Source organism: Streptomyces sp. NPDC050418 (assembly GCF_044458745.1).
Taxonomy (GTDB): Bacteria; Actinomycetota; Actinomycetes; order Streptomycetales; family Streptomycetaceae; genus Streptomyces.
This window is the reverse complement of sequence record NZ_JBITIG010000002.1, coordinates 113898-335952: the sequence shown is the minus strand read 5'-3', so window position 1 is coordinate 335952 and position 222055 is coordinate 113898. Positions and strand designations below refer to the sequence as shown.

Sequence of the window (222055 nt, the reverse complement as noted above, 5' to 3'; positions counted from 1 at the left end):
ACGACATGAACGACACGGCGGTGGCCGTCACGGGACTCGGAGCGCTGACTCCGCTGGGCATGGACGCCGGGACGACCTGGGAGGGCCTGCTCGCGGGCGCATCCGGCGTCCGGCGGATCGAGGAGGACTGGGCGGACGACGTGCCCGTGGGAGTCGCCGCACCCCTTCCCGGCGACCCGGCCGAGCTGATCGGCCGCGTGCAGGCGCGCAAGCTCGACCGCTGTGAACAGGTCGCGCTGCTCGCCGCCCGTGAGGCCTGGCAGCACGCCGGAGCGCCCGATGTGGACGGCACCCGGCTCGCGGTCGTCATCGGCACCGGCACGGGAGGTGTGCTCACCACGCTCGGCCAGGACGACACGTTCGAACGCTCCGGGGCGCGGCGCCTGTCGCCGTACGCCGTCCCGATGCTGATGCCGAACGGCCCCGCGGCCTGGGTCAGCATGGAACTCGGGGCGAAGGCCGGTGCGCACACCCCGGTCAGCGCCTGCGCGTCGGGCGCCGAGGCCATCGCGATGGGGCTCGATCTGATCCGGGCCGGGCGCGCGGACGTGGTGGTGGCGGGCGGCGCGGAGGCCTGTCTGCATCCGTTCACGCTGTCGGCCTTCGCGCAGATGAAGGCTCTCTCGCCGCGCGAGGAGGATCCGGAGGCCGTGTCGCGGCCGTTCGACGCCGACCGCAGCGGCTTCGTGATGGGGGAGGGTGCCGGGATCGTGATCCTCGAACGCGCCTCCTTCGCCGCGGAGCGCGGGGCGCGCGTGCACGGGTGGCTGGCGGGAGCGGGTGTCTCGTCCAGCGCCGCGCACATCACCGCCTCGGATGTGGACGGGCAGGCGCAGGCGATGCGCGCGGCACTCGCCTCGGCCGGGGTCGCGCCCGGGGACATCGGCTTCGTCCAGGCGCATGCGACCTCCACGCCGTCGGGGGATGTGGTCGAGGCGGAGGCGCTCGCGTCGGTGCTCGGCCCGCAGGTGACCGTCACTGCCGCCAAGTCGCAGATCGGCCATCTCTGCGGGGCCTCCGGTGCGGTGGCGGCGGTCGCGGCGGTCCTCGGGCTGCGCGACGGGGCCGTCCCCGCGATCCGCAACCTGGACACCCCGGATCCCGCGGTCACCCTCGATCTGGTCAAGGGCGGCCCGCGCGAGGGGCGTTGGGACACGGCCCTGAGCAACGCGTTCGGGTTCGGCGGGCACAACGTGAGCCTGGTGTTCCGGGGGAGTGCGGGCGGCTGACGGCGGCGGGGTGGGCGCGCGGCTCGGGTGCGCGGCGCGGGGACGAAGACGAGACCGGCCCTTCAGGCGGGCACGGCGGGCCCCTGCCCCGCACCGTCGTCCGGCTCGCCGTCCCACAGGTCGAAGCCGCCGTCGAGCCCCGTCAGGCGCAGTACCTGCTGTGGCTGGCCGTGGGCGCGGATCAGCCGTACCGTGCCGCGGCGGTCCTTCACACGGCGCCGTATGCCGAGCAGCAGTCGCAGCCCGCCCGCGTCGAGGAACGTCACATGGTGCAGATCGATGACCACCTCGGGTCTCGCGGATCCGATCAACCGGGCCGCGCGCGGGGCGAGTTCCTCATCGGCCCAGATATCGAGCTCTCCGCTGAGCAGCAGGAAGAGGGTGCTGCCGGCCGTACGGTGCTCCAGGCCGAACACGAAGTCCGCGGGTCCCATGGCCACTCCCCAGGCCCCCATCCTGTGACGCGGAGTGACGAACACGCTCCGCAAGCTGCTTCGGTACGGGCATCGGCCGCCCCCGCGTGAAAGGGGGCCACGGCGCGATGTCAACCGTGTCATCCCCGCTCAGGGCGGTCCGTACCCTCAACAGTACGATGAATAGCGGGAGTTGGGAGGGTGAGTTGACCGAAATCGTTTGGTGACAGTGCGTTAGCCCCGCCCGGGAGGAGGTCCGGGGCGTCAGGGGTTAACCTGGCGGAGGCGGTGGATGAGGTGCGCCGCCGCGGCGGTGGGGCCCGCCGTACCCGAACCGCGGCGACCACGCCGACAACGGTCCCTACTTGTGACGCGCACGCGTGATACATCCGTGCCCGGCGAGTAGGAGAACCAGGTGGCAGAGGCACGACCCGCGATGCAGAACGAACCCGCCGGCGAGGAACCCGTCGATCCCGGTATCGGTCTGCGGGCCCCCGCACAGCGCTCGGAGGCGGGACTCCGGCAGCGTCCGGTCGTCCTGGCCGTGGCGCTCGGCGGCGCGGCCGGCGCCTCGGCCCGCTACGGCGCCTCGCTCCTGTGGCCGACGGCGCCGGACGCCTTCCCCTGGACGACCCTCGTGGTGAACGCCGTGGGCTGCGCCGTCATCGGGGTCTTCATGGTCCTGATCAGCGACGTATGGGTCGCCCACCGGCTCGTACGGCCCTTCTTCGGCACCGGGGTCCTCGGCGGCTTCACCACCTTCTCCACGTATGCCATCGACATCCAGCGCCTCGTCGACGGCGGCGAGGCCCGCACCGGCCTGGCCTATCTGGCACTCACCCTGGTGGCCGCGCTCTTCGCCGTATGGGCCGCGGCCGCACTCACCCGTCGTGTCATCCAGTGGAGGCAGCCGTGAGACTGCATGGACCCGCCCTGCGCGTCACCGTCTTCATCGGCGAGAACAAGACCTGGCACCACCGGCCCGTCTACACGGAGATCGTGCACCGGGCCCACCGGGCCGGACTCGCGGGCGCCTCGGTCTTCCGCGGGATCGAGGGCTTCGGCGCCTCCTCCCTCATCCACACCACGCGCCTGCTGTCATTGAGCGAGGACCTGCCGGTCGCCGTGGTGATCGTGGACACCGACGAACGCGTCCGCGCGTTCCTGCCCCAGCTCGACGAACTCGTCACCGAAGGGCTCGTCATCCTCGACGACTGCGAAGTGATCCGCTACATCGGCGAGGGACAGCGGCCGGGCGGCGAAGTGCAGTGGGCGGACGGCGAAGCACCGCGGCCGGGCGGGGAGGGCGAGGCGTGAACTGGCTGCTCGTCATCGCGGGCGCGATGGTCGGCGCCCCGCTGCGCTATCTGACCGACCGCACGGTCCAGTCCAAGCACGACACGGTCTTCCCGTGGGGCACCTTCACGGTCAACGTCGCCGGCTGTCTGATCCTCGGCCTGCTCACGGGCGCCGTCACCGCCGGAGCCGTGTCCTCGCAGGTCCAACTCCTCGTCGGTACGGGCCTGTGCGGCGCCCTCACCACGTACTCGACGTTCTCCTACGAGACCCTGCGCCTGGCCGAGGACGGAGCCCGCTTCTTCGCGGCGGTCAACGTCGTGGCCTCGGTGGTGGCGGGGCTCGGGGCGGCGTTCGCGGGGGTGGCGCTCGCGGAGGCGTTCTGGGCGTAGCTCCGCACAGGCCCTGGGCGCCCGCGAGCCTCCGGCGTACGGTGCGCACAGAGCGTTCCTGGAGGGGGGCGGTCATGCTCGGACCTGGGCCCGCGGCACGTCTGACGATCCATGTGTCCGGCTCGGCGCTGTGGCACCACAAGCCGCTGTACGCGGAGATCGTGCACCGCGCCCGCGCGTACGGACTCGCCGGCGCGAGCGTCTTGCACGCCACCCACGGCTTCGGCCCGCACCTCACCCTCCACGCGGACCGCACTTCCCGCCTCACCCGGCACGGCCCGTGCGCGGTCGTCATCGTGGACGACGAGACCCGCCTGCGGGCCTTCGCGGAGGAACTGCACGATGCACTGGGCGACACGGGCCTCGTGGTCCTGGACCGCGTGACGGTGTACCGCGCGGGCTGAGCCGAGTCCCGGCCGCCTCGGTTGCCCCGACCGGCCCAGCCCGCCCCGACCCCACAACCGCCGCCCGCCCGGGGACCGACGTGGCCGCAATCACGCCCCGCTCGTCCCGCTTCGCCGGGCCCCGCAGCAGGTGGCCGACTAGGATAAGCCGGTTGTTCGGACCAGTGCCGGACAAGACCGGGCAAACCAGGGGCGCGCCGGCACCACCCCCCTCGTGAGCCGTGGCCGCGACGATGGGAACCGATGGACGCCACCCGTACGAACGCCGAGCTCACCCTGCTCGAAACGGAGCTGACCGAAGAGTTCGGCGAACCGGCCCACTTCACGGCGGGACCGGCCGCGGCGCCCCGCACACTCGTCGACATCCTCGACGCGACCGTCCTCGCGCACGCCGAGGAGCTCGCGCTCGACGACGGCACCCGCCGCCTGACGTACCGCGCGCTGGCCGCCGAGGTGGAGCAGCTACGGTGCCGGCTGGACGAGGCGGGCGTAGGGCAGGGGGACCGGGTCGGGGTACGGGTGCCGAGCGGCACCAACGAGCTCTACATCGCGATCCTCGCCGTGCTCGCCGCCGGTGCCGCCTACGTCCCGGTCGACGCGGAGGACCCCGACGAGCGCGCCGAGTTGGTGTTCGGCGAAGCCGGCGTACGGACCGTGATCGGCGCCGGCCACGCCTTCACCGTCGACAAGCCCGCCGACGTCCCGGCGGCCCGCCCCGGCCTCGACGACGACGCGTGGATCATCTTCACATCCGGTTCGACGGGCAAGCCGAAGGGCGTCGCCGTCAGCAACCGCAGCGCCGCCGCGTTCGTCGACGCAGAGGCCGCGCTCTTCCTCACCGACGACCCGATCGGCCCCGGCGACCGGGTCATGGCCGGACTCTCCGTCGCCTTCGACGCCTCCTGCGAGGAGATGTGGCTCGCCTGGCGCTACGGCGCCTGCCTCGTGCCCGTGCCCCGCTCACAGGTCCGCAGCGGCGCCGACCTCGGCCCCTGGCTGGTCGAGCAGGAGATCACCGTCGTCTCCACCGTGCCCACGCTCGCCGCCCTGTGGGAGCCCGAGACCCTCGCCGACGTACGGCTGCTGATCTTCGGCGGCGAGGCCTTCCCGCCCGAACTCGCCCAGCGCCTCGTCACCGAGGGCCGCGAGGTCTGGAACACCTACGGCCCGACCGAGGCCACTGTCGTCGCCTGTGCCGCGCTGATGACCGGCGACGAGCCGATCCGTATCGGACTCCCGCTGAACGGCTGGGAACTGGCGGTCGTCGACGAGCAGGACCGGCCCGTCCCGACGGGCGAGAGCGGTCAACTTGTCATCGGCGGCGCGGGCCTGGCCCGCTACCTCGACCCGGAGAAGGACGCCGAGAAATACGCGCCGCTCGCCTCGATGGGCTGGCAGCGCGCCTACCGCAGCGGCGACCTCGTGAAGGCCGACCCCGAGGGCCTGATCTTCCTCGGCCGCGGCGACGAGCAGATCAAGCTCGGCGGGCGCCGCATCGAACTCGGCGAGGTCGACGCCGCCCTGCAGGCGCTGCCCGGCGTCGCGGGCGCGGCCGCCGCCGTGCGCACCGCGCGCAGCGGCAACCAGCTGCTCGTCGGCTACCTCGTCACCCAGGACGGCTTCGACCAGGCACGCGCCGTCGAGCGGCTGCGCGCCGAACTGCCCGCCGCCCTCGTCCCGTTGCTCGCCCCCGTCGCCGATCTGCCGACCCGCACCTCGGGCAAGGTCGACCGCAACGCGCTCCCGTGGCCGCTGCCCGACCTGGAGACATCCGCCAGGAGCGAGCAGCTGTACGGCACCGAGGCATGGCTCGCCGAGCAGTGGACCGAAACCCTCGGCATCCCGGTGACCAGCGCCGCGGACGACTTCTTTGCGATCGGCGGCACCAGCCTCGCAGCGGCCCGTCTCACCACGCGCCTGCGCGAGCGCTACCCCGCCGCGGCCGTGGTCGACATCTACGAGCGGCCCGTCCTGCGCAAGCTGGCCCGCCGCCTGGAGAAGTCCGTCCAGGACGACGGCACGGCGCGCGAGATCGCCCCGGTGCCGGTCAGCGCGCAGACCGCCCAGCTCCTGCTGACCATTCCGCTGTTCACGCTGAAGGGCCTGCGCTGGATGGTGGTGCTCGCCGCGCTCGGCAACGCACTGCATTGGTTCGGCGCCTACCCATGGGCGCCGGCCGCGTCCTGGTGGCTGATCGGCGCGGGCACCCTCGTCCTGTTCACCCCGCCCGGCCGCCTCGCCCTCGCGGCGGGCGGCGCCCGGCTGCTGCTCCGTGGCGTACAGCCCGGCACGTATCCGCGCGGCGGCAGCGTGCATCTGCGGCTGTGGACCGCGGAACGCCTCGCCGAATGCTCCGGCGCCACGTCCCTGACCGGCTCCTGGCTGGAGCGCTACGCCCGCGCGCTCGGCGCCAGGATCGGCCCGGACGTCGACCTGCACTCCCTGCCGCCGGTCACCGGGCTGCTCAAGCTCGGCCGCGGCTGCGCCGTGGAGACCGAAGTGGACCTGTCCGGGCACTGGCTGGACGGTGACCGACTGCACATCGGCAGCATCAAGGTCGGCGCCCGCGCCGTGGTCGGCACGCGCAGCATCCTGTTCCCGGGCGCCCGCGTCGGCAAGCGCGCCGAGGTCGCTCCCGGCTCCGCCGTGCACGGCCAGATCCCCACCGGGCAGCGGTGGGCCGGATCGCCCGCCGAGAAGCTCGGCAAGGCCAAGCGCGACTGGCCCGCCGAGCGCCCGCCGCGCGCCGTGCACTGGCGCGCGATGTACGGCCTGACGGGCATCGCGCTCAGCCTGCTGCCGGTCGCCGCCGCCGTGCCGGCGCTGCTCCTCGCCCAGGCCTTCGTGCCCGCGGACGCCTCCCTCGCCGCCGCCGTGCGCGGCGCCGCCCTTGCGCTCGTCCCCGCGACGCTCGCCTTCGGCCTCGCGTACGCCGTCCTGATCCTCATCGGCGTACGTCTCCTCAGCGTGGGCCTGCGCACCGGCACCCGGCCCACGCACAGCCGCATCGGCTGGCAGGCCTGGACCGTCACGCAGTTGATGGACCTCTCCCGGCAGACCCTCTTCCCGCTGTACGCGGGTCTCGTGACGCCCGTGTGGATGCGGCTGCTCGGGATGCGGATCGGCCGCGACGCCGAGGTCTCCACCGTGCTGGCGCTGCCGAGCCTCACCACGGTCGGCGACGGTGCGTTCCTCGCCGACGACACCCTCACCGCCCCGTACGAACTCGGCGGCGGCTGGGTGCGGATCGGCCGCGCCGAGATCGGCCGGCGCGCCTTCCTCGGCAACTCCGGGATGACCGCGCCGGGCCGCAGCGTGCCCGACGACGGGCTCGTCGGGGTCCTGTCGGCCACCCCGAAGAAGGCCAAGAAGGGCAGCTCCTACCTGGGGCTGCCGCCGGTGAAGCTGCCGCGCGCGGCGGCGGGCGCCGACGACAGCCGCACCTACGCGCCGCCGCCACGGCTCCGGCTGGCCCGCGCGCTGGTCGAGCTCTGCCGGATCGTCCCGGTGCTGTGCTCGGCCGCCCTGCTGGTGCTCACCGCCGGTCTGCTCAGCGCCCTCGCGACGTACGGGCTCTGGCTCGCCGCCCTGCTGAGCGGCCTTGTGCTGCTCGCCGCCGGAGCGCTCGCCTGTCTGCTGTCCATTGCCGCCAAGTGGGCGCTCGTCGGGCGTCACCGCACGGGCGAGCACCCGCTGTGGTGCGGCTTCGTGTGGCGCAACGAACTCGCCGACACCTTCGTGGAGATGCTGGCCGTCCCATGGCTGGCCGGTTCCGTCCCCGGCACCCCCGTCATGAACCTGTGGCTGCGGGGCCTCGGCGCCCGGATCGGCCGGGGCGTGTGGTGCGAGAGTTACTGGCTGCCGGAGACCGATCTGGTCACCCTCGAAGCCGCCACCAGCGTGAACCGCGGCTGCGTCCTGCAGACGCACCTCTTCCACGATCGGATCTTGCGGACGGATACTGTGGTCCTCCGCGAGGGCGCCACGTTGGGCCCGGGCGGAATCGTGCTGCCCGGCAGCGAGGTCGGCGCGCGCAGCACGCTGGGCCCCGCGTCGCTGGTGATGGCGGGTGAGTCGCTGCCGGCGGACACCCGCTGGCTCGGCAACCCGATCGAGGCCTGGCGCGCCTGAGCGCGGCGTCGGACGGTGCGGGCCGCCGAGGCGGCACCGCCGACCGAGCGACAGGGCAGGGAGCACAGCAGGCGTGAGCGGGCACCAGAAGGCGGCAGCGGACCCCTACTTCCCGGACAACGGAGACCTCCGCTACCGGGTGCACCGCTACGAGCTGGACCTCGACTACCGCCCCGGACCCAACCGCCTCTCCGGCACGGCCCGGATCAGCGCGATCGCGGGCCGTGCACCGGTCGGTGAGTTCCAGCTGAACCTCGGGGACTTCCGGATCGGCCGGATCCGCGTCGACGGGCGCGCCGCCCACTACACGCACCGCGGCGGGCGGCTGCGGATCAAGCCCTCGAAGTCCCTGCCCGCGGGCAAGGCGTTCACGGTCGATGTGCACTACTCGGGCAACCCCAAGCCCGTGAACAGCCCCTGGGGCGGCCTCGGCTGGGAGGAGCTGACCGACGGCGCGCTCGTCGCCAGCCAGCCGGTCGGCGCGCCCTCGTGGTACCCCTGCAACGACCGGCCCGCCGACAAGGCCGCGTACCAGATCTCGGTGACCACACCCTCGGCGTACCAGGTCGTCATCGGCGGCCGGCTGCTCACCCGTACCACCAAGTCCTCGACCACGACCTGGCTGTTCGAGCAGCCGGCGCCCACCCCGAGCTATCTGGTGGGCCTGTCCATCGGCAAGTACCAGACGGCGCTGCTCGGTGACGGCGGGCTCGGCGGCGTGCCGCAGACGGGGCACTTCCCGGCGCATCTGCTCGCCCCGTTCTCGCGGGACTTCGCCCGCCAGCCGCAGATGATGACGCTGTTCGAGGACCTTTTCGGGCCGTACCCGTTCGCGGAGTACGCGGTGGTGGTGACCGACGAGGAGCTGGACGTGCCGGTCGAGGCCCAGGGGCTCTCGCTCTTCGGCACGAACCATGTGGACGGGGCGCGCGGCTCGGAGCGCCTGGTCGCGCACGAACTCGCGCACCAGTGGTTCGGCAACAGCGTCACCATCGCCGACTGGCGGCACATCTGGCTCAACGAAGGACTCGCGAAATACGCGGAGTGGCTCTGGTCGGAGCGTTCCGGCGGGCGGATGGCGCAGGAACTGGCCGCGGTCGCCCACCGGTTGCTCGCGAGCCGCCCGCAGGACCTGGTGCTCGCCGACCCCGGCCGCAAGCTCATGTTCGACGACCGGCTCTACGAGCGCGGTGGCCTCGCGATCCACGCGATCCGCTGTGCGCTCGGCGACGTGGCCTTCTTCAAGATGCTGCGCTCCTGGCCCACGCTGCACCGCGGCGGTGTCGTGACCACGCGGATGTTCACGGCCCACGTCGAGCGGCACGCGGACCGTCCCCTGGACGAGCTGTTCCAGGCCTGGCTGTACGAGGGGCGGCTGCCGCAACTGCCCGTGCAGTGACGGGAGCCGAGGTCCGGGACGGCCGAGGGGAACGGACCGAGGCCGCCGTACGTCCCACAGGCGGCACGGAACGGCATCCGGTCCGCGGAACCCTTCGAGGGGCGGCGTCATGCGCACACGACAACTCCTGGGCGTCCTCGCCCTGCTGGCGCTCCTCGCGTCCTGCGGGGAGAGCGGCGGCGACGCCGGTCCGCCGCGGGAACGCGTGGTGCCCGAGGACCGGGCACGGCAGGTCGCCGAGGCATGGCGCGGCTCGGACGCGGCCGAACAGTGGCGTACGGGCTTCTTCCCGCTGCAGGAGCTGGTCAGGATCCCCGACGACGCCTGGCACACCGGCGACGACAAGCGTGCCTACGCGGCCGCCCGCTTCACGACCGAGGGCGACCTGCCCGGCGGGAGTGGCCGCGGCCGTATCACCTGGACATCCGGCGGAACGCCCCTGGACGTCGAGGTCGTCCCCGCTGACCGCACGCTCGACCTGCTCGGCCGCAGCGAACAGCCCGGCAAAGGTCCGCGGCTCACGGTCACCGGGGCCCGGCTCGACCGCCTGGAAGTGCTGACCAGCCGCGGCCCGGCACAGGTGCCCGCGTGGCACTACACGGTGAAGGGATACGGGAAACCGCTGATCCGGGCCGCCGTCGCGGCCGACGCCGTGGCAAAGGCGCCGATCGGACCGCTCCTCGAGGAGTCCGACCGTCAGCGGCCGCTTGAGGGACTCAAGTCCGTTGCGGGGGACGGCCGTTCACTCACAGTTCTCGCGGGCCACGGCGCCTGCGACGACGGACCGGCCGTCACGACGCTCGAAACCGACGAGAGCGTGGTCCTGTCCGCGTCGGTGCGCGGCGCCGACGACGGGCCGTGTACCGCGCAACTCCTGGTCGAGGAGCTCACGGTGCGGCTGCAGCGGCCGCTGGGCGAGCGCGTCCTGCTGGACGCGTTCACCGGCGTCCCCGTCGAACTCAAGGCCCGGCACACGGCCGGGTGACGGGTGGGGAGCCCGGCGGGACGGGCTCCCCACCCCCTGGTTCAGCCCGCTGCCTTGCGCAGCGCGTCGATGCAGGCCGTCAGCGCGCTCTGCAGCTCCTCAAGGCGCTGCACCATGTCCTCCTCGTAGAACTCGCCCGCGTCGGCGTCGTCGAAGGTCAGCTCCTCGAAGACCTTCGTGGCCTTGCCGATGCTGGAGTAGAACTTCGTGCGCCGCTCGGTGATCCGCAGCTCGGGATCCGCGTCCACGGTCTCCTGGATCAGCGTCTTCACCGTGCCGTACGCCTCGGCCGCCCACTCACCGGCCTCCTCGCCCTCGTCCAGCTCGTCGAGCAGCGACAGATGGCGCTCGGCCTCCTGGCGCAGCTCCGCCGGGGCGTCGATCATCTGGCCCGCGGGTGTCTTGACCTGGCCGCCCTCGGCGACCTGGCGGACGTACTCGATGCGGTCGGAGACCTTCGACTCCCCGGCGACAGCCTTCTTCAGCTCCTCGCGCGAGGCCACATCGCGGGCCAGCGCGCCGCGCAGCTCCTCGTCGTCGTCGATCCGGTCGAGGAGCGCGGAGCGGGCGGCAGCCGCGGTGGAGGGGTCGGCGAGGATCGCGGCGCGCAGTGCGGTCGGGTTCTCGGCGACTTCCAGCGCCTTCGTCGGGCGGATGCCCTCGGCCTCGGCGGCCGCGGTGATCGCCGTGCCGCGCACCGACTGGGCGCTGGAGCGCGAGCTGTAGTAGCTCAACCACACGTCGGCTTCCGGGAGTTCCACCTCGACGCCCGGCTGCAGCGTCTCGAACTGCGGGACCAGGCCGTCGTCCGCCGCGAGGTCCCAGGCCTTGTAGAAGCGCATCACGCGCTCCGGCGAGCAGCCCGCGAGCTCCGCGAACCGCTTCGCCGACACCTTGGTGCTCTCGTCGGCGCCCTGACCGCCCGGGCGGACGCTGCGCGCCACCTTCAGGGCGAAGGTCCAGCCACCGGTCCGCGCATAGGCGCCGAACTCCCGCGCGTCCCGCGCGATCGTCTCCGGTGCGTCCGTCTCCGGTGCGTCCGTCGCCGGTACGTCGAAGGCCTCGGCGCTCGCGTCGGTCTGTGCGGGCACTTCCTGTGCGGGCACTTCGGGGGCGGGAATGGCAAGCGTCACCGGTGCGTCTCCTGCGGGTCGTACGGAACAGGGCACCCGCCGCGGCGGCGCGGCGGGCAAACCCGCAGCATATCGGGCGGACGGGGCACGGCGTGCAGCACACACGGCGTGCCCCTGCGCCCCGGTCCGGCTGCGGAGCCGACCTTTCCCCGCCCCCAGCCCTGCGGCGGGCGGTAGATTCGGCCTGTCGATCTTCGACCGCCGGACGGCGCTACTGGGGGGCACGTGGACTGGGGCACGCTCATCGCCGCCGTCAGCGGCGGCACGCTGGCCGTGGCCGGCACCGTACTCGCCGATCATCAGCGCCGCCGGCATGAGCGGGACCAGGGAGTGGGGGAGCGGCGCCGGGCGATCTACCTGGAGTTCATCGCGGCCGCCGGGGTCTGCCACGCCGCGCTGCGCGCGCTGGACCCGGCGGACGACGACGTGGCGGCCAAGGCGCGCGCGGCGCTGGCCGACTGCGGGATCTACGAGGCGCGCGAGCGGCTCTACATCGACGCGAGCGCCGCCGTGGCGGGCGCCGGACAGAAGATGTTCGAGCAACTGAGCGCACTGCAAAGGGTGGTGGGTTCCGGCGCCCACCCGGACTCCGTTCCGTATCACGACGCCTACCACCGCTACATAGGGTCCGTCTGGGCCTACCGGGTCGCAGTCCGCGGTGAGTTGGACGGCAAGGCACTGGAGCCCGGCGAGTTCGGCTGGAAGCGCTGGGACGCGCGCGACCGCTGCGAGCTCTGCGCGCCTGGCGCGTAGCGGGCGCCGGGGAGACGCTGGGCACGCCCTCAGGGGTGCTTGCACGCACCCTTGAGGGCCTTGTCCACCGCGTTGCGTGGCCCGTACACCGCGATGCCCACGAGATCGAGCTGATCGCCGGGGACGGCGCGGACCGCCGCGTGGTTGTCGCGGTCGTTGCCGGTGGCGAACAGGTCCGAGGTGAACACGGCCACCTTCAGGCCACGTGCCAGTGCCTTGCCGTGCGCGGCGGTCATGGTCTCCTTGCTCCCCTCGAAGACCATCACGGGCTGCCGGAACATCGGCAGATACCCGGTCCCGTCGGCGTCCGCGTACGGCTCTCCGATCACCTCGGCCACCTCGCTGCCGAGGCCGCTGACCAGGAACGCCGTCACGTTCAAGCGCTGCCAGGTCTCCAGGTCCTCGCGCAGCACCACCGCGATCTTCGTGTCGAACCGTACGGGGGCGGCCGTGGGGTTTCCAGGGGTTTCCGTCTGCTTGTCCATGCCCTGAGACTGCCGAACGGGCGCGGCCGCGGTCTTGTACGTTCCTTGCATGGGGACCACGCCGACCGCACCCGAGGGCCTGCGGCCCGCGCCCGGTCAGCACATCACCGCGTGGCGGCCCCAGGTCGAGGGTGTCGTGGAGGTCTTCCACGCGCGGTTCACGGAGCACGCGTACCCGATGCATGTGCATGACGCGTGGGCGCTCCTGATCGTCGACGAGGGCGCGGTCCGCTACGACCTCGACCGCCATGAGCACGGCATCCCGAGTGACACGGTCTCGCTGCTGCCCCCGCACGTCCCGCACAACGGATCCGCCGCCACCCCGGGGGGCTTCCGCAAACGGGTCCTCTACTTCGACGAGTCCCTGCTGGACCGGTCGCTGATCGGCGCAGCGGTCGACAGCCCGGACCTGCGCGATCCCGTGCTGCGCCACCGCATCGGCCAACTCCACACAGCGCTCGCGAGCCCGGGCGACACCCTGGAGGCCGCGAGCCGCCTCGCGCTGATCGGCGAGCGGCTGCGCGGCCATCTCAGCCCTCGGCTGCTCACCGCCGCACGCCCCACCGACCGCACCCTCGCCCACCGCCTGCGGGAACTCCTCGACGCGCGACAGGTCGAGGGGATCGCCCTGGAGGAGGCGGCGCGGCTCCTGGGTGCGCATCCGACGCATCTCATCCGCGCCTTCAGCGCCGCGTTCGGCATCGCACCGCACCAGTACCTGATGTCCCGCCGCATCGACCACGCCCGCCGGCTGCTCCTGTCCGGCCATGCGCCGGGCGAGACCGCAGTGACGGCCGGGTTCTACGACCAGCCGCATCTCACCCGGCACTTCAAGCGCGTGGTCGGCACCACCCCGGGCCGCTACGCGCGCTCGCGCGCCTGAGCCGCCCTCGACTCGCGCGCCTGAACCGCCCTCACGCGGAGGCGAGTTCGAGGAGCCGGGCCGCCAGGTGCTCGATCCGCTCGTGCCACGCCTCGCGCGCCTGCCGCGGATCCATGCCGTCCACGGTGAGCACCAGCCGCGCCCCGTGCCCCGTACCCGCACCGAATTCCCAGCGCACCAGCTCACCCGTGGACGCCCGGTAGGCGAGCAGCTCGGGCTCCCGCGCCTGAGTCACGCTGCCCTGCTCGAACCTGGGAGCCGTGAAGCCCGACGGGACGGCGGACCCTTCGGCCACCGGTCGGCCCGCGGCCAGCTCGGCCCACACGGCCTCGGCCGGGCGCAGCAGCTGGCGCTCGAAGCGGACCGTGGTGCCCTGGATCTCGCCCCCGCCCAGATCGAACTGCTCCAGATACGCCTCGTGCAGGTCGCCCTTGTCCGCGTCCACGTCGACCGGCTCGGAGTCCAGGATCTGGCCGAGCGCGGTGAGGCACAGATGCCAGCCGGAGGCGAAACTGGCCCCGCCGAAGCGGTCGCCGAAGGTGTGCGTGAGGGTGAGCAGGGAGCCCTCGCCCTCCGGGGTGATCTCCCAGCGCAGATGGTCCTCGCCCCACTCGAAGGCGAAGACCCGCGGCTCCTCGGCGTCGGTGACACGCCCCGTCATGCCGGGCCCGTCGTCGCCGGGGAAGTGGAAGCCCATCGCGCCTCCGGGCTTCAGCTCCACGGTCACCTCGGACGGGAACCACTGGGCGAGCTGCGCCGGTTCGGTGACCGCCGCCCAGACGGCGGCCGGGGGATGGGCGAACCGGCGGCGCATCACGAGGGCGGTGCGGCCGTCGCCGGTGGTGAGGGTGTCGGCTTCGGGGTTCATGACGGATCGTCCTCCGACTGGTCCAGATGGCGTTCGAGGCGGTCGAGGCTCACCGACCACAGGTGGCGGTAGTGGGCGAGCCAGGCGTCGAGCTCGGCGAGCGGCTCGGGCCGCAGCTCGTACCAGCGGCGCTGCGCGTCCTGCCGCACCCGCACCAGACCGGCCTCGCGCAGCACCCGCAGATGCTTGGAGGTGCCGGGCTGGCTCAGGCCGAGCTCCACGGTCAGTTCGCCGACCAGGCGCGGCCGCTCCAGGAGCAGATCGAGGATGCGGCGGCGCTGCGGCTCGGCGAGCACGTCGAACGGTATGGGCATATCTCGAACATACCTTGGTGGTTATATAACTGCAACGGCATGGAGGGGGTGTGGGGCGGCGGGCGGTCCATCCGGCGTAACTCAGCGCGAAGCCGACCGCCCGGGCACGGCAGCGTGAAAGGACACGGCCGCACCGAGACGGAGCCCTCGCATGATCGACGACGTTCCCACCGCACCCCCGGTCCGCGACTGGCCCGCGCAGGACCTGGCCGGGATGGACTTCGACCCGGTCCTCGGCGAACTGATGGACGCCGGGCCGTTGCACCGCATCCGCCTCCCGCACGGCGAGGGCTGGGCCTGGCTCGTGACCCGCTATGAGGACGTACGGATGATCACCAACGACGCGCGGTTCGTGCGCGGGCCGGTGACCGAGCGTCAGATCACCCGGCTCGCCCCGCACTTCAAGCCCAAGCCCGGCTCACTCGCCTTCGCCGACGGCGCCGACCACCACCGGCTGCGCCGCGTCGTCGCCCCCGCGTTCACGGCGGCAGGCGTGGAGCGCGTCCGCCGCAAGGCGCAGCCCATGCTCGACGGCCTGGTCGACGCGCTGCTCGACACCGGACCGCCCGCCGACCTCGTGGAACGGGTCCTCGGCCCGTTCCCGGTCGCGGTCGTCTGCGAGGCGATGGGGGTGCCTCCCGGCGACCGGGCCGAGCTCACCGAGTGGACCGACCGGATCGTCTTCCCCGCCGCCGACCCGCGCACCACCGGCCAGGTGAAGGAGCAGCTGTACGCCTGGCTCGCCGAGGCCATCCGCGAGCGGCAGGACTCCGGGGGCGAGGACATCCTGTCGCTGCTCGGAGCGGCCGTGGCGCGGGGCGAGCTCACCGCCGAGGAGGCCGCCGGCGTGGCCGGGCCGCTGCAGATCGGCGGCGAGGCCGTCACCAACAACACCGGTCAGATGCTGTACCTCCTGATGACCCGGCCCGCGCTGCTCGACCGGCTCACCGCCGATCCGTCGCTGCGCCCGCGCGCCCTGGACGAACTCCTGCGCTACATCCCGCACCGCAGCGCCGTCGGCCTCGCCCGGATCGCCACCGAGGACCTCGATCTGCACGGCCACCGCATCCGCGCGGGCGAACCGGTCTACGTCTCCTATCTCGCCGCCAACCGCGACCCCGACGTCTTCCCCGCCCCCGAGGAGATCGACTTCGACCGGGCCGCCAACCCGCATGTCTCCTTCGGCTTCGGCACCCACTACTGCACCGGCGGCCTGCTCGCCCGCCTGCAGATCGACCTCCTGATGAACACGCTCCTCGACCGCCTCCCCGGCCTGCGCCTGGCCGTACCGCCGCAGGAGGTGAGCTGGCGCCGCAACGCGCTCATCCGCGGACCGCACCAACTCCCCGTCACGTGGCAGGAGTAGCGTCGGCCGTCATGGAGGTCACCCGCCGCCCCGCCCCGCCCACCGGTCTGCGCCGCGCGCTCTTCCGTGCCCCGATCCAGCTCTACCGGATGGGGCTCGGTGTCCTGGTGCCCAGTCGTCTGCTGCTGCTGCGGCACATCGGCCGTGCGTCGGGGCAGGAGCGGCAGGTGGTGATCGAGGTCGTCGAGCATGAGCGGGCCACCGGCTCGTACATCGTGTGCTCGGGCTTCGGCCCGAAGGCCCAGTGGTACCGCAATCTGCTCGCGCACCCTGCCGTCACCATCCAGGTCGGTGCGCGCCGGATCCCGGTCACCGCCGAGCCGCTCGGCGCCGACGAGGGAGGCGCGTTCATGGCCGACTACGCGGCCCGGCATCCGCGCGCCGCACGCAAGCTGGTGAAGTTCATGGGCTTCGCGGTCGACGGCACGCTCGCGGACTACCGCGCCGCCGGGCGCGAGCTGCCCTTTGTACGGATGCGCCCGCGCTGATTCTCCCGAAGGCACCCACCGACCCCGTTCTCTGACTAGAGTCAGAGAATGGATGCAGAGTCGATCGCCCAGGTCCGCCGCTTCAACCGCACCGTCGGTGAGCGCATCGGAGTGCTGCACGACCACTTCCTCGGCACCGCGCGGCCCGTCGGCGAGGCGCGGCTCCTGTGGGAGGTGGGGGAGGAGGGCCGGGACGTACGGCGGCTGCGGGACCGTCTCGGGCTCGACTCGGGGTACGTGAGCCGTCTGCTCCGCTCGCTGGAGCGGGACGGCCTGGTCACCGTGCAACCGCAGGAGCACGACCGGCGCGTACGGACCGTGCGGCTGACCGCCGAGGGCCGCAAGGAGCGGGCGGTCCTCGACCGACGCAGCGACGAGCTGGCCGAGTTGATCCTCGCCTCGCTCAACGAGCGGCAGCGCACCCGGCTCACGGAGGCCATGGCGGAGGTGGACCGGCTGCTCACCGCCGGCACCGTGAGCGTGGAGGAGCTCGACCCCGGCCATCCGGACGCGGTGGCCTGCCTCACCGCGTACTTCGAGGAACTCGCCGAACGCTTCGAGGAGGGCTTCGACGCCGCGCTCAGCGCCGTGCCCGACGCCGGAGCGCTCGGACCGCCGCACGGGGTGTTCGTGGTGGCCCGGCTGCGCGGCGAACCCGTCGGCTGCGGCGGCGTCCACCTCGAAGGCGACGAACCCCCGTACATCAAGCGCATGTGGGTGGCGAAGGAGGCGCGCGGCCTCGGTCTCGGGCGCAGGCTGCTCGCGGAACTCGAAGGGTACGCGGCGCGCTCAGGGGCACGCAGCGTGCGCCTGGAGACCAACGGCGAGCTGCGCGAGGCCATGGCGCTCTACCGGTCGGCGGGCTACGAGGAGGTACCGGCCTTCAACGACGAGCACTACGCACACCACTGGTTCGAGAAACGCCTCGACTCCTGAGTGCTTCGAGAGACGTCCGACCCCTAGGAGACGCTCGCCGGTGTGCGCTCCGCGAGGCCGTGCTGCAGCTCCTCCGCGAGCAGTTGCTTGGAGATGGTGTCCACGGCCGTCCGCAGCTCGGGACCCGCAGGGCGGCCGCTGTCCGTCTCGACCTGGTCGGCCAGCCAGTCCGCCCAGGCCTTCTCGATCGTCCCCGCCTCGCGTTCGCCCGCCGGCGTGAGCGAGAGCAGGCTGCCGTCGCGGGTCACATAGCCCTCCTCGACCATACGGTCGTAGACCGGGAGCACCACTTCGGGCGGTACGCCCTTCGCACGGCCGATCAGTCCGAGGCTGGCATGGCCGACCATGCGGGTCATCAGCGCCACCTGTGTCACCGCCCAGGCGCCCGCCATGTCGAGCCGGGTGTCCGAGGATTCCACGACCCGGCGGGCGTCGGCGAGCCCCTTCGTCTTGAACACCTTGCCGACGGCCAGTTCGAGCAGCCGCTGCGAATCCGCGTTGGCGGCCGGTGCCGAGAAGCCCTCGCCCATGTCGGCGGAGGCCGAGCGTGCCGTGTCGCGCAGCCGGACCTCCTTGAGGAACAGCGCGATCACGAAGCTGAGCAGGGCGACCGGTACGGTCCACAGGAACACCGACTGCAGCGTCTCCGCATACGACTCGATGATCGGCGCCGCCTGTTCCGCGGGCAGCGCGTGCAGCCCTTGCGGACTGTTCGCGGCCTCGGCCGCCTGCGCCGGATCCGCCCCGGCGCGCGCCGCGGCCGCGATGCCGTCCCGCAGGTTCGGCTCCAGGGTGTTGGCGTAGATCGTGCCGAACACGGCGGTCCCGAAGGCGCTGCCGAGCGTACGGAAGAAGGTCACGCCCGAGGTGGCCGTACCGAGGTCCGCGTACTCCACGGTGTTCTGCACCGCGATCGTCAGGACCTGCATGCACAGCCCGATCCCGACACCGAGCACGAACATGTACAGCGACTCCAGCCAGGCGCTCGTGCTCGCCGACATCAGCGACATCAGGAACAGGCCGAGCGTCATCACCGCCGAGCCGATGATGGGGAACACCCGGTAGCGGCCCGTCTTGCTGACCACGTTGCCGCTGTAGACCGACGCGAGCAGCAGACCGAGGACCAGCGGCAGGGTCCGCACGCCCGAGACGGTGGCCGAGTCGCCGTCCACGTACTGCAGATAGATCGGCAGGAAGGTCATCGCGCCGAGCATCGCGAAGCCCACGATGAAGCTGAGGACCGAGCAGACCGTGAACACCGGGTTGGCGAACAGGCGCATCGGCAGCATCGGCTGGGCCGCCCGCGTCTCCACGACGGCGAACAGGGCGAGCGCGAGGGCGCCGCCCACGAACAGGCCGATGATGACGCCGGAACCCCAGGCGTACTCGTTGCCGCCCCAGCTCGTCGCCAGGATCAGCGCGCTCGCACCGGCCGCGACCAGCGCGATGCCGAGATAGTCGATGACCGGTTTCGCAGCCGAGCGGACGCTCGGGATGGTGCGCGCCGCCGCGATCACCACCGCGATCGCGATCGGCACGTTGACGTAGAACGCCCAGCGCCAGGACAGATGGTCCGTGAACAGACCGCCGAGCAGCGGCCCGATGACCGTCGAGACACCGAAGACCGCGCCGATCGCACCCTGGTACTTGCCGCGCTCGCGCAGCGGGATCACATCGGCGATCAGCGCCATCGCGGTCACCATCAGACCGCCCGCGCCGATGCCCTGGATCCCGCGGAAGAGGACCAGCATCAGCATGTTCCCGGCGAGGCCGCACAGGAACGAGCCGAGGATGAAGACGATCGCCGACACCTGGAAGACGATCTTCCGGCCGAAGAGGTCGCCGAACTTGCCGACCAGGACGGTCGACACGGTCTCCGCGAGCAGATACGCGGTGACCACCCACGACATGTGCGCACCGCCGCCGAGATCCGAGACGATCGTGGGCAGCGCGGTGCCGACGATCGTCTGGTCGAGCGCGGCGAGCAGCACGCCCAGCATGATCGTGACGAAGACGATGTTGCGGGTGCGGGTGTCGAGGACCGGCGGTGCGGCGGCCGGCGCGGGCGGGTTCTCGGTGGCTGCGGTCACTCTGTCACTGTCGTGGCCGCGCCAGGCAGGTGCATGCGCGGTAGGCCGAACAGGCGACGGCGGTTGGATACGGGGCAAGCCCTGCGGGCCGCTGCGGAGCCGGATCCTGCGGGCCGCTGCGGACCCGGTCCTGTGGACCACTCTCAGTCCGCGTGGATCGCCGCCTCGATCTCCTCCTTCAGTGCCCGCCGCGCCTTCGCCTGCCCGTGCGGCGTCTCGATCACCACCTGGTGCACGGTTCCCGTCCAGGGCGCCGGCGGCCCGTAGCCGTCGTCGACCGGCAGTCCGCGGTCCCGGCCCACGCACAGGCCCGTACCCCCGTGCTGGAAGGTGAACGGGAACGGGCCGCCCAAGGCGCAGCTCGCCACCTCCTTCTCGTCCACGAGCAGCGTGTACGTCAGCGCGTCGGCGTCGAAGCGGACGCCGAGCGAGCACCGGCCCGCCGCCAGCGGACCGGGCGCGGTCACCCGGTCCAGGTCGCCGGCGCGCGAGCAGGCGAAGACGAGCCGTCCCTCGGCGGCGTAGAGCGCGAAGCCGCCGGTGAGGTCCCCGAGCGCGCACAGCACCCCGGACGCGCCCTCCTTGGGCACCTCGGCGTCGACGGTCAGCGTGAAACCGCCGAAGAGCAGCGGCAGCGCCTCGTCGTGGACGGGCGAGCCGCCCGGCAGATACACCCCGCGGTCCGGGATCGGCCACGCGGGCCCGATCATCGCCCCGAGCCGTTCCTGCATCCGGTCGTCCAGCGGCAGCACCTGGTTCGCCGCCGCCTCCTCGTCCCAGCGCGCCGCGAGCTTCCGGACGACATCGGGGTGTTCGTCGGCGAGATCGTGCGCCTCCGCGAAGTCCTCCGCGAAACGGAACAGGGACCAGCGGTCGGCCGCGAAGTCACGGCTGCCGGGCAGCAGCCGCTCCTCGTCGGCCACGCCGTGCGACACATGGTCGGTGGTGGCCTTCCAGCCGTCGTGCACGATCGAGCGGGAGCCCAGCATCTCGAAGTACTGCGTCCCACGGGGCGCGGGCGCCGAGGGATCCTCCAGGACACCCAGCAGGCTCCGCCCGTCGAACGGCTCCTGCGCCACTCCGTCGACCTGCTCGGGCCGCTCGACGCCGCACGCCTCCAGGATCGTCGGCATCAGGTCCACCGCGTGCGCGAACTGCCCGCGCAGCGCGCCCTGTTCGCGGATCCGCCGCGGCCAGTGCGCGATCAGGGGCGCCCGCGTGCCGCCCAGCCAGGTGTAGCGCTTCCACAGCCGCAGCGGAGTGTTCCCGGCCCAGGCCCAGCCCCACGCGTAGTGCGGATACGTGGACGGGCCGCCCCAGTCCTCGTACGCCGCGAGATTGGCCTCGACGGTGTCGCCGGAGCGGGCCGTGAACCGGTGCTCGTTGGGGGTGCCGAGCTGTCCGCCCTCGGCGCTGGCACCGTTGTCGGACAGAACCAGCACCAGGGTGTTGTCCAGGCGCCCGATCCGCTCCAGATAGTCCAGGACCCGGCCGATCTGCGCGTCGGTGTGGCTGAGGAAGCCCGCGTACACCTCCTGCATCCGGGAGAACAACCGCCGCTGGTCGTCCGGGAGTTCACGCCAGTCGGGAATCCATGGCGGCCGCTCGGAGAGCGTCGTCCCCTCGGGTACCACCCCGGCCGCCGTCTGCCGCGCGAAGGTCTCCTCGCGCCAGCGCTCCCAGCCCTGGTCGAAGCGGCCGCGGTAGCGCGCGGTCCACTCGGGGGCGACATGGTGCGGGGCGTGCATCGCGCCGAGCGGGAAGTACAGGAAGAACGGCTTGTCCGGGGTGGCCTGGTGCTGGTCCTGGATCATCCGGACCGCACTGTCGGCGAGGTCCTCGCTGAGGTGGTAGCCGTCGCCGGGCCCGGCGGGCGGCTCGGTGTAGTGGTTGTCGCGCACCAGGTGGGGCGCCCAGTGGTTGGTGTCGCCCTGCAGGAAGCCGTAGTACCGCTCGAAGCCGTAGCCGAGCGGCCAGCGGTCGAAGGGGCCGGACGCCGTCCGTTCCCAGCGCGGGGTGAGGTGCCACTTGCCGACGGCGAGTGTCGAGTACCCGGCGTCGCGCAGGACGCGCGGCAGCGGCGCCGCGGACTTCGGCAGCCGGGCCGTGTAGCCCGGGTACGAGATCGGCAGGTCGACGAGGAAGCCCATGCCGACCGCGTGGTGGTTGCGGCCGGTCAGCAGGCTCGCCCGGGTCGGCGAGCACATCGCGGTCACATGGAAGCGGTTGAACCGCAGCCCGCCGGCGGCCAGCCGGTCCATGTGCGGGGTCTCCATGTCGGAGCCGTAGCAGCCGAGTTGGGCAAAGCCGAGGTCGTCGAGGACGATCACCACGACGTCGGGGGAGCCGGGGGCGGGGCGCGGGGAGCTCTCGGGCCGGTGCACGGCGGCAGTGTGGGGTGCGGGGCCGGACATCACAAGGCTCATGGCAAGGCTCATGACAAGGCCCGGTGGCACGGGCCGGGGTCCGACGGCCTCGTCACCGGTTCGGCCCAGTTCAACTGGGGGCCCACCCGGGGCGCGGGGAGATGGTGAGTGCACGCATTCGCGTACCCCGGCGACCACAGAAGGGCCCCTCATGGCGACGATCTGCAGACCTGCGGTCTCTGTTCCCGAACACGTGATCACCATGGAGCAGACGCTCGACCTGGCCCGTGAGCTCCACTCCGACCACGCCCAGCTGGAACTCGCCCTGCGCCTGATAGAGAACACCGGGGTCAAGGAGCGCCACATCGTCCAGCCGATCGAGGAGACGCTGCGCCACCCCGGGTTCGAGCACCGCAACGCCGTCTACGAGGCCGAGGCCAAGCGGCGCGTGCCCGAGGTGATACGCCGGGCGCTCGCGGACGCCGAACTCCGCACCCAGGACATCGACGTGATCATCTACGTCTCCTGCACCGGCTTCATGATGCCGTCCCTGACGGCCTGGCTGATCAACCGGATGGACTTCCGCAGCGACACCCGCCAGATCCCCATCGCGCAGCTCGGCTGCGCCGCGGGCGGCGCCGCCGTCAACCGTGCCCACGACTTCTGCACGGCCTACCCGGACGCCAACGCGCTCATCGTGTCCTGCGAGTTCTGCTCGCTCTGCTACCAGCCCACCGACCTCGGCGTCGGCAATCTGCTCTCCAACGGGCTTTTCGGCGACGGCATCGCGGCCGCCGTCGTGCGCGGCACCGGCGGCACCGGCATCACCCTGGAGCGCAACGCCTCCTACCTCGTCCCGGACACCGAGACCTGGATCGCGTACGAGGTCCGCTCCACCGGTTTCCACTTCCAGCTCGACAAGCGGGTCCCGGGCACGATGGAACCGCTGGCCCCCGCGCTCAAGGAGATGGCGGGCCAACACGGCTGGGACGCGGCGCAGTTGGACTTCTACATCATCCACGCGGGCGGACCGCGCATCCTCGACGACCTGAGCAAGTTCCTCGGCGTCGCACCGGAGGCCTTCCGCTTCAGCCGCGCCACGCTCACGGAGTACGGCAACATCGCCAGCGCCGTCGTCCTCGACGCACTGCGCCGGCTCTTCGAGGAAGGCGGCGCCCACGAGGCCGCCACCGGGCTGCTCGCCGGGTTCGGACCCGGGATCACCGCCGAGATGTCCCTCGGCCGGTGGTCACGATGACGACGGTCACCACGACCCCGCCGGTACGGGACTGGCCGGCGCCCGAGCTCAGGGGCACCGACTTCGACCCGGTGCTCGCCGAGCTGATGCAGGAAGGCCCGGTCACCCGGATCCGGCTGCCGCACGGCGAGGGCTGGGCCTGGCTGCTGACCCGGCTCGACGACGTCAAGCTCGTCACCAACGACGCCCGCTTCAGCCGCGCCGCCGTCATGGAACGCGACGTGACCCGGCTCGCCCCGCACTTCATCCCCAGCAAGGACGCCGTCGGCGTCCAGGACCCGCCGCACCACACGACATTGCGCCGCGCCGTCGCGCCCGCGTTCACCAGCAGGGGAGTGGAGCGGCTGCGCGGCCGCGCCCAGGCCATGCTCGACGAGCTGATCGACGCCATGCTCGCCGACGGTTCGCCGGCCGACCTGACCGAGCGGGTCCTCGCCCCGTTCCCGCTCGCCGTCGTCTGCGAGGTGATGGGGGTGCCCGAGGCCGACCGGCCGCGGATGCACGAGTGGACCGTGCGGATCCTGTCCTCCGCCGAAGGCGCCGAGCGCAGCGAGGAGGCCAAGGGCGCGATGTGCGGCTACTTCGCGGAGCGGCTGCGCGAGCGGCCGGACGTCGGGAGCGCGCTCGGACCGGCCGAAGGCGACAGCGTGCTCGGACCGCCCGACGGCGACAGCGTGCTCGGGCTGCTCGCCGCCGCCGTCGCCCGCGGCGAGGTCAGCACCTCCGAGGCGGTCGGCCTGGCGCTGCTCATCCAGATCGGCGGCGAGGCCGTCACCAACAACACCGGCAACATGGTCTATCTCCTGCTGACCAGGCCCGAGTTGGCGGACCGGCTGCGCACCGACCCGGCGCTGCGGCCCTCCGCGATCGACGAACTCCTGCGCTACATCCCGCACCGCAACTCGGTGGGCCTGTCCCGGATCGCCATGGAGGACGTCACGATCCGGGGCGTCGACATCGCGGCCGGCGACGCCGTGTACGTCTCGTATCTCGCGGCGAACCGCGACCCGGAGGTCTTCCCCGACCCCGACACCCTCGACTTCACGCGCTCGCCCAACCCCCATGTGGCCTTCGGCCACGGCCCGCACTACTGCGTCGGCGGGATGCTCGCGCGGCTGGAGTCGGAGCTGATCATCTCCACCCTGCTCGACCGTCTCCCGCACCTCGCGCTCGCGGTCCCGGAGGACGAACTGCGCTGGCGGCCCGGTGCGTTGATCCGCGGACCCGAGGGATTGCCGGTGACCTGGTGACCGCGGCGGTGCCCCGCGAGGGCCTTCTCGTGCCCGCAGGGCAGGGGCGCACGCTGCAGGTGCCCGCGCACGAGGTCACCTTCAAGGTCACCGGCGAGCACTCCAGCGTGGCCTCCAGCTTCGAGGTGGTGGTACCGCCGGGCTTCGACGTCGGCGCCCATGTGCACACCCGCAGCGAGGAGCTCTTCTACGTCCTAGAAGGCGAACTCGACGTCCTCGCCTTCGAACCGAGGATCCGTACGAAGGACGACTGGAGCGAGTGGCGTTCGCTCAGCGGCACCGGCACGGTACGCGCCACGGCGGGCACTGTCATCGTCGTACCGCCGGGCTGCCCGCACGCGTTCGCCAACCGCACGGACACCCCGGCGAAGATGTTCTTCCAGGCCTCGCCGCCGCCCGACCACGAGCGCTACTTCGAGGAACTCCTCGAACTCCTGCGCTCGGGCGGCCCGGTGGACGAGACGGAGATCGCCGCGCTGCGGGCGCGCTACGACATCGAGCAGCTGACGCCGATGCGGCACGGGTGAGGCCGGCGTGGGGGCAGCGGTGCCCCGCGCCGGTCAGAACTTCAGGTGCGCTTCGACCGGCAGATGGTCGCTCCCGGTGTCGGCCAGGGTCCGTACGCCGGTCACCTCGGCGCCCCGGGCCAGGACCTGGTCGATCCGCGCGACGGGCAGGGACGCGGGCCAGCTGAACGCGAACGGCTCGTCCGGCGCGTCCAGTTGGCCGAGCACCGGATCGAGACCGCGGTCGTCGGTCGTGCTGTTGAGGTCGCCGAGCAGCACCACCCGCTCCAGGGGTTCCTCGGCGAGCGCGGCCGCGAGCAGCTTCGCGCTCGCGTCCCGCGCGTCGGTCCCGAACCCGGTCGCACGGAACCGTACCGACGGCAGATGCGCCACGTACACGGCCGTCTCGCCCTGCGGCAGCCGCACGGTCGCCCGCAGCCCCCGCTCCCAGCCCTCGGGGATCGACGGCGGCCGGATGTCCACGCGCCGCTCGTCGCGCAGCGGGTGCCGGGACCAGAGGTCGACGGTTCCGGTGTACGCGTGGTGCGGGTAGGTGTCCGCCAGCACGGCGCGGTACTTCTCGCGTGCGGCCTCGGTCACCTCTTCCAGGGCGAGCAGATCGGCGTCGCTGTCCATGAGCCGGCGCGCGACATGGGCCGGGTCCTCATGGGTGTCGCTCACGTTGTGCTGCACGACCTTGAGGTCGTACGCGTCCTCGCCGGGCAGACCGACGAAGAGCCCCGCCCACACGAGACCCGGCACCAGCGCCGCCACGGCCACCGCGCGCGAGCGGCGCAGCAGCGCGATCAGCAGCGCGAGCGGGACGACGAGCCCGAGCCACGGCCGGAACGTCTCGACGAGACTCCCCAGCCGCGGCCCTGCGTTGGGCACCGCCGCGGGGACGGCGAGCACCAGCGCGGTCAGCAGGCACAGCACGGCGAGCAGCAGGCTGACGCGGTCCGGGCGGCGCACCAGAGGGCGCCAGTCGATCCGCCGTACGCGCGCTATGCCGCTGGAATCCATCGCGCGATCTTATGCGAGGCCCGCCACCCCGGGCTCAGGAGAGGCCCGCCCCCGGGCTCAGGCGAGGCCCGCCTCCTGCAGCCCCGCGTACACCGCCTGCTGAACGGCCTGCGCCGCGGACTGCGGACGCACCATCACCGTGAACTCCTTGATCCGCCCGTCCTCGTCGAAGTGCAGCAGATCCATGCCGTGCACCTGCTTGCCGTCCACGACCGTGCGGAAGAGGAGGGCCTCGGTCGGGGCGGAGGTGTCGTCGGTGTTGGTGCGGACGGTGCCGTCCAGCTCGCCGACGTAGTGGAAGTCCTCGAACGTGCGCAGGAGCACCCCGAACAGACCGAGCACCATCGCGCGACCCTCGAACGGGCGGAACTTCACCGGGCTGTACATCCGGATGTCCTCCGTGAACAGCCCTTCGAGCGCGGCAAGATCGCCGGCCTCGACGGCGGCGCGGAACGGGGCGGACTGCGTCATCGCTTCCTCCATAATCACGGATCTGATTAGTCAGATTCTTGAGTATCATGGGAAGCGGTGACGGCAACAGAGGCAACGGACGGGGAGGACGGCCCATGGCCCTGAGGCACGCGGTGCTCGCGGCACTGCTCGACGAGGAGCTGAGCGGCTACCAGCTGGCGAAGTCCTTCGACCTGGGCGTGGCCAACTTCTGGCACGCGCTGCCCCAGCAGCTCTACGCGGAGCTGGCCAAGCTGGAGGCCGACGGTCTGGTCGCCGGGCGCGAGGTGGTGCAGGAGTCGCGGCCCAACAAGCGCCTGTTCAAGGTCACGGACGAGGGCCTGGCCGAACTGGAGCGCTTCGCCGCCGCCTCCGCCAAGCCGTCGATGCTCCGCGACGACCTCGCGGTCAAGGTGCAGTCCAGCGATCTGGTCGACACCGCCGCGGTCATCGCCCAGCTCCACGAGCGCGCGGACTTCGCCCGGGCCAAGATCGCCCTCTTCGAATCGCTCCTCGTGAAACTGCGCGGGGAGCGCGAGGAGGCGGAGTTCCTGCGCGACGGCGAGCGGGTCGGCCCGTATCTGACCTGCCTGGGCGGGCTCGTCTTCGAGCGCGGCTATCTGGAGTGGTGCGAGCGCATCGCCGGGATCCTCACGGAGCGCAGGGAGAGCCGATGACGGTGTACGCGCGGTACGTGGCGCTCGGCGACAGCCAGACCGAGGGCCTGGGCGACGGCGACGAGACGACCGGTCTGCGCGGCTTCGCGGACCGTCTCGCCGAAGAGCTCGCGGGCCTCAACCCCTCGCTCCTGTACGCCAATCTGGCCGTACGGGGCCGTCTCGCGGGGCAGATCCGCGCGCAGCAGCTGGATGCGGCGCTGGCCTTGAAGCCGGATGTGGCGACAGTCGTGGCGGGGGTCAACGACCTCCTGCGGCCGGGATTCGACGCCGACGAGGTGACGGGCCACCTGGAGGCGATGTTCGCGGCGCTCACCGCCCAGGGCGCCCGCGTGGCGACCGTGACCTTCCCGGACATCACCCGGATCACTCCGCTCGCCCGGCCCCTGCGCGGCCGCGTCGAATCGCTCAACCAGGGCATACGGGACGCGGCCCGGCGGCACGGCGTCGCCCTCGCCGAGACCACGGGGCACGAGGTCGTCACCGACCCTCGCCTGTGGAGCGCCGACCGGCTGCACGCCGGCCCGCTGGGGCATGCACGGATCGCCGCCTCCCTCGCGGAGGCACTCGCGCTGCCCGGCAGCGGCGACGCCTGGACGCATCCGCTGCCGCCCGGGCCGAAGGGCGGCTGGGTCCAGGAAGTGCGCTGGGTGGCCGGCTTCCTCGGCCCGTGGCTCGGGCGCCGGCTGCGGGGCCGCTCGTCGGGGGACGGGCGGGTGGCGAAGCGGCCGGAGCTGCTGCCGGTCCTGGAGGCGTGACGGGCGACCGGTGAGCGGGGGCGCGCGGGAAACCCGTTTGCCGACGGTGATCACCCCTTGAGAGGGTCGCGGCATATGACTGCGACCTTCACCGCGTACGACGGCACCGAACTCGCCTATCACGTGCAGGGCAGCGGCCGTCCGCTGATCTGTCTGCCCGGCGGCATGCAGGCCTCCGCCTATCTGGGCGATCTGGGCGGGCTCGCCCGGGACCGCCAGGTCATCACCCTCGACCTGCGGGGGACGGGCGATTCGGCCGTTCCCGATGATCCGGCGACCTACCGCTGCGACCGGCTCGTCGCCGACGTGGAGGCCCTCCGTACGCATCTGGGCCTGGACCGCGTCGATCTCCTCGGCCACTCGGCCGGTGCGAACCTCGCCATCCTGTACGCGACCCGACACCCCGAACGCGTGGCCCGCCTCGTCCTCGTCACCCCGAGCGTGTTCGCGGTCGGGCTGCCGGTGAGCGGCGCCGACCGCAGGGAGCGGGTGCTGCTGCGCCGCGACGAGCCCTGGTTCGCCACCGCGTACGCGGCCTTCGAGGTCATCGCGTCGGGGCAGGCGGCCGCCGAGCACTGGGCGGCCATCGCCCCGTTCAGCTACGGGCGCTGGGACGACACGGCCCGCGCGCATCACGCCCGCGAGGCCACACAGCGCAACGTCGCAGCGCTGGCCGTGTTCGGGAGCGACGGCGCCTACGACCCGGACCGCACACGCGCCGATCTCGCCACCCTGCCCGCGCCCGCGCTGCTGCTCGCGGGCGCCTTCGACCCGGGCGCACCGGCGGGCGTGGTGCGGACCTACGCGGCCCTCTTCCGCACCGCGTCCTTCGTGGAGCAGCCCGGAGCCGGGCACTACCCGTGGCTTGACGACCCGGACGCCTTCGCCTCCGCCGTGACCGCCTTCCTCGCACAAGGAGTCTGACGATCCCATGCCCGAAAGCCCCGCGCTCGACCGGCGCATCGACCGCCTCCGCGCCCTCGCCCAGGCCGACGAACGCCTTGAAGGCGTGCTGCTCTACGGTTCCTGGACCCTGGGCGAGGCCGACGAGCACTCGGACATCGAGGCGTACTTCTACGTCGCGGACGAGCACCTCGACACCTTCGACGGCGAGGCGTTCCTCGCCGGGCTCGCCCCGCTGGAGCTGGCGTACACGAACATGTTCGGCATCCTGGCCGTCGTCTTCGACGACCTGATGCGCGGCGAGTTCCATCTGTGCGCGGCGAGCACCGGCATCGACGAAGTGACCGGCTGGGCGGGCCTCGTCCATCTCCCGCAGCCCGAGCGGGCCGTGCTCCTGGACCGCACGGGACGGCTCACCGAGGCCGCCCGCGTCCTCGCGGACCGCCACACACCCGACCCCGCGACCACCGCACAGCAGCGCGTCGACGAGCTCACCAACTGGACGCTGGCGCTCGCCCACATCCTGCGCCGCGGCGAACTCGCCCGCGCGCACAACCTGCTGACCGCGATGATCGCGCCCCAGCAGCTCCAGCTCTGCCGCGTCCTGCACGACAGCACCGACCACTGGCTCACCCCGAGCCGCGCCCTCGAACAGGACCTGCCCGCCGACGAGATCGCGCGGTACGCCCGCACGACAGCGGCCCTGGAGGAGCGGACCCTGCGCGCGGCGGCACGCGAGAGCTGGGTCTGGAGCAGGGAACTGGCCGCCCGGGCCGAGAAGCGGTGGGGTGTACGGGTGCCCGGTGACCTGCAGACGAGGATCGCCCACCTGCTCGAAGCCCAGGACCTGAAGGCTGAGCCTCAGGACCGGACGGATCACCCCCAGGACCTGGCGGCCGATCGCGGACCTCGATGATCGTCAGCACCCAGGAAGCCATCGCCCTCGCGCAGGACTCGGCGGCACGGCTCACGGCCGCCGTACGCTCCCTCGACGAGCGGGAGTTGAACGCACCCGCCCGGCTCGACGGGTGGACCCGCGCGTTCGGGATCGCGCACATCACCCAGGCGCTGGGTGCGTACATCCGGCTCCTTCGCAGCGCGGCGCGGGACGACGGGCCCACCACGGCGGCGTACCACCGTGCCGTCGAAGAGTCGGCTGCCCGACCGGGGCGCGTTCTGCTGGCCGAACTGGCCGAAGGAGCCGAGCAGTTCCTCGCCCTGGCTCGCACTCTCGACGAGAGGGCATGGGAGCGCGAGGTCACCTCGTCGGGCGGCTGGCGGCACTCCGCGCGCTACACCCTCTTGCGCTGCCTGCGCGAACTGGAGACCCACCACACGGACCTGGATCTCGGCTACGAGAGCGCCAAGTGGCCGCTCCCGTATGTCCACTGGGCGCTGGACGACACGTTCACCACCCTGCGGACGCGGGACTTCCCGCTCGCCGCCGCAGTGGCCACCGACCTCGGCGTGCGCTGGGAGCTCGCCGGGAGCGGCCCGGTCGCCGAGGCGCCGGGCCCGCAGCTCCTCGCGTGGCTCGCGGGCCGTGGCCTTTCCGGCGCCCTCACGGACCAGTCCCTGCCCCTGCCGCCTCCGTGGCCTCAACCGCCTGTGGTCTAGCGGGAGTTCACGCCTCCCGCGGCAGCGTCTCGCCCGTCTCGAGGAGCGTCTTGAGGTCGGAGACGAGGTGCGGCCAGCCGCCGCCGATCATCTCCTGCAGGGTGCTGCCCGGCTCGAACCCGTCGTGCACGACGGTCAGCTTGACGATCGCGCCCTGCTGCTCAAGATCGAAGGCAACCTTGGAGCGGGGCTCCGCCGCAAGCTTCGCGTAGACGTCGTCCCCGACGCCGACCGCCTTCGCCCACTCGGGCGTGAAGGTGTGCCAGGTGTACGCGAGGCGGCGGTACGGGTCGGCCTCCAGGACGACCTGCGCCGGATCGGCGCCGGCGAGACCCTCGCCCTCCCAGACCATGGGCGAGCCGGCCGTCCAGTCGGTGCGGAACGAGATGCCCCAGTAGCGGCTGGTGAACGCCGGGTCGGTCAGACCCTGCCAGAGCTTCTCCGGGGTCGTACGGATGTAGGTCGTGTAGACGAACGCGTTGCTGTCCATGGGAGAGTGCTCCAGTGCTGTCTTGAGGTCGGCGAGCGCCCGGACCCGCGCTCGGTCGTAGTGGCTGATCCAGCGGTCGGCGATGGCGTTGATCGGCTCGGCGTTGAGGTAGTGCAGCTTCTCCCTGCCCTGCTTCACGGCCGTGACCAGATGGGCCGCCTCCAGGAGGGCGAGATGCTTGCTCACCGACTGGCGCGCCATGTCGAGGCCCGCGCACAGCTCGCGCAGACTCTGCCCGTTGCGGGCGTTGAGGCTGTCCAGGAGGCGGCGCCTGCTGGGATCGGCCAGTGCCTTGAAGATCTCGTCCATCGGTTGCTCCGCCCCCCTAGCGATATGCAACCATCCGGCTGCCTAAAAACATTAGGCAGCCAGATGGCTGCATGTCAAGGCGGGCCATGCCGGAGCACGGCCCGCCCTGGGGCTCAGTCCCGCGCGGGGAAGGTCAGCTCATCCGGTACGGGAGCGAAGAACCGCTCGACCTCATCCGCCGAGACAGCCGATAGCGCGGCCGGGGACCAGCGGGGGGAGCGGTCCTTGTCGATCACCTGGGCGCGGACGCCCTCCACGAGGTCCGGCAGCGCGAGCGCGGTGCACGAGACGCGGTACTCCTGGACGAGCACCTCCTCCAGGGAGTCCAACACCCCGGCCCGGCGCACCGCTTCGAGCGTGACCTTCAGGGCGGTCGGCGACTTCGCCTGGAGCGTCACGGCCGCTTCCTTCGCGGCGGCCACCCCGCAGTCGAGCAGCCGCTCGATGATCTCCTCGACCGTGGCGGCGCCGTAGCAGGCGTCGATCCACTCCCGCGCGCCGGCGAGCTCGCCCTCCGGAGCGGGCCGCGCCCAGCGCTCCACCGCCTCCCGCGCGGGCAGCCGTGCGAGATCGGCCTTGAGCTCGGGGAGCAGCCCGGACGGTACGTGGTGGTCGGCGAGGCCGCACAGCAGCGCGTCCGCGGCGCCGGCCGAGGTGCCGGTCAGCGCGAGATGCGTCCCGAGCAGCCCAGGCGCCCGCGACAGCAGATATGTACCGCCCACGTCCGGCACGAAGCCGATGGTGGTCTCCGGCATCGCCACCCGCGAACGCTCGGTCACCACACGCAGCGCCCCGTGCGCCGAGAGCCCGACCCCGCCGCCCATGACGATCCCGTCCATCAGGGCCACGTACGGCTTGGGGAAACGGGCGATCCGCGCGTTGAGCCGGTACTCGTCCCGCCAGAACCCCGCCGAGGCCCGCCCGCCGGCCTTCGCGTCATCGTGGATGGCCCGGATGTCACCCCCGGCGCACAGCCCACGCTCCCCGGCGCCCGACAGGACGACGGTCGCGACCGCGGGATCCCGCTCGGCCGCCGTGAGGGCCTCGTCGACGGCACCGACCATCGGGTGGTTGAGCGCGTTCAGCGCACGCGGACGGTTCAGAACGACATGGGCGGCATGGCCCTCGGTCCGTACCAGCACGTCATCGGTCACGAGGGCGCCTTTCACACGGGGAAGATCCCTGTCGACACTACCGTCGGGCTCCACGGCCACGTGTTCGGCCACCGGCACGCAGGGATCACAAAAGAACCGGTGGCCCGGGCAAGTGCCCGGGACACCGGCGTGGCTCAACGATCAGCTGAACAGCAGTGCAAAGGTGCAGCAGAGCAGAAGTGCAAGTGACCTACAGGTCGGTCGCGATGATCCTCTCGATGTTGCGCTCGGCGAGCGCCGTGATGGTGACGAACGGGTTGACCGCCGTGTTGCCCGGGATCAGCGCGCCGTCGATGACGTACAGGCCCGGGTAGCCGTGCAGCCGACCGTAGTTGTCGGTGGCCTTGTCGAGGACCGCGCCGCCCAGCGGGTGGTAGGTCAGATGGTCGCCCCAGATCTTGTTGGAGCCGAAGAAGTCGGTCCGGTAGATCGTTCCTTCCTTGCGGTTGATCTTGTCGAAGATGGTCTTCGCCATGTTGATGGAGTCCTGCTTCCAGGCGCGCTCCCAGGACAGATCCACCTTCTGTGTGGCCGCGTTGTACGAGAACTGCGCCCGCTTCGGGTTCTTCGTGATCGACAGATAGAACGAGGCGAAGGTCTCGATCCCCGTCGGCAGCGGCGCGACCTCCGCGAAGGCCCCTCCGCCGTCCCAGTTGTCGATGCCCGAGCACGGGATCGTCGACTGCACGTCACCCGTCGGATCCCACACATGGTTGGCGCGGCCGACCATGACGTTCCCGTTGTCGCCCCAGCCCTTGCCGACCTCGGCGTTGAGCTGCGGCAGCGCACCGGTCGCTTTCAGCTTCACGAGCAGCTTGCTGGTGCCGACGCTGCCCGCGGCGAAGAACACCTTGCCCGCCTTGACCGTCTTCGTGGCCACGGTGTCGCCGCTGGTGTTCATCTGCCGGATGGTGAGCGCGTAGTCCCCGCCGGTCGCCGGTGTCACCGAGGTGACCTCGTGCAGGGCCGAGACGGTGACCTTCCCGGTGGCCTTGGCCTGGGACAGATAGGTCTTCGGGAGCGTCTTCTTGCCGTAGTTGTTGCCGTAGAGGATCTCCTGGGCGAGCGCCGACTTCGGGACCTGCCCGTTGTCCTCGGCCTCCATGTACGCCCAGTCGTATACGTCGGGCACGAACGTCCAGGCGAAGCCCGAGCGTTGGGCGTGCTTGCGGCCCACGCGCGAGTACTGGTAGTACGACGTCCGCTCGAACCAGTCGGGGTTGATCATCCCCACGCCGAGCCCGGAGTTGGCCCTCGGGTAGTACGTGGAGTACATGTCGTCCGCGTTCACCGTGGGCAGCACGGACGCGAAGTGCTGGCGGCGCGGCGTGACCGCCATGCCGCCGTTCACCAGTGACCCGCCGCCGACGCCGCGGCCCTGGTAGACGGTGATCCCCGCGAAGTCCTCGGCGTCGAGGATGCCGGCGAACTTGGGGACGTCCTTGTCGAGCGGGAATCCGAGGAAGTTGCTCAGCGGCGCCTTGGTCCTGGTCCGCATCCAGAAGGACCGGTAGTCGGGTGCGGTGACCTTGGGGTGGCGCTTGCCGTCGGGGCCGTTGGGTGCGGTGTCCCAGTCCTGGCCCATCTCGACCATGTGCACGTCGATCCCCGCCTGAGCCAGGCGCAGTGCCGCGACCGAACCGCCGTACCCGGTACCGATCACCACGACCGGAACGCGTCCTCCGTCGGGGATGTCGGCCGCCGCCATGGGCCGGGCGAGCGCCGGGGTCACCTGAGCGGACAGGGCCGCGGCGCCAAGAATAGAACCTGTTCCAGTGATGAGTCTTCGACGTGAGATCCCGCCAGTACCCTGGTTCTGCTGGGGAGTTGAGGTCATGTGATCTTCCTCACCTTCTGTGGGGTGAGGACACGTTCTACTGTTACCGAGCCGTTAAGTCACGACATACCTAGAGGTAACTTCTGTCCGATCTTGTGGCAGGGGCGCGCCGCTGTCCCGTACGCCCGGAACGCCCCGGCCGCCCGTCAGGCGCTCAGGCGCCGCACCTTCAGGATGTTGTTCTCGCGCGTCATCACGCGGCCGTCCGCCAGCGTGACCTCGTGCTCATAGGCCCGCTCGGTACGGACCTCCCACTCGCAGAGGTTCAACTTCAGCCCCGCGAGCACCTCTTGAGGCGTAGGGAAGTGGACGTCGGGGTGCGGGCCCGGCTCCCAGGACGGGAAGCCCGCGTGGTCGACGACGAGCAAGGTGCCGCCGGGCGAGACCGCGGCGGCCGCGGTGCCCAGGATCTCGTCGCGGGGCAGCGCGATCAGCGACTGCAGGAAGTGCGCCGAGACGAGGTCGTACGCACCCGAAGGGAAGCTCACCGCGAGGTCGTGCCGCTGGAAGTCGATCCGGTCGGCGACGCCCGCCTCGGCCGCGTGCCGCGCGGCACGCTCCAGCGCGACGGCGGAGACATCGCTCGCCGTCACCCGCCAGCCCTGCCGGGCCAGCCAGATCGCGTCGCCGCCCTCGCCGCAGCCGAGGTCGAGCGCGCGGCCGGGCGTGAGGTCCTCGCTCTCCTCGATGAGTTCGAGGTTGGGGCGGCCGCTGAAGAGCTTCTGGTGCTGCCGGTAGCGGCCGTCCCAGAACTCCTGGGCGCTCGGCTCCGCCGTGCCGGCCGGGGTGGTGTCGCTGGTGGTCATCGCTGCGGGCCTTCCGTCCGTGGGTACGTGGGTACGTGGGGCCACCGTGCGCCCGGTCCGGATGAATGGGCAAAGTCTGTTGCCGGAACCGCAAAGGGCCGCGCCTCGGTGCAGCCTTTGGGTCGCGTCGAGGCAACCCGCGGGTAGGGGTCTTTGGTCCCGGCAGCGGCGGGACCTTTGCGGCTCCGGGCGCCCCTGCGCCCTCCATAACCTGGCCGCATTGCAGCCGATCCGGCCGCATCGCCGCCGTCCCGGCCGAGGGGCGCGGCCGAACCGATGGGGGAGTGAAGAGCCCGTGCGTTTTCATTTCGGGCTGCGCGTCGTGGGCTACCGGCCCGACGAGGAGGGCCCGCTGTGCGGGGCCCGGATCGAGTCCGTGCCGGGCGGCGGACCGTACTACTGCGGCGAACGCAAGATGGCCGTGCGCTGCGCTGAGCACACCGGACACACCGTCCCTGGGCCCCGCCCGGGCCGGCGGGTGCACGCCACGCGCTGAGGCGGACGCAACGGTCGCGCTGCGTCCGGTCCCGCCCCGCCTGACACCTGGGCGAGACCGTCCCGGCCCGGCTGCGGGGGCGAGATCCAGCCATCCGTATGACCATGGTCGAGTGAACGACGCGCACCAGGGCGCCCGCACCGAGCGCCCGCTCGACAAGGGCGATGTCCCGGCCTGGCTGACCCTGCAGACCGCCATCGAGGCGGTCGACCGCACCGGGCACCACCGCGACGCGGACGATCTCGCCGAGGAACTCGCCGACCCCAAACTCGACCTGGACCAGGACAGTCTTGCCGTGTTCGACGGCGACGAACTGGTGGCGTACGCGATCCTGCACCGGCCGGACGGCGCCGTGGACGCGGCGCGCTTCGACGGCGACGCGGGAGTCCATCCCGCGTGGCGGCGCGAGGGCATCGGCACCCGGCTCGTGGCGTTCCTCGACGAGCGCGCCCGTGCCGTGCACAGCGCTCAATTCGCGCCACTCGAAGGCCGGTTGATGATCACCGGCAAGTCCGGCGACGAGAACCTCACGGGCCTCACCGCCGCCCTCGGATTCGAGCCCGAGCGCTACTGGTTCGAGATGTCGCACCCGCTGCGGCACGACCGGCCCGACCCGGTTCCCGCGCCCGAGGGCCTCAGGATCGTCCCGTACGACGAGGGCCTGGAGGAGGCGATCCGGGTCGCCCACAACGATGCCTTCCGCGACCACTGGAACTTCACCGTCATGGACGAGACGGACTGGCGCACCTGGGTCACCGGATCGCGCTCGTTCCGGCCCGAGGTGAGCCGCTTCCTCATCGACGGCGACGAGGTCGCCGCCTATCTGATCGCCGAGGAGTCCGACGCCGACACCGAGGCCTTCGGGGTCCGCGACTGCCACGTCGGCTATCTCGCCACGCGCCGCGCCTACCGAGGGCGCGGCGCCGCGCCCGCCCTGATGGCCGCCACCCTCGACGCCGCGCACCGGGCCGGCTACGACACCGCCTCGCTCACCGTGGACACGGCGAACCCGTCCGGCGCGCTCGGCCTGTACGAGCGGCTCGGGTACACGGTGGCGCGGGAGTTCGTGACGTACGGGCGGGCGCTGGACTGAGAGGGGACCGCCTGCCGTCAGGCCAGGCGGTGCCCCTCACCGGCCGCCGCCCGGACCAGGACGTCGGCCAGCGCCTCGGGCGCCGACAGCATCGGCCAGTGGCCCGTCGGCAGGTCGAAGAGCGTGACGTCCGGCTCGCGCAGCCGCTGCGCGCGGGGCTCACCGGAGGCGACGACCGCCTCGACCAGGCCGATGCTCATCCCGTTCGCGGTGCAGAACACCCCGGACGCGGGCAGGCCGAGCGCCTTGCCGGTCAGGCTCAGCGGCTGGGTGAGCGTGCCGATGGGCTGCGGCGCGGCGAGGCGCACCAGGCGTTCGAGGCCCGCCTCGTCGATGCCCTCCAGGCTGCCCCAGGTCACCGTGTCGGTGAGCGGCGGCGGCAGCAGTGTGTGGCCGTCCTGGCTCGTGGCGATCCGAGCGGTCACGTGGTCCGACGCGGGGTCGGGCGCCACGTCGAGCACCGACTCGCCGTCCACCGGCATCCCGGTGTCCACGTACACGATCCGCTCGACGCGCTCGGGCCTGCGGTCCGCGGCGCCGAGCACCGGGAAGATGCCGTAGCAGTGGCCGACGAGAACCAGCCTCGACGCGTCCGCGTGGTCGATGACCTGCACGATGTCCTCGACGTGGGTCGCCAGGTCGGTGGCGGGGGTGGTCAGATGACGGCGGTCCCCGTACCCGGTGAGCGTCGCCGGATGCACCTCGGCACCCATGCCGCGCAGCCGCGCCGCGACGTCCCGCCAGATCCAGCCGCCCGTGTAGCCGCCCGACACCAGGACGTACGCCGTGCTCTCGGTCATGTCCGTGCTCCTCTCCGTTCCGCGGGTCCCGGTCCCGTCCGGGCGGCCGCTCTCCGTGCGCACCGTACGAACTCCACCTGGGGGAGGTTCAAGCACCGCACCGCACCGCACCGCACCGCGGGCGGGTCGGGGGAGTGGCGGACGTCCGCGCCCCGGCGGTTGTCAGTGCGGGCGCGTAGCGTCGGAACGGTGCGACGACGGCGTCGTGTCGCGGCGAGCGGAGGAGTCCTTCATGCGGAAGATCATCCTGGCCCTCTCGGTGTCCCTGGACGGCTTTTTCGAGGGCCCGGACGGTGGTCTCGACTGGCATCTGGTCGACGAGGAGCTGCATCAGCACTTCAACGACGAGCTGCGCACGATGAGCGCGTTCCTCGACGGCAGGGTCGACTTCGAGATGATGTCGGCCTACTGGCCGACCGCCGACGAGGACCCTGAGGCCTCGCCCGCCGAGGCCGAGTTCGCCGGGATCTGGCGGGAGATGCCGAAGTACGTGTTCTCGCGGACCCTCGCGAAAGCGGACTGGAATGCGACGCTGATGCGCGAGGTCGATCCCGAGGAGATCAACGCGCTGAAGGCGCAGCCCGGCGGCGACATGGTGGTCGGCGGCGCGACCCTGGCCGCGGAGTTCCGCCGTCTCGGCCTCATCGACGCGTACCACCTCTATGTCCACCCGGTCGTCCTCGGCGCAGGCCGCCCGCTGTTCCCGGCGACCGGGGTGCGCAGCGACCTGCGGCTCAAGGAGACAAGGGCGTTCAAGAACGGTGTGGTGCTGCTGCGCTACGACGCCGCGTGACCTCGGTCGGGCGGCGTCTCGGCCGGCTTGGCGGGCGGGGCGTCAGTGCAGCGCCTTCAGGCCGATGACGCAGCCGACGATGCCGGCGAGGAAGAGCAGCTTCAGGGCCGAGACCGGTTCACCGTCGAAGATCATCGCGTAGGTGACGGTGAGGACGGCGCCGATACCCACCCAGACCGCGTAGCCCGTGCCCACCGGCAGGGTCCGCAGCGCGAAGGCCAGGCCGCCCATGCTCGCGACGAGACCGACACCGAAGATCACGGTCGGTACGACGCGGGAGAACCCCTCGGATTTGCCCAGTGCGGTGGCCCAGACGGCCTCGAGCATCCCGGAAATGACCAGCACGATCCATGCCATGACGACGACTCCCTAGGCACCGTCGTCGAAATCCGGGTACGGCGCGCCTCGTCCGGGAGCCGGTTGGGGCTCTGCCGCCATATTCGCACAAGCGGACGTACGGGGGCAGGCCGACCGGTGGTGATCTCGCCCACCGCCCGTGGGGATGCGGTAGCTGCTTCGCTCACGGATTGCGCGCGGCCGCCTCGTTGTAGCGCGTCAAGTAGGCCGCGAAACGGGCCAGTTCGGCCGGCTCCCAGTCGGCGAGGCGCGTATGGAAGGCCTGGCTGCGACGGTCCGCCGCCTGCGCGAGCACCTGCTCGCCCTGCTCGGTGAGGTGCAGCAGCTGCATGCGGTGGTCGTCCGGGTCGGTCCGCCGTTCGACATGGCCCGCCCGTTCGAGTGCGGCGACCTGCCGGCTGACCGTCGACTTGTCGAGCAGGTAGTACGCGGCCAGGTCGGTGGCGCGGCAGCCGCCCCGGTCCTCCAGGTGCGCGAGCAGTGTGTACGAGACCAGTGACAGCTCCGGGTGCATCCGTGCGGCCGTGGCCCGTGCGCGGCGCGCGAAGGAGGTGAGCTCGCGCTGGATGGTGGCGACGGAGACCTGCCGGTCCGTGCTGCCTGTGGAATCGCTCATGGTTGTTCCCTCGAAAATCTAGTTGTAGAGTACATCTATCAAACGGTTGTAAAAACCAACTATCAGCTCTGAGGGACGCAGTCGTGAGCGGAACACACCGGCAGGACCCCACCACCAGCCACCCGGCCGAAACGGCGCCCAAGGCACGCCTACTCGGCTCCGCACCGCCCGGCGCACTGCGCCACACCCTCACCCACCTGCTGACGCCCCTCCTGATGTGCCTCGGCATGGGCCTCGCCTACCTCGGCGCCTTCGCCCATCCCGAGCCCCATCAACTCCCGGTCGCGATCGTCGGCAGCGGCGCCCAGGTGCAGGTCCTCGCCCAGGAGCTGCACGACAAGACCGGTGACGCCCTCGACGTACGCACCCTGCCGGACCGCGCAGCCGCCGAGCAGGCTCTGATGACCCGGGACATCACCGGCGCATATTTGCCCGGCAGCTCCAGCCTCCTCGTGGCGACGGCCGGCTCCGACACCAGCGCCACGGCCACCGAGAAGGTGTTCACGGCGGTCGCGGAGCAGCAGGGCGAGCCGCTGCACGTCACCGATGTCGTGCCGCCCGCCGCGGGCGACCCCACGGGCCAGGGCGTGTTCTTCCTGCTCGTCGCGCTCAGCATCGGCTCGTACGCCTCAGTCGCCGCGCTCGGCGCCGCGGGCGGTGCGCTGCCGATGCGGATCAGGGCCCTGCTCGTGGCGGGCACCTCGTTCGTCGTCAGCCTCATCGGCACCGCGTTCGCCGGTCCCGTCTTCCATCTCGTCGACCACGGGCTCGGGGGCGTCTGGGCGATGTCCTGGCTGTACGCGGCGGGCATCCTGTTCCTCGGTACGGGGCTGCACACGTTCCTCAAGCGGTGGACGACGCTCGGCGTGATGGTGCTGTTCGTGATGCTCAACTTCACGAGCTCGGGCGGGATCTTCCGGCCCGAGCTGCAGAACGGATTCTTCGGTTCGCTGCACGCGTTCTGGAACGGTGCCGGATTCGTCGAAGGCGTCCGCTCGCTCGTCTACTTCGGCGGCCACGATCTGGCCCGCAGCGTGTGGACGCTGGTGGCCTGGCTGGGGGTTGCCCTCGTCGTCGTCATCGCCGCCGGAGTCACCGAGCGGCGCCGGGCGGCCGCGACCGTGGAGTCCGTCCCGGCCGAGTCCGTGCCCGCGCCGCGGCCGACCGAGTCCGAACTCGAAGCCGAGGAAGAGGAGATGGAAGAGTCGGTCGCCGTCTGAGCGGCCGCAGGCGGCCGTGTGCCCGGACCGTGCTTCTCGAAAACCCGGCGACGTTGTCGGTGGCGGATGCCAGACTGCGCGCATGACTTCCCTGCCGCATGATCAGCAAGCCGACGACCCGCAGGCCAAGGCCCATTTGCAGCGCTATCTGCAGTCCGCGCGCGACGCGCTCCTGTGGAAGCTGGAGGGCCTTTCCGAGTACGACCTGCGGCGGCCGCTCACACCGACCGGCACGAATCTGCTCGGTCTTGTCAAGCATGTGGCCGGCACGGAGGCGGGCTACTTCGGGCTGGTCTTCGGACGCCCGTTCCCCGAGGAACTGCCGTGGATGGAGGAGGACGCGGAGGCCAACGCGGACATGTGGGCCCGGCCCGACGAGTCGCGCGAGGACATCGTCGCCCTGTACCGGCGGGTGTGGCAGCACTCGGACGCCACGATCGAGGAGCTCGGCCTCGGCGCCAAGGGCGCGGTGCCGTGGTGGCACCCGGAGCGCCGTGAGGTCACCCTGGAGCAGATCCTCGTCCACATGATCGCCGAGGCGCACCGCCACGCCGGGCACGCCGACATCGTGCGCGAACTGATCGACGGCTCGGCGGGGATGAAGCAGGGCAACGAGAACCTGCCGTCCACGGAGGGCAGCTGGTGGCAGTCCCACTACGACCGGCTCGAAGCGGCGGCGAAGGAGGCCGGGCAGGGCTGACGCGTGGCGTGGCGGCACGGGCCGGGGGGCCGTGCCGCGCCCCGCACCCCGTCCCGTACCGTCGGCGCATGCCCGCACTCCAGCGTCTGAGCCCCGAACACGCCCCGGCCCTGCTCGCGTTCGAGCAGGAGAACCGGGCGTATTTCGCCGCGTCCGTGCCCGACCGAGGCGATGCGTTCTTCGCCGCCTTCGACGCGGTGATGCGCGACCGTCTCGCCGAACAGGAGGCGGGGGAGTGCCACTTCCATGTTCTGGTGGACACCGACGGCGCGATCCTCGGCCGGGTCAACCTCGTCGATGTCGCGGACGGCGAGGCCGAGTTGGGCTACCGGATCGCGAAGGCGGCGAGCGGCCGCGGGCTCGCCACGGACGCCGTACGGCAGGTGTGCGCTCTCGCGGCCGAGCGGTACGGCCTGCGGACGCTGCGCGCCGTCACCACGACGGACAACGGGGCGTCGCGCGCCGTGCTCGCCCGTACCGGATTCGTGGCGACCGGTGAGATCGTCATCGGGGACCAGCCGGGGACCGCGTACCGCAAGGAGCTCTCGACCCCGGTGCGTTGAGGGCGGGTGCGGCTACCTCGCGGGGAGTTTGCACACGGCGTCGATGCCCAGGACGTGGTTGAGCCGCCCGAAGGCCAGCCAAGAGCCGATGCTCATGCTCAGCTCCACGATCTCCTTCTGGGAGTAGTGCGCGGTCATCCGCTCCCAGAACTCCTCGTCGAGGTTGTGGTGGTCGACCGTGTAGCGCTCCGCGTACTCGGCCGCGAGACGCGTCCGGTCGTCGAACGCCTCGGTCGTGCGCCACTGCTCGACGGCATCGAGGAAGGAGTCCTCGACGATCTCCTCGCCGTCACGCTCGGTGCGCCAGTCCAGGCACAGCGTGCAGCCGTTGATCTGCGCGATCCGCAGCCGCGCGGCCTCGAACTCGCGCAGCCCGAGGGTCGAGTGGGCGTAGACGGAGAGCGAGAACGCGGCCGCGGCCCGGCCGATGTGCGGGACCATGTCGTCCCAGACGTACCCGATGGGCTCCTGGCCGTCGGGAATGTCGATGATCATGACTGCTTCCTTCCGAGTCGCCCGGCCGCGGGCCGCAGCGGGACATCGAGTGCGTCATAGAGCCCGGGCTGCTGCCCGGCGAGCCAGTCGATGGCGTTGACGAGGCGGCCGACCGCGGTGGCGTTGCCGCCCGCAGAGCGGTTCTCGCCCTCGTCGGTCGCCTCGACGGAGACCTCGATATGCGGCTGCCCTTCGATGATCACGCGATGGGCGCCGGTGCCGTTCGCGGGCTGCGGCCAGTCGGGGGCGCAGGACGGGTGGATCCGGGTCACGTGCTCGATGACGAGCCGCGGTTCACCGTCCACGATGCCCTGCACCTCGAAGCGGATGGCCCCCTGCGTGCCCGCCTCGAACTCGCCCATCGACGGTGTGCTGATGGTCTCCTCGAGCGGGCGGCGCTCCATCGTCTCGCGGATGTCCTCGATCTCGACGCCGAGCGCGCGGGCCATCAGACGCAGCTGGCCGCCCCAGATCATCGACGGGACCGTCTCGATGAGCATCGGCGCCATGTAGTCCATGGGCTGCCCGAAGCCCACCGAGTAGCGGACGGAGTCCGGCTGTTCGTACGTGGAGTAGTCGAAGATCTCCTGGCAGCGGATGGCGTCGATACGGGAGCCGAGTCCGCTGATCAGGACGGGCAGCACATCGTTGCCCCAGCCCGGGTCGACACCGGAGACGAAGAGGGTGCCGCCGCCGTCCTGTGCCGCTTCGAGCAGCGGCTGCCGCAGTTCGTCCGGGGTGTTGCGGATGTCGTAGAGCCCGTAGAGCGCGCAGGTGACGACGACCGCGCCGGCCCGCAGCGCCCGTGCGATGTCCTCCAGGGCCTCGTCGGGCCGCAGGTCGCCGGAGGCCGCGTAGACCACGGCGCGCGGCTTGCGGGCGAGGACGGCATCGATGTCGTCGGTCGCCGTGACGCCCAACTCGGTTCCGAGGCCGCCGAGTTCGCCCGCGTCGCGGCCCACCTTGTCGGGGCTGTGCACGATCACGTCGGTGAGTTCGAGCTCGGGGTGCGCGTCGACCGCGCGCAGGGCCAGGCGGCCGACATTTCCGGTACCCCAGACAACCGTGGAAATCATGGGCGGAGGGTAACCGTCGGCCCTGAGGGTTGGTAGAGCCATGACCGAAGGATTTGACGGGGCGTCAGGCGAACGCTTCCTGGCGGGCCGTTACAGGCCCCGGGGTCGTCTCCTTCACCTGCAACGCGGTGCGCAGCACCACCGTCTGGGGAGACCGGTCGGCGCCCGCGATCCGCTCCTGCAGCAGCCCGGCGGCCGTCCAGCCCAAGTCGTACGCCGGCCCCTGGACCGTCGTGAGCGAGGGCGTCACCAGCGAGGCCCACGGCACATCGCCGAAGGACACCAGCAACGTCCGGCGCGGTCACCGGCCGGCTGCGGGACCTGAGCGGTTCGTCGTACGGGGAGCTGGTGGCCGAGGCGGTTGCCGTGCCGCCCGGCGCCGAAGACCTGCTGATGCTGCCGTACTTCGCCGTCGAGCGGACCCCGCTGTTCGCCCCGGACGCCCACTGCCTCGTCCACGGTTTGACACTCGGCCACGGCCACCAGTACCAGGCGGCCTTGGAAGGAGCGGCCTTCGGCGTACGGCACAACCTGGCCGCCATGACCGACGCGGGCGGCGATCCGCGCCGCCCGATTGCCGTCGGGCCCCCGGTAGGGGTTACGCCGGGCAGGCCCGCGGCCGATCCGTCAGGGTCTGCGTCAGGCGTAGTGGCGGTACACGGCCTGGGCCACGCACGCAGGCTTGTCGCCGCCCTCGACCTCGACGGTGAAGGTCAGCTGCATCTGGACGCCGTTGCCCTTCACCTCCTCGACCGAGTCCACCGTTCCGTGCAGGCGGATCTTCGCGCCGACCCGCACGGGGCTGGGGAAACGGACCTTCTCCAGGCCGTAGTTGACGCTCATGGACACGCCACCGATCTCCAGGAGCTCGCCGAAGAGCGGGATGATCAGGGACAGCGTGAGATAGCCGTGCGCGATGGGGCCGCCGAATGGGCCGCCCGCGGCCCGCTCCGGGTCGGTGTGAATCCACTGGTGGTCGTCGGTGGCGTCCGCGAAGGTGTTCACGCGCTCCTGGGTGATCTCCCGCCAGCCGGTGCGGCCGAGGTCGCTGCCGGCCAGGGACTTGAGTGCGTCGAGGCCATTGGCGTGCACGGTCATGAGGTTCTGCCTTTCGAGAGGGTCCGGCGCTGCCGGTTCAGGAGTGGGACGGGTCCTCGAAGGACGCGTCGAGAGATGCGCGTACGGCGGGCTTGACGATCTTTCCGCTGGCCGTACGGGGGAGCCGGCCGGCGAAGGCGACCGTGCGGGGGATCTTGTATTTGGCGAGACGGATCCGCAGATGCGCGAGCACCTCGTCCTCGCCGATGCGGGCACCGGGTGCCCGCACGACGACCACATGGCCGACCTCGCCCCACACCGCGTGGGGCACACCGACCACGGCGCACTCATGGACCGCGGGATGGCTGAGGAGTGCCTCCTCGACCTCGGCCGGGTACACGTTCTCCCCGCCGGACACGAACATGTCCTTGAGCCGGTCGACGATGTACGCGTAGCCGTCCTCGTCCACGCGCGCGAGGTCGCCGGTACGCAGCCAGCGGTCCGCGGTGACCGCCGCGGCCGTGTCCTGCTCGCGCCCCCAGTAGCCCGTCATGACGTTGGGTCCGCTGACGAGGATCTCGCCGGGCTGCCCGGGCGCGGCGTCGCCGCCGTCCGCCAGGACCACCCGCGTATCGGTGAAGAAATGCGGCACACCTGCCGAACCGGCCTTGGCCGTGGCCTGCGAGCGGTCCAGGAACAGGACGCCTGGCGAGGCCTCCGTCATCCCGTAGCCCTGGCTGAAGGCGAGTCCACGCGCGAGATACGTGGCGATCGTGCCGGCCGGGACCGGCGCGCCGCCGCAGTTGAGCGTGCGCAGGCTCGACAGGTCGGCGCCCGCCCATCCGGGCCGGGCGGCCATGGCGTCGTACATGGTGGGAACGCCGAACATGTACGTGACGCGCCTGCGTCGGATGACGTCGAGGACCTGATCGGGGTCGAACGAGCCGAGCAGCACCACGCGTCCGCCCTTGAGGAGGGTGGGCAGACAGGTCATGTTGAGACCGGCCGTGTGGAACAGGGGCGCGACGACGAGAGTGACCTCGTCACCGGTCAGATCGGTGTCGACGAGGACGTTGACGCTGTTCCAGGTGATGTTGGCGTGCGACAGGACGGCGCCCTTGGGGCGCCCCGTGGTCCCCGAGGTGTACATGATGATGCACGGCTCGTCCGGCCCGACTTCCTCGTCCAGCGGCAACGCCCGCTGCTCCGCGAGGAGTTCCTCGTAGCCGAGCACGCCCGCCGCCGGGCCGGAGAGCGAGATGCGGTGGCGTACGGGGGAGTCCGCCGCGGCCGTCGCGGCGGTGTCGGCGTGCTCGGGGCCGTGCACAAGGACGGTGCTGCCGGAGTCGGCGAGGTTGTACGCCAGTTCCGGCGCGGCCAGCCGCGTGTTCAGGGGGACGAGGACGGCGCCGAGCGCTCCGGCCGCGAACAGAGTTTCGAGGAACGCGGGATGGTTGGGGCCCAGGTACGCGATGCGGTCGCCGCGTCCGGTGCCGAGCGCGCGCAGCGCGTGCGCAAGACGCAGCACGCGCTCGTGCAGAGCGCGGTAGGTGAGCTCCGTGTCCTCGTGGACGACGGCGACACGGTCCGGGGTCTTGCGGGCCCGGCGGGCCGGCCAGGAGCCGATGCCTTCGTTCAACACGGCGTCCCCTCAGTCCTCGAGCAGGCCGAGCAGGCGGGCGGCGTTGGTCTTGAGGATCCTGGGCCGGACCTCGGGCTTGATGTCGAGCTGCGCGAAATCGGCGAGCCACCGGTCGGGCGTGATGACCGGGTAGTCGGAGCCGAAGAGCACCTTGTCCTTGAGCAGGGTGTTGGCGTAGCGCACCAGCTGCGGCGGGAAGTACTTCGGCGACCAGCCCGACAGGTCGATGTACACATGCGGCTTGTGTGTGGCGACGGCCAGCGCCTCGTCCTGCCAGGGGAAGGACGGGTGGGCCAGGATGATGCGCAGCCCGGGGAAGTCCACGGCCACGTCGTCGATCAGCATGGGATCGGAGTACTTGAGGCGGATGCCGCCACCGCCGGGGACACCGGCGCCGATCCCGGTCTGGCCCGTGTGGAACAGCGCGGGCACGCCCAGTTCCTCGATGGCCTCGTACAGCGGGTACGCCATCGGGTCGTCGGGCGAGAACGCCTGGATGCTGGGATGGAACTTGAACCCGCGCACGCCGTGCTCCTCGACCAGCCGGCGCGCCTCGCGCACCCCGGCCCGCCCCTTGTGCGGGTCGATGCTCGCGAACGGGATCAGCACGTCGGCGTGCTCGGCGCAGTTCCCGGCGATCTCCTCGTTGGAGATCCGCGGGTGCCCGGTGGCGTGCTCGGCGTCCACGGTGAACACGACCGCGGCCATGCGGCGTTCGCGGTAGTGGGCGGCCATCTCGTCGATGGTCGGCTGCCGGTGGCCGTGCGCCTTGAAGTACTCCTCGGACGCGCCGAAGAGTTCGGGGCTCAGGGCGCCGTGGCCGGACCGGGAGATCTCGGCGTGGGTGTGGACGTCGATCGCGGTGAGCGCCTCGACATCGATCGGCCGGCCGCTCATGTCAGGCCTCCGGCGACTTGGGCGCGGGGATGCCGTACGTCTCGGGCTCGGCGCCGACGCCTGTGTGCCACTGGCCTGCTATCGCATCGGCGCTCCAGCCGCCGTCCGAGAAGGCCACGGCCTTCTCCTGCGGGTGGGACCACAGGGCCAGCCGGTCCCCGCCGATGCCGATGGCCTGACCGGTGACGTCCTCGGAGGCGTCGGAGGCGAGGAAGGTGATCAGCGCCGCGACGTCCTCCACGGTGCCCAGACCCTCGTCCTTGCGCAGCCAGTCCGGCAGCGGTGTGCCGGTCCGCTCGGACTCCTCGATGGCCGGGGCGAACGCCGGGATCGTCTTGGTCATCTCGGTGGCGGCGACGGGCACGACCGCGTTGACGGTGATGCCGGCGCGGCCCAGTTCCATCGCCCAGGTGCGGGCCATGGCCACGATGCCGGCCTTCGCCGCCGCGTAGTTGGTCTGGCCGAAGTTGCCGCGCTGCCCGGCGGGGGAGGAGATGAGGACCAGCCGGCCGCCGGTGCCCTGCTCGCGCATCCGTACGGCGGCGGCGCGGGCGCAGGTGAACGTGCCGCGCAGGTGCACCCCGACCACGTCGTCGAAGTCCTCGTCCGTCATCTTCCACAGGACGCGGTCGCGCAGGATGCCGGCGTTCGTGACGAGCACGTCGAGCCGGCCGAACTCCGCCACCGCCGTGTCGACGAGACGCTGGGCCGTCTGCGTGCCGCCCACGGCCGCCACGACTCCGGCGGCCCGCCCGCCCGCCTTCATGATGGCGGCGACCGCCGCGTCGACGGCCTCGGCGTCCACGTCGTTGACGACCACGCAGGCGCCCGCGTCGGCCAGCGCGCGGGCGTATGCCAGCCCCAGCCCGCGGCCGCTTCCGGTGACGACGGCGACCTTTCCGTGCAGATCCATGACTGTCCTTTCGGTGGTGCTCGAAGAGGTGAAGCGCTCGGAGCGTGGTGAAGCGCTCGGAGCGTGTGAGGCGATCGGAACCAGAGCGTGGTGCGGCGATCGGAGTTCATCGACAGGATTCCTGTCGGTTCACGGGATTCAGTGTGGCCATCATCAGGATTCCTGTCAATGAACTAAGGTGGCCGTCGAGATCCGCAGCACGCGAACGGTGGAGGCACCACATGACGGAACGCATCGATTCCGCACCCGGGGACGATGTCCGCCCCTCCCTGCTCTATCTGCTGAAACGCGCCGAACTCGTGGTCCGGGCCCGGCTGGAGGAACTGCTCAGGCCGGCGGGCGTCACCGCCCTGCAGTACACCGCGCTCACGGTCCTGGAGCGCAGCGACGGGATCTCCGCCGCCCAACTGGCCCGGGACTCCTTCGTCACGGCCCAGACCATGGCCGACATGGTGCGCGCCCTGGAGAGCCGCGGCCTCATCCACCGCGAGCCGAACCCGCGCAACCGCCGGGAGAAGGTGATCCTCCTCGCGGATGCGGGCCGCGGCCTGCTCGCCGAGTTCGCCGAACCGGCCCGCCAGTTGGAGGCGCGGATGGTCGAAGGCCTCGCACCCGAGGACGTGGAGCGGCTGCGCGAGGCGCTCAAGTCAGCTCACCGCGCGCTGTCCTGACGCGGCATCCGCTGCCCGACGTCCCAGCCGCGCCGGGGCACGGAGTCGAGGAGCAGCCGGGTGTACGGGTGCTCCGGGGCGTCGAGCACCCGCCCGGCCGGACCGGCCTCCACGACCTGCCCCGCCTTGAGGACGAGCACCTCGTCCGCGACATGCCGCACCACGGCCAGGTCGTGCGTGACGAACAGGTAGGAGATGCCGGCCTCGCGGCGGATGGTGCCGAGGAGTTCGAGGATCTGGGCCTGGATGGACACGTCGAGCGCCGCCACCGCCTCGTCGAGCACCAGGACCCGCGGCTCCACGGCGAGGGCCCGCGCGATCGCCACCCGCTGGCGCTGGCCGCCGGACAGCCGCCGGGGCAGCGCCGCTGCCTCCCGTTCGCCGAGGCCGACCTGTTCGAGGAGTTCCCGCACCCGTGCCCGGCGGCCCGCGGGATCCAGCCGCGTGTGCAGCCGCAGGACCTCCTCCACGCAGGCCGCCACCGGCACCCGCGGATCCAGGGACAGATACGGATCCTGGAAGACCATCTGGATCTCCCGGGCGCGGGCCAGCCGCTCGCCCCGGCCGCGGGCCCGCGCCGAGCGGTCCCGCCCGGCGAGCCGCACGGTGCCGCCGTCCGGCCGCTCCAGGCCGACCAGCATCCGTACGGTGGTCGTCTTCCCGCTGCCGGACTCCCCGACGAGCGCGAGACAGGCACCCGGCGCGAGCGTGAACGAGACGTCGTCGACCGCCTGATGGCCGCCGAACCGCTTGCGCAGCCCCTCGACCACGAGCCCCTGTGCCGCGCCGGTGTCCGGCTCGGTCCGCTCGGTGTGTGCAGGTGTCACAGCGTGATCCCTTCATCGGCGCGATGGCAGGCCGCCATGCCCTCGCCGTACGGCCTCGGCGCCGGCTTCTCCTCGGTGCAGCGCGGCTGCACATGGGCGCAGCGCGCGGCGAACCCGCATCCCGGCGGCGACTCGGCGAGCGAGACCGGACGCCCCGGGATCGGCCGGGGCGCCGGTGAACCGGGCCCGATCCCGGGGGTGCAGGCGAGCAGCCCCGCCGTGTACGGATGCCGCGGGTGGTCGAACAACGCGTCGGTGGGCCGGGTCTCCACGATGCGGCCCGCATACATGACGTAGACGCGGTCGCAGATCGCCGCGGCCAGTTCGAGGTCGTGCGTGACGAACAGGAGACCGGTGTCGTGCTCGGCGCGCAGCCCGGCGAGGATCGCGATGATCTCCGCCTGCGTCGTCACGTCCAGCGCCGTGGTCGGTTCGTCGGCGACGAGCAGCGCCGGCTCGGCTGCGAGCGCCGCCGCGATCACCACCCGCTGGAGCATGCCGCCGGAGAATTCGTGCGGGTAGCGGCGCAGGGCCCCGCGCGGATCGCGGATCCCGACCGCGTCGAGCAGGTCCGCGGCGCGCGCGGTGGCCGTTGCGGCGGAGGTGCCGGCGGCACGCAGTCCCTCGGTGAGGAAGTCGCCGACGCGGCGCAGCGGATTCACGCAGGCCCGCGGGTCCTGGTAGACCATGGCGGCCCGGCGGGTGCGGAGTTCGGTCAGCTCCGCGCGGTTCATGGCGAGGACGTCGTCGCCCTCGACCCGCACCTGCCCGGTCGTACGGGCCCCTCGGGGCAGCAGCCCGAGAACGCTGCGGCAGGCCACCGACTTGCCGGAGCCCGACTCGCCGACCAGGCCCACGGTCTCGCCCGGCATGACCCGCAGGTCCACCCCGTCCAGGATCGGCCGCGCGGCCCGGTCGTCGTCCAGCCGGATGCCGAGCCCCTCGATCTCCAGGACGGGGAGCGCGGCGCCGGCACCCGAGCCGGGCCTGCGTGTCTTCTGTTCGGTCATGTCGCTCACCGCTCCCGCCGTGCGATCCGGTCGGCGAGCCCTTCGCCGACGATCCCGAAGGCCACCACGGCGAGCACGATGCAGGCCGAGGGCGCAAGGGCAGGCAGCATCGCTCCCTGCAGGACGGCCGCCTGACCGTCGTTGATCATGGCGCCCCAGTCGGCGGACGGCGGCTGCACCCCGAACCCGAGGAAGGAGAGCGCCGCCAGATCCATCAGCGCGTAGCCGAAGTTCATCGCGGACTGGGCGAGAACGGTCGGCGCGATGTTGGGCAGCAGATGCCGCAGACAGATCGTCCAGCCCGACCAGCCCTGCACCCGGTAGGACTCGATGTAAGGGCGGGCCTTCTCCTGCCGCGCGATGCCGCGTACGAGCCGGCCGACGTACGGGGTGTACGCGACGGCCATGGCGGCCACGGGCGCGGCCATGCCGGACCCGGCGACGGAGACCAGCAGGATCGCCAGGAGCAGTCCCGGGATCGCGAAGACGAGGTCCATCGACCGCGAGAGGAAGGTGTCGGTCCAGCCGCCCCGCCAGGCCGCGACCATGCCAAGGACCGTGCCGAGTACGGTCGAGAAACCGACGACGAGCAGCGGGCCCAGAAGTCCCGTGCGCGCACCGTGGATCAGCCGCGACAGGATGTCCCGCCCCGACTGGTCGGTGCCGAGCAGATGGTCCCCCGAGGTGCCCGCCAGACTGGCCGCGAGATCGAGCGCCTCCGGGTCGTACGGCGAGATGAGCGGGGCGGCCACGGCGACGAGCACGAGCACGGCGAGCACCACGACCGAGACCCCGAACAGGGGTCCCTGGCCGAACAGGCGCAGGGCGCGCAACCCGGGCCGGCGGGCCGGTGCGGGCGACGCGGCGGCCACTTGGGTGGGAATGGTCATGAGGAGCCTTCTCCCCGCAGGGACAGCCGGGGGTCGAGGATCGGGGTGAGCAGGTCGACGACGGTGTTGACCACGGCGAAGGCCGCGACGCTGAGCAGCGTGATCGCCTGGACGACGGCGAAGTCCTTGGCCGTCACGGACTGGACGAGCAGGGAGCCGAGGCCGGGCACGTCGAAGGCCGTCTCGACGATCGACGTGCTGATGAGGAGCCCGGCGAGCATGGTGCCGCCGACGGTGACGACCGGGCCGAGCGCATTGCGCAGGACGTGCCGGCGCACCACGGCCGCGCCCGCGACACCGCGGGCCCTGGCCACTTCCACATGCTCACGGCCGAGTTCGTCGAGCATCGCGGACCGCGTCACCCGTGCGAGCAGCCCCGCGAAGGACAGCGCCAGGGCGAACGCCGGGAGCGTGAGGTGGTACAGACGCTCGGTGAAACCGGCGGGTGTGCCGCCCGGACCGGGGAACCAGCCCAGGCGTACGGAGAACAGCGACACCAGCACGATGGCGGTGACGAACGCGGGCATCGCGGTGGCCACTCCGGTGCCGACGAGGACGGTCCGGTCGAACAGGCCCGGACGCAGCGCGGCACCGATCCCGGTGAGCACGCCGATGACCGCGACCAGCAGCGCCGCGTACCCGATGAGCGTCAGTGTGCTCGCCATCCGGGAGCCGAGGAGAGCGGACACGTCCTGGTGGTACTGGGCGGACCGGCCGAACTCGCCCTGCACGGCGGAGCCGAGCCACTGCACGTACTGCACGGGCAGCGGCTCGTCCAGGTGGTACTGCGCGCGCAGCGCCTCCACCGCCTCCGGGGTCGCCGGGCGGCCGTGCAGCAGGAAGGACACCGGATCGCCGGGCGCGAGATGCACGGAACCGAAGACCACGAGGGACGTCACGAACAGCACGGCCACCAGGCCGAGCAGCCGCCCGGTGAGAAAGCGGGTCACGGCTTCGCCGCCCCGATGGTCGCGGCCCACGGGTAGTAGAGCTGGGCGATACCGGTGGGCGCACCGGTGATGCGGTTGCCGAGGAACACGGAGTACGGGGCTTCGTAGACCGGGATGATCGGCAGCTCCCGCACGGCGATCTTCTGGAGTCCGGCGGTCAGGTCGGAGCGCTTGGCCGCGTCGGGTTCGGCGTTGGCCCGGTCGAAGGCGGCGTCGTACTCGGGGTTGGAGTACTTGCCGTAGTTCCCGAAGTCGCCGGTGCGCAGGTACTGGTAGAACTCCAGCGGGTCGGGGGTGTTGTCGTAGCCGTTGGTGATGACCAGGTCGAGGCCCTTGCGGGCCGCGGGGTCGACGAAGAGGCTGCTGTACGCGTCGGGGGAGACGGACCGCAGCTGCACGTCGAGGCCGATCTCGCGGCCTGCCGCCTGGACGGCGTTGGCCAGGACACTGATCTCCGGGGCGATCGAACTCGTCGCGATCGTGAGCTTCCCGCCGTTCGCGCCGGCCTCCTCGACCAGCTTCTTCGCCGCTTCCACGTCGTGCACCGGGTCCGGAAGCGAGTCGTAGTGCTCCTTCGCCTTCTCCGGCAGCAGCGCCCAGGCGCCGCGCGCGGCGGGCGCCTTCGCGGGGACGCCCACTCCGCCGGCCGCGGCCTTGATGATCGCCTTGCGGTCGAGCGCCATGGACAGGGCCCTGCGCACCCGGACATCGCCGAGCGTGCCCTTGAAGTCGAGGACGGCGAGGTCGGCGGCCGCGGTGTTGGGACCGAACAGCACCTTGCCCTTCTTGCTCGCGCGCAGCTGGGCCAGTGAGGACGAGGGGACCATGTAGCCGCCGTCGGCGGTGCCCGACAGGAACGCGTTGGAGCGGGCGGCCGCGTCCTCGATGAAGGTGAACTTCACCGACTTCGACCGGGCCATGAGACCGCGGTCCCAGTAGCCGTCGAACTTCTTCAGCGTGACGCTGTTGCCGCGGTCCCACCGGTCGAGGGCGAACGGGCCGGTGCAGTTGACCCCGCCCTTCGCGGTGCCGTAGTCCTTGCCGGCCCGCTTGAGGTACGCGGCGCTCTCGATGGTGCCGGGCGAGGCCGCCATGAGCTCGTGGAGCAGCACGTCCGGCTTGGACAGACGGATCGTCACCTCCAGCGCGCCGGTCTTCTCGATGGACTTGACGTTCTTGAACGACGAGGCCCACGGGGAGCCGGTGGCCGGGTCCATCTGCCGCTTGAGGGAGGCGACCACGTCGTCCGCCGTCATGGTGGTGCCGTCGTGGAACGTGACGTTCTCGCGCAGCGAGTAGACGAGGGTGCGGGCGTCGGGACGGTCGTAGGAGGCCGCGAGCCCCGGCTCGATCTTGAGGTCCGGGGTGACCCGCATCAGCTGCTCGCAGACGTTCGCGAGGACGCTGTTGGGCGGGTAGTCGTACGCCAGGGCGTAGTCGAGGGTGTACGGCTCGGCGTACAGGGACCACGTGAACGAGTCGATGTCGCCCGCGGCGGGAGCCGATGTCGGAGTGACCTCGTAATCCTCGCCGCCTTCCGCCTGGCGGGGCGTGCTCGCGCCGGAGCAGGCGGAGACGGTGACCGCGAGGGCCGCGGTGCAGGCGAGCAGGCTGACGGTTCTGCGCATGCGCATGCTGACCAACCCCTTAGAGGGTGTTGTGACGGGCGCTGGGGGATGGGCCGAGTATTGATGCGGGAACGTTCCCGCGCAAGAGCTTGCGGGAACGGTTTTGCGGAGGTCGCGGGGATGGCAGCATCCCCCTATGACCGAAGCTCCCCGGCGCGCCGCGCAGCCCGCCCCGCGCGTCCGACTCGTCGATGTCGCCCGCGAGGCGGGCCTGTCCAAGACCACGGTGTCCGCGGCCCTCAACGGCACGGGACGCCTGTCTCCGGCCGTACGCGAGAAGGCACGCGAGGCCGCACGCCGGATGGGCTACCGGCCCAACGCCACCGCCCGCCAACTCCGCGCGGGCCGCGCCCGGTTGATCGGGTACGTGGTGGGCGAACTGGCCCACGCCCCGTGGACCTTCCTGGAGTCCCCGTACTTCGCCCGGCTCACCGGCACCACCGCCGCGACGGCTCTCGAGCGCGGGTACGCCGTGGTGCTGCTGCCCGCGGGATCACTGCAGGGCGAATGGGCGGACCTGCCGCTGGACGCCGTGGTCGTCGCCGATCCCGTCGCGGGGGACCGCGTGGTCAACGACCTGATCGCGGCCCGGATCCCCGTCTTCAGCGACCGCTCGGTCGAGGGCAGGGAGGGCGCCCACTGGGTGGATGTCGATGCCGAGGCGGCCACCATCGGCACGCTCGACCACCTGCTGGCGCAGGGCGCGCGGCGGCCTGCGATCGTGCTGCCGGGCAGTGCGACCCGGTTCCACCGGGGCGTCCTCTCCGCGTACCAGCACTGGTGCGCCCGCCACGGCCTGCCCGAGTGCGTCGCCCGCGCCGAGGCACCGGGCAACGGGCCGGTCGTCGAGGTCATCGAGTCCGCACTGGCCGGCGCGGACGGCGGGCAGCGCCCCGACGCCCTGCTCGTGGTGGCCGAGGCGAGCCCGCCGCTCGTGCTGGACGCCGCCCGCCGCAGCGGGTACCGCGTGCCGGACGATCTGCTCGTCGTCTGCGTCAGCGAGGACGTGACCGCCGAGCACTGCGAGCCGCCGGTGACCACGCTCAGCCTGCAGCCCGCGGAAGTTGCCCAGGCAGGGGTCGAACTCCTCATGAACGTCCTGGAGTTGGGGAACGCGGAACCCTCCGGGACGCTGGTGCCCACTCGGCTCGAAGTACGGCAGTCCTCGCTGGGGACCTGAAGCGGGGGGCTCGGAGCGGGGAGCGGCGGGACGGGCGGGGCCGCCCCCTGCACGGTCCCGCCCACCCCGCCGCCGGTCAGGACGCGTACACGAGCTCGCCGCCCACGTACGTCCGCTCCACCCGGGCGTCCGCGATCTCCTGCGCGGGCGCCGTGAGGATGTCGCGGTCGAGTACGACGAGGTCGGCGAGATGGCCCGCGCGCAGACTGCCCGTGTCGTCCAGGCCGTTCACATGGGCGGTGCCCGCCGTGTAGGCGGCGACCGCTGTCTGGACGTCGAGCCGCTGCCGCGGCAGGAACACCCGGTCGTCGCCGGCGTCCGGAGCGCGCCGGTTCACCGCGACATGGATGCCCTCCAGCGGTGCCGGGCTGCTCACGGGCCAGTCGCTGCCGGCCGCCAGTGTCGCCCCGGCCCGTACGAGATCCCCGAACGGGTACTGCCACGCGGCGCGTTCGGGCCCGAGGAAGGGAACGGTCAGCTCGTCCATCTGCGGCTCGTGGGCCGCCCACAGCGGCTGGATGTTGGCGATCGCGCCCAGCCGGGCGAACCGAGCGACGTCCTGCGGGTGGACGACCTGCAGATGCGCGAGATGGTGCCGGTTGCCGCGCTGCCCGTTGGCCGCGAGCGCCGCTTCCACGGCGTCGAGCGCCTCCCGTACGGCGCGGTCGCCCAACGCGTGGAAGTGCACCTGGAAGCCGAGCGCGTCGAGCCGGGTGACATACGAGCGCAGCGCCGCCGGATCGACGAAGCTCAGCCCGGTGTTGTCGGTGGCGCAGCCGCAGGCGTCCAGGTACGGCGCGGTCATCGCGGCCGTGAAGTTCTCCGCGATCCCGTCCTGCATGATCTTGACCGAGCCGGCGCGGAAGCGGCCGTGGCGCAACGTCTCGCGCAGGGCCACCAGTTCCTCGATCTGCTCGCCGCCCCGCGACCGGTCCCACCACAGGGCGCCGGTCACCCGGGCGGTCAGTGAACCGTCCCGCGCCGCCGTCAGATACGCGTCCGACGGATCGGGCTGCTCGCCGAAGCGGCCGATCAGCGCGTCCTGCCAGCCCGTGATGCCGAGGGAGTGCAGCAGATTCTGGGCGCGCAGCAGGCCGGCCAGCCGGTCGGCGGCGGTGCCGGCCGGCACCAGGCGCGCCACCAGGGCGGCCGCGCCCTCCTGGAGCATCCCGGCGGGTGTGCCGTCGTGTTCCCGTTCGATGCGGCCGTCGGCCGGATCCGGGGTGCCGGCGGCGAGGCCGGCCACCTCCAGGGCCCGGGTGTTGGCCCAGGCACCGTGGTGGTCGCAGTTGGACAGCAGCACCGGGCGGTCCGGGCAGACCGAGTCCAGCAGGTGCCGCGTGGGCAGTCCGCCCGCGAAGCTCTCCATGGACCAGCCGCCGCCGGTGATCCACTCCTCGTCGGGGTGCGTCTCGGCGTAGACACGGATCCGCTCGAGGCACTCGGCCGCGTCACGTGTTCCCGACAGGTCGCACTGGGCCAGTTCGACACCGCCCGACACGGCATGGATATGGGCGTCCTGGAAGCCGGGGAGCAGGAGCTTGCCGCCGAGGTCGACGACCTCGGTGCCGGGGCCGTGCAGCTCCATTACCTCGTCGTGTCCGACGGCCGCGATGCGGTCGCCGATGACGGCGAGCGAGGAGGCACGGGTGCGCGCCGGGTCGACGGTGAACACCGGGCCGTTCGTGAAGATCAGATCTGCTGGGGTCATGCACTGCTCCAGACGACGGGAGGGGTGAGGTGAGGGAGAGGCGACGCCGGGGGAGGGTGGTCCGAGGCGGCCGGCGCCATGGAATCGATCATGTCCCGTGTACGTCAATGGTGTTGACGTAAGGCCGCATCCGCGCGGTCGTGCGGCTCGGTCCGGGCGGCTCGCCTTATGTCAACAGGGTTGACGTTGATTCGGCGGCCGGAGTCTCATGGGCGCACCTCGGAGCGCCCGTGCCGCGCCGCCTCCGTGATCCGAAGGAGTCCCACCCCCGTGAACCCTCTCGCCGCACTCCGCGACGCCGCCCCCACCCCGTTCTGGCTCGACAGCCCGCACCGGCCCGAACCAGGTCTGGCCTTGGTCGGCGCCACCCGCTGCGACCTGCTCGTCGTCGGCGGCGGCTACACCGGTCTGTGGACCGCCCTGATCGCCAAGGAGCGCGACCCCGGTGCGGACGTCCTGCTCATCGAGGCGGGCCGGGCCGGCGGTGCGGCCTCCGGTCGCAACGGCGGATTCTGCGAGTCGAGCCTCACCCACGGACTCGGCAACGGCATCCGGCGCTGGCCCGACGAGATCGGCACACTCGAGGAACTCGGCCGCACGAACCTCCAGGCGATCGAGGACACCCTCACCCGTCACGGCATCGACTGCGCCTGGGAACGCACCGGTTCACTGGTCGTCGCCACCGAGCCGTACCAGGTCGAGGGCCTCGCGGAGGAAGCCGAGGCGGCCGCGCGGTACGGCGGCAAGCCGGTGCTGCTCGACGCCGACGCCGTGCGGGCCGAGATCGATTCGCCCACATTCCTCGGCGGCCTGTGGAACAAGGAGGACGTGGCCATGGTCGACCCGGCCCGGCTCGCCTGGGGCCTGCGGCAGGCCTGCCTCGACCTCGGCGTCCGGATCCACGAGCACACGCCCGCCACCTCCCTGGACGACCAGGGCACGGTCCTCGCCGTCGGCACTCCCTACGGCAGCATCACCGCCCGCCGCGTCGCCCTCGCCACCAACGCCTACCCGTCCCTGCTGCGCCGCCACCGCCCGTACACCGTCCCCGTGTACGACTACGCGCTGATGACCGAGCCGCTCACCGCCGACCAGCTTGCGTCTGTCGGCTGGCGCAACCGCCAGGGGTTCGCGGACTGCGCCAACCAGTTCCACTACGTCCGGCTGTCCGAGGACAACCGCATCCTGTGGGGCGGCTACGACGCCGTATACCGCTACCGGGGCCGCGTGCGCGCCGAACACGACCAACGGCCCGAGACGTTCGCCACCCTGGCCCGGCACTTCTTCACCACGTTCCCGCAGTTGGAAGGGCTCCGGTTCACGCACGCCTGGGGCGGCGCGATCGACACCAGCACGCGCTTCTGTCTGTTCCTCGACACGAGCCACCAGGGCAAGGTCGCCTACGTGGCCGGTTTCACCGGACTGGGCGTCGGCGCAAGCCGCTTCGGCGCCGAGACCATGCTCGACCTCCTGGCCGGCGAGCGCACCGAACGCACCGCGCTCCAGCTCGTACGCCGCAAGCCGCTGCCGTTCCCGCCCGAACCGGTCCGCTCGCTCGGCATCGGCATCACCAAGTGGTCCATGGCGCGCGCCGATCGCGACGAGGGCAGGCGCAACCTGTGGCTGAAGACCCTGGACCGCTTCGGCCTCGGCTTCGACAGCTGATCTCGACCCGGTCGCCAGGAGACCGGGCCCGGAAAATCCTCACCCCCGGCGTACGTGGCGGATTGCCGTGCGCCGGGGGTGAACTCATGTGGTCGGAGGTGCAGCGGAAAGGGACAGACGTGAGGGACAGCCGTTACGAGGCAGCCGCAGGGGGACAGCGAAACGCCCGGTCCGGTACGGGAGTTGAGCCGCACCGGACCGGGCGTCCGCCCGGATCACGCCCCCGAGGCCGCGTCCAGCTGCTGCTCCAGTGCCGCCAGCGTCCGGTAGCAGGGCAGGACCTGCGCGAGGGAGGAGTTCGGCTCGCGGCCCTCGCGGATCGCGGCGACGAACTCCCGGTCCTGCAGCTCGATGCCGTCCATCGACACGGCCACCCCGCTCACGTCGATCTGCTCGTCCTTGCCCGTGAACAGGTCGTCGTACCGGGCGAGGTACGTACCGGTGTCACCGATGTAGCGGAAGAACGTGCCCAGCGGACCCTCGTTGTTGAACGACAGCGACAGCGTGCAGATCGCACCGTTCGCCGCACGCAGCTGGATCGACATGTCCATCGCGATGCCGAGCTCGGGATGCACCGGGCCCTGGATCGCGTTGGCCTGCACCACGGGCGAACCGGTCTGGTACGCGAACAGGTCGACGGTGTGCGCGGCGTGGTGCCACAGCAGGTGGTCCGTCCACGAGCGCGGCTGCCCGAGCGCGTTGAGGTTCGTACGGCGGAAGAAGTACGTCTGCACGTCCATCTGCTGGATGCCGAACTCGCCGGCCGTGATCCGCTGCTTCACCCACTGGTGGCTCGGGTTGAAGCGGCGGGTGTGCCCCGCCATCGCGACGAGGCCCGTACGCTCCTGTGCCGCCACGCAGGCCTCGGCGTCGGAGAGCGAGTCGGCCAGCGGGATCTCCACCTGGACGTGCTTGCCCGCTTCGAGACAGGCCAGCGTCTGGGAGGCGTGCATCTGGGTCGGCGTGGCCAGGACGACGGCGTCGATGTCGTCCATCGCGAGGACCTCGTCCAGCGAGGCGACCGGGCGGCCGACACCCTGGTCGGCGGCGAACTTGCGGGCCTTGTCGAGGCTGCTGCTCACCACGGCGGCCACTTCGACCCCGTCGATCCGCCGCAGCGCGGCCGCGTGCTTGGCGCCGAACGCGCCGCCGCCGGCCAGGGCGATCCGGAGTGTGCGGTCCTGGGTCATGTCAGTTCTCTCCTTCGGCGGACTCCTGTGCCCGCGGATGGTTCTCGAGGATCAGATGCCCGACGGCCGTGTTGGACGCGGGCACGTGGTAGAAGCGGTGCTTGACCTCGACCTCGCCGCTGTCGTCCACATCGCTCATCGCCCCGCGGGCGATCAGCCACATGACGAGCTCGATGCCCTCCGAGCCGGCCTCCTCCACGTACTCCAGGTGCGGCACCTCGGCCAACCCGGCCGGGTCGGAGACGAGCCGGTCGAGGAAGGCGTTGTCCCACTCCCGGTTGATCAGACCGGCACGCGGGCCCTGCAGCTGGTGGCTCATGCCGCCGGTGCCCCACACCTGCACCTTCAGCGGCCGGTCGTACGACTCGACGGCCCTGCGCAGCGCCTGCCCGAGCTCGAAGCAGCGGGCGCCGGAAGGCACCGGGTACTGCACCACGTTGACGTGGAACGGGATCACCTTGGTCGGCCACCGGTCGACCTCGCCGAACATGAGTGACAGCGGCACGGTCAGACCGTGGTCGACGGGCATCTCGTTGGCCAGCGTCAGGTCGAAGTCGTCGCGGATGAGCGCGTGCGCGATATGCGCGGCGAGATCGGGATCGCCCTCCACGGCGGGCACGGGCCGGGGTCCGTACCCCTCGTCGGCGACGGGGTAGGAGGCGCCGGTGCCGAGCACGAAGGTCGGGACCAGCGACTGGTCGAAGGCGCTGGCGTGATCGTTGTAGACGAGGAAGACGACGTCGGGGACGTTGTCCCGCTCCCACTGCTTGGCGTACTCGTACCCCTCGAACACCGGCTGCCAGTACGCCTCCCCGGTCTTGCCGTGGTCCATCGCCGCGCCGATCGCCGGGACGTGCGAGGTGAAGACGCCCCCGGTGATCGTGGCGTGTTCTGCGGGCCGCTCCGGTGCGTGGGCGGCTTCGAGTACGGCATGGTCGATGCGGTTCCCGTCGACCTTGCGTCCGCCGCCCGCCATCATGGCGCGGTACTCCTGCTCGGTCATCCCGGTCATGGAGCCCGCCATCTGCTGGAACGACAGGCCCAGCGTGGCACCCCACTTGGCGAGGAAGTAGATGTTGCCGCCCTCGCGCATGGCGGCGTTGAGATCGCGGTCGAGCAACGCCGCCTTCTGCTCCTCGCGCAGCGGCCACGCGTCCAGATAGGCGCGCTCGTCGGCGAGGTAGGCGGCGCGGTTCTCCGCCGTCATCAGCGACATGCAGAACTGGTTGAGGTGGTAGCCCTTGGCCGACTGCTCGGAGTCGAAAATGGTCGTCCCCGGCACCAGCTTGTAGGTCTTGTCCAGCGCCATGCTGGTCTCCGATCAGGAAAGGGTACGGCCGGCCTCGGGCCAGTACAGGCGGGTCGGGTTGTCGACGAGGAGCCGGCGGCGGAGCTCCGGTGTCGGTGCGATGTGCGGGACGAAGTCGACCAGCAGGCCGTCGTCGGGCATGTGGCCGGTGAGGTTCGGGTGTGGCCAGTCCGTGCCCCACAGCACCCGGTCGGGGAACTCCTCGACGACGCGCCGCGCGAACGGCACCACGTCCCGGTACGCCGCCCGCTCGCCGTCCAGCGCCGGCGGACCGTCCACGGTCAGCCGCTCCGGGCAGGTCACCTTGCACCAGATGTCGGGCCGGGCCCGCAGGAAGTCGAGGAAGGCCTCGAACTCGGGCCCCTCGGGGTCCTTGGTGACGTCCGGGCGGCCCATGTGGTCCACGACCAGCGGCACCGGGATCGACAGCAAGAACTCCCGCAGACCGGGCAGGTCGGCCGCCTCGAAGTAGACGACGACATGCCAGCCGTACGGGGCGATCTTCTCGGCGATGTCCCGCAGGTCCTGCTGCGGGGCCGCGTCCACCAGCCGCTTCACGAAGTTGAACCGCACGCCGCGTACGCCGGCCTCGTGCAGCGCCCGGATCTCGGCGTCGGTCACGTCGGGCCGCAGCGTCGCCACGCCCCGGGCCAGCCCGCCGGAGGCCCGCAAGGCGTCCAGCATGGCCGCGTTGTCGGCGCCGTGGCAGGTGGCCTGCACGATGACGTTGCGGGTGAAGCCGAGGTGGTCGCGGAGCGCGAACAGCTGCTCCTTGGACGCGTCGCAGGGCGTGTACTTCCGCTCGGGCGCGTACGGGAACTCCTCGCCGGGACCGAACACATGGCAGTGCGCGTCGACGGCGCCCTCGGGGAGGCGGTACGCGGGGCGGCTCGGGCCGGCGTACCAGTCCAGCCAGCCGGGGGTCCTCTCGAAGTCCGTGGTCATGGCCGGCCTCAGTCCTCGTAGCGCAGGCCGAGCTCGGCCAGCGGGCCGCGCATGCCGTACAGGTCAAGGCCGAGCTTCCCGGCCCGGAACTGCGCCCGCTTGCCCTCCTCGTTCGCCTCGCGCCGCTCCGACGCGGCGGCCACCTCGGCCGCCCGCTCGCGCGGCACCACGACGACGCCGTCCGCGTCCGCGACGACCACGTCACCGGGGCGCACCAGCGCATTGCCGCACACCACCGGCACGTTGACCGAGCCGAGCGTGGCCTTGACGGTGCCCTTGGCGTTGACGGCGCGGGCGAAGACGGGGAAGTCCATCCCCTCCAGGTCGGTGACGTCCCGGACGCCGCCGTCGATGACGAGGCCGCGGCAGCCCCGCGCGCGGAACGACGTGGCGAGCAGCTCGCCGAAGAAGCCGTCCTCGCTCTCGGTCGTACAGGCGGCGACGACCACGTCCCCGTCCTGGATCTGCTCGGCGGCGACGTGCAGCATCCAGTTGTCGCCGGGCTGGAGCAGCACGGTCACCGCCGTGCCGCACATCCTGGCCCTCGGGTAGGCCGGGCGCAGGTAGGGGCGCATCAGCCCGACGCGGCCCATGGCCTCGTGGACCGTCGCGGCGCCGTATTTCGCCAGCTCGGCGACGGCCTCCGGGTCGGCCCGCTCGATCTTCGTGCGGACGACGCCTATCTCGGTGTGTTCCATGGGTGCTTCTCCTGGAGGGCGGGGGTCAGCGGCCGGCCGCGGCGAGGCGGGCGGCGAGGCGGGGATAGACGCGCAGGGCGTTGCCGCCGTACACGGCGGCACGCTCGTCGTCGCTCAGGTGCGCGGCGGCGTCGACGTACCGCTTCGTGTCGTCGAAGAAGTGGCCGGTGCGCGGGTCGATGCCGCGGACCGCGCCGATCATTTCGCTGGCGAACAGGACGGACCGGCTCGGGACGACCCGGGTGAGCAGGTCGATGCCGGGCTGGTGGTAGACGCAGGTGTCGAAGAAGACGTTGTCGAGCAGCGTCTCCGGCTCCGGCCGGTCCAGCGCCATGGCCAGGCCGCGGAAGCGGCCCCAGTGGTACGGGACGGCGCCGCCGCCGTGCGGGATCACGAACTTCAGCGTCGGGAAGTCGCGGAACAGGTCGCCCTGCAGCAGCTGCATGAACGCCGTGGTGTCCGCGTTCAGGTAGTGCGCGCCGGTGGTGTGGAAGGCCGGGTTGCAGGACGTGCTGACATGGATCATCGCGGGCACTTCGTACGCGGCCAGCGCCTCGTACAGCGGGTACCAGCTGCGGTCGGTCAGCGGGGGAGCGGTCCAACGGCCGCCCGACGGATCGGGGTTGAGGTTGACTGTCACCGCGCCGAGTTCCTCGACCGCCCGGCGCAGCTCGGGCAGGCAGGTCGCCGGGTCCACACCCGGGGACTGCGGCAGCATCGCGCCCATCGCGAAACGGCCGGGGAACAGGGTGCTCACGCGGTGCACCAGGTCGTTGCAGATCCGCGCCCACACCGAGGACACCGCGAAGTCGCCGATGTGGTGGGCCATGAAGCTGGCCCGCGGGGAGAAGACGGTCAGATCGGTGCCGCGTTCGTCCATGAGCCGCAGCTGGTTGGCGGCGATCGCCTCGCGCAGCTCGTCGTCGCCGATGACCAGGTCGTCGGGGTCCGGCCCGCGCTCGGCGGAGCCGGCCGCCGCCACCTGCCGCTCCCGCCAGTGCGCCAACTGCGGTGGCGCGGTGGTGAAGTGACCGTGAGCGTCAATGATCATGGGGTGTCTCCGGTGGTCGTCGGGTGGGGCCGGGGGACGGATGGGCCGGCCGGTCGGGGAAACCGGTGGGTCGGCGCGGGTCGGCCGGTCGGGCCGGGAAACCGGGGGTCAGGCCGAGGTGCCGGTGGGCCATCCGGTGTACTGCTCGGCGAGATACGTGCGTCCGGCGCGGGTGCCCACGACGTTCTCCAACTCGCCGAGCTGACGCCGCAGATCGAAGGCCGAGCCGCCCGGCGCGGTGTGCAGCAGCTGCGTCATCCAGTGCGAGAAGTTCTGCGCCCGCCACACCCGTTGCAGCGCGCGCGGCTGGTACTCGTCGAGGGCCGCCTCGCCCGCACCGCCGAACGCCCGCACCAGGACCTCGGCCAGCACCTTCACGTCGTGCAGCGCGAGGTTGAGCCCGCGCGCGCCCGTCGGCGGCACCGTGTGCGCCGCGTCGCCGGCGAGCAGCAACGAGCCCCAGCGCATCGGCTCCTGGACGAACGAGCGGAACCGCAGCACCGACTTCTCCAGGACCGGCCCCTCCGTGAGCCGGAATCCGTCCTCACCGGCCACGCGGGCCTGCAGGGTCTCCCAGATGCGCTCGTCCGGCCAGGCGTCGGCCTGCTCGTCGGGCGCGCACTGGAAGTACATCCGCTGCATGCGCTCGGTACGTCGGCTGATCAGCGCGAACCCGGACTCGGAGTGGGCGTAGACGAGTTCGGGCGCGCTCGGCGGTGCCTCGGCCATGATGCCGAACCAGGCGAACGGGTAGTCCTTGCCGTACCGCACCCGCCGCCCCTTGGGCACCAGGTCGCGGCACATGCTCCGCGAGCCGTCCGCCCCGACCACGTACCGTGCGCGGATCTCGTGCCGGGACCCGTCGGGCGCCGTGTAGCGCACCCGCGGGGCGTCGGTCGTGACGTCGAGGACCTCGGTGTCCCTGACGCCGAAGAGGACCGTGCCGCCGTCGCGCTCGCGTGCGTCCGCCAGGTCGGTGAACACGTCCGTCTGCGGATAGAGCCATACCGACGCACCGACCAGTTGCTTGAACGGGATGCGGTACGGCCGCCCGCCGAACCGGAGTTCGGTGCCCTCATGCTCGTGGCCCTCCTTGAGGATCCGGTCGCCGACGCCGGTCTCGACGAGGTCCCGGGCCACGTCGGCCTCGAGGATCCCGGCGCGGTGGGTGGTCTCGATCTGCTGCCGGGTACGGGTATCGACCACGATCGTCTCGATCCCCGCCCGCCCCAGCAGATGCGCCAGCATGAGGCCGGCCGGACCGGCGCCGACGATGGCGACCGGTACCGGGACGGTGGTGTCGGGAGCGGCATCCGCCATGGCATCTCCTGGGCGAGTCAACGGTGCGAACACGTCGAACGTTGACACCCGGGGGTGCGGCGGGTCGTGGCCGTTTCCGTCAGGCGGAAGCCCGTTCCATCGGACGTGCCCTCAGCCGGACATGCCTTCCATCGGACAGGCCCTCGGTCGGAGGTGCCTCAGTCGGAGGTGCGCGCGCGGCGGCCCAGTTCGTCGGAGATCCCCTGCGCCGCCTGCAGCAGCGGTTCGCGCAGCCGGCGCGCCCGGTTGGCGCTCTGCGCCGCGATCACGATGCCCAAGGAGGCGCTGACCGGCCCGGTCCGGCCGATCCGTACGGGCGCGGCCACCGCGACCGTGCTCTCCGAGAGCTGCCGGTCGCTGACGAAGACCTGCTCACGCCGGATCCGGTCCAGCTGCGCGCGCAGCGACTTCGGGTCGACGACGGTGTACGGGGTCCAGGACCGCAGCGGCGAGGACAGGATCTCCTCCTGGAGCTCCCGCGGCGCATGCGCGAGCAGTACCCGGCCCATGCCGGTGGACGCGATCGGGAAGCGGCTCCCCACCATGGTCAGCAGCTCCACCGACCGGTGCCCCGCGATGCGTTCGACGAACACGAGCTCCGTCCCCTCGCGCACCGCGAGCTGGATGTTCTCGTGCGTCACCTCGTACAGATCCTGCATGAACGGCAGTGCCACATCGCGCAGGATCTGGGTCCGCGGACAGCCCGAGGCGATCTCCCAGAGCCGTAGCCCCACATGCCACGCCCCGTCCTCGCCGCGCTCCAGCGCACCCGAGCCGGCCAGTTCCGCAACCACCCTGTGCGTGGTGCTCAGGGCGAGGCCCGTACGCTGAGCGATCTCGGACAGAGTCTGTGAGGGATGCTCACGGTCGAAGGCCAGGAGGACCTTGAGGACCTTTCCCGCGGCCGAGGTCTGGGGCGCGCTCACCCGGCCAGTGTCGCAGACCTTGCTGGTGGGCGGGCCGGTGGGAGTCCGCGAGGGTGCGCGGACTGATCGCTGCTCGGCCACCGGCCTTCTACGTCCGTGACCGTCGACGTCCACGAACGCATCCCTGGCGCGGCTCTCGTCGCGAGCCGCTTGCCGCATCGCGGCAGCAACACCCACCGGCCGCGAGCCACTCTCACCGGTCCCGACCCCGACCACCCCACCGACCGCACCGAGAAAGGCAGAACACGTGAACCGAGAGGTCACCGGACTGTCGTCGATGGCCACCCGGCCGATCCTGGCCGACCTGTGCCGGCACCTCGGGACGGCCCACGGGATCCCCGTACGCTTCACCGCCGCCGGAGGGGTGGAGACCGCCCGGCAGGTACGCGAGGGTGCGCAGGCCGACCTTCTCGTGCTGGCCGAGGGCGCCCTGGCTGCGCTGGCGCAGGAAGGGCACCTCGTGCCCGGCACCGTACGGCCGCTGTGGGTCTCCCAGGTCGTCGCCGCCGTGCCGCAAGGCGCACCGGTCCCCGTCCTCGACCGTGAATCGGACCTGTGCGACGCCCTCCTGACGGCGCGGCGGATCGCCTACTCCACCGGCCCGAGCGGAACGGCCCTTGTCGCCCTCATCGACCGGTTGGGTCTTACCGGCCCGCTCGGCGAACGGCTCGTGCAGGCACCGCCGGGCGTCCCCGCGGGAACGCTGCTGTCGTCGGGCGAGGCCGATCTCGCTTTCCAGCAGCACAGCGAACTCATGGACCTGCCCGGCGTCGTGGTCGTCGGCCCCCTGCCCGCCGCGACGGCAATCACCTCGACCTTCGGCGCGGGCGTCCTCACCACGTCCACCGCACCGGACCGCGCGGCCGAGATCCTCGATCTGTTCACGTCCGATGCGGCGACCTCCCTCGCCCGGGCCCGCGGCATGCGCGCAGCAGAGGCCACCTGACCGCCGCGCCGACACCCGGACGCGTACCCGGTCGTCCGCGTGGCGTGAGGTAAGGGGCTTGCGGGGGACGGGGCGTGGGACCGGCCGGCCCTGTGATGGACTGGGCTGTAACCCGCCGAGCCCAGGAGCCGCCGCATGACCTTCTCGAACCGCCAGCCGGGCGTCGTCCTCACCGACCGCACGTTCACCGTCCCGCTGGACCACGACCGGCCGGGCGGCGAACGCATCGAGGTGTACGGACGCGAGGTGGTGGCCGCGGACAAGGCGGCTGCGGACCTGCCGTGGCTCGTGTACTTGGAGGGCGGACCTGGCTGCCAGGCGCGCCGGCTCATCGGGACGCAGGCCTGGCTGGAGCGGGCCGTGCAGGACTACCGCGTGCTGCTGCTCGACCAGCGCGGCACCGGCCGCTCCACCGTCGCCAACCGGCAGACGCTGCCGCTGCGCGGCGGGCCGCGCGAACAGGCCGACTACCTCGCCCACTTCCGCGCCGACGCGATCGTCCGCGACTGCGAGCTGATCCGCCGCGAGCTCACCGGCGGAGCGCCCTGGATCCTGCTCGGCCAGAGCTTCGGCGGTTTCTGCGCCGTCAACTACCTCTCCACCGCGCCCGAGGGCCTCGCGGCCGTCCTCATCACGGGCGGGCTGCCGTCCCTCGACGCGGGCGCCGACGACGTGTACAGGGCCGCCTACCCGCGCGTCGAGCGCAAGGTTGCCGCGCACTACGCCCGCTACCCGCAGGACGTCGACCGGGCCCGCGCGATCGCCGCCCACCTCGCCGAGCACGGCCCCGTCACCCTCAACGGCGGCTACCGCCTGAGCGTCGAGGCCTTCCAGTCCCTCGGGATCCTGCTCGGCATCGGCGACGGCAGTCACCGGCTGCACTACCTCCTGGAGAACGCCTTCGTCCGTACGCCGCAAGGCCTAGCCCTCTCCGACACCTTCCAGGAGGAGGCCCAGGCCGCCCTCTCGTACGCCGGGCGTCCCCTCTACGCCGTACTCCACGAGGTCATCTACGCACAGGCCGGGCGGCCCACGAACTGGGCGGCCGAGCGGGTCCGCGCCGAGTTCCCGCAGTTCGACGCGGGGAAGGCGCTCGCGGGTGAGGCGCCGCTGCTGTTCACCGGCGAGTCCATCCACCCGTGGATGTTCGACGCCGACCCGGCCCTGGCCCCGCTGCGCGAGACCGCCGACCTGCTCGCGACCCGCACCGACTGGCCCGCGGAGCTGTACGACCCCGAGGTCCTGGCGCGCAACGAGGTCCCCGTCGCGGCGCTCGTCTACCACGACGACATGTACGTGGACACCGCCCACTCGCTGGCGACGGCCCGCGCGATCAAGGGCCTGCGCACCTGGGTCACGGACGAGTACGAGCACGACGGCGTACGGGTCGACGGACCGCACGTCCTCGACCGGCTGCTCGCGCTGGCCCGCGGCGAGCTCTGACGGGCACCCGGCCGGGCCTCGCTCGGCGGGCGGTACCGCCCGAGGCGCCGTAGCGTCGAATCGCCTCCCCGCGAGGCGATCACCGGGCGCCCGGCCGGAAGGAGCCGTCGTGCTGCGCAGAGGAATCGTGGCGGCGCTCGCCGTCGTGGCGCTGGGCGTCACCGCCCTGGCGGCGGCCGTCTCCCCGTGGTGGTGGCTGCTTGCCGCACCGTTGCTCGGGGTCGCCGCGGTCGGCACGTACGACATGACGCAGCGCCGCCACTCCGTCCTGCGCAACTACCCGGTGATCGGGCATCTGCGCTATCTGATGGAGATGATCCGCCCCGAGGTCCAGCAGTACTTCATCGAGCGGGACTACGACGGCCGCCCCTTCGACCGTGACACCCGCTCCACGGTGTACGAACGCGCCAAGGGCGTCTTCGGCGACGACCCCTTCGGTACCGAACTCTCGGTGTACGAACCGGGCTACGAGTACTTCACGCACTCGGTCAGGCCGCAGCCCGTCCCCGAGCGGCCGCCCACGGTGCGGCTCGGTGGGGAGACCTGCGCGAAGCCGTACGACATGGCGCTCCTGAACGTGTCCGCGATGAGCTTCGGCTCGCTCTCCGCCCAGGCGATCCTCGCCCTCAACCGGGGCGCCGCGGAAGGCGGGTTCGCACACGATACGGGAGAGGGCGGGATCTCCACGTACCACCTGCGGCACGGTGGCGACCTCGTGTGGGAGATCGGCACCGGCTACTTCGGCTGCCGCACCGACGACGGGGGCTTCGACGAGGGCGAGTTCGCGCAGAAAGCCGCACAGGACGCCGTGCGCTGCGTCAGCCTGAAGCTGTCCCAGGGCGCCAAGCCCGGCATGGGCGGGGTGCTGCCGGGTGCGAAGGTCAACGAGGAGATCGCCGAGGTCCGCGACGTACCGGTGGGCGAGACGGTCATCTCACCCGGCTACCACCGCGTCTTCTCCACGCCCCGCGAACTGATCCGCTTCATGGGCACGATGCGCGAGCTGGCGGGCGGCAAACCCGCCGGGTTCAAGCTGTGTGTGGGCAGCCGCCGCGATGTCCTGGCGATCTGCCGGGCCGCGCTGGAGGAGCGCATCTGGCCGGACTTCATCATCGTCGACGGCGCGGAGGGCGGCACCGGCGCGGCCCCGATGGAGTTCGTGGACCACGTCGGCACCCCCCTCACCGAAGGCCTGAACATCGTGCACAACGCGCTCGTCGGCACCGGTCTGCGCGACCGCGTGCGGATCGGCGCGAGCGGCAAGGTCGCGACCGGCGCGGACATCGTCAAACGCCTCATCCAGGGCGCCGACTACACCAACGCGGCCCGCGCGATGATGTTCGCCGTCGGCTGCATCCAGTCCCAGCGCTGCCACACCAACACCTGCCCCGTCGGTGTGGCCACGCAGGACCCGGCCCGTGCCCGCGCCCTCGACGTCGAGGACAAGTACCGGCGCGTGCAGCGCTTCCAGCACGCGACGGTGCACAGCGCGCTGCAGATCATGGCCTCGCTGGGCGTCGACGACCCTGCCCTGCTCCGCCCGCACATGCTGCGCCGCCGCGTCTCGTACGAACAAGTCGCCACGTACGCCGACCTGTTCACCTGGCTGGAGCCCGACGCGCTGCTCGACCGCAAAGGCCTGCCGGACGTCTGGGCGCGGGCCTGGGATCAGGCGGACCCGGACTCGTTCACGCCCTGATCCGCCACGGGCCGGCGCAGGAGCGCCGCCCACAGGTACTCCACGCCGAAGTACGGGGACTCGGCGCCCTGCGCGCGCATCGGACGCAGCTCGACCATCTCGTACCGGCCGAAGATCGAGCGCAGCGAGTCCTGTGAGTACGAGAGCCCGCCGTGCAGCGAGCGGTCCCGGTACAGGTCGGCGTCGGGCACCTCGCTGCCGATGCCGCCCGCGGCGAAGCAGGTGAGCACGAGGTGGCCGCCGGGCGCGAGGATCCGGTCGAGCAGACCGAGATAGCTGACGCGGCGGTGCGGCGGCAGATGGTGGAAGCAGCCGGAGTCGTAGATCAGGTCGAACGGGCCCTTGTCGTCGAGTACGGGCCCGAAGATGTCGCCGTGGTGGAAGCGGACTTTCGCGCCCGAGGCGCGGGCCCGTTCGCGCGCCCAGTCGAGCGCGGCCGGCGAAAGGTCGACGGCGTCCACGTCGAAGCCGCGGGAGTCGAGGTACAGGGCGTTGCGCCCGGGTCCGCAGCCGAGGTCGAGCGCCCGGCCCGGCGTGAGGCGCCCGCCGTCGAGGTGCGCCACGAGGTTCTCGTCCGGCTTCGGCACGAAGAACGGGACGGGCTTGGACCGGTCCTCGTAGAAGCCGTCCCACCACCCCGCGCCGTCCTCGGTCCAGCGGTCGGCCCCGTCGGCGAACAGTCCGTCGAGCATCGTCATGACGTCGTCCACGGTCCGTATGTCGCGTGTCATTCCCACCCCTTCGTCAGTGCCTTGATTCTATCGGTGATGAGGGTGAAAGCCCAGGTCAGAGTATGTTTGGAGGATGCGTGGGCGGCGCCTGGAAGGCCTACGGGAAGGAGGCTGACCCCACCCCCTCGGACCCGCCGTGCGCGGCCGCCCAGCAGGCGCTCCAGGGCCTTTGATCCGGTCCTGGGTGATCACCTGGCGGGGGTTTCTTGGCAGACTGCGCGCCATGGTGGGGAGACGCGGGTGGTGGGTGGCCGCTGCGGTGGCCGCGTTGTTCGGGCTGAGCGGAGTGCAGGCGCCGTACGGAGGGGCCGTACCGAGGGGCGAAGCAGGCTCGGCCGGTGAGCGGACCGAAGTGCGGGACAATACGCAGGAGTTGTTCTACGCGGCGCTCGATCCGAAGGACGCCGACGGGGAGGACCCGCACCTGACGCTCGGCTTCGGTCACGAAGGGCCGCTGACCGGCCCAGAGGTAGAGCTCGACACGACCGGGCTGCGGGGCGTCGCCGAGGTCGCGGACGGCGGAGGCTGCGAGCGGCGGGGCCGCACGGCCGTCTACGCGTGCGCGGTGGACGTCCCCAGTGAGGGTGACGCCACGGTGGTCGTGGGCCTGAAGGCGCTCCCCGGGAAGCCGGGCCGCACCGGCACCCTGCGCTACACGCTCACCGCCGACGGAATAGCACCGCTGCGCGGCAGCACCACCGTCGTCGCCGGCCGGCCGGAGCTGCGTGTCATGGACGCCGCGCCGCCCGGCGGACTCAAGCCCGGTTCGGTCTTCCGGCAGCGGCTCGTGGTGCGCAACGAGGGCGACCTCCCGGCGCACGGCGTGCACCTTTCCCTGAGCCTTGACGACCTCTCCGTACGGGCCCTGCCCTCGAACTGCCGGACCACCGAGGGCGGCAGGAAGGCGACCTGCCGGTTGGACGGTGCAGTTCTGGCGCCGGGGCAGACCGCCGAGGTCACGCCGGCACCGGCGCTGAAGGTGGACCCCAAGGGAGTTTCTATCGCGCTGCAGTACTCCGCCTGGGCCGAAGGGACCTACGTGCCGGTCGTGCCGTACAACGCCGGGAAGCCCCGGCCGGGCGACGGGACTCCGCTCCGGCTCACCCGCCCGGGCCGCATCCCCGAGAACGCGGCGTTCGCCCGCTCCCAGGACGCGCCCTTCCATGTGCCCAACAAGACGGACCTGCAGGCGCGGGGCACCTCGCTGCGCGGCGACGTGGGGACGGGCAAGATCGTCACGATCGGCTGGCGGCAGAACGGCCCCTCCGAACTAGCCGACGGGGGAGCCGAGTTGGTCTTCGAGGTGCCGCCGGGCGCCGACGTGGAGGCGGCACCGTACGACCACGAGCGGGACGAGGAGATGCACGACCAGGTCTGTGAGCCCGCCGACGCCGGCAAGCGGACCTGGGTGTGCAAGCAGCCCGCCGACGCCGGCGAGGACGTCCGCTACGAGTTCACGCTGCGCATCGCCCGCAAGGACTCCCGGCCCGGCTCTGTGCGGATCTCCGTCCCGGACGCGGCGGCGGAGTGGGTGACCGATCCGGACCCGGCGAACGACGTGGCCGAGGTGAGCCTCGAGGCGACCGGCGAGGCGCCCGCGCCGAAGCCTGCACCGGACTCCGATGACGGTCCTGCTCTGTGGGCCGCGGCGGCCGGTGGTGGCGTCATCGTGCTGACCGGTGTGGCGATCCTGGTCAGGCGCCGCTTCAGCGCGTGACGAGTCCGCGCTCGGGGTCCGCGGTGACTCGGCCCTGGTACAGCGTGGGCTCGCAGTTCTCGCCGTTGGGCTGGGACTTGCGCAGCTTCACCGTCGCGCGCTCGTCATATAGTTCGCGTCCCTGCGCGGACACAGTGACACGCACCGGCACGGACACCGCGCCGATGTCCTTCTTGAGCTCGATGAAGAAGCTGGGCCGCGGGTCGGGGTCCAGCTTCTCCACGTCGTACTCCCGGCAGGTCTCCTGCGCGCAGATCCGCACATGCAGCGGCCCCTTGCGCACCTCGTCCATGAAATCCGCCGGGTCCCACTGCACACCGACCCCCGAGTAGCCGCCGACCTTCGTGCAGACCTCGCCACCGCTGCCCGCCCCCGTGCCACATGCGGTGGCCAGCAGTACGGGCAGCGCGAGCAGCCGCCAGTGCTTCGTCATCTCGTCCCCTGTGCATCCCCGCCGACACCCGGCTGTCCACACCGTATGACGCCCCGAACTGCATGGCTCTACCCCGAGCTAGGCAAGCCCCGGCAGGATGCATGTCGGGCGCGCGACCGCGTGCTCACGACGAGAGGACCCGCAGTGGGCGACGCCGTCACGGGCGCGAGCACCGAACTCATCCGCACCGTCGACCTCCCGCGACACACCCTGTGGGACCTGATCACCGACGTCACGCGGTTCGGCGAGTGGAGCCCCGAGTGCATTTACGGTGCCTGGCTCGACACCGCGTCACCGGGACCGCGCGCGGGTGCCCGCTTCCAGGGCCGCAGCCGGTACCCGGACGGTTTCGTGAGCCAGGTCGTCTGCGAGGTCACCGAGGCCACGGAGCCGTCCGTTTTCGCGTGGGTCGTCCTCGACGAGACCGAGGACGCCGCACGCCCCGGCTCGATCTGGCGCTACGAACTCTCCCCGGCGGACACCCCGGACCGCACCCGGCTGCTGCACCGCTTCGAGCACGGCCCCGGCATCACCGGCACCCGCCTGGCCGCCGAACGCGACCCGGCGTCCCTGCCCAAGCGCCTGCGGGACATGAACGCGAACATGGCCGCGACCGTCGACGCGATGCTGCGCCACGCACACGGCAGGGTATGACGAGAGGGCCCCGTTCCGCATGGAACGGGGCCCTCATCTCGCACGGATCAGACAGGAACGCGGATCACCAGATCCGGACGCGCTCCTGCGGATCCATCCACAGCCCGTCGCCCGCGGCCGTGGCGAAGGCCTCGTGGAACTCGTCGAGGTTACGCACGATGTTCGCGCGGAACTCCGGCGGCGAGTGCGGGTCGATCGTCAGGTACTGCTGCTCCTGCTCCTTGCGGCGCTTGGTGCGCCAGCAGAACGCCCAGTTCATGAAGAGCCGCTGGGAGCCGGTCAGTTCGTCCTTCACCGGCACCGGCTCGCCGCCGAGCGCGATCTTGTACGCGGTGTGGCCGATGGTCAGACCGCCCAGGTCGCCGATGTTCTCGCCGACCGTCAGCTGCCCGTTGACGTGCTCGCCGGGCAGGTTGCGCGGCGAGAAGCCGTTGTACTGCTCCACCAGCGCCTGCGACTTGGTCTCGAAGGCGCTCTTGTCGGAGGCCGTCCACCAGTCGTTGAGGTTGCCCGCGCCGTCGTACTGCGCGCCCTGGTCGTCGAAGCCGTGCCCGATCTCGTGGCCGATGACCGCGCCGATGCCGCCGTAGTTCTCGGCCGGGTCGGCGTCGGGGGAGAAGAACGGCTTCTGCAGGATGCCCGCGGGGAAGCAGATCTCGTTGGTGCCGGGGTTGTAGTACGCGTTGACCGTCTGCGGCAGCATGAACCACTCGTCGCGGTCGACGGGCGCACCGATCTTCGCCAGCTCACGGTCCGATTCGAAGGACGCGGCCGCCTGCGCGTTGCCCAGCAGGTCGTCCGCGGTGACCGTCAGCTTCGAGTAGTCGCGGAACTTGTCCGGGTAGCCGATCTTCGGCCGGAACGTCGCGAGCTTGTCGTACGCCTTCTGCTTCGTCTCGTCCGTCATCCAGTCGAGCCGGCTGATGGACTGCCGGTAGGCCTCCAGGAGGTTGGCGACCAGCTCGTCCATCATCGCCTTGGACGACGGCGGGAAGTGCCGGGCCACGTACTCCTTGCCGACCGCCTCGCCGACGGCGCCCTCCACGAAGGACACCCCGCGCTTCCAGCGGGCGCGCAGCTCCGGCGTGCCGTTGAGGGCGCGGCCGTAGAACTCGAAGTTGTTGTTCACGAACGCGTCCGTGAGATACGGCGCGCACGCGCGCAGCACCCGCGCCAGCGTCCAGTCGCGCCACTGCTCGATCGGCACCTCGGTGAGCAGGCCCGACAGGTGCGTCAGGTAGGAGGGCTGGCGCACACAGGTCTCGGCGATCGTCTTGTCGCTGCCGCCGAGGCCGGTGATGTAGCCCAGCCAGTCGAACTCGGGGGCCAGCGCGACAAGTTCGTCGAAGGTCGTCAGGTTGTACGTCTTCTGCACGTCGCGCGTCTCGGCGCGCTCCCAGTGCCCTGCGGCGAGCTTCGTCTCCAGGGCCAGCACGGAGGCGGCGGCCTCGGCGGCCGAGGCGTGACCGGAGAGGGTCAGGAGCTCCGTCAGATAGCCGACGTACTTCTCGCGGATCTCGGCGAACTTCTCGTCGCGGTAGTACGACTCGTCGGGCAGACCGAGGCCGCCCTGGAGCAGGTTGAAGATGTACCGGTCGGAATTCTTGTCGTCGGTGTCGACATACGCCCCGAACAGGCCGGAGCCGCCGACCCGCTCGAAGCGGCCGAGGAACGCGGCGAGCTCCCTTACGTCGGCGATCCGCCCCGCCTCGTCGAGCAGCGGCTGTGCGGGAGCGAGGCCCTTGGCGGCGATCGTCCCCTCGTCCATGAACGAGGCGTACAGCGCGGCGATCCGGCGGGCGTCGGCGTCGTCGCCGCCCTGCTCGGCCAGCTCCTGAATGATCTCCTTGACCTGCTCCTCGGCGACGTCGACGAGCTGGACGAAGGGGCCCCAGCTCGACCGGTCGTCGGGGATCTTCTCGGTGTCGAGCCATACGCCGTTCACATGGCCGAACAGGTCGTCCTGCGGTCGGATCTCGGGGTTCATGCCCGCGCGGGCATCGTCCAGAATGCTCATCCATGCAGCCTATGCGAGGGCGGGGCCCGGATGGAGCCCGTGCGGGATCCCGATCGGGGTACCGGCCGGTCCCGCCCCGCCGCAGCCCGGTACGTCCCCCAGGACAGCCGCCCGGTACGTCACCCGCGACAGTGAGGTCCGCCGCATGGCCACTCCCGTGATCCTCGACTGCGACCCGGGGCACGACGACGCGTTCAACATCCTGCTCGCCGCCGCCCACCCCGCGATCGACCTGCTCGCCATCACCACGGTCGCGGGCAACCAGACCGTGGCGAAGACCACGCTCAACGCCCGCCGTGTCTGTACGGCTGCCGGGATCGAGGGCGTCCCCATTGCGGCGGGCCGGGACCGGCCGCTGCACGGGCCGGTGCGGGTGGCCGCCTCGATCCACGGGGAGTCCGGGCTCGATGGCCCCGGCTTCGCGGACCCGACCGTTCCGCTCGACCCGCGCGACGCCCTCACACTCCTCCACGACACTCTGCTGACCCACCCGGAGCCCGTGACGCTGGTGCCGACCGGCCCGCTCACCAACATCGCCGCACTTCTGCTCGCATATCCCGAGGTCAAGGAGCGCATCGCGCGGATCGTCCTGATGGGCGGCTCGACAGATCGCGGGAACACGACCCCCGCCGCCGAGTTCAACATCCACTGCGACCCCGAGGCCGCCGACCTCGTGTTCACCAGCGGTCTGCCGGTGACGATGATCGGCCTCAACGCCAGCCACCAGGTGCTCGCCACCCCGGATGTCATCGCGCGCGTCGAGGCCCTCGGCACGCCGCTCGCGCGGGTCTGCGGCGAGATGCTCGGCTTCTTCTCCGACCGCTACCGCGAGGTTTTCGGCCTGCCCGGGGCGCCCCTGCACGACCCTCTGACCGTCGCCCACCTCATCGACCCGGAGCTCCTCGGGTGCGTCCGCGCGCACGTGGCCGTCGAGCTCCACGGCCGTCACACCCGCGGCGCCACGGTCGTCGACCTGCACCGCGTCACCGGACAGGAGCCCAACGCGGAGGTCGCCACCGAGGTGGACGTGGACCGGTTCTGGGATCTAATCACCGGCGCGGTACGCAGCCTCGGGGACCGTCAGTCCTGACAGCGGCCCGCCCAACCCTGACCGAATCCGATCGTTGTGGCGTGCACACATCATCCGTCAGCCTTACGTGCATGACCTGGCCCTCGCGCCGCGGCGACGCGGCTGAGATCGCGCTCAAGTTCCCCGGCCGCGCCGAGCAGTGGGGCCGGGCGCTGCGCACCGGCGACCCGCTCGCCGACGCCGTCTTCGCCGAACTCGCCACCCGGGGCCGGGACGCGCGCCGCGCCCTGCTCGACGGCCTGCGCGGCGGACTCGGCTCCCTCGACTCCCCGCCGCCGGCCGTCGCGGCGCTGCTCGCGGACGCGGAGTCGGTCACGTCGCCGTACGACATCGACCGCGGTGCGTACGTGGCGCTGACCGTGCCGCCCTTCGCGCACAACATCGCGCTCGGCCAGGGCGCGCTGATCAACACGTACACCGCGCCCGCCATCGCCACGGTCCTGACCGCGACCGGCCGCCTCACCACGATGGCCGGGCGCCGCCTCGACGAGACCGGCAAGTGGCTGCTGCAGGCGATGCTGCCCGGCGGTCTGGAGCGGGGCGCCGACGGCTACACGGCGACCGTGATGGTGCGCGTCCTGCACGCGCGGATGCGTGCCGCCGCCCTGGAGCGCGGCTGGGACGAGGAGGCGTGGGGCACCCCGATCGGCCAGGCCGACCTGGTGCGCACATGGCTCGACTTCACGCTCACCTCATATCGCGCGCTCGCCGTCATGGGCTACGACTTCACCGACGACGAGCTCACCGACGTCTACCGGCGCTGGCAGCACCAAGGCAGGCTGCTCGGCATCGACCCCGCGCTCCTCGACGGCCTCACCGGCCACGAGGAGGCGGCGAAGCTGGCCGACCTGATCGCCCTGACGGACGAACCGGCGACGGCCGACACCCTCGCCCTGGTCCGTGCCCTGCAGGACGCCGCGGTCGAACAGCTCGCGCCCTTCTTCGGCGGCCCGGACCTCACGGCCTCGCTGATCCGGGCTTTCGCCCGCCTGATCCAGGGCGACGAACGCGCCGACACCCTGGCCGTCCCGCCCAGTGAACTCACCCCGCTGCTCCCGGTGTTGACCCTCGGCGCTGCCGAGTCCCGCCGCCTGGCCCGGCAGCTTCCGGACGAGTGGGCGGCCCTCCAGCACAACCACCGCGCGGCGATCGACGAGATCCTCGCGGCCCCGGACACTCCGACGGCGTACGAGTCGAACCTCACCTGACTCTCAAGGTGAGGTCGAGGGTGAGGCTTCACTCGACGTGACGTGCAGGCCGTGCGCGCGGAAACTCGGGTGCCCACGGCGAGGCCGCCGCCTCATACTGGCCGGATGTCCGCCCAGCCGACCCGGTTCCGGGACCCTCGTACGACGCGCTACGACTACCTGGTGCGCTCGGTCCTGGTGCGCTGCCCGGCCTGCGCACGGCAGGCCCAGGTCGTCCGGGTCGAACCTGCTCGGGACTTCTGGGGATCACGCCGTCTGAGCTGCACGTACTGCGGTCTGTCGCGGACGACCGCGGGCGGCCGTCTCACCTTCACAGGCCGGGCGTACACGCCGACGGACCCCTGGTTCGGGGTTCCGCTGTGGCTGAGTACGCGGACGCGTCACGGCACCGTCTGGGCGTACCACCACGAACACCTCACGCTCATCCGCTCGTTCGTCGCCGCCAGCCTGCGCGAGCGCGCCCCTTGGTACGAGCGCAGCCGCAAGATGACGGTCGTGGCGCGCCTGCCCCGCTGGATGACCAAGGCGGGCAACCGGGACGAGGTGCTGCGCGCGATCGACCGCATCCGCCGCGGTGCGCCGCGCTGACCCGGGGGCGCCGCGCACCCCGTCAGGTGTCACTTGCGCCAGAACAGGTGGTGCGTGATGCCGCTCGGGCTGGGCACGACCTCCAGGTGGTAGCGGTCGAGGAGTTCGTCGGGGGATTCCCAGAGCTTCAGGCCGGTGCCGAGCTTCTTCGGTGCGACGGCCACGTGCAGCGTGTCGACGAGGCCGGCGTCGAGGAACCGCCGGATCGTGCTGACCCCGCCGCCGAGGCGTACGTCCTTGCCCTGTGCCGCCTCCCGCGCCTGCGCGAGCACCGTGGCCGGGTCGCCGCCGACGAAGTGGAACGTGGTGTCGGAGAGCGAGAACGACGGGCGCGGGTGGTGGGTCATGACGAACACCGGCGTGTGGAACGGGGGCTCGTCGCCCCACCAGCCGAGCCAGTCGTGGTCCTGCCAGGGACCGCGCTGGGGTCCGAACTTGTTGCGGCCCATGATCTCGGCGCCGATGTTGTTCGAGTAGTCGCGGGTGAAGTAGTCGTCGATACCCCGGGTGCCGCCGGGTGCGGTCCGGTTCGGCCAGCTCGCCGTGGCGCCCGCCCAGGCGAGCAGGTTCCGGGCCCGCTCGTCGCCGAACGGATTCTCCAGGCTCTGGTTCTCGCCGGCGGCGACGCCGTCGGCGGAGACGGTGAAGTTCATGACCTTGAGCAGCTGCTGTTGCATGCGATTCCCTCGCTCGGTCCGGGTGCTTCAGTGTGCGACGAGGTGCCGTACACCCACATGTCGAACGACGAGCGCCCGGATCGACAGCGCGCGGGAATCTTTCCGAAGTTTTCTTCCGGTGCCTGTCGTCACGCGCTGGGCGGGATCGTCCCGGCCGCCCGCTGCAGCGCGTCGAGCACCGGCCGCAGCAGCGGATGCTCCTCGGCCCCGCGGCGGACCGCGGCGAAGACCCGCCGCGTGGCGACCACGTCGTCCACGGGCCGTACCGCCGTGTGGGAGAGGTCCGTGTCGCGCAGCGCCGAGCGCGGCACCAGGGCCACGCCCGCGCCCGCGGCGGCCAGCGCTACCACCGCGCGGAAGTCGTCCGAGGAGTGCTCGAGGCGTGGCTCGAAGCCCGCGTACTCGCAGGCGAGCACCATCACGTCATGGCAGGGGTTGCCGGGGTACGGGCCGATCCACGGCTCGTCGGCCAGCGCGGCCACCGCAACGGTGTCCGTGGAGGCGAGGCGGTGGCCCAGCGGAAGGACCGCGTCGAAGGGCTCCGCGTACAGCGGGATGCGGGTGAGCCGGTCGTCGGCGCTCGGCGCGCCCCGGTACTCGACCGCGACCGCCACGTCCGCCCGCCCGTCGAGCACCATCGGCAGGCTCTCGTCGCCCTCGGCGTCCCGCACCTGGATCCGCAGGCCCGGACGGGCGCGGCTCAGGTCGGTGATGGCGGGGGCGAGCACCACCGCGATGCCCGTCGCGAAGGCGGCGACGGTCACCTCGCCCGCGTCGCCCGAGGTGTACGCGGCGACCTCGGCCTCGGCCCGTTCCAGTTCGGCGATGACCTGGCTCGCGTGCCGGAGCAGGATGTGCCCCACCCCGGTCACACGCATGCCTCTTTTGTCCCGTTCGAGGACTTTGTGCCCCAACTCCTGCTCCAGCGCGGCGATCTGCTGGGAGACGGCGGAGGGGGTCAGATAAAGCGCCGCGGCCGCGGCAGTCACCGTCTGGTGGTCTGCCACGGCCTGCAGCGTGCGGAGCCGGCGTGCGTCGATCACACCGCCGATTCTGCCAAGGAATCAGACCGCCGATTCCGCCAAGGCCGCACGGGCGTCGACGAACGCGTCGACCGCACGGTTCACGTCCTCGGTGGAGTGCGCCGCCGAAAGCTGTACGCGGATACGGGCCGCGCCCTGCGGAACGACCGGGTACGAGAAGCCGATCACGTACACACCGCGCTCCAGGAGCAGCTCCGCCATGCGCGCCGCCTTCGCCGCGTCACCGATCATGACCGGCGCGATCGCGTGGTCGCCGGGCAGGATCTCGAAGCCCTCCTCGGTCATCCGCGAGCGGAACAGCGCGGTGTTCGCGTTCAGCTGCTCGCGCAGGTCACCGGCCGACTCCAGCAGGTCGAGGACCTTCAGGGAGGCGGCGGCGATCACCGGGGCGAGGGAGTTCGAGAAGAGGTACGGGCGCGAACGCTGACGCAGCAGCGCCACGATCTCCGCGCGCGCGGCCACGTAACCGCCGGAGGCGCCGCCGAGCGCCTTGCCGAGCGTGCCCGTGATGATGTCGACGCGGTCCATCACACTGTGCAGCTCCGGCGTGCCGCGGCCGCCCGCGCCCACGAAGCCCACCGCGTGCGAGTCGTCGACCATGACCATCGCGTTGTACTGCTCGGCCAGGTCGCAGATCTCGCGCAGCGGCGCGACGTAACCGTCCATCGAGAAGACGCCGTCGGTGACGATCAGCTTGCGCCGCGCACCGGCCGCCGCGGCCTCCTTGAGCTGGTGCTCCAGGTCGGCCATGTCGCGGTTGGCGTAGCGGAAGCGCTTGGCCTTGCACAGGCGGATGCCGTCGATGATCGAGGCGTGGTTGAGGGCGTCGGAGATCACCGCGTCCTCGGGGCCGAGCACCGTCTCGAAGACACCGCCGTTGGCGTCGAAGCAGGACGAGTAGAGGATCGTGTCCTCCTGGCCGAGGAACGACGACAGACGCGCCTCCAGCTCCTTGTGCACCTCCTGCGTACCGCAGATGAAGCGCACCGACGCCATGCCGTAGCCCCAGCGGTCGAGGGCCTCGTGGGCGGCGGTGATGACCTCGGGGTGGTCGGCGAGACCGAGGTAGTTGTTCGCGCAGAAGTTGAGGACCTCGCCGGGGCGGCCGCCTGCGGTGACGTCGACGGTCGCGGACTGCGGGGTGCCGATCACGCGCTCGGGCTTGTGCAGGCCCGCCGCCTCGATCTCTTCGAGGGTCTGCTGGAACTGGGCGCGTACGGAGTCGAACATGAGGGGTTCCTTCTCAGGGGTCGCGGCGTTCGGAAGAAGGCGGGGCAGGGCCGGTCAGGCCGTCCAGTCGAGGATGACCTTGCCGCCGCGGCCGCTCGCCGCGTCGTCGAAGGCGGCCTCGAAGTCGTTGTGCGAGTAGCGGCCGGTGATCACCGGCGCGAGGTCGAGGCCGCGCTCCAGGAGGACCGACATCGCGTACCAGGTCTCGAACATCTCGCGGCCGTAGATGCCCTTGATCGTGATCATCGAGGTGACGATCCGCGCCCAGTCGACCGCGAACTCCTCGGCGGGCAGGCCGAGCATGGCGATCTTCCCGCCGTGGGTCATGTTGGCGACCATGTCGCGCATCGCGCGCGGGTTGCCCGACATCTCCAGACCCACGTCGAAGCCCTCGCGCAGACCGAGGGTGCGCTGGCCGTCGGCGATCGAGGACTCGGCGACGTTGAGCGCGAGACTGACGCCGACCTTGCGGGCGAGCTCCAGACGCTCCTCGCTGACGTCCGTGACGACGACGTTGCGCGCGCCGGCGTGCTGGGCGACGGCGGCGGCCATCAGGCCGATCGGCCCGGCGCCGGTGATCAGGACGTCCTCGCCGACCAGCGGGAAGGACAGCGCGGTGTGCACGGCGTTGCCGAACGGGTCGAAGATCGCGGCGACATCGAGGTCCACGGGAACGCGGTGCACCCATACGTTGGATGCGGGCAGCGCCACGTACTCGGCGAATGCGCCGTCCCGGCCGACGCCCAGACCGACGGTCGCGCGGCACAGGTGCCGCCGCCCGGCGAGGCAGTTGCGGCACTTGCCGCACACCAGATGGCCCTCGCCGCTCACACGGTCGCCGATGGCGATGTCCTGCACGTCACGGCCGGTCTCGACGACCTCGCCGACGAACTCGTGCCCCAGGACCAGCGGCGTCTTGATCGTCTGCTGCGCCCAGCCGTCCCAGTTGCGGATGTGCAGGTCCGTGCCGCAGATGCCGGTGCGCTGCACCTTGATGAGGACCTCGCCGTGGCCGATGACGGGCTCGGGCACCTCCCGCATCCAGAGTCCGGGCTCCGCCTTGTCCTTGACGAGTGCCTTCACCGGGGGAGCCTCCTGAGTTCGTGATCATGCCGGGCCACTCCTCAATCTGCCCGGCCGCGGGGGTGGAGTCCATCAACGATTTCTTAAGCCAACCCGCAGGAGTGCTTCATCTGGCGCAAGGGGGTTCGAGCGGCCTCGTACGCAGGGCCGACGGGCCCGGCCGGCGGACCGTCAACCGGGCGTATGCACCACACGTCCGGTCCCGCCCGGGCGGTGGGTGAAGGCCTGCGCCCCTAGGGTCCCGAGGAAGGCAGCAAAACGGGACGTAAGGGATGGAAGTGGTTCGGGTGCAGGCGACGGCGAAGACCCGTACGACCAGGAGACCCATCAGCGCGGCGGCGGTCGTTGCCGGCGGCTGCGCGCTAGCCGTGAGCGGCGCGGCACCCGCGGCCGCGGCGGACGACTGGGGCAACTGGGGCTGGCAGGTCACCGTCTCACCGGCCACGGTGAAGCCCGGCGGGACGGTGACGCTCACCTCCACCGGCTGTCAGGAGCCGACCGTCAAGGCCACGGCCGCGATCTTCGACGACGTCGAGCTCGACGAGGGCAGGACCGCGCAGGCCTGGATCTTCGACGACGCCAAGCCCGCCGCCGAGTACGAGATCACCTTCACCTGCAAGGGCAAGACCAAGAAGGCCACGCTGAAGATCGCCGACGACGGTGGCACCGTCCGGCCCACGCACCACGGCACCCAGGCGCCGATCCACAAGGGCGTGAAGGCCGGCTCCGGCGGCACCTTCGACCAGTCCGACCTGATCCAGCTCGGCCTCGGCGCGGCCCTGGTGGCCGGCGCGCTCGGTGCCTCGCTGTACTGGGCGCGGCGCCGGGGCGAAGCCGACCACTGAGCACCAGGCGGTCGACACCCGGTCGCCGCCCCGACCCGCCCCGACCCGCGCCGCCCCGGCCGCCTCAGCCCCGCGCCTTCGGCAGCCACATCACCGGCTTGACCTTCCCCGCCGCCGCGAACCCCCAGTCGAGCAGCGCCCGCGCCTCGGTGTAGACGCCGTTGCGTACGCCCGACGTCGGGTTGAGCACGGTGGCGACGATGGTCCGGCCACCGCGCCGGGCCGCCACGATCAGGGTGTTCCCGGCCTGTGTCGTGTAGCCGTTCTTGATGCCGATGACCCCGCGGTAGCGCCGCACCCCGTGCGAGCCGGCGAGCAGCCGGTTGGTGCTGTCGATCCGCTGCCATCGTCCGCCGGGCATGGGGAAGTACCCGTACGCACTGCCGCAGTAGTACGCGAACTGCCGGTCGCGCAGCCCCGCACGGCCGAACAGCGTCAGGTCGTACGCGGACGAGTACTGCCCGCGCGCGTCGTACCCGTCGGGCGAGACCACGTGCGTGTTGCGGGCGCCGATCCTGCGGGCCTCGGCGTTCATCTGCCGCGCGGTGTGCGCCCAGCCGCCGTTCATCCGGGCGAGCACCCGCACCGCGTCGTTGCCCGACCGCAGGAAGGTGCCGCGCCACAGATCGCGGACGCGGTACGTCCCGCCGATCCGCACCCCCACCTGACTGCTCCCCGCGCCCATGCCGGCCAGGTCCTTGGCGGTGACCCGGTGCCGGGTCGCGCCGTCGAGACGGGGCAGGACGGTGAGGGCGAACAGGGACTTGATCGTGCTAGCGGGCGCGAGCCGCTGGTGCGGCCGGTAGGACGCGAGCACCTGGCCTCTCCCGGCGTCGGCGACGACCCAGGCGCGGGCCGAGAGCCGGGGGAGCCGGGGCGGCCCCGCGCCGGTCGCGTCGGCGGCCACGTCCGGCGCTGCCGTGACGGTGGCGGTGAGGGCGAGCAGGGCGCAAAGGGCGGGCCTGACCCGGGATCTGACGCTCATTCAGTCAACGTAGGCGCGAAGATCATCGGACGCAGTCGGGATGGTCCGACCGGAGGGGGTCCGGCGTGCGGCCCGGGCGTGTCGCCGTCGTGCGGGTGGTGCCGCGTGTGCCCACCCCGCCCGGCGACCGCATGCGTCCGCAACCGGGGCACCAGGTCCATGCATGCTGCACCGATGAGTGCATGCCGCACCTATTGCCGCGGACCCGCCCCGCCGCCATACTCCCCGCCAACCGCCCGAGCCTGGCCCTCCCGCACGCCGCCCGATCAAGGGCCGCCCACGACAAGGCAGGTGCCCCGATGCCGTTCGACCAGGCCGACCATCTCGCAAGGCTCGCCGAGACCGCGTACGAACGACTGGGGGACTACGAGTCACTGCTCTATGACGGCGTACGCCACCGCTCCGGCGACCTCTACCACCGGGCCACGCGGGCCGGCGCCGGACTGGCCGAGCTGGGGGTGCGGCCGGGGGAGCGGGTCGTGGTCCTGATGGCCAACTGCCCGGAGGTCGGCATCGCCTACCAGGCGATCTGGCGCGCGGGCGCCGTCGTCACACCGGTGATGTTCCTGGTGAGCCCGCCGGAACTGGCCCATATCCTCCAGGACTCGGGCGCCCGAGTCCTGATCACCACGGCCGACCTGATGGCCTCCGTCGCCGCGGCGGCGCCCGAGGCGCCCGGACTGAGCCAGGTCGTCGTGGTCGACGAACTGCCGTCCACGGCACCCGAGTTGCCGTCCTCCGTCACGATCACCCCGTTCGCTCAGCTGGAGGACGCCGCCCCCGGCGCCATCACGGCACGCGACGGCGGCGACCTGGCCGCGCTGATGTACACGGGCGGCACCACGGGCCGGGCCAAGGGCGTCATGCTCAGCCACCGCAATCTGCACGCCTGCTCCCTCGCCTCGCACACCGCGAGTCACGAGACAGGTCTGACCGAAGGCCTCACCCGCAATCTGATCCCGCTGCCGCTGTCCCACGCGTACGGCCTGATCGTGACGCTCATCGGATGGCATGCGGTCGAGCCCCAACTCTCCGTGCTGCAGCGCTGGTTCGACCCGGCCGGGTGGGTCGGGCTGGCCGAGGAACACCGCATCCAGCGCACCACCCTCGTGCCCAGCATGATCCAGATGCTGCTCGCCCAGCCGCACCTTGCGGAGGCCGACCTCAGCGAGATGCGGTACGTGATGAGCGGCGCCGCACCCCTTGCCCCGGACACCCGCGCCGCCTGGCAGCGCGCCGTGCCCAGCAGCGAGATCCTGGAGGGGTACGGCTGCACCGAGTCGGGCTCCGTCATCGCCACGACCCGCCCCGGCCGCAACCGCTACGGCTCCGTGGGCACCGCCCTGCCCGGCTACGAGATCGAGATCCGCGACGAGAAGGACCAGCCGCTCGCGGCGGGCGCCGAGGGCGAGATCTGCGTCCGCTCGCAGGGCGTGATGGCCGGGTACTGGAACGCGCCCGAGCTGACCTCGCAGACCCTTGAAGGCGGCTGGCTGCACACCGGCGACATCGGCCGCTTCGACGAGGACGGCTTCCTGCACCTCATCGACCGCAAGAAGGACCTGATCCTGCGCGGCGGCTTCAACGTCTTCCCGCGCGATGTCGAGGACGCCCTCCTCACGCATCCCGCCGTCGCCTCGGCCGGTGTCGTCGGACGCCCCGACACCCGCCTCGGCGAGGAGGTCGTCGCGTTCGTCGCCCTGCATCCCGGCCGGCCGTGCGGGAGCGAGGAGTTGATCGCGTACGGGAAGGAGCAGCTCTCGGCGCACAAGTACCCGCGCGAGATCCACGTCCTGGACAGCCTCCCGGTCACCAGCGTCGGCAAACTCGACCGCAAGGCGCTGCGGGCGCGGGCCAAGGAGTAGCAGACCGCCGGTCGGCTGCCTCTCAGACGTGCAGTTCGGGAGGCAGCCCCGTCCAGCGCAACTCGTCGGTGAGGTGCCGGGTGTCGTTGTAGCAGAGCAGGTTCGCCGGCCGGCCGGGGACGTAACGGATCACAGTGAGGCCCGTGTTGGCGTGGTTGAGGCCGAGCCAGCGCCAGTCGGGGGCGTCGAGCGCGTGTCGTACGAGCCAGCCGACCAGGAAGTTGTGCGTCACGACCAGCTCATGCCGGTCCCGGTCGCCCTCGGCCGGACCGGTGAACGCCGCCATGGCCTCCCGCGCGAGCCCGGGCCCGTCCTCGCGCTCGGCGGCCGGGAACTGCGCGAGACGCTCCAGGTACGAGTCGGCTGATTCCGCGGGCAGTTCCTCGCGCTTGGGGAGGTAGGGGAGGTAGTCACCGGCGACGGACGAGGACTGGAGCGCGACCCGGTCCTCGTCCTCCCTCGTTTCGTCGGTGAGCTGCTCGTGGATCAGGCGTGCCGTCTGCTCTGCGCGGGCCGCCGGGCCGTGCGTGACGACGGAGAGCGGCGTGCCCCGCAGCCGCCGCCCGAGCAGCCTCGCCTGGGCGCGGCCCGACTCGGTCAGCCCGCTCTCGTCGGCGGTGGCCTCGCCGTGACGGGTCAGATACAGGTAGCGGGTTGCGGTCATGCTGCGATGTCCCGTCGGTGCGGCGTCGGATCGTCGAGATCCCTCGGTCACCGCCGGGGACGCCGACGCTGTGGCCTGCGGTTCCGCCGGTCCCGTAGATCCAAGCCAGGTGGTGCGGAAGGACTCGCGCCAGGCGCTACGCGAGGTCGTCGAAGTCGCCGTCCTTCGCGCCCTGGATGAAGGCGGCGATCTCCGCCTTCGTGTAGACGAGCGCGGGACCCGCGGGGAAGCGGGAATTGCGCACCGCGACCTGGCCGTCGGGCAGGCCGGCGAGCTCCACGCACTCGCCGTCCGGGTTGCTCCGGCGGCTCTTTCGCCAGCGCGCTCCGGCGATCGTGGACGCGGGCATGCCGTTGTCACATTCCAATTTCGCGCCCTGTTTCCGCCCCATGGTGCGCCCCCTGAGTCCCCTGCCTGCGGTCCCCGCCACGAACGTCCGTACGGAACGGCGTCCTTGCAGGCGTGCGTACGGCTGCACTTGCAGATGTGCTTGCAGGCGTCAGTTCACACCATCAGGATGTCATCCGGGAGTCGTCGACCCACCCCGTATCCGATTCCGTTGATGCCGCCCTGGAGGCAAGGTGACCACGACCGCGTACCCCGCCGAGCTGCTCGACCCCTGGGGTGCGGCGGACACGGCCGGCTCGGCCGGCCAGGTGCTGCAGAGCGCGGCCGACAGCGACCGGGAGGCCTGGGAGTTCGTCGTCGCGACGCTGGAGCGCTGGGGTTGCAGGGCTCTGGCGCCCCGCGTCCTGCCGGTCGTCGGCGAGCTCGTCGCCAACGCGTTCGCGCACGCGGTCGCGCCCGGCGTGCCGTCCGCGTATCCGTGCCCCGTGGTGCTCAGTCTGCTGCGCTCGGGCGGCGATGTGGTCTGCACGGTCTTCGACCCGTCGGAGTCGCTGCCTCGCCCGTCGGCGGCCCGCGGCCTGCGCCGGGTCGACGCCCTCGCCGACGTCTGGGGCTGGACGGCGCCGGGACCGGACGGCAAGGCGGTCTGGGCCGCGTTCTCGGGGGAGGGCGAGCGCCGCCGCTCGGCCGCCGCGGTCCTCGCGGCCGTCGAGCCCCTGCTCGTCCAGATAGAGGTCTTCACCGGCAGCGCCACACCACGCCTGGTGCTCGCCGATCCCGCCTGGGGAGTCGAAGGGCCCTCGGAGCCGGCGCCCGCGGGCGGCTGAACTCCGGGGGCCCTCCGGCGTGCTCACCGAGCGGCGCGGGTGCGTGCCACCAGCTCCGCTGCGGCCGCGTCCCACGTGCCGTACGAGAAGGTGAATCCGGCGTCGGTGAGTCGCCCCGGCACCACCCTGCGGCTCTTGAGCAGCAGTTCGGTGTCCGAGCGCAGGACGAACGCGCCCACCTCGGCCATCGCCTTCGTCGCGGGCAGCCCGACCGGCACACGCCACGCGCGCCGCAGCTCGCGCATGAAGGCGCGGTGGGGGAGCGGCTCGGGCGCCGCGAGGTTCACCGGCCCCTCGATGTCGTCGCGCCCGATGAGGAACTCGACGGCCCGTACGAAGTCGTGCTCATGGATCCAGGACACGAACTGCCGTCCGCCCCCGACCGGCCCGCCGAGCCCGAGCCGTGTCATCCGCGACAGGACCCGGAACACCCCGCCGGCGTCGGGGCTCATCACCATCGCCGCCCGCAGCGCGACCTTCCGCGTCGCCGGAGTCGCGGCCTCCGCCTGGGCCCGCTCCCACTGCTGGGCGATCTTCACGCTGTACGCCCAGTAGTCGGGGATGCCGGATTCGGCGCCCCCGATGATGCCGTGCGCCTCGTCGTTGGCCGCGTCGTGGCGGTGGGCGTAGACGGTTGCCGTGCTCATCTGCAGCCAGACCCGCGGCGGGCGCGCGGCGGCCGCGATGGCCTCTCCGACAACCCGCGCGGAATCCACGCGTGAGTCCAGCATCGCGCGCAGATTGTCGTCGGTGTAGCGGCAGCTGACGCTGCGGCCCGCCAGATTGATCACCACGTCGCTGCCGTCGATCTCCCGCACCCACGGCCCGGCGGTCCGCCCGTCCCAGGCGACGTCGTCCGGTCCGGACGGCTGTCGGCTCAGCACCACCACGTCGTGCCCGGCCGCCGTGAACGCCCGCCGCAGCATGGCGCCGACCTGCCCCGTACCCCCTGGAATGACCACGCGCATGAAGAACCCCCTCGGTGTCGGTGCGAGCCTAGCCGAGGGGGTTGAACGTGTTCAAAACGGGGGTCGGTCCGGATCAGCTGGGTGCCTCGGCGCCCTTGCGGGCGTAGAACCACCAGCACACCGCCAGACACGTCCCGTAGAAGACGATGAAGCACCACAGGGCGCTGGTGACGGGGAAGTTGGCGAACATCGCCGGGATGAAGAAGAAGCCGTAAGCGGCGATCGCCGAGGAGAAGCCGGTGACCGCGCCCGCCTCCATCTCGGACTGCTTGAGCGCCGCGGCCTGTGCCTCGGGGCCCTTGCCCTCGGCGCCCTTGCTGTGCCAGTCGCGGAAGATCACCGGGATCTGGCGGAAGGTCGAGCCGTTGCCGATGCCGGAGAAGAAGAACGCGGCGAGGAAGCCGATGTAGAAGGTCCAGAAGTTGCCCTGGTCGCCGTTGTGCGGCAGCGCGAAGATCACCACGACGAGCGAGGCTGCCATGCCGACGAACGACAGCATGGTCACGCGCGCCCCGCCCACCTTGTCGGAGAGCGAACCGCCGAGCCAGCGGGTCAGCGCGCCGATCGCCGGACCGATCCACGCGTACGTCGTGGCCTGGTAGCCCTGCGCCTGGAAGTTGTCCTTGATCAGCAGCGGCAGGCCGGCGGCGAAGCCGATGAACGAGCCGAAGGTGCCGACGTAGAGCCAGGTCATCAGCCAGTTGTGCTTGCGCCTGAAGATGATCTTCTGCTGGCTGAAGGGTGCCGCGGCGACCTTGAGGTCGTTCATCAGGAACCAGGCCATCAGCGCCATGATCACCAGCAGCGGCACCCACAGGAACGCGCCGTTCTGCAGCCAGACGTCGTTGCCGGTGGCGGTGTCGCGCTGCGGTCCGCCGGCGGGCGGGCCGAGCACGGCGGCGGTGATGACCAGCGGTGCGACCAGCTGGACGACGGAGACACCGAGGTTGCCGAGACCGCCGTTGAGTCCGTTGGCCGAGCCCTTCTCGCTCTTCGGGAAGAAGAAGCCGATGTTCGCCATCGAGGAGGCGAAGTTGGCGCCGCCGATCCCGCAGACCGCGGCGATCAGCGCCAGTTCCCAGTAGGGCGTGCCCGTGTCCTGGAGCGCGAAGCCGAGCCACAGCATCGGGGCGATCATGATGATCGTCGAGACCGCGGTGAACTTCCGCTCGCCGAAGATCGGGCCGATGAACGTGTACAGGATGCGGAAGGTGCCGCCCGTGAGGCCGGGGATCGCGGTCAGCCAGAACAGCTGCGACTTCGAGAAACCGAAGCCCACGTCGTTGAGCTTGACCACGGTCACCGACCAGACCTGCCAGACGACGAAGCCCAGCATCAGCGCCGGGATCGAGACCCACAGATTGCGGCTGGCCACCTTGCGGCCGGTCGACGCCCAGAATCCGGAGTCCTCGGGACGCCAGTCGGTGATCGTGGAACCGGGCTTGTAACTGTCGGCCTCGATGACCTGGCCGGGACTCGGGGTGCTCATTTCTTCACGGTATGAGCGGCTTTGTCGCAGGTGGCGTGTGATGTCGGCCGAACGGGTGAACGAAGGCGGTGCCCGGGAGGCTCAGTCGCGCCCCGTCGCGCAGGCCACACACACCTTGTTGCCGTCGGGATCGGCGAGCACCGTGTACGCCGGAGCGCCCGAGGTGTCGACCACGGTGCCGCCCGCCGCCACCGCCGCCGCGATCCGCCGCGCGACGGCCTCGGGCGCCAGCCACACGTCCAGGTGCCAGCGCTGCCGCGGCGTGTCATGCGGACCGGTGCCCTGGAACCAGAGTGCGGGGACGCGGTTCGCCGGATCGAAGACCGAGTCACGCACCGTGTGCGAGGCATCGCCCGTGAGCAGGGCCGCCCAGAACGGACCGGCGGTGACGAAGTCCACCGTGTCCAGGGCCAGTTCGACCTGGGTGACCTCTGCGGGCACCGCCCGCAGCCGGAACTTCGCGGCAAGTCCCGAGACCAGCCGGGCCAGTTCGAGATCCTGCGCCGTGATCCGGCGCTCGCCGGCCGGATCGGACGTGTACAGGAAGAGATCCACCGCGCCGTCCGTGAGCCGGATCTCCGGCACCTGGCGGCCCGCGGTCACCGCCACCTGGGCGACCGCCGAGACGAACGAGGCCGCGACCGTCGGATCCTCGCCCTCCACCCGGTAGCGGGCCGCGAGCGGCTGGGCGAGCACCCGCCAGTCGCCGAGACCGCCGGCGATGGCGGCGAGGACATCCGGAGTGGCCACAGGCTGCATGGCGCTCATCCTGGCAGGGCGCGTGCGGCCACGGAACAGCGCGCGCAGACCGTGACCGTCAGTGCTCCTGGTCCGCCAACTGCTCGAACCGCGCCGCGTCCACGTCCAGCATGTGCTGCGCCTTGCCGAGGGCGACGGAGCTGTAGGTACCCGACGAGCGTGCCGCGAGCAGCCGTTCGCCCATCGCCTGCAGCACCCGCAGCCGCAGCTCCACGAACGCGTCGCGGCTGCCGGAGAGATCGGCGGGCTGCTTCCCCTCCTCGGGCGGTCTGCGGTGCACGTCCACGCGTGCGTCGCGGCGCACCAGCGCGACCACGCGGTCCGTGTACGGCTCCCCGTCGTGGTCGGTCAGCGACGGATCGTCGAGGACCTCGCCCGCGGCGTCGGCGAGATCCGTGAAGAGCCGCGTCCCTTCGTCGCGCAGCCGTTCCGGATCGTCCGGCGGGATCCCGACCTTGCGGATCACCGCCGGCAGGGTCAGTCCCTGCAGCAGCAGGGTCACGGCGGCCACCACGAACGCGATCAGGATCAACTGCGCCCGGTCCGGGGTGTCCTCGGGCAGTGTCTGTGCCGCGGCCACCGTGATGGCGCCGCGCATCCCGGCCCAGCCGATGACCACCCCGCCCCGCCCGCCGAAGTGCTCGTTGACGGTGAAGTCGAGGTCGGCGGACCTGCGGGTGATCCGGTGCTCGAAGCGTTCGAGACGCTTGGCGGGGATGTTGCTCAGGCGCTCGGCGAACGCCGGATCGTCCTCCGGGTTCTGCAGCCGCTCCTGCATCGCCGCCAACTGCTCCTTGGACTGCGAGGCCTTCGCCACGTCACGGCGCATCCGCGCCACCATCGGCGCCACCCACAGCATCCGCGCCACCATCACGAACAGGGCGGCGAGCAGCCCGATCGCCAGCGCCCGCGTGACACTGAGCCCGTCGCCCCGCACCTCGTCGACGAGCGTCTTCACGTTCAGGCCCATCAGCAGGAACATCCCGCTCTCCAGCAGGAACGCCGCCGTATGCCAGTTCGTCGACTCGGCGATCCGGTCCTGAGCCCGCAGATGGCGCGGACTCTGATGCCCCGTCACCACGCCTGCGACGACGACCGCGAGCACACCCGAGGCGTCCAGTTCCTCGGCGGGCAGATACGCGATGAACGGGACGACGAACGAGATCGCGGTGTTGAGCACCGCGTCGTTGATCAGCGCGCGCACCCGTACGTTCACCAGACCGACGACGAGCCCGACGACGACCGCGACCACCACCGCGTACAGGAACTCGGCGATCGTGCCCCACAGCGAGAACGAACCGGCGAACGCGGCCACCGCCGTGCGCAGCAGCACCAGCGCCGACGCATCGTTGACCAGGCCCTCGCCCTCGAGCACGGTCAGCAGCCGGTGCGGCAGACCGAGCCGTTTGCCGACCGAGGTCGCCGCGACCGCGTCCGTCGGACTGATCACCGCGCCCAGCGCGAACGCCGCGGGCCAGCCGATCTCCGGCAGCAGCCAGTGGAAGAGGACACCGGCGCCGAGTGTCGACAGCGCGACAAGGGTCACCGCGAGACCGCTGATGGACTGCAGATCGCGGCGGAAGTCCGTGAACGACATGTTCACGGCCGACGAGTAGAGGAGCGGCGGCAGTACCCCGGCGAGGATCCACTCCGGATCGACGCCCGGGTGCGGCACGCCCGGGATGAAGCTCAGCGCGATCCCGACGACCACGAGGCTCAACGGGGCCGCGAGACCGAGCCGTTCGGAGAACGCCGCGACGGCCACGACCGCGATCACACCGAGCACGGCGACAAGGGTGAACTCCATGGTCAGCCGAGCACCCGCGCCGCCGCCCCGACCACCGACGCCACATACCGCGCCGGCAGCTGCACATGCCGCGGATGCAGCACCGGCACCAGCTCGCCGGTCTCCGCGAGCGTCATCCGCGCCGCCTTCGCTGCCGCGAGCGCCACCTCCCGTACCGCGTCGTCGAACACCAGGTTCCCCTTCGCGTCCCCCTGCCTCGCGCGCACCAGCGCGACCTGCGGGGTCAGCGCGGGCACCGGTCCGAACTCGTCGCCGCCGAAGAACATCGACCGTGCCCCGTCAGCCGCCGGCCGCACATGGGTCCCCACGGGGCCGAGGAACGTGGCGGCGCCGGCCGCGCTCGCCTGGAGGCGCTGCCGCAGCAGTACGGGATCCACCGACTCGGCCGCAACACCCCCGATCCGGCCATCCTGCGTCGGCGTGTCGACGATCAGCCGCGCGATCTGCCCGCCGTCGATCCAGTCGGCGAACTGCCGCCCGGCGCGGGCCGCTCCGGGGCAGACCACGGTGAACCCCCGGACCGGCAGGGCGCTCACGGCCGCCACGAGCTGCGAGGGAAAGCCCTCGTCGGAGGGGTCGGAGAGCACCAGGGTGCAGCCCGGCGGGATCGAGGAGACGGCCGCGGACGCGGTGACCAGTTTGTCCATGTGCGGATTCTCCGCCCCGCTGTGGCCCACGGCCCGCAGCGGCGTGTCCAAGGCCACGGCCGATTTCGTATTTCGATCTGTCCTACCCATGGCCCCTTGAAGGCTTCTGGTGCATCCTCCGCCCAGCCAGGTTGATCGGCTTGATCGACGGCTTGACCGACATTAACGAACAGCGACCGGGCACTGCCCGTGGAGCGTGATCGATTCGGGAGGGCTCCTCATGGAGTTCGGACTCTTCCTCAACGGGTTCATCCCTGGCATGGCGGCGCACCACCGCCCCTCGGAACACCTTGCCCTGATGCGGGAGCTGGACCTCGCGATCAAGGCGGACAAGCACAACTGGAAGTACGTGTGGTTCGGTGAGCACCACTCACTGGCCGAATACAGCCATCTGTCAGCACCCGAGGTCGCGATCGGCTACGTCGCCGCCCGGACCGAGCGCATCCACCTCGGCACGGGCATCAACAGCCTTTCGCCGCGCAAGGAGCACCCGGTGCGGTACGCGGAGCGCGCCGCGATGATGGACCACATCTCCGAGGGCCGTTTCGAGTGGGGTACGGGCCGTGGCGCGGGCAGCCACGAGCTGAAGTCCTTCAACATCATGGACCCCTCGACGACCAAGGCCGAATGGGACGAGGTCGCTCCCGAGATCGTGCGGATGTGGGAGCAGTACGACTACGAGTTCCACGGCGAGCACTTCACCGTGCCGACCCCGCACAACATCCTGCCGAAGCCGTACGGGCACTCGCACCCGCCGATCTGGATGGCGTGCGGCAACCCGTCCTCGTTCGCGAAGGCCGGTGCGCTCGGCATCGGGGCGATCGCCTTCAACTTCGAGCCGATCTTCGAACTCAAGGGCCGTATCGACCAGTACAAGGCGGCGGCGGCCGAGCCGAAGGAGATCCTCGGGGACTACCAGAACAACAACGTCATGATGACCAACACGGTCATCTGCCTCAACGACCGCAAGCGGGCCCGCGAGATAGCCCTGCACGCGGGCATCGGCTACCTTGTCACGCTGGTGAACCTCTACCACGACACCATGCCCAAGTCGATGGACGAGCGGACCTGGCCGACCCCGCCGATCGCGTTCAACGCGCTCGCCGGCGACGACATCAGCAGCGAAGAGGTCCTCGACGAGATCATCAAGGCCGGTCTGCTGCTCTGCGGCACGCCCGACGAGGTCAGCGAGCAGGTCGCCGCGTACCAGACCGTCGGGTGCGACCAGCTGGTCTTCGGGATGACGGGCGGGATGACCTTCGACGAGCACCTGGAGATGGTGGAGCTCTTCGGCGACAAGGTGATTCCCCAGTTCGACACCAACCCGGAGCACTCGACGGCCGTCTACCGCCGCAACGCCGCCGGGCCGAAGTACCCCTCGCACAACAACCCGGTGCCCGCGGAACTCAAGCACACCGTGCTCCCGCCGTCCGCGATCCTGCCGCTGGAGTCCTGAGCGGTCTGGACCACTGACGGTCCGCTCGTGTGCCGCGCCGGGAACTCCGTGGCGCGGTACGCGAGGTGGGCGAAGGTCTTGTGTTGCGTACGGGTGTGAACGGGCCCTCTTGTTGTGCCCGGTCATCACTGGTTGACTCCGCGCGGTCCGTGCCTTGTCCCGTACCGGCGGAGGATCCATGGAAGCCACCCGCAGACAGCTGTCCCGCAGGCACCTGTCCCGCAGACACCTGATGTCCGCCCTCTCGGCCGCGGGCCTCCTTGCGGTGGTCCCGGTCCGCTTCGCGAGCGCGGCCGCCGCCGCGGAGGGCGCGGCCCGGCTGCTCGCGAACACCGTCGACGTGTTCGCCGGCACCGCCGCCTCCAACGCGCGCCCCGAGGCCGCCGGCAAGCTCTCCGCGCTCGTCACCACCGCCAAGGCGCGCCTCAAGTCGATGGACGAGGCCGGTCCCGGCGAACTGTTCAAGGGCCTGGCGCTCGGCACCAACGACGCCAACCTCAACACCGCGTACAAGCAGCTCCACGAGATAGCCCTGGCGACCCGTGCCCCCGGCAGCGAGCTCCTGGACGCGACCGCGGTGCAGCGCCGCGTGATCGACGGGCTCGGCTGGCTGCACGAGCGCTATTACGGCGACCAGTCCAAGGGCTACTACGGCAACTGGTTCAACTGGGAGATCGGCATCTCCCAGTACGCCACGAGGACCCTCGTCCTGCTCGCCTCGGAACTCGCCGCGTACAAGCCGGAGTTGACGGCCACCTACATCGCGTCGATGGACGCCTATCTGCGCAACGGCACGAACGGTGACGTCAATCTCGACTCGCGCTTCCACACCGGCGCCAACCTCGCCGACATCACCACCAACCGCATCCTCCAGGGCGCCCTCCTCGGCGACGAGAACCGCATCCGCAAGGCCCTCACCGACCAGCTCACGGTCTTCGTCACCATCGACCCGTACCACCTGAGTCACAACGTCACCGACGGGCACTACGCGGACGGCTCCTTCATCCAGCACGGCTCGGTCGCCTACACGGGCTCGTACGGGAAGGGCCTGCTCACCCGGGTCGTGCAGACCCTGAAGATCCTCGACGGCTCGGGGTTCGCGCACGGCGAGGAGCTCGTGCCGACGGTGTTCGGCTGGGTGCGCGACGGCTTCGCGCCGCTCATCTTCGAGGGCTGGATGATGGAGATCGTCAAGGGCCGCGCGGTCTCCCGCACCACCACCGGCTACTCCGACGTCGCCGTCATCGTCGAGGCCGTCGTCGACCTCGCCTCGCTCGCGACGGGCGCCGAGTCCACGGCACTGCGCCAGTACGTGAAATACCTCCGCACGACCTCCAAGGCGGCTCTCGACCCGGCCACGTTCGTCTCACCGGTCAGCGTCGTGCGGTACGCGGACATCCTCGCGGACAGCGCGCTGACCCCGGCCGACCTGGGCCCCGCGGAGCGCAGCGTCGCCTTCAACGCGATGGACAAGACGGTGCACCGCAGGCCCGGCTACGCCTTCGCGCTGGCCCGCAGCTCCGCCCGGATCAGCAAGTACGAGTACATGAGCGGCGAGAACCTGCTGCCGTGGTTCCAGGGCGAGGGCGCGCACTACCTCTATCTCGCGGGTCAGGACCAGACCGAGGCGTTCGGCGTCGACTACTACACGACCGTCTCGCCGTACGGCCTCGCCGGAGTGACAGCGCCCGTCGAACAGCGGCGCTCCATACCGGAGTTGTACGGCACTCCGTACTACGACAATCCCTCGCACCCGCTGAACTTCACGGCCTCCTCCGAGTCCCAGAACGCCTACGTGTACTTCCCGCGCGGTCTCGCCGACCACAGCGGCGGCGCCGTCCTCGGGGCGTACGGGGCCGTCGCGATGGTGCAGTCGAGCGATGTCGGCGTGCGCGACCGCGAGAAGCTCCCGGACGACTTCGTCGTCTACCGCAACGCGACCGCGACCAAGTCCTGGTTCCTGCTCGACGACGAGATCGTGGTCCTGGCGGCCGGTGTCGGCGGCGACGGCGGCCGCGCCGCGACGACCACGGTGGACGCGCGGACCGCCCTTGCGGGCGACGCGGTGACGGTCACCGGCGGACACCGCGACGGCCGGGCGTTCACCGGGGGAGGCGAGGGCGAACTGGCGTGGCTGCGCTGGGCGAACACCACCCGCGACAGCGCCGTCGGCTATGTGTTCCTGGACGGCGGCCCCCTGCGCGTCGCCCTGGACAATGTGACGCGCAGTCGGCGTGTCGTGCGTACATCCAACCCCGACACGCCCGCCACACGCCAGGTCTTCTCGGCCACGTACGACCACGCCGCGAACGCCGAACAGGCCACTTTGGCCTACGCGTTGATCCCCGGCGCGTCCGAACGCGCCCTGCGCCGCTACACGCACCGCGGCCCGCTGCAGGTCCTCGCGAACACCGCACGCCTGCAGGCCGTGCACCACACGGGCCTCGACCTGACCGCCCTCAACTCGTTCTCCGCGGGCCGCCACCGGGTCGCCGGCATCAGCGTCGAGGGGCCCGCCTCCGTCCTCGTGCGCCGCTCGCGCCGCGGCCGCGCCACGCTCGCCGTCGCGGATCCGACGACCCGGCGCGGCACCGTCTCGGTCGTCCTGCGGGGGCCTCGGCTGCGGCTCGAAAAGGGCGACGAGGGTGTCCGCGTCACGCCCGTGCCGGGAGGCACGCGCATCGACGTGGACGTCCATCAGTCATACGGGCGCAGCTTCACGGCGACGCTCGTGGGGTGAGGCCGGGGTTCCGGGGCGGGCCGGGCGGCCTGCCCCGGATGCGCCTCACAGCCCCATCAGGGTCGGTTCGTCGGGCGGCCCGTCGCGCAGCAACGCGCCGAGCTCCGCGCCCAGTCTGCGCGGCGCGAACACCGACGGACCCGGATGGGCGACTATCTCCGCCAGGCTCCACCAGCGGAATCCCGTGATCCCCTCGGCGGCCAGCTGTTCCTCCGAGAGCGCACCGGCCGGCGAGAACGACCGGGTGCGCACCAGGAAGTAGTGGTGGAGCGCCCCGTCGTAGCCGACTCCGTAGCCCGGATCGATGACCTCGCGGATCCAGACGTGGGGCGGCTCGCCTTCGACGGCGAGCCCGACTTCCTCGTGCAACTCGCGCCGCAGCGCCTCCTGGACCGTCTCACCGGGCTCGACGCCGCCACCGGGAGTCGACCAGACGACGGGGCCTTTCTTGCGGGCGAAGCGGCAGAGCAGGATGTTGTCCTTCTCGTCGAGGACGACTCCACGGGCGGTCCTGCGCAGGTTGGGTGAGTCCACCGAAGCACCGTACGAGCCCGTGCCCGAAGCTTCCAGAGGTCCGTCGGACCTGCGGGCGAACGTTCCGTGGCCTTCGCGCGTCGAAGGCTCAGGCGTCGAGGGACTGGGGGTGTGACCGTGGGGAGAACCCGGCGGTTCACGGCAGGTGTGGTGGCGGTTGTCGCGCTGGGCGGGTGCGGGACGACGCCGGGTGCGTCCGAGGACCTGGTGCACAAGCCGACGGAGCGGTCCGTGCCGCCCTACGACGGTCCGTTGAAGGCCAGGACACCCGGCTGGGTCGGCGAGGACAGCCCGCTGGAAGGCGGCGGCGCCGCCCTGCTGACCCTCGAATGCACCGACGACCCCTACCAGGCGAGCTCGGGGCACGACCTGGGCAACGCCGAGCGCGAACCGACTCCCGAGGCGGCGCTGCGGCGCCAGTTCGGCGAGTGGCGGCTGTGGAAGATCCTGCCGCAGCGCGGCTACCGGATCGAGACCCGCTCGGGCGGCCGCGTCCTGTTCTCGTACGACGTCCTCGGCCGCACGCGCGCGGCGGTGATCGTCGCCGAGGACATCAAGGGCAAGGACGGCTGGGTCGTCGAGACGTACGCTCAGTGCGACCCGTCCGAGTTCGAGGCCGCCGAACGCGCGGACCTGGACCTGTTCGTGTGGTCGGACACGGCCGGACGCCCGGTGAACACCGCCCGGGTGCACAGTGCGATGGGGCCCGACCACTGCGACTGGCAGACGGCCGAATTCCTCGGCATCGGGTCCGGCCGCCAGGAGCGCGGCTACTACCGCGACCCCGAGGGCGTCCTCGGCGACAGCGACCTGCTCCACGCGTCGTACGACGGGGACACCCGCCTCCCGGACGACGCCGTCGACACCGGCTGGCGGCACGACGGACGCGAGCTGTGGCTGGCCCCGGACAAGAAGAACGCGTACGTACGGACCGCGGACGGCAAGGTCGAGCGGTGGCCGGGGAGCAGCGAACGGATCGGGTGCGCCTGAGGGGTCCGGGGTCTGTCGCTGTACAACCCGTTCGCTAACGTCGGCGCGCATGACCTCCTCCGAAGCGGCGTACACCGCCGACACCTGGCCCGAGCCGCCCCTCGCCGGTACCGAGGCGGAAGCCGTGCTGGGCGCGCTGGAACGCCAGCGCGCCACCGTGGCGTGGAAGTGCGGCGGACTCGACGCCGCCGGACTGGGCGCGACCCTCGGCACGTCCACCGTCACCCTCGGCGGACTGCTCAAGCACCTCGCCCACATCGAGGACACCCACTTCACGCGGCTGTGGCTGGCCGTCCCCGCAGGCGCCCCCTGGAACACCGTCGACTGGGACGACGACCCCGACTGGGCGTACCGCACCGCCGCCGAGGACACCCCCGAGGAGCTGTACGCGTTGTGGCGGGACGCCGTGGCGCGCTCCCGCGCGATCGTGGACCACGCCTTGGCCGAGGGCGGACTCGACCAGCTCGGCGCCTACGTGACCCGCGGCGGTGAACGCCCCAACCTGCGCCGCATCCTGCTCGACCTCGTCGAGGAGTACGCCCGCCACGCGGGGCACGCCGACCTCATCCGGGAGTCCGTCGACGGACTGGTGGGGGAGGACCCCGCGATGTGAAGCGCGGCTCGCGAAATTGGGCCAACCGTGGGCCGGTGTTCGTTCATTCGGAGGGCTCGGCGTGCGCGTGTCGCGGTGGTGCGTTCGGCTGGACGTGGCATCCGCAAGCCGCGGACGCCGCCACGAAGTGCCTTGGCTGAGACTCGGTCGTCCGCGAGCTTGGGGCACAGGACTGAGACGAGGTGCACCATGCACGCACGAACCCTGGCCGCAGGAGCCCTGCTCGCCGGAGCCGCCCTCGGCCTGACGGGCCCCGCGGCCCAGGCCGTGGAAGCCGGAGCGGTCGCCGTGACCCCGAGCAGCGCGGCCCCCGGCCAGACGGTGAAGATCGGGGCCTCCGGCTGCGCGACCTCCAACGCCAACGCCAGTGCCCGTGCCTATTCGGACGCGTTCCCGACCGCCTCGCTCTCCGCCGTCGGCAGCGCGGGCGAGGTCAGCGGCTCGTCGACGGTCTTCTCCGGAGCGAAGGCCGGCACCTACACCGTCACGGTGGTCTGCGACGTCAACAACCCCAGCCAGCAGCGGTACACCGGCTCCTTCACGGTGACCGGCTCCTCCTCGTCCACGACCCCGCAGGGTGTACGCGGCGGTCTCGGCGGCTCGTTCGAGGACGCGGGACCGGGCACCATCGCCGCCGGTGCGGCCCTGGTGGCGGTGGGCCTCGGCGCCACCGCGTACACGGTGCGCCGCCGGATGCGCCGGTCCTCCTGACGCGGCGCTTCTCCTGACGCGCCGCTCCTCCTGACCGGCGCAATGCGACGGCCCGCTGCCGTCGTCGGCTGCCCGTCGCAGTGAGCGGGCGCCTCCCGAACCCCCGGCCCGCGTTCAGTCCTCCGCCTGAACGCGGGCCGTGGTGTGCTCCGAAGCCTCACCGCGGGCCGGCTCGGCGGTGGGCCGGCTCAGCGCGGCGGCGAACACGTCACGGCTTTCGGCCAGCCAGGCCTGCAGCCGGTCCCAGCGCTCCCGCCCGCCCCGTTCAGCCCACGCCCGCTCGTACACCGGGTCGCCCGCCTCGACGCGGGTGACCACGAACGCCCGGCACCGCTCCGTCACCTGCTCGATGACCTCGGGCAGCGCGGCCCGCCCGGCACCGTCCAGGCCGTAGCCGTCCGCCAGGATCCGCAGGCGTACGGGAACGTCGAGGCCGGGCGGGTACGAAGCGGCCCGGGATTCCGGGGCGATCAGCGGGACCCAGTAGCGGGCGGTCATCGCCAGATCCCACAGCGGGCGGCCGGGCGCGGCCAGATCGAAGTCGATCACGCCCGCCGCGCGACCGTCGCGCAGGACGACGTTCTCCGGACACAGGTCGTTGTGGCAGAGCAGCGTGCCGCCCTCCGGATCGGCGAGATCCCGCGGCCACTCGGCCCCGGGATCCACCGCGACCTCGACCGAGGCGTCGTGCAGCCGCCGCAGCAGCCGCCCGACGGAATCGAGCACCTCGCTCGTCATCGCCTCGTCGGGAAACGGCGGCAGCGGCACCTCGCCCTCGACGAACGTCAGCCGCTCCCGGCCGTCCTCGACCGGCCCGACCGGCACCGGACCGGCCTCGAAACCGTGGGCGCGCAGCGCGAGCAGGTATGCGTGCAACGCGTCCGCGTGCGCCGCGGCCGGACGCTCCACCACCGAGCCGACCCGGAACACCGCACCCGCGTGGACGAAGCCACCGGCCAGCTCCTCGCGGGACGGATCATCGCTTTGCGTCGTTGTCTGCGTCATGGGGAGACGCTATCGCCGCCTTCACATCGGCCTGCGTAGAGTGCCGGGATGATCGAGATTCCCGGGGAGTTCGAGCAGACCACACGGGCCCGCGAGGGGGAGCGGAGTGTTCCTTGGCTGGAGCAACTTCCCGTTCTCGTACAGGATTTGATGCGGCGCTGGGGGTGCGTGGCCGATGGGGCCGTGATGTTCGGTGGCGTCGGCGTCATCGTGCCGGTGCGCCTGAGCGATGCCGGTGAGAACGGGCCCGGCGACGGACGGGCCGTCCTGAAGGTCTCGTATCCCCACCCGGGCAATGTCCATGAGCCCGACGCCTTCGCCGCCTGGGGCGGCCACGGCGCGGTGCAGTTGTACGCGCGCGACGACGCACGGTTCGCGATGCTGCTCGAACGCGCCCACCCGGACACGCTCGCCGAGTGCGGTGACCCGGACGAGATGGTCACGGTCGCGGGGCAACTCAGCCGCCGGCTCGCCGTACCCGCACCCGAGGGGCTGCCGCGCCAGAGTGCACGGGCCGTCGAGTGGGAGGAGCGGCTGCTCGCCGATGCCGCCGAGTTCGACGGGGCGCTGCCCGCCCGTGTCGTGGACGCCGCGCTCGCGACCCTGCGGGAACTCGGTCCCGATCAGCCCGAGGTGCTCATCCACGGCGATCTGCACCCTCGCAACATCCTGCGCGCCGACCGGGAGCCGTGGCTCGCCGTCGACCCCAAGGGGTACGTGGGTGATCCGGCGTGGGACGGCGGCACGCTGCTCAAGTCCATGGGCCTCGTGTTCATCGGGGCCGACGACCCGGCCAAAGAAGTCCATCGCGCGCTGGACCTCTTCGCCGACGCGGCCGAGCTGGACCCCGAGCGCGTACGCCGCTGGGGCCAGCTTCACGCCGTCGAGGCCGCCTATTGGGCTCGCCGGCACGGGTTCCGGCGGGCGCGGGGCGGTCCCGAACTCGACCGCATCACCGCCTTCGCCGGTTACCTCGCCGAGGCCCTGACGGTGTAGCCCGACAGGACGTGGCGACCGGCGAGAGCTACGCCTCCCGTTCCACCGGCAGCCACAGCTCCGCGTCCGCCTGCGACCCGTCCTCGCTCAGCCGGGTGCGCAGGATCTCCGGACCCGGGCGGCTGCGGTACGGGTTGGACGGGAACCACTCGGTGAACACATCCCGCCACAGGTACTGGATCGCCTCCGGAGCGGGACCCGAGGTGGTGAACACCGCCCAGGTGCCCGCGGGGACCGTCAGCACGTCGAGGCCGTCAAGGTCCTTCGACGAGGTGATCACCGCGTGGTAGTAGTCCAGCTCCGAGCCCTCGGCGCGGCTGGGGTCCAGGTCGTCGCAGACCGCGACGATGCCCTCCGGCTCCTGGTCCGCCAGCGCCTTGAGCCGCTGATGGGTCTCGGGTGCGAGACCCCGTACGAAATCGATGATCGACCGGTTCGGGCCCGTGTGCACCAGCGGTACCCGGGCCTTGCGGCCCGCCACGGTGAAATCGGTCCGGTCCACTACGCGATAGCGCATGTCACTGTTCCCTTCGACGGTGAGACGGAAGGTCAGCCGGGCCTGCGAGACCAGGGCCGCTCCGGACCGCCGGGCCTCGCCCGGACCCACGCCGTGCAGCTGCCGGAACGCCCGCGCGAACGCCTCGCCCGAGCCGTATCCGTAGCGCACGGCGATGTCGAGCAGCGACCGCTCGTCCGCGAGTACCTCGGCGCCCGCGACGGTGAGCCGCCGGCGCCGGATGTACTCGGAGAGCGGGATCCCGGCGAGCGCGGAGAACATCCGGCGCAGGTGGTACTCGGAGGTCGCGGCGATCCGCGCGAGCACGGCCGCGTCGATCTCCTGGTCGAGATTCCGCTCGATGTGATCCATGGCCTGGTTGAGCCGGTCCAGCATGATCGGCCTCCTTCCTCTTGTGCGCTGTCCACGCTAGGAGAAGGGGATCATGCCGGACCCGACATCCTGTGCCCGATGAAGTCGGGTGTCCGCAGGCCGGGCGGGCTCGGGCCTCGCGGTCCTCAGGCCTCGCGGTCCTCGCCCCGGGCGCCGCGCGTCAGGAGCAGCAGCGCCTCCACGAGCTCCTCCGCGGGCGAGCCCGTGGCGAGCCGCCGCAGTTGCTGGCCGAAGACCAGCGCGACGGCCGTGCTCGCCATCCGCTCGGCGTCGCGCACGCCCAGGCTCGTCAGGATGCGCTCCGCGAGACGGTCGTACGCGGCGAAGCACTCGGCGGCGGAGGCCCGCAGCCGCTCGTCGCGACCGGCCTGCACATACAGCTCGAACGGTGCGATGTGCCGGGCGTCGAAGGCCGTACCGCCCGCGACCTGCGCCACCATCCGTGCCGCGCTCTCCAGTTCCATGTCCTCGCCGCCCCGGCACTGCTCCGCGAGATCGGTGAACCGGCGGGTCTCCACCGACACGAAGTGCAGCAGGGCCTCGCGCAGCAGATCATGCTGCGTGGTGAAGTGATAGGTCACCGAACCGAGCGAGACCCCGGCCTCCTTGGCGATCCGCCGGTTGGTCAGCGCGGCCACGCCGTCGTCGCCGATGATGCGCAGCACCGCGTCGACGATGCTCTGGCGCGTACCGGTGGATTTCGCGGCCACGGCCGACGAGGGAACGGTGGTCATGCGGTTCATCCTTCCATCTCCCCTGTGGGCGGGCCGGGTTGCCGCTACTGTTCGTTCGAACGAACAGAATCCGCGAAGGGTAGCGTCATGCGTATCGCCGGTTCCACCGTTCTTCTCACCGGCGTCACCGGTGGCCTGGGCCTCGAGATCGGCCGCCGACTGGCCGCCGACGGAGCCGGGTTGACCGTGACGGGCCGCCGCGCCGACGCCCTGGAGGCCGCCGCGAAGGACCTCGGCGCCCGTCCCGTCGTCGCCGACCTCGCCGTGGCCGAGGACGTCGACCGGCTCGCCGCCGAGTGCGCGGACACGGACCTCCTGATCGCCAACGCCGCGCTGCCGTCCAGCGGCGATCTTCTCGACTACACGCCCGAGCAGATCGACCGCGCGCTCGCGGTCAACCTGCGCGCGCCGGTCCAGCTCGCCCGCCGGCTCGCACCCGGCATGGTCGAGCGCGGACGCGGCCACATCGTGTTCGTGGGCTCCCTGTCGGGCAAGGCCACCAGCCGCTCCACCTCGCTGTACAGCGCCACCAAGTTCGGCCTGCGCGGCTTCGCCCTCGCCCTGCGCCAGGACCTGCACGGCACGGGCGTCGGCGTCTCCCTCGTCCAGCCCGGATTCGTCCGCGACGCGGGCATGTTCGCGGCGACCGGGGCGGACGCGCCCGGTGGCGTACGGACCGTGAAGCCGGCGCAGGTCGTCGGCGCCGTGATCAAGGCGGTCGAGCGGAACCGGGCCGAGATCAACGTCGCCCCGGTCGAGTTGAAGGCCCTGTCCGCCATCGCGGGTCAGTTCCCCGCGCTCGCCGAACGGGTCCAGCGGCGTTCCGGCGCCCACCGCCAGGTCGGCACGATCGTCGACGCGCAGCGCTCGAAGCGCTGACCGCACGACCGCCCCCCGCCGCAGCCCAGCCCGCGCACCACCCGCAAGGAGAAGCCGTGGACACCCGCCGGATACCCCACCCGCCCCGCCGTGTCCCCGTGCTCGGCGACATCCTCGGCGTCTCACCCCGCACGCCGGTCCAGGACTCCGTGCGCATCGCGCGCGACCTCGGTGCCCCGCTCTTCGTGCGGAAGATCTTCGACAAGGAGATCGTGTTCGTCTGCGGAGCCGGTCCGGCCGCCGACCTCTCCGACGAGAAGCGCTTCGCCAAGCACGTGGGACTCGGCATCGAGGCCCTGCGCAACCTCGGCGGCGACGGCCTGTTCACCGCGTACAGCCATGAACCCAACTGGCAGGCCGCGCACGACATCCTGGCCCCGGCCTTCACCCAGTCCGCGATGCGCACCTACCACCCGGTGATGCGCGACATGGCCCACCGGCTCCTGAGCCACTGGGACGTGGCCGATGGCCCGGTCGACGTCGCCGCCGACATGACCAAGCTGACCCTGGAGACCATCGCCCGCACCGGCTTCGGCTACGACTTCGGGTCCTTCGACCGCGACACCCCGCACCCGTTCGTCACCGCGATGACCGGCGCGCTGCGCCACGCCCAGCGCAAGACGGTCCGACTGCCCGGCGTCGGCAACCTCCTCGCCAGGGGCGCGGACCGCCGCAACACCGAGCGCCTCGGCTTCCTCACCGAGATCATCGACGACGTGATCCGCGCCCGCCGCGCCGACGGCGAGGAGCACACCGACGACCTGCTCGGCCTGATGCTCCACACCAGCCACGCGGAGACGGGACGTCCGCTCGACGAGGTGAACATCCGCAACCAGGTCATCACGTTCCTGGTCGCGGGCCACGAGACGACCTCCGGCGCCCTGTCCTTCGCTCTGCACCACCTCGCCGCGAACCCGCAGATCCTCGCCCGGGCACGCGCGGAGGCCGATGCCGTCTGGGGCCCGCCCGGCGACGAGGCGCCCGACCCGTCCTTCGAGCAGATCCCCAAACTGCGCTACATCCGCCGCGTCCTGGACGAGACCCTGCGGCTGTGGCCGACGGCGCCCGCCTACGGGCGGCAGGCCCGCGCGGACACCGTCCTCGACGGCACGTACGCGATGCGCAAGGGCGACTGGGCGCTCGTCCTGCTGCCGGCGCTGCACCGTGATCCCTCCGTGTGGGGTCCTGACCCCGAGGTCTTCGACCCCGACCGCTTCGAGCCCGCCGCGGTCCGCGCGCGTCCCGCGCACACGTACAAGCCGTTCGGCACCGGTGCGCGCGCCTGCATCGGCCGGCAGTTCGCCCTGCACGAGGCGATCCTCGTCCTCGGGCTTCTGGTGCACCGCTACGACCTCGTGCCCGACCCCTCGTACGAGCTGCAGGTCACCGAACTCCTCACGATGAAGCCGGAGGGCTTCACCCTGGAGGTGCGGCGCCGCACCACCTAGGCGGGCAGCGCGCCGAGCTGCCGCAGTTGCCCGAGGACGTCGACCACTCCCCAGGCCTCGGCGATCCGGCCGCCCTCGAAACGGAAGACGAAGATCTCGTCGTACGTGACCGGGCGGCCCGTCGGAGGCAGCCCGCGGTACTCGCCGAGATGCGTCCCCGTCACCTTGTTGCGCGCGACCACCTTGTCGCCCTCCGCGATGAGGTCCTCGATCCGTACGTGGATGTCGGGGAACGCGCGCAGCAGGACCGGCCACACCTGGCGGAACGCCGTGAGTCCCGGCACGTCCATCGGCACCGGGGTGTGGAAGACGACGTCCGGGGCGACGTACTCCTGGATCGTCTTGTCGATCGCCTCGGCGTCACCGCTGTTCACGACAGTGTGAAAGCGCTGAAAGATCTCCTTGTTCCGTGCAGCCTGCTCCTGGCTCATCCAAGGCCTCCCTGGTCCGGCGGCCGTGTGACCGCTCGTATCCGGGACGAGACAGGGCGCGCCCCTGTGACACGCCCTGTGCCACCCGCCAGGACCGAGCAGGGTCAGGCCCCGGCGCCGTAGACCCCGAACTCCGGCTTCCCGGCCACCTCGTACACCTCCACGGACAGGCCGCCGGGCATCGGCCTGCGGCTCACCGGCCGAAGGCCCGCCGCCGCACCGCCGTCGGTGAACAGCCGCCGCCCCTGGCCCACCACGACCGGCGCCACGACCAGCCGCAGCTCGTCGATCAGACCGGCGGCGAGCAGCGACTGGGCGAGCTCCGCGCTGCCGTGGATCTGCAGCTCACGGCCCGGCCGCTGCTTCAACTCGGCCACCTGCGCGGCGACATCGCCGGACAGCACGGTCGTCGGGTCCCAAGCGCCCTCGGTCAGGGTCTGCGACGCCACGTACTTCGGCAGCCCGTTCATGATGGGCGCGAAGGGGTGGTCGGTCATGGTCGGCCAGTCCCGCGCGAAGTTGTCGTACGTACGCCGCCCGAGCAGCAGTCCGTCCGCCTGCCCGAGCCACTCACCGGCCTGATCGACAAACGCCTCGTCGAGATACGGCACGAACCAACCGCCCCGCTCGAACCCGCCACTGGTGTCCTCATCGGGAGCGCCGGGCCCCTGGGAAACCCCGTCGAGCGACAGGAACTCCTGCACCACAACCTTCATGAACCGTCTCCCTTGCACGAACCGGAACCTCCACCCATTGGACACGCCGTGGGGCGACACCACCTCCGCAACGCCATAGCCGCCTCTGCGCTCCTGGCCTAACCTCGCGCCATGACCACCGTGACCGTGGACGTCCGCAAGTACGACGGGCGCCTCAGCGCGCGCTGGGAGACCACCCTCCTCGGCACGGACGAGCACGGGACATGGCTCGGTACGGCAAAGGGCGTCCCCATGACGACGCTGCAAGGCGTCCGGCCCACGCGTTTTCCGTATGTGCTGCTCGCCCCGCCCGGCGGCTGGTGGATCGCCACGTTCTGCGCCCCGCCCGGGCCCGAGATCTACTGCGACGTCTGCACGCCGGTGTGCCGGACGCCGGACGGATCCGAGCTGCACCTGGTCGACCTGGATCTCGACGTGGTGCGTCTGCCCGGTGCTGAGCCGCACGTCGAGGACGAGGACGAATTCGCCGCGCATCGCCGCAGCCTCGGCTATCCCGATGCCTTGGCCGAGGAGGCGCTGCGTACGTGCGCGTGGCTGCATACGGCGACGCGCCGTGACGCGGGACAGGAACCGTTCGCCTCCGCCTACCGGCCCTGGCTGGCCCGGGTCGTCGACGGGTGCTGAGCGAGGGGGCGTGGCGGAGGCGTTGAGGGCGTGAAGCGGCCCGACAGTGCATCCGTTCGACCGCATGTTCGCCGAAAACAGCATCGAATCGAACGTTCGTGAACACTCTGCGATCGCTGTTTGGCAAATTCCAAGTGAATGTGCCAGAGGCCAACGCAGCCACCGTCGCCGCCATACGCTCCTCGACACGCAGGGGCACTGCAGGACCTCTGTACGACGGTGCGGTGCGGTGAGGGGGCGAGGGTGCCGGGGATCGACGTGACACTGCTCGAGGCGATGGGACTGCCGGGGGCGCGCGGCGCGACCATCGTCGACTGGAGCTGCGGCTTCGCCGTGGACTCGGCGGGCGAGGCCGCCGAGGGAGGCATCGAGGCCACGGCAGGGGACACCGCCGAACTGGCCAGGATCCTCATGGAGTCGGCCGTGTTCACCGCCGGGCACGAGGGCGCCGACGGGCCACCGGTCGAGGACGTCATCGTCACCACCTTCTCCACATACCACCTCATACGATTCGTGGCGGACGCACTCGACGGAGGAGTCCTGGTCCACCTCCGCCTCGACCGCGACAAGGCCAACCTCGCCCTCGCGCGCCGCCGCCTGCAGAGCCTCGCCGAAGAGCTGGCCCAGCCCTACGCGTCCCAGGGGCCGCGATGACCCGCACCCTGCCCCCGCCGGCGCTTCCCGTCCGCTCCTCGATGCTGCTGCGCGTCGCCCAGGACGGTGCGAGCGGGATACTCCAGCGCGACACCGGCACCATCGACGTGGTCGACGGCCGCGTCGTGCACGCACAGAGCGAAGCGGCCCCCGGCTTGGGCGATCTCCTCGTCGGCAGCTGCGGACTGCCGCCCGGGATATGGCAGGACGCGCTCGACCGCAACGAGGGCCACAGCCGCCGCGCCGCCGAACACCTCGTCAAGGACGGCCGGTTGTCCGAAGGCGCCCTCGAACTGTGCTGCCGCACCGCGGTGTTCGACGCCGCGTACTTCGCCCTCGCCCCCGGCGGCGGCCCGGCCCGCTTCCGGCACGGCGCGGCCACGGACGACGGCCTCGCGTTATCCCTGCCCGCCGACCTGATACTCGCCGAGTCCATGCGCCGCTACCTGCTGCTCGACTCGCTGTGGCCCGGCCCCTGCGCCGACACCCCGCCGATCGGCCGCCACCACGAGCGCCCCGACCGGCCGGTGTCCACCCGCCGCCGCGCCCTGCTCGACCTCGCCGACGGCTCCCGCACCCCGGCCGAACTGGCCCGCGCGCTGGGCCGCCCCGCCTTCCACGTCCTGCTCGACCTGCGCCGCCTCGCCGTCGACGGACTCGTCGCACCCCCCGGCCCACCCGCCCGCGAACCGGCCGATCGCGCGCCGGCCACCCATCCGCCCGACGCGCGCCCCCGGGCACCGGACGGCTTCGCCACCCCCGACATCGCCCTGCTGCAGCGTGTCCGCGACGCCCTGGAGGTCTGCCTGTGATGCCGCACCTTCCCGCAGTGTCCGGGGCACCCCCATGAGACGCATCTTGCGACGCCGAGCCGAGAGGACCCACGCCATGGCGGCACAGGCCGAGTTGAGCGGCGAACTGGCCCGGCTGCGCGCCGCCGTGCCGCAGCTCACCGGTTCCCTCGTCGTCGGCCCCGACGGAAAGGTCCTGGCCGAGGACTTCGACGGCCAGGCCGCACCCCAGCTGGGGGCGCGCACCGCCGACAGCCTCGCCGCGGTCTACCGCCTCGCCGAAGCCGCCGCCCTCGGCGGCGCACACGAGCTGCTCATCCGCGGCGAACGAGGCTGGCTGGCTGCCCACACCGCGGGCGAGAAGGCCGCCCTGATGCTCGTGACACAACCCGGCGCGAACATCGGCCGCCTCCGCCTGGAGGCCGACTGGTCGGGCGCCCGCATCGGTGAACTCCTCGACGGCGCGCCCGAACGACTGGAGAAGACCAACCCATGAATCCGACCCCCCGCAGTTCGAACCGACGAAAGGGAAGTGCAACCCCGATGATCAACACCGAGACGGCCCTGAAAGAAGCCATGACCGGGATCGAAGGCGCGCTGGGCGTCGCCCTGGTCGACTACAGCAGTGGCATGGCGCTGGGGACGCTCGGCGGCAACAAGGAACTCGACCTGTCCGTTGCCGCCGCAGGGAACACCGATGTGGTCCGGGCCAAGGTCCGCACGATGGAGATGCTCGGCCTCAAGGACGAGATCGAGGACATCCTCATCACGCTCGGCAACCAGTACCACCTGATCCGGCTGCTCAAGTCCCGCAACAGCAGCGGCCTCTTCCTCTATCTGGCCGTCGACAAGGACCGGGCCAACCTCGCGATGGCCCGCCACCAGCTCAAGCGCATCGAGTCGGAACTCGACGTATGACCTGGGAGGAACGCGACGGATGACGTCCACGGGGCGGTGCCGCACACGCGGCACCGCCCCCGCCCTTTTGCGGGCGGACCCGGTCAGCCCTGCGCCGGCAGCATCCGCTGCGCCATCGCGTCGATCAAGTCGTCGACCGGGAAGGACGCCAGCAGTTCCGGGACGGTCAGGTCGTCCACGATGAGGCCGAGCATGGCGAGGTAGAGCAGCACCACCGTGATCCGGTCGCCGGGAAGCCCCGCGTCCAGGTGGAAGGCGATGTTCCCGTCGAGCTGCGCGGCGAAGAACCGGGTCAGTTCGGTGTGCAGTTCGGGGCGGCGGGTTGCTTCGAGGCGCAGCTCCATCAGGGCCAGCCAACTGCTGCGGTCGGCACGCATCCGCGCATGGAGCTGCTTGAGGAGCGTGGCGACCAGCTCGGCGGACGGCTTCTCGCTCATGGTGTCGGCCAGTTGGGTCGCGTCCGGGGTCAGCCGCTGCTGGATACGGGTCATGACCTGGGCGAGCAACTCGGCGCGGTTGGCGAAGTAGTTGGTGGTCGTGCCCTTCGGCACCTCGGCCTCGGTGTCGACCGCGCGCAGCGTGAGGCCGCGTGATCCCTCCCGGGCCAGGACCTCGATGGCGCCGTCGAGGAGGGCGGTGCGGCGTGCCGCGTTCTGACGCATCGGTTGTTCCTTCCGAAAGACCGTTGACACCACTGCAGGTGCAGTACTACGTTCTAACCACTGCACACAGAGTACCTTAGATGCTGTGGCAGACGACCTCCCTAGGAGCCGGATGCGAAACCACCGCACTTCCCCGAAGAACACCGCCCAGCAGGGCGCGCACTTCCCCCAGCCCGCCAAGCCCCGCTCGATCCCGCGCCCCCGCCCGCTGCCCAAGCCGGGCACCCGCCGCTGAAAGGGCCCATGACCCACACTGACGCGTACGCCACCGCCACCGACCGCCCCGGGACCAAGGAGCACACCATGCGAAAGCTCACCTACTTCATCGCCGCGACCCTCGACGGCCAGATCGCAGGCCCCGACGGCTCGGACCCCACCAGCGGACCCGACGCGTTCTGGCCGGTGGGCGAGGACTATCTGCAGCACCTGGTCGAGGAGTTCCCCGAGACCCTGCCGGGTCCGGCCCGGGAAGCCTTCGGCATCACCGCGGAGGGCACCCACTTCGACACGGCGATCGAGGGCCGCCGCACCTATCAGAACGGCGTGGACGCCGGCCTCACCAACGCCTATCCCCATCTGCGCCACCTGGTCTTCAGCCGCACCATGACGGAGAGCCTCGACCCCGGTGTCGAGCTCGTCGCCACCGACCCGGTCGAAAAGGTGCGGGAGCTGAAGCAGCAGCCGGGCAAGGACATCTGGCTGCTCGGCGGCGGTGAACTCGCCGGCGCTCTGCACGAGGAGATCGACCAGCTGATCATCAAGCTGGCGCCCCTCACCGTCGGCTCGGGCATCCCGCTCTTCGGTACCAAGACGCCCTTCGCGCCGACGTACTTCACGCTGACCGACAGTACGATCCTGCCGAGCGGCACCGCGTTCCTCACGTACAGCAAGAAGTCATGACGGCACCGCGGCCCTCGCGGCCGTGTTCCCACCCGCACGCCGGATTCGCGGCCGCCTGCGCCCGGGCGGCCGCGCGCCCCTATCCGGCGTCGGCGTGCTGGCGCGCCGCGAGCGCGTGCGCGGTATCCCGCGTCTCCGTGTAGAGGCGCAGGTACAGGCCGTACAACTCCTCGTACACCTTGCCCCGCGAGGGATCGGGTTCCACGACGGTCTCCGGTGGATTCCACTCGGCGATGTCATCGGGCGCCGCGAGCCCCGCCCCGACGGCCGCGAGGAACGCATCCCCGTACGCCGCCCCGATCGTGTGCCGGGGCAGCTGCTGCGTCTGCCCGGTGACATCGGAGACGATCCGGGTCCACAGCTCGCGGGCGCCGCCCCCGACCGCGACGACCCGCCGCGGATCGCCGCCCGCCTCGGCCATCGCGGCCAGATTGTGCCGGACGCCGAAGGCCGTCGCCTCCAGGGCCGCCCGGTACAGATGACCGCGCCCGTGCCGCAGCGTCAGCCCGTGCAGCACGCCCCGCGCGTCCGGGTCGAACAGCGGAGTGCGCTCGCCCGCGAAGTACGGCAGCATCAGCAGCCCTTCCGCCCCCGCGGGAACCCGGGCGGCCTCCGCCACGAGCGTCGCGTAGTCCGCACCCGTCAGATCACGCAGCCACGCGGTGACCGCACCCGAGGTGGCCATGCCACCGGCCAGGCAGTACGTGTCCTCGAACGCGCCCACCGTTCCCCAGAGTCGAGGGCTGGAGACGGGCCGGTCGGTGAAGTTCACCAGGAACATCGTCGTGCCGTACATGAGCATCAGGTCCCCGGGGTCCTTCGCCCCGACCGCCGTCGCCTCGGCCCACGCGTCCACCGTTCCGGCCACCACCGGCACCCCCGCGGGCAGACCTGTCGCGTCGGCCGCCGCTGTCGTGACGGTGCCCACCACCTCGGAAGGCCAGACGAGGGCGGGCCACTCGATGCCCGGGGCGATCTCCTCGCGCCGGTCCTCGGCCCACGTATGCGCCCGCAGGTCGTACAGGGGAGTGCACTGGGAGGCCGAGTGATGGTCGAGTACGTAGGCACCGGTCAGGCGGTACGCAAGGTAGGAACTGGCCATGAACCAGCGGCGCGTACGGGCGTAGACCTCGGGCTCCTCCTCGCGCAGCCACTGCAATTTGGGCCCGATCGCCTGGCTGGTCAGCGGGGAACCGCAGCGTTCGATCACGTCGGGGTAGCGGCGGCGCTGGTCCTCGATCTGCCGTCCGGCCCGCGTGTCGACCCCGTACAGCATCGCGGGCCGCAACGGACGGGTTTCCTCGTCCACGGGAAGCAGGCACGGCCCGATGCCGCTGACGCCGACGGCGGCCACGGGCTCGCCGAGCCCGGCCGCCCGCGCCGTCAACTCCTGTGCGAGTGAGGTGAAATCGGCCCACCACACGTCGACGGCATCGTGCTCGAACCAGCCCGGCCGGGGGCTGCTCGTGCGGTGGTCGCGGGCGGACTGTGCGACGAGCGTGCCGTCGGGGCGTACGAGCGAGCCCTTGGACGAGGCCGTACCGATGTCCACGCCGAGGAGGAGTGTCATCCCTGACTCCTTAGGTCCGTGCTTCAGCCGACCTTGCCACTCATGTCGTACTTCCCGTACATCTCCTCGGCGTTCGCCTTGGTGATCTCGACCGTGCCGAGCGTCTGCTTCTTCTCGACCTTCTCGCCGGCCGCCAGTGCGGCAGCGGCCTTCGCCGCCTCCTCGGCGCCCGTCGGATACAGGTACGTGTACGCGAGCTTGTCCTGCTGCACGGCGCGGATGCCGCCGTCGGGGATCGCGAGACCGTCGATGCCGATGAACTTGATGTCCTCGGCCTTGCCCGCACCGGCCGCCGCGGACTGCGCGCCGATCGCCATCGGGTCGTTGTGCGCGTACACCAGGTCGATCTTCGTGCCGCGCGAGAGCCACTGCTGCATGATCTTCGTGGCCTCGGGCTGCACCCACTTGCCCTCGCGCTCCTCGACCACCTTGATGTCCTTGTTCGCCTCGATGGCGTCCATGAAGCCCTGGTGGCGCTGCTTCTGCGGTTCGGTGGAGAGCAGCCCGCGCAGCTCGGCGACGTTGCCGCCGTCGGGCAGTTCCTTCACGGCGGCCTCACCGGCCTTCTTGCCGATCTCGTAGTTGTCGCCGCCGATGAAGGTCGTGTAGCAGTCGGTGTTGACCGTGCGGTCGAGGACGATCACCGGGATCTTCGCCTGGCAGGCCTGCTCGACCGCCGGCGTCACGGGCGCCGGCTCGTTCGGCGAGACGATCAGCAGGTCCACCTTCTGCTGGATGAACTGCTGGATCTGGCTCACCTGACGGGCGTTGTCCTGCTTGGCGTCCGCGATCGGCAGCAGCTTCAGGTTCTTGTGCTGCTTGACGAAGTACTCCAGCTGCTTGTTGAGCTGGGCGCGGTAGGGCTCGGCGTTGTTGGCCTGCGCGTAGCCGATCGTGAAGGTCTTGTCGCCGCCCTTGTCGCCGTCACCGGAGTCCGCCGGACTCTCGGTCTTGGAGGCGCAGCCCACGGCGAGCACCAGTGCCGCACCGGTCGCTGCGGTCGTGGTCAGGACGCTGCGGACGGTACGTGGCAGCGCACGGGACATGAGGGTCATGACGAGATCTCCTTGACGGGACGCGAGGAACGAACGGAACGCAGCGAGCCGAGACGATTCCTGATGCTGCGCAGAAGATCGGGCCGCTGCAGGACGACCGCCACGATGACGATCAGGCCCTTGATGACGAGTTGCCAGTTGTCGCTCACGGCGTTGAGGCCGAGCACGTTGTCGAGAAGGCTGAGGATCAGCGCCCCGACGAAGGTGCCGATGATGGTGCCCTTGCCACCCGCCAGCGAGGCGCCGCCGATCACGGCCGCCGCGATGGCGTCGAGTTCGTACGTGGTGCCTGCCTGCGGATCCGCGGACACCGAGTAGGCGGCGTCGATCGGTCCGGCGAGTCCGGCCAGGAGTCCGGAGAGCGTGAACACCGCGATGATCACGAGCGTGGTGTTGATCCCGGAGAGCCGGGCAGCGGTCGGGTTGCCGCCGACGGCGTAGATGTGCCGCCCGAAGGTCGTACGGGACAGGATCAGGTGGAAGACGATGCAGACGACGACGAACGCGAGGACGGGGAAGTAGATCCCGTCCGGGCCGAGGATGCCCACGCCGACGTTGTGACCCGGGGTGCCCAGGGACTGGAACGCGTCGGAGTTCTCGGTGAGTTTGCCGTCCGGGCCCGCGACCTGGGTGCCTTTGGAGACGTTGTCGGACATCTGGCGGTCGAGGCCGCGGGCGATGGAGAGCATCGCCAGGGTCATCACGAACGACTGGATGCGCAGCATCGTCGTACCGACGCCGTTGGCGAAGCCGAAGAACGCGCCGATCAGCATGCACAGCGGGACGATCTGCCAGACGGGCATGTCGTGGTCGGCGACCATGATGGCCGCGGCCATCGACGCGAAGCCGAGCAGCGAGCCGACCGACAGGTCGATCCCGGCCGTGAGGATCACCAGCGTGACACCGACGGCGAGGATGCCGCGGGTGCCGAAGTTGCCCACGGCGTTGGTGAGGTTGGTCTGGTTGAAGAACGTGTCGCCCTTGGTGATGATGCCGATCAGGACGATCAGGATCAGCCCGATGTAGCTCTGCAGCGAGCCGAGCACGGGCAGGAAGCGCCGGACCCGGCCCGCGGGCGCGCGGTCGAGCTGGTCGGCCGGGGGTGACAGGTCGGGTGAGTCAAGGCTGCTGCCGGATGGCTGTGTCATCTCGCGGTCCGCTCAGCTCGCTTCGGTGGGGTCGGTGGGGTCGGTCGGTTGCTTCGGTGTGAGGCTGTCGCCGGGGTTCTGGTGCACGGGATCGTCGTGGGAGGCGGCCGGATCGTCGACGGTGACGGTCGTACGGGCCATCGCCGCGGTGAGGATCGCCTCCTGCTCGGCGCGCGGTCCGCGGGCCGGATCGCGGTGGAACTCGCCGGTGAGCCGCCCCTCGCACAGGACGAGGATCCGGTCGCACATGCCGATCAGCTCAGGGAGTTCGGAGGAGACGGCGAGAATCGCGGTGCCCTGCTGTGCCAACTGGTCCATCAGCGCGTGGATCTCGGACTTCGCGCCGACGTCGATGCCGCGCGTCGGCTCGTCCATGAGCAGCACGCTCGGCCGCGTCAGCAGGCACTTGGCGAGGACGACCTTCTGCTGGTTGCCGCCCGAGAGGTTGCCTACGTTCACTTCCAGGCCCGGCGTCTTCACCTTCAGAGCCGCCACCTGGTCACCGACCGCGGACCGTTCGCGGCGCCGGTTCACCGTGCCCCAGGGCCTCGCGTACCGGCCGAGCGCCGCCAGGGAGCCGTTGAACCGCACGGTGTTCTCCAGGACGAGGCTCTGCTCCTTGCGGTCCTCCGCGACCAGCGCGAGCCCGCGCCGGATCGCGTGCCCGGGACTGCGCGGCCGGTAGTCCGCGCCGTCGATCTCGAAGGCGCCGCCGATCCGCGCCCCGTAGTCCCCGAACAGCGCCTGCAGCACCTCGCTGCGCCCGGCGCCCATGAGCCCCGCCAGACCGACGATCTCCCCGGCGTGCACGGTCAGGTCGATGTCCCGCAGGGACGGCCCGCCGTCCGGATCGGCGCGGCTCAGGCCGCGCACCCGCAGCCGTACGTCCTCGCCGTGGTGCTGTTCGTCGCGCCGCGGGAAGAGATCCCCGAGCGGCCGGCCGACCATCAGCTGGATCAGCTCGGACCGCGAGGTTTCGGCCATCCGCCGCGTACCGACATAGGAACCGTCGCGCAGCACCGTCACCGTGTCGGCGATCTCCTCCAGCTCCTCCAGGCGGTGCGAGATGTAGACGATCCCCACACCCTTGGCCGTCAGATCCCTGATCACGTCGAAGAGCCGGTGCACCTCGGCGTCCGCGAGCGCCGACGTGGGCTCGTCCATGACCAGCAGCTTCACGTCGAGATTGAGCGCCTTGGCCACCTCGATGAGCTGCTGCTCGGCGATCCGGCAGTCCTTGACCGGACGGCGCGGGGGAGTGTCGAGCCCGAGCCCGGCGAGCAGTTCGCGCGCCCGCCGGTCCATGGCCTTGCGGTCGACGGTGCCGCGCCGCGTCTTCAGCTCGCGCCCCAGGAAGATGTTCTCGGCCACCGACAGTTCGGGTACGAGGTTCAACTCCTGGTGGATCATGCCGATCCCATGCCGTTGTGCGGCCTTGGGGGAGTGGATGTCGGCCCGCTCGCCGTCGCGCTCGATGATGCCTTCGTAGTCGGCGTGCACTCCCGCGAGGACGTTCATGAGGGTCGACTTCCCGGCCCCGTTCTCGCCGAGCAGCGCCACCACCTCACCGGCGTGCACGGTCAGATCGACGCCGTCGAGGGCCCGGACCCCGGGGAAGGACTTGGCGATGCCCCGCATTGCGAGAAGCGGAGGCGGCGCGCCGGGTGTGGTCACGCCGCGTCCCCGAAGCCGTCGTACCGGATTCCGAGCTGCGCGCAGACCGCCCGCAGATCGTCCACGTAGTCCCCGGGAACGGCGTGGATGTGATTGGAGCCGAACCTCGTCAGGAAATCGTCGGCGGACGCGTCGAGCCGGGCGAACGCGTGCGGCCACTCCCACGTCGAGGCGCGCATCATCCGCTCGTTGGTCTCGGCGTCGTACTGCTCGAACGACCCGCGCATGACGTGCATCCGGTAGGCGCCGTCCTGCCGGGTGAGGCGGGCGAAGGTCATGTCACCGGGAGCGGCCAGGTGCTGGACGGAGGCGCCGCCGGCCGGGAAGTAGAAGACCTCGGGGAAGAAGTTGACCTTGGAGAGGTTCTCCACGGGATCGTCGGAGCGGGCGGCGTACCAGGTGGCGTGCTGCCCGGAGTTGCACAGATCCCAGACGTCCTTGTCCCGGTGGTAGTGGCGCACGTCCGCGAACAGCACCGGCGTGCCGCTGAGGAGCTTGAGGATCTGCATGGACAGCGCGGCGTCCATGTCGGCCTCGGTGGAGGTGACATGGGTGTCCTTGGGGCCTTCCCAGTCGTACGGGTCGTTGAGGAAGGCCTCGGCGATGTCCATCGTGGCGAAGTGCGCCGTCAGCTCCGGCTGGCCCTTGATCCCGCTGAAGTCCAGGTTCCACTCGGCGATGAGCTCCTTCATCGCGTAGTACGAGCGGATCTGACGCTCCAGAAGCTCGGGCGTGAGCCTGACGCCGTCGTAGTGCACCCCGGCCGAGTGCTTCTCCAGCCACAGCCGCCCCTGCTTGACCAGGGAGGCGTCGGCGTTCTCGGAGCGGCGGACGATCTCCCATTGGTCGATCTCCTCGACGTCCACGCCGAAGACCTTCATCCACTGATCGGTGTTGGCCGTGGCGGTGTACATCCCCATCGGCCGCCCGCCGATCCGCCCGAACGTCGACCCCCGCAGGCCCTGCACGGCCGCGCCCGCCCGGACGTTGGACAGGATCCGGGCCCGCGTCGCCGGGTCGCCGAGATCACCCCAGGCCCGCGAGTGCACCCGCCCGATCTGATCGAGACCGCCACCGCCCGCGAGCATGCCCACCATGCCCGGGAACTGCGGATCGATGTTCGCGACCATCAGGATCGGCCCCGGGGTGGACTCGGCCGCCAGCATGGTGAAGTGCGGAAACGTCCACACGCTGTGGTGAAAGATCGTCAGATCCACGTGCCGGTCTGCGAGGAAGCGGGCCTGCGAGGTGGCGAGAACGTTCGACTCGACGTGCTCGGGAGCGACGACCACCTCATGCCCGGCGCCGGTCAGCATCGCGGCCAGCTCCTGCCCCGCACGGGTGACGTGCTCCCGGACGTCGCGCTGCACGTAGTCCCGGCCGTCGGAGATGGACAGGAGACCGATGCGTGCCATGAATGATCCCTCCGTTGTGAAATCGATTTCTCTCCACGTGCTGCCTCAACATCCGTACGACACAGGCATGCCGGGTCGCTTGGGGAGTGGCTCGAGGGTGTTACCAAGGGCGAGCCGAGATCGCCGTGAGCTGGGCGAGGGCTGCCTTGAAATCCATTTCACGTGAACGTAGAGTTCGGGCCACTCGACGTCAAGAGGTCGGGGCAGAATGAGGCCGGGAGGTCGCGGACGCGCGTTCCGAGCGTGTGCCGCACTCCGTTCTCGCCGAGGGGTTCGGGGTATTGAACTGTGACGACGATCAATGATGTGGCGCGCGCGGCCGGGGTGTCACCCGCGACGGTCTCCCGTGTGTTCAACGGCGGCAGGGTGACCGCGGAGCGTGCGGAGCGGGTCCGGCGGACCGCCGCCGAGCTGGGCTTCGCGCCGAACCGGGTGGCCCGCTCCTTGCGCATGAAACAGGCCAGCGTGATCGGTCTGATCATCCCCGACATCGAGAACCCCTTCTTCACCTCCCTCGCGCGCGGCGTCGAGGACGCCGCCCAGCAGACGAACCTGTCGGTCGTCCTGTGCAACAGCGACGAGGACGTGGACAAGGAGCGCAACTACCTGGAGATCGCCGCCGCGGAGCAGATGGCGGGCGTCATCGTCGCGGCCGCCTCCCGCAGCCGGACGGACCTCACGGTGCTCGCCCAGCGCCGGATGCCGGTCGTCGCCGTGGACCGGCGCCCGCGCGGCGCCTCGGTCGACGCGGTGATGGTCGACAACGAGCACGGCGGCGAGGAAGCGACCCAGCACCTCCTGAGCAGCGGCTACCGCCGTATCGCCTGCATCGCCGGCCCCGAAGGCACCTCCACCTCCGAGGAACGCCTCGCCGGCTACCGCGCCGTCATGCGCGACCACCTCCGCGAGAGCGGCGCCGGACCGCTGCCTTCCGAATGGGTGCGCCACGCGGACTTCCGTGTCGAGGGCGGCCGCGCAGCCATGACCGAACTGCTCGCCCTGCCGGGGGAGTTGCGCCCTGACGCGGTCTTCGTCGCGAACAACCTCATGACCGTCGGCGCACTGGAGGCCCTGCGCGAGGTGGGCATCGAACCCCCGGCGGTGGGCGTGCTGTCCTTCGGCGACGTGCCCTGGGCCTCCCTCGTACGCCCCTCGCTGTCAACGGTCCAGCTGCCCGCGTACGACCTCGGATGGACGGCGGCCGGGCTGCTGCAGGAACGCATCGCGGGTGTCGAGAAGCCGCTGCAGACGGTGGTGCTGCGTACCGCGCTGCAGGTGCGGGAGTCGACGGCCGGACCGGACGCGGAGCCCGTGCCGTCCTGACGGCGCCGCGAAGAGTTGCCTCACAGCGCGGCGAGTTCGTGGCTGAGGTCGTCGAGGCCGAGCGGCCCCTGCGACAGTGCCTCCATGTGCCATGCCTTGATGTCGAAGGCTTCCTGGCCGAGTGCCGTGTCCCGGCCGCGTGCGCGTGCTGCGTCGCGGCCGTTCAGCCAGGCGCGTTCGCCGAGCTTGTAGCCGACGGCCTGCGCGGGGTTGCTCTGGTAGCGCAGCAGTTCGGCGTCGGTGAACGCGGCGGGGCGCGCGCTGTGCCGGTGCAGGAACTCGGCCGCCGCCTCGGCGGTCCAGGGCTGTCCGGGGCGGTACGGACTGTCGGCGGGTGTGCGCAGTTCCAAGTGGATCCCGATGTCGACAATGACGCGCAGGGTGCGCAGCATCTGGGCCTGCAGATAGCCGAGGCGGTAGTCGGGGCGGGTGAGGAAGCCGAGCTCGTCCATCAGGCGCTCGGCGTACAGCGCCCATCCCTCGACGTTGGCGTTGACGACACCCACGGAGGCCTGGAAGCGGGTGAGCCGCTCCGCGCCGACGTAGGTCCACTGAGCCACCTGCAGATGGTGGCCGGGGACCGCTTCGTGGTACCAGGTCGTCACCATGTCGTGCAGGGGGAAACGGGTGCCGAGTACCGGCAGCCACGTGCGTCCCGGGCGGCTGAAGTCGAGGGCGGGACCGGTGTAATAGGCCGCGGTGGTTCCCTCGGGCGCGAGCCGGGTCTCCACGCGTCCGACCTCGTCCGCGAGCGTGAAATGGGTGCCGTCCAGTGCCTCGATGGTCCGCTCGGTGAGTGACTGCAGCCACAGCCGCGCGGCGTCTGCTCCCTCGATCGCCTCGCCGTGTTCCTCCAGATGGGCCAGAGCCTTCCAGGGGTCCGTGCAGCTGGGCAGCACCTGCTGCGCGGCGTCACGCATTTCGTCCAGGAGACGGTGGTACTCGGACCAGCCGTAGGCGTATGCCTCGTCGAGGTCGAGATCGGCGCCGTTGTGATGGCGGGACCAGAGCCGGTACCGGTCCGCCCCGAACGGGTCCGGGGCATCCGCGACGCGTGGCGCGTAGCTGTCCCGCAACCAGGCCCGCAACTCCGCGTAGCCGCCGACGGCTTGGTCCGCTGCCTGCGCAAGTTCCGTACGGAGGGCTTGCGGTGCCTGCGCCGCGAGGGTGTGGAAGGGCGCGGCGCCGGGTCCGGTCCAGGTGGCGAGCTGGTCGATGACGGCGCCGACCGCGGTGGGTCCCGCGGGGAGCCGGCGGTCCAGTCCGGCCTCCAGGCTCGCCCGGTATCCGTCGAGTGCCGTGGGCAGCGCGCGCATTCTGCGGGCGAGAGCGTGCCAGTCATCGTCGGTGCCGGTGGGTGCGAGGGTGAAGACCTTGCGGATGAGGTGGAGGGGCGAGCCCAGGGTCGCCACCCGGCGCAGATGCTCGCCCGCTTCGTACAGGGCGAGTTCGGTGCTCAGCCGTTCCCGCAGCAGGCGGGCGCAGATGCGCTCGCTGTCGCTCGCGGCCGGAGCGCCGCCGAGGGCCGTGAGGGTGCGGCGGGCGAGGGCTGCCCGGTCCTCGTGCCCTTCGGGCGAGAGATCGGGCAGCCGGTCGGCACAGCCCGGCTCGCCCAGGTAGCTCCCGATGAGAGGGTCGAGCCCGACGAGTTCGGTCATGTGGGCTTCGGCGACGGCCCGGGGGCTGATCGCCGCGGGGGCGGCCTGCGGACGCAAGTCCATGGGTCCTTCCTTGTCAGGCACGGTGCACTCGCCAAGTCGCGGCATCAGCCGCGGGGCCGGGTGACCCACGTGACCACCAGAGCCGCCGCACTGCCGACCGTGCACACGCCCCACACGGCGAGGTAGGCAATCAGCGTCGGGGTGTCCGTGCCGTCGGTCACCAGCGTGCCGAGCAACGTGGCGAACAGTCCGCCCGCGACCGTTCCGCCGATGACCTTGACGTTGCTGTACACGGCCACGGCGCTCGCCGAGCGGTCCGTCGGACTCGCCTCGACGATCACCGTGGGAAGACCACTGATCGCGAGACCCATTCCGGCACCGGCGATCGAATAGCACAGGGCGAACAGATACAGGGACCCGTTGGCGGCCATGATCCCCGCGTGGCCCGCGGTCAGCAGGACGAGGCCGAGCAGCAGCAGCCGGTGCATGCCGATCTTCGCGGCGAGCGAGCCGCTGCGGCCCGCGGCGATGAACGCCAGCAGATGCGGGATCCCGCCCCACAGGCCGATGCTCAGCGGCGAGAGGCCGAAGCCGTAGCCGTGCTCCTCCGGTGCGGCTTCCAGGTAGGAAATGGACACGACGGGGCCGGCGAGCATGATCACGCCGAGCATGAACGTCGACAGCAGATGCGGGGCGACCCGGCGTCCCGCGACGGCACGCACGTCGACCAGCGGGGCCGGGTGGCGCAGCTCCCAGCGCACCCAGGCGGCGAAGAGGGCGAAGGCCGCGAGGATCGTGCCGAGGGTGCCCAGCCGCAGCCAGCCCTCGTCGGTTCCCCTGCTCAGGGCCGTCAGGAGCAGCACCAGCGAAAGGCCGAGCAGGCCCGCACCGGGCCAGTCCATGGCGCCCGTCGCCCGCTCGCGGCTCTCGGGTACGCCGACGAAGGAGATCACGGTGCAGAGCGCGGCCAAGGCGGCGAACGCCCACAGGGTGAAGCGGATGTCGCCCAGGAAGTGGTCGAGCGGCGCGGAGAGGAAGGAACCGAGCATGGAACCGAGCGCCAGCGCGGCCACCAGCATCCCGACGGCCTTGCGGTTGTCCGCCGTGCTCAGCCGGTCGCGGCACAGTCCGATCTCCAGCGGGAGCAGCGCGGCCAGCGGTCCGAGGAGGATCCGGCCCAGCAACAACAGCGCGAGGTTCGGCGCGAGCGCCACGATCACACAGCCCGCCGTGATGCTGAGCATGGCCACGCGCAGCATGCGCCGATGCCCGTACCGGTCGCCGAGCCGTCCGAAGACAGGGACGGACACCGCGGCCGCGAGGAACTGCAACGTGGTGATCCACTGGGCGTCGCCGGTGCTCACCCCCAGCACGTCTCGTATCGCGGGAATGAGGGGAGTCGTGCCGCCCTGGATGAAGCCGCTGGTCAGCTCGACGAAGACGAGCAGTCCGACCACGGCACGCGCCCGCGAACGGCTCTGCGACGGTATCGATTCATCGACATCGGGCGTGGCGCTCATCTACTTGCCCCCTTCGGACGTCGACGCGACGACGGGGACCGCGGGCGGCTGGGTACGCGCGAGACGGGCGAGGGCAAGTTCGCTCAGGAGCGCTGCCTGGCGGGGGAGTACGACGTCGTCGAAGACGGCCTGCGGCGCGTGGTTCATCGGCGCGGTCGCCGGGTCGCATCCCTGCGGTGCCGCCCCGAGCAGCAGCATCGCGCCCGGTACGTGCTGGAGCACGCGGGAGAAGTCCTCCGAGCCGCTGGCCGGTTGCGGGGAGACCCACACCTGGTCGTCACCGACGAGCTGCCGTGCGGTCTCCAGGGCGAAGCCGGTCTCCTGCGGATCGTTGACCGTGACCGGATAGAGCACCTCGTAGTCGACCTCGGCCGTCAGCGCGTGGGCGGCCGCGATCGAGCGCACGAGGCGGGGCAGCCCCTCGGTGAGCCGCTCGTGGTTCTCGGCGGAATAGCTGCGCACGGTGGCCTCGAAGACGGCCGTCTCCGGGATGACGTTGTGCTGGGTGCCGGAGTGGAAGCTGCCGACCGAGACCACGACGGGATCGAAGATGTCGAAGGTACGGGTGGTCCAGTTGTGGATGGCGGTCACCATCTCGCAGGCCGCGGGAATCGGGTCGAGTGCCGCGTGCGGCGCGGATCCGTGGCCGCCCCGGCCGCGCACCGTGACCCGGAGGATGTCCGAGGCGGTCATGACGGTGCCCGGCCGGCTCACCACGAGACCTTGTGGGATCCGGTTGGCGGCGACGTGGATGGCGTAGGCCGCGTCGAGCGGACGGCCGGCCGCTTCGAGCACGCCTTCGTCGATCATCGCGCCCGCTCCGTCGTGCCCCTCCTCACCGGGCTGGAACATGAACACCACGTCGCCCTGCAGGGATTCGCGGCGCCGGGCAAGGAGCTTGGCGGCGCCGACCAGGGCGGCGGTGTGCAGATCGTGGCCACAGGCGTGCATCCGGCCCGGAATCCGGGAGGCGTAGGAGACACCGGAGTCCTCCTGCACCGGCAGTGCGTCCATGTCGGCCCGCAGCAGCACCGCGCCGCCCGGGCGGCCTCCCCGCAGCACTGCCGTGACGGAGCTGAGGTTCTTGCCCGGCTCGATCTCCAGCGGCAGCCCGGCCAGCGCGGCCAGGACCTTCTCCTGCGTACGAGGCAGCTGCAGCCCCAGTTCCGGCTCGCGGTGCAGTGCGCGCCGCAGCTGCGCCATCTCGTCGCGCATGTTCTCGGCGTCCTCAAGTACGGACACGTTCGCCCTGCCTCTCTGCTCGAACACCCCGTGCCCTGCACGCATCCCGCCCCGCCTGCACTGCACTCGATCGCGCCTATGCTGAAGTCGTGGCGTCAGGCCTGGCCAGAAAGTGATGGATAAGCGCAACAGGGGTCGATGAGATGAAGGATCGCGCGATGCTGGATGGTGTGGACGCCTTGCTTGTCCACGCGCTGCAGATCAATCCGAGGGTGGGCTGGTCCCGGCTGGCGAAGGTCCTCGGCCTCGACGCGGTGACGCTGGCGCGGCACTGGAAGCGGCTGACGGACGACGGCGCCGCCTGGACCAGCTGCTACCCCGGCCCCGCCATGGCGCTGGCCGGTCACGGCTGCCTGGCGTTCGTCGAGGTCGACTGCGCGGGCGGGCGGATCGCTCAGGCCGCGGAGCAACTGGCCCGTCTGCCCATGGTGATCACCGTCGAGCACGTCACGGGCGACCGCGATCTGCTGCTGACCGTGATGGCACCGGACCTCGCCACGCTCTCCCGCTGGATGACCCGGACACCGGCCGAACTGCCCGCCGTCGTCGCGGTCCGCGCCCAGGTCGCCGGCTCCATCTACACCGAAGGCAGCCGCTGGCGGCTGCGTTCGCTCACCGCCGCCCAGACCACGGCGCTCACCCAGGACCTGCCGGCGCCCGAACCCCCGGGAGATCTGGTGCTGTCGGAGCTGGACCGCCGCCTGATGGTGGCGCTGTCGGCCGACGTCAGAGCCTCCTTCACGGCCCTGGCACCGGAGTGCGGCGCGAGCCCCGACACGGTGCGCCGGCGCGTCAACGGGCTCCTCGCCTCGAGAGCCGTACATCTGCGCTGCGAAATCGCCCGCCCGCTGTCGGAGCGACCCGTGGCCGCCGTGGTGTGGGCGCAGATTCCCTCGGGCGAGGTGGAGGGCGTAGCCCGCCGTATCGCGGGAATGCCGGATGTGCGCCTGTGCGCCGGCATCACGGGTCGGCACAACCTTCTGGTCATCGCATGGGTGCGTTCGGTCAACGACCTGCAGAAACTGGAAACCCGGCTGTCCGGCCACGCCCCCGGCATCGTCATCGCGGACCGCGCGATCGCCCTGCGGACCGCGAAACTCAGCGGCCACCTGCTCGACGAGAGCGGGTACCGCACCGAGACCGTCCCCATCGACGGATGGAGCGAGCCGGCTCCGTCCGGTAAGCCTTCCTGACAGCAGGATCCCGGCCATACTCCGCAGGGAGCAACCGACTGGCCAGGGAGCAGGGGGAGTTGCGCCATGATCGAGTTCATCCGCCTGACAGACGTGCCACCACGCGCGGTCATGGACCTCCTGAACGAGCCCCGCAACGCTCGACACATGCCCTTGGCGGGCGAGTTCGACGAGCAGGCGACCCTCGACTGGATCCGTTCCAAGGACGCCCAATGGGACACGAACGGCTACGGCCCATGGGCGGTCCTCATCGACGGCGAGTTCGCCGGCTGGGGCGGTTTCCAGGCCGAGGAGGGCGGCGCCGACTTCGCACTCGTCCTGCTGCCGGGTCACTGGGGTCACGGAGGGGACATCGCCAGGGCGGCACTGCACCGGGGATTCGACGAACTCGCCCTCGACACCGTGATCATCGCCCTGCCGTTCACCCGAAGCCCGACGCGCGCTGTCGCACGCCTGGGCTTCGTCCCGGACGGCGAGGTGACGTATGGGGGTGCGTCCTTCCGGCAGTACCGGCTGACAAGGGAGGCGTGGGCAGTGGTCGGTCAACGACCGTGAGTTGATGCTCCGGGCGGCGCCGTCAGATGCGCGAACACCACCACATTGCCCCGGTACCGCCCGCGCCGCGCGTCATACCCGCCCCCACAAGTGATGACCCGGAGTTCGGGCCGGTCGCGGTCGGCGTAGACCTTGTTGTCGGGGAAGGCCGCGGCGTCGTAGACCTCGATCGCGTCGATCGTGAAGTGCGCCGTGCGGCCGTCGGCGCGGGGGATCTCGATGTGCATGCCCTTCTTGAGGGCGCCGAGGCCGTAGAAGACGGCGGGTCCGGTGGGGATGTCGACGTGGCCCGCGATGACGGCGGTGCCGGTCGCTCCGGGGGTGGGGCCGCCGCGGTACCAGCCCGCGAGGTTGGCGTCGCGGTCGGTGGGGGACGCGAGGCGGCCGTCCTTCTCCAGGTCGAGGCCGGTGAGGGGCGCGTCGACGCCGATGGCCGCGATGCGGATCCGCTGCGGCGCCGCGGGCGGTAGCCCCGGTACGTACGCCGGGCGGTCGGTGTCTTCGTCCGGGCTGTAGGCCTGCTCCTGGCCGGGCTGCGGGGGCGGCGTGGCCGCGCCTTGCTCGGTGATGGCGTGAGAGAAGAGGGCCACGGCGGTGCAGCTCAGGAGCAGGGAGTTGAAGCCGCGGGCCAGGCGCCGTGTCCGTGTTCGTCGCGGACGGTCCGGGAGTTGGTGGGCCGTGGTCATGGCGGGTCCTAGTACCGGAGCGGGTCCTTGTACCGGAGCGGGACGGCCGGGCCGGTACGCGCACGCACACGGAGGGCGCACCGGCCAGGGTGCCGTCAGCGGCCGGAGCGTGCGGTGCGACGTCGTGCGGCGTAACCGGCTGCCGCTGCCACGGCGATGGCCGCCGCTGCCGCCGTGTATCCGGTGAGGTCTTGGGTGGAGGCCTCGCTGGTGGAACCGGACCCGGTGTGCATGGCCCCGCTGGGCTTCTTGTCGCCGGGCTTGACCGTCGTGTCACCGCAGATCCGCTGCGCCTCGGAGGCCGCGGCGTCGGCCTTCTGCTTGAGGTCGGCGACGTTGTCCTGCTCGGCCTGTCCGGGGTGGCCGCCGCCGTCGACGGTCTTCTGGTAGTCGGCCTGCGCGGACTTGTAGGCGGACTCCGCTTCCAGCGCCGCGGCGGTGGCGGGGTCGCACCGGGTGTCGGCGGCCGAGGCCATCGGCGCGCTCAGCAGCAGGGCGGCAGAGGCGAGCACGGTACCGGTGGCTATCTTCAGCGAACGCATCAGGATTCCCTCCGTCGGCGGCGGCCGCGGCACCCCGTGTGCCGCTACGGCGTTTGCCGCTGCCGTCCCTTCGAGGACACCCGCGTCCTGGGCGGGGCGCATGTGAGGCGGCCGGGTGAGGCGCCGTCGGGGGCCTGCCGGGTGGGGGAGCAGTCCTGGTCACGGAGTCCGCTGCCCGCCAACTGGGCGATTCGCCGCGGCGTTCCACCGAACGTGGGCGGGCGAGCGGACGTGGGCGGGCGAGCGGATGGGGATCTACTTGCCGAGGTCGGGCAGCAGCGAGTGGACCATGGCCCCCTCCCTGGCGATCAGGACATCCCCGTACGTCAGCAGCTGCGGCATCGACAGGTCCCGTACACCGTCACTCGGCCACTTGGTGTCGACGTGGTGGCGCCAGAGCTGCTCGCCGGTGCGGGCATCGTGTCCGGCGAGGTCCCCCGTCGCACTGAAGAAGTACACGACGTCGTCGTGCGCGGCGATGAGGCGGTAGCCGATGGCCGGCGCGTATGCGAAGCCGGACTCCGGCAGCTTGATGCCGGTGGGGACGCTCCATCGCGTTTCGCCGGTGGTCAGTGAGACGGCGGAGGCGACGCCCTTTTCGGACAGCGTGACCAGATCGTCGCCGATCACGCCGATGCCGTGCATCGGACCTGGCATCCGCACTTTGTGGCCGGTCTGCTTCCCGGCGGCGTCGACGGTGGTGTAGGTCGTGTCCCACGGTGCGTCGCTGCCGGGTTCGGGCGGTGCGCCGAGGGCGGCGAGCACGAGCGCGTCCGGTGTGGTGCCCGCGACGTGCTGCTTGCCGGGGACGGTCGCCACCTTCTCCGCCACGCCGGTTGCGGCGTCGAGGCGGTAGACGTCGGTGTCGTCCTTCCGGTCGCGTTCCCGCGTGCACAGCAGATACGGCGTCCCGTCGAGTACGGACCCCTGGCACCACAGGCCCTTCTCCCAGGTGCGGCTCCACTTCTTCTCGCCGGTACGGGGATCCAGCGCACTCCAGACCCGGCCGGGCGTGTTCACCAGGACGGCGCCGTCGATGAGCATGGCGCGCTCGTCGCTGCGGTTGTCGTCGTACATCTCGAACGACCACAGAACCCGGCCGGTCCCGGTGTCGACGCCCACCAGGTCGGTGCCCGGCCGGTAACCGCCGTCCGGTCCCTTCTCGGCGGTGTGGTTGCGGTAGATGAACAGCACCCCGTCGCGTACGGCGAGGGGCCGGCCGATCTGGGCGCCGCCTTCGCCGTGGACCTTGAGGGTCCACTGCTGTTCGCCGGTACGGGCGTCGAACTTCACCGCGTCGTACCGGTACCCCTTGCAGTACAGGTCATCGCCGTTCAGCACACACCCGTTCCCGGCCGTCCTGTCACTGTCGATGCTCCAGGGGTGCCAGCCGTCGGGCACGGTCGCCGGACGGTCCGTCCGCTCCTGTCCGCCGTCCCGGTAGGTACCGAGGCCGGACAGCGAGGCGAGGATGACGACCGCCACCGCCGCGGCCGCCAGGGCCATCTGCCGTACGCGGCGCCTGGCACGCCGCCGCAGCACCCGCGCGGCCAGGTCGTCGGGCGCCCGCACCCCATCCAGGACGACCGCGTGCAGCGTCTCGCGGACCTTCTCCTCCACCAGTTCCGTGGTCATCCCCGCACCCCCTTCGGCGCGTAGCCGAGCAACTGCGCCTGCCCCAAGGACTCTTCGGGCCCGAGCTCCGGGACCATCGTCCGCAACTTCGCCAGCGACCGGTGCGCCGTACTGCGCACGGTGCCGACCGCACACCCCAGCAGGGCCGCCACCTCGGACTCCGACAGATCCTCGAAGTAGCGCAGCACGAGCACCGTCCGCTGCCGCTGGGTGAGCCGCCCCAGTGCCGCCCACAACGCGATCCGCAGTTCCGAGCCCTCCGCGGCATCGGCGGTCTGCGGAGCGTCGGGCAGTACGGACACACTGGTCTCGGCCCGGTGCCGGCGCAGCCGCCACCGGTTGACCTGCTGGCGGTACATGACCTGACGGATATACGCCTCGGGCTGCTCGATCCGCCCCCACCGTCCGTACGCCTTCATCAGCGCGATCTGCAGCAGATCCTCCGCGGCATGGCGGTCCCCGCCGGTCAGCAGCACGGCGAGGCGCAGCAGCGCCGTGGAGCGCATCGCCACGAACTCACCGAACTCGTCCTCTTCGGAGACCGCCATGGCCCCTCCCCCTTGCCCCGGTTCTGTCGCCGGCTCCCTCAACGACGTGATGGACCCACCGGATCTATGCGTGCGTCGGGGAATCTTCTCCGTCGCCTCGACGCCGCCGGAAGCGCTCCAGGAGGACCAGGGACACCACGCACGTCAGCACGGGTATTCCGGCGAGCAGCGCGACAGGGTGGAGCAGCGAATCGACGAACGGGTTCGGCCGGGGATCGAGGTCGGTCGGGAGCTCGCCCATGGCCATGGCCGTGAAGAAGATGGCGACCCCGAGGAAGAAGCCCAGCAGGCCGAAGAGGACAGCGAGCTGCAACGACGTGGCGAAGCCCTGCCAGTTCCGGCCGTGGGATCCGCCGCCCGTCGCCTCTTCCGCCCACCGGACTTGGCGGACAGGTCTCCAGTACATCCCGTAGAGGAACCACAGGATCAGCAGCACGACGAGGAGACCGACGGAGAGCAGCATGCCGTGCAGCCCGGCGTTCTCGCCCTCCCAGGCCACCGCGGCGGCGATGTTGGGCCCGGCGATGGCGGCGGGCAGGAGGAGCCACCACAGCAGATAGGTCCGGACGACCTCGATCCCGCGGATCCGGGACCTGCCGACGATCTCGTAGCCGGTGGTCGTCCTGACCGAGAACAACCCGCTCTCGTCGCGGTATCCGGTCCGCCGCACGTAGTACCGGCCGAGCGGGAAGACCGGCAGGATCACCATGAACCAGCAGGTGGCGAAGAACGCCCCGCTCTCATCGGCACGGGAGTTGTGCAGCAGCATCGTGCCGAGGGCGTTGTGGCTTTCCAACGTGGGGAGTTCTTCGTCGGGGGCCAAGGGGTACAGAGAATCGGCCATACGGAGCAGGATGTTCAGCCCTGGGCCGTCTCAACCCTCTCGCCTCCGGCGAAGTGCCACTGCCGCCGGCTCAGGTCATCCGTGGGTGGCCCGCCCGCGACGCCCACGGACGATCCGGACCGCAAGCAGCCCCGCGGCCGCCACCAGCCCGGCACCGACCAACAGGCCGCTGTACGCGAAGGATTCCTCGGGCTCTGCCGCGGCTCGGGGTGCAGCCTCGACCGTGCCGGGCTTGCTGTCGCCGTCCGTACCGCTGCCGTCCGCCGGTGCCCCGGCTGCCCCGTGCGCGGCAGCCGAGTGCTTCTTCGCCGGGCGGGCATCCGCACCGCAGCCGCTGAACCCGGCCGCCGTCTCCACCCGCACGCACACGGCGCTGCGCGAACGCGGTGCGTCGGCGTCGTCGGACTGCGGCACGACGACCGTCGAGTGCAGCGTCCTGCTCTCCTTCGCGTCGACGCCCAACTGCCAGACCAGCCACTCCTGGTCGACGAATCCCTGGGGCGCGGACGACTCGACTTTCGCCCCGCCCGGCAGCATCTGCACGATCTCGGTCTCGGGGAAGTCCTGCGCGGTGCGGTTGCGGACGACGACTTCGTACGTGACCCGCTCACCGGGGCCCGCGGACCGCGCCACCTTCTCGGCGGCGACCGCCCGTACCTTCACGGAGAAGACGTCCTCGCCGGCCTTGCCGTGCGGGCGCACCTTCACCGTGGGGCCGTTCCCGTGCTGGGCGTGCGGATCCCCCACGGGCTCGTCGTGCTCATGATCGGAACCGGTCGCGAAGGCCGGCACGGTCACCGCCCCGACGGCCGCCCACGACAGCAGACCACACGCCAGCAGGCGACCCACGCGCCCGAAGTCCATACCCATGTGCCTGACCTCACGGATGTCACCAGGTTCCGGCACCCTGCGCCAACCGGTCCTGGAATTCGAACAGATCGAGACGCATCTTCACCACCCACCCCGCACACGGCACGCGCACCACCACGACACGACGACACCCACCACCGGTATGGCCACCGTTGGCCACACCAATGGCCGAAGCTGTCCTGGCCGGACGGGGGCGTCCCGGGGGAGTGCGGGTTGATGCGGGCCGGTAAGGTGACGCTCTTCGGGCCACCGGGTACCGGAGTCCTCAAGGTGAACGCCGATGAACCTCCGTCCCCTGACCCCTGGATCCAACCCTGCGCCGCGCACCGCGTGGCGGCTTCCCACTGCCGATGCGCTGCGGGGCCACCGCGCCCTCTGGTGGAGCGTCGGGCCCGGCGGAGAGCTTGCGGTGCTGCTGGTCCAGCGGCGGTTCCTCCGGCGCAGCCGTTACGTGAAGGGGTGGGTCGGGTGGAGCCCGGAACCCCCGTTCACGGGCGAGTTGGTCATCGTCACGGGACAGCTGGAGCACCGCGTTCTGGTGAAGGACATCCGGATACGGCCCAGCCACCTGGCCTTGCTCCCGGACTCCCGCTTCCTGCTGGTGAACGGACGCACCCGCCGCAAGGAGCCCGACGGACCCTGGGCGGCCAACGCGGTCGTGTTCTCTCCCACCGGAACACCCGAGGCCGAATTCTGCGTCGGTGACGACATCGCCGCCGTGGTCACCGACGCGCACGGAGGAATCTGGACGGCATACGGCGACGAGGGCATCTACAGCGGCCATCCCGAGTCGGGTGAAGGCCTGGCGGGCTGGGACGCTCAAGGCCGCAGCGCGTGGGTGCCCCCGGGCTCGCCTCCCGACCACCCCCTGCAAGGCTGCACCGCCGCGACGGAGGGTGACCGAGTGTGGCTCGTCTGGTACTCCGGCGGCACCAAGGCAGGCACGTATCTGACGCGCATCACTCCCTCCACCGGCGACGTCACCCACTACCGCAGCCCCTTGCCAAGGCCGGACGGCTTCGCGGTCCACGGGCACCGGGCCGTTTTCACCCGCCGCGACCACAACCGGCGCTCCGTCACGCTCACACGCGCCGAACTCGACGGCACGACGTGGACGGCGAGCAGCCACCACCGACTGCGCCTGCCCGGCCGCGTTGTCCTGCACTGCGGTCAGGGCCGTGAAGGCTCGCTGTGGCTGCGCGCCGGCAACGCGTGGCTGCGGATCGACGCATGATCACCCGGGCGGCCGGGGACCACAGGCGTCGTCTTGCAGCCGCCGAAGAGCCGCACCTCGTCGGAGTCCGGCACCGCATTGAAATCGCCGGTGACGACGGGAGGGAAGCCTGTGCCGCCCCGGTACGCCGCGACGAACTCGGCGAGCGCCGCGACCTGTTGTTACGTGAAGTGCAGGTCGAGACGGGACGCGAGCCACTGCATGCGCTCAGTCCCCGAGGATCCGCTCCCACAACAGCCCGTCACGCCACGCCCCGTCGAGGAACGTCGAGGCGTGGGCGACGCCGTACGGAGTGAAGCCGTTGCGGCGCAGTACGCGTTGTGACGGCAGGTTCTCGAGGTTGGTGGATGCCTCCGCGCGGTGCAGGGCGAGGTCGTCCGTCATCACCCGGAGCGCCAGTTCGACGGCCCGTCCGGCGTGTCCTTGGTTCTGCGCGGTGCTGGCGATCCAGTAGCCGACGGAACCGCGCCGCAGATGGGGCTGCGGCAGGATGCCGCCGATGGTGATCTGTCCGATCACCTCGCCGTCGGCGATGATGACGCCCGGCCAGACCGAACCGGCCTTGTGACCGGCCAGGAGTGCGTCGATCCGCTCGGCCTGCCCTTCCGGAGTGAAGTAGTCGGCGGGCTGCGCCGGTTCCCACCGCCGGAACGCCTCGATGTCCCGAGCCCGGTGCACGGCGATCGGAGCGGCATCGGTGGGCTCGATGAGACGGATCGTCGTGCTGTGTGTCATGAAGTGATCCTCGTCGGGCGCGTCGTTCGGATGGGAGCGGTCAAGCCTGGGGACTCGGGGGCGGGGCAGCAGCCTAGGCGCGCCCCGGCGCCGAGTCGATCGCCGCGTCCTGCGCATTCGCAGCGTGAGGCGGGGTGGCGAAGTAGCCTGCGAAGGCGGGGCGGGTGAGGCGTCCAAGAGGGGCACCTCGGGTATGCGCGGCGGCCAGGAGGAACGATGGGTGGGACCAGGGCGGGGGCGACGGCGGCCGAACTGCGCGCCGGCGTGCGTGGATTGCTGAAGGTGCTGGAGCCGGAGCAGGCGCGCGAGTTGCGTTCCGCGCCGAGCCGTCTCGACGCCGCCGAGCTGAGGGAGTGGACCTACCTGCCGGGCGCGCGGCCGGGGTTGAGTACCGAGGGGCTCGACCAGGAGCAGCGCGCCGCGGTCGACGGTGTGCTCGCCGCCGCGCACGGCGCGGTCGGCGCGGATCTGGCGCTCGGCGCGATCGAGGTGGAGCGCCACCGGCGCGAGCTGGTCGGGGCACCGGGCGCGGACCGGTACTGGCTGCGCCTGCTCGGCGATCCGGACGGCGACGGCCCGTGGGGCTGGCGCATGAACGGCCACCACCTCGCGGTGCACGTACTGATCGCATCGGACGAGGTACGGGTGACGCCCCACTTCATCGGCGCCGAGCCCGCTCGGATCACCACCGGCCCGCAGGCAGGCCGCCGACTTCTCGCTCTGGAGGAGGACCTGGCCCGGGACCTCATCACCGACATGGACCGTTCCCGCCGCTCAGCGACGGTCTTCTCGGCGGAGCCACCGGACGACGTCCTCACTCGCGCCGACCCGTTCGCCGACCCCGCCGTACTGCCGGCCGGCCTGTCGTACGCAGCCATGACAGCCCCTCAGCAGCAGCTCCTCGAACGCCTGGTGCGCCGCTACCTCGACCGTGCTCCGGACGCGTACGCCCACGCCTGCTGGACGGATCTCCAGGAGCGCGGCCTGGACACGCTCTCCTTCGCCTGGGCCGGCGGGACGGCGCTCGGCGACCGGCACTACTACTGCGTCCGTGCGCCCGACTTCCTCGTCGAGTACGACAACACCCAGGACGACGGCAACCACGCGCACTCGGTGTGGCGGCACGTGCGCCACGACTGGGGTATCGATCTCCTCAAGGCGCACTACACGGATCAGCACGTCTGACGTCCAGGACGGGCGGACCGCCGGGCCCACAGGTCTCCCTGCGCGGGCACCGCCGGGCCGACGTAGCGTGATCCGTATGTGCTGGAGCGCGTCGGCCAACCTCGTGGCGGGCGGGGCCATCGCGGCGATCGGGGTGGCGTGCGTGACCCGCGCGGCCCGCAACCGCCCTCGCGCGCTGCCCCTGGCCGCGCTCCCGCTGCTCCTCGGGGCCCACCAGCTGATCGAGGCGTACATCTGGAACGCCGGCGGCGGCAGCGGCCCGGCCACCGTCGCCTGGGCCGTGATCGCCCTGCCGCTGCTTCCGCTCTGGGTCTCGTTCGGAGTCCTGTACGCCGCACCGCCCAGGGCACACCGACGCCTTCTGCTCCCGGCGACAGCCGCCGTACTGACATCCACCGCCCTCGCTCACACGCTCGCCACGACAACGGTCACAGCCGAGATCCGCGGGCACACCATGGGGTACGCCATCGGCCTTCCGCACGCTCCGGTACTGCTGGCCGGCTATCTCGTGGCGACGGTCGGGGCGTTGTTGTGGTCGGGGGACAGGGGGCTCGTCCAGCTCGGTCTGCTCGCCGGGATCGGCGCGGCGGTGTGCGCTGTGGTGTGGCGTACGGAGTTCATCTCCACGTGGTGCGCATGGGCCGCGGTCTGCTCCGTCGTGGTCTGTCGGTGGTCCGGTACGGAGGGGTCGGCTGCGCGGCGGGAGGCGGGGCGGGCCCGGGTGAGGTAGCGCGGGCCCGTCACCGACCGGCCGGCGACGCGACCCTGGGCGGGTGGAGCTCGGCGCGCCGTATCACGGGGACAGAGAGGGCGAGTGCCGCAGCGAGCAGGCAGATCGCACCGCATCCGACGAAGAACGTGCCCGCTCCCCACAGGTCCGCCGTGATGCCGACGGCCGGGAAGAGCACGGGTGCGAGGCCCAGCGTGCACAGGGTCGTGACCGAGGTGACCCGTCCGAGGTAGCGGGGGTCTGTCTCCGTCTGGACCAGAGCGCTGGTCACGGTGGTCGTGAAGCCGCTGGTCAGTCCGATCAGGGAACCGTGGAGGACGGCGGTGGTCAGCGAGGTCGCGTGTCCCAGGGAGACTGCTCCCGCAGCGGTGAGGAGCAGCGCGCCGCACAGCGTCAACCCGGGACGTGGAATCCGGGTCGAGACGGTGAGCAGCAACGCCGAGGCTGCGGCACCGACGCTGAACGCGCTCGCGATCCATCCCATGCCCGAGGCACCCCAGCCGCGTTCATCGGCGAGCAGCACCAGGCCGGTGGCCACCGGACCGCTGAAGCACATCTCGCTCAGCCCGATGACCGTGACCAGCGGGGCGAGCATCCGGTGGCGGCGGATATAGCGCAGTCCGTCACCCAGTTCACGCCAGGCGGAGCCACGCCGGGTCGCCTCCGCGGACGACGTCCGCACGGTGAGGAGCGTGACGAGCGAGAGCGCGAAGAGAGCGCCCGCGGCGGTGAACCCACCGGCCTCACCGCCGACCACCAGGACAGCGCCCGCCAGGAGGGGACCGACGGCATTGCTCAACCGGATGGACAACCCGCGCATCCCCTGGACCCGGGCGAGCTGCGACGGTGCGGTGATACGCGGCGGGAGCGCGCCCACGGCCGGCATGAACACCGCGTCCACCACGCCGAAGACCAGCGCGACCGCGACCAGCAGCCACATGCTCGGGGACGACAGAAGGACGCCCGCCGCTGTGGCGAGGATCACCACGCAGCGCACCGCGTCGCTGACGACAGCGACCCGGCGCGGCCCGAACCGGTCGGCCACCACGCCCCCGCCGAGCATGAGCACCGCCCGGGGAAGAGCACCGGCAGCGACCACCAGGCCCACCTGAGACGGCCCCCCGGCGCGTGTGGCGGCCCAGGACAGGGCGAGGAAGTACACCACGTCGCCCGTGACCGAGGCCGTGTACGCGGTGAGCCAGCGCAGGACGTTGACGTCCCGGTAGGCAGGTCGCTCGGCGGGCGGAGCCATGCCGGGCGCGCTCACTCCTCACCGGCCACGGGCAGCGCCGTGCCGGGCAGGGGAAAGGCCTGCACTTGGAGCGTCACCGGAGAGGCACCTTCGGGTGCCTCGCTCTCCTCATGCCGGTACCGCGAGATCACCTCGAAGATCTCGGCCCGCAACCGGTCCACGTCGCCCGGAGCCAAGTGGAGGAGGAAGTCGCTGAAGGTGGCGACGTCGAGCCACTCCTGAGGGAGCAGCGGCACCTCCTGCGCAGCCCTCCTCAGACGGTCCGCAGCGGCAAGAGCGACCGTGTGCGTGTACGCGAGCCCCGCCTCGTGCTCCTCAGCAGGCACGGTCGCAGGGTCGTGGATCGACTGACGATGAGCGGACTTCCACCACCGCTCGCGCCCGGTGCCGCGGTCCGGCTCCTCCAGGATGAGCCCACCCGAGGCAAGGCGACGCAGGTGGTAGCTCGCCGCACCGGGGTTGATGCCGAGTTCATCGCCGATCCGGCTGGCAGTGGATGGACCACGTTCTCGCAGCAGATTGAGGACGTTCAGACGCATCGGATGAGCGAGTACGCGCAAGGCGGCGGTGTCGAGCTCGATGTCCCGTCCCGGCACGGCGGAGGAAGCGGCCATGCGCCGAGCGTAGACCTACAACACTTGTTTCAAAAGACTTGTTGTGAACCCGTCCCACGATCCGGTTACTTGGAACACGGGGGAGCGGTTGTCAACGATGAACGGACGTAACGTGAGGCAGGGCGGCCGCGGACGAACCGGCCCCGGAGACTACGGCGGAGAGAGTGACGCAGGTGGCACCAGGGAACGACGACATCAACGCGGCAGTCGGTGTGCTGCGTTCCGGCGGCCTGGTGGGGCTGCCGACCGAGACGGTCTACGGTCTGGCCGCCAACGCGGAGGATCCCGCCGCCGTCTCGCGGATCTTCCAGGTCAAGGGACGTCCACCGTCCCATCCGCTCATCGTCCACATCGGTGGCGCACAGGAGTTGGACGCCTGGGTCGATCACGTCCCCGCGGCGGCCGGGCTGTTGGCCGCACATTTCTGGCCCGGGCCGATGACCCTGGTGCTGCGACGGGGACACCGCGTGCCTCTCGAGGCGACGGGCGGGCTGGAGACGGTGGCGGTGCGAGTACCGGATCACCCGGTTGCGCTGGCCCTGCTGGCCGCATTCGGCGGCGGTGTGACGGCACCGTCCGCGAACGTCTTCGGTTCCGTCAGCCCCACGACGGCCGATGATGTGCGGGCCGAGCTCGGCCAGTTGGTCGACTTCGTCCTGGACGGAGGGCCCTGTCGGGTCGGAGTGGAGTCGACGATCGTGGACGTCACCGGCGACGTCCCGAGCATTCTGCGGCCCGGCGGTGTGACGCGCGAGGCCCTTGAAGCGGTCCTGGGACACTCACTTGCGGTCCCGGAGGCAAGCCCGGTCAGGGTGCCTGGGCAGCACGCGTCGCACTACGCCCCGCGCGCACGGGTGGTGCTCGTCGAATCCGACAGCATCGCGGCGGTGTCCGGCCAGGCACAGGAGGACGGCCACCGCGTGGGAGTCATGCTGCCTCCCGCTCTCGCCGACGCCGACATCAAGGCGCATACCGTGGTGGCCCTGCCCGCCGATCCGGCGGACTACGCACGAGGGCTGTACGGGATGCTCCGCGACCTCGACCGCCGGGGCTGCGACCTCATTGTCGCGACCTTGCCGACGGAGTCGGGACTGGGAGGCGCGATCGCCAACCGCCTGCGCCGTGCAGCCGGTCCGCGCCCCGCGTCTGATCGGGGCGCGACACACGTCCTGGCGTAGTGAACGGCGTCGTCCAGCGAAGAAAGGGCCCTGACCGTGAAGCTGAAGACCATTGCGAACGTGTCGCTTGACGGAGTGACTCAGGGGCATCGGCGGATCGATGTGGTCCCGCCGAGCGCGGCCGACGTACCCGACGAGGACGGCAACGGCGGGTTCCAGCGTTTCGGTTGGGCACCTCCCTTGCTCGATGGCGAGGCTTCGGCGTTCATCAGCCGTACGTTCCAGCGCGCTGACGCGTTCTTGTTCGGTAGGCGGACGTACGAGATCTTCGCCGGCTCCTGGGGGCAAGGAATGGATCCGGGGAACCCTGTCGGACAGGCACTGAACACGCACCACAAGTACGTGGCCTCGACCACGCTCACCGAACCGCGTTGGGCGGGCACGACCGTCCTGTCGGATTACGTGGCGGGCGCCGTCGCCGATCTCAGGGCCGCACCGGGTGGTGAGCTGCAGGTGTGGGGCAGTGGAACTCTGATCCGCCTGCTGCTCCGGCATCGGCTGATCGATGAGCTTGTGCTGCTCACCTACCCGGTTGTCGTCGGCCAGGGCACGCGGCTCTTCCCCGATGACGGGCCCGACATGGGACTGGAGTTGGTGGACTTCCAGGTGACGCCGAAGGGGCTGACGATCCAGACGTACCGCGTCACGGGCCGTCCGGAGTATGAGGCGGCGGAAGCAGGCGGCTGAGCCGGGCGGCGGTGCGGTTCCGTCACTCGCCAGGCACGGCTCATGCGTAGGGCTTGATGGCCACGGTGACATCCATGTCGAAGGTGTTCGTGCCGGCGGGTGAAGGCAGGCCGAGGACGCGGTCGAGTGCGTGGTCAAGGGGGCGGCAGCCGCTGGTGCGCGGGGCGGCGAACTCCGAGGCGCGGGTGCCGAAGCCGACGATCAGCGGGTCCTTGGATATCACCCGTGTTGGTTCGGTGTCCTTGAGCACGAGGTGGATCGGGTCTTCGTCGTTGCCCACCGTGCAGCCCGGCCAGGTGCGGTTCTTCGGCCCGTGCGCCGAGCCGATGGCGAACTTGATGTCGAACTCGCCGCGCCGGGTGTCATCGGACAGGAAGTCCGAGTAGCCGCCGTACTGCGGAGTGAGGGTCAGCGGAGTCCTGTCGAGCCGGATGGGTGCTGCCGTCATCTCGCTGAAGATCTGCCGGAATTCGCCGCCCACCCGGCCTTCCGCGAAGGTGATGGTGAGGGGCTCGGCGAGCGGGGTGTCGATGGCACCCATGCGCAGATGCCCCGTGGCGTGCATGACCTCGCAGCGCCAGGTCCCGGCATCGGCGTCGGCCGGCAGTTCGTCGACGGTCGGACAGGCGGAGAAGTCGAATTCCGGGAGATCGGTGGCTTGTCGGGTGGCTTGCGCGGGAGGGGTGCCCAGAAGGAGCACCGCAAGCAGGGCTCCTGCTCCGGCGCTTGCGCATCGGCGGGCAGCGCGACGTGAAGGCACCCGGCTGACTCGGTTCACTCGGTTCGGCGTCATGCAGCCAGCATTGCAGAGATTCCTCTGCAGAGAAAGGTCTGCAGAGAAAATGCTGCCATCGGGCTAGACTGCCGCCATGACGGACAAGCGGAGAGCCGAAGCCGACGGCCCGGTGCGGCGCACGGTCGACAGCCCTGAGGTGCTCAAGGCCCTCTCGCACCCCTTGCGCCTGCGCATCCTGCGTCATCTCGGCACAGCGGGCCCCGCCACCTCGACCACGCTCGCGGCGGCACTCGGCGAGAACACCGGAACTCTGAGCTACCACCTGCGCATGCTGGAGCGCAGCGGCCTCATCGAGGACATCCCCGAGCGCTCCACCGGGCGTGAGCGCTGGTGGCGCGGGGTACGCGGCCTCGACATCCGCAGGCCTCCGCAGGGGGAACTGACCGAGGCCGAGCGGGCCATGGCCGCCGAGCTCGACCGGATGAGGCTGGAGGAAGACGTCGACCTCGCCCGGCAGTTCACCGCCGGACAGGCCGAATCGGATGGCTGGATGCGAGGATCACGCAGTCTCGTCCATCTCACGAAGAACGAGCTCGACGCGTTCCACGACGACTACCTCGCCCTGCTGGCGCGCTACGCCCGAGGGCCCGAGGACGCCCCGGACGACGCACGACCCGTACTCCTGCGCTGGTTCGGCCTGCCCGCGGACTGACGCGGAGTCACCCCCTGGGCGATCGTGCGTACTTACTCCTCAGTGGCGACCCGCTCCGCGCTTGGTACGAGCCGTGGCGAAGTACGGCTTGCACACGTCGCCGTCCCAGTCGGTGGCGATCTCCAGGAGCCGCGAGCCGCCGGACACGGGGAGCAGCGCGGAGCTGTAGTTCGTGCAGAAGTCGACCTTCTGCGATGCGACGGCGACCGGAGCGGGGATCTCCCGCCAGGCCCCGTTGCCGCCGTCGCTGTTCGTCCAGACCGTGCGGCCGGTGCCCGCGTCACGGGTGCCGTCCGCGTGGTGGAGGACCTGGCCGACGAGGTGGAGCCGTCCCCGGCCGGTCCCGGGCTCTGGTGCCCAGGTGAGGTTGGGGGTGTGGGTGAAGTACTTGCCGTCCGCGGTCTCCGGGCGGAAGCCGAGGTGAGCGGGATCGCCCCAGTTCCAGCCGTCCGCGGAGGTGCGGAAGTGCACGACGCACGCGTACTGCCCGCTGGGTGCGCAGATCTCGAACGCCATGAAGTACGTGCCGTCCGGGAGCGTACGGATCACCGCCATGCCCGGCCGGTCCGTGGACAGACCGCTTGCCACCGTCTCGTGATGACCGGTCCATGTGCGACCGTCCACGGTACGGGCGGCCATCAGCTTCTGGCTGTGCGCCGGGTCGGTCTCGTCGGAGTAGTGCGCGACGAGCGCACCGGAGGCGTCGATCGAGAACTCCGGCTCCCACAGCCCGCGGTCATTGGGTGACGTCGCGATGGTGGAGAGATAGGACCAGCTGCGCCCCACGTCATTGCTCCGGAACACGCGCAGACCCATGCGCCGGTCCGGCTCGTCCTGGCCCACCGAGGCCGCCCACAGCAGGGTGCCGGTGGGCAAGTCGCCGATCGGGCGGGGCAGTTCGAACAGGGAGGCGCAGCACAGACCCTGGCCGCCCGCCGCTTCGGGGTCGGTGACAGTGCCGATCTGGCGGAAGGACTCTCCCTCGTCGGTGCTCTCGTGGATCGCGCCCAGCCCGTTGTTCCCGGAGAAGTTCACGACGGAGGCGAGGATGCGTCCGTTCGCGGCGCCGTTGTGCTCCAGTCTCAGGGCCCGCGGGTACAGGCCGACGTCATCGCGCAGCTTCTGGCCCGTCGCGGCCTGCGCTGCGGACGGCAGCACGAACAGCGTTGCCACCAGGGCCAGTACGGCGGCTATTACGGTGAGGATGTATCTGCGGTGCACAGTGCTCCTCCAAAAGGGGCCGCGTTTCAGGCGGAGGCCCGAACCAAGCGGATGAGGTTCCACGACACCGGCGGAAGCCGGACCGTGAGGACGTTGTCGGCGACCGCCGAGGCATCGGTCGTACGCGGCAGCACCCGGTCGGGTTCCGCCTGTGTGTTGACGGCGTCCTGGTCGTCGTCGGCCAGGACGAGATGCTCGGCCACGCGGTAGCCGCCCGGAAGTCCGCGCAGCGTGGCCTCCAGGAGCTGGGCCTGCTCCTGGTCCCGGTTGACGGCGAGGACCGTCAGCGCGCCGGTCTCCTCGTCGTGCGTCACCACGTGGTCCACGGCCGGCACCTCGCCGTGCCGCGGCGTGTCCAGAAGGGGTCCTGCGGGCTGGGTGCGCAGCACCTGGCCGCGTGCGTGCCGGGCGGTCAGGGCGAACGGATGGAAGATGGTCTGCCGCCAGCCGGCGCCGCCCGGTTCGGTGCGGATCGGTGCGATCACGTTGACGAGCTGGGCGAGGCAGGCGATGGCGACCCGGTCGGCGTTGCGCAGCAGTGTGATCAGCAGGGAGCCGACGACCACGGCGTCGGTGACGCTGTACGTGTCCTCGATCAGGCGCGGTGCCTGGGCGGTCTTGAGGTTCCGCTCGCCGGGGAAGCGCTGGGCGTACCAGACGTTCCACTCGTCGAAGGAGAGCCGGATCCTCTTCCTGGCGCGCTTGACCGACCGTACGTGGTCGGCGGTGGCGACGACATCGCGGATGTAGGCGTCCATGTGCGCACCGGACGCCAGGAAGCTTGCGCGGTCGCCGTCGAGCTCCTCGTAGTAGGCGTGCAGCGACAGGTAGTCCACCTCGTCATAGGCCTGCTCGAGGACCTCGCGTTCCCAGGTGCCGAACGTGGGCATGCCGGAGTTCGAGCTGCCGCAGGCCACCAGCTCGATGCCCGGGTCGACCTGGTGCATGGCCTTGCCCGCCTCGGCGGCGAGCCGCCCGTACTCGACAGCTGTCTTGTGCCCGGTCTGCCAGGGCCCGTCCATCTCGTTGCCCAGGCACCACAGCTTCACGCCATGCGGTTCGCTCACCCCGTGCTTGATCCGCAGATCGGACCAGGCGGTGCCGCCGGGGTGGTTGCAGTATTCGACCAGGGCACGCGCGGCGTCGATGCCGCGCGTGCCCAGGTTCACCGCCATCATCGGCTCCAGTCCCAACCCGCGGGCCCAGGTGAGGAATTCGTTGGTGCCGACCTCGTTGGTCTCGATGGACCGCCAGGCGAGGTCGAGGCGGCGCGGCCGGTCGGCGACGGGGCCGACCCCGTCCTCCCAGTGGTAGCCGGAGACGAAGTTGCCGCCGGGGTAGCGCACCAGGGGAGTGCCGAGCTCGCGGACGAGTTCGGCGACGTCACCGCGGAAGCCCGCGGCGTCGGCGGTGGGGTGGTCCGGGTCGTGGATGCCGGTGTAGACGCAGCGGCCCATGTGCTCGACGAACGTTCCGTACAGACGCGGGTCCACTTCGCCGATACGGAAGTCCGGGTCGACGGTGAACCGTGCGGTGTGCGGCATGGTGCGTGCCTTTCTGTTGTGCGAGAGGGGATGGCTCGGTGTGCGCAGGAGGTGACTACTTGAGGCCGGAGCCGGCGATGCCTTCGACGATGCGGCGCTGGAAGACGGAGAAGACAAGGATCAGCGGGAGCGCGCCCAGGACGCAGGAGGCCATCAACTGGGCGTAGGGGACGCCGAACACGTCCTGGACCGAGGTGAGTCCGACGGGCAGCGGCATCATCTCCGGGTCCGTGACCACCAGCAGTGGCCACATGAAGTTGTTCCACGCACCGACGAAGACGAAGATCGTGACGGCGGAGATGACGGGCCGGGACACCGGCATCACGATCTGCCAGTACGTACGGAGCCAGCCGGCGCCGTCGGCCTTCGCGGCGTCGAGGAGTTCCCGCGGGAGTGCGTCGAAGAACTGCTTGAAGACGAAGACGGCGACGACGTTGGGGACCTGGGGCAGGACCACGCCCCAATAGGTGTTGAGCAGTCCCGCCTCCTGCAGGGTGAGGAACTGCGGGATCATCAGCACCTGTCCGGGGATCATGATTCCGGCGAGGAGCAGGACGAGTACCGCACGGCGGGCGCGGAAGCGGGTGTGCGACAGAGCGAACGCGGCCAGCGAGCCGGCCAGCACGGTCAGGACCGTCGTCAGAGTCGCGGTGATGAAGCTGTTCGCGTACCAGTAGGGCAGTTTCCCCTTGGCGAACAGATCCGTATACGCGTCCAGGGTCGGGTTGGACGTGAACCACGAGGTCGGGTCGGTGATGACCTCCTGCACCGGCCTGATCGAGGTGGCCAGCGCCCACAGCAGCGGCACCAGCCAGACCAGCGCCAGGGCGAGGACCACGGCGAAGGTGACGCGGTGGAAGAGCTTCTCGGAGTCACGGGTCCGTCCGCTCACGGCCTGGCGCGCGGGCACCGCGGCGGAGGCCACCCCGGGTATGTCGGTGACGGTCATCTCAGCGCTCCTTCTCGGCGCGGCGGACAAGGAGGAACCAGACGAGAGAGACCAGCAGGATCACGACGAACAGCAACAGCGACACGGTCGAGGCGTAGCCCACGCGGCCCTCGGTGAAGCCGGTGTCGTAGATCATCTGGAGTGTGGGGCGGGTGGCGCCGTCGGGACCTCCGTTGGTCATCATGTAGATCTGGTCGAAGACCTTCAGTGAGGCGATCACCTGGAGGACCGTGACGAGCGTCGTGGTCCGCCCGAGCAGCGGCAGCACGATGTGCCGGATCCGCTGCCAGGGTCCCGCGCCGTCGATCGCGGAGGCCTCGTGCACATCGCGCGGGATGTCCTGCAACGCGGCCAGATAGAGCACGAAGTTGAAGCCGATCGTCCACCACACGGTCGCGGCGGCGATGGAGATCATCGTCCAGTCGGGGTCGCCGAGCCAGGAGGGCGGTGTGTCCACGCCGAAGAACTTGACGACGTCCTGGGCCAGTCCGACCTGGTCCGCGTAGATGTACATGAACAGCAGGGACACCACCGCGGACGGGATCAGGAACGGCGCGAAGAACGCGAAGCGGATGAACCAGCGCCCGCGCACGAACCGGTCGGCGAGCACCGCCAGAGCCAGTGCGAGCAGCACGAGGGGCACGGTGGTCAGGACGGTGAACCACAGGGTGTTGCGCAGGGTGCGCCAGAACTCCGGGTCGGAGAGCGCGTCGCTGTAGTTGGCGAGGCCCACCCACTCGCCCAGACCGCCGGTCAGGAGCGACGCGTTGAAGAACCCGGTGATGAGCATGTAGATCACGGGTCCGGCCAGGAAGATGACGTAGAACAGCGCGAACGGGGCGATCATCGCGGGGCCCGCGCGGCTGCCGTCGCGGCGCGTGGGCGGCGGTGGTGCGGGCGCGGGGGTGAGCGCGGTGGGTGTCACGGGAGGACCTTTCGTCCGGTCTCGGCAAGCCGTGGGAAAGTGCGGAAGGCGCGGCGTCCTGCACGCGAGGCGTGATCGGAAGCGCTCAGATCGGCGACGGTGTGCCGGCCTGCTTGCGCAGCCGGCTCCGCATGTTCGCCGCGCCGGCCTTGGGACTCCGCGCGCCGGTGAACACCGAGGTCACCGCATCCCCGACCTGGATCTGCAGCGTGCTGCCCGCGCCCCCGTACCAGGCGACCGGGTCATAGACGGCGCCCGCCGCGGCCTCCGCGTAGCGGGACTGCGGCGTGAGCTTCCTGTACGCGTCGGTCGCAAGGGTCGGCTGCCAGGCGGGAACGTGCCCGCCCTCGGCCCACAGCTGGCTCGAACCGAGCATGGAGTGCACGAACTCCAGCGAGAAGTCGAGCCGTTGGGCCTCGGCGGTCGGGGCCTTGGGCAGCACGAGGGCATGCGAGTCGGCGAAGCAGGCGTACGGCGCGTCGGTGAAGATCCGCGGAAGCGGCCGCATGTCGAACGTCACCTTCGCGTCCTGGACGGCGATGACCTGCCAGACGCCGTCCATCAGGAAGCCCGCCTTGCCGGTGGTCAGCATCGTGATCGCGCCGGTGCTGTCGACGCCGGCCGGCAGCACCTTCTCCTCGATGGTGAGCCTGCGGATGTACGCGAGTGCCTCCTCCGCCGCGTCCAGGTCGAGCGTGACCTCGGTGCCCTGGTCGGTGACCAGCGGGGTACGGGTGAGCTGGCTGTAGAACGACAGGAACAGCCGGTACTGCGTGGAGGCGTCCTTGATCGAGGCGACCGCGCCGCCCCACTCACCGGTGACCTCCTTGGCCGCCTTCAGGGCGTCGACGAACTTGTCCGGGCCATCGAGGTCGGCCAGTCGGCCCGAGCCGTCGAGGAGCCCGGCCTTCTTGGCGATGTCCGTGCGGAAGTAGAGCACGAAGGGGTGGGTGTCGAGGGGGATGGCGTACAGCTCGTCGTCCAGCTGAGCCTTCTTCCATGCCGCGGGGTCGAAGTTCCCCTCGGGCATCCCGTTTCTCGCCAGGTCGGCGGGGTCGAGTGCGCTCAGCAGCCCGGCCTGGGCGAGGGTGGGCACCTTCGACAGATGCGCCACGGCGACCTGCGGCGGACGCCGTCCCAGCGTGGCGAGCGTGAGCTTCGTGTAGTACGGGTTGCCCCAGACGAACGTGGTCGCCTTCAGCCGGGTCGCGGCATGCGCCTTCGCGTACGCGTCCTGCATCGCCACCATGCGCGCCCCGTCGCCGCCGGTGAACGGATTCCAGAAGTTCAACTGCCGTTCGGCGGGGGCGCCGCCCGTGAAGCCCTGCGCCAGCGTGTTGCCGCAGCCCGCGACGCCGGCGGACGCGGCCCCCGCGACACCGAGCGCGGCGGCGCCCCGCAGCAGGGAGCGGCGGGACAGCACCGGCCGAGACCGAGGTGAACCGGGGGCGGCGGGCTGAGCGGTGAGCGGTATGCGGTCCCGCATAAGGCTGAGTCCCTTCTTGCAACGTTGCAACGCCGGGCACTCCCGAGGCAAGTGGAGCGCGCATCAGGGTTTTGCAACGTTGTAACGGCGCTGGGCGCCGACGTCAACAGGTAGGGAAGGGAATGGTGTTGAGGTGGTGCGTCCTCAAGCTGTCGTGCACAGCGTGGTGTTGCCGAAGCCGCAGGCAGGGCGGGGGTGTCCGTCAACCGCCCGTGCTCTCCCGGACCTTCAGCCGGTACGAGGTGTGCAGCTCCTGCGGCCCGGGCGCCCGCCGGACGTCCACCTCGCCGATGCGCTGCAGCAGTTGCTGCACCGCCAGGCGTGCGATGAGCGGCTTGTCCGGGGCGATCGTGGTCAGTGTCGGGGTGCTGTAGCGGCCGTCCTCGATGTCGTCGAAGCCGACGATCGCCAGGTCCTCGGGAACGCGCAGCCCACGCGAGAGGGCGACACGCAACGCACCGAGGGCCAGCAGGTCGTTGAAGCAGAACACGGCGTCCGGCGGGTCCGTGCGGGAGAGCAGACGCCGCATCGCTTCCGCCCCGTCACTGCGGTGATAGCGCGCGGCAGGAACCATCAGCGTCTCGTCGACCGTCAGGCCCTCCTGCTCCAGTGCGGCCCGGTACCCCTGTGCACGCAGCTCGGCCGTGCCCGTGGGGCTGCCGGGCTGGACGCCGATGGCCGCGATACGGCGGCGCCCCAGCGCGGCGAGGTGCGCGGTGGCGTCACGTGCCGCCGCGACGTTGTCGATGGCCACATGGTCGGCCCCCGACCCGAGGAGCTTCTCGCCCAGCAATACCAGAGGCGGTCCGCCGCCCCTGGTGCGGAGGTCCTCGGCGGTCAGCGCGAGCGGGGACACGATCACACCGTCGAACGCCAAGGCGTGCGCGTGCGCCGAGATCAGCTCGCGTTCGCGGCGGGCATCGCCGTCGGTCTGGTCGATCAGCACCGTGTACCCGGCGCTCTGTGCCTCGGCGACGACCAGCCGGACCAGTTCGGCGAAGTAGGGGACGTCCAGCTCGGGCACCACTAGACCGATGACACGGGAGCGGCCCTGCTTGAGGTGCCGGGCCAGGAGGTTGGGGCGGTACCCGAGGGTGTCGATGGACACCTGGACCCGGGCCCGTGTCTCATCGGCCACCGCCGCGTAACCGTTGACCACGTTCGAGACCGTCCGAACGGAGACGCCGGCGTGCTGGGCGACGTCGCGGAGTGTGGGAGCGGGCACGGAACGACCCTTCGGCGCGGCAGCAGTTCGAAGGGCCAGCCTATCCTCTGCAACGTTGCAGCTGTCTGGGGTTGTTGCGGGATCCGCCGCCTTGTCAGACGACGCTCCGACGATAGATCTGCCGTGACCCGCCTTCCGGCCCGGGCTCAGTCGCCTCGGCCGGAGTGAAGCCCAGCGACTCGTAGAAGACGCGCGCGCCACTGGTGACGGCGCCCGGATGGTCCGCCCCGAAGGTGACCACCTCGATGGAGCCCGGCCCCCGCACAAACCTGCGCGACGCCTCCTCCATCAACGCCCGCCCGACACCTCTGCCACGCCCTGCCTCCGCGACGACCAGCCAATCCACATGAAAAACCGGCGCTTTGGCGTCGAACAGCAACCCACCGAGCACGCCGCCCGCCCCATCGGAAGCGGCGACGAGCGCCGTCGACCGCCGTATGTGCACCTTCACGGCATCATGAAATCCAGGCTCCTCGACCATCGGGCCGAACCAGTGCTCGACTTGGGCGGCCAAGGCGAGGAATCCCGGGAAGTCGTCTTCTTCTGCGAGCCTGATGATCACTTGGGCAGTGTGGCAGGTGGACCCGGGGTTCGGACGAGAGGGCGACGTGACGTGGACGTGTATGAGGCCGTGGACAGTCGTCGGGCCGTGCGGGCGTTCAGTGGTGAGCCGGTGGGCACGGAGGTCCTCGGACGTGTGCTGGCCGCGGCGGCGCGGGCTCCGTCCAGTGGGAATCTTCAGCCGTGGCATGTCTATGTCGTGACCGGTGAACCCTTGGAAGAGCTGAAGAGACGTACGACTGCCAGGGCCTTGGCCGGTGACGCGGGTGACGAGCGGGAGTATCCGATGTACCCGCAGGACCTGGCCTCGCCGTACAGGGACCGCTTCTTCGCCGCGGCCACCCAACGCTACGAAGCACTGGGGATCGAACGCGACGACCCCGAGCGGCCCAAGAAGATCGCCGCGCTGAACTCGGAGGCGTTCGGGGCACCGGTCGTTCTGTTCTGCTATCTGGACCGGGCCATGGGGCCCGGTCAGTGGGCCGACGCCGGGATGTACCTGCAGACGGTCATGCTGCTGCTGAGGGCGGAAGGGCTGCACAGCTGCCCCCAGGTGATGTGGACCATGTTCCGCAAGACCGTCAGCCGCACGGTCGGCGCCGACGACGAGCACGTACTGCTGTGCGGCATCTCGGTGGGGTACGAGAAGGAGGGCGTGCCGAGGCTGCGTACGGACAGGGCGGACTTGGCGGAGACGGTCAGCTTCATCGGGGGGTGACGGGGCGAGGTTCCGGCCGCGTAGGCACGGCCGGAACCCCTGAGTGTCCGCTCAGTTGAAGCGCAGAATGCGCGGCGCGAACGTGGCCTCCGGGCCTCCCGCACGTCCGACCGACCAGACCGTGTCCGTCCCCGGTACGGGAGCGAGCCGTGCCAGGGAGGATTCACCCTCGCCCGCCACGGTCGGTTCGAAGTAGCCCGTGAACGTCTGCCCGTCCCAGGCCATGAAGTCCGGTCCGGGTTCCAGCGGCGGGGAGCTGCCCGGCGGGGCCCACCGCATCGCGTTGGACATGCCGACCCAGCCCAGCTCGCCGGAGTCGGTGGCGGCGAACGAGGTCACCGAGCCGAAGTCGGAGGGCAGGTCCACGTGGCTCCACGCCTGTCCGTCGAAGCGCATCATCAAGGGCGGGATCGGGCGTCCCGGCGGGCCGCCGATGAAGCCGCCCGTGCCGCCGACCCACACCTCGGTGGGTGAGACGGCGAGGATGCTGCCCGCGGCGGCGCGGGGTGTGCCGTCCACGACGGTCTGCTGCCAGGCCGTCCCGTCCCAATGGGAGACCGCCGCACCGTTGTTGGCGCCCGCGGCCCAGACATCGTCGGCGGCCACGATGTGCAGCCCGTACACGGCACCCGCGGGCACGGGTACGTCACGCCAGACCTTGCCGTCCCGGCGGAGCAGGGCCTGTCCGCCGTCGCGTGCACCGATCAGCCAGGTCTCGCCGCCGCCGGTGACGACCCGGTCCAGGCCGACACCCCGCGGGACACGGCTCGGGCTCCACGACTTGCCGTCGTGATGCAGCAGACGACTCGCGCCGGCGGCGTCACGGCCGACGGCCCAGACGTCGTCCGGACCGTTCGCGGCCACGGACAGGAGCTCGCCCTGCCAGCCGATGCCGGACAGCGCGTCGCGCTCCCACGCGGTGCCGTTCCACCGCAGGGCCAGGGGGTACCCGGGTGCTGTGCGGCCGACGGCGTCGGAACCCACGGCCCAGGCTCTGCCGGGGCCGAACGCCACCGCTTCCATCAGCTTGGCCTGGGGCCGCACTTGGGCCGGGACCGGCACATGCACCCAGGACGTGGTGTCCGCGGCGGCCGGCGTCATCACGGCCAGGACCGCAAGGACAGCACTGAGTACCGCTACGAATAATCGGCGCGCCATGGTCAGCCTCCCAGCCGCTCGCTCATCAGATTCGGTTTCGAGCCGTAGATCTCCACGGTTCCGAACGCGAGCAGCGAGGAACCGGCGGTCGTGAGGACGTCGGGCTCGACCTCGATCGCGTTCGTGCGCACCGGGCCGTACGCAAAGGTGGTGCGGTTGCCGTCCATCCGCGCGTACTTGGACTGGAAGGCACGGTCGCTGACCATCGGCACCCACAGCGCGCCGTCGGGCCCGCGTTCCATCCCGTACGCGTACGTCTCGCCCAGCGCCGCGTACGTGGTGCGCCAGGCGCGCCCGTTCCAGGTCATGGCGAACACGCGGGGCTCGCCCTCACGGGCCTGACGGCCGCCGAGCGTGACGCGGCCCGAGCCGTCGAGCATGATCCGGTGCACGTTGCCGTCGGCGGGCATCGGCACCACCACGTCGCGCCAGGCCGTCTTGTCCCAGCGCAGGATCTCGCTGCCTCCGTCGGTGCGGGTGACCGAAGCCCAGGCTTCGTCGGGTCCGCGTGCCTCGATCACGCTGTAGAACAGCACACCGTCGGGGGTGCTCTGCGTGGTCCAGGCGGATCCGTCGTAATGCAGCACCTTGAGGCCGGTGGCATCCTCGCCCACGATCCAGGCGGAGCCGGATGCGGCGGCGAAGTCCTGGTACGTGTGCAGGGTCTGCGGCACCGTAAGGACGCGCCATTCGCCCGCCGACCAGCGCAGGATCTCGCCGGCGTCACCGTGGGTACGGAAGATCCACACCTCGTCGCCGATGAACTGCACCTTGCGCATGAAGCCCGGTTCACCCACGCCCGGGAAGCCCGTGTCGCGGCTCCAGGTCCGGCCGTCCCAGCGGTACAGGAACGGCATCCAGCCGGCGTCGGTCAGTTCGCCGCCGGTCGCCCACGCCTCGTCGGGCCCGCGCGCGGCGACATCGGTGACGCTCGCCGTCCCGGACGTCACCGGTGGCACGGGAAGTTCCTGCCAGCGCGGCGCGGCGGCCGCGGCCTGTGATGCCGCGTCCGCCGCTTGTGATGCCGCGTCCGTCGCGGGTGTTGCCGTGGCGCTCGGTGCCATCAAGGAGACGCATGCGATCACCCAGCAGATGAGTAACGCACGGAGACCTGTCATCTGACCTCCCCCTAACAAGAAGGCCGCTCACCATAGGGGTGGCCCCTTGGCGTGAGTAGACGTCTCGGTGCCAAATCGGTGGGGGCGGAAATGGCGCCTGTGACGCGCGGTTTGTCACGCAGCACACACGCCGCCGCTCACAGACGAGGCGGTCACCGCGCGTGGGGTTGCCAGGACGATCCGTACGAACCGTGGAACACATTGCGTCCCCGGTCCCGACGGCCGGGGTGGCGACGCTCCTCCGCCGGATGGCCGACGGACATCAGCAGCGCGATGGCCAGGTCGTCGCGGTCCTCGACACCGATCGCCTTTTTCACCTCGGCCTCGTCCCAGCCGTTCATCGGCGACGTGGCGAGCCCCAGCTCCGTGGCGGCGAGCATCACGTAACTGGCCGCGATCATCGCGTCCTTGACCGCGTACTCCCGCAGCAGACCCCGCTCTTCGAGGTCGGCCTGGAAGGCGCGCGATGCCGCGGAGAACATGGTGACGAACTCGTCGTTCCACGCCCCGCTGCGCCGGGCCTGCTCATGGACGTCGCTGTGATCCTCGCGCCAGGACAGGGTCTCGGCGACGAAGACCAGCATGGCCGGCGCCTCCTGTGCCTGCGGCTGACCACCGGTGGCCCGGGCCAGAGCCTCGCGGCCCTCGTCACTGGTGACGGCGACGACGGATCGGTCCTGGAGGTTCCAACTGGTGGGCGCCTCGATGGCGAGGGCGAGGAGCGTGTCGAGAGCGCCCGCCGGGAGCGCATCGGGACGGTAGTGGCGGACGGTGCGACGGGTGCGGATGGCTTCGGCAACGGACATCGTGTGAGGAGTCATGGTGTGAGAAGTCGTGGTGTGAGAAGTCATGTCACTCACTATCGGAGAGTGACTCTCCATGAGGAAGAGGGCACTAATTAGTGCGTTACTCTCCCCTCATGGAGACCATCGTGGAGTCCTCGGGTTTGCCGGCCGACGTCTTCTCGGCGAAGTGCCCGACCCGCCAAGTCCTCGATCACATCGCCGGCAAGTGGACGGTCCTCGTCGTGGACGCCCTCCTCGAAGGCACCATGCGCTACACGGACTTGAGCCGACGCATCGAGGGCGTCTCGCAGAAGATGCTCACCCAGACCCTGCGCAGCCTCGAAGGCGACGGGTTCATCACGCGTACCGTCCACCCCACGATCCCGCCCCGCGTCGAGTACGACCTCACCGCGCTCGGCCGCAGCCTCGCCGAGCCCATCACGGCGCTGCGGCGGTGGACGGAGACCCACATCAACGAGATCGAGGAGGCGCGGAACCGGGCGCGCAGCTGACCAATTACCGGAGGCCGGACCCGTACAACCAGCGCCTCGGCTCAAGGGTCAAACACGTCGACCCCGCGTCCCGCCCAGGACCCCGCGTCCGCCGAGCGAATGAGAGCCACCATGTCAGCCTCACTGCCCGCCACCGCGCCACGCAGCCGCCGCCTCCTGGCGCTCGCCATCGCGGCCGCCGCCGCTGCCACCGCCTCGTTCGCGGTCCCGCCCACCGCCGGTGCCGCCGCACCCCGCGCCACCGCGAGCGATTTCAACGGTGACGGGTACGCGGACCTGGCCGTCGGCGTTCCGGACGGAACCGTCGGCGGGCACTCCAAGGCCGGGTACGTGAACATCGTCCGTGGCGGGCCCAAGGGACTGGGCGCCCACGGCAGTTTCCGGATCACCCAGGCCACGGCCGAGGTGCCGGGCACTCCGGAGGCGGGCGACCGCTTCGGCGCGTCCGTGGCGCTGGTGGACCTCAACGGCGACGGGATCGCGGAGCTCCTCGCGGGCGCTCCCGGCGAGGACGTCACCGACCGCGGTGCGGACGCGGGCATGGTCAGCGTCGTCGGCGGTACGACGAGTGGACCCGGCGTCGGGTCGACGGTCCTGACCGGGCCATCGCCGTCGGCCGCGTACGGCAAGTCGGTCGCAGCCGCCGACCTGACCGGAGGCGGGAACAAGACGATCGTGATCGGCGGCACGGACAAGGTCGTCGCGCGGGTCATCGTGGGCGAGGACAGCATGATCACCGCGGTGCTCGCGGCCCCGATGGGCGGCCGTGCCCCGGTCCTCGCCACCGGCGACTTCGACAGCGACGGCATGGCCGACCTGGCCGTGGCGTACTGGACCACGGGCACCAGCACGCAGTCCCACGTACGCCTGTGGAAGTGGGACGCCGAGCGGTCCGAGATGGCCAACTTCTGGAACACGGACAACGCCGGTGTGACGGCCCTGGCCGCCGGTGACTTCGACGGCGACGGCAACACGGACCTCGCGCTCGGCGAGTGCCGTGAGATCGCCGACGAGAACATCGACGACCCGTGCGGCCCCGAGCAGCGCGCCAAGGGCGGCGGCATCCACATCCATTACGGAGGTCCCGCGGGCGGCTGGTTCGGCAGCCGCGCCCAGACGCTGAACCAGGACACAGCGGGCGTCCCGGGCGTGGCCGAGGACGGTGACCGCTTCGGCGCCTCCCTGGCCGTCGCCGATGTGAACCGCGACGGCCGCGACGACCTCGTCGCGGGCGCCCCCGGCGAGGCGATCGGAAGCAAGGACCGCGCAGGCGCCGCCTGGCTGTTGCACGGCGGTGCGCAGGGAGTTGTCGGTGCGGACGGTGCGGCCAGGTCCGTCGCCTGGAACCAGGACACGGCGCGCGTCCCGGGCGTCGCGGAGGCGGGGGACGCCTTCGGTGCGGCGGTCGCCACAGCCGACCACAACGGCGACGGCGTACCCGACGTGACGGTCGGCTCCCCGGGCGAGAACGCTGCCCTGGGCGCCGCGTGGCTGCTGCCCAAGGGTGCGGCCGCCGGTTCGGCAGCCTTCTCGCCCCGCTCGCTCGGACTGCCCTACCCGTCCACGGTCCACCGGTACGGGCAGCCGCTGAACAGCCGGTGACGGCGCCCTAGTTCGAGCGCAGGCCGGTGGCGGTCGTCACCGGCCGGTCGTCACCGTCGAGGTCCGCGTCCGAGGCGCCGGCGGGGGAGGGGAGGAAGACGCCGCGCAGGATCGCCTGCTCGGCGGGGCTCGCCTGGCGGATCCACTCGGGTGCGAGCGCCGCGTACGTGGTGACGTCGTGCCAGTGTCCCTGGGTGTGGAACAGCTCCCGCAGCGTGGCCTCGGAGTGCAGGCCCGCCGCGAGCATGACCTCACGCATCCGGGTGTGATCCGCGCGGTGCCCGGCCCAGACGCGGTGCAGCCCCAAGTGCCCGAATCCGTACGCCATCAGAAGGCGCCCCGCCTCGTGCCCGTGACCGCGCACGGGTGCGCCGGGCAGCAGGACAAGGCTGGTGAGCATGGCGTTGCGTCCGTACTCCTCGAGGAGCAGGCCCATGGTGCCGACCATGACGTCCTCGCCGGGCGGACAGACCGCCAGGGTGTGCTTGCGGCGTGGGTGGGTGTAGGGCTGGGCGAGGTGCTGGGCGAAGGCGTCCTGGGCCTGGCGGGCGTCCATCCGGTCGACGCCGAGGTAGCGGGTGAGGACGCGGTGGGTGTGGATGCGTTCGAAGGGGGCGAGATCGGTGGCCCGCATCTCGCGCAGCCACAGGTGCTCACCGTGGAGTTCGGGCAGATGGTTCACCGGGCAGCTCCCGCGGGGACGAGCTCGGTATCGAGCGTGCCGACGAGTTCTTCGAGGTCGACGTAGTAGCGGCCGGAGGCCACGGGCGCGCCGAGCAGGATGCGGCGCGCGGTGTCGGTGACGAGGGCGCCGCCGAGCATCACGCCGCTGGCCAACTGCGGCCAGCTGGAAAGGCTGTGTCCGATCCTGCCGAGCGCGTCCTTCATCGCCGGGCTGAGCCGGCTCTCGTCGCAGATACGGAGCAGGTACGCGATGGCGTCCGCCGGTGCGAGGCTCCGTACCTCCTCGGCGGTCAGGTCGCCGCCGCGGCCGTGGAACAGCGGCCGGTCCGGTTCGAGGTCGAACCGTTCGACGTCCAGCAGACCGCGGTCGTTGGCGTCCATCAGGACCGGGACGCCGCGGTGGCGCGCGTGCTCGCGGGCGGCGGTCTTCACCCAGGGGGTGTCGCATTCCTCGATGACGAGGTCGAGCGGCTGGTCGGCCGTTCCGAAGAAGGCGTAGAGGGTGTCCTCGGCGAGGCCCTCGTGCCACTGCTCGATGTCGAGGTAGGGGTCGATCTCGTACATCTGCCGCGCGCACAGCACCGTCTTGGGCAGCCCCAGATCGTGCACGCCGGCCCGCAGCCGGTTGAGGTTGCTGAGTCCGAGCGTGTCGAAGTCGGCCAGGCGAAACGATCCTGCCACGCCTTCCATGGCGCAGGTGAGCGCGGCACTGTTGCCCACGGACAGGCCGATGACCCCGATCCGCCGCTCCAGCAGCCGCTGTTGCTCGGCCGCGGTGATCTTGTCGCGGTTGCGGTCGGTCCGCACCCGCCGGAACTCGTCGCGGGGCAGCACATGCACCAGGCGCCCCGACCACGGATACCAGGCCCACGTTCCGTAGCGGCTGAGCTCGGCCCCACCGGTCAACTCCGTGATGGCCTGCTGCAGTTGACGGCCCGCGAGGGCGTCGTGCGGGCGCAGGCAGCGGGCCAGTTCGGAGAGCTGCTCGTCGATACGGTCATGCCGCTCGCGTACGCGGCCGGAGGCGAGCAGGGCGTCGAGTGCGGCCCGGTCGTCCTCCTCGGCGGGGCGCAGAAGGATGGGCAGGACGGAGTGCTCCTGCGCCGACGGCATCGGCATCGTGCCCGGCAGGTCACCTGGACGTTCGCGCAGCGAATTGATCACGAGGCCGGAAGCTACCAGCGCTCGATCTTCGAATCCCGTTGTACGAGGGGGAGCGCGCGGTCGAATTCGTGCGCGGGCCTTCACTACCTCGCGCCAAAGCGCGCTGCAACGCTCCCGAACGCGACTTTGCCCAGGCGGCACAAGGGACTACGTCATCGAGCACCGGCACCGGAGATAGTCACACCGGCACGGCAATCAGGTGACCGCCAGGGAAAGTCATCTCGTACGATCGCGCCGCGCACTCCCTGCGCCTACAGCGGCGGTTCACCCCCGGCCGCCCAGGCCAGCATCTCGCCGGGATCGGCGTGCGCGGCCTCGTTGCGATACGACTCGTACGGGCCGGCACCCACCAGCCGGCGCGCGATGTCCTCGCCGGCCTCGCGCAGCGGCGCGACGTCCGGCGCCCCGCGCTGCGGGTGACCCACCGCGTCCCACAGCCGCTGGCCCGCGCCGGACGCGAGCGCCGCGGAATGGCCGTCACCGTTCGCGGAGAAGGCCGCGGCCAGCATGTCGAGGCCCAGCGCGATACCGAAGGTGTCGCCGATCTGCTGCTTCGCGTGCAGCATCGAACGGGCGTATTCGAGAGCGAGTTCACCGTCCCGCTCGCGCAGCGCGATCACGCACATCTGGTAGTCGGCGTAGGAGCGGATCCAGTGCTCACCCATCGCGACGCACTCTTCGCGCAGCGCCGTGGCCGCCTCCAGGCTCTGCTCAAGGCTGCCGAGCCCCGTGAGGGCGAACAGACGCAGCATCCGGCACATCATCACGGCCTGCGGCGCGGGCTGTTCGGTGCCGGCCGCACCGCGCGCCCTCGCGTTGTCCAGCGCGTGCTCCAGGAGCTCGAGCCCCGGCTGTGGATTGCCCTGCAGCAGATCGCTCATGGCCTGCAGATAGGCCGCCCGCAACAACCCGGTCGCGTCCTCGGCGCTCCGGGCGTTCTCCAGGCACTGGCGGGCCAGATGCGTTCCCGTGGCGTGATTGCCCTGCAGAAGATGGGTCAGACCGAGCGCCCACACGGCCCGCTCGCGCACCGGCCCTTGGCTGTCGCAGGCCTTCAGGGTGCGCGAGAGATAGAGCTGCGCGGTGTGCGCATGGCCGCAGCACGTCCAGTAGAAGCCCGTCAGCGTGGCCAGTTCGAGGGCCGCGTCGACGTCGTGGGCGATGAAATGGTCCAGGGCGGCGCACAGATCAGGGTGCGCCTCCTTGATCGTGCGATACCAGCCGGTCTGCTCCGCACTCGTCCATGTGCTGTCCGCCAGCTGCGCCTGGGTCAGGAAGTACGAGGCGTGCGCATCCGCCATCGAATCCAGCTCACCGAGCTCGTCGAGCCACAGACGCCCGTACTCCCGCACGGTGTCGAGCAGCACGAACCGCCCCCGATGGCGGGTCACCACGGACTTCTCCACCAGCCCGGCCAGCGCGGCACTCACATCGAGCGGAAAGAGCGGGCCGCCCGAACACAGCGCCACCGCCAGCGCCTCGTCGAAATGCCCGTGGACGATCGAGACCCGGGCCCACAGCAGCCGCTCCATGGGCGTGCACAGTTCATGACTCCAGCCCAGCGCGGTACGCAGCACATCGTGACGACGCGGCGCCACCAGCGGCACCTGGTCCTCCTCGCGGCTCAACTCATGCCGCGGACGCTGCAGAAGCTCCTCGATGCTGCTGTGCCGCAGCGCCCCCGCGGCCAGCTCCAACGCCAGCGGAAGCCCGTCGAGGTAGTCGCACAGCTCGGTGACAAGATTCAGTTCCCCGGGCTCCGGCAGATGACCCGCCTCCGTGGCACGCCGCAGAAACAACTCCGCGGCATCCGTGGCACGCGGCAACGGCAGGATCTCGGCCACGAACTCCTCGTCCAACTGCAGCAGTTCGCGGCTCGTCGCCAAGATCCTCAACCGCGGACAACTGTCGAGCAGCACCAGCACCATGCGCCTGCACGCGGCCAGCACATGCTCACAGGAGTCGAGCACCAGCAGCAGCTCACGATCGCCGATCCAGTCGCAGATCACATCCACCGGCATGCGCGGCGTGTGATCGGACAGCCCGCACGCATCGGCCACGAGCGACGCGAGCAACTCCTCATCACGTAACTGCCACAAGTCCGCCCAACAGGCATCCGCAGCATCGGCCACCGGAGCGAGTTTCACCAACTGCCGCGCCAGCCGCGACTTCCCGACCCCACCGGTACCGGTCAGGGTCACCAGCCGGTGCTCCTTCAACGCGTCCTGCAACTCCGCCAGTTCACGCTCGCGCCCAACGAACACTGCTCTTCCTCCCCATGCCTGCGAACGGGCTTCCGGCTCGGCGGAGCGACGTCTTCCCGCGACCGGCGGGCCGCACAACACGATCACGCACCTCGTGCCATACAGCGGGGCGCAGGATTTCGGACCGCGCCGAGAACGAAAGCGTGCAGGCATCCTGGCAGTCCTGGCGTGATCACGGAACGCGAACGGCAAAGCGCGCTCCCCGGTCCCGTAGCACGGCACTTCGACCCAGGGATCTGGCTGACGCGGTTCGCGGCCCGGATGCTTGTGGTGTGCCCACGCTGCGGAGTACGCCCGAGGATGGCGATGCTCGCGCGACAGCTGGCCGCAGACGCTGCTGAAGGGACATCACAAGACGGGCCGGACGGGGCGATACCCCGGTCCGGCCCGTCCACTCGCTGCTAGAGGTCAAGCTGACGCTGGTGTGTCGTGTGCGTGGGTATGTAACCGAGACCTTCGTTGATCCGTCTCATGTGCGCGTTGCTGTCGGCGGTGTCGGTCAGCAGGCCATCGAGGTCCGGGTAGTCCCTGCGGGCCTGTTGGATCGACTCCGCCTTCATCCAGCGGCCGAGGCCGTGTCCACGGTGCTCGGGCAGTACGCCGGTGCCGTAGTGCTGCCCGTCGCCCGAACCGTTGCCGGGGATGACGAGTTCGGTGAACCCGGCGATCGAGCCGTCGGAGGTGTCGATGGCGGCGACGGTGTGCAGGTGGTCGCCGCGCTGTTCGACGGCCTTCGCCGCAGCCCGTACGCGGTCCACATCCCAGGTCACGGTGCCGAGGTCGGCGTCGTCCATGGGCATGTCGTCCATGGCGCGGCGTGAGTCGGCGAATGTCCGGGCGAGGTCGTCGGGGACGGTTCCCCGCCACGACATCAACCGGTAGCCGGGATGCGGAAGCTCGACGATCTCCGCGAGACCGGCGGTGTCCACGTCGGCCAGAGGCAAGCGTACGAACCGAAAGGTGAGGACCTTCCGGAAGCCGCGCTCGGCCAGGAAGTGGTCGCCGGGCGATTCGTCCTCCGCCTGCGCGACAACGCAGCGTCGGGCGTCGTCCCGGGCCGCGGCCACGGCGGTGTCGAGGAGCCGGGACCCGACGCCGTTGCGGCGCTCCGCGGGATGAACGCGGAGGTCGAGTTCGGCCAAGTGCTCCTGCCCGCCGTCGAGCAGACGCAGGAAGGCGGTCCCGACCGGGATGGAATCCGCGTCGGACGCCAGCCAGGCAAGACGCCGGCCGTGCGGACCGGACGTGGGATCGGTCAGCGGGGTGATGCGAAGGGACAAGGTGTCTCCGTTTTGGGCAACGGGTTAGCGGAAGTGGCGTGTGGTGTGAGGCCACAGTCAGGCGTTGATGGGCGTGAGGCGATACACGCCCTAGTAGCCGACCGTGCCGTCGAGCAGCTCGCGCATGATGTCCAGATGCCCGTTGTGGCGGGCCGTCTCCTCGGTGAGGTGGTGGAGGATCCAGCGCAGGTCGACGCAGACGCCGTTGCGGAACGTTTTCCGGGCCTGCTGGTCCAAGTCGGTTTTGGCGACCAGTTCGCGGTAGCGCGCGCTTTGTTCGGCGTATTCGTCGAGCAGCTGCGTCAGCGGGAAGTCGACGGCGATCCGCATCTCGCGGTCGGGGTCCTCGTCCGTCATGGGGGCCAGGTCCTCCTCGCCGAGGAAGATCACCTGGAACCAGTAGTACTCGACCCAACGGAGATGGTTGATCACTCCGCTCACGGTCATCAGCGGTGAGCCCGGCAGGAGTGCCTTGCGGGCGTTCTCCGCGGAGAGGCCCTCGCACTTGGCGCGGGCGGTGTCCCGTGTGTAGTCGAGGAATGTGGTGAGCTGGGTCCGCTCGTCCCACGCGGTCGGTGTGTCACTGATTCTGGTCATCGCGCGAAGCGTCCCTGATCACCAGGCTGATGTCGAGCCAATAACCGGCGGGCCGCAGCTGACGGCTGGGGAAGGCTGCCGGCATGCGTTCGTGCAAGCTGGGGAACACTTGCGCACGGCAGGTGCGGAGGCGATACGGAACTGGCAGGGTCGGCCTCGTCAGGGCGGCGATCCGGCACGCGCTGTACGTGGATCGACGCGGTTCCGGGACGGTTCCGCCGGGGGAGGAGTTGGACCGGGGTGACGGCGCGATGCCATTCGAGGATCAATCCGACGTGACCGGAGATGACTTTCTGAACAGGGCAACGGAGGCCATGGAGAAGGCAGTGGGCGAGGCGCTCGATGCGACCTTCGACAGTGAAGCCGGTCTCGAACGGATCCAGGCACGCATCGAGCGGGTCTCCGGCCCGCCGCCGGCCGCCAAGAAGGCGCGGACGATCACGGCGTCCGCGGCACGGGACGACCGGCCGCCGAAATCGCCTGCGCGGGAAAGCGCGCGGAAGCTGTCCGGGCGGCGACGCAAGGAGATCGTCGCCGTGCTGCTGTTCAGCGGCGGCCCCGTCTTCGAGAGCGCGATACCGCTGTCGGTGTTCGGCGTCGACCGGCAGGACGCCGAGGTTCCCCGCTACCAGCTCCTTGTCTGCGCGGGGGAGGACGGCCCGCTGCGGACGACGGGGGGAGTGGAACTGACCGCCCCGTACGGTCTGGAGGCCCTCGCGCGGGCGGGTACCGTCGTGGTGCCGGCCTGGCGGTCGATCACCGCGCCGCCACCGCCGGAGGCGCTCGCCGCGCTGCGCCTCGCCCATGAGGAGGGAGCACGGATCGTCGGGCTGTGCACCGGCGCGTTCGTTCTCGCGGCAGCCGGGCTGCTCGATGGCCGGCCCGCCACGACGCACTGGATGTACGCGCCGACGCTGGCCCATCGCTTTCCGTCGGTGCACGTGGACCCGCGCGAGCTGTTCGTGGACGACGGGGACGTGCTGACCTCCGCCGGTACGGCCGCGGGCATCGACCTGTGTCTGCACATCGTGCGTACCGACCACGGCAGCGAAGCGGCCGCGGCGCTGGCGCGCCGACTGGTCGTGCAACAGCGCCGCTCCGGCGGGCAGGAGCGCTACCTCGACCGGTCGCTGCCCGAGGCGATCGGCGCCGACCCTCTGTCGGACGTCATCGCCTGGGCGTTGGAGCACCTGCACCAGCAGTTCGATGTGGAGACACTGGCCGCGCGTTCCTACATGAGCAGACGCACCTTCGACCGCAGGTTCCGTTCACTCACCGGCACCGCCCCCCTGCAGTGGCTGATCACGCAGCGCGTGCTGCAGGCCCAGCGGCTCCTGGAGACATCGGACTATCCGGTCGACGAGGTGGCCGGACGCTGCGGTTTCCGCTCGCCGGTCGCGCTGCGCGGACACTTCCGCCGCCAGCTCGGCTCCTCCCCCGCCGCGTACCGCGCCGCCTTCCGGGCCCGCAGCCCGCAGCCGTCCGATCAGAGCACCGAGCCGGACGGCGTTCTGCTGCCACCCCAGTCCCGCCGCGCCGAGACGGCCGGCACGGTCCCGAGCAGCCGTGAGGACGTGATCGACCTTCGGAATGTGGTCGGGAGCGCATAGGGATGGAAGGGGCGCAAGGGAAGTGTGGCTCACCGAGCGTGGGTTCAGCCGACCGGTGCGGCCTCACTGCTGCTCGGTCTGCGCGCCGGCTTCCTCGAGGTCGGTGACGCTCCCCGACATGATCGTCCGTACGTGGCGGGTGACGGCGTCCACCGGCCAGTTCCACCACGCCACGGCGAGGAGGCGGGCGATGTCCGCGGCGTCGTAGCGCGTGCGGATGAGCCGGGCCGGGTTGCCGCCGACGATGCCGTAGTCGGGTACGTCGCCGGTGACCACGGAGCCGGCGCCGATGATCGCGCCGTGGCCGATCCGTACCCCGGGCATGACCGTGGCGCCGTGCCCGAACCACACGTCGTTGCCCACTACGGTGTCGCCCCGGCCGGGCAGGCCGGTGATCAGGTCGAAGTGCTCGGCCCAGGATCCCCCCATCGTGGGGAACGGGAAGGTGGACGGGCCGTCCATACGGTGGTTGGCGCCGTTCATGATGAACAGGGTGCCTGTACCGAGCGCGCAGTACTTGCCGATGATGAGCCGCTCGGGACCGTAGTGGTAGAGAACGTTGCGGGTCTCGAACGCGGTCGGGTCGTCCGGATCGTCGTAGTAGGAGAAGTCGCCGACGTCGATCAGCGGGGACTTCACCAGAGGCTTGAGGAGAACCACCCGCGGGTGCTCGGGCATCGGGTGGAGCACGGTGGGGTCGGCCGGAACGTGCGGCATCGGGTTGGAGGTTCCTCTCGGCTGGTGCGCCGCCCGGTGCGCGCGGTTGGCGGTTCCGGGCGACCGGTGCGGATGGGCGGCAGGCGGGCGGACCCAGGTCACAACTGGCGGGTGAATTCCAGGCGGTCGGCGAAATTCTCGTAGCCTGCCCGCTCGAAGGCGGTGATCATCGCGATGTTGGCCGCGTCGCAGTCGCCGCGGATCTCCTCCGCGCCGGCCTCGACGAGCAGGCGTGTGCCGCGTGCCACCACCGCCGTCGCGTACCCGTTGCCACGGCACTCGGGAGCCACGGCCACCAGGCCGATCACGGCGGTCGAGGCGTTGCGGGCCGGGAGGCTGAGCGCGGCCGGCGTGCCGTCCGGGGTGTGGCCGACCTCCCACCACGCGGGCTCGAACGAGAACTGCTCCATGTCCGCGAAGAGACGCTCCGCGGCCCCCCGGGCGCCATGCCGGGCGACCATGGCGCCGAGTTGGGCGTCCGCGCTGGTCGGCAGCGCCTGGGTGAGGAGCGCGATGAACGGCTCGCTGCCCAGATCGGTCACGGAGCGCCAGGTCAGCCGATCGTCGTACGAGGTGAGGCCGGCGCCCGAGTGGCGCCGGAAGCGGCGGCCGTCCCGGGCGCGTGCGAAGCCCGCCAACTGGAGGAGTTCTGCGCGCCGTTCCGGCTCCGCCTGGAACTGCGGTGGCTGTACGGGCGAGTCGATGACGTGCTCCAGTTCGGTGGCGCCGAGCGAGCGGGCCAGGGCGGCGGCCTCGCTCAGCAGCTCCTGGCCGGTGGTCAGGCCCGGCTCGTCCCACGGCGCCTCGATGAGTACCAGAGCCATCGGTACGGCGCTTCCGGGAAGCGTCCACAGTGCGGTCGCCGCGGTGAGCTGCCCCGCGGAATCCTCCGCGACGAGGCACCACTCGGGCCTGGTGCACTTCTTGGCGATCAGGTCGTCCAGGTAGGCGGCGGTCCCGGCGTTGCGCTCGGGTCGGCCGGGGATCCGGACGAGGTTCGGCAGTTCGTCCGGGTGAGCGATGCGTATGGCCATGTGTCGTGTTCAACCTGTCTCTCGACTGCGTGGATGTGGTCGGGAACGCTCTATTCGACGGGGTAGCGCACCACCAGCACTCCCTCCACGTCCCCCTTCACTGCCTCGTACACATGAGGTACGTCCGCTGCCCACTGGACGTGGCCTCCTGGACCTACCTCGATCGGGGCGGATGTGGGCCCGACGCGAGCCGTGCCGCTGAGGACCAGCAAGTGCTCCTGCGTGCCTGCCGCGTGAGCGGGCGAGCGCTGCACGGCGCCGGACTCGATGCGTACGCGATACACCTCCGAGACGGCGACCGCGTCCTGCACCCGGTCCGTCAACTGCGCGTGCACCGCATCGCCCCGTACCACGGCGGGACCGACGACCGCGCTCAGCGGCGCCTCAAGGACGGTGGTGAGCGCGTACAGCGTCTCCAGCGTCGGATTGCGCCGGCCCGTCTCCAACTCGGAGAGCGTCCCCTTGCCGACGCCGGAGCGGCGGGCCAGCTCGGACAGCGACAGCCCGCGGTCCTGACGCAGCCGGCGCAGCCGCGCGCCGACTTCCTGGGCAAGTTCCATGAAGTGCCGTCCCTGGAGGGTCCGTTGATGCACTGGCTTCGGCTGAGGCACTGGCTTCAGCGCGCCAAGCGTTCCATAAACGGAACGTTCTGTAAACCGAACGGCCGTGGTGATGCGCAGGAGTTGAGGTGCCGACCGCTGCAAGATCGCCTCAACGTGGCAATTCCGTGAACCCCGTGTTCGAGATGTAATGACTCTCAACCTACTCACCTGTAACATGCGTCGCCGACCAACGACCATGCGTGGACTCGCTCGACCAGCGCCGTATGCGTCAGCGATGCGCCACCCCCCTCGTCCGCGCGCACCAGCCAGGAAGGTTTTCCCCCCACATGGATGGCACCATTGATGGGTTCAGTTATGGCGCCGTGACGCCGGTCGCGGGATATCTGATGGCGTGTTTCGGCAGCGCCTTGGGGCTGCGGTGTACGACCCGATCGCTGCAGTTCACGCAGTCCTGGCGGCCGGGATGGCTGGCCCTGGGGGCCGGTGCCATCGGTGCCGGGATCTGGACGATGCACTTCATCGCGATGATGGGATTCAGCGTCCGTGAATCCCAAGTCGAGTACAACTGGCCCATGACGTACGCCAGCCTGGCGGTTGCGGTGGTGGTGGTCAGCGTCGGCGTCTTCATAGTCGGCTACCGCGGCGCGACGGTGCCCGCTCTGCTGGCGGGCGGTGCCATTACGGGGCTCGGCGTCGCGGGCATGCACTACATGGGCATGGCGGCCATGACCATGCGCGGTGGCTCGCTGCGCTACGACATGGGCACCGTCGGCCTGTCCCTGGCCATTGCCGTGGTGGCCGCAACGGCCGCTCTGTGGGCGGCGGTTCAGGTCAAGAACCTGCTGTGGAGCCTGGGCGCCAGCCTGATCATGGGCGTCGCCGTGACGGGGATGCACTACACGGGCATGGCTGCCGTGAACGTGCACCTGCACGGAACGGCCACACCCGGCATGCTCGCCAATTCATCGTTCGACATGCTGGTCCCCATGCTCATCGGCCCGCTGGCCTTCCTGGTGATCGCAGGAGCCATCGTGATGTTCGATCCACTGATGGTCGGGGGCGGCAACGACGCCGCGGCGCTGCAACGCATCGAGGTGAACATCCCCGGGATGGCTCATCGCGAGACGGTTGACAGGTCCACGGCGACCCCATGGGCGGGCGAGCCGCGGAACCCGGACGCATTCGATGCGTTCGGCGGCCCTTCTCACCCGCCGCGCAACGATGCTCCTCGCGCGAGGAATCAGTGGAACAGCCCGCTCGGCTGACATGTCACCGGGTCACCGCTGACGGCCGTAGGGTGGCGTGGCATGACCGACACCGACACCGACACCGGCTTCGATACCGGGATCGCCGCGGACGCCGACATCGAGATCACTGCGGATCTGGTCCGTGACCTGCTCCAGGAGCAGCATCCAGACCTCGCAGGGCTCGCCATCCGCGAAGTGGCGGGTGGCTGGGGCAACCAGATGTGGCGCCTCGGGGACGAACTGGCGGTGCGTATGCAGCGCATGGACCCCACGCCGGAGCTCCAGCTCAACGAGCGGCGCTGGCTCCCCGTGCTGGCCCCGCGCCTGCCGCTCCCGGTGCCGACGCCGGTGCGGTTCGGTGAACCGTCCGAGCGCTTCCCCAAGCACTGGACCGTCATGACGTGGGTGGCCGGCGAGCCGCTGGACCTCGGTTCGATCAGCCGTGGCGCGCACGCCGCCGATAGCCTGGCGGGCTTCCTCCGCGCGCTTCACGTGGAGGCACCCGCCGACGCGCCGGTCTCCACCGACCGCGGCGCCCATCCCGGAAACTGCACGGACGGCTTCGAGAGCCTCCTCCAGGCCGTCGCGCCCGACCATCTCGTCGCCGATGTGCGGAAGGTCTGGGACGACGCCGTTGCGGCGCCCGAGTGGGAGGGCCCGCCGGTCTGGGTGCACGGCGACCTCCACCCCGCGAACGTCGTCGTCTCCGACGGAACCCTCTGCGGCATCGTCGATTTCGGCGACATGTTCGCCGGCGACCCCGCGTGGGACCTCGCTGCCGCCTGGGTGCTTCTGCCCGCGGGCACGGCCTCACGCTTCTTCGACAAGTACGCGCACGCGGACGAGGCGACGATCCGACGCGCCCGCGGACTGGCGGCGATGAAGAGCCTGTTCCTGATGCTCATGGGCCGCAACGGCGACCGGGGTCTTCCCGGCGGCAAGCCGACGTGGGGGCCGGCGGGGCGGGCGGCGCTCGACCGTGTTCTGGCCGGAGGCTCGATGGAGCGACGGAACGACGGACCTGGTCCGGGCCCGGCCGGCGGCCTCCGCTGACGGAGGCCACCGGGTAGTCAGGTCAGGACTTCGTCTCGTTGCTGCAGTACCAGGAGCCGTAGCGCGACCCGCCGACGCCCGTGTAGCGCGCCTCGCAGACGCGGACCGTCTGGTTCTCGGCGACGTCGTAGTTGCACTGGCGGATCGGGGAGCCGTTGTCGCCGATGCTGGTGGTGTCGTAGCAGCCGGTGCGGATGTCCACCCACTTCGGGGCCTGGCAGTCGTAGCCGGAGCACTGCCACTCCTGGATCTTGGCGTAGACCGTGTAGCCGTCGGCGTCGGTGTCCTGGACGTACAGCCAGTCACCGTCCGGGTAGAAGGTCGAGGTACCCCACGACTTGGAGACGCTCACGTTGAGCCCGCTCGCGGAGGCGGCGCTCTGCATGCCCATCACCATGCCCACGCTCGCCACAAGTCCGAGCACCGCTTGCACCACGCGTCGCATCTTCATCAAAGATCCCTCCCGTAACAGAATCGAACGGAGGGATCACATCGCAATGACGATCATCTGTCAACGAGGTTGCTCTGTACGCGAGTTGGGCCTGCGGCTCGGCAACTGCAGTGCCCCTCCAGCCATTTACGCTACGACCGTTGCGTAAATACGTGACGCTCCCTACTCTCGTCACCCGTGACAACCCCCGCGCGCAGAGGACGCCCCCGCAGCGAGAACGCCGATGTGCGGATCCTTGAGGAGGCGCACGCGTTGCTGGTCGAACGGGGCTATGACCGGTTCGCCATGGACGAGGTGGCGGTCCGTGCCGCGGTGGCCAAGAGCACGCTCTACCGGAGGTGGCCGACGAAGGACCATCTGCTCGTCGCACTCGTTGCCAAGATCCAGGACGAGGTGCCGGTCGCCGACACCGGCGACCTCAGGCACGACCTGAGCGTCTATCTCACCGCCATCGCGACCGGTCTCGACCGGATGCGCCGGGTCGGCCGGGATCAGACGGAGCAGGACAGGTCGGCCGGCGTCGTTGCCGAACTGGTCGCGGCCGCCGCCCGGCACCCCGACGTGGGCGACGTCGTGCGAAACCTGTTCGCCCGCCGCAACGCCCTACCGCTGGCACTGCTCGACCGCGCCCGTGAGCGCGGAGCCCTGGCCCCGGGCACGTCGTCCGAAGTGCTCTTCGATCAATTGGCGGGAGCCCTGTACTACCGGCTCCTGGTCACCGGTGCGCCGATCGGCGCCGACTACGTCGAGGAGCTGGTCGGCCAAGTGCTGGCGGGATCCGGCGCCACTCCTCACTCGGAAGGGATCTGACCATGGCCTGCAGACCGAACCGATACACGTGGACGTGACCCGGTGAACCACTCACTGGCGCTGGCCGACAACGACGCCATGCTCGCCGTCCGCTTCCTGCTCGAAATCGTCTCGCTGGTCTGCGTGGGCACATGGGCCTGGCGCAAGACCCCCGCACCATGGCACTGGCTGCTGGTCATCGTGCTGCCTCTTGCCGTGGGCTGGGCGTGGGGCACGTTCACCGTGCCGGACGACCCGTCCCGTGATGGGAACAGCGACGTCCACACGCCTGGTCCCCTTCGTCTGCTCCTCGAACTTGCCGTGTTCTTCGGCGCGGTGGCCGCACTTCACTTCGCGGACCTGCGCCGCGCGGCCCGTTGGCTCCTTGTGGTCATGGCCGCCTATCAGATCCTCGCGTACGACCGCATCGGCTGGCTCCTGAGCCACTGAGCGCAGGGCGCCGCCGCCTCGTGGTGACCGAAGCGCGTGATCATTCCGGCTCTTCCGTCGTCGCGGGCCCCATCTCCTGCGCCCAGCGTTGACTCCAGGCGTCCAGCGGGTTCAGCGCTCACATCGGCGTTGCAAGTCGCGGAAGCCGGCCGGAACTTGGTTGAGTTCCCACAGGATCCGCATCGTCCAGCGCCGTCCGAGCAGGTCGAGTGCGGCCATCACCGGACGGCCCGTTTCGGACCCCCGGACTGGCACACCGAGATCGCACCACTGGAGGTTCCATGCCCAAGGGCTACTGGGTCAGCGTGTACCGCACCATTTCCGACCCGGAGAAGGTCGCCGCCTACGACAAGCTGGCCGGTCCGGCCGTCGCGGCAGCAGGCGGGCGGCTCCTGGTCGGCTCCGTCAGTCGAGGCGTCGCGTATGACGCCGGAGTCGCCGAGCGCACCATCCTCGTCGAGTTCGACAGTTTCGAGCAAGCCGTCGCGGCGCGCGAGAGCGCGGCCTACCAGGAGGCGCTGGCCGCCCTCTCCGATGGCGTCGAGCGCGACTTCCGCATCGTCGAAGGCACCGACTAGCACCGACTGACTCCAGCTGGCACCGACTGACTCCAGCCGGAACCGACTAACTCCAGCCGGAACCGACTGATTCCAGTCATCCGGAACCGGCAGTGAGCACCGCTCGAACCGCCGCCTGGAGCGCTTCGTCGTCCTGTACGGAACCCCAGTGCTCATGCCGTACGGGGCGTTCGTCGGTGTCGAGCAGGGCGTGCAGGACGGGAAGGGCGGGGGTGACGGACGCCGGGTCGACGGCGGCGACTTCGGCGAGAAGGCGCAGGGGATCGAGGATGGTGGTGCCGGGGCCGCTCGGTGGCCCGCAGATTCCGATGAGGTCGATCAGGGCCTGGACGACGTCGTGTGGGGCTGCGGTGAGCTGCCACAGGATGCGGACGGTCGCCATGGCGTCGGTGGGGTTGTTGTGCCGGAGCCGAGCCCTGACGCACGCGCGGAGGAGCTCAGCGGCGCGTGGGGCGGCCGGAGGATGGGCGGCGGCGACTTCGGCGAGCAGCGCCAGGGCATCGACTCCGCCCGGTGTCCGGTACACGTCGTCGGCGCTGCGCGCGGTCAACTCGTCAAGCCCGGTGAGCACTTCATCCGCGTCCCCGGTGACCCGCCACAGAGCCCTGCCCCGTTCGACAGCGTCCCTCGGAGCTTCGGATGAGAAACGCGGCTTCCTGCCCAGCGCCTCGTGGAACATCCCGCGCAGCCGGTCCGCCGCAGCCGCCCCGAGCGAGTCGCCGAGCGTGATGCAGGCGCGGAGCAGGGTGGGTTCGGGAAGACCGGGGCCCGGCGTCGGGAAACCCTGGTCGTCCACCGGGCGCAACAGGGCGTGTACGGGTTCGTCGTCTCCGGTGAGAGCGTAGTAGTCGAACGGGCTGATGCCGGCGAGCCAACGGTTGGACAAGGCCCCCGGAGAACCCAGCCGCAGGCGCAGACGGTCGCGATGACGCTCGTCCACGCCGCCACGGCCCCCGACGGCACCACCGGCCGGCCCGCCGCCACGTTCGACGGCGAGCAGAGCATGCGCCGCCACCATCAGCGTCTCATCGTCATCGAGCAGTTCGATCAGCCGTGGAACGACCCGTCCGGTGTCCTGGTGCCATTGCCGCAAGACCGAGTCGTACGAGTACGGATGGTGTGCCGCGTGCGCGAAGCGGGCCAGGAGCGGGTCGAGGAGCACGTCGGTGTGCGCGGCGAAGGGGGCGAGGGCCTCGGCGAGGTTGAGCTCGCAGGCGTTCCAGTTGCGCTGGTCCGAGCCTGCCCGGGCGCACGTGAAGGCGCCGTGGTCGGTGAGCAGTTCGGTGAGGGCGGGGACGCAGCGGTCGTCGCCCATCCGGCTCAGCGCCCAGACGGCGTACTCGCGTTCGGGGGCGAGGTCCTTGCCCGGCGCGGTGAGGTGAACCGCCACCCGGTCCGCCCACGGGCGTGCGGCGGCGCCGCACATGGCAACGACCCGCAGCGCGAACAGACGGTTCTGCGGACACGTGTCGTCCACGCGCTCGGCGACGACCGGCAGAAGCTCGGGCAGCGCGGAACGCCTACGCGATATCAGAGCGGCCGCAACGCGCAGGCCACCCGCGCGCGTGTCCGCGTCCGCATGGCTCAGGAGCGCGTGGGCGAGGGCGAGCCGGCCTTCCAGGTCGGCCCCGAGCTGCTGGTCGGCCCCGGTGATGACGTCGATGCGCGTGCGAAGGAACGGCGCGGGTGGATGCGCGGCGGATCCGGCACCGGCGAGCAGCGCGTCGGTGGTGGCGCGTGCGTAGCGGGGATCGACGAGGTCCGGCAGTGTGCGGCGCAGCGCCGCGATGGCCTGCAGCCGGACGTCGTGACGGACTTCCTCGTCCCAGGCGACCCAGGCTTCGATGTCCTCCTCGAAGTCGGGCTCCTCGCCCTTGCCCTGGTCGGTCATCCGTGACCGTAGCCATGCCAGCGCGTCATCGCGCTGCCGGACCGCATACGGGGCGAGCTCACCGACGGCCAGTACAAGGCATCCGGCAGGCAACAGTTCGGGCTCGGCCTCGAAGCGGGCACGCAGGACAGGGATGAGAACGTCGGCGTGGGCGGCTGCCTGAGCGAGTGCGCCGGCCACGCCCGCCCTGATGACTTCGTCCTCGTCGTCGAGCAGCGGGATCAGCTCGGGTGCCGTGCGCTGCCAGGCGGCCGGCCACGCCGGGTCGGAGGTGGGCCGCCACTTGCCCTTGGGCAGCGGACCGACCTGCGCGGCGGGAGCGGTGTTGCCCACGGCGGCGATCTCGGCGATGGCCTGCAGAAGGCCGAGGCGCACGGTGACGAAAGGATCCCGGGCGGCCTCGACGAGAAACGGCACGATCTCGGCGGCGGCCGCCCGCACCGAACTGCCGTCGCCGACGGCCGCGTAAAGCAGATTCGTACACATGTCGTCGGCGGTACGTCGATCCGCCGACCAGAGCTCGTCCAGCACATGGGGGCCGTACTGCTCCGGGGAGTAGGGATCGACCACCTTCGCCCAGTCGACCTGCGCGGCGAGCCGCGCAAGGCGACGCGCCTTCGCGTCGCGGCCGTTCATCGCTTCATCGCCGCTCACCGCTCGCTGCTCGCCGCCCCCGGGTCAGGTCTGCGGGGTGAGGCCGAGGCGGTGACAGGTCAGTGAGCGGTTGCCCTGGCGTCCGTCCCATGCCTCGTACACCAGCGCCTGCGGACCGGCGATCCGCAGGCCGTCGCGCAGCCCGCTCACGCTCATCGCCGCGAGGTTGCGGTAGGCGGCCGACGGCGACGGCCAGGCCAGTTCCGCCCACCAGTTGTGGCCGTACGCGGTGTCCACGGGCGGCCGCCAGCCGGCCTCGACGATCAGTCGGCTGCCGGCTACCCCGGCGCGCAGCGCAGGGTCGAGATGATGGTCACCGGACAGCTCGGCCTCGAGGGTCGCGTCACTCTGCAGGAACTGCACGTACCTCCCCGTCCGTCCGGCCTCCCTGATGACGAGCACCGAACCGTCGGACAGCGAGGCCAGCTCCTCGGCAAGCGCCTCACCCAACGCGCCCCATTCCGTCACTGCCACTCCGCTCACAGCCCGTCCTCGTACGCGTCCAACTGCCGCAGCTCCTCGTCGAGTGCGAGCCGATTCCGGGTGACCAGTTCCAGGTAGAGCGCGCCTGCCGAGCGCAGCACCAAGGCCGTGTCCGCTGCGGCCCAGTGGACCTCGGCATCCGCGCCCGGTCGGCGGTCGGTCGGTTCGCCCAGGGCCGTGCTGAGCGCGGCGGTCATCCTCACGAAGGCGTCCAGGGAGTGGTCCCAGCGGTCGACGTAGTCGCTCAGGCGCAGCTGGACCCGCTCCACCATCTCCCCGTCCTGCGCTGTCGCGCCGCGGCCGGAGGCCCGCCTGCTGCTCTCGAACCCGGTGTCGAGCAGGTCCCACCGGGGCCGGATCATCAGCGCCTTGCGGGTGAACTGAGCCGACCGCCTCGCACTGGAGGTGGCCCCCAACTCCCAGGTGCAGTCCAACGACCGAAGCCGCGCCGCGAATTCGACCACTTCGCCATCACTCAACGCACGCCATTGCGTCATACGTCCCCCGGGAGACGCGGCGCCTGATCGCCCCGCCCCCGTCCTCCTCACGCTCCACCGCGGTCAACCCGCAAGAGACCGACAACTCCTTGATCGTGCCACACCGTTGCACGGTCCCGGAGGCAGTCGCTTTTCACGTGCTCGAAGGCTTGCGGCGCAAGTAATCGGAGCGGGACACGAAGATGTCCACGGCCTCGTGGATCGAGCAGCCGAGGCGGTCCCGGAAGAGCTTGATGGCCATGATCGACATGCCGTCGAGAATCTCCTGATCTGCGAAGGACAGCGGTCCGGCAGTCCAGGCACCGGACGCGGGATCTCCGCCGGGCCAGTCGACGTCGGTCAGAGTGACGAGCAACCGGCCGTCGGAGTGCGCCACCGCCACGTCCATGCCACGGGCCGCCCGCTCGGCGAAGGCAACCGGGGCCGTGCGATCGAGGACCAACACGAAGTGCTGAGCCACGCGCTGCCGCCGCTCATCGAGATTGCCGTCACCGTCGAGGCGCAGGTTGGCGTTCCAGGCAGCCTGGGCCAGCACCGACACGAACACCCCGAGAAAGTCGGCCTCGAGCAGGCCGTCCGCGTGCTCGATCACCATCGCGAGCCCCTGCTGCCCATGCGCATGCCCCGGTCCATGCCAGTCGTGGAGGCAGTCCACGAGTGCGTCCCAGTTGTGACCGAAGTAGCCGGGGAAGGACAGCTCCCGGGCGAACGTACGGAAGAGGGATGCGGGATCCCGCATGTCCCGGCCGTCCAGCCGCAGGACGACACCGCCTCGCTGCACGAGCGCGGCGGTTTCCGAGGCCAGCCAGGGGTCGGCCGGGGAGGTGAACACGACCCATGGGGAACGGTGTTCCGTCAGGGTAGGCGTGATCATCATGTCGAGATCCTCGCACGGCGTGTGTCGGGGGTGCGGTGTACCGACCGCGAGTGCCGCGGGGGACAGTCATGCGTCAGGTGTACGGTCCGCCCCATGGACTCAAGGAGCCTTGAGGCCCGGGGGCGGGCCATCATCGACAACAACCGTTTCATGACGCTGGGGACTGCGAACGCAGACGGTGACCCCTGGGCTTCGCCGGTCTTCTATGTGGCCGACGGCTACTCGACGTTCTACTGGATTTCGTCACCGGAGGCCACGCAGGTCCGCAACATTGCGGTGCGGCCCCAGGTCGGCATCGTGGTGTTCAACTCGCAGCAGGTGCCGGGTTCCGGCGAAGCGGTGTACATGGCGGCCACTGCGTCGGAGCTGACCGGCGCCGAACTGGACCTGGGCCTGGAGATCTACCTGGGCGCGGCACCGTTCGGTCGAGGGCCGGAAGCGTTCCGTCCTCCGGGTCGATACCGTGCGTACCGGGCAGCAGTGACCGAGCATTCCATGCTGTGCCCGTTGGCGTCCGGCGAGCCGTGCCCTGTGCATGGCCGCACGTCCGACCACCGGATGGCGGTACGCCTCCGATAGGCCGCACAGGGAGCACCGCGCATGCCGAGGCCACCGCGCCCTACGCGCCGACGCGCCGGACGGCAGCACCCTGGGCACGGTAACTCCCTGAACAGGGAGGGCGATCGTGGATGCGCTGACGCCCCACTCGCCACGTGTTGTCCCGCCCTGCCTTCAAGACTTGGCTGAGTTATGCCATGGACGGCGACGTGTTCCGCGAATACAAGAACCGTGGGAGCGCTCTCATTCCCGATCGCCCACCCCCCACGGAGGCGTCCATGAGAACTGTCCGTACCACCTTCGCCGCGCGTGCAAGTGCCTGGAACAGATGGAGAGTTGCGCTGGTCGCGGCGCTCGCCGCAGCCGGACTGCTCACGGTGCTGATGCCGGGCGACGCGCGAGGTGACGTGCCGCCGCCTGCGCCCGGCTGGTCGTTGCAGTGGAGCGATGACTTCACCGGGCCGGGCAATACGCTGCCCTCGTCGAGCGACTGGCAGATCGACACCGGCCACAACTACCCCGGCGGGCCCGCGAACTGGGGCACCGGGGAGATTCAGAACTACACGTCGAACCCTTCGAATCTGAGCCTCGACGGTGCGGGGAACCTGCGCATCACGCCGCTCAGGGACGGATCCGGAAACTGGACGTCGGGGCGTATCGAGACACGTCGCGCCGACTTCAAGGCACCCGCCGGCGGCACTCTCGCCATCGAGGGCCGTATTCAGATGCCGAACGTCACCGGCTCGCAGGCGCTCGGCTACTGGCCGGCGTTCTGGGCGCTCGGTGCCCCGTATCGGGGCAACTACTGGAACTGGCCGTCGATCGGCGAGTTCGACATCATGGAGAACGTCAACGGGATCAACTCCGTCTGGGGCGTGCTGCACTGCGGGGTGAATCCGGGCGGCCCCTGCAACGAGACCCAGGGCATCGGCGCCGCCAAGCCCTGCCCCGGCAGCAGCTGCCAGTCCGCGTTCCATACGTACCGCTTCGAATGGGACCGCAGCGTCAGCCCCAACGTCCTGCGCTGGTACGTAGACGGCCAGGAGTACCTCAGCGTCGACGAGAACCGGGTCGGTGCCGAGGCATGGAACAACATGACCAGCCACGCCGGCTACTTCATCCTGCTCAATGTGGCGATGGGCGGCGCGTTCCCCGATGGTGTCGCCGGCCGCGCAACCCCGGTTCCCGAGACCGTGTCCGGCCGGCCGATGCTGGTGGACTACGTCGCGGTGTGGACACGCGGCGGTACCGACCCCGACCCTGATCCCGACCCCGGCGATCCGACCGCGCTGCACCTGCGTAGCGGTGGCACGCTGGGCGGCGCGCAGCAGTCCGCGTCGACGGTGACCCTTGCTTCCGCGGGCGGAGCCAATCGCGACGGAACACCGCACAATCCGCAGGTGTTCACAGCGACGGGCATCAACGGCACGTATACCGGCGGATCGACCCAGTTCGATCTCTTCGTGGATGCCGGCGGCACGGTAGGCAACGGTCAGCAAGCAAGGGTGAGTTATGACCGGACGGGCGACGGGAGTTGGGAGCGCACGGAGACGTTCCGGTATTTCGCCACCGATCCCGTCCCGGGCTATGAGCACTACAGGCAGGCCAGTGGCCTCCACAGCGCGACCGGCTCGCACGGAACCATGACGAACGGCCGGGTGCGCGTCGAGGTGTGGAGCGCGATCGGCAACGGTCCGAGCACGCTGGGCATCGGCAATCAGTCGCAGCTGAGCATCCCGATCGGTTGAGCTACGCGGCGCGGGCGCTGTCAGGTGAGCTGATTCCGCGGCGCCCGCGACCGCCGATGCGAGCGGACCGGCCTGTGTCCGGGGTGCTGTTACGTCGGGTCGTGCGGGGTAGCGGCCATGGAAGCGATGGTGGCGCGAAGAGCATCGTCGAGCGGTGTGGCGCTCACACCGAAGGCCTCTTCGAAAGCAGTGCTGTCGACGACGAATGGACGGTCGAACTGGTAGCGCGTTTCCCTGAGTTCGCGGACCAGCGGATTGGCGAGTTCCAGCGCGCGTCGCACGAGCGCCGGTGGCCGGCTGAGGCGGGGCGCGGGCGCTCCGGCGAGTGAGCAGAGCCGCTCGGCCAAGGTGCGGGCCGATACAGCGGGGCTGTTGGGTACGTGCCAGGCACGGCCCCAGGCGGATGGCGCGTCGGCGACGGCCGCCATTGCTGTGGCGACATCGGGCAGGTAGGTCCAGGAGTGCGGTTGGTCGGGGTCGCCGAGGAACAAGGTGCGCTTCCCGGCAAGCAGGGACGGTACGAACCTGGTGCCGGCCGGGGTTTGGTCGCTCGCACCGGGGCCGAAGTAGTCGGAACTGCGGACTTCGGTGACCTTGGCTCGGCCCTCCTGGTGGGCGGAGAGCGCCTCCGCCCACATGGCGATCCGGACCCGCCCCTTGGTGCCGGTCGCGGCGAGCGGGAGGTCCTCGGTCATGGGCCCTTCGACGGGGCCGTACCCGTAGAGATTGCCCGCGGTGACAAGGACCGCGCCTGTCGACTCGGCAGCGCCCAGGAGCGCGGCCGCCAGTGGCGGCCAGTCCTGGGCCCAGCGGGTGTAGGGCGGACCGGCGCAGTTGTGCAGGGCGGCGGCCCCTTCGACGATCCGGGTGAGCCGGTCGCGGTCGGTCACGTCGGCCGCGACGCACTCCGCGTCGTCCGGGCCCGAGCCGGATCTGGTCACCACGACCACTTGGTGGCCACGCGTCAGCAGGAGGCGTGCGAGGTGCGTCCCGACTTGCCCCGCACCGACGACGACATGTCTGGCCATGACATCCCTCTCGACTCGGCTCGGCTCGCAGCGTGCCGAAGGAACCGATGGTAGGGCCCAACTGCCTTGCCGGCGGGCGGCGTCGACTACCGATTGCGGCCGAGGAAGCCGCGATACCAGGTGATGGTGTCCTCCAGTGTGGTGTCGAGGGGGATGGGCCGCAGGCCGTAGGCCTTCTCGATCGCGGTGGAGTCCATTACCTGCGGCTCCGTGTGCTGATAGAAGAGCTCGGCGTACGAGTCCATGAAGGTCTGGTCGAACGGGCCGAACGGGACCGGCTCGGTCTTGATGGTGACGTTCAGTGGCCGACCGACCTTCCGCTCGATCAGCCGGAAGACGTCCTGTGTGCTGGTGGCGGGCGCGGTGGGCAGGTGCCAGACGCGGCCGTCGCCGTCCGGGTTCTCGCCGAGGGTCGCCAGACCGGCGGCCACACTGCGGATGTCGGTGTAGCTGTGCGGCAGTGTGATGTCGCCCAGGCCGGCCACCTCGGTGCCGGTCAGGGCGCCGGGGAAGACGGCGCCGCCGAGGGACGAGTTGAGCACTCCCGGGCCGACGAAGTCGGCCGAGCGACCGAGTACGACGCGAGCCCGGCCGGCCTTGTGCGCGGCCAGGTACCTCTCGTCCAGCGCGGCCCGCATCCGGCCCTTGGCGGTGGTGGCCCGCCACGGCGTGTCCTCGGTCATCACCTCGCCGTGGGTCTCGCCGTACGGATACAGCGTGTCGAGTACGACCAGCCGTGCCCCCTCGGCCTCGACCGCGCCGAGTACGGCGTTCTGAATGCCCGGCATCGTGTCGAGCTGCAGGTGGTACGCCACATTGACGCAGTGGTAGACGACGGCGGCGCCCTTGATCGCGGCACGGGCTCCCTCGACGGTCCCGACGTCGCCCTGAACGCGTGTGACGCCCTCGGGGGTGTCGCCGGTCGCCGAACGGTCCACGAGGCGGACCTCATGTCCGCGCCGGGCCAGCTCCCCGGCCAGTGTGCTGCCGGCCGGTCCGGCGCCAAGAACTATGTGCAGGTCAGACGTGGTGGTGTGCATGATCTGGCTCCCTTCGACATCGCGCTTTCGTTATAGACCGTAACTCCTGTGATGGCATAACGCAAGAATGAGTAGCGAAAGCGATACTCTGTAACCTCTGCTACGAGAGGCAACGGGAGGCAGAGGCATGGCATCGGCACCACGGACCCGCACTCCGCGGGAGCGGTATCGCGACCGGACGCGCGCGGAGATCAAGGAGATCGCCGTGCGGCAGCTGGCCGACGGAGGCGTGGAGAGCGTGGCGCTGCTGCGCATCGCGAAAGAGCTCGGCATGTCAGGACCGGCGCTCTACCGCTACTTCGCGGGCCGCGACGACCTCCTCGCCGAACTCGTCATGGACGCCTACGACTCGATCGCGTCGGAAGTCCAGGCAGTCGACACCTCGGCCGGCGATCGAGCGGCGCTGCACGCGCTGGCGACGGCGTTCCGCGCGTGGGCGGTGGCGCAGCCGCACCTCTATCTGCTCCTTCAGGGCACGCCGGTGCCGGGCTTCACCGCACCGGCCGAGACGGTGGACCGCGCCCGAGCGGTCCTCGGCCCGTTCCTGCCGGTCTTCGCCGAAGGACGCCCGGTCCGCTCCGTGAACCCACTCCTGACCGAGCTCCGCGCGTGGCTGCGCAAGGACACCGCGGTGGCGGCATGGGTGGAGGAGTGGACCGGCCTCTCCGCCGCGAAGCCCGCCGCGGCCGTTGCGCTGACCGGCGCCATCACGGCCTGGCCGCAACTCCACGGCACCGTCGGCCTGGAGGCCGCCGGTCAGTTCACCGGGATGGGGCACGCGCCGGCAACGCTGCTCGCCGTGCAGGTGGACATGCTGGCCGACACGTTCCAACTGGCGTGAGGGAGCTCATCTCCCTCGCCGATGACGAGGGGAACAGCGTCACCGTCAGCGTTCTGGGGCGCAGCCCTGTATGGAACGCGGGGCTCGACGCCGAGATCGTCGTCAGGACACCGTTCGTGTCCGGTCGTATCGGCTTGGTGCTGTCGGCCTCGAAACTGGCAGGTTGGGCCGCCGCGCTGCACGGTCTCGACACCGGCGAAGACGTGGTGTGGATGGAGTGGGACCGAGGGCCGACCCTCTCCATCCAGCTCACCGGTGAGCGTGACTGCCCCGAGGTGGTCGTGGAGGACGAGTCGGGGTCCATGGTCACCGTGCGGGTTCCGATAGTCCCCCCGGACGACTGGATCGCCGACCATCGGCAACGCCTGCGCGAGGTCTCGGATCACTGGGTTCCCATGCTGTCAGCCTAGGGAGACATGCCCCTCACATGCTGCTCGGTTCAAGACCGGATCGGATCCGGGCCGGCGTCTCCTGGCGCGCTGACAGCCAATACTTCGGCTGCCAATACGTCGACTGCCACTACGTCGACCGCGCGCCTCAACCGTCGGCAGGCGCGCGGGGCATCGGAGGGTGCGAGCGTGATCTCGGCGGTGGCGCGGGCGGATCCGTGGGTTCGGTAGGTCATTTCCAGTACCGGAACGGAACGCAGCGTGGAGACGATTCGGGCCAGGATCTCGGGGGAGTGGCGGAGGGTCACTGCGAGGCGCGCAGTGTCGTACGGAGATGGGGTTGCTCCGGTCGGCGCAGCGGTGCCGTCGCCGCTGCCCGCCGTCAGGGTGGGAACGTTGAGCGTCATGGCGTGTGCTTCCTCGCTGGAATCTGGGGCCGGATCCGGCCGTCTGCATGGGGGCGAAAGCAAAAAGACCCCTCGCGGAATGCGAGAGGTCTGCGTGTGGGCGGTGAGTACCCGGGAGGGGTGGCCTCCGGGTCAACTCGATGCCGACACGCCGCAGCTGATAATGAGCTGACGCAGCATGGTCCGGATGCTGGCACGTATCTCGGTCCGCGACAACGTCGTCTCATGGGGCGGACAGGGGCGGCCTCCGTGCTCAAGGTGACCGAGGATCATGGCTCCCTGCTTCCGTGCCGCATGTCACGGTCCGGAATGTGAACGGCCGTGTCCGCGCTCGGGCGGATGCCTCTAGGCTGGCCGGGCAGCTGGTTCGCCCCGTCCGCCAGGCGGGATGCGTCGTAAGAGGGAACCCGGTGGGAATCCGGGACTGCCCCGCAGCGGTGAGTGGGAACGACCGCCGTCATACGCACTGGATCCGACGTACCGGATCCGGGAAGCGACGGCCAGTAGGTGTCCTGTGTACGCAGTCGGTACGCAGGGCGTGTCCGCGAGTCCGAAGACCTGCCCGTTGCCCGCGTACGAGACGTCTCGTACGCGGATATCCCGGTGACCTCGTGGGCGGGTCGGCGTACATATCAGGCGGACGGACCGTGCCATCCCGCGCACGCTCGCACCGCCCGGTCACGTACCCCTTCGCGCTCCCGTCCCGTCTCCGGGATCTCAGGGATTCATCTCGCGAAGGAGATCTCCGTGACCACGAAGTCCGCAGCCGCGGCAGCACGGGCCACCGTGTACGGCTACCCACGCCAGGGCCGCAACCGCGAACTAAAGAAGGCCGTTGAGGGGTACTGGAAGGGCACGGTCACCGCCGATGACCTCCGGCAGACCGCACGGGACCTGCGCCGCACCAACTGGCAGCAGCTGTCCGATGCCGGCCTCCATGAGGTGCCGACCGGCGACTTCTCGTACTACGACCACGTTCTGGACACCACCGTCATGGTGGGTGCTGTTCCCGATCGCCACCGCGACGCCGTCGCCGCCGACGCATTGGACGGCTACTTCGCGATGGCGCGCGGCACGCAGGACGTCGCCCCGCTGGAGATGACGAAGTGGTTCGACACCAACTACCACTACCTCGTACCCGAGTTGGGTCCCGACACCGTTTTCGCCTCGGATGCGACGAAGCAGGTCACCGAACTGCGTGAGGCCGTATCGCTCGGTCTGAGCGGGCGTCCGGTCCTGGTCGGTCCGGTCACGTACCTGCTGCTCGCGAAGCCCGCACCGGGCGTGGCGGCCGGCTTCGAGCCGCTGACGCTCCTCGACCGTCTGCTGCCGGTGTACGCGGAGGTCCTCGCGGATCTGCGTGCGGCGGGCGCCGAGTGGGTGCAGCTCGACGAGCCCGCCCTGGTCCAGGACCGCACGCCGGCCGAGCTGAACGCCGCCGCGCGCGCCTACCGCGAACTCGGCACCCTCACCGACCGGCCCAAGCTCCTTGTCGCCTCCTACTTCGACCGTCTCGGCGAGGCGCTGCCAGTTCTCGCGAAGGCCCCCGTCGACGGTCTCGCGCTCGACTTCACGGACGCGGCCGCCGCCAACCTCGACGCGCTCGCCGCCGTGGGCGGACTGCCCGGCAAGCGCCTGATCGCGGGTGTCGTCAACGGACGCAACATCTGGATCAACGACCTGGAGACGTCACTCGCCACGCTCGGCACGCTGCTCGGGCTCGCCGGACAGGTGGACGTGGCCGCCTCCTGCTCGCTGCTGCACGTACCGCTGGACGCAACCGCCGAGCGTGACATCGAGCCGCAGATCCTGCGCTGGCTCGCCTTCGCCCGCCAGAAGACCGCGGAAGTCGTCACCTTGGCCAAGGGCCTGACGCAGGGCACGGGCGCCATCGCGGCGGAACTGGCCGCGAACCGCGCCGACCTGGCCTCCCGTGCCACCTCGCCGATCACCCGGGATCCGGCGGTACGCGCACGCGCCGCCGCCGTCACGGACGCCGACGGCCGACGCGCCTCGGCCTACGAGCAGCGCGCCACGGCCCAGCGCGCCCATCTCGGTCTGCCGCTGCTGCCGACCACGACCATCGGCTCGTTCCCGCAAACCGCCGACCTGCGCACCGCCCGTGCCGACCTGCGCGCCGGACGCCTCGACGCCGTCGGCTACGAGGAGCGCATCAAGGCCGAGATCCAGGAGGTCATCTCCTTCCAGGAGAAGGCCGGGCTCGACGTTCTCGTGCACGGCGAGCCCGAACGCAACGACATGGTGCAGTACTTCGCCGAACAGCTCACCGGCTACCTCGCCACGCAACACGGCTGGGTGCAGTCGTACGGCACCCGCTACGTGCGCCCGCCGGTCCTGGCCGGCGACATCGCGCGGCCCGAGCCGATGACGGTGCGCTGGACCTCGTACGCCCAGTCACTCACCGACCGCCCGGTCAAGGGAATGCTGACCGGCCCGGTCACCATGCTCGCCTGGTCCTTCGTCCGCGACGACCAGCCCCTCGCGGACACGGCACGCCAGGTTGCTCTTGCCCTGCGCGACGAAGTGTGCGATCTGGAAGCCGCCGGCACATCGGTCATCCAGGTCGACGAGCCGGCGCTGCGCGAAACACTGCCACTGCGTGGCGCCGACCACCCTGCCTACCTCGCCTGGTCCACCGAGGCATTCCGCCTCACCACCGGCGCCGTACAGGACGCCACCCAGATCCACACCCACATGTGCTACGCCGAGTTCGGCGACATCGTCCAGGCCATCGACGACCTCGACGCCGACGTCATCAGCCTGGAAGCGGCCCGCTCCCACATGCAGATCGCCCGCGAACTCGCCACCCACGGCTACCCGCGCGAGGCGGGCCCCGGGGTGTACGACATCCACTCACCGCGCGTACCCGGAACGGACGACACAGCCGCACTGCTGCGCAAGGGCCTGGAAGCACTCCCGCCCCAGCGGCTGTGGGTCAACCCCGACTGCGGCCTGAAGACGAGGGGCTGGCCGGAGACCAGGGCATCGCTGGAGAACCTGGTGGCCGCTGCGCGCATCGTTCGAGCTGAACTCACGTAGCCCGACTGCGAGTCAAGAGGCGGGAGAGGCGACATGCTTGCCTCTCCCGCCCTCTGCGGCAGGCGAGGGCCCACCCTGATCCCGGCGCCATCACTTCGCCTGCTGACCGTTGCGCCGGCGGCGGCTACCGTGCGGGGATGGCGGAGCATCCGGGGCTCGGTGTGATGGTGGCGCGCTTGCTCGAGCGTCGAGGGTTGGGTGCCGAAAGTCTGGCGCACGGTGCTGGGCTTGAGGTGGATGAGGTTCGTGCGGTCCTCGCAGGTGGCGGCCCGAGGGAGGAGTTTCTCCGGTGCGTTGGACCCGAACTCGGTGTCCGGGCCGTGGACTTGTACATCCTCGCGGGGCTGGAGGTCCCGGACGAGATGGCACCGATCGACGCATCGGCCGCGCCGTATGTGCGGCATACGGTGACGGACGCGGTGCGACTGCCCGAGGCGGAGCGTGCCGAACTTCTCGGCCTGGTCCGTGCGCTGCCACAGGAGGAGCGGCGCTCCCGCTTCGCACCGAAAGGGCTCGCGCCGCCGACCGGCGGCCCGGGAGCGCAGATCATCCGCATGCTCCAGTACCGGAATCTGAACTGGCTGGGCATAGCAATGACCCTGGGGCTGGTGACACCCACATATCTCTCGGCCGCTACATACGGTCTGATCGGTTCCGAGCGCAAGGAGCTGACACCGCGCCTGGTGACGGACTTCGCGGCCTTGCTGGGGATCGATGTCCGCGATCTGGCCACGCTGACCGGCATCTCCCTGCCGGACACGCCACCGCCTCCCTCTCCGAGAGCGGAGTACGCCGCCGTGCTGCTCTGGGAGATACGACGCCTGTCCTCAGCCCAAGCACAGCACGTCTCCGAAGTCGCGCACGCCATGAAGGGGAACGGCTGATCAGGCTTCACGCCGCGGACCCGTCCAACTCGTGGACGGGTCTGCACGCCGTGGTTCCACGGGACAGGATGCGGTCGGCTGCTGCCACCGACCGGCCCCTTTCTCCAGGAGCAGAGCGTGACCTTCGTCGATGTCCCCGGCTCGAAGTCCATCACCGCGCGGGCCCTGTTCCTCGCGGCCGCGGCCGAGGGCACCACCGTGCTGCGCCGGCCGCTCGTCTCCGACGACACCGAGGGATTCGCGGCCGGGCTCACCGAGCTCGGCCACCGCGTGGAGCGCGACGGGGAGAACTGGCGGGTCGAGGGCAGCCCGGCCGGGCCACCCGCCGACTCGGCACATGTGTACTGCCGGGACGGCGCCACCACGGCCCGGTTCCTGCCCGTGCTCGCCGCGGCCGGCCACGGGAGCTTCCACTTCGACGCCTCCGAGCAGATGCGCCGCCGCCCGCTCGGTCCGCTCACCGGCGCGCTGCGCGCCCTGGGCGTGGAGCTGCACCACGAAGGCGCCGAAGGCCACCACCCACTGCGCGTCGAGGCGCGCGGGGTCGGGGGAGGCGACCTGCTCCTGGATGCCGGCGAGTCGTCCCAATACCTGACGGCACTGCTCCTGCTCGGCCCGCTGACGGCGAACGGGCTGCGCATCACCGTCACGCGCCTCGTCTCGGCGCCGTACGTCGAGATCACCCTCGCCATGATGCGGGCCTTCGGCGTGCACGTGGGACGCGAACAGGCCACGGACGGCGTGGTGTTCACCGTGCCGCCGGGCGGCTACACGGCGACGGAATGGGCCGTCGAACCCGACGCCTCCACGGCGAGCTACTTCTTCGCCGCGGCCGCCCTGACCGGGCGCGAGGTCACCGTCCCCGGACTCGGCAAAGGGGCTCTGCAGGGCGACCTGCGCTTCACCGAGGTCCTGGCGCGCATGGGCGCCCATGTCGAGGTCGGCGAGGACGCGACCACGGTGCGCGGCAGCGGCCGCCTGTCCGGTGTCACCGTCAACATGCGCGACATCTCCGACACCATGCCCACGCTGGCGGCGCTCGCACCGTTCGCGTCAGGCCCGGTCCGTATCGAGGACGTGTACAACACCCGCGTCAAGGAGTGCGACCGACTGGAGGCGTGCGCACAGAACCTGCAACGCCTCGGCATCGAAGCACGCACCGGCGAGGACTGGCTCGAAATCCACCCCGGCACGCCTCACCCCGCCGAGATCACCACCCACGGCGACCACCGCATCGTGATGTCCTTCGCCGTCACGGCCCTGCGCACGCCGGGAATCTCCTTCGACGACCCCGGCTGCGTCCGCAAGACCTTCCCCGGCTTCCACGAGGCGTTCTCGGCGCTGGGGCGGCGGTGGGAGACTCCCGGCGCCTGAGCGGATGGGCCCACTTGCCGCGGAACCCGCGTCAAGACGCCGTGGTCGCGTGGACCAGGCCGGTCTCCGCGGTGCCCAGCCTCTGCGCATCCCTCTCAGGACGGCAGAAGCAGGCCACCAACGCGCCTGCCGTGGCCAGCAGCCCCGCCGTGAACAGCCAGCCGTTCTCATAGCCGGCCGGGACGGTGGCCGCGCCGTCGACCAAGGTGCCGAGGATCACCGGTGCCAGGATGCCGCCGAGCGCGTACACAAAGGTGAGGACACCGAGGACCACACCGCGTTGAGAGGCGGGCGTGATCTGTGCGCACGCCGTCGTCGCGATGGTCAGCATCACCAGGCCGAGCGCCATCGGGCCCAGCATCATGAGGACCTTGACCGCGACGGGATCCGCCAGGCCGAACACGGCAGTGGCGAGGCCTGAGGCCAACAGGAGGAGTCCGGCGCCGGCTCCGGCGGGCAGCGCCCGTCTGCCGTTGCGGCGGGCCAGGCGCTGGGACATCAGACCGTGGCCGAGCAGCACGAGACCGTTGGCCAGTCCGCCGGCGCCGACCAGCGTTCCGGCCTGGTGCAGCTCCAAGCCCATCACGTTCTGCAAGTAGTCGGGCGTCCACGTCAGCAGACTGCTCATCCACCAGTACGCGGCGAATGAACCGAACGCCGCCGTGATGAAAGTCCCGGTCCGCAGGATCGTGCGCAACGGCGGGCCGTCCGAGGCGACGGCCGCCGCTGCCGAGTCGCTCTTGCGTGTGACGGGTGGCGCGAGCGGGCCGTCGGCACCCCACCGTGCCCAGGCGGCGGCCCAGACGAGCCCGGCCAGACCCATCACGCCGAACGCCCAGCGCCAGCCCCAGTGTGCGATCACCACGGTGAGAACGGGAGAAGCGACGGCGACGCCCACCGCGGCGCCCACCATCAGGACCGCGGTCGGCAACGACCGTTCCTGTTGCGGGAACCAGCCGTGCACATGGTGCAGCGCGACCGGCGCCGCGGGCCCTTCGGCGGCGCCGAGCAGTACGCGCGTGGCCACAAGCACGGCGAACCCCGCGGCTCCCCACAGCATCGGCAGCTGTGCGACGGACCAGAGGACGACGAGGACCAGGAGAATCGTGGTGGTGCGCACCCGGCGGGTCAGCGCGGCGACACCGAGCGCGGCGAGCGAGAACAGCGAGAAGAACGCCGTCTGCGCCGCGCCGAACTCCACACGGGAAATGTCGAACTCGGCCCGGATCTGCGGACCCGCGAGGCCGAGTACCGCCTTGTCGGCGAAGTTCACCACCATGAAGGCGAGCAGGAGCCAGGCGGTGCGCCACGCACCACGGAACGGGACGGCATCGGCCGGGGAACCGGACACGGCCGGTGCAGTCTTGAAGTCAGCCATCAGCAGCACTGATCCTCGTCGTCCACGAACCCGACGCTGATACCGCCCTGAGCACGCTTGCTGCCCTCGGTGCTGCGGGTCAGCTCCGTGGTCAGATCGGTGCCTTCGGCGACCGCGGCGGATTCAGCAGCAGCCCAGTGGAACAGGCCGCGGGCCATCGTCGAGGTCTCGGCCTGCGCACGCCGCGCATAGACCTCGGCACGCACACGGGCCACTTCGACATCGGTCGGCGCGGCGAGCGCTGCCGTCTCCGCCAGATGCGCGGCGAGGCGCAGCCTGCCCTGCTCCAGGAGCTTGCCGGCTCGCCGGGCCAGTACCAGGGCACCGCCCGCGGCGTCCGCGAACTCGGCCGCCACCGCGGCATCGGGCGCCGGCTTGAGGTGTGCCGGGTTCTGGTCGTACCAGCCGCCCCACAGCCGCCACAGATTACGTATGACGAACTCCGGCTCGTCGTAGGCGGGATGGAGGTACGGCTTGGCCAGCAGATCCTCGGGGATCCGCACACCGTGCAGGACGGCATCGAGCCGGTGGCCCTCGTTCATCAGGGTGCGGGTCTGCTCGCACAGCGTTTCAAGGAGGCGGGCCGTATCGTCGAGCGCCTGGTGGATGCGTTCCGTGCCCACGATCGGGACGCCGTGACCGGGCAGGAGCACCTCGGCGCCCAGTTCCTGCATGGCCCGCAGGGCGCGCGCCCAGTCCTCGGGGTAGCGCTGGACCTTCTGCGGGTTGCCCGCGTTGGGGGAGTTCCAGATGAACAGGTCCCCCGTGCACAGGACCTTGAGCTCAGGCACCCAGACGTAGGTGTGGTCATCGGTCTCGCCGCGCGCGTGCACCAGCTCGAACGTCAACTCTCCACGCCGGAACGTCAGTTGTGTGCGGTACGTGGTGTCGGGATAGCGGTACGAGGTCGGCCACTGGAGAGCCGGAACCCCGAACTGCTTGCGGTTGATCCAGGAGTTGTAGCCGGCGGTCTGGACGTAGCGGTCGAAGCGGGCCGTCACCGCCTCGTGCGCAATCACCTCCGGGCGGGCATGACCCGCGTCGTCCGCTTCCGTATCGAAGGGCCCCACGCCGAAGACATGATCGACATGTCCGTGGGTGAACACCACCGTGGTGACCTGGGCATCGCTCTGCGCCCGCACCGCGTCACGCAGCGGCTCGGCGGTACGGACATCCCCTGAGTCCACCAGGACGAGACCGTCGCCGGTGTCGAACACGGCGACGTTGGCGAATGCGGGATAGAGGGAGACGCGGTCGGCGACGTACGCGAGACCCTCTCGCGCGAAGTGGCCGGAAAGGTGCTGCGCCAGGGATTCCTCGCCGTGCCACACCCGGTCTGCGTAGTCCAGGAACTGCTGCCCATTGTGCTTGGTCATACTGCGACTCCTCTGCTGCTGCGTGCCACTTCGGCGACGCAGCACGAGTATCGGCAAGGTGGCGGAGGGGAGATATCAGCTCTCGTCACACCGCGAAGCGGAAGCTACTGTGACGTGTCACAGTGGGCCGGCGTCGCGGGGGAGTCAGCATGGGTGATCGGCTGCTGTCGCCCGCTGCGAGGGCGCTCGCGCTGCGCTGCGAGCCGAAGGTCAACGAGCTGGCGCGGCACATGGCCCGAGAGGCGTTCGAGTCGCTGCCCGGCTACTCCCAACTTCCCGACGACGTGAAGGACATCGAGGTCGCGGCCACGGCCCGGTACGGCATGCGCCAGTTCCTGCGCCGTGCCGGAGACGGTGATCTCTCCGACGGCAGCCTGCGGCTGTTCCGCGAACGAGCCGCCCAGCGCGCCGAGGAGGGCATGCCGCTGCACCTGTTGCTGCGCAGCCACAGCCTCGGCATGTACGTCATGTGGCAGGCCCTGCGCGACGCGGCGCTTCCCGGGGAGGAGGCCGCCCTCGCGGAACTCGTCGACTGCCTCCTGGGGATCCAACACCACGTCGTGGGCGCCGTCGCCGAGACATACACCGACGAGCGCACCGCCCTCGATGCCGACGCACGCGCCCAGCGCCGCTCCGTCATACGGGGACTCCTCGACGGAGTCCTGCCTCCCGGTCACGTACTGCTCGACGAACTGTGCCTCGACGGGTCCGCTGTCGTACTCGCCCTGGACCTGGCGGACCCGGCCGAGGGACCCGTGGCCGAACGGCGGCGGCAGCGCCGCATGCAGTCCTGCCTCGACCGGGCGTTCGGCAAGGAGGTGGCTGCGCTGTTCGACGGTGGATCCGGCCGGGCCGTCGTGCCCACTGCGGCCGACCCGCCGGCCGATCTGGCGCAGCAGCTCGCCAAGGCAGGCGGGGCGACGGTGTCCGTCGCCTGGTCGCGCGCCGCAGACCCGGTCGGCATTCCCGAAGCGGCGCGTACCGCGGCGGAAATCCTGCGCGTCGCGCGCGCCTGCGGCCTGCCTCCAGGCCTGCATCGCATGGAGGACGTGCTCCTCGAGTACCACCTCTCCAGGCCCGGCCCGAGCGCCCACATGGTCGCGGCCCTCCTGGACCCCATCGCCGACCGGCCGGAACTCCTGCAGACCCTCCGCACCCACCTCACCACCCGCCAGGACCGCAGAGCGACGGCCGCCGCACTGGGCCTCCATCCGAACTCGGTCGACAACCGCCTCGCGAAGATCACCGACCGGACCGGGGTCGAGCTGTCGTCCCCGCGTGGCAGTGCGCTTGCCATTGCGGCGTTGTTGTTGAGGGAGACGGCCGTTGGTCCGTGAACCCGCGAAGCGCAGCTTGAATCCGACCCCGTTCCGAAGGAGCCCCATGACCGCGCCGGACCGCCCCGCCGACTCCCACCTGCCGCTGCGCCGCCTCGCGAGCACCGAGCTGTCCGCGATCCAGGATCTGGCGTACGGACGTGACTGGTACTACCCGGACCGCACCTGGCGGCTGCTGTTCGACATCGGTGAGCTGCACGGCGTCTTCGACGAGCACGGCCGGCTGCTGACCGTGGGCGCGCTGTGCCGGTTCGGGGACGAGCTGGCCTCGATCGGGATGGTGATGACCGATCCGGACCATGAGGGCCTAGGGCTGTCGCGGCGCGTGATGGAGCGCCTGATCGAGCGCGCGGGTCCGGCGCAGGTGACGCTCTACGCCACGCGGGCCGGACAGCCGCTCTACGAGAAGCTCGGCTTCGCCGCCACGGCGGCCAGCACCATGTACGTGGGCCGGCCCACGGCGGTCACGCCCACCGGGCGCTCGCGGCTCGCCGAGCCCGCCGACCTGCCGCGCCTCGCGGAACTCGACGCCCGCGCCATGGGAGTTGACCGCTCGCACGTGCTGGCGCGGCTCTTCGCCTATGCCGACGTGCTGCGCGTCATCGAGCAGGACGGCGAGCTGATCGCGTACGGCGGAGCGTGGCGCGGCTCCGACAAGGTCGTGGTCGGCCCCCTCATCGCGCACAGAAGCGACGACGCGGTCGATCTGCTCAGTGACATCGCAGGCTCGGTGCGCGGTGTGCTGCGTCTCGAGGCACACAGCGAACGGCCTCACCTGGCCGAGTGGGCCCTCGCGCACGGGCTGCGCGAACAGGCCGCCATCACCCCGATGTCACTGCGGACCACTCCCTTGCCGGGGGAGCGTGGGCTGTGGCACCTCCCCTTGTCCGTCGCCATCAACTGACAGCGCGGCAGGGGAGGCTGCGCCACGGGTCTTCAGGCCTTCAGGGGCTTCAGGACTTCAGGACGGCTCGTTCATGCTCGGCGACGACGTGTCCCGCGCCAGCCGCACCGGCGTGCCCGACCCGTCCGCCGCCACCGACCAGACGTCCGACGACCCGCGGGCCCGGCCCGGCAGGGCGTAGGCGAGGGTGCGGTCGTCGAGCCAGGCGGCCTGGTCGTCGGCGCTGCGGGTCTCGGCGAGCGGGGTGTCGCGCATGGTCTTGAGGTCGAGGACGTGCAGTCGCCAGGGGTTCGAGGTGCCCGCGCGTACGCGCTTCTTGTACGCGATGCGCGTGCCGTCCGGCGACAGCGAGGGGCATTCGACGTTCTCGCGGAGCGTGCGGGCCGTCCAGGCGTTGAGGTCGGCCTCGACGAGGTACGTCTTTCCGCGGGTGGACACGGTCGCGTAGAAACGGTTGTCGTCGCGGGCGAAGGTGATGCCCCAGTAGTTGAGGTCGGAGGCGCTGTAGCGCTTCTTGCCGAGGGTGAGCTGGAGCGTTTCGATGTTCTTGATCAGGTAGCCGGTGCGGGTGTCGAGGATGCCGCTACGGGTGGAGAAGCCGCCTCCCGCGTACGAGTCGCCGCTGACGAACACCGTCCAGGAGATCATGCGGCCCGAGGGTGAGACGCGGGCCCGGTTGGGGGTTCCGCCGAAGGTGACCGTGCGCTTCGGGCGCAGGGACCGGTCGAGGACGATCGCCTCCGCCCGGGGCGGAATGCCCGGTTTGGTGGTGAGGCAGACGGCGCCGGTGCCGCTCGCGTAGAAGCGGCGGCAGGTGAGTCCGGTGTCGCGCGGCCGCCGGCCGTCGAGGGCGGCGATCGTTCCCTTGGCCGTACGGGCGTACAGGCCGGGGGTGTTGTCGAGGGTGATGCCCGAGGATCTCGCGGCCGGTTGCGGGCGGTCGGTCGCACGGACCGTATAGACGACGGCGAGGGCGGCGAGGACGACCGCGGCCAGGCCGACGGCGCCGATACGGGTACGCAGGGACAGGGTGTGGGTCATCGGGACTCCGTCACACGCGCGGGCAGCAGGAAGCGGGCGGCGAACAAGGCGGTGATGAGGGCGGCGGCGGCCAGTGCCAGGGCGGTGTCCATGCCCCACAGCGTCCATGCCGCGCCGAACAGTACGGAGGCGAGGAGCCGGCCGATCGCCTGCCCCGACTGCAGCAGTGCGAGGCCGGCGCCGCGCCGCTCCTCGGGGACGAAGGGGCCGCCAAGTGCCATGAGAACGCCGTCGGTTGCGGCGTAGTACGAGCCGAGCAGAAGCACCACGGTGACGGTCAGAAGCCAGCCGGTGGCAGGGGAGCTCAGCGAGAGGTAGGCGCCGAGTAGGCCCAAGTGCCCGAGGAGATACGGGATGCGGCGTCCGATGCGGTCGGCGATGCGGCCGATGGGTACGGCGAGGAGGAGGTAGACGGCCGCGCTGCCCAGCGGGAGCAGGGGGAAGTAGGCCGTGTCCAGGTCGAGGCGCTTTTGCAGGACGAGATAGAGCAGACCGTCGCCCACGGAGACGAGCGAGAGCAGGCTCGCGGCGAACAGGACCTTGCGGAAGGCCGGAATCCGGAAGACCGAGCGCAGGGTCGGTGCCGGGGGTCGGCGGATCGTGTCAGGTGAGCGGCCGGGGACGAAGGCGTACAGGATCAGGACGCCCAGCAGGCCGAGGCAGAAGCTGACGACGAAGACCGCGTCATAGGCGTCCGCGGTCACCCAGAGCAGGGCGAAGGCCGCGAGGGGGCCGAGCAGTGCTCCGGTCGTGTCCATCGCGCGGTGGACGCCGAAGGCCCGGCCGAGGTCGCGTTCGTCGCAGCTGAGGGTGATCAGCGCGTCGCGTGGTGCGGTGCGGATGCCCTTGCCCACGCGGTCGGCGGCGAGTGTCGCGGACAGGGCCGCGGTGGAGCCGCCCGCGAGGAGCAGTCCCAGTTTGCACAGGGCGGACAGTCCGTAGCCGCAGCCGGCGACCAGCTTGTGGTTGCGGCGGCGGTCGGCGATGTGGCCGCCCGCGAGTCGGACGAACGCGGTGACGCCGTTGTACATCCCGTCCAGGATCCCGAACTGCAGAGGGTTGAGGCCCAGTTGGAGGACGAGGTAGAGGGGGAGCACGGCGGTGACCATCTCCGAGGAGATGTCGGTGACCAGGCTGACCGTGCCGAGAGCGAAAACGGTCGAGGCCACGTGGGTGCGGCCTTGAGGCGGGGGGACGGATCGGTCGGGGGCGGTGTGCGGGCCGCCCCGGCCGGCGGCGAGATACATGGGGGACTCCTGGGGGCGCCCCGGGCGCGCCCATGTGCGGACGCGCCCGGGACGTCGGGGGGTGGCCGGTCAGTGGCAGGAGTACGTGGGGCTGGTGTCGAGGACGGTGCCGTCGGTCTCGACGAACTGGGAGCGGAAGCCCGTGTCGGTGAAGTCGAGCCGCACGACGCCGTACTTGTCCCAGATCCGCTTGGCGCTGTTGGGCTGGACCGTGTCGCCCGCCCCGTACAGGTCCTTGCCGCCGGCGCCGCCGATGATCTCGACGATGCCGTTCGGGTCGGCCTGTGCGTTCCGGTTCTGCGGGGCGAAGCGCTCGTAGTGGTGGTCGTGGCCGTTGAGCACCAGCTCGGTGTCGGCGCCTTCCAGGAGCTCCCATACGGGGCGGCTGACCGGCACGTTGCCATGGTCGCCGGAGCTGAACAGCGGCTCGTGCCAGTACGCGGCCACGCACTTCTTGTCGTTCGCGGCCAGGTCCGCCGCCAGCCAGTCCAGCTGCTCCTCCTCGTCGAACCGGTTGGAGTTCAGGGCGACGAAGTGCCAGTTCCCGCGGTCGTACGAGTACCACATCTTGCCCTGCGGGGTGGCGCGGGAGCCGAAGTACTCGCGGTAGGCCTTCTCGTCCCGGTTCTCGTAGTCGTCGTACGACTCGTGGTTGCCGGGTACGGGATGGGTGTTGGCCTTGAAGCGGCCCCAGGACTTGTCGTAGTAGTTCTCGAAGTCCTCGATGTGGGCGTCGTCGTACTGGTTGTCGCCCATCGTGATGTAGAACGCCGGGTCGATGGCCTCGGCCCGGTCGGCGGTCTTGAAGTGCTGGCAGTCCGCGTCGCTCTGCGTGCACTGGGCGGCGATGTCACCGGCGCCGACCACGGTGAACGCGCCGCTCCCCGGCGGGTCGGTGGGCGGGTCGGTCGGGCCCGAGCCGGTGGTGCCGTACACCTCGGCCTCGAACAGCGAGTAGCCGTACGAGGTGCCGCGAGCCGTTCCGTACACGCGCACGTAACGCCCCTTGCCGGTCAGGCCCGTCCACTCGTCGGTGCCGCCGTTGCCCGCTGTCTCCGTGGCGAGACGGGTCCAGGCGGAGCCGTCCGCGGAGATTTCGACGCGGTAGGCCTTCGCGTAGGCCGCTTCCCAGAGCAGCTTCACCTTGGAGACGTTCACCTGCGCGCCGAGGTCGATCCGCAGCCACTGCGGGTCGACGCCTTCCTTGCTGGCCCAGCGGGTGGTGTTGCTGCCGTCGACCGCCTTGCTCGCGGGGAACGAGGTGGTCTCGGTGGAGGAAGCCGTCGCGGGCTTGCCGCGGGAGAGCAGCTGGGCCTCGCCGCCGCCCGGTTCACTGGGTGAGGGGTTGGGCGCCGGATCCACCACGGGATCCTTCGCTATCTCGAACGGGTCGCCGTAGACGTGCCAGGACAGCGGCGTCTTCAGCTGCAGGTTTCCGTTGTCGAGGAAGACGCGCTGGGCGGTGTCGACGCGGCTTGTGTCCTCGTGCGCGGCCTCCTTCTTCATCTCCGCCACGCGGGCGTCGAGGAACGCGTGCAGATACGTGGTCTCGTTCCCGCCGTCGGCCGGGGTCTCGGCGTTGGAGCGTGCCTCGGCGCGGATCGAGTCGAAGCCTTCCTGGCCGTGCATGACGATGGCGTCGTAGTAGGCGAACTGGCCGAGTTCTTGGAGCTTGTCGCTCTTGGCCCGGGAGACGGACGGGTTGAAGTAGACCCGGTCGCGCTCGTGGTTCTGGGCCTCCTTGAAGGCCGTGGTCCGTGCCGCCTCCTGCCATGCGTCGGTGAAGCCGGGGTCGAGTCCCTCGTGGGAGTCGGAGCCGTCGACCTCGCGCAGTGCGGGCAGGTACTCGGCGAGCGGATTGTCGGGTTCCTGCTCGGTGTAGTACTCGACGAGTTCGAGCATGTCGTGGGTTCCTGAGCAGAAGCCGACGATGCCGGCGGTGTAGCCGCGGCCGTCGCCGATGTCCTCGATGTAGTCGTACTGCTCCTTCCATTCGAGGGACGAGTTCTCGGCGCTGGAGACCAGTTGCATGGCGATCTCCTTCTTGACCGGGTCGTCGAGCCCGGTGGGTGCCGCCGCCTGACTGGTGTTGAGGAGGATCACCGCGGGGACGGCGGCGAGCAGCGTGGCGAGGGCGATCCGGAAGGAGATCTTGCGGCGGCGGCGATGGCCGGTGGTGCGGTGCCGCGATCCGGACGGCGCCGGGCGCCGTCGCGGAGTGGGGAGTGGCATGTGCTTCTCCGGTTCTCGTCTGGCCGGGCGTGGGCATGCCTGCCCGGCAGGGGGAGTTCGGGGCTGCATGACGGTGCGGAACCGTGGTCGAAGAGGTGCGGAACCTCGGCTGTCCCTACCGCAGTTGATTGATAGGAACCTTTCCTTTCTATTGGCAAGTCGGGTCTCTCCGCAAGACGTGTGGCGGGAGGGAAGTTCGGGAGCTTCGGGTTCGGCGGGAGAACGCGACGGGAGGCGAGGGCATCGGCCCTCGCCTCCCGTCAGGTCGGTTCGCGTGCGATCACGCCGTCAAATCGCCCAGCATCCCGGCGAACTCGTCCGGCGTGACAAGTCGGATCCCCAGGTCCTCGGCCTTGGACCGCTTCGAGCCGGCTCCCTCGCCGGCCACCACCAGTGAGGTGCGCTTGGAGACGCTGGAGGAGGACTTTCCGCCCGCCCGCTCCACGAGTTCGTTCATCTGGTTGCGGCTCAGCGACTCCAGCGGACCGGTCATCGCACCCGTGACCACCACCGTCATCCCGTCGAGCGGACCGGCGGGCCGCTCCTCGCCCGCGCCGCTCCCGCGCTCCGTGCTCCCGTCCTCCGTGCTCTCACCCGCGCCGCTCCCGCCCGCCGGCGCCGGTGCGGTCGCGCCCGGCTCGGTCATGTTCACTCCGGCGGCGACCAGCTTGTCGATCACGGGCGCCAGCTCGGCCAACTCCGCAATGATCACCGGAGACTTCTCCGGACCGATGCCCTCGACCTCCTGGACGGCTGCCTCGTCCGCCGCGCGGATGGCCTCCATCGTGGCGAAGTGCCGGGCGATACGGCGCGACATGGAACGACCCGTGCCGCGCACCCCCAGCGCGCACAGCACGCGCGACAGCGGCTGCGCCTTCGCCTGCTCGATCGCCGCGAGGAGATTGTCGGTGCTCGTCGGACCCATCCTGTCGAGCGCGAGCAGCTGATCGCGGGTGACGGTGAACAGATCGGCGAGATCCGCCACCAGGCCGGCGTCCACCAACTGCACGATGCGCGAGGCGCCCAGACCCTCGATGTCGAGCTGATCGCGGCCGGCCGCATAGCTGAGCGAGGCGACCAGATGGCAGTTGCGGCCGCGCTCACAGCGCCAGCGCTGCTCGCTGGTGTCGATCGCGGAGCCGCACTGCGGGCACACCTCGGGAAACGCGATCGGCTGTTCATCCCCCGTACGCAGATGGGCGACCGGGGCCTCGATGCGCGGGATGATGTCGCCCGCCTTGTAGACCATCACCTGGTCACCGATCCGCAGGTCGCGGCGGGTGATGTCGGCCGGGTTGTGCAGCGTGGCGTACGTGACGGTGGAGCCGTCGATCTCGACCGGTTCGAGCTGGGCGCGCGGGGCGATGATGCCGGTACGCCCGACGTTCCACTCGACCCCCACCAGCTTGGTGATCTTCTCGACGGCGGGCAGCTTGTAGGCGATCGCCCAGCGCGGTGCACGCGAGCCGAAACCGGCGTCCCGCTGGTCGGGGGCGAGGTCCGCCTTGATGACGATGCCGTCGATGCCGAAGGGCAGCTCGGCGCGCAGCGCACCGATCTCCTCGACGCGCTGCTGCACGGCGTCGACCGTGCTCACGACACGACCCGGCACCTCGGTGGCGTCCGCCGTGTGCACGCCGAGCCCGGCGACCTCGGCCATGAGCTCGCCGTGCGGCAGGGTGCGCAACCGCTCGGCGAGATCGTCCGCGGTGTCCGCCGTGGGAATCACCCCGTACCCGAAGAACAGCATCCGTACCTTGTACGCCCGGTCCTTGGCGCGCAGGCTGCCGGCGGCGGCGCTGCGTGCGTTGGCGAACGGCTCACCGCCATGCGCGGTACGTGCCTCGTTGGCCTGCTCGAACTGGACCGTGGTCATCAGGACTTCGCCGCGGATCTCCAGCGTGTGCGGCTCGGCCAGCCGGGCCGGGAGCCCTTCGATGCTGTCGATCCCATGCGAGACGTCCTCGCCGGCCGTGCCGTCGCCACGCGTGATGATCCGGGTGAGCCTGCCGTCCGCATAGCGTGCCGCGATCGCCAGGCCGTCCAGCTTGGGCTCGACGCTCCACTGCGAGACCTCACGGCCGATGCGCCGCTCCACGCCGGCGGCCCAGGCGGCCAGCTGCTCGGCGGAGAAGACGTTGTCGAGGGAGAGCATGGGAACGGTGTGCGGCACATCGCCCAGCGCCGCCCCACCCGCGACCTTGCCGGTCGGCGAGTCGGCGAGAACCTCACCCGGGTGGTCCTTCTCGTACGCCTCGATCGCCCGGACCAGCCGGTCGTAGCTGTCGTCATCCAGGGCGCTGTCGCCCCCGGCGTAGTAGGCAGCAGCCGCCTTCGTGGCGGTGGCCACCGCGTCGGCGTAGGCGGAGGCGTCGGCGAGTACGGCAGAGGTCGTCGTCATGTGATCCATACTCCCGCTTGCCACTGACAATCCGGAGTGTGAGGTTCCGCGAGGGTCGCGGTGTCAGTGCTCGTACCTACGATCACCCGCATGTCTGATGCCTTCACCGTGCTGTGGACCCATGACACCTGCCGTGCGCTGCGCAGAGAAGGGCGCGTGGGCCAACGGCCGCCGGTCGCCTTCAGCGGCGTTCACACCTCCCTGCCCGCGTGGTCCGGTGCTACTGCCGGAGACGACGTGTACGCGCTCCATGTCAACCGCCGCGTGGTGTACGTGGTGAGCCGGATGCGCGTCCTCGACCGGCAGCGGCGGTCCTGCTGCGGAGCCGAGCCCGCCACCTGGCAGGATCCGGCGCACCCCGGCCACCACGAGTGGGCGATGCTCGGCGCCGAAGGCTGCGGTGCCGACGCCGTGCACGTCGACGGGACTGCTGTGCGCTTCGATCTGCCGATACCCGGGGAGCTGCTGGAGCGGCTCACCTGGCGCAACCGCCGTGGTCACACCCGTGTACTGAAGTACGTCGAGGACGGGCTCCTGGAGCGCTCGATCAGCCTTCAGGGCTTCTACCGCCTGACCGAGGAGTCCGCTGACGAGCTGGCGGCTCTGGTGCGCGCGAACGTGTAGGGCTCGATGTCACGTCGCGCCCGCCGGTCCCTTCCCAGCGCGTCGGCGAACAGCCTCCGGTCAGGGTGTGGGGGTGGCGGTGCAGGGGAGAGAGGCGCAGACATCGATGACCTGCCCTGAGGTCAGGAAGGCGGCCTTCTGCCGGCGGGCGGCCGCCGCGTTGCGGGGATCCGAGTGCGGGTCGCGACCGTAGGCAGGCTCGGTGGGAGGGGTATTGGTGACCGGAGGACTCGGCGTACCGCTGTCCCACACCACCATCGCCGAGCCCCGGTAGGGGAGTTGGGAGGAGCGGACGGTGCGGATGCCCCAGTACGGGACCCGGTCGGGGCTGCGGCCGGAGGCCAGTGCGGGCGTGACGATCCGGGCGCCGATCGTACGGGCCTCGACGTCGGCGGCCGCGTTGGCCACTTGGTGGTCGCCGTACGCGATGTGCATCAGCACCTGGTGGCGATCGGTCAGGTGAGCCGCGTAGCCGTTCGTCTCTCCCCGGTCCCAGACCATCTGGTACAGCTGCAGGACCAACTGCTGCCGGAGCTTGTCGGGGTAGGCGACGTCGAGGATCTGCTGGAAGGGCGCGAAGTCGGAGCTGCGGTTGAGCAGGAGCCCGTAGTTCATGCCGGTCACGCCGAGCACCCCGCGGCGGATGTCCTTCGACGCGGCGACGAGTGCGCCGCCCAGGATGCCGCCCTGGCTGTTCCCGTCGTACGCGAGACCGTGTGCGGTGTCGAGCAGCGGTCGCCCGTCGGCGGTGCGGAAGGCGGCGTCGGCGGTGAGGCCCTGCGGATGGATCAGGTCACGCCCCAGGAAGAGGGCGTTGAGCATGCCCTGCTCGGAGCGTTCGGGTATCGCGGGGAAGCGGCTCAGGTCGCCGAGGGCACTGAGGACGACGGGGATGTCCTCCTGGGCCATGCCGATCCAGTCCGTCGCGCAGAAGGTGAAGTTGTGCTCGCCGGCCATCGCCTTGACGTTGCCCGCGCCGACTTCGTTGCGGCTGCCGAGCAGTCCGTGCCCGTACAGCGCGGGGCGGGACGGTGAGGTGAAGGCCGAGCGGGGTATCTCGCAGCGGAACCGGGCCAGTTGGGTGTTGCCGGGCAAGCGCTCCGGTCTGCCGTCGCGGCCGCGGTGGAGCGTGGATCCGGGGAGCCCGCCGGGCAGTGAGAGATAGCTGGGGACGGTGACCTGGCCGGAGACCTCGCGGGCGATGGCCGGGTCCTGTGCGGCGGTGAAGTCCTTCACGTCGGTGATCTTGAACTCGGGTGCGCGGGAGCCGAGCCGGCGGAACGCGTCGTCGCGCATGGAGAACAGGTCGCCGGTGAGGTTGCGGGTGCTGGCCACGGTGAAGTCCCAGGCCAGATGGAGGTCCTTGGTCGCCACGTGGCGACGCCGCAGTGTGTCGAGCACGGGTCGCAGGGCGCGCTGACGCTCGTACAGCGGGTGGGAGCGGGGGAGCCGGTGGCCGGCCGCCGTCGTGAACGCCTCGGAGGGCGGCAGCGTACGGCCGTCGGCTCCCTTCAGGGACCGCAGGGCGACCACGTAGCGGTGGCCGTCGCGGAAGTTGCGGGCGGGGTGGACGAGCAGCGCCTGACGGCCGGGACTCGTGGCGTTGGAGTCCGACTCGGCCCAGTAGGGCCATCGTTCACCTGTGTCCGCGTCCATCAGCACGATGGGGGCGTCCGCGTCGAGGGAGCGGCTGATGTCGGTGAGCGGAGCCGCGCCGGTGACCGCCGCATCGAGCCCGGGGACCTGCACGATCAGCGCGGATCCCGGCGAGAAGCCGTCGGAACGGTTCCAGGCCGTGGGATCGGCAGGGACGCCCGCCGCGTTCTTGGGGAGCGTGGCGGCGCTGAAGTCCACCCGCCGCCCGGTGGGGGTGGAGGAATCGGCGCGGGTGAACCAGTCGTTGGGGAACGGCAGCAGGCACTCCGCGGGAGCGAGGGGATCGCAGCCCCGCGCCTTCCCGTGATCGACGGCCGCCTGGGACGCGGTGGGTGACAGCAGCGCGGCGGCGGCGCCGAGCGCCGCCGCCAACGCCGTGAGAACACGGATACGCATGGGTGTCGTCAGCCGCCGATCCGGGCGGCGATGAAGCCCGCGTACGCCTGCTCACCCAGCGCGTTGGGGTGCAGCGGCGCCGCCAGGTTGGTGGGCACGAAGCCCTCGAGCCACTTCACGCCCGGCGCCTGGCAGGCGTCGTGTCCCTTGCTCGGGGTGCGCACGTCGACGTACTCGGCGCCGTGGGCGGCCGACTGGGCGGCGATCACCCCGTTCATCCGGTCGACGCTGCCCTGCAGCCAGTCGGCGTCACTGCCGAGCACCGGCACCACGGGCCAGCAGCCGCCCTTCTTGATGTAGTCGCCGTACCCGGTGACCAGCACCCGGGCCTGCGGGGAGCGCTGGTGGATGGTGTCCAGTACGGCGCCGAGCTTCGGTCCCAGCGCGTCGATGCGCTGGGCCACCTGGTCGACCCCGTCCTTGACGTACGAGTCCTTGCAGCGGTCGCCCAGCGGGTTGAGCTGCATGCAGTTCTGCGCCACGCCCACCAGGCCGGCGTCATTGCCGCCGATGGTGAGCGTGACCAGGGTGGTGTCCGCGCTCAGCGCGTCGAACTGCGGCGGAGCGGTCCCCGCGTCCACCCCCAGCAGGGAGAGTTTCTGCGGCTGCGTCATGTCACGGGTGTCCGCGCCGCTGCACGTCACGTCCCGGAACACGTCGACCTTCAGCCGGTCGGCCAGCAGATGCGCGTAGTTGCGCGTGGAGCGGCCACAGGCGAGCGGCCCGGTGGTGGGCAGCACCAGGGGGGCCGAGGCCATCGAGTCGCCGAGCGCCACATAGACCTGCTGTGCCGCGGTATCGGCCGACGCGGGGGCCACGCTGACGCCGAGGGTCATGCCCGCCAGTGCGGCCACTCCCAGCGCCGCCCTGCCCATTCGGCGGAGTCCAGGCCAATTCCCTTTGCTGTACGGAGAGTTCACTGCGGCTCCCGACTGCTGTCACTGCGGTGATGGACTGTGCCGCCGGTCATCTTGCAGATTCACGTGACGCTGTTTAACTGGTGGGTAACGCAGACTTCCCCGGGGGCCTTTGTGACGCGTGACAAAGAATCGGGACCGCCTGCGAGAGGAAGTGCGCTGCGCATCGGCGGCCGCGCGGTCGCTCCGCACCTCAGGGCCCGGGTCCCCGTCCTGGCCCGCCAGGTCGTCGACCGGCTCCTCGCCGAACTGCCCGTCTACGCGGGCCTGCCGAGCGAGGAGGTCGCGGGCGACATCGCCGACATCGTCCAGCACAATCTGCGGCTTTTCGCCGACGTGGTCGAACAACGCCGCCCCGCCACCCACGCAGAACTCGACCAGCAGCGCGACTCCGCCGCGCAGCGCGCCGAGGAAGGGGTGCCGCTGGACGCCATCCTCACCGCGTACCACCTGGGGACGGCGATGTGCTGGGACGAGATCTCCGCGGACGCGGGCCCGGAGGAACTCGCCGACGTTCAGGAAGCCGTCGCCCACATCATGGTGCTGCAACGGCAGTTGACCTCGGCCGTCAGCGCCGCCTACCTGGAGGCGCGCCAGATCCTCGACAGTCAGGAGCACGGCGGCCGCCACGCCCTGATGGCCGCACTTCTCACCGGCGACGCACCGGGTCTGCTGCGGGCCGGCCCCCGCCCCGCAGCGCTCTACGCGGCCCTCACCGTCTCCTTCGGCACGCATCCCGACGAGGCGGACCCCGGCCCGGGCGGACGCATCGCCACCCGCCGCAAGATCAGGCGCGTACGGGCGGTGCTCGACCGGTACGCGGGCGAACCGGCACTGACCGCGCTCGACAGCGAGGGCGGCACCGTCCTGTTGCCGCTGAGCGCCCCGCCACCCTGGGAGGAGCTCTGTCTCCTCATCGACGGAGCGGCCCACTCGGCTGCCGTACCCGTCACGGCGGCCGGGGACGTCGTCGAGCCCGCCGCCGTCCCCGCCGCGGTCGCGCACACCGCGGAAATCGTCGAAGTCGTACGGTCAACCGGACGCGGCCCCGGCCTCTACCGCCTCTCGGACGTACTCCTCGACTACCAGCTGAGCCGCCCCAGCGCGGCCCGCGACGGACTGGCCCACCTGATCGGCCCCCTGGACACCAGACCGGAGCTGCTGCGCACGCTGGAGACGTACCTCGCCTGCGGCCTCGACCGCAGGACCGCGGCGGCAGCCCTGCACATCCACCCCAACACCGTCGACTACCGCATCCGCCGCATCGCCCGCCTCACCGGCCTCTCCCCGTCCCACCCGGCCGACCTCCAGCACCTCAACGCGGCGCTTGTGGCGCGGCGTTCACTGACGCGTGGACCGCGGCACGGCTGACCCAGGGTGTGGCCCACGGCCATCCGCCGCCGGGGTTGAGTTCATGGCCCACTGAGCAGATGGCTCCATAGGAGGAGCAACTCATCGGACGTATGGGGGAGATGGATGAGTCTCGCGGCTCAGGTACTGCCGCTTGTCGGTGTGGCGGTTGGCGCGGTGGTGTCCCTGGCGGTGTCTGCGATCAACGAGCGGACCCGTTGGCGCCGCCAGCAGTCGGTCCGCTGGGACGAGCGGCGCCTCAACGCCTACGCGGAGTACGCGCATGCGGTCAAGGAACTCAGCAGCCACTACAAGGCGCTGGCCATCGCGCGCGGCCTCACGTCGGGCTACACGCCGCTGGAGGAGACCGACGACCTCCTGAGGGAACTCACTGCGGCCGAGGTGCGCCGTTCGGCTCTCGCCGAGACGTTGTGGCTGCTGGGTGACGTGGACAGCAACACCGCGGCGGTGAAGCTCAATCACGCGCTGTGGCACCTTGAGTGGCTCGCCCGCGGAGTCCCCACCGCCGGTGTTGCCACGTGGGATGAGGCGTATCTGGAATTCCGCCAGGCACGCCAGGACTTTGTCCAGGCTGCACGTACTGACCTCGGCGTCCGGGGAGGTCGGATCGCACACAACGTGCCCTGGCCGCCGCGGTGGCGTCCGGCCGATGACTCGGGAGCGAGTGGTTCCTGAACGGCGACGAGTGGTCCGCCGGTTCGTCCCGCGCTGTTCATTCCCGCACCCTCTTGGTCGCGTAAAGGTAACGGGTCTGGTCCAAAAGTGCCGTGTGCCGCGAGGTGTTCGGCATCTCCTGGGGAAGGAACCCTTGATCGTGCGACGCAGATCCCTCATCACCGCGACGGCCGGAGCCGTCACACTCGGCGGCCTGACCGCGCTGCCCGCCGAGGCGGCGGCTCCGCAGCGGGCGCAGAACGGGGGCAGGCCGGTGACCACGTTCGACGTCATCAGCGACATCCAGGGCGACCTCGGCGACCTGGCGGTCGCGCTGCGGGACATCAGAGCGACGAACCCGCACGGTTCGGGCCTCGCCGTGGCCGGGGACATCACACCGCGCGGGTACGACGCCGAGTACGCGGAGGTGCGGAAGGTCCTGGCGGACGAGCCGCACCCGCGGGAGATCGCCTGGGCGATCGGCAACCACGAGTTCTACGTGCCGAAGTGGGCCGACCCGCAGACACTCGCGCAGGCCACATGGCCGAACGGGACGACCGAGGACTCCCTCTTCCGCTCCTTCTACCACTTCGCGGAACGCGGCCGCGTCCATGCGGAGACGACGTTCGGCGGGATACCCGTGCTGACCATCGGCACGGAGCGGTACATGCACTACCACGACCCGAAACTGTGGGACGAAGTGTGGCTGAGCGAGGCGCAGTTGCAGTGGCTGGAGGAGCGGCTGCGGTACTGGGCGCGGCGGCGCAAGCCGGTCATGGTGATCACCCACCACCCGCTGCCGAACACGGTCTCGGGCACCCGCAACAAGCTCTACCTGAGCGACTACCTCCAGGCCGACCGCCTCCTCGGTATCCTCGGCCGGCACAAGGACGTGTTCCTCTTCAGCGGCCACACGCACTGGGACCTCGGCCTGTCCGACTGGTACGTGCGCCGCGTGGTGCCCGGCACCGCGAACCTCGAGGGCTTCTCGGTGGTCAACACGGGCGCTGTCCAGACCGGTTTCACCGACAACGGCCAGGGCGGCGAGAACACGGTCCCCGGCACCTTCAACCAGGGCCTCCAGGTGGAGGTGCACCGCGACCGCGTCGTCATCAAGGCGCGCGACTTCGCAGCGGGCGCGTGGCTGAAGCAGGTGACGGTGCCCCTCGCCACGAGGATCTGAGCCGGAGGAATCTGGGCGCGACCGCACCGTAAGGCGCCGGTCGCGCCCAGGACTCGCCAGGCGCCGGCCGGCCCCATCGGGTCAGCCTTCAGGCGAAGGCCAGCGCCCAGGTGGCGATCACGGGGGCCAGGTACAGGATCGGGAACGCGACGGTCTTGTAGGAGCGTGCGCGCAGGACGGTGATGACCGCGCCGAGGAAGTAGAGGGCGAGGCCGATCGCGGCCGCGACGCCGATGGCCTTCACGGCCAGGCCCGTCAACAGGCCCGCCGCGCCGAGGAGCTTGAGCACCGCGAGCGGCGTCCACCAGGTACGCGGCACGCCGTACTCCTGCAGAGGCTCGATGACGAAGGTGGCGCGTCGCAGCAGTGAGATGCCGGAGAAACCGACCCAGAGGGCGGTCAGGGCGGTGACGGCGACAGCGGTGGTGGACATGAGGACTCCCTCGGCGGTGGTGCTGGTCGGGTTCGGTGCCGCGTTGGCGGCATGCCCCATCACAGCCCGCACCCACCGAGGATCCCAGCGCGATGGGACACCACGGGACACCGGCAATGGCTCTGACCGGCACCAACGTTGCTCTCGAGGAAAACGCGCCCGCGGGACAGAGGGACTCCATCGCAACGACAAGCCGCATCTGAAGCCACCGGCAGACGACGCGCCCTCCTGCCATGGGCGAACGTGGCCCTTCCACGCGGCGCGGCTTGATTCCTAAGCTGGCCCGCTATGGCGGACATGCATCCGGGCAGGACACGGTGGTGGCTATGGCTCATACCCGGTGTGATGGGGGCCGGACTGGCGTTGTGGGCCTTCGGGCCGGGAGCCGGGTGGGTGGTCGAACATGTCGACGGCGCTCACGGTCTGACCGCCGAGCAGTCCGCCCAGGCGAAGAACAACGTACGGGGCCGCATGCTGCAGGCCGCTGGTGGCCTGCTCGCGATGGTGGCGGTGTTCTACACGGCCCGCACCTTCCGGCTGAGCAGGCAGCAGCAGGTGACCGACCGCTATACGGGGGCGGTCGAGCAGTTGGGCTCTGCAAGCCTGGAGGTTCGGCTCGGTGGGATCTACGCACTTGAGCGGATCGCTCGTGACTCGCCACCGGACCATGGCGCGGTGATGGCAGTTCTGGCCGCGTTCGTCCGCGAGCATTCCCGCGACGCGGACGCGCACCCGGTGATGGGGGAGGCTTACGCGCAGACGTCCGGGCAGAGGGTGCGGCTGCGGGAGGACCTGCAAGGTGCCCTCAGGGTGATCGGCCGCCGCGATCACCGCAGCGACACCGACAAGATCTACCTCTCTGACGCCGACCTGCGTGGCGCTGATCTGCGTGGCGCATATCTGGCTGGTGCGGGAATGCGTGGTTCGGACCTGTCCGGCGTGAATTTCGGCGACTGCAATCTCGCCGAAGCGAATCTCGTCGGGGCCGACCTTTCGGGTTCAGCGCTCAGCGGGGACATGCGTGGCATACGCCTGAAGGAAGCGGACTTGACCGGAGCGTGGTTGGCCGGGGCCCCCATGCACGGCGCAGATCTGACGCGGGCGAAGCTCTCCGGCACGAACCTGACGGGCACGGACTTGACCGGCGCAGATCTACGCGGCGCCAACCTCGAGGACGCCGACACGTCCGGCGCCGACCTGACAGGCGCCCTCAGGTGACACCCTTCAGCTTCACGGACTGCTACGTCTCTCGGTCATGAACGAGCCCGACCCCGTCGGGGAAGCCACAGGGAGGGGAAAACGTGGTGGCGTTCCACGTATCCGCGCTGGACGGAGTCGCCCGCAATCCGGCGCTGCCGACACCGCTGCTGCTGCGCCTGCTCGCCTTCAACGGGGACGGCGACGGCCCGCCCCGTTACGCGGTCCAGCGGGCTGGACTTCCGGAGTCGGCTGTCGTGTTGATCCAAGCCCACCCGCATCAGGGTGTCCGGATCGATTTCGCCATGAGTGCCAGGGCCGAGCCTGCACAGCGGGCCCGGCTCGCGGACGATCCTTCTCCCAAGGTGCGAGCCGCTCTCGCGTACGGGCCGGAGGTGTACACCCCGCGCACGAAGGTTGCACCGCTCCCGGACGCTGTGTGCTTCCGCCTGCTCGACGACCCCGCTCCTGCGGTCCGGACGGCCCTGCTGGACTCGCCCCATCTGGCGCCGTCGTTCGTGGCTTCCATGGCTGCTCATCACAGTGCGCCGGCGCGCCGGACAGCCGTGCGCGCATGGGAGGTCCTGCCGCCAGGCGAACGGTCGGCGCTGTCGGCCGACCCTGATCCCGAAGTGCGACGGGCCGCCGCGCTGTGGGAGTGCCGGCAGGATGCGCGCATCACCGCCGAACTTCTCCGCGATCCGCAGTCCGCCGCCGAGGCACAGCGCCGAGGGCTCCTCCGCCGCGCCGACGCCGAACGCTGCGTCGCCGAGCGGACACACCTGACCTCCCTCGCCGAGAACCCGTCGCTGCCCGCCGACCTCGTAGCGCGACTCGCTGTCGACCCCGACGAGGCCGTACGGCTCGCCATCTCCCTCAGGCCGGAGTTGGACGAGACGCGGCGCATGGAGATCGACTTCACGGTGGGGGACTTCGACAGGGGCGATGGGGCGCAGTGGGTACGCGATGGGCTCGCCGACCCTGAGGTGCTGCGCAAGGCCGCGACCTCCGCCCACCCCCTGCTCCGGCGCGCCGCAGCCCGCAGCCCTCACCTGCCGCCCGACCTGCTGAGCCTGCTCGCACACGTCGAGGACCCGGTGGTGGAGAACCTTCTGGGCATTCACCACCCCGACGCTCCGGAGAAGGTCCTGATGCGTGTGTACGCGCGGCTCGGCGGGACGTTCTCCGCCTGGATGGCCGAGACCCACCCTCGCTTTCCCCGCGAGGGCCTCGCCGCGCGCTATGCCGACCACCCGGACGGGAACTACCGCCGGCTGGCCGTACGGGATCCGGCCGCCACACCGCAGTTGATCGAACGGCTCAGCCACGACCCGGTGGTCTGGACGCGGCAGGCTGCGGCCGGCGACCCGCGTCTCCCCCTCCACCGGCTCCGCGAGGCCCTCCACGTCCCCGAACTGGCCTCCAGCGCAGGTGCCAATCCGGCGCTCCCGGAGGACGAGTTGGCCGCTGTCCTGGACCGGGCGGGCGTTCCCGCCTGACTGCCGAGCCGTACGCCTCAACTGGCACCGCGAAGGCAAGGGCTTCACAGCCACAGGCCGCTCAGAGGTGCCCGTCCAGGACCTCCCGCACCTCGGCGCTGGTCATGGGCCCCGCGCCGCGCGCCACCGCTTCTCCGTCCTTCAACAGGACGAAGGACGGGGCCCCGGTGATCCCGTATCGCTCGGTTGCGGCCGGACAACGCGTGATGTCGGTGCGGACGGCGGTCAGTCGGCCTGTGTACTCCTCGGCGATGCCACCCACCACGAGGTCCATGACCCGGCAGGGCTCGAGCGCCTTGGTCCAGGTCCCGGTGAAATAGGCGAGGACCGGAGTGCTGCTCATCCTGAGGATGAAGTCGAACTCCGCGTCCTCACGGGGCCGATGAACCCGCTGCGCCATGAAAGCTCCTGACCTGACGTTCTGTTGTTCGCGTTCCGTCCCTATCATCCCTCGCGCGGGTGGACGGCCGATGTACACGTCAGCCGTCCCGTGGACCGACTGCCAGCGTCAGTTCGAGGACACGGTCCGGCGATCCGAGGTCCGGGAACAGGTCCCGCAGCTGCGCCATCCGATAGCGCACCGTCTGCGGGTGGACGAACAACGCGGCCGCCACCTCGTCCCGCCTGCCCTGGTGCAGCAGCCACGCCCGCAATGTCTCCTCCAGGCGACGTGCGGTCGCGACGGGCAGGGCCCGCAACGGTGCCAGGGCCCGGGTTCGCAGGTCCGCGAACGCGTCGGCGTCGGCGCTGAGCACCAGCTCGGGCAGATGGTCCTCGGTGTCGCGGATGCCGGGGGAGAGGGAGCGTGCGCGTACGGCGCGTGCGTACGAGGCGGATGCGCGCGTCCATGGCCGGGCCGGGCCGACCACGGCGGTGCGCTCGGTGAGCTGCCGCATGAGCCGTGGCCGGTCGGCGTCGGGGACGAGCAGCACACCGGTGGCGTCCGGCAGGTCGTCGAGGACGAGGGTGTTCGGGTCGAGCGTGCGGTAGGCGGGCCTGGCCTGGGCGGCGGGCAGTACTACCGCGGTCAGCGATACCGGTGGCTGCCATCCGGCCCGCTGAACGGAGGCGAGCAGCACATCCGGGGTCGCGCCGGCGATCAGATCACGGGCCAGGCGTTCCAGGTGGAGTTCGTGGGCCCTGCCCCGGGCGGCGAGCTCATCGGCGTGGCCCGCGGCGCTCGCGGCGGACAGCTCGTCGATATAGGCGAAGGTCAGCTCGGCGAACTTCGCGACCTCGGCGGCGGGCAGACCTGCGGGTACTGCGCCCGCTGCCAGGCATCGCCAGGCCACTCGGGCGCCGACGCGGTAGGCGCTGAGCAGGGCGTCCATCGAACGGCCGTCGCGCACCTCGCCGCGTCCCAGCTCGTAGGCCGCGTCACCGCCGTCGCTGCTGTGGACGTTCCCGCTCGCGAGGTCGAGGTAGTGCCCCAGCGCGGTGCGGACGGCCCGGCGGATGGTGGCGCCCATGCGGCCCGAGAGGGCGTTGGCGTACGAAGGGACCTCGTCGATGATCGCCTGGACGATCTCGTCCGCGGTGGTCCTCAGCTCCGCCCGCAGTGCGGTGACCGTCGTCTCATCCAGGGCCAGCTCCCCGGCCCTCTGGATTGCATGACTCACGTTTTTGTTCCCTGCGAACAATTCTGCCGACCAGATTTACGTCCTTCGGTCAGGACTTTACGCCTTGAGGCGCACCAAGCTGAAGCCATGACGAGTGCAGCCCCCCGCAGCAGGGCCTGGAAACTCCTTGAGATGGTCACGACGCCCCTGCTGCCGTCGGACTACCTCGACCTGGTGAGCCCCCTGCGCGCGGGCGCCGATCTCCGTGGGCGCATCGAGGCCGTGCACCCCGAGACGGCCGACGCCGCGACCATCGTGATCAAGCCGGGACGCGGCTGGCGTGGCCACACCGCCGGTCAGTACGTACGGATCGGGGTGGACGTCGACGGGGTGCGCCTGTGGCGCGCGTACTCCCTCACCTCACCGACGGACCGCCCGGACGGCCGCATCGCGATCACCGTGAAGGCGATCCCGGACGGCAAGGTCAGCAACCACCTGGTCCGCAGGGCGAAGCCGGGCACGCTGATCCAGCTCGACCAGGCGACCGGCGACTTCGTACTGCCGCGGGCCAAGCCCGCCAAGGTGCTCTACCTGACGGCCGGCAGCGGCATCACACCTGTGATGGGCATGCTGCGCGACACCGAGTTCGACGACGTTGTCATGGTCCACTGCGCGCCACAGCCGCAGGACGTGATCTTCCGCAGCGCACTGCATGACCTCGTCGCGGACAAGAAGCTGCAGCTCACCGAGGTGCACACCGACACCGACGGCATGCTCGACATCACCCGCCTCGACGAACTCGTGCCCGACTGGGCCGAGCGCGAGACGTGGGCCTGCGGGCCTGCGGGCCTGCTCGACGCCGCCGAAGAGCACTGGACGGAGCACGGCGTACAGGAGCGTCTGCACACCGAACGCTTCCGCCCCACCATCGTCGTCACCGGTGACGGCGGCGAGGTCACGTTCAGCGCCACGGGCAGGACCGCCGAGGCCGACGGCGCGACACCGCTGCTCGACATCGGTGAGGAAGCCGGCGTGCTCATGCCCTCCGGATGCCGTATGGGCATCTGCTTCGGCTGCGTCACACCGCTCAAGGCCGGCGCGGTCCGCGACCTGCGCACCGGCGAGATCACCGAGGCCGACCCCGGCGTCCTCATCCAGACCTGTGTGTCCGCGGCCGCGGGCCCCTGCACCATCGAACGGTAGGAATACTGTGACCGCCATCGACCCCACCGCCCACCTCACCGCGGAGCAGATCGAGGAACTGGGCCGCGAGCTGGACGCGATCCGTGACGAGGTGATCGCGAGCCGCGGTGAGAAGGACGCCGCGTATATCCGCAAGGTCATCTCGGCGCAGCGCAAACTCGAGCTGGCCAGCAGGGGCGTGCTGCTGTTCTCGATCTTCCCGCCCGCGTGGGTGATCGGAACGGCCGGGCTGTCCGTGGCGAAGATCATGGACAACATGGAGATCGGCCACAACATCCTGCACGGCCAGTGGGACTGGATGCGGGATCCGAAGATCCACTCCACGACCTGGGAGTGGGACCACGTCTCGCCGTCCGATCAGTGGAAGCACTCGCACAACGAGCTGCACCACACGTACACGAACGTGATCGGCAAGGACAACGACCTCGGCTACGGCATCATGCGCGTCGACGAGGACCAGAAGTGGCAGCCCTTCCACCTCGGCCAGCCGCTGTGGAACTTCGTCAACGCCTGCTTCTTCGAGTACGGCATCGCCGCCTACGACCTGGAGCTCGGCAAGAACCTGAGCAAGCGGCGCCGTAAGGACCCGGCGTTCCGTGCACGCGCCAAGGCCGTGGGCCGCAAGATCCGCAAGCAGGTCCTCAAGGACTACGTGATCCACCCGCTGCTCTCGGGCCCGTCGTTCCTGCCCACGCTCGCCGCCACCTTCACCGCGAACCTGGTCCGCAACATCTGGTCCCACTCGGTCATCATGTGCGGGCACTTCCCCGAGGGTGTACAGGTCTTCGAGCGCCGGTCGATCAAGGGCGAGACCCGCGGCCAGTGGTACCTGCGCCAGATGATGGGCTCGGCCAACATCAGCGGCAGCAAGGCCATGCACTTCATGACCGGCAACCTCTCCCACCAGATCGAACACCACCTGTTCCCGGACCTGCCGAGCAACCGGTACGCCGAGGTCGCGGTGAAGGTCCGCGCACTGTTCGAGAAGTACGAACTGGACTACGTCACCGGCCCGCTCCCCAAGCAGGTGTTCTCCGCGTGGCACAAGGTCTTCCGCCTCTCGCTGCCGAACAAGACCCCCAAGGCCAGGACACCGGACCGCGAGAAGGAACTCGTCGCAACGGGAGCCTGACGGATCCTGCACAATCGGTAGCAGGGGCCGGCCCTGCGTCGGCCGAGGGAGCTGACCGACGTGCTCGATGTCCCGCTCTGGCTGTGGATCGCGTTCGCCGCGACGGTGGTGGTGTCGCTCGCGGTGGACCTGTTCGCGCACCGCACCGCACACGTCATCGGCTTCAAGGAGGCCGGTGCCTGGAGCGGCCTGTGGGTGGGGCTCGCGCTCATCTTCGGCGGCACCGTCTTCCTCGTGCTCGGACCGACGGCCGGCACCGAGTACACCACCGCCTGGCTGCTGGAGAAGAGCCTGTCGGTGGACAACCTCTTCGTCTTCGCCGTGATCTTCGCCTACTTCAAGGTGCCTCGCGCCTACCAGCACCGGGTGCTGTTCTTCGGTGTCATCGGGGCACTCGTGTTCCGCGGTATCTTCCTTTCCCTCGGCGTGGCCGTGGTCAGCCGCTTCACCGCGGTGCTCTTCGTCTTCGCCGCGATCCTCTTCTACAGCACGTACAAACTGCTGAAGGAGGACGACGACGCCTTCGACCCCGGCTCCAGCCTCGCCGTACGGGCCCTGCGGAAGATCGTGCCGGTCCGGGACGAGTACGCGGGTGCGCATTTCTTCGTCAAGGAGGCGGGCAAGCGCGTCGCCACCCCGCTGCTCGCGGTGGTCGCCGCGATCGAGGCCGCCGACCTGGTGTTCGCGGTGGACAGTGTGCCCGCGGTGCTCGCGGTCAGCGACGACGCGTTCATCGTCTACACCTCCAACGCCTTCGCGATCCTCGGCCTGCGGGCCCTGTACTTCTTGCTGTCCGGGCTGCTCGACCGCTTCCACTACCTCAACACGGGGCTCGCGATCATCCTCTCGTTCATCGGCGTGAAGCTGATCCTGCAGGCGTCCCACAAGATGATCAGCACCGATATTCCGGAGATCCCTTCGCCGGTGAGCCTGGCCGTCATCGTCGTTGTCCTGACCGCCTCCGTACTCCTCAGCATCCGGCGACCGAGGCACGATGCGACATAACCGCCTATTGTTAAAGAATGGGCAAAGAAAACCATGAGGATGCCGCGCACGGCGAGCTCCTGTGCCCGGCCTGCAGCCATGACCGCGAGCTCGTCATCACGGGCCGTCACAAGTCCCTAGGGGTACTGGTCCCGGTCTGGGGCCCGGGCCCCTGCCGTAACCCAGAGTGCCCTGCGTACGCGGAGTACCCCGAACACGAGCAACTCCACGACCGCCACCACCATCACCATCACAACCACCATTTCGGACGGTGAACCAGGGCACGCCCCCCGCGCCGCTCCTGTGCTAATTGGCTGGTGCGGGGCGGGTGAGTCGCGACAGGATGCAGCGCATGACTCTCCCGACCCCCGAACTGCACACCGCCCGCCTGCGGTTGAGGCCGTTCACCGACGCCGACGCGGCCTCGTTGTACGAGCTGCACAGCAGCGCCCACGTGTTGCGGTACTGGGACTCCCCGCCGTGGACCGACCCGGCCCGCGCCGAGCGCTTCATTGCGGTGTGCCGACGGATCGAGGAAGAAGGCACGGGAGCACGGGTGGCCATCGAGCGTGCCGAGGACGGCGCGTTCATCGGCTGGTGCGGCCTGACCAGCTGGAACCCCGACTTCCGCAGCGCATCCCTCGGCTACGTCTTCGATGCCGCCGCGTGGGGTCACGGCTATGCCACGGAGAGTGCGCATGCAGTCCTGCGGTGGGCGTTCGACACGCTGGACCTGAACCGCGTCCAGGCCGAGGCCGACACCCGCAATGTGGCGTCCGGCCGGGTCCTGGAGAAGCTCGGCTTCGTCCGTGAAGGCACCCTCCGCGAGGACTGCATTGTCAACGGAGACGTCTCCGACTCGTGGGTGTTCGGCCTCCTGCGTCGCGAGTGGCACCCGACTTCCGCGCCGACGGGCGGCTGACGCCGCGAGGGCTGGGGTCATGCGGCTCTGGACAGTGTGACTACGACGCCGTCATCACTGTCCTCGCCGCTCCATGCGTCGGGGAAGGTCAAGATGACCTGGTCCTTCTTGGTGCTCACACTGACTTTGCCGTCGAAGTCGCTGGACCAGCCGCCCTCCAAGGCGTAAGTCCTGCCGGACAGCGCGGGCTCCTTCTGGTCGGGCACGTCGGGCAGGAAGTACGGATGCTCGGACGCCTCCTCGCTGTCGATTCCGTCCATCGTCACGGTGAGCCCCTTCTTGTCGAGCTGCCACTTTCCCGACAGGCCGCCGATGACTGTCTCGGACCATGTGCCGTCCTCGTTGACGGTGATGGTCCCTTCGCGTCCCGCAGTGCTGCTCATCTCCCAGTCGCCGACGGCGTAAGCCTTGAGCGCCTGAGCTTTCGGCCCGCCGGCCGGACTGTCGTTTCCCCCGCATGCGCTGACCGCGGCCGCGACCGTTCCCACGGCAAGGTAGCGAAGCGCCGCACGGCGCCCCACCAAGCGCACCACATCCCGAGTGTTCACTAACTCCCCTTTACCGAAGGCAAGTTGACGGTGTGAGATCTCGTTCGCCGCCAACCGTACGTGATCAGGGCTGCCTGGAAGGCGCACTGCGCATGGCGGCGCTGGTCAAACCCGGAAATCGCCACCTGCGCTCAGGTGGAGCGAGTACACAGGGCGATACGGAGCTCTTCGTGGCCGACTACGTGCAAGACAGCGGCCCAGTCGGCGAGTTCACCCAGGTGCTCCCCGGACAGCCCGACATGACGGCGCGACGCGGGCAGTATGTCGGGCCGCGGCGCGGTCACCACGAACACACCGTCCGGGGCCAGGAGTTGGTCGACGGCTTCCAGGAGCGCCGCCCGGTCGTCGACGACCGGATACACCAGCCGCGCCGTCACCAGCCCATAGCCGGGCGCCAGACCGGGATCCGCCAGATCGGCGACGTGGAAGCGGAGACCGGGCTGCTCGAGACCACGGGCGTGCTTGATGGCAGCAGGAGCCCAGTCGATCCCGTCGACGTCATATCCGAGTACGTGCAGCGCGGCGGCGTACTTGCCAGTGCCACAGCCGACATCGAGCGCCCGTGCACCGTATGCGACGGCCGGCAAGTGCGCGGCAAGCGCGACGACTTCGGCGTCGGTGACGCGACGCCACGCGTTGCCGTCGGCGTATGACTCGTTCCAGCTCTTCTGGTCGGCCATGGATTGGTCCGTTCGGCGCTGGGGCGGTCGCGCAGACCAATGCGTGTCTGCCCGATGAGATCAGGCTCCTCTCGATATATGCCTGATCGCTGTGAGGGGTTCTTCGCGTGTCGCCGTCACTGCGACGGTACCGGCCGAGGTGGGCGGCATACGATCCTGTCGTGGCAGTCGAACTTCCTGATGATCTGGTGGAGCTGGAACGTTGCGCCTGGACGGCGATTCAGGCCGGGACGCTGACGGTGGAGACCGCCGTCGCGGTGCAGGAACGGATCAGGGAGTACGCCGCGGAGTGCGGCACGCCGCGCCTGGAGATCGAGACCGCACTGAAGAGGGCCGTGCGCTACTCCTAGCACGATCGGTGTCACGTTGGACGCACTGCTTGCGGCGGATGCGCTGCTCGCGGTGGAGGCCGTCACCGACTCGCCTTCGTACGTGCGCTTCCAGCCGCCCTGCGCGCGTCACTGTGCCAACTCCCGAACGAACCGTTCCGCATCCTTCTGCTGCGAGCGCCCCACGCGAAGGAGAAGGGCTTCCGGGCCGTTGGAGAGAGTGACGGTCTTCCGATCGCCGGACATGGTGGCCGACCATCCCGCCCGCACGTGACTCCATGCCTGGTCCATGATCTTTCCGCTCAACGCGTTCTGGTCGAAAGCGAGGAGGCGGTGGTCCGTGACCACGATGACCTGCTTGACGCATGTTCCGTGACGGTCGCGGGTCACAACGGGGAGGAACACCTTGATCCCCTCATGCGCACGTAGTCGCGTCCAGACCGACTTCTCCATCTTGTGCCTGTCATGCCACCGGCCCTGGATCGTGTTCATGACGCCGAAGAAGATGGCGAAGGAGGCCGCCATGAGCCAGTCGACGGGCCGTCCGAACATCCACCAGAGCAAGGCCTGGCCACCCCCGAACACGCAGAAGCAGAACGCAATCGCGAGCGCCGGCGGTCGCAACCTGAGCATCCAGCGGTTCACCGGCCCAGTACCCGTACGCGCGCCGCTGCCTGCCGCTTCATCATCTGGTCACCCGCTGTCCGAGTCGACCGGCGACGTATGACCGCTGCTCCCAGAAGGGTCATCAAGGCAACTACGCACCAAACTCCGGCCAGGAGCCACAAGCTCGCGCCCGCCACGCGCGCCTGGACGAAGGCCGCCGCGACGAGTTCGGCGAGGAGAGCGACGGTCAACCAGGTCGCGGTGACGAGCTGAGGGGCGTTGCGCGGGACGCAGGTCGAGGGGCGCAGTACGCACCATGTTCCGGCGAACAGCGTGAATGCGCCCGCGATCAGCGCGGCGCCACCTACGGTGGCGAACAGCAAGGGCTCGCCCCTGGGGTCGTCATGGGTGGCCCAGCTGCTGTCGCCTTTGTGTACAGCGACCACGTGTCCGCGCCAGACGGTGGCCCGCAACCCGTCGCCGGGGGAGAGTGCCCGGAGCAGCGGCTTGGCGGCTCCGTCCAGAACCACCCGTCCGCTGCCCGGCCCAGGGCCGGAGAGGTCGACCCAGTACACGGCGTTCCTGCCGTCCTGGATCCGGGTGCCCTCGACGGTGAACTGCGCGTCCTGCAGGCAGTCCTGCCGCACCCGGGGGTCCGGGTCGGCGCACGGTACAGCCGACTTGAAATCGTGCTCGTCGGCGACCATGCCTGGCAACACACCGAGGAGCAGAACGAAACCGGCCGTGAGGAGAGCGATGCCGATCGGCAGGGCCACCAGGCCGTTGCGACGGATGTCCCGCGCGCGGCGGGCCGCCCGCAGTGCAGGGTTCTCCCGACTGGCGCGACGCCGGGTTGGAGCGGAGCCCAGCCGTCCAGATCTGCGAAGCCGTCTGCGTCTGCGCGTCTTGGTCATTGCCTTGTCGGACATGGCACCCCCCACTGCCTCGGACACCTTGCTGCGGCGCCGTAGCGGGAGACTAGGGCACCCGCGATCCGCCGTATCAGGCCGGCTCCGCCACCAACTTCGGCCCCAAGTTCCTGCCGGAGATCGGCAAGGAAGCCGTGTCGGATCGGTCCGGCAACGAGGCCTGTCAGTGGATGCATGGCGCTGGACAGCGTCACCGGTGTTCCCCTTCCGAAACGGTGCAGGCACCGCCATGCTCACCGGCATGATCCGCGTACGCCACACTCTGCGCCTGGAACCGGTTTCCCGCCGCTGGTTCGAACAAGCCGTTCTGCTCCTGGAGGAGATCCTGCAGGAGACCCGCACGTCGGGTTCCGACATCCTGCTAGCCGATGGCCGGGTCCTGCCCGACATCAAGCTGGTGGATGGGAAGCATCTGCAGGCCGGAGCGGTCTACGAGGCAACCGATGCCGGACAAGGGCGGTTCGTCGTCCGGGAATGGAGCCGTACTTCGGGTATCCGCATCACGCTGAGCAGTGAGCAGGACGGTGTGCACGTCGCGGGAGACATTGCGCTGCACAGCGTGGTGCGTCCGAAGGTGCTCGAGGCGCGGGGCACGACGTCCGGCCGCGGGGACGGAGCGTGGCTTGCGCAAGGAGAGGGGCGTGCGTGCCTACGGTTGGACAGGTGGTGGCGGTCCGTGGCCGGGCAACCGGTGTCCAAGGCCGCGCGGTTCGCCCGACGCTGGGCCGCGACGGGAATCATCGGAATCATCCGCGACCAGCTGCGACGCCGTATCCGCCTCGCGGCGGGCAAGACGCCCCAGACCGCATCGGTGATCGTCGACTCCCAGTCGATCAAAGCATCCGAGACGGCCAGCCAGGAGATCCGGGGCTGGGACGGCGGAAAGATGATCAACGGGAGGAAGCGGCACCTGATCTGCGATCACCATAGCCTCGTCCTGCTGGTCATGGTCACCCCCGCCGACGCCCAGGGCTCCCTTGTCGCACGAGAACTACTGTTCCGCCTTGCTTGGATGCACCCGGAGATCGCCATCGTCTGGGCGGACTCCGCCTACGCCAAGAACGGCCTCATCCCCTGGGCGAAGAAGTACCTCGACATCACCGTGAAGGCGGTTCGACGACCGCCGAACACCAAGGGGTTCATCGTCCTACCGCGCGGATGGGCGGTTGAACGATCATGGTAGTGGATCATGCGGGCTCGCCCGCACTGCCGCGACCACGAACGCCTGCCCGAGATGAGTGAAGCACTGATCACCTGGGCCGCGATCACACTCATGACCCGACGGTTCACCCACAGTAGGAACCGTCCGGCCGAACGCCGAGATGCGTCCACGGCGATGTGATGCCAGAAGTCGCCTGACCTTCCGATTCAGCCGATCGCTCGGTCTGTCACGTGTCGTACTCGCCGTTCCAGGGAGCCGAGAAGCCCAATCCATCCGGATAGAGCTCAGCCCAGTCGTCCACGCCGTCCTCGTCCTCGGCATGGCACTCCGTGATGAGGCCGAAGAGCACACCGTCAACTGTGAGTTGGAACGGCTGGATCGCGATGTCGCAGTACTCACGCTCTGGGAGGCCTGCGAGGACGGCGGCCAGCCGGGCTTCCGCGCGGGCAAGCACGGAGCGCTCGCCATGCGGACGCTTCACCTGCTCTGACCAGGTACCGGCGCACCAGATGTCGGACTCCCGGTGGTGGCCGTAGTGGTCAAACTTGTGCAGCACGGCGAAGAGCCGCTTCTGCTCCTCCCAGCCGTCCTCGATCACGAACCCATCTGGGAATGCATAGGTGACCGAAGCCAGGAACTGGCCGCAGCTGAACCGGCCGATCGTGTTCGTGCGATAGTCCGGCTCATAGGCGATAGGGATGATCTCAGGGACAGCCATGCCCGCACCTTAAACACCAGATGAGCCCCACCTCTCAACTGGGGCCCGCGATCGGAAGCAGACTCTCCGCCAGGTCGGACCAATGGCCCAGTGCGTGCCGATCAGCCAGCGAGCAATCTGGCCTGGGCTTCGATCTCCGCCGACCACAGGCTGCCCAAGTGCCAGGCTTCGGGATCGACGGTCTTCAAAAGCGTTGCCAGCGCGTCGAGAGCAGTCGCTGGAGACGGCTCGCTGTTGTTGAGATCGATGAAGTCACGGAAGGCCAGCAGCGAGGAGAGGAACCGCGGAACACTGGTGTTGAACACGTGCATTCCGGTGTCCTGCTCACGATCTATGAGCAGGACAAAGCCGGGCCGTTGACGATCCAGCACGACCGGATTGACCGATCCGTCATACCCGACGACCACGAACCGTTCGAGGTCCTCGATGGCCACGGGGAAATCCCATGCCGACAGAGGGCACGGCAACGATTGATCGGCGAATGTGAGGAACGGTGCCGCCTCCTCAGGGAGTCCGACGTCAGCCAGCACCGCCACATGCGCCGCGGGCATGCCGAGAACACCTATCTCGTCTGGGGTGTACTTCCTGAGCTGGAAGTAGCCACCCCGGGGCCAGACGCGGCGGTAGTGCTCCGGATCGAACCGATCACTCAACTGCATGAAGAAGATTCTGGCCACACACGGCACAGGCGACAACGCTTCCTGGGGAGATGAAGGCCACGGCTCGCTGCACCTTCGAGAAACAGGCGCTCAGTCCGCTGCGGGGCTGCTCCGTACGGCCCTCGTGTGCCCTCGTGTCCCTCGCCGTCAGCCCACGCCATAGTTGCTCAGGATGACGTGCAGCCTGCGCGGTCCATGTACCCCTTCGACGCGGTCCAGCTCGATGTCACTGGTCGCCGAAGGTCCCGAGATCCACGTCAGAGGACGCAGCGGGTCGAGCCGCGGCATGGCTTGCGGTACGGATGCGACAACCTGCTCCGGAGCCCGTACGACACAGATGTGCAGATCGGGAACGAGCGTGAGCACCCGACGGCCCTGGCCCTCGCCCCCGTCGAGGACGAGCGTGCCGGTCTCCGCGATGGCCAGCGCGCAGCCGGTGACCACGGCGTCGGTCGTATCGAGCTCGTGCGGGGTGAGTGAACCGTCGTCCAGTCGCTGCTCGGCGTCCGTAGCCGAGAGCCAAGCCGTCGGAAGCCCGGGCGGCACGGCCACACTGCGGGCGCCGAGCTGATGCAGCAACTCACCGATCAGGCCCGGCAGTTCACCATCGGTCGCCCGGTGCACGACCGCCCGGTAGTCCGCAAGGTTCTCGTGCAGAAGGTCCAGGATCGCGTCCGGATCGTCCGGGGTATGGCTGCCGAGATACGTACGCGGCGCCTCAGGAACGTCCGGCGACGACGCCACGGCCCTGCGCACCCGCTCCAGGATCCGCTCGCGTGTGGACTGAGGAGCGGCCTTGGGAGCGGTCTGAGGAGCGGACTGAGGAGATGTCATCAGCGGTTCTTCTTCCACCAGTCGCGGAACGGTTCGGCAGGCATCTCCGGCAGATCGCGGCTGTCCGTCCACTGCCGTGCGCCTGGGCCCGGCAGCTTCTTCGGGTGCAGCTTGCGGGTCTTGGCGGCGAGCCGTTCGCCCGCGGCCAGCGCCCCCGGGTGATCGAGCGCCCACGTGGCCGCCTTGACCGCGGCCTTCTCCAGGCGGTGCCCCTTGCCTCCCTGCTCGGCAACCTGCTCCCGCAGGTGGACGAGCACCTCGGGGATGTCGATCGCCACGGGGCAGACGTCGTAACAGGCGCCGCAGAGCGACGAGGCGTACGGCAGAGAGGCGTCGATCTCGCTCCGGGTGCCCCGGAGTTGGGGGCTGAGGATCGCGCCGATCGGCCCCGGGTACACCGAGCCGTAGGCGTGGCCGCCGGCCCGTTCGTACACCGGACAGACATTGAGGCAGGCCGAGCAGCGGATGCATCGCAGCGCCTGCCGCCCGACCTCGTCGGCGAGCGTGTCGGTGCGGCCGTTGTCGAGCAGCACCAGGTGGAAGGTCTGCGGTCCGTCACCGTCCGTGGTACCCGTCCACGTCGTGGTGTACGGATTCATCCGCTCGGCCGTCGATGAACGCGGCAGCGTCTGCAGGAAGACTTCGAGGTCGCGCCAGGTGGGCACAATCTTCTCGATCCCGACCACCGAGATGAGCGTGTCGGGCAGGGTCAGACACATGCGTCCGTTGCCCTCCGACTCCAGCACCACCAGCGTGCCGGTCTCGGCGACCATGAAATTGGCGCCGGAGATACCGGCCTTGGCGCGCAGAAACTTTTCGCGCAGATGCAGCCGCGCGGCTTCGGCGAGCTCGGCCGGAGTGTCCGTCAGGTCGTCCGGAGCGGGACGCCCCCAATCGGCCATCTGCTCGCGGAAGATGTCGCGGATCTCGCCTCGGTTGCGGTGGATGGCGGGGACCAGGATGTGCGAGGGCCGGTCGTCGCCCAACTGCACGATCAGCTCGGCGAGATCGGTCTCGTACGCGGCGATCCCCGCGGCTTCGAGGGCTTCGTTGAGGCCGATCTCCTGGGTGGCCATCGACTTGACCTTGACGACCTCGCTCTCGCCTGTCTGCTGGACGAGCCGGGTGACGATCGCGTTGGCCTCGTCGGCGTCGGCCGCCCAGTGCACGGTCCCGCCGGCCGCCGTGACCGACTCCTCCAACTGGACCAGGTAGGTGTCGAGATGGCGCAGGGTGTGGTCCTTGATGCGCTTGCCGGCCTCGCGCAGCTCGGCCCAGTCGTCGAGTTCGGTGACGGCACGGGCCCGCTTGTCGCGGATGGTGTGCGTGGCGTGCTTCAGGTTCGCGCGCAGCGTTTCGTCGCGTACGGCCTCACGGGCCGCACTCGGAAACGACGGCATCCCCAGATACGTACCGCTCACAGCGCAGGCTCCTCTTCGGTGCTCGCCAGGATCTCCGCGATGTGCAGCGCCCGCAGGGAGCTGTCCTGGCGGCGCAGCATGCCGCCCAGGTGCATCAGGCAGGAATTGTCCGCGCCGCACAGGACGTCGGCGCCGGTGGACGCGGCGTTGCGGATCTTGTCCGATCCCATCGCCGTCGACACGTCGGGGTTCTTGACGGCGAAGGTGCCGCCGAAGCCACAGCACTCCTCGGCACCCGGCAACTCCACCAGCTCGAGACCCTTCACAGCTTCGAGGAGCCGCCGTGGCCGCTCGCCCAGGCGGAGCATGCGCAGGCCGTGGCAGGACGGGTGGTAGGTGACGGTGTGCGGGTAGTAGGCGCCGACGTCGGTCACTTTCAGTACGTCGACGAGGAACTCGGTGAGTTCGAGGACGCGCGGCACCAGGCTTCGCGAGGCGGGCGCGAGGTCCGGGTTCTTGTCCGCGATGCGTGGATAGTTGTCGCGGACCATGGCCACGCAGGACCCGGACGGGGTGACCACGTAGTCGTAACCCTCGAAGACCCGGGCCATGCGGCGCACGAGCGGCTCGGTCTCGCGGCGGTAGCCGGTGTTGTACTGGGCCTGCCCGCAGCAGGTCTGGCCCATCGGGAAGTCGACGTCCAGGCCCAGGCGTTCGAGGAGCTTGACGGTGGCGATGGCCGTGGACGGGTACACAGCGTCGTTGACGCAGGTTGCGAAGAGGGCGACACGCATCGCGGCTCCTTTCGTGGACAAGCTGTTCATTGCTCGAAGTGCTCGAAGTGCTCGAAGTGCTCGAAGGGCAGGCGGGCGGCCGCTGACTCCCAGGCAGCCGTGGTGCCCCGCGGGGCGTAGTGGCGCAGGTTCTGGGTGTCGGCGATCAGCCGGCGCATGGACGGCAGGTCGCCGATCTGTCCGTCGGCGCGGGCCTGGACGAGGACGTTGCCGAGTGCCGTCGCCTCCGCGGGGCCCGCGACGACGGTCAACCCCGTGGCGTCGGCGGTGAGTTGGCACAGGAGCTCGTTGCGAGAGCCGCCGCCCACCATGTGAACGCGAGGGATGTCGCGGTCCGCGAGACGTGCGGCCGTGTGCAATGTGCGGCGATGGGCAAGGGCGAGGCTCTCCAGGATGCAGCGCACCATGGCGCCCTGACCGGCCGGGCGGCGTTGTCCGGTGCGCTCGCAGAAGGCGTCGATCCGCGCGGGCATGTCGCCCGGCGCCATGAACTCCGGGGCATCCGGGTCGACGAGGGAGACGAAGGCGGGCGCTTCGGCGGCCTGAGCGAGCAGCGTCGGCAGGCGGCTGGGCAGTCCGGCCCGCTCCCAGGCGCGGCGGCACTCCTCGACGAGCCACATGCCCATGATGTTGCGGAGGTAGCGGGTGGTGCCGTCGATGCCGCGCTCGTTGGTGAAGTTGGCCGCGCGGGAGGCCTCCGTGAGGACGGGGGCGTCGAGTTCGAGCCCGGCGAGGGACCAGGTGCCGCAGGAGATGTACGCGAAGCCGGGCTCGGTGGCGGGCACGGCGACGACCGCGGACGCGGTGTCGTGGGACGCGGCCGTGACGACCGGAGTCCGTTCGCGAAGCCCCGTATACGAGGCGACGTGCGGCAGCAGGGTGCCGGCCGGGGTGCCGGGGGAGCGCAGCGTGGGGAGCAGCCGGGCCGGGAGGCCGAGCCGGTCGGTGAGCTCCTTCGACCAGGTGCCGGTGCGTGCGTCGAGCAGGCCGGTGGTCGAGGCGTTGGTCTCCTCCGCGCCGATGGCGCCGGTCAGCCAGTACGTGAGGAGATCGGGGACGAGCAACAGGCTCTCGGCAGCGGCCAGTTGGGCGCTGTCCCGGGCCGCTTCGAGCTGGTACACGGTGTTGAAGGGCAG

Annotated in this window: 219 protein-coding genes, 4 pseudogenes and 2 riboswitches (1 of these 225 running past the window's edge); of the genes and pseudogenes, 97 read left to right on the top strand and 126 right to left on the bottom strand. The window is 70.7% G+C overall.

Annotated features, from left to right (window positions below; all coding sequences use genetic code 11):
* The first annotated feature begins 5 nt into the window (after positions 1-5).
* Positions 6-1229 carry a beta-ketoacyl-[acyl-carrier-protein] synthase family protein gene (locus ACIBI4_RS05820; protein WP_399202352.1) on the top strand — a complete coding sequence of 408 codons (1224 nt, stop codon included), beginning with the start codon at positions 6-8 and terminating at the stop codon, positions 1227-1229.
* 62 nt (positions 1230-1291) lie between these two features.
* Here ACIBI4_RS05820 and ACIBI4_RS05815 read toward each other — a convergent pair whose 3' ends face one another.
* Positions 1292-1663, bottom strand: coding sequence for an STAS domain-containing protein (locus ACIBI4_RS05815; protein WP_399202351.1), 372 nt, complete (start codon positions 1661-1663; stop codon positions 1292-1294).
* Positions 1664-2078: 415 nt separating this feature from the next.
* Between ACIBI4_RS05815 and crcB (ACIBI4_RS05810) the strand changes: the two genes are divergently transcribed.
* From crcB (ACIBI4_RS05810) to ACIBI4_RS05780, 7 genes are all read left to right on the top strand, one after another.
* A complete protein-coding gene (gene crcB, locus ACIBI4_RS05810) occupies positions 2079-2558 on the top strand; it encodes a fluoride efflux transporter CrcB (RefSeq protein ID WP_399202652.1) in 480 nt (159 codons plus the stop codon).
* Positions 2507-2959 (top strand): DUF190 domain-containing protein, encoded by a 453-nt coding sequence (locus ACIBI4_RS05805; RefSeq protein ID WP_399202350.1) that lies wholly within the window; start codon positions 2507-2509, stop codon positions 2957-2959. The genes crcB (ACIBI4_RS05810) and ACIBI4_RS05805 overlap by 52 nt, the downstream gene beginning before the upstream one ends.
* Positions 2956-3330, top strand: coding sequence for a fluoride efflux transporter CrcB (gene crcB, locus ACIBI4_RS05800; RefSeq protein ID WP_399202349.1), 375 nt, complete (start codon positions 2956-2958; stop codon positions 3328-3330). The genes ACIBI4_RS05805 and crcB (ACIBI4_RS05800) overlap by 4 nt, the downstream gene beginning before the upstream one ends.
* 74 nt (positions 3331-3404) lie before the next feature.
* Entirely contained in the window at positions 3405-3734 is a 330-nt protein-coding gene (locus ACIBI4_RS05795; RefSeq protein WP_399202348.1) for a DUF190 domain-containing protein, read from the top strand.
* Between the two features lie 243 nt (positions 3735-3977).
* Positions 3978-7865, top strand: a complete 3888-nt coding sequence (locus ACIBI4_RS05790) for a Pls/PosA family non-ribosomal peptide synthetase (RefSeq protein ID WP_399202347.1) — start codon at positions 3978-3980, stop codon at positions 7863-7865.
* Positions 7866-7938: 73 nt separating this feature from the next.
* A complete protein-coding gene (locus ACIBI4_RS05785) occupies positions 7939-9264 on the top strand; it encodes a M1 family metallopeptidase (protein WP_399202346.1) in 1326 nt (441 codons plus the stop codon).
* 109 nt (positions 9265-9373) lie between these two features.
* Positions 9374-10249 carry a hypothetical protein gene (locus ACIBI4_RS05780; RefSeq protein WP_399202345.1) on the top strand — a complete coding sequence of 292 codons (876 nt, stop codon included), beginning with the start codon at positions 9374-9376 and terminating at the stop codon, positions 10247-10249.
* A gap of 41 nt (positions 10250-10290) precedes the next feature.
* On the opposite strand, the gene ACIBI4_RS05775 is transcribed toward ACIBI4_RS05780, so the two are convergent.
* Positions 10291-11382: a hypothetical protein gene (locus ACIBI4_RS05775; RefSeq protein WP_399202344.1), complete on the bottom strand. Its 1092-nt coding sequence runs from the start codon at positions 11380-11382 to the stop codon at positions 10291-10293.
* Positions 11383-11607: 225 nt separating this feature from the next.
* Between ACIBI4_RS05775 and ACIBI4_RS05770 the strand changes: the two genes are divergently transcribed.
* Positions 11608-12135, top strand: a complete 528-nt coding sequence (locus ACIBI4_RS05770; protein ID WP_399202342.1) for a CchlQ — start codon at positions 11608-11610, stop codon at positions 12133-12135.
* 29 nt (positions 12136-12164) lie between these two features.
* On the opposite strand, the gene ACIBI4_RS05765 is transcribed toward ACIBI4_RS05770, so the two are convergent.
* Positions 12165-12620, bottom strand: coding sequence for a DUF2000 family protein (locus ACIBI4_RS05765; RefSeq protein WP_399202340.1), 456 nt, complete (start codon positions 12618-12620; stop codon positions 12165-12167).
* 49 nt (positions 12621-12669) lie between these two features.
* Between ACIBI4_RS05765 and ACIBI4_RS05760 the strand changes: the two genes are divergently transcribed.
* Positions 12670-13503 (top strand): AraC family transcriptional regulator, encoded by an 834-nt coding sequence (locus ACIBI4_RS05760; RefSeq protein WP_399202339.1) that lies wholly within the window; start codon positions 12670-12672, stop codon positions 13501-13503.
* A 31-nt stretch (positions 13504-13534) separates the two neighbouring features.
* Here the strand turns inward: ACIBI4_RS05760 and ACIBI4_RS05755 are convergent, their stop codons facing one another.
* Positions 13535-14371, bottom strand: coding sequence for an SRPBCC family protein (locus ACIBI4_RS05755; protein WP_399202338.1), 837 nt, complete (start codon positions 14369-14371; stop codon positions 13535-13537).
* A complete protein-coding gene (locus ACIBI4_RS05750; protein WP_399202337.1) occupies positions 14368-14685 on the bottom strand; it encodes an ArsR/SmtB family transcription factor in 318 nt (105 codons plus the stop codon). Before ACIBI4_RS05750 ends, ACIBI4_RS05755 begins: the two co-directional genes overlap by 4 nt.
* Before the next feature lie 151 nt (positions 14686-14836).
* Here ACIBI4_RS05750 and ACIBI4_RS05745 point away from each other — a divergent pair, with 151 nt between their 5' ends.
* The 3 genes from ACIBI4_RS05745 to ACIBI4_RS05735 are packed head-to-tail and all read left to right on the top strand — an operon-like array spanning position 14837 to position 17475.
* Positions 14837-16051 carry a cytochrome P450 gene (locus ACIBI4_RS05745; protein ID WP_399202336.1) on the top strand — a complete coding sequence of 405 codons (1215 nt, stop codon included), beginning with the start codon at positions 14837-14839 and terminating at the stop codon, positions 16049-16051.
* A gap of 11 nt (positions 16052-16062) precedes the next feature.
* Positions 16063-16539, top strand: coding sequence for a nitroreductase family deazaflavin-dependent oxidoreductase (locus ACIBI4_RS05740; protein ID WP_399202335.1), 477 nt, complete (start codon positions 16063-16065; stop codon positions 16537-16539).
* Between the two features lie 48 nt (positions 16540-16587).
* On the top strand, positions 16588-17475 hold the full coding sequence (locus ACIBI4_RS05735) for a GNAT family N-acetyltransferase (RefSeq protein ID WP_399202334.1): 888 nt from the start codon (positions 16588-16590) through the stop codon (positions 17473-17475).
* Between the two features lie 23 nt (positions 17476-17498).
* Here the strand turns inward: ACIBI4_RS05735 and ACIBI4_RS05730 are convergent, their stop codons facing one another.
* Both ACIBI4_RS05730 and ACIBI4_RS05725 read right to left on the bottom strand, forming a co-directional pair.
* Entirely contained in the window at positions 17499-19565 is a 2067-nt protein-coding gene (locus ACIBI4_RS05730; protein ID WP_399202333.1) for an MDR family MFS transporter, read from the bottom strand.
* Positions 19566-19708: 143 nt separating this feature from the next.
* The gene (locus tag ACIBI4_RS05725; RefSeq protein WP_399202332.1) at positions 19709-21991 is read right to left on the bottom strand and encodes an arylsulfatase; all 2283 of its coding nucleotides are present in this window, start codon (positions 21989-21991) and stop codon (positions 19709-19711) included.
* A 151-nt stretch (positions 21992-22142) separates the two neighbouring features.
* On the opposite strand from ACIBI4_RS05725, the gene ACIBI4_RS05720 reads away from it, so the two are divergent.
* The 3 genes from ACIBI4_RS05720 to ACIBI4_RS05710 are packed head-to-tail and all read left to right on the top strand — an operon-like array spanning position 22143 to position 24966.
* Positions 22143-23189 carry a type III polyketide synthase gene (locus ACIBI4_RS05720; protein WP_399202331.1) on the top strand — a complete coding sequence of 349 codons (1047 nt, stop codon included), beginning with the start codon at positions 22143-22145 and terminating at the stop codon, positions 23187-23189.
* Complete coding sequence (locus ACIBI4_RS05715) at positions 23186-24439, top strand: cytochrome P450 (protein ID WP_399202330.1); 1254 nt, start codon at positions 23186-23188, stop codon at positions 24437-24439. Before ACIBI4_RS05720 ends, ACIBI4_RS05715 begins: the two co-directional genes overlap by 4 nt.
* Positions 24433-24966 (top strand): cupin domain-containing protein, encoded by a 534-nt coding sequence (locus ACIBI4_RS05710; RefSeq protein WP_399202651.1) that lies wholly within the window; start codon positions 24433-24435, stop codon positions 24964-24966. The genes ACIBI4_RS05715 and ACIBI4_RS05710 overlap by 7 nt, the downstream gene beginning before the upstream one ends.
* Before the next feature lie 33 nt (positions 24967-24999).
* Here the strand turns inward: ACIBI4_RS05710 and ACIBI4_RS05705 are convergent, their stop codons facing one another.
* Both ACIBI4_RS05705 and ACIBI4_RS05700 read right to left on the bottom strand, forming a co-directional pair.
* Positions 25000-25968: an endonuclease/exonuclease/phosphatase family protein gene (locus tag ACIBI4_RS05705; RefSeq protein ID WP_399202329.1), complete on the bottom strand. Its 969-nt coding sequence runs from the start codon at positions 25966-25968 to the stop codon at positions 25000-25002.
* Positions 25969-26025: 57 nt separating this feature from the next.
* Complete coding sequence (locus tag ACIBI4_RS05700; protein WP_399202328.1) at positions 26026-26439, bottom strand: nuclear transport factor 2 family protein; 414 nt, start codon at positions 26437-26439, stop codon at positions 26026-26028.
* A 95-nt stretch (positions 26440-26534) separates the two neighbouring features.
* Here ACIBI4_RS05700 and ACIBI4_RS05695 point away from each other — a divergent pair, with 95 nt between their 5' ends.
* From ACIBI4_RS05695 to ACIBI4_RS05675, 5 genes are all read left to right on the top strand, one after another.
* Positions 26535-27095, top strand: a complete 561-nt coding sequence (locus tag ACIBI4_RS05695) for a PadR family transcriptional regulator (protein ID WP_399202327.1) — start codon at positions 26535-26537, stop codon at positions 27093-27095.
* On the top strand, positions 27092-27853 hold the full coding sequence (locus ACIBI4_RS05690; protein ID WP_399202326.1) for an SGNH/GDSL hydrolase family protein: 762 nt from the start codon (positions 27092-27094) through the stop codon (positions 27851-27853). Before ACIBI4_RS05695 ends, ACIBI4_RS05690 begins: the two co-directional genes overlap by 4 nt.
* Positions 27854-27928: 75 nt before the next feature.
* Positions 27929-28777, top strand: coding sequence for an alpha/beta fold hydrolase (locus tag ACIBI4_RS05685; RefSeq protein WP_399202325.1), 849 nt, complete (start codon positions 27929-27931; stop codon positions 28775-28777).
* A gap of 7 nt (positions 28778-28784) precedes the next feature.
* Complete coding sequence (locus ACIBI4_RS05680; protein ID WP_399202324.1) at positions 28785-29672, top strand: nucleotidyltransferase domain-containing protein; 888 nt, start codon at positions 28785-28787, stop codon at positions 29670-29672.
* Complete coding sequence (locus tag ACIBI4_RS05675) at positions 29669-30373, top strand: maleylpyruvate isomerase family mycothiol-dependent enzyme (protein WP_399202323.1); 705 nt, start codon at positions 29669-29671, stop codon at positions 30371-30373. The genes ACIBI4_RS05680 and ACIBI4_RS05675 overlap by 4 nt, the downstream gene beginning before the upstream one ends.
* Before the next feature lie 7 nt (positions 30374-30380).
* Here ACIBI4_RS05675 and ACIBI4_RS05670 read toward each other — a convergent pair whose 3' ends face one another.
* The 4 genes from ACIBI4_RS05670 to ACIBI4_RS05655 all read right to left on the bottom strand — a co-directional run bounded on the left by ACIBI4_RS05670 (position 30381) and on the right by ACIBI4_RS05655 (position 34969).
* Positions 30381-31172 carry an ArsR/SmtB family transcription factor gene (locus ACIBI4_RS05670; RefSeq protein ID WP_399202322.1) on the bottom strand — a complete coding sequence of 264 codons (792 nt, stop codon included), beginning with the start codon at positions 31170-31172 and terminating at the stop codon, positions 30381-30383.
* Positions 31173-31285: 113 nt separating this feature from the next.
* On the bottom strand, positions 31286-32326 hold the full coding sequence (locus tag ACIBI4_RS05665; protein WP_399202321.1) for an enoyl-CoA hydratase/isomerase family protein: 1041 nt from the start codon (positions 32324-32326) through the stop codon (positions 31286-31288).
* A 190-nt stretch (positions 32327-32516) separates the two neighbouring features.
* Positions 32517-34163, bottom strand: coding sequence for a GMC oxidoreductase (locus ACIBI4_RS05660; RefSeq protein ID WP_399202320.1), 1647 nt, complete (start codon positions 34161-34163; stop codon positions 32517-32519).
* A 146-nt stretch (positions 34164-34309) separates the two neighbouring features.
* Entirely contained in the window at positions 34310-34969 is a 660-nt protein-coding gene (locus ACIBI4_RS05655; RefSeq protein ID WP_399202319.1) for a class I SAM-dependent methyltransferase, read from the bottom strand.
* Between the two features lie 295 nt (positions 34970-35264).
* Here ACIBI4_RS05655 and ACIBI4_RS05650 point away from each other — a divergent pair, with 295 nt between their 5' ends.
* Both ACIBI4_RS05650 and ACIBI4_RS05645 read left to right on the top strand, forming a co-directional pair.
* The gene (locus ACIBI4_RS05650; RefSeq protein WP_399202318.1) at positions 35265-35465 is read left to right on the top strand and encodes a hypothetical protein; all 201 of its coding nucleotides are present in this window, start codon (positions 35265-35267) and stop codon (positions 35463-35465) included.
* Between the two features lie 112 nt (positions 35466-35577).
* The gene (locus ACIBI4_RS05645) at positions 35578-36558 is read left to right on the top strand and encodes a GNAT family N-acetyltransferase (RefSeq protein ID WP_399202317.1); all 981 of its coding nucleotides are present in this window, start codon (positions 35578-35580) and stop codon (positions 36556-36558) included.
* A gap of 17 nt (positions 36559-36575) precedes the next feature.
* On the opposite strand, the gene ACIBI4_RS05640 is transcribed toward ACIBI4_RS05645, so the two are convergent.
* Positions 36576-37358, bottom strand: coding sequence for an alpha/beta fold hydrolase (locus ACIBI4_RS05640; RefSeq protein ID WP_399202316.1), 783 nt, complete (start codon positions 37356-37358; stop codon positions 36576-36578).
* A gap of 232 nt (positions 37359-37590) precedes the next feature.
* On the opposite strand from ACIBI4_RS05640, the gene ACIBI4_RS05635 reads away from it, so the two are divergent.
* A complete protein-coding gene (locus ACIBI4_RS05635) occupies positions 37591-38151 on the top strand; it encodes a dihydrofolate reductase family protein (protein WP_399202315.1) in 561 nt (186 codons plus the stop codon).
* A gap of 42 nt (positions 38152-38193) precedes the next feature.
* Here ACIBI4_RS05635 and ACIBI4_RS05630 read toward each other — a convergent pair whose 3' ends face one another.
* On the bottom strand, positions 38194-38508 hold the full coding sequence (locus tag ACIBI4_RS05630) for a DMT family transporter (RefSeq protein ID WP_399202314.1): 315 nt from the start codon (positions 38506-38508) through the stop codon (positions 38194-38196).
* Between the two features lie 13 nt (positions 38509-38521).
* Positions 38522-38583, bottom strand: a riboswitch (guanidine-III (ykkC-III) riboswitch).
* An 88-nt stretch (positions 38584-38671) separates the two neighbouring features.
* Complete coding sequence (locus tag ACIBI4_RS05625) at positions 38672-39124, bottom strand: MarR family winged helix-turn-helix transcriptional regulator (RefSeq protein ID WP_399202313.1); 453 nt, start codon at positions 39122-39124, stop codon at positions 38672-38674.
* A gap of 215 nt (positions 39125-39339) precedes the next feature.
* Here ACIBI4_RS05625 and ACIBI4_RS05620 point away from each other — a divergent pair, with 215 nt between their 5' ends.
* The 3 genes from ACIBI4_RS05620 to ACIBI4_RS05610 all read left to right on the top strand — a co-directional run bounded on the left by ACIBI4_RS05620 (position 39340) and on the right by ACIBI4_RS05610 (position 41607).
* Positions 39340-40344, top strand: coding sequence for a hypothetical protein (locus tag ACIBI4_RS05620; RefSeq protein ID WP_399202650.1), 1005 nt, complete (start codon positions 39340-39342; stop codon positions 40342-40344).
* 82 nt (positions 40345-40426) lie between these two features.
* Complete coding sequence (locus ACIBI4_RS05615) at positions 40427-41044, top strand: DinB family protein (RefSeq protein ID WP_399202312.1); 618 nt, start codon at positions 40427-40429, stop codon at positions 41042-41044.
* A gap of 68 nt (positions 41045-41112) precedes the next feature.
* On the top strand, positions 41113-41607 hold the full coding sequence (locus ACIBI4_RS05610; protein ID WP_399202311.1) for a GNAT family N-acetyltransferase: 495 nt from the start codon (positions 41113-41115) through the stop codon (positions 41605-41607).
* 12 nt (positions 41608-41619) lie between these two features.
* On the opposite strand, the gene ACIBI4_RS05605 is transcribed toward ACIBI4_RS05610, so the two are convergent.
* From ACIBI4_RS05605 to ACIBI4_RS05595, 3 genes are all read right to left on the bottom strand, one after another.
* Positions 41620-42102 carry a carboxymuconolactone decarboxylase family protein gene (locus ACIBI4_RS05605; protein ID WP_399202310.1) on the bottom strand — a complete coding sequence of 161 codons (483 nt, stop codon included), beginning with the start codon at positions 42100-42102 and terminating at the stop codon, positions 41620-41622.
* Positions 42099-43178, bottom strand: coding sequence for a dihydrodipicolinate reductase (locus ACIBI4_RS05600; RefSeq protein ID WP_399202309.1), 1080 nt, complete (start codon positions 43176-43178; stop codon positions 42099-42101). Before ACIBI4_RS05600 ends, ACIBI4_RS05605 begins: the two co-directional genes overlap by 4 nt.
* A gap of 64 nt (positions 43179-43242) precedes the next feature.
* Positions 43243-43461, bottom strand: a complete 219-nt coding sequence (locus ACIBI4_RS05595; protein ID WP_399202308.1) for a substrate-binding domain-containing protein — start codon at positions 43459-43461, stop codon at positions 43243-43245.
* 65 nt (positions 43462-43526) lie between these two features.
* On the opposite strand from ACIBI4_RS05595, the pseudogene ACIBI4_RS05590 reads away from it, so the two are divergent.
* Positions 43527-43748 (top strand): annotated as a pseudogene (locus tag ACIBI4_RS05590) (FGGY-family carbohydrate kinase); the annotation flags it as partial.
* A 69-nt stretch (positions 43749-43817) separates the two neighbouring features.
* Here ACIBI4_RS05590 and ACIBI4_RS05585 read toward each other — a convergent pair.
* From ACIBI4_RS05585 to ACIBI4_RS05570, 4 genes are read right to left on the bottom strand one after another with little or no spacing between them, the layout of a single operon-like run.
* Positions 43818-44276, bottom strand: a complete 459-nt coding sequence (locus ACIBI4_RS05585; RefSeq protein WP_399202307.1) for a MaoC family dehydratase — start codon at positions 44274-44276, stop codon at positions 43818-43820.
* Between the two features lie 37 nt (positions 44277-44313).
* On the bottom strand, positions 44314-45858 hold the full coding sequence (locus ACIBI4_RS05580) for a long-chain fatty acid--CoA ligase (protein WP_399202306.1): 1545 nt from the start codon (positions 45856-45858) through the stop codon (positions 44314-44316).
* A gap of 9 nt (positions 45859-45867) precedes the next feature.
* A complete protein-coding gene (locus tag ACIBI4_RS05575; RefSeq protein ID WP_399202649.1) occupies positions 45868-46740 on the bottom strand; it encodes an amidohydrolase family protein in 873 nt (290 codons plus the stop codon).
* Positions 46741-46756: 16 nt separating this feature from the next.
* Positions 46757-47668, bottom strand: coding sequence for an SDR family NAD(P)-dependent oxidoreductase (locus ACIBI4_RS05570; RefSeq protein ID WP_399202305.1), 912 nt, complete (start codon positions 47666-47668; stop codon positions 46757-46759).
* Between the two features lie 221 nt (positions 47669-47889).
* On the opposite strand from ACIBI4_RS05570, the gene ACIBI4_RS05565 reads away from it, so the two are divergent.
* Positions 47890-48339, top strand: coding sequence for a MarR family winged helix-turn-helix transcriptional regulator (locus ACIBI4_RS05565; RefSeq protein WP_399202304.1), 450 nt, complete (start codon positions 47890-47892; stop codon positions 48337-48339).
* On the opposite strand, the gene ACIBI4_RS05560 is transcribed toward ACIBI4_RS05565, so the two are convergent.
* The 5 genes from ACIBI4_RS05560 to ACIBI4_RS05540 are packed head-to-tail and all read right to left on the bottom strand — an operon-like array spanning position 48321 to position 53650.
* Complete coding sequence (locus ACIBI4_RS05560) at positions 48321-49166, bottom strand: ABC transporter ATP-binding protein (RefSeq protein ID WP_399202303.1); 846 nt, start codon at positions 49164-49166, stop codon at positions 48321-48323. The genes ACIBI4_RS05565 and ACIBI4_RS05560 overlap by 19 nt on opposite strands.
* Positions 49163-50176 (bottom strand): ABC transporter ATP-binding protein, encoded by a 1014-nt coding sequence (locus tag ACIBI4_RS05555; protein ID WP_399202302.1) that lies wholly within the window; start codon positions 50174-50176, stop codon positions 49163-49165. Before ACIBI4_RS05555 ends, ACIBI4_RS05560 begins: the two co-directional genes overlap by 4 nt.
* A gap of 5 nt (positions 50177-50181) precedes the next feature.
* On the bottom strand, positions 50182-51066 hold the full coding sequence (locus tag ACIBI4_RS05550) for an ABC transporter permease (protein WP_399202301.1): 885 nt from the start codon (positions 51064-51066) through the stop codon (positions 50182-50184).
* Entirely contained in the window at positions 51063-52016 is a 954-nt protein-coding gene (locus ACIBI4_RS05545; RefSeq protein WP_399202300.1) for an ABC transporter permease, read from the bottom strand. The genes ACIBI4_RS05550 and ACIBI4_RS05545 overlap by 4 nt, the downstream gene beginning before the upstream one ends.
* On the bottom strand, positions 52013-53650 hold the full coding sequence (locus ACIBI4_RS05540) for an ABC transporter substrate-binding protein (protein WP_399202299.1): 1638 nt from the start codon (positions 53648-53650) through the stop codon (positions 52013-52015). Before ACIBI4_RS05540 ends, ACIBI4_RS05545 begins: the two co-directional genes overlap by 4 nt.
* Before the next feature lie 130 nt (positions 53651-53780).
* On the opposite strand from ACIBI4_RS05540, the gene ACIBI4_RS05535 reads away from it, so the two are divergent.
* Positions 53781-54824, top strand: coding sequence for a LacI family DNA-binding transcriptional regulator (locus ACIBI4_RS05535; RefSeq protein ID WP_399202298.1), 1044 nt, complete (start codon positions 53781-53783; stop codon positions 54822-54824).
* A 76-nt stretch (positions 54825-54900) separates the two neighbouring features.
* On the opposite strand, the gene ACIBI4_RS05530 is transcribed toward ACIBI4_RS05535, so the two are convergent.
* Positions 54901-56535 (bottom strand): amidohydrolase, encoded by a 1635-nt coding sequence (locus tag ACIBI4_RS05530; RefSeq protein ID WP_399202297.1) that lies wholly within the window; start codon positions 56533-56535, stop codon positions 54901-54903.
* A 270-nt stretch (positions 56536-56805) separates the two neighbouring features.
* On the opposite strand from ACIBI4_RS05530, the gene ACIBI4_RS05525 reads away from it, so the two are divergent.
* A complete protein-coding gene (locus ACIBI4_RS05525) occupies positions 56806-58200 on the top strand; it encodes an NAD(P)/FAD-dependent oxidoreductase (protein WP_399202296.1) in 1395 nt (464 codons plus the stop codon).
* Positions 58201-58415: 215 nt separating this feature from the next.
* Here ACIBI4_RS05525 and ACIBI4_RS05520 read toward each other — a convergent pair whose 3' ends face one another.
* The 7 genes from ACIBI4_RS05520 to ACIBI4_RS05490 form a co-directional block, all read right to left on the bottom strand.
* The gene (locus ACIBI4_RS05520; RefSeq protein ID WP_399202295.1) at positions 58416-59390 is read right to left on the bottom strand and encodes a Gfo/Idh/MocA family oxidoreductase; all 975 of its coding nucleotides are present in this window, start codon (positions 59388-59390) and stop codon (positions 58416-58418) included.
* A 1-nt stretch (position 59391) separates the two neighbouring features.
* Positions 59392-60699 (bottom strand): protocatechuate 4,5-dioxygenase subunit alpha, encoded by a 1308-nt coding sequence (ligA, locus tag ACIBI4_RS05515; RefSeq protein ID WP_399202294.1) that lies wholly within the window; start codon positions 60697-60699, stop codon positions 59392-59394.
* A 12-nt stretch (positions 60700-60711) separates the two neighbouring features.
* Positions 60712-61644 (bottom strand): amidohydrolase family protein, encoded by a 933-nt coding sequence (locus tag ACIBI4_RS05510; RefSeq protein WP_399202292.1) that lies wholly within the window; start codon positions 61642-61644, stop codon positions 60712-60714.
* An 8-nt stretch (positions 61645-61652) separates the two neighbouring features.
* Positions 61653-62342: a 4-carboxy-4-hydroxy-2-oxoadipate aldolase/oxaloacetate decarboxylase gene (ligK, locus tag ACIBI4_RS05505; protein ID WP_399202291.1), complete on the bottom strand. Its 690-nt coding sequence runs from the start codon at positions 62340-62342 to the stop codon at positions 61653-61655.
* Between the two features lie 25 nt (positions 62343-62367).
* Complete coding sequence (locus ACIBI4_RS05500) at positions 62368-63393, bottom strand: amidohydrolase family protein (RefSeq protein WP_399202290.1); 1026 nt, start codon at positions 63391-63393, stop codon at positions 62368-62370.
* 108 nt (positions 63394-63501) lie between these two features.
* Positions 63502-64713 carry a 4-hydroxybenzoate 3-monooxygenase gene (locus ACIBI4_RS05495; RefSeq protein WP_399202289.1) on the bottom strand — a complete coding sequence of 404 codons (1212 nt, stop codon included), beginning with the start codon at positions 64711-64713 and terminating at the stop codon, positions 63502-63504.
* Positions 64714-64871: 158 nt separating this feature from the next.
* Positions 64872-65639 carry an IclR family transcriptional regulator gene (locus tag ACIBI4_RS05490; RefSeq protein WP_399202288.1) on the bottom strand — a complete coding sequence of 256 codons (768 nt, stop codon included), beginning with the start codon at positions 65637-65639 and terminating at the stop codon, positions 64872-64874.
* A 247-nt stretch (positions 65640-65886) separates the two neighbouring features.
* Here ACIBI4_RS05490 and ACIBI4_RS05485 point away from each other — a divergent pair, with 247 nt between their 5' ends.
* From ACIBI4_RS05485 to ACIBI4_RS05475, 3 genes are all read left to right on the top strand, one after another.
* Positions 65887-66585: a substrate-binding domain-containing protein gene (locus tag ACIBI4_RS05485; protein ID WP_399202287.1), complete on the top strand. Its 699-nt coding sequence runs from the start codon at positions 65887-65889 to the stop codon at positions 66583-66585.
* A gap of 135 nt (positions 66586-66720) precedes the next feature.
* The gene (locus ACIBI4_RS05480; RefSeq protein WP_399202286.1) at positions 66721-68028 is read left to right on the top strand and encodes an alpha/beta fold hydrolase; all 1308 of its coding nucleotides are present in this window, start codon (positions 66721-66723) and stop codon (positions 68026-68028) included.
* A gap of 109 nt (positions 68029-68137) precedes the next feature.
* Positions 68138-69727, top strand: coding sequence for an FMN-binding glutamate synthase family protein (locus ACIBI4_RS05475; protein ID WP_399202285.1), 1590 nt, complete (start codon positions 68138-68140; stop codon positions 69725-69727).
* On the opposite strand, the gene ACIBI4_RS05470 is transcribed toward ACIBI4_RS05475, so the two are convergent.
* Positions 69697-70458: a class I SAM-dependent methyltransferase gene (locus ACIBI4_RS05470; protein WP_399202284.1), complete on the bottom strand. Its 762-nt coding sequence runs from the start codon at positions 70456-70458 to the stop codon at positions 69697-69699. The genes ACIBI4_RS05475 and ACIBI4_RS05470 overlap by 31 nt on opposite strands.
* Before the next feature lie 223 nt (positions 70459-70681).
* Here ACIBI4_RS05470 and ACIBI4_RS05465 point away from each other — a divergent pair, with 223 nt between their 5' ends.
* Positions 70682-72175 (top strand): hypothetical protein, encoded by a 1494-nt coding sequence (locus ACIBI4_RS05465; RefSeq protein WP_399202283.1) that lies wholly within the window; start codon positions 70682-70684, stop codon positions 72173-72175.
* On the opposite strand, the gene ACIBI4_RS05460 is transcribed toward ACIBI4_RS05465, so the two are convergent.
* Positions 72165-72608, bottom strand: coding sequence for a hypothetical protein (locus tag ACIBI4_RS05460; protein WP_399202282.1), 444 nt, complete (start codon positions 72606-72608; stop codon positions 72165-72167). The genes ACIBI4_RS05465 and ACIBI4_RS05460 overlap by 11 nt on opposite strands.
* Before the next feature lie 144 nt (positions 72609-72752).
* On the opposite strand from ACIBI4_RS05460, the gene ACIBI4_RS05455 reads away from it, so the two are divergent.
* On the top strand, positions 72753-73262 hold the full coding sequence (locus ACIBI4_RS05455; RefSeq protein WP_399202281.1) for an SRPBCC family protein: 510 nt from the start codon (positions 72753-72755) through the stop codon (positions 73260-73262).
* 64 nt (positions 73263-73326) lie between these two features.
* Here the strand turns inward: ACIBI4_RS05455 and ACIBI4_RS05450 are convergent, their stop codons facing one another.
* The gene (locus tag ACIBI4_RS05450; protein ID WP_399202280.1) at positions 73327-75279 is read right to left on the bottom strand and encodes a M13 family metallopeptidase; all 1953 of its coding nucleotides are present in this window, start codon (positions 75277-75279) and stop codon (positions 73327-73329) included.
* 145 nt (positions 75280-75424) lie between these two features.
* Here ACIBI4_RS05450 and ACIBI4_RS05445 point away from each other — a divergent pair, with 145 nt between their 5' ends.
* The 3 genes from ACIBI4_RS05445 to ACIBI4_RS05435 all read left to right on the top strand — a co-directional run bounded on the left by ACIBI4_RS05445 (position 75425) and on the right by ACIBI4_RS05435 (position 78165).
* Positions 75425-76369 carry a nucleoside hydrolase gene (locus tag ACIBI4_RS05445; protein WP_399202279.1) on the top strand — a complete coding sequence of 315 codons (945 nt, stop codon included), beginning with the start codon at positions 75425-75427 and terminating at the stop codon, positions 76367-76369.
* A gap of 71 nt (positions 76370-76440) precedes the next feature.
* A complete protein-coding gene (locus ACIBI4_RS05440) occupies positions 76441-77577 on the top strand; it encodes an oxygenase MpaB family protein (RefSeq protein WP_399202278.1) in 1137 nt (378 codons plus the stop codon).
* Between the two features lie 105 nt (positions 77578-77682).
* On the top strand, positions 77683-78165 hold the full coding sequence (locus ACIBI4_RS05435) for a hypothetical protein (protein ID WP_399202277.1): 483 nt from the start codon (positions 77683-77685) through the stop codon (positions 78163-78165).
* Positions 78166-78194: 29 nt separating this feature from the next.
* Here ACIBI4_RS05435 and ACIBI4_RS05430 read toward each other — a convergent pair whose 3' ends face one another.
* From ACIBI4_RS05430 to tdh, 4 genes are all read right to left on the bottom strand, one after another.
* Entirely contained in the window at positions 78195-78842 is a 648-nt protein-coding gene (locus ACIBI4_RS05430; protein WP_399202276.1) for a dihydrofolate reductase family protein, read from the bottom strand.
* A 128-nt stretch (positions 78843-78970) separates the two neighbouring features.
* Positions 78971-79885 (bottom strand): LysR family transcriptional regulator, encoded by a 915-nt coding sequence (locus ACIBI4_RS05425; RefSeq protein ID WP_399202275.1) that lies wholly within the window; start codon positions 79883-79885, stop codon positions 78971-78973.
* A 21-nt stretch (positions 79886-79906) separates the two neighbouring features.
* On the bottom strand, positions 79907-81115 hold the full coding sequence (locus ACIBI4_RS05420) for a glycine C-acetyltransferase (protein ID WP_399202274.1): 1209 nt from the start codon (positions 81113-81115) through the stop codon (positions 79907-79909).
* A 54-nt stretch (positions 81116-81169) separates the two neighbouring features.
* Positions 81170-82198: an L-threonine 3-dehydrogenase gene (gene tdh, locus ACIBI4_RS05415; RefSeq protein ID WP_399202273.1), complete on the bottom strand. Its 1029-nt coding sequence runs from the start codon at positions 82196-82198 to the stop codon at positions 81170-81172.
* A 278-nt stretch (positions 82199-82476) separates the two neighbouring features.
* Between tdh and ACIBI4_RS05410 the strand changes: the two genes are divergently transcribed.
* Complete coding sequence (locus tag ACIBI4_RS05410; RefSeq protein ID WP_399202272.1) at positions 82477-83043, top strand: hypothetical protein; 567 nt, start codon at positions 82477-82479, stop codon at positions 83041-83043.
* Positions 83044-83107: 64 nt separating this feature from the next.
* On the opposite strand, the gene ACIBI4_RS05405 is transcribed toward ACIBI4_RS05410, so the two are convergent.
* Positions 83108-84028, bottom strand: coding sequence for a D-alanyl-D-alanine carboxypeptidase family protein (locus tag ACIBI4_RS05405; RefSeq protein ID WP_399202271.1), 921 nt, complete (start codon positions 84026-84028; stop codon positions 83108-83110).
* A gap of 299 nt (positions 84029-84327) precedes the next feature.
* On the opposite strand from ACIBI4_RS05405, the gene ACIBI4_RS05400 reads away from it, so the two are divergent.
* Complete coding sequence (locus ACIBI4_RS05400; RefSeq protein ID WP_399202270.1) at positions 84328-85893, top strand: class I adenylate-forming enzyme family protein; 1566 nt, start codon at positions 84328-84330, stop codon at positions 85891-85893.
* Between the two features lie 22 nt (positions 85894-85915).
* Here ACIBI4_RS05400 and ACIBI4_RS05395 read toward each other — a convergent pair whose 3' ends face one another.
* Both ACIBI4_RS05395 and ACIBI4_RS05390 read right to left on the bottom strand, forming a co-directional pair.
* Entirely contained in the window at positions 85916-86557 is a 642-nt protein-coding gene (locus ACIBI4_RS05395; RefSeq protein ID WP_399202269.1) for a histidine phosphatase family protein, read from the bottom strand.
* Positions 86558-86693: 136 nt separating this feature from the next.
* Positions 86694-86906, bottom strand: coding sequence for a DUF397 domain-containing protein (locus ACIBI4_RS05390; RefSeq protein WP_399202268.1), 213 nt, complete (start codon positions 86904-86906; stop codon positions 86694-86696).
* Between the two features lie 232 nt (positions 86907-87138).
* On the opposite strand from ACIBI4_RS05390, the gene ACIBI4_RS05385 reads away from it, so the two are divergent.
* Positions 87139-87732, top strand: coding sequence for an ATP-binding protein (locus ACIBI4_RS05385; RefSeq protein WP_399202267.1), 594 nt, complete (start codon positions 87139-87141; stop codon positions 87730-87732).
* A 23-nt stretch (positions 87733-87755) separates the two neighbouring features.
* Here ACIBI4_RS05385 and ACIBI4_RS05380 read toward each other — a convergent pair whose 3' ends face one another.
* The 5 genes from ACIBI4_RS05380 to ACIBI4_RS05360 form a co-directional block, all read right to left on the bottom strand.
* On the bottom strand, positions 87756-88700 hold the full coding sequence (locus ACIBI4_RS05380) for a TIGR01777 family oxidoreductase (RefSeq protein WP_399202266.1): 945 nt from the start codon (positions 88698-88700) through the stop codon (positions 87756-87758).
* Between the two features lie 73 nt (positions 88701-88773).
* A complete protein-coding gene (locus ACIBI4_RS05375) occupies positions 88774-90189 on the bottom strand; it encodes a NarK family nitrate/nitrite MFS transporter (RefSeq protein WP_399202265.1) in 1416 nt (471 codons plus the stop codon).
* Between the two features lie 81 nt (positions 90190-90270).
* Positions 90271-90948 carry a VOC family protein gene (locus tag ACIBI4_RS05370; protein WP_399202264.1) on the bottom strand — a complete coding sequence of 226 codons (678 nt, stop codon included), beginning with the start codon at positions 90946-90948 and terminating at the stop codon, positions 90271-90273.
* Between the two features lie 58 nt (positions 90949-91006).
* On the bottom strand, positions 91007-92755 hold the full coding sequence (locus ACIBI4_RS05365; RefSeq protein ID WP_399202263.1) for a cation:proton antiporter: 1749 nt from the start codon (positions 92753-92755) through the stop codon (positions 91007-91009).
* Positions 92756-92757: 2 nt separating this feature from the next.
* On the bottom strand, positions 92758-93459 hold the full coding sequence (locus tag ACIBI4_RS05360; RefSeq protein ID WP_399202262.1) for a CoA-transferase: 702 nt from the start codon (positions 93457-93459) through the stop codon (positions 92758-92760).
* A 163-nt stretch (positions 93460-93622) separates the two neighbouring features.
* Between ACIBI4_RS05360 and ACIBI4_RS05355 the strand changes: the two genes are divergently transcribed.
* Both ACIBI4_RS05355 and ACIBI4_RS05350 read left to right on the top strand, forming a co-directional pair.
* Entirely contained in the window at positions 93623-94858 is a 1236-nt protein-coding gene (locus ACIBI4_RS05355; protein WP_399202261.1) for an LLM class flavin-dependent oxidoreductase, read from the top strand.
* Positions 94859-95036: 178 nt separating this feature from the next.
* Complete coding sequence (locus ACIBI4_RS05350) at positions 95037-97598, top strand: polysaccharide lyase family 8 super-sandwich domain-containing protein (protein ID WP_399202260.1); 2562 nt, start codon at positions 95037-95039, stop codon at positions 97596-97598.
* A gap of 45 nt (positions 97599-97643) precedes the next feature.
* Here the strand turns inward: ACIBI4_RS05350 and ACIBI4_RS05345 are convergent, their stop codons facing one another.
* Positions 97644-98132, bottom strand: a complete 489-nt coding sequence (locus ACIBI4_RS05345; protein ID WP_399202259.1) for an NUDIX domain-containing protein — start codon at positions 98130-98132, stop codon at positions 97644-97646.
* 111 nt (positions 98133-98243) lie between these two features.
* Between ACIBI4_RS05345 and ACIBI4_RS05340 the strand changes: the two genes are divergently transcribed.
* The 3 genes from ACIBI4_RS05340 (at position 98244) to ACIBI4_RS05330 (ending at position 100446) form a co-directional block, all read left to right on the top strand.
* Positions 98244-99122, top strand: a complete 879-nt coding sequence (locus ACIBI4_RS05340; RefSeq protein WP_399202258.1) for a hypothetical protein — start codon at positions 98244-98246, stop codon at positions 99120-99122.
* 49 nt (positions 99123-99171) lie between these two features.
* A complete protein-coding gene (locus ACIBI4_RS05335) occupies positions 99172-99735 on the top strand; it encodes a DUF664 domain-containing protein (RefSeq protein ID WP_399202257.1) in 564 nt (187 codons plus the stop codon).
* Positions 99736-99924: 189 nt separating this feature from the next.
* The gene (locus ACIBI4_RS05330) at positions 99925-100446 is read left to right on the top strand and encodes a hypothetical protein (protein ID WP_399202256.1); all 522 of its coding nucleotides are present in this window, start codon (positions 99925-99927) and stop codon (positions 100444-100446) included.
* A gap of 114 nt (positions 100447-100560) precedes the next feature.
* Here the strand turns inward: ACIBI4_RS05330 and ACIBI4_RS05325 are convergent, their stop codons facing one another.
* Positions 100561-101451, bottom strand: coding sequence for a phosphotransferase (locus ACIBI4_RS05325; protein ID WP_399202255.1), 891 nt, complete (start codon positions 101449-101451; stop codon positions 100561-100563).
* Positions 101452-101499: 48 nt separating this feature from the next.
* Between ACIBI4_RS05325 and ACIBI4_RS05320 the strand changes: the two genes are divergently transcribed.
* Positions 101500-102447: an aminoglycoside phosphotransferase family protein gene (locus ACIBI4_RS05320; RefSeq protein ID WP_399202254.1), complete on the top strand. Its 948-nt coding sequence runs from the start codon at positions 101500-101502 to the stop codon at positions 102445-102447.
* Between the two features lie 28 nt (positions 102448-102475).
* Here the strand turns inward: ACIBI4_RS05320 and ACIBI4_RS05315 are convergent, their stop codons facing one another.
* Together ACIBI4_RS05315 and ACIBI4_RS05310 are read right to left on the bottom strand one after the other, a co-directional pair.
* The gene (locus ACIBI4_RS05315) at positions 102476-103339 is read right to left on the bottom strand and encodes a helix-turn-helix domain-containing protein (RefSeq protein WP_399202253.1); all 864 of its coding nucleotides are present in this window, start codon (positions 103337-103339) and stop codon (positions 102476-102478) included.
* A gap of 122 nt (positions 103340-103461) precedes the next feature.
* Positions 103462-104070 carry a TetR/AcrR family transcriptional regulator gene (locus tag ACIBI4_RS05310; RefSeq protein ID WP_399202252.1) on the bottom strand — a complete coding sequence of 203 codons (609 nt, stop codon included), beginning with the start codon at positions 104068-104070 and terminating at the stop codon, positions 103462-103464.
* A gap of 87 nt (positions 104071-104157) precedes the next feature.
* On the opposite strand from ACIBI4_RS05310, the gene ACIBI4_RS05305 reads away from it, so the two are divergent.
* Both ACIBI4_RS05305 and ACIBI4_RS05300 read left to right on the top strand, forming a co-directional pair.
* The gene (locus ACIBI4_RS05305) at positions 104158-104949 is read left to right on the top strand and encodes an SDR family NAD(P)-dependent oxidoreductase (RefSeq protein ID WP_399202251.1); all 792 of its coding nucleotides are present in this window, start codon (positions 104158-104160) and stop codon (positions 104947-104949) included.
* A 56-nt stretch (positions 104950-105005) separates the two neighbouring features.
* Positions 105006-106397, top strand: coding sequence for a cytochrome P450 (locus tag ACIBI4_RS05300; RefSeq protein ID WP_399202250.1), 1392 nt, complete (start codon positions 105006-105008; stop codon positions 106395-106397).
* Here ACIBI4_RS05300 and ACIBI4_RS05295 read toward each other — a convergent pair.
* Positions 106394-106828 carry an ester cyclase gene (locus tag ACIBI4_RS05295; RefSeq protein WP_399202249.1) on the bottom strand — a complete coding sequence of 145 codons (435 nt, stop codon included), beginning with the start codon at positions 106826-106828 and terminating at the stop codon, positions 106394-106396. The two genes, ACIBI4_RS05300 and ACIBI4_RS05295, sit on opposite strands and share 4 nt — an antisense overlap.
* 104 nt (positions 106829-106932) lie before the next feature.
* The gene (locus ACIBI4_RS05290; protein ID WP_399202248.1) at positions 106933-107544 is read right to left on the bottom strand and encodes a dihydrofolate reductase family protein; all 612 of its coding nucleotides are present in this window, start codon (positions 107542-107544) and stop codon (positions 106933-106935) included.
* A 111-nt stretch (positions 107545-107655) separates the two neighbouring features.
* Here ACIBI4_RS05290 and ACIBI4_RS05285 point away from each other — a divergent pair, with 111 nt between their 5' ends.
* The 5 genes from ACIBI4_RS05285 (at position 107656) to ACIBI4_RS05265 (ending at position 110531) form a co-directional block, all read left to right on the top strand.
* Positions 107656-108168 carry a DUF402 domain-containing protein gene (locus ACIBI4_RS05285; RefSeq protein WP_399202247.1) on the top strand — a complete coding sequence of 171 codons (513 nt, stop codon included), beginning with the start codon at positions 107656-107658 and terminating at the stop codon, positions 108166-108168.
* A gap of 243 nt (positions 108169-108411) precedes the next feature.
* Positions 108412-108822: a hypothetical protein gene (locus tag ACIBI4_RS05280; RefSeq protein ID WP_399202246.1), complete on the top strand. Its 411-nt coding sequence runs from the start codon at positions 108412-108414 to the stop codon at positions 108820-108822.
* A complete protein-coding gene (locus ACIBI4_RS05275; protein ID WP_399202245.1) occupies positions 108819-109634 on the top strand; it encodes a DUF4388 domain-containing protein in 816 nt (271 codons plus the stop codon). Before ACIBI4_RS05280 ends, ACIBI4_RS05275 begins: the two co-directional genes overlap by 4 nt.
* Positions 109635-109710: 76 nt before the next feature.
* Entirely contained in the window at positions 109711-110109 is a 399-nt protein-coding gene (locus ACIBI4_RS05270; RefSeq protein WP_399202244.1) for a roadblock/LC7 domain-containing protein, read from the top strand.
* 47 nt (positions 110110-110156) lie between these two features.
* Positions 110157-110531 carry a hypothetical protein gene (locus tag ACIBI4_RS05265; RefSeq protein ID WP_399202243.1) on the top strand — a complete coding sequence of 125 codons (375 nt, stop codon included), beginning with the start codon at positions 110157-110159 and terminating at the stop codon, positions 110529-110531.
* Between the two features lie 83 nt (positions 110532-110614).
* On the opposite strand, the gene ACIBI4_RS05260 is transcribed toward ACIBI4_RS05265, so the two are convergent.
* A complete protein-coding gene (locus ACIBI4_RS05260; RefSeq protein WP_399202242.1) occupies positions 110615-111193 on the bottom strand; it encodes a TetR/AcrR family transcriptional regulator in 579 nt (192 codons plus the stop codon).
* A 112-nt stretch (positions 111194-111305) separates the two neighbouring features.
* Between ACIBI4_RS05260 and ACIBI4_RS05255 the strand changes: the two genes are divergently transcribed.
* Positions 111306-111428: a hypothetical protein gene (locus ACIBI4_RS05255; protein WP_399202241.1), complete on the top strand. Its 123-nt coding sequence runs from the start codon at positions 111306-111308 to the stop codon at positions 111426-111428.
* Between the two features lie 68 nt (positions 111429-111496).
* The gene (locus tag ACIBI4_RS05250) at positions 111497-112093 is read left to right on the top strand and encodes a dihydrofolate reductase family protein (RefSeq protein WP_399202648.1); all 597 of its coding nucleotides are present in this window, start codon (positions 111497-111499) and stop codon (positions 112091-112093) included.
* A 79-nt stretch (positions 112094-112172) separates the two neighbouring features.
* Here the strand turns inward: ACIBI4_RS05250 and ACIBI4_RS05245 are convergent, their stop codons facing one another.
* Genes ACIBI4_RS05245 through ACIBI4_RS05225 form a run of 5 tightly spaced genes read right to left on the bottom strand, consistent with a single transcriptional unit; the run spans position 112173 to position 118955 of the window.
* Positions 112173-113663, bottom strand: coding sequence for an FGGY-family carbohydrate kinase (locus tag ACIBI4_RS05245; protein WP_399202240.1), 1491 nt, complete (start codon positions 113661-113663; stop codon positions 112173-112175).
* Between the two features lie 23 nt (positions 113664-113686).
* Positions 113687-114718: a substrate-binding domain-containing protein gene (locus tag ACIBI4_RS05240; protein ID WP_399202239.1), complete on the bottom strand. Its 1032-nt coding sequence runs from the start codon at positions 114716-114718 to the stop codon at positions 113687-113689.
* The gene (locus tag ACIBI4_RS05235) at positions 114715-115866 is read right to left on the bottom strand and encodes an ABC transporter permease (RefSeq protein ID WP_399202238.1); all 1152 of its coding nucleotides are present in this window, start codon (positions 115864-115866) and stop codon (positions 114715-114717) included. The genes ACIBI4_RS05240 and ACIBI4_RS05235 overlap by 4 nt, the downstream gene beginning before the upstream one ends.
* A 12-nt stretch (positions 115867-115878) precedes the next feature.
* Entirely contained in the window at positions 115879-117504 is a 1626-nt protein-coding gene (locus ACIBI4_RS05230) for a sugar ABC transporter ATP-binding protein (RefSeq protein WP_399202237.1), read from the bottom strand.
* Between the two features lie 32 nt (positions 117505-117536).
* Positions 117537-118955 carry an L-fucose/L-arabinose isomerase family protein gene (locus ACIBI4_RS05225; RefSeq protein WP_399202236.1) on the bottom strand — a complete coding sequence of 473 codons (1419 nt, stop codon included), beginning with the start codon at positions 118953-118955 and terminating at the stop codon, positions 117537-117539.
* A gap of 288 nt (positions 118956-119243) precedes the next feature.
* On the opposite strand from ACIBI4_RS05225, the gene ACIBI4_RS05220 reads away from it, so the two are divergent.
* The gene (locus tag ACIBI4_RS05220; RefSeq protein ID WP_399202235.1) at positions 119244-120278 is read left to right on the top strand and encodes a LacI family DNA-binding transcriptional regulator; all 1035 of its coding nucleotides are present in this window, start codon (positions 119244-119246) and stop codon (positions 120276-120278) included.
* Positions 120279-120298: 20 nt separating this feature from the next.
* Here ACIBI4_RS05220 and ACIBI4_RS05215 read toward each other — a convergent pair whose 3' ends face one another.
* From ACIBI4_RS05215 to ACIBI4_RS05205, 3 genes are read right to left on the bottom strand one after another with little or no spacing between them, the layout of a single operon-like run.
* Positions 120299-121999 (bottom strand): DUF885 domain-containing protein, encoded by a 1701-nt coding sequence (locus ACIBI4_RS05215; protein ID WP_399202234.1) that lies wholly within the window; start codon positions 121997-121999, stop codon positions 120299-120301.
* Positions 122000-122043: 44 nt separating this feature from the next.
* Positions 122044-123459, bottom strand: coding sequence for an MFS transporter (locus tag ACIBI4_RS05210; RefSeq protein WP_399202233.1), 1416 nt, complete (start codon positions 123457-123459; stop codon positions 122044-122046).
* Complete coding sequence (locus ACIBI4_RS05205) at positions 123460-124701, bottom strand: M20 family metallopeptidase (RefSeq protein WP_399202232.1); 1242 nt, start codon at positions 124699-124701, stop codon at positions 123460-123462. It abuts the gene before it with no gap.
* Positions 124702-124859: 158 nt separating this feature from the next.
* Between ACIBI4_RS05205 and ACIBI4_RS05200 the strand changes: the two genes are divergently transcribed.
* Both ACIBI4_RS05200 and ACIBI4_RS05195 read left to right on the top strand, forming a co-directional pair.
* Positions 124860-125894, top strand: a complete 1035-nt coding sequence (locus ACIBI4_RS05200; RefSeq protein WP_399202231.1) for an Lrp/AsnC family transcriptional regulator — start codon at positions 124860-124862, stop codon at positions 125892-125894.
* A gap of 66 nt (positions 125895-125960) precedes the next feature.
* Entirely contained in the window at positions 125961-126449 is a 489-nt protein-coding gene (locus ACIBI4_RS05195) for a GNAT family N-acetyltransferase (protein ID WP_399202230.1), read from the top strand.
* Here ACIBI4_RS05195 and ACIBI4_RS05190 read toward each other — a convergent pair.
* The 6 genes from ACIBI4_RS05190 to ACIBI4_RS05165 form a co-directional block, all read right to left on the bottom strand.
* A complete protein-coding gene (locus ACIBI4_RS05190; protein ID WP_399202229.1) occupies positions 126437-127135 on the bottom strand; it encodes a class F sortase in 699 nt (232 codons plus the stop codon). The two genes, ACIBI4_RS05195 and ACIBI4_RS05190, sit on opposite strands and share 13 nt — an antisense overlap.
* Positions 127136-127230: 95 nt before the next feature.
* The gene (locus ACIBI4_RS05185) at positions 127231-127677 is read right to left on the bottom strand and encodes a hypothetical protein (protein WP_399202228.1); all 447 of its coding nucleotides are present in this window, start codon (positions 127675-127677) and stop codon (positions 127231-127233) included.
* A 255-nt stretch (positions 127678-127932) separates the two neighbouring features.
* The gene (locus ACIBI4_RS05180; protein WP_399202227.1) at positions 127933-129312 is read right to left on the bottom strand and encodes a PQQ-binding-like beta-propeller repeat protein; all 1380 of its coding nucleotides are present in this window, start codon (positions 129310-129312) and stop codon (positions 127933-127935) included.
* Positions 129309-129860, bottom strand: a complete 552-nt coding sequence (locus ACIBI4_RS05175) for a SigE family RNA polymerase sigma factor (RefSeq protein ID WP_399202226.1) — start codon at positions 129858-129860, stop codon at positions 129309-129311. Before ACIBI4_RS05175 ends, ACIBI4_RS05180 begins: the two co-directional genes overlap by 4 nt.
* A gap of 64 nt (positions 129861-129924) precedes the next feature.
* Complete coding sequence (locus tag ACIBI4_RS05170; RefSeq protein ID WP_399202225.1) at positions 129925-130704, bottom strand: hypothetical protein; 780 nt, start codon at positions 130702-130704, stop codon at positions 129925-129927.
* A gap of 75 nt (positions 130705-130779) precedes the next feature.
* Positions 130780-131553 (bottom strand): hypothetical protein, encoded by a 774-nt coding sequence (locus ACIBI4_RS05165; RefSeq protein ID WP_399202224.1) that lies wholly within the window; start codon positions 131551-131553, stop codon positions 130780-130782.
* A gap of 301 nt (positions 131554-131854) precedes the next feature.
* Between ACIBI4_RS05165 and ACIBI4_RS05160 the strand changes: the two genes are divergently transcribed.
* Complete coding sequence (locus ACIBI4_RS05160) at positions 131855-132808, top strand: hypothetical protein (RefSeq protein ID WP_399202223.1); 954 nt, start codon at positions 131855-131857, stop codon at positions 132806-132808.
* Positions 132809-132816: 8 nt separating this feature from the next.
* On the opposite strand, the pseudogene ACIBI4_RS05155 reads toward ACIBI4_RS05160, so the two are convergent.
* Together ACIBI4_RS05155 and ACIBI4_RS05150 are read right to left on the bottom strand one after the other, a co-directional pair.
* Positions 132817-132969 (bottom strand): annotated as a pseudogene (locus ACIBI4_RS05155) (endonuclease); the annotation flags it as partial.
* 46 nt (positions 132970-133015) lie between these two features.
* The gene (locus tag ACIBI4_RS05150) at positions 133016-133543 is read right to left on the bottom strand and encodes a GNAT family N-acetyltransferase (protein ID WP_399202222.1); all 528 of its coding nucleotides are present in this window, start codon (positions 133541-133543) and stop codon (positions 133016-133018) included.
* A 216-nt stretch (positions 133544-133759) separates the two neighbouring features.
* Here ACIBI4_RS05150 and ACIBI4_RS05145 point away from each other — a divergent pair, with 216 nt between their 5' ends.
* Positions 133760-134728, top strand: a complete 969-nt coding sequence (locus ACIBI4_RS05145) for a DUF3500 domain-containing protein (protein ID WP_399202221.1) — start codon at positions 133760-133762, stop codon at positions 134726-134728.
* A gap of 76 nt (positions 134729-134804) precedes the next feature.
* Entirely contained in the window at positions 134805-135458 is a 654-nt protein-coding gene (locus ACIBI4_RS05140) for a DUF6629 family protein (protein WP_399202220.1), read from the top strand.
* A 10-nt stretch (positions 135459-135468) separates the two neighbouring features.
* Here ACIBI4_RS05140 and ACIBI4_RS05135 read toward each other — a convergent pair whose 3' ends face one another.
* Together ACIBI4_RS05135 and ACIBI4_RS05130 are read right to left on the bottom strand one after the other, a co-directional pair.
* Positions 135469-136710 (bottom strand): MFS transporter, encoded by a 1242-nt coding sequence (locus ACIBI4_RS05135; RefSeq protein ID WP_399202219.1) that lies wholly within the window; start codon positions 136708-136710, stop codon positions 135469-135471.
* 11 nt (positions 136711-136721) lie between these two features.
* Positions 136722-137324 (bottom strand): ArsR/SmtB family transcription factor, encoded by a 603-nt coding sequence (locus ACIBI4_RS05130; protein ID WP_399202218.1) that lies wholly within the window; start codon positions 137322-137324, stop codon positions 136722-136724.
* A gap of 173 nt (positions 137325-137497) precedes the next feature.
* Between ACIBI4_RS05130 and ACIBI4_RS05125 the strand changes: the two genes are divergently transcribed.
* Positions 137498-138502: an L-threonylcarbamoyladenylate synthase gene (locus tag ACIBI4_RS05125; RefSeq protein ID WP_399202217.1), complete on the top strand. Its 1005-nt coding sequence runs from the start codon at positions 137498-137500 to the stop codon at positions 138500-138502.
* A gap of 36 nt (positions 138503-138538) precedes the next feature.
* Positions 138539-139189 carry a dihydrofolate reductase family protein gene (locus tag ACIBI4_RS05120; protein ID WP_399202216.1) on the top strand — a complete coding sequence of 217 codons (651 nt, stop codon included), beginning with the start codon at positions 138539-138541 and terminating at the stop codon, positions 139187-139189.
* 40 nt (positions 139190-139229) lie between these two features.
* On the opposite strand, the gene ACIBI4_RS05115 is transcribed toward ACIBI4_RS05120, so the two are convergent.
* Positions 139230-139889, bottom strand: a complete 660-nt coding sequence (locus ACIBI4_RS05115) for a hypothetical protein (protein WP_399202215.1) — start codon at positions 139887-139889, stop codon at positions 139230-139232.
* A gap of 169 nt (positions 139890-140058) precedes the next feature.
* Here ACIBI4_RS05115 and ACIBI4_RS05110 point away from each other — a divergent pair, with 169 nt between their 5' ends.
* On the top strand, positions 140059-140637 hold the full coding sequence (locus ACIBI4_RS05110) for an ArsR/SmtB family transcription factor (RefSeq protein WP_399202214.1): 579 nt from the start codon (positions 140059-140061) through the stop codon (positions 140635-140637).
* Positions 140638-140676: 39 nt separating this feature from the next.
* Here ACIBI4_RS05110 and ACIBI4_RS05105 read toward each other — a convergent pair whose 3' ends face one another.
* From ACIBI4_RS05105 to ACIBI4_RS05075, 7 genes are all read right to left on the bottom strand, one after another.
* Complete coding sequence (locus ACIBI4_RS05105; RefSeq protein ID WP_399202213.1) at positions 140677-141858, bottom strand: sialidase family protein; 1182 nt, start codon at positions 141856-141858, stop codon at positions 140677-140679.
* A gap of 26 nt (positions 141859-141884) precedes the next feature.
* A complete protein-coding gene (locus ACIBI4_RS05100) occupies positions 141885-143402 on the bottom strand; it encodes an alpha-N-arabinofuranosidase (protein ID WP_399202212.1) in 1518 nt (505 codons plus the stop codon).
* Between the two features lie 55 nt (positions 143403-143457).
* The gene (locus ACIBI4_RS05095) at positions 143458-144351 is read right to left on the bottom strand and encodes a carbohydrate ABC transporter permease (RefSeq protein WP_399202211.1); all 894 of its coding nucleotides are present in this window, start codon (positions 144349-144351) and stop codon (positions 143458-143460) included.
* Position 144352: 1 nt separating this feature from the next.
* Positions 144353-145276, bottom strand: a complete 924-nt coding sequence (locus ACIBI4_RS05090; protein WP_399202210.1) for a carbohydrate ABC transporter permease — start codon at positions 145274-145276, stop codon at positions 144353-144355.
* A gap of 85 nt (positions 145277-145361) precedes the next feature.
* Positions 145362-146699 carry an extracellular solute-binding protein gene (locus tag ACIBI4_RS05085; protein ID WP_399202209.1) on the bottom strand — a complete coding sequence of 446 codons (1338 nt, stop codon included), beginning with the start codon at positions 146697-146699 and terminating at the stop codon, positions 145362-145364.
* A 265-nt stretch (positions 146700-146964) separates the two neighbouring features.
* Positions 146965-147987, bottom strand: coding sequence for a LacI family DNA-binding transcriptional regulator (locus ACIBI4_RS05080; RefSeq protein ID WP_399202208.1), 1023 nt, complete (start codon positions 147985-147987; stop codon positions 146965-146967).
* Between the two features lie 94 nt (positions 147988-148081).
* Complete coding sequence (locus ACIBI4_RS05075) at positions 148082-148549, bottom strand: GNAT family N-acetyltransferase (RefSeq protein WP_399202207.1); 468 nt, start codon at positions 148547-148549, stop codon at positions 148082-148084.
* 51 nt (positions 148550-148600) lie between these two features.
* Between ACIBI4_RS05075 and ACIBI4_RS05070 the strand changes: the two genes are divergently transcribed.
* Complete coding sequence (locus ACIBI4_RS05070; protein WP_399202206.1) at positions 148601-149266, top strand: nitroreductase; 666 nt, start codon at positions 148601-148603, stop codon at positions 149264-149266.
* A gap of 51 nt (positions 149267-149317) precedes the next feature.
* On the opposite strand, the gene ACIBI4_RS05065 is transcribed toward ACIBI4_RS05070, so the two are convergent.
* The 3 genes from ACIBI4_RS05065 to ACIBI4_RS05055 form a co-directional block, all read right to left on the bottom strand.
* The gene (locus tag ACIBI4_RS05065; protein ID WP_399202647.1) at positions 149318-150367 is read right to left on the bottom strand and encodes a hypothetical protein; all 1050 of its coding nucleotides are present in this window, start codon (positions 150365-150367) and stop codon (positions 149318-149320) included.
* A 59-nt stretch (positions 150368-150426) separates the two neighbouring features.
* A complete protein-coding gene (locus ACIBI4_RS05060) occupies positions 150427-151383 on the bottom strand; it encodes a hypothetical protein (protein WP_399202205.1) in 957 nt (318 codons plus the stop codon).
* A gap of 311 nt (positions 151384-151694) precedes the next feature.
* Positions 151695-152348, bottom strand: coding sequence for a nitroreductase family protein (locus ACIBI4_RS05055; protein ID WP_399202204.1), 654 nt, complete (start codon positions 152346-152348; stop codon positions 151695-151697).
* Positions 152349-152461: 113 nt separating this feature from the next.
* Here ACIBI4_RS05055 and ACIBI4_RS05050 point away from each other — a divergent pair, with 113 nt between their 5' ends.
* Together ACIBI4_RS05050 and ACIBI4_RS05045 are read left to right on the top strand one after the other, a co-directional pair.
* Positions 152462-152839 carry a winged helix-turn-helix transcriptional regulator gene (locus tag ACIBI4_RS05050; protein ID WP_399202203.1) on the top strand — a complete coding sequence of 126 codons (378 nt, stop codon included), beginning with the start codon at positions 152462-152464 and terminating at the stop codon, positions 152837-152839.
* Between the two features lie 111 nt (positions 152840-152950).
* Positions 152951-154441: an FG-GAP-like repeat-containing protein gene (locus tag ACIBI4_RS05045; protein WP_399202202.1), complete on the top strand. Its 1491-nt coding sequence runs from the start codon at positions 152951-152953 to the stop codon at positions 154439-154441.
* Between the two features lie 7 nt (positions 154442-154448).
* Here ACIBI4_RS05045 and ACIBI4_RS05040 read toward each other — a convergent pair whose 3' ends face one another.
* From ACIBI4_RS05040 to ACIBI4_RS05020, 5 genes are all read right to left on the bottom strand, one after another.
* Positions 154449-155123 carry a GNAT family N-acetyltransferase gene (locus ACIBI4_RS05040; RefSeq protein WP_399202201.1) on the bottom strand — a complete coding sequence of 225 codons (675 nt, stop codon included), beginning with the start codon at positions 155121-155123 and terminating at the stop codon, positions 154449-154451.
* Positions 155120-156289, bottom strand: a complete 1170-nt coding sequence (locus ACIBI4_RS05035) for a ThiF family adenylyltransferase (protein WP_399202200.1) — start codon at positions 156287-156289, stop codon at positions 155120-155122. Before ACIBI4_RS05035 ends, ACIBI4_RS05040 begins: the two co-directional genes overlap by 4 nt.
* A gap of 251 nt (positions 156290-156540) precedes the next feature.
* A complete protein-coding gene (locus ACIBI4_RS05030; RefSeq protein ID WP_399202199.1) occupies positions 156541-158553 on the bottom strand; it encodes an ATP-binding protein in 2013 nt (670 codons plus the stop codon).
* 401 nt (positions 158554-158954) lie between these two features.
* Positions 158955-159833, bottom strand: coding sequence for a GNAT family N-acetyltransferase (locus ACIBI4_RS05025; RefSeq protein ID WP_399202198.1), 879 nt, complete (start codon positions 159831-159833; stop codon positions 158955-158957).
* Between the two features lie 90 nt (positions 159834-159923).
* Entirely contained in the window at positions 159924-160430 is a 507-nt protein-coding gene (locus tag ACIBI4_RS05020) for a DinB family protein (RefSeq protein WP_399202197.1), read from the bottom strand.
* 314 nt (positions 160431-160744) lie between these two features.
* Here ACIBI4_RS05020 and ACIBI4_RS05015 point away from each other — a divergent pair, with 314 nt between their 5' ends.
* Positions 160745-162040, top strand: coding sequence for a helix-turn-helix domain-containing protein (locus ACIBI4_RS05015; RefSeq protein ID WP_399202196.1), 1296 nt, complete (start codon positions 160745-160747; stop codon positions 162038-162040).
* Positions 162041-162103: 63 nt separating this feature from the next.
* Here the strand turns inward: ACIBI4_RS05015 and ACIBI4_RS05010 are convergent, their stop codons facing one another.
* The 3 genes from ACIBI4_RS05010 to ACIBI4_RS05000 all read right to left on the bottom strand — a co-directional run bounded on the left by ACIBI4_RS05010 (position 162104) and on the right by ACIBI4_RS05000 (position 164351).
* Positions 162104-162757, bottom strand: a complete 654-nt coding sequence (locus tag ACIBI4_RS05010) for a CatB-related O-acetyltransferase (RefSeq protein WP_399202195.1) — start codon at positions 162755-162757, stop codon at positions 162104-162106.
* 98 nt (positions 162758-162855) lie between these two features.
* Positions 162856-163791 (bottom strand): GNAT family N-acetyltransferase, encoded by a 936-nt coding sequence (locus tag ACIBI4_RS05005; protein WP_399202194.1) that lies wholly within the window; start codon positions 163789-163791, stop codon positions 162856-162858.
* A 50-nt stretch (positions 163792-163841) separates the two neighbouring features.
* The gene (locus ACIBI4_RS05000; RefSeq protein ID WP_399202193.1) at positions 163842-164351 is read right to left on the bottom strand and encodes a helix-turn-helix domain-containing protein; all 510 of its coding nucleotides are present in this window, start codon (positions 164349-164351) and stop codon (positions 163842-163844) included.
* Positions 164352-164680: 329 nt separating this feature from the next.
* Here ACIBI4_RS05000 and ACIBI4_RS04995 point away from each other — a divergent pair, with 329 nt between their 5' ends.
* Both ACIBI4_RS04995 and ACIBI4_RS04990 read left to right on the top strand, forming a co-directional pair.
* Positions 164681-165619, top strand: a complete 939-nt coding sequence (locus tag ACIBI4_RS04995) for an MHYT domain-containing protein (RefSeq protein WP_399202192.1) — start codon at positions 164681-164683, stop codon at positions 165617-165619.
* 42 nt (positions 165620-165661) lie between these two features.
* Positions 165662-166654 carry an aminoglycoside phosphotransferase family protein gene (locus ACIBI4_RS04990; protein ID WP_399202191.1) on the top strand — a complete coding sequence of 331 codons (993 nt, stop codon included), beginning with the start codon at positions 165662-165664 and terminating at the stop codon, positions 166652-166654.
* Positions 166655-166676: 22 nt separating this feature from the next.
* Here the strand turns inward: ACIBI4_RS04990 and ACIBI4_RS04985 are convergent, their stop codons facing one another.
* Positions 166677-167105, bottom strand: coding sequence for a hypothetical protein (locus ACIBI4_RS04985; RefSeq protein ID WP_399202190.1), 429 nt, complete (start codon positions 167103-167105; stop codon positions 166677-166679).
* A gap of 177 nt (positions 167106-167282) precedes the next feature.
* Here ACIBI4_RS04985 and ACIBI4_RS04980 point away from each other — a divergent pair, with 177 nt between their 5' ends.
* The gene (locus tag ACIBI4_RS04980) at positions 167283-167915 is read left to right on the top strand and encodes a TetR/AcrR family transcriptional regulator (RefSeq protein WP_399202189.1); all 633 of its coding nucleotides are present in this window, start codon (positions 167283-167285) and stop codon (positions 167913-167915) included.
* Positions 167916-167957: 42 nt separating this feature from the next.
* Positions 167958-168344, top strand: coding sequence for a YrdB family protein (locus ACIBI4_RS04975; protein ID WP_399202188.1), 387 nt, complete (start codon positions 167958-167960; stop codon positions 168342-168344).
* Between the two features lie 114 nt (positions 168345-168458).
* Here the strand turns inward: ACIBI4_RS04975 and ACIBI4_RS04970 are convergent.
* Positions 168459-168563 (bottom strand): annotated as a pseudogene (locus ACIBI4_RS04970) (transcriptional regulator); the annotation flags it as partial.
* A 62-nt stretch (positions 168564-168625) separates the two neighbouring features.
* Between ACIBI4_RS04970 and ACIBI4_RS04965 the strand changes: the two are divergent.
* On the top strand, positions 168626-168922 hold the full coding sequence (locus ACIBI4_RS04965) for a DUF1330 domain-containing protein (RefSeq protein WP_399202187.1): 297 nt from the start codon (positions 168626-168628) through the stop codon (positions 168920-168922).
* A 76-nt stretch (positions 168923-168998) separates the two neighbouring features.
* On the opposite strand, the gene ACIBI4_RS04960 is transcribed toward ACIBI4_RS04965, so the two are convergent.
* The 4 genes from ACIBI4_RS04960 to ACIBI4_RS04945 all read right to left on the bottom strand — a co-directional run bounded on the left by ACIBI4_RS04960 (position 168999) and on the right by ACIBI4_RS04945 (position 173324).
* Positions 168999-171467, bottom strand: coding sequence for a hypothetical protein (locus ACIBI4_RS04960; RefSeq protein ID WP_399202186.1), 2469 nt, complete (start codon positions 171465-171467; stop codon positions 168999-169001).
* 24 nt (positions 171468-171491) lie between these two features.
* Positions 171492-171950 carry a TY-Chap domain-containing protein gene (locus ACIBI4_RS04955; protein ID WP_399202185.1) on the bottom strand — a complete coding sequence of 153 codons (459 nt, stop codon included), beginning with the start codon at positions 171948-171950 and terminating at the stop codon, positions 171492-171494.
* A complete protein-coding gene (locus ACIBI4_RS04950) occupies positions 171947-172447 on the bottom strand; it encodes a DUF6301 family protein (protein ID WP_399202184.1) in 501 nt (166 codons plus the stop codon). The genes ACIBI4_RS04955 and ACIBI4_RS04950 overlap by 4 nt, the downstream gene beginning before the upstream one ends.
* Positions 172448-172580: 133 nt before the next feature.
* On the bottom strand, positions 172581-173324 hold the full coding sequence (locus ACIBI4_RS04945; protein WP_399202183.1) for a barstar family protein: 744 nt from the start codon (positions 173322-173324) through the stop codon (positions 172581-172583).
* 93 nt (positions 173325-173417) lie between these two features.
* On the opposite strand from ACIBI4_RS04945, the gene ACIBI4_RS04940 reads away from it, so the two are divergent.
* Both ACIBI4_RS04940 and ACIBI4_RS04935 read left to right on the top strand, forming a co-directional pair.
* Positions 173418-173903, top strand: a complete 486-nt coding sequence (locus ACIBI4_RS04940; RefSeq protein WP_399202182.1) for a pyridoxamine 5'-phosphate oxidase family protein — start codon at positions 173418-173420, stop codon at positions 173901-173903.
* Between the two features lie 257 nt (positions 173904-174160).
* Positions 174161-175630, top strand: coding sequence for a glycoside hydrolase family 16 protein (locus ACIBI4_RS04935; RefSeq protein WP_399202181.1), 1470 nt, complete (start codon positions 174161-174163; stop codon positions 175628-175630).
* An 89-nt stretch (positions 175631-175719) separates the two neighbouring features.
* Here ACIBI4_RS04935 and ACIBI4_RS04930 read toward each other — a convergent pair whose 3' ends face one another.
* Both ACIBI4_RS04930 and ACIBI4_RS04925 read right to left on the bottom strand, forming a co-directional pair.
* Complete coding sequence (locus ACIBI4_RS04930; RefSeq protein ID WP_399202179.1) at positions 175720-176658, bottom strand: NAD-dependent epimerase/dehydratase family protein; 939 nt, start codon at positions 176656-176658, stop codon at positions 175720-175722.
* Positions 176659-176744: 86 nt separating this feature from the next.
* Positions 176745-177698, bottom strand: coding sequence for an NAD-dependent epimerase/dehydratase family protein (locus ACIBI4_RS04925; RefSeq protein WP_399202178.1), 954 nt, complete (start codon positions 177696-177698; stop codon positions 176745-176747).
* A gap of 127 nt (positions 177699-177825) precedes the next feature.
* Here ACIBI4_RS04925 and ACIBI4_RS04920 point away from each other — a divergent pair, with 127 nt between their 5' ends.
* Both ACIBI4_RS04920 and ACIBI4_RS04915 read left to right on the top strand, forming a co-directional pair.
* Entirely contained in the window at positions 177826-178539 is a 714-nt protein-coding gene (locus ACIBI4_RS04920) for a TetR/AcrR family transcriptional regulator (RefSeq protein ID WP_399202177.1), read from the top strand.
* On the top strand, positions 178536-178949 hold the full coding sequence (locus ACIBI4_RS04915; protein WP_399202176.1) for a DUF5959 family protein: 414 nt from the start codon (positions 178536-178538) through the stop codon (positions 178947-178949). The genes ACIBI4_RS04920 and ACIBI4_RS04915 overlap by 4 nt, the downstream gene beginning before the upstream one ends.
* Before the next feature lie 29 nt (positions 178950-178978).
* Here ACIBI4_RS04915 and ACIBI4_RS04910 read toward each other — a convergent pair whose 3' ends face one another.
* On the bottom strand, positions 178979-179335 hold the full coding sequence (locus ACIBI4_RS04910) for a hypothetical protein (RefSeq protein ID WP_399202175.1): 357 nt from the start codon (positions 179333-179335) through the stop codon (positions 178979-178981).
* A 346-nt stretch (positions 179336-179681) separates the two neighbouring features.
* A riboswitch (cobalamin riboswitch) is annotated at positions 179682-179916 on the top strand.
* Between the two features lie 166 nt (positions 179917-180082).
* On the opposite strand from ACIBI4_RS04910, the gene metE reads away from it, so the two are divergent.
* The 3 genes from metE (at position 180083) to aroA (ending at position 184653) form a co-directional block, all read left to right on the top strand.
* Positions 180083-182395 (top strand): 5-methyltetrahydropteroyltriglutamate--homocysteine S-methyltransferase, encoded by a 2313-nt coding sequence (metE, locus tag ACIBI4_RS04905; RefSeq protein WP_399202174.1) that lies wholly within the window; start codon positions 180083-180085, stop codon positions 182393-182395.
* A gap of 137 nt (positions 182396-182532) precedes the next feature.
* Entirely contained in the window at positions 182533-183279 is a 747-nt protein-coding gene (locus ACIBI4_RS04900) for a hypothetical protein (protein WP_399202173.1), read from the top strand.
* Between the two features lie 117 nt (positions 183280-183396).
* Entirely contained in the window at positions 183397-184653 is a 1257-nt protein-coding gene (gene aroA / locus ACIBI4_RS04895) for a 3-phosphoshikimate 1-carboxyvinyltransferase (protein ID WP_399202172.1), read from the top strand.
* Between the two features lie 31 nt (positions 184654-184684).
* Here aroA and ACIBI4_RS04890 read toward each other — a convergent pair whose 3' ends face one another.
* Both ACIBI4_RS04890 and ACIBI4_RS04885 read right to left on the bottom strand, forming a co-directional pair.
* Positions 184685-186031, bottom strand: a complete 1347-nt coding sequence (locus tag ACIBI4_RS04890) for an MFS transporter (protein WP_399202171.1) — start codon at positions 186029-186031, stop codon at positions 184685-184687.
* Positions 186031-187407 carry an alkyl sulfatase dimerization domain-containing protein gene (locus tag ACIBI4_RS04885; RefSeq protein WP_399202170.1) on the bottom strand — a complete coding sequence of 459 codons (1377 nt, stop codon included), beginning with the start codon at positions 187405-187407 and terminating at the stop codon, positions 186031-186033. Before ACIBI4_RS04885 ends, ACIBI4_RS04890 begins: the two co-directional genes overlap by 1 nt.
* Positions 187408-187556: 149 nt before the next feature.
* Between ACIBI4_RS04885 and ACIBI4_RS04880 the strand changes: the two genes are divergently transcribed.
* Both ACIBI4_RS04880 and ACIBI4_RS04875 read left to right on the top strand, forming a co-directional pair.
* A complete protein-coding gene (locus tag ACIBI4_RS04880; protein WP_399202169.1) occupies positions 187557-188744 on the top strand; it encodes a PucR family transcriptional regulator in 1188 nt (395 codons plus the stop codon).
* Between the two features lie 46 nt (positions 188745-188790).
* Positions 188791-189648 carry a GNAT family N-acetyltransferase gene (locus ACIBI4_RS04875; RefSeq protein ID WP_399202168.1) on the top strand — a complete coding sequence of 286 codons (858 nt, stop codon included), beginning with the start codon at positions 188791-188793 and terminating at the stop codon, positions 189646-189648.
* A gap of 57 nt (positions 189649-189705) precedes the next feature.
* Here ACIBI4_RS04875 and ACIBI4_RS04870 read toward each other — a convergent pair whose 3' ends face one another.
* From ACIBI4_RS04870 to ligA (ACIBI4_RS04850), 5 genes and pseudogenes are all read right to left on the bottom strand, one after another.
* Positions 189706-190689, bottom strand: coding sequence for a hypothetical protein (locus ACIBI4_RS04870; RefSeq protein WP_399202167.1), 984 nt, complete (start codon positions 190687-190689; stop codon positions 189706-189708).
* Entirely contained in the window at positions 190686-191936 is a 1251-nt protein-coding gene (locus ACIBI4_RS04865) for an MFS transporter (RefSeq protein ID WP_399202166.1), read from the bottom strand. Before ACIBI4_RS04865 ends, ACIBI4_RS04870 begins: the two co-directional genes overlap by 4 nt.
* Positions 191937-192005: 69 nt before the next feature.
* The gene (locus tag ACIBI4_RS04860; protein WP_399202646.1) at positions 192006-193298 is read right to left on the bottom strand and encodes a discoidin domain-containing protein; all 1293 of its coding nucleotides are present in this window, start codon (positions 193296-193298) and stop codon (positions 192006-192008) included.
* Positions 193299-193310: 12 nt separating this feature from the next.
* Positions 193311-194168 (bottom strand): annotated as a pseudogene (locus ACIBI4_RS04855) (chitosanase); the annotation flags it as partial.
* A gap of 280 nt (positions 194169-194448) precedes the next feature.
* On the bottom strand, positions 194449-196569 hold the full coding sequence (ligA, locus tag ACIBI4_RS04850; protein ID WP_399202165.1) for an NAD-dependent DNA ligase LigA: 2121 nt from the start codon (positions 196567-196569) through the stop codon (positions 194449-194451).
* 90 nt (positions 196570-196659) lie between these two features.
* Here ligA (ACIBI4_RS04850) and ACIBI4_RS04845 point away from each other — a divergent pair, with 90 nt between their 5' ends.
* Positions 196660-197193, top strand: coding sequence for a hypothetical protein (locus ACIBI4_RS04845; RefSeq protein ID WP_399202164.1), 534 nt, complete (start codon positions 196660-196662; stop codon positions 197191-197193).
* A gap of 60 nt (positions 197194-197253) precedes the next feature.
* Here ACIBI4_RS04845 and ACIBI4_RS04840 read toward each other — a convergent pair whose 3' ends face one another.
* Together ACIBI4_RS04840 and ACIBI4_RS04835 are read right to left on the bottom strand one after the other, a co-directional pair.
* A complete protein-coding gene (locus tag ACIBI4_RS04840; protein ID WP_399202163.1) occupies positions 197254-199245 on the bottom strand; it encodes a hypothetical protein in 1992 nt (663 codons plus the stop codon).
* Positions 199246-199253: 8 nt separating this feature from the next.
* Complete coding sequence (locus ACIBI4_RS04835; protein ID WP_399202162.1) at positions 199254-200120, bottom strand: SGNH/GDSL hydrolase family protein; 867 nt, start codon at positions 200118-200120, stop codon at positions 199254-199256.
* A gap of 156 nt (positions 200121-200276) precedes the next feature.
* Here ACIBI4_RS04835 and ACIBI4_RS04830 point away from each other — a divergent pair, with 156 nt between their 5' ends.
* The 3 genes from ACIBI4_RS04830 (at position 200277) to ACIBI4_RS04820 (ending at position 203370) form a co-directional block, all read left to right on the top strand.
* Entirely contained in the window at positions 200277-201533 is a 1257-nt protein-coding gene (locus ACIBI4_RS04830) for a PucR family transcriptional regulator (RefSeq protein ID WP_399202161.1), read from the top strand.
* Between the two features lie 105 nt (positions 201534-201638).
* Positions 201639-202208 (top strand): hypothetical protein, encoded by a 570-nt coding sequence (locus tag ACIBI4_RS04825; protein ID WP_399202160.1) that lies wholly within the window; start codon positions 201639-201641, stop codon positions 202206-202208.
* Positions 202209-202347: 139 nt separating this feature from the next.
* On the top strand, positions 202348-203370 hold the full coding sequence (locus ACIBI4_RS04820; protein ID WP_399202159.1) for a metallophosphoesterase family protein: 1023 nt from the start codon (positions 202348-202350) through the stop codon (positions 203368-203370).
* Between the two features lie 88 nt (positions 203371-203458).
* Here the strand turns inward: ACIBI4_RS04820 and ACIBI4_RS04815 are convergent, their stop codons facing one another.
* Positions 203459-203803, bottom strand: coding sequence for a DoxX family protein (locus tag ACIBI4_RS04815; RefSeq protein WP_399202158.1), 345 nt, complete (start codon positions 203801-203803; stop codon positions 203459-203461).
* A gap of 393 nt (positions 203804-204196) precedes the next feature.
* Here ACIBI4_RS04815 and ACIBI4_RS04810 point away from each other — a divergent pair, with 393 nt between their 5' ends.
* Both ACIBI4_RS04810 and ACIBI4_RS04805 read left to right on the top strand, forming a co-directional pair.
* The gene (locus tag ACIBI4_RS04810; RefSeq protein ID WP_399202157.1) at positions 204197-205021 is read left to right on the top strand and encodes a pentapeptide repeat-containing protein; all 825 of its coding nucleotides are present in this window, start codon (positions 204197-204199) and stop codon (positions 205019-205021) included.
* A gap of 86 nt (positions 205022-205107) precedes the next feature.
* Positions 205108-206499 (top strand): Mucin-2, encoded by a 1392-nt coding sequence (locus ACIBI4_RS04805; RefSeq protein ID WP_399202156.1) that lies wholly within the window; start codon positions 205108-205110, stop codon positions 206497-206499.
* A 61-nt stretch (positions 206500-206560) separates the two neighbouring features.
* Here the strand turns inward: ACIBI4_RS04805 and ACIBI4_RS04800 are convergent, their stop codons facing one another.
* Together ACIBI4_RS04800 and ACIBI4_RS04795 are read right to left on the bottom strand one after the other, a co-directional pair.
* Complete coding sequence (locus ACIBI4_RS04800; protein WP_399202155.1) at positions 206561-206899, bottom strand: thioredoxin family protein; 339 nt, start codon at positions 206897-206899, stop codon at positions 206561-206563.
* Positions 206900-206978: 79 nt separating this feature from the next.
* Entirely contained in the window at positions 206979-208118 is a 1140-nt protein-coding gene (locus tag ACIBI4_RS04795; RefSeq protein ID WP_399202154.1) for a PucR family transcriptional regulator, read from the bottom strand.
* A gap of 87 nt (positions 208119-208205) precedes the next feature.
* On the opposite strand from ACIBI4_RS04795, the gene ACIBI4_RS04790 reads away from it, so the two are divergent.
* The 4 genes from ACIBI4_RS04790 to ACIBI4_RS04775 all read left to right on the top strand — a co-directional run bounded on the left by ACIBI4_RS04790 (position 208206) and on the right by ACIBI4_RS04775 (position 212299).
* Positions 208206-209261: a ferredoxin reductase gene (locus ACIBI4_RS04790; protein WP_399202153.1), complete on the top strand. Its 1056-nt coding sequence runs from the start codon at positions 208206-208208 to the stop codon at positions 209259-209261.
* 7 nt (positions 209262-209268) lie between these two features.
* A complete protein-coding gene (locus tag ACIBI4_RS04785; RefSeq protein WP_399202152.1) occupies positions 209269-210393 on the top strand; it encodes a fatty acid desaturase family protein in 1125 nt (374 codons plus the stop codon).
* Between the two features lie 60 nt (positions 210394-210453).
* Positions 210454-211398, top strand: coding sequence for a TerC family protein (locus tag ACIBI4_RS04780; RefSeq protein WP_399202151.1), 945 nt, complete (start codon positions 210454-210456; stop codon positions 211396-211398).
* Between the two features lie 331 nt (positions 211399-211729).
* The gene (locus tag ACIBI4_RS04775; protein WP_399202150.1) at positions 211730-212299 is read left to right on the top strand and encodes a GNAT family N-acetyltransferase; all 570 of its coding nucleotides are present in this window, start codon (positions 211730-211732) and stop codon (positions 212297-212299) included.
* A gap of 17 nt (positions 212300-212316) precedes the next feature.
* Here the strand turns inward: ACIBI4_RS04775 and ACIBI4_RS04770 are convergent, their stop codons facing one another.
* Entirely contained in the window at positions 212317-212832 is a 516-nt protein-coding gene (locus ACIBI4_RS04770; protein WP_399202149.1) for a hypothetical protein, read from the bottom strand.
* Between the two features lie 146 nt (positions 212833-212978).
* A complete protein-coding gene (locus ACIBI4_RS04765) occupies positions 212979-213527 on the bottom strand; it encodes a class I SAM-dependent methyltransferase (protein ID WP_399202148.1) in 549 nt (182 codons plus the stop codon).
* Positions 213528-213566: 39 nt separating this feature from the next.
* Here ACIBI4_RS04765 and ACIBI4_RS04760 point away from each other — a divergent pair, with 39 nt between their 5' ends.
* Positions 213567-213764, top strand: coding sequence for a hypothetical protein (locus ACIBI4_RS04760; RefSeq protein ID WP_399202147.1), 198 nt, complete (start codon positions 213567-213569; stop codon positions 213762-213764).
* A complete protein-coding gene (locus ACIBI4_RS04755) occupies positions 213689-213877 on the top strand; it encodes a hypothetical protein (protein WP_399202668.1) in 189 nt (62 codons plus the stop codon). Before ACIBI4_RS04760 ends, ACIBI4_RS04755 begins: the two co-directional genes overlap by 76 nt.
* A gap of 108 nt (positions 213878-213985) precedes the next feature.
* Here the strand turns inward: ACIBI4_RS04755 and ACIBI4_RS04750 are convergent, their stop codons facing one another.
* Positions 213986-214501 (bottom strand): hypothetical protein, encoded by a 516-nt coding sequence (locus ACIBI4_RS04750; protein WP_399202146.1) that lies wholly within the window; start codon positions 214499-214501, stop codon positions 213986-213988.
* Positions 214498-215391 (bottom strand): hypothetical protein, encoded by an 894-nt coding sequence (locus ACIBI4_RS04745; protein ID WP_399202145.1) that lies wholly within the window; start codon positions 215389-215391, stop codon positions 214498-214500. The genes ACIBI4_RS04750 and ACIBI4_RS04745 overlap by 4 nt, the downstream gene beginning before the upstream one ends.
* 229 nt (positions 215392-215620) lie before the next feature.
* Here ACIBI4_RS04745 and ACIBI4_RS04740 point away from each other — a divergent pair, with 229 nt between their 5' ends.
* A complete protein-coding gene (locus ACIBI4_RS04740; RefSeq protein ID WP_399202144.1) occupies positions 215621-216574 on the top strand; it encodes a transposase in 954 nt (317 codons plus the stop codon).
* 205 nt (positions 216575-216779) lie between these two features.
* Here the strand turns inward: ACIBI4_RS04740 and ACIBI4_RS04735 are convergent, their stop codons facing one another.
* From ACIBI4_RS04735 to ACIBI4_RS04710, 6 genes are all read right to left on the bottom strand, one after another.
* Positions 216780-217271 (bottom strand): hypothetical protein, encoded by a 492-nt coding sequence (locus tag ACIBI4_RS04735; RefSeq protein WP_399202143.1) that lies wholly within the window; start codon positions 217269-217271, stop codon positions 216780-216782.
* 101 nt (positions 217272-217372) lie between these two features.
* Positions 217373-217930: an SUKH-4 family immunity protein gene (locus ACIBI4_RS04730; protein ID WP_399202142.1), complete on the bottom strand. Its 558-nt coding sequence runs from the start codon at positions 217928-217930 to the stop codon at positions 217373-217375.
* Positions 217931-218077: 147 nt separating this feature from the next.
* Entirely contained in the window at positions 218078-218764 is a 687-nt protein-coding gene (locus ACIBI4_RS04725; RefSeq protein ID WP_399202141.1) for a lactate utilization protein C, read from the bottom strand.
* Positions 218764-220185 carry a LutB/LldF family L-lactate oxidation iron-sulfur protein gene (locus ACIBI4_RS04720; RefSeq protein WP_399202140.1) on the bottom strand — a complete coding sequence of 474 codons (1422 nt, stop codon included), beginning with the start codon at positions 220183-220185 and terminating at the stop codon, positions 218764-218766. Before ACIBI4_RS04720 ends, ACIBI4_RS04725 begins: the two co-directional genes overlap by 1 nt.
* Positions 220182-220919 carry a (Fe-S)-binding protein gene (locus ACIBI4_RS04715; protein ID WP_399202139.1) on the bottom strand — a complete coding sequence of 246 codons (738 nt, stop codon included), beginning with the start codon at positions 220917-220919 and terminating at the stop codon, positions 220182-220184. The genes ACIBI4_RS04720 and ACIBI4_RS04715 overlap by 4 nt, the downstream gene beginning before the upstream one ends.
* A 26-nt stretch (positions 220920-220945) precedes the next feature.
* A protein-coding gene (locus ACIBI4_RS04710; RefSeq protein WP_399202137.1) for a rhamnulokinase family protein crosses the window boundary here: on the bottom strand, positions 220946-222055 show its 3' portion. Its footprint extends 387 nt past the window's final position; the window shows 1110 of its 1497 coding nt (coding positions 388-1497); the start codon falls outside the window, past its right edge; its stop codon occupies positions 220946-220948.

Bases quoted from the DNA above. Each gene is read 5' to 3' on its own strand.
- ACIBI4_RS05820 (WP_399202352.1), top strand. From the start codon at position 6: ATGAACGACACGGCGGTGGCCGTCACGGGACTCGGAGCGCTGACTCCG.
- ACIBI4_RS05815 (WP_399202351.1), bottom strand. From the start codon at position 1,663: ATGGGACCCGCGGACTTCGTGTTCGGCCTGGAGCACCGTACGGCCGGC.
- crcB (WP_399202652.1), top strand. From the start codon at position 2,079: ATGCAGAACGAACCCGCCGGCGAGGAACCCGTCGATCCCGGTATCGGT.
- ACIBI4_RS05805 (WP_399202350.1), top strand. From the start codon at position 2,507: ATGGGCCGCGGCCGCACTCACCCGTCGTGTCATCCAGTGGAGGCAGCC.
- ACIBI4_RS05795 (WP_399202348.1), top strand. From the start codon at position 3,405: ATGCTCGGACCTGGGCCCGCGGCACGTCTGACGATCCATGTGTCCGGC.
- ACIBI4_RS05790 (WP_399202347.1), top strand. From the start codon at position 3,978: ATGGACGCCACCCGTACGAACGCCGAGCTCACCCTGCTCGAAACGGAG.
- ACIBI4_RS05780 (WP_399202345.1), top strand. From the start codon at position 9,374: ATGCGCACACGACAACTCCTGGGCGTCCTCGCCCTGCTGGCGCTCCTC.
- ACIBI4_RS05765 (WP_399202340.1), bottom strand. From the start codon at position 12,620: ATGGACAAGCAGACGGAAACCCCTGGAAACCCCACGGCCGCCCCCGTA.
- ACIBI4_RS05760 (WP_399202339.1), top strand. From the start codon at position 12,670: ATGGGGACCACGCCGACCGCACCCGAGGGCCTGCGGCCCGCGCCCGGT.
- ACIBI4_RS05755 (WP_399202338.1), bottom strand. From the start codon at position 14,371: ATGAACCCCGAAGCCGACACCCTCACCACCGGCGACGGCCGCACCGCC.
- ACIBI4_RS05750 (WP_399202337.1), bottom strand. From the start codon at position 14,685: ATGCCCATACCGTTCGACGTGCTCGCCGAGCCGCAGCGCCGCCGCATC.
- ACIBI4_RS05745 (WP_399202336.1), top strand. From the start codon at position 14,837: ATGATCGACGACGTTCCCACCGCACCCCCGGTCCGCGACTGGCCCGCG.
- ACIBI4_RS05740 (WP_399202335.1), top strand. From the start codon at position 16,063: ATGGAGGTCACCCGCCGCCCCGCCCCGCCCACCGGTCTGCGCCGCGCG.
- ACIBI4_RS05735 (WP_399202334.1), top strand. From the start codon at position 16,588: ATGGATGCAGAGTCGATCGCCCAGGTCCGCCGCTTCAACCGCACCGTC.
- ACIBI4_RS05725 (WP_399202332.1), bottom strand. From the start codon at position 21,991: ATGAGCCTTGTGATGTCCGGCCCCGCACCCCACACTGCCGCCGTGCAC.
- ACIBI4_RS05720 (WP_399202331.1), top strand. From the start codon at position 22,143: ATGGCGACGATCTGCAGACCTGCGGTCTCTGTTCCCGAACACGTGATC.
- ACIBI4_RS05715 (WP_399202330.1), top strand. From the start codon at position 23,186: ATGACGACGGTCACCACGACCCCGCCGGTACGGGACTGGCCGGCGCCC.
- ACIBI4_RS05705 (WP_399202329.1), bottom strand. From the start codon at position 25,968: ATGGATTCCAGCGGCATAGCGCGCGTACGGCGGATCGACTGGCGCCCT.
- ACIBI4_RS05700 (WP_399202328.1), bottom strand. From the start codon at position 26,439: ATGACGCAGTCCGCCCCGTTCCGCGCCGCCGTCGAGGCCGGCGATCTT.
- ACIBI4_RS05695 (WP_399202327.1), top strand. From the start codon at position 26,535: ATGGCCCTGAGGCACGCGGTGCTCGCGGCACTGCTCGACGAGGAGCTG.
- ACIBI4_RS05690 (WP_399202326.1), top strand. From the start codon at position 27,092: ATGACGGTGTACGCGCGGTACGTGGCGCTCGGCGACAGCCAGACCGAG.
- ACIBI4_RS05685 (WP_399202325.1), top strand. From the start codon at position 27,929: ATGACTGCGACCTTCACCGCGTACGACGGCACCGAACTCGCCTATCAC.
- ACIBI4_RS05680 (WP_399202324.1), top strand. From the start codon at position 28,785: ATGCCCGAAAGCCCCGCGCTCGACCGGCGCATCGACCGCCTCCGCGCC.
- ACIBI4_RS05675 (WP_399202323.1), top strand. From the start codon at position 29,669: ATGATCGTCAGCACCCAGGAAGCCATCGCCCTCGCGCAGGACTCGGCG.
- ACIBI4_RS05670 (WP_399202322.1), bottom strand. From the start codon at position 31,172: ATGGACGAGATCTTCAAGGCACTGGCCGATCCCAGCAGGCGCCGCCTC.
- ACIBI4_RS05660 (WP_399202320.1), bottom strand. From the start codon at position 34,163: ATGACCTCAACTCCCCAGCAGAACCAGGGTACTGGCGGGATCTCACGT.
- ACIBI4_RS05655 (WP_399202319.1), bottom strand. From the start codon at position 34,969: ATGACCACCAGCGACACCACCCCGGCCGGCACGGCGGAGCCGAGCGCC.
- ACIBI4_RS05640 (WP_399202316.1), bottom strand. From the start codon at position 37,358: ATGACCGAGAGCACGGCGTACGTCCTGGTGTCGGGCGGCTACACGGGC.
- ACIBI4_RS05635 (WP_399202315.1), top strand. From the start codon at position 37,591: ATGCGGAAGATCATCCTGGCCCTCTCGGTGTCCCTGGACGGCTTTTTC.
- ACIBI4_RS05630 (WP_399202314.1), bottom strand. From the start codon at position 38,508: ATGGCATGGATCGTGCTGGTCATTTCCGGGATGCTCGAGGCCGTCTGG.
- ACIBI4_RS05625 (WP_399202313.1), bottom strand. From the start codon at position 39,124: ATGAGCGATTCCACAGGCAGCACGGACCGGCAGGTCTCCGTCGCCACC.
- ACIBI4_RS05620 (WP_399202650.1), top strand. From the start codon at position 39,340: ATGTGCCTCGGCATGGGCCTCGCCTACCTCGGCGCCTTCGCCCATCCC.
- ACIBI4_RS05615 (WP_399202312.1), top strand. From the start codon at position 40,427: ATGACTTCCCTGCCGCATGATCAGCAAGCCGACGACCCGCAGGCCAAG.
- ACIBI4_RS05610 (WP_399202311.1), top strand. From the start codon at position 41,113: ATGCCCGCACTCCAGCGTCTGAGCCCCGAACACGCCCCGGCCCTGCTC.
- ACIBI4_RS05605 (WP_399202310.1), bottom strand. From the start codon at position 42,102: ATGATCATCGACATTCCCGACGGCCAGGAGCCCATCGGGTACGTCTGG.
- ACIBI4_RS05600 (WP_399202309.1), bottom strand. From the start codon at position 43,178: ATGATTTCCACGGTTGTCTGGGGTACCGGAAATGTCGGCCGCCTGGCC.
- ACIBI4_RS05585 (WP_399202307.1), bottom strand. From the start codon at position 44,276: ATGACCGTGCACGCCAATGGCCTCGACGCACTCAAGTCCCTGGCCGGC.
- ACIBI4_RS05570 (WP_399202305.1), bottom strand. From the start codon at position 47,668: ATGGATCTGCACGGAAAGGTCGCCGTCGTCACCGGAAGCGGCCGCGGG.
- ACIBI4_RS05565 (WP_399202304.1), top strand. From the start codon at position 47,890: ATGACGGAACGCATCGATTCCGCACCCGGGGACGATGTCCGCCCCTCC.
- ACIBI4_RS05555 (WP_399202302.1), bottom strand. From the start codon at position 50,176: ATGACCGAACAGAAGACACGCAGGCCCGGCTCGGGTGCCGGCGCCGCG.
- ACIBI4_RS05550 (WP_399202301.1), bottom strand. From the start codon at position 51,066: ATGACCATTCCCACCCAAGTGGCCGCCGCGTCGCCCGCACCGGCCCGC.
- ACIBI4_RS05540 (WP_399202299.1), bottom strand. From the start codon at position 53,650: ATGCGCATGCGCAGAACCGTCAGCCTGCTCGCCTGCACCGCGGCCCTC.
- ACIBI4_RS05535 (WP_399202298.1), top strand. From the start codon at position 53,781: ATGACCGAAGCTCCCCGGCGCGCCGCGCAGCCCGCCCCGCGCGTCCGA.
- ACIBI4_RS05530 (WP_399202297.1), bottom strand. From the start codon at position 56,535: ATGACCCCAGCAGATCTGATCTTCACGAACGGCCCGGTGTTCACCGTC.
- ACIBI4_RS05520 (WP_399202295.1), bottom strand. From the start codon at position 59,390: ATGACCCAGGACCGCACACTCCGGATCGCCCTGGCCGGCGGCGGCGCG.
- ligA (WP_399202294.1), bottom strand. From the start codon at position 60,699: ATGGCGCTGGACAAGACCTACAAGCTGGTGCCGGGGACGACCATTTTC.
- ACIBI4_RS05510 (WP_399202292.1), bottom strand. From the start codon at position 61,644: ATGACCACGGACTTCGAGAGGACCCCCGGCTGGCTGGACTGGTACGCC.
- ligK (WP_399202291.1), bottom strand. From the start codon at position 62,342: ATGGAACACACCGAGATAGGCGTCGTCCGCACGAAGATCGAGCGGGCC.
- ACIBI4_RS05500 (WP_399202290.1), bottom strand. From the start codon at position 63,393: ATGATCATTGACGCTCACGGTCACTTCACCACCGCGCCACCGCAGTTG.
- ACIBI4_RS05495 (WP_399202289.1), bottom strand. From the start codon at position 64,713: ATGGCGGATGCCGCTCCCGACACCACCGTCCCGGTACCGGTCGCCATC.
- ACIBI4_RS05480 (WP_399202286.1), top strand. From the start codon at position 66,721: ATGACCTTCTCGAACCGCCAGCCGGGCGTCGTCCTCACCGACCGCACG.
- ACIBI4_RS05470 (WP_399202284.1), bottom strand. From the start codon at position 70,458: ATGACACGCGACATACGGACCGTGGACGACGTCATGACGATGCTCGAC.
- ACIBI4_RS05465 (WP_399202283.1), top strand. From the start codon at position 70,682: ATGGTGGGGAGACGCGGGTGGTGGGTGGCCGCTGCGGTGGCCGCGTTG.
- ACIBI4_RS05460 (WP_399202282.1), bottom strand. From the start codon at position 72,608: ATGACGAAGCACTGGCGGCTGCTCGCGCTGCCCGTACTGCTGGCCACC.
- ACIBI4_RS05450 (WP_399202280.1), bottom strand. From the start codon at position 75,279: ATGAGCATTCTGGACGATGCCCGCGCGGGCATGAACCCCGAGATCCGA.
- ACIBI4_RS05445 (WP_399202279.1), top strand. From the start codon at position 75,425: ATGGCCACTCCCGTGATCCTCGACTGCGACCCGGGGCACGACGACGCG.
- ACIBI4_RS05440 (WP_399202278.1), top strand. From the start codon at position 76,441: ATGACCTGGCCCTCGCGCCGCGGCGACGCGGCTGAGATCGCGCTCAAG.
- ACIBI4_RS05435 (WP_399202277.1), top strand. From the start codon at position 77,683: ATGTCCGCCCAGCCGACCCGGTTCCGGGACCCTCGTACGACGCGCTAC.
- ACIBI4_RS05430 (WP_399202276.1), bottom strand. From the start codon at position 78,842: ATGCAACAGCAGCTGCTCAAGGTCATGAACTTCACCGTCTCCGCCGAC.
- ACIBI4_RS05420 (WP_399202274.1), bottom strand. From the start codon at position 81,115: ATGTTCGACTCCGTACGCGCCCAGTTCCAGCAGACCCTCGAAGAGATC.
- ACIBI4_RS05405 (WP_399202271.1), bottom strand. From the start codon at position 84,028: ATGAGCGTCAGATCCCGGGTCAGGCCCGCCCTTTGCGCCCTGCTCGCC.
- ACIBI4_RS05400 (WP_399202270.1), top strand. From the start codon at position 84,328: ATGCCGTTCGACCAGGCCGACCATCTCGCAAGGCTCGCCGAGACCGCG.
- ACIBI4_RS05395 (WP_399202269.1), bottom strand. From the start codon at position 86,557: ATGACCGCAACCCGCTACCTGTATCTGACCCGTCACGGCGAGGCCACC.
- ACIBI4_RS05390 (WP_399202268.1), bottom strand. From the start codon at position 86,906: ATGCCCGCGTCCACGATCGCCGGAGCGCGCTGGCGAAAGAGCCGCCGG.
- ACIBI4_RS05380 (WP_399202266.1), bottom strand. From the start codon at position 88,700: ATGCGCGTGGTCATTCCAGGGGGTACGGGGCAGGTCGGCGCCATGCTG.
- ACIBI4_RS05375 (WP_399202265.1), bottom strand. From the start codon at position 90,189: ATGAGCACCCCGAGTCCCGGCCAGGTCATCGAGGCCGACAGTTACAAG.
- ACIBI4_RS05370 (WP_399202264.1), bottom strand. From the start codon at position 90,948: ATGCAGCCTGTGGCCACTCCGGATGTCCTCGCCGCCATCGCCGGCGGT.
- ACIBI4_RS05365 (WP_399202263.1), bottom strand. From the start codon at position 92,755: ATGGAGTTCACCCTTGTCGCCGTGCTCGGTGTGATCGCGGTCGTGGCC.
- ACIBI4_RS05355 (WP_399202261.1), top strand. From the start codon at position 93,623: ATGGAGTTCGGACTCTTCCTCAACGGGTTCATCCCTGGCATGGCGGCG.
- ACIBI4_RS05350 (WP_399202260.1), top strand. From the start codon at position 95,037: ATGGAAGCCACCCGCAGACAGCTGTCCCGCAGGCACCTGTCCCGCAGA.
- ACIBI4_RS05335 (WP_399202257.1), top strand. From the start codon at position 99,172: ATGACCTCCTCCGAAGCGGCGTACACCGCCGACACCTGGCCCGAGCCG.
- ACIBI4_RS05330 (WP_399202256.1), top strand. From the start codon at position 99,925: ATGCACGCACGAACCCTGGCCGCAGGAGCCCTGCTCGCCGGAGCCGCC.
- ACIBI4_RS05325 (WP_399202255.1), bottom strand. From the start codon at position 101,451: ATGACGCAGACAACGACGCAAAGCGATGATCCGTCCCGCGAGGAGCTG.
- ACIBI4_RS05320 (WP_399202254.1), top strand. From the start codon at position 101,500: ATGATCGAGATTCCCGGGGAGTTCGAGCAGACCACACGGGCCCGCGAG.
- ACIBI4_RS05315 (WP_399202253.1), bottom strand. From the start codon at position 103,339: ATGCTGGACCGGCTCAACCAGGCCATGGATCACATCGAGCGGAATCTC.
- ACIBI4_RS05310 (WP_399202252.1), bottom strand. From the start codon at position 104,070: ATGACCACCGTTCCCTCGTCGGCCGTGGCCGCGAAATCCACCGGTACG.
- ACIBI4_RS05305 (WP_399202251.1), top strand. From the start codon at position 104,158: ATGCGTATCGCCGGTTCCACCGTTCTTCTCACCGGCGTCACCGGTGGC.
- ACIBI4_RS05295 (WP_399202249.1), bottom strand. From the start codon at position 106,828: ATGAGCCAGGAGCAGGCTGCACGGAACAAGGAGATCTTTCAGCGCTTT.
- ACIBI4_RS05290 (WP_399202248.1), bottom strand. From the start codon at position 107,544: ATGAAGGTTGTGGTGCAGGAGTTCCTGTCGCTCGACGGGGTTTCCCAG.
- ACIBI4_RS05285 (WP_399202247.1), top strand. From the start codon at position 107,656: ATGACCACCGTGACCGTGGACGTCCGCAAGTACGACGGGCGCCTCAGC.
- ACIBI4_RS05275 (WP_399202245.1), top strand. From the start codon at position 108,819: ATGACCCGCACCCTGCCCCCGCCGGCGCTTCCCGTCCGCTCCTCGATG.
- ACIBI4_RS05270 (WP_399202244.1), top strand. From the start codon at position 109,711: ATGGCGGCACAGGCCGAGTTGAGCGGCGAACTGGCCCGGCTGCGCGCC.
- ACIBI4_RS05265 (WP_399202243.1), top strand. From the start codon at position 110,157: ATGATCAACACCGAGACGGCCCTGAAAGAAGCCATGACCGGGATCGAA.
- ACIBI4_RS05260 (WP_399202242.1), bottom strand. From the start codon at position 111,193: ATGCGTCAGAACGCGGCACGCCGCACCGCCCTCCTCGACGGCGCCATC.
- ACIBI4_RS05255 (WP_399202241.1), top strand. From the start codon at position 111,306: ATGCGAAACCACCGCACTTCCCCGAAGAACACCGCCCAGCAGGGCGCG.
- ACIBI4_RS05250 (WP_399202648.1), top strand. From the start codon at position 111,497: ATGCGAAAGCTCACCTACTTCATCGCCGCGACCCTCGACGGCCAGATC.
- ACIBI4_RS05245 (WP_399202240.1), bottom strand. From the start codon at position 113,663: ATGACACTCCTCCTCGGCGTGGACATCGGTACGGCCTCGTCCAAGGGC.
- ACIBI4_RS05240 (WP_399202239.1), bottom strand. From the start codon at position 114,718: ATGACCCTCATGTCCCGTGCGCTGCCACGTACCGTCCGCAGCGTCCTG.
- ACIBI4_RS05235 (WP_399202238.1), bottom strand. From the start codon at position 115,866: ATGACACAGCCATCCGGCAGCAGCCTTGACTCACCCGACCTGTCACCC.
- ACIBI4_RS05230 (WP_399202237.1), bottom strand. From the start codon at position 117,504: ATGCGGGGCATCGCCAAGTCCTTCCCCGGGGTCCGGGCCCTCGACGGC.
- ACIBI4_RS05225 (WP_399202236.1), bottom strand. From the start codon at position 118,955: ATGGCACGCATCGGTCTCCTGTCCATCTCCGACGGCCGGGACTACGTG.
- ACIBI4_RS05215 (WP_399202234.1), bottom strand. From the start codon at position 121,999: ATGGACTTGCGTCCGCAGGCCGCCCCCGCGGCGATCAGCCCCCGGGCC.
- ACIBI4_RS05210 (WP_399202233.1), bottom strand. From the start codon at position 123,459: ATGAGCGCCACGCCCGATGTCGATGAATCGATACCGTCGCAGAGCCGT.
- ACIBI4_RS05200 (WP_399202231.1), top strand. From the start codon at position 124,860: ATGCTGGATGGTGTGGACGCCTTGCTTGTCCACGCGCTGCAGATCAAT.
- ACIBI4_RS05195 (WP_399202230.1), top strand. From the start codon at position 125,961: ATGATCGAGTTCATCCGCCTGACAGACGTGCCACCACGCGCGGTCATG.
- ACIBI4_RS05190 (WP_399202229.1), bottom strand. From the start codon at position 127,135: ATGACCACGGCCCACCAACTCCCGGACCGTCCGCGACGAACACGGACA.
- ACIBI4_RS05185 (WP_399202228.1), bottom strand. From the start codon at position 127,677: ATGCGTTCGCTGAAGATAGCCACCGGTACCGTGCTCGCCTCTGCCGCC.
- ACIBI4_RS05180 (WP_399202227.1), bottom strand. From the start codon at position 129,312: ATGACCACGGAACTGGTGGAGGAGAAGGTCCGCGAGACGCTGCACGCG.
- ACIBI4_RS05175 (WP_399202226.1), bottom strand. From the start codon at position 129,860: ATGGCGGTCTCCGAAGAGGACGAGTTCGGTGAGTTCGTGGCGATGCGC.
- ACIBI4_RS05170 (WP_399202225.1), bottom strand. From the start codon at position 130,704: ATGGCCGATTCTCTGTACCCCTTGGCCCCCGACGAAGAACTCCCCACG.
- ACIBI4_RS05160 (WP_399202223.1), top strand. From the start codon at position 131,855: ATGAACCTCCGTCCCCTGACCCCTGGATCCAACCCTGCGCCGCGCACC.
- ACIBI4_RS05150 (WP_399202222.1), bottom strand. From the start codon at position 133,543: ATGACACACAGCACGACGATCCGTCTCATCGAGCCCACCGATGCCGCT.
- ACIBI4_RS05145 (WP_399202221.1), top strand. From the start codon at position 133,760: ATGGGTGGGACCAGGGCGGGGGCGACGGCGGCCGAACTGCGCGCCGGC.
- ACIBI4_RS05140 (WP_399202220.1), top strand. From the start codon at position 134,805: ATGTGCTGGAGCGCGTCGGCCAACCTCGTGGCGGGCGGGGCCATCGCG.
- ACIBI4_RS05135 (WP_399202219.1), bottom strand. From the start codon at position 136,710: ATGGCTCCGCCCGCCGAGCGACCTGCCTACCGGGACGTCAACGTCCTG.
- ACIBI4_RS05130 (WP_399202218.1), bottom strand. From the start codon at position 137,324: ATGGCCGCTTCCTCCGCCGTGCCGGGACGGGACATCGAGCTCGACACC.
- ACIBI4_RS05110 (WP_399202214.1), top strand. From the start codon at position 140,059: ATGACGGACAAGCGGAGAGCCGAAGCCGACGGCCCGGTGCGGCGCACG.
- ACIBI4_RS05100 (WP_399202212.1), bottom strand. From the start codon at position 143,402: ATGCCGCACACCGCACGGTTCACCGTCGACCCGGACTTCCGTATCGGC.
- ACIBI4_RS05095 (WP_399202211.1), bottom strand. From the start codon at position 144,351: ATGACCGTCACCGACATACCCGGGGTGGCCTCCGCCGCGGTGCCCGCG.
- ACIBI4_RS05065 (WP_399202647.1), bottom strand. From the start codon at position 150,367: ATGACGCCGGCCGCCGCGGACACCACGTCCTGGGTGCATGTGCCGGTC.
- ACIBI4_RS05055 (WP_399202204.1), bottom strand. From the start codon at position 152,348: ATGTCCGTTGCCGAAGCCATCCGCACCCGTCGCACCGTCCGCCACTAC.
- ACIBI4_RS05050 (WP_399202203.1), top strand. From the start codon at position 152,462: ATGGAGACCATCGTGGAGTCCTCGGGTTTGCCGGCCGACGTCTTCTCG.
- ACIBI4_RS05045 (WP_399202202.1), top strand. From the start codon at position 152,951: ATGTCAGCCTCACTGCCCGCCACCGCGCCACGCAGCCGCCGCCTCCTG.
- ACIBI4_RS05020 (WP_399202197.1), bottom strand. From the start codon at position 160,430: ATGACCAGAATCAGTGACACACCGACCGCGTGGGACGAGCGGACCCAG.
- ACIBI4_RS05015 (WP_399202196.1), top strand. From the start codon at position 160,745: ATGGAGAAGGCAGTGGGCGAGGCGCTCGATGCGACCTTCGACAGTGAA.
- ACIBI4_RS05010 (WP_399202195.1), bottom strand. From the start codon at position 162,757: ATGCCGCACGTTCCGGCCGACCCCACCGTGCTCCACCCGATGCCCGAG.
- ACIBI4_RS05005 (WP_399202194.1), bottom strand. From the start codon at position 163,791: ATGGCCATACGCATCGCTCACCCGGACGAACTGCCGAACCTCGTCCGG.
- ACIBI4_RS05000 (WP_399202193.1), bottom strand. From the start codon at position 164,351: ATGGAACTTGCCCAGGAAGTCGGCGCGCGGCTGCGCCGGCTGCGTCAG.
- ACIBI4_RS04995 (WP_399202192.1), top strand. From the start codon at position 164,681: ATGGATGGCACCATTGATGGGTTCAGTTATGGCGCCGTGACGCCGGTC.
- ACIBI4_RS04990 (WP_399202191.1), top strand. From the start codon at position 165,662: ATGACCGACACCGACACCGACACCGGCTTCGATACCGGGATCGCCGCG.
- ACIBI4_RS04985 (WP_399202190.1), bottom strand. From the start codon at position 167,105: ATGAAGATGCGACGCGTGGTGCAAGCGGTGCTCGGACTTGTGGCGAGC.
- ACIBI4_RS04965 (WP_399202187.1), top strand. From the start codon at position 168,626: ATGCCCAAGGGCTACTGGGTCAGCGTGTACCGCACCATTTCCGACCCG.
- ACIBI4_RS04950 (WP_399202184.1), bottom strand. From the start codon at position 172,447: ATGACGCAATGGCGTGCGTTGAGTGATGGCGAAGTGGTCGAATTCGCG.
- ACIBI4_RS04945 (WP_399202183.1), bottom strand. From the start codon at position 173,324: ATGATGATCACGCCTACCCTGACGGAACACCGTTCCCCATGGGTCGTG.
- ACIBI4_RS04940 (WP_399202182.1), top strand. From the start codon at position 173,418: ATGGACTCAAGGAGCCTTGAGGCCCGGGGGCGGGCCATCATCGACAAC.
- ACIBI4_RS04935 (WP_399202181.1), top strand. From the start codon at position 174,161: ATGAGAACTGTCCGTACCACCTTCGCCGCGCGTGCAAGTGCCTGGAAC.
- ACIBI4_RS04930 (WP_399202179.1), bottom strand. From the start codon at position 176,658: ATGGCCAGACATGTCGTCGTCGGTGCGGGGCAAGTCGGGACGCACCTC.
- ACIBI4_RS04925 (WP_399202178.1), bottom strand. From the start codon at position 177,698: ATGCACACCACCACGTCTGACCTGCACATAGTTCTTGGCGCCGGACCG.
- ACIBI4_RS04920 (WP_399202177.1), top strand. From the start codon at position 177,826: ATGGCATCGGCACCACGGACCCGCACTCCGCGGGAGCGGTATCGCGAC.
- ACIBI4_RS04910 (WP_399202175.1), bottom strand. From the start codon at position 179,335: ATGACGCTCAACGTTCCCACCCTGACGGCGGGCAGCGGCGACGGCACC.
- ACIBI4_RS04900 (WP_399202173.1), top strand. From the start codon at position 182,533: ATGGCGGAGCATCCGGGGCTCGGTGTGATGGTGGCGCGCTTGCTCGAG.
- ACIBI4_RS04890 (WP_399202171.1), bottom strand. From the start codon at position 186,031: ATGGCTGACTTCAAGACTGCACCGGCCGTGTCCGGTTCCCCGGCCGAT.
- ACIBI4_RS04885 (WP_399202170.1), bottom strand. From the start codon at position 187,407: ATGACCAAGCACAATGGGCAGCAGTTCCTGGACTACGCAGACCGGGTG.
- ACIBI4_RS04880 (WP_399202169.1), top strand. From the start codon at position 187,557: ATGGGTGATCGGCTGCTGTCGCCCGCTGCGAGGGCGCTCGCGCTGCGC.
- ACIBI4_RS04875 (WP_399202168.1), top strand. From the start codon at position 188,791: ATGACCGCGCCGGACCGCCCCGCCGACTCCCACCTGCCGCTGCGCCGC.
- ACIBI4_RS04870 (WP_399202167.1), bottom strand. From the start codon at position 190,689: ATGACCCACACCCTGTCCCTGCGTACCCGTATCGGCGCCGTCGGCCTG.
- ACIBI4_RS04865 (WP_399202166.1), bottom strand. From the start codon at position 191,936: ATGTATCTCGCCGCCGGCCGGGGCGGCCCGCACACCGCCCCCGACCGA.
- ligA (WP_399202165.1), bottom strand. From the start codon at position 196,569: ATGACGACGACCTCTGCCGTACTCGCCGACGCCTCCGCCTACGCCGAC.
- ACIBI4_RS04845 (WP_399202164.1), top strand. From the start codon at position 196,660: ATGTCTGATGCCTTCACCGTGCTGTGGACCCATGACACCTGCCGTGCG.
- ACIBI4_RS04840 (WP_399202163.1), bottom strand. From the start codon at position 199,245: ATGCGTATCCGTGTTCTCACGGCGTTGGCGGCGGCGCTCGGCGCCGCC.
- ACIBI4_RS04835 (WP_399202162.1), bottom strand. From the start codon at position 200,120: ATGGGCAGGGCGGCGCTGGGAGTGGCCGCACTGGCGGGCATGACCCTC.
- ACIBI4_RS04825 (WP_399202160.1), top strand. From the start codon at position 201,639: ATGAGTCTCGCGGCTCAGGTACTGCCGCTTGTCGGTGTGGCGGTTGGC.
- ACIBI4_RS04815 (WP_399202158.1), bottom strand. From the start codon at position 203,803: ATGTCCACCACCGCTGTCGCCGTCACCGCCCTGACCGCCCTCTGGGTC.
- ACIBI4_RS04800 (WP_399202155.1), bottom strand. From the start codon at position 206,899: ATGGCGCAGCGGGTTCATCGGCCCCGTGAGGACGCGGAGTTCGACTTC.
- ACIBI4_RS04790 (WP_399202153.1), top strand. From the start codon at position 208,206: ATGACGAGTGCAGCCCCCCGCAGCAGGGCCTGGAAACTCCTTGAGATG.
- ACIBI4_RS04775 (WP_399202150.1), top strand. From the start codon at position 211,730: ATGACTCTCCCGACCCCCGAACTGCACACCGCCCGCCTGCGGTTGAGG.
- ACIBI4_RS04765 (WP_399202148.1), bottom strand. From the start codon at position 213,527: ATGGCCGACCAGAAGAGCTGGAACGAGTCATACGCCGACGGCAACGCG.
- ACIBI4_RS04760 (WP_399202147.1), top strand. From the start codon at position 213,567: ATGCGTGTCTGCCCGATGAGATCAGGCTCCTCTCGATATATGCCTGAT.
- ACIBI4_RS04745 (WP_399202145.1), bottom strand. From the start codon at position 215,391: ATGTCCGACAAGGCAATGACCAAGACGCGCAGACGCAGACGGCTTCGC.
- ACIBI4_RS04740 (WP_399202144.1), top strand. From the start codon at position 215,621: ATGCTCACCGGCATGATCCGCGTACGCCACACTCTGCGCCTGGAACCG.
- ACIBI4_RS04735 (WP_399202143.1), bottom strand. From the start codon at position 217,271: ATGGCTGTCCCTGAGATCATCCCTATCGCCTATGAGCCGGACTATCGC.
- ACIBI4_RS04730 (WP_399202142.1), bottom strand. From the start codon at position 217,930: ATGCAGTTGAGTGATCGGTTCGATCCGGAGCACTACCGCCGCGTCTGG.
- ACIBI4_RS04725 (WP_399202141.1), bottom strand. From the start codon at position 218,764: ATGACATCTCCTCAGTCCGCTCCTCAGACCGCTCCCAAGGCCGCTCCT.
- ACIBI4_RS04715 (WP_399202139.1), bottom strand. From the start codon at position 220,919: ATGCGTGTCGCCCTCTTCGCAACCTGCGTCAACGACGCTGTGTACCCG.